We start from the raw sequence: 230,686 nt of genomic DNA, 5'->3' as shown, positions 1-230,686 counted from the left end.
AGGACTTTTGCTGGCGATCCCGTTTTTGCTTATTGTGAGGCAGCCTGACTTGGGCACAGCACTACTGGTGTTCGCGGCAGGCCTTAGCGTCATCTATTTTGCGGGACTTTCTTTTAAGCTGCTTGTGCCTGTTACCGTTTTGCTGGCTGTAGCTTTGGGCGTGGTGCTTTATTACGAAGACCAGCTTTGCGCGCCGGCTTTCGACTGGGTGGTGCTGCGCGACTATCAGAAGCATCGTGTATGTACTTTGCTTAATCCCGGAATTGATCCACTGGGCCGCGGCTTCCACACCATTCAATCAATGATTGCCGTTGGTTCAGGAGGCTTGTACGGCAAGGGCTATATGCTGGGAACCCAGACGCATCTGGACTTTATTCCAGAACGCACTACCGACTTTATTTTTGCTGTGTTTGCCGAAGAGTTCGGCCTATACGGCGGAATCATGCTCCTGGTGCTTTACGCCCTGATCATCCTGCGTAGCCTTGCCATTACGGTGATTGCGCCGACCCAGTTCACGCGTCTTGTAGCGGGTTCGATGTCGATGATGCTGTTCGTGTATGTATTCGTCAATATCGGGATGGTAACTGGCATTTTGCCTGTCGTTGGCGTTCCTTTGCCATTTATGAGCTATGGCGGTACGGCGCTGCTTACCCTGGGAGTCGCCTGCGGGCTGTTGATGGGCGTGTACCGTTATCGGCCGGATCGTGTCTAAAGCGTTAGACAGCTTGCCCGGCCCCAGGGCTGGCGGTCAAAACAGCCAATTACACTTCTGCCCATTCTAGCTGCTGCTGCTCGCCATAAAGACCCTCAACGATTTTTTTGACAGGAGAGGGCAGGCCTACCGAGCCAAGGTCAGTGATAGCAACCCACTCCTGATTAGCTTGGGGTTCCGCCAGAATAGGGGCGGACTGCTTTACATGCCAGGGATTGATATGCAGCTTGAAATGACTGAACACATGAAGCAGGGCGCTCATTTTTTGCTCAGGGGTCAACTGTATACCCATGGCGACACAGGCACGATACAGCTCGTCGCTGTTTTCGTATTGAGGAAAGGCCCAGAGTCCTCCCCAAATGCCGGAGTCCGGTCGCTGTTCCAATAGAATTGCACCATTTGATTCCAGAATCAGCATTTCACAATATCGCTGAGGCTGTACGGTTTTGGGTTTCGGCGTTGGCAGCTCGTGGGTTAGCTGATTGGCATAGGCAAAACAGGTGTTTTTTAGAGGGCATTTAAGACAGTCTGGTTTGCCCCGGGTGCAAAGCATGGAGCCCAGATCCATTTGCCCCTGTGTATAAGCCGCCATATTCAGGTCGGCAGGGCTGCTATCAACCACTTGGCTGGCTAAAGCCCATAGTTCTAGGTCAACTGCACGTTTTTGTGGATGACCATAGACACCAAAGTAACGAGTAAAAACCCGCCTCACATTACCGTCCATGATTGGCGAACGCTCGCCAAAGCAGAATGCGGCGATGGCGGCTGCTGTAGAAGGGCCGATTCCCGGCAATGTGGCCAATAACTGGCTGGAGTCAGGAAAACTCCCGTCAAAATTACTGCAGACGACCTGCGCACAGCGATGCAGATTTCGAGCGCGGGCGTAATAGCCCAAGCCCGCCCAGTACGGCATGACCTCGTCTTGCTCAGCCTCGGCTAAAGACTTTACAGTAGGAAAGCGGGCCAGAAATCGCTCGTAGTATCCCAATACTGTCGATACCTGCGTCTGTTGCAGCATGATTTCCGAAAGCCAGACTTTATAGGGATCAGTATGGTGCTGCCAGGGAAGGTGCTGGCGTCCGTGCTCCCGCTGCCAGTCAACAACAGTCTGGGCGAAAGAGGATATATCCGATTTTTGCGTACTCATGAGCTTTAAAAACGTGTGCTGCGTGTTACCGACCATCGCGCCGCAAGAGCGGCAACGAGAGCGATAAGAAAGGTAGCTAAAAGCAGGCTTACCGTGTCTGGCATATGTAAAAGAATCTGTAATTCGTAGGTGGCTGCCAAACGGTTCAGTGCGTCATTCAAGGGAAGCAAGGCCAATAGCGATAAAGCTACGGCAACGCCGCTGGCGATCAGGCCCGTTAAAGCTCCCTGATATAAAAAAGGACGGCGTACGAAGCTCTCCGTTGCACCGACCAGTCGTGCAACCGCAATTTCTTCACGCTGGCTAAGCGCCTGAAGACGTACAGTGTTAAAGACCGTTGCGACCACAATGACCACTACGCTGAAGCTAAGTAATAACAGTGCGATTTGGGCGAAATGCAGCAAGGCTTCTAGTCGTCTTACCCAGTCGCTGTCGAGCTGAACACGTTCTACACCGGGTTGCTGCTTTAGCTGTTCGGCTATGCGCAGGGCAATAGCAGCCTGTTCTGGCGAATCAGCGAGGCTAAGGATAAGGGTGTGCGGCAGGGGGTTGGACCCCAGGGTGCTCAGCGCATCGGCCCAGATGGGGTTGCCTTTAAGTTCGTCGTAGGCGCTTTCCCGGGTGATGACCCGGGCAGATGCCAGTTCGTCAGAGTATTGTTCACGCAGTGTTGTAGCGAGTTGTCCGGCGGCAGACTCGTCACTTTCTGTGGTCAGGTAAAGCGTAATCTCCGGATTGACAGGCAACTGTGTGGCCAGTGGCTGAGCCGAAGCAAGAATGGCCCAGCTAATGATAGGTACAGCCAAGGTCAATGCGATCACAAAGATATTTGAAAGCGATGAGAATGGCTGCCCGCTTAAGCGGCTTAAGGCCACGCTAAAGGCATAACGGTGTTGCCGTAACCAACGGTTCATTGACTAACCCCTGCTGAGTCGGAGAAGCGCCCGTCATTGATCAGCATCGTACGCCGGGCATATCTGGCCATTAGCTGATGATCATGAGAGGCAATTAAGGTGGTGACCCCCACGCGATTAAAATCCAGGAACACATCCATGATCCGGGCTGCGCTTGCTGCATCGAGGTTCGCGGTAGGTTCATCAGCGATCACGATAGCCGGACGATTCACAATGGCGCGGGCAATGGCGAGCCGCTGTTGCTCGCCGCCGGACATTTCTACCGGGTTGAAGTCTTCTTTGCCGGCCAACCCCACTTTCTCCATAGCTGCGCGTGCTCGTTTAACAGCCACGCTACGCTCCAGCCCCAGGACCTCCAGTGGCAGCAGCACATTATGGATCGCATTGCGATCGTAGAGCAGATGGGTGTCCTGAAGTATTACACCAACGGCGCGACGCAAATATGGATGGGCCCGAGCGCTTAGTTTATCTACGCGCTGGTCTTTAACAATGACCGAACCACGACTGGGGGCTTCGAGGCCTCCTATTAACTTCAATAAGGTGGATTTACCTGCGCCGGAAGGGCCTGAAACAAAAATGAATTCGCCTGAGTCAATATTGAAGTTGATGTCTGCAAGAATATTTTTGCCGCGGCCGTACGATTTAAACACATGCTTAAATTTGATCATAGTTGAAGAATCAAAAGCAGTTATGAGGCACTGTCGTGAGGAAGGCGTCAACAGAGACGCTAATGGCCCTTATTTTATCGCTAAAGGGAAAGCACTGATGTTTTAAAGGTAGGGCTGCATTTACGATCATACTGACATAACAAAAGTTGATTGTAAGCTGCATCCATTTACCAAAAGTAAACAGGGAGTGACAATTCATGAAAGTAATAAAAACGATTGCTTTAGGCACGGCAGCACTAACGATGAGCATCAGTTCTGCTTTTGCAGGCGAGACTTTTGAATCTGTTCGTGGGAAAGGCTTTGTGCAGTGTGGTGTCTCTACAGGTATTCCAGGCTTCTCGTTAGCAGACAGTAAGGGTGAGTGGACGGGTATCGACGTTGATTTGTGTAAAGGTATTGCTGCAGCGGTTTTCGGCGACGCCACGAAATTTAAAATGACGCCGCTAACCACCCAGCAGCGATTTACGGCGCTGCAGTCTGGAGAAATTGATGTCCTGACGCGAAACACAACAGCCACCCTGACACGAGACACCACAGTAGGTTTAATCAGCGCCGGGGTCAACTACTACGACAGTCAGGGAGTCATGGTCAAGAAAGACCTGGGGGTGAGCAGCGCTAAAGAGCTTGATGGGGCCGCTATTTGTGTGCAACCTGGTACCACGACAGAGTTGAACCTGGCTGACTGGTTCAGGGCGCAAAATATTCAGTTCAATCCTGTGGTAATTAATAACCCGGAAGAAGCCATGCGTTCGTTTACGGCTGAACGCTGCGACGGCTTTACCACTGACAAGTCCGGCCTGGCGTCTATGCGCGCCACTCAGGGCAATCCCGACGACTTTGTGATTCTGCCGGAAGACTTTTCCAAAGAGCCGCTAGGGCCGATGGTGCGTCAGGGTGACGAAGAGTGGTTCCTGATGGTGCGGTGGGTATTGAACGCCATGAATGAAGCCGAAGAGTATGGAATCGATTCTAAAAATGTTGATGAAATGCTTGAAAGCGACAATCCCAATATACAGCGTATTCTCGGTGTATCCGGAGAAATGGGCAAGGGCCTGAAAATCGACAACAAATGGGCTTACAACATCATCAAGCAGGTTGGAAACTACGGCGAGACTTTTGAGCGCAATCTGGGCGAGTCTACGCCACTTAAGCTGGAGCGAGGTCTAAACGCGACATGGAATAACGGTGGTTTAATGTACGGCTGGCCGATCCGTTAATTTTCTGTTGTTCAGTGGTTCATGCATCAAGGGGCGGTACACATTGCCGCCCCGGCCTCTATGAGGTGAACCTTTGCTTGCTTAGGTAAACATATGGCTCAAGATAAAGCGTCCCAACCGCCAAAGCGTCAGCTCTCCTGGAATGACCCTTTTACGCGGGGTGTGATTTATCAGCTTGTGATTGTTGGTCTGGTTGCGACCGCAGTGTGGTATCTCGTTAGTAACACACTGCATAATCTTTCTGTTCGCAATATATCTACAGGTTTCGCATTTTTAAACCGCGAGGCCGGCTTTGCCATTGGGGAGTCCGACATTGCCTACTCACCCTCCGATACGTATGGGCGCGCGATTCTGGCGGGGATCGTCAACACCTTAAAAGTATCGGTGATTGGTGTTATTGCAGCCACTTTCCTGGGCACGATCCTGGGTATTGCACGTCTCTCGTCAAACTGGCTGGTTTCGAAGGTGGCCTCTGCCTACGTAGAAGTCATGCGAAATGTGCCGCTTTTGCTTCAGCTGTTTTTTTGGTATGCGCTGATTACCGAAACCATGCCGCGGCCACGAGATGCATACCATCCCTTGCCGGGCGTGTTTATTTCGAATCGCGGCTTGAAAATCCCCCGTTTTGAAGGCGATGCTTTTACCTGGATTATCGGGGGCTAGCCTTGGCGATTGTATTGATCGTCATTCTTTCACACTGGGCCAGGCGCCGGCAGGAACGCACCGGGAAAATGCCGCCGATTATTCGCATTGCCGCTGCCCTGTTAATAGCCATGCCCGTGCTGATGCTTGTATTAAGTGGCAGCTCGCTGGCGCTTAATTTACCTGAGTTACGGGGTTTCAATTTTGTGGGGGCAGCACGTTGACGCCCGAGTTTGCTGCGCTGGTAGCGGGGCTGATAATTTACACTTCTGCCTTCATCGCCGAAGTCGTGCGCTCAGGTATTCAGGCGGTCAGCAAGGGCCAGTGGGAAGCATCTTCGGCCATTGGCCTGTCACGTGCGCATACTTTGCGGTTGGTCGTATTGCCTCAGGCGCTGCGGATTATTATTCCGCCCATGACGAGCCAATATCTCAACCTTACTAAAAACAGCTCGCTGGCTGTTGCCATCGGCTATCCCGATATTGTGTCAGTGGTTAATACGACGCTTAACCAGACAGGCCAGGCTATTGAAGGAATTCTGATCATCATGGCAGCCTACCTCACGGTAAGCCTGTCTATTTCCATCTTTATGAATTGGTACAACAAGCGTATTGCTTTGGTGGAGCGCTAGCATGAATGACAATCCACAACTTGCCATGGCTCCACCCCGTACCCATGTCGGAGTGCCTGGATGGCTGCGTCAAAATCTATTCGCCACTCCAGCTAATACTGTTTTAACGATTTTGGTTATATGGCTGTTATTAATGGCCATTCCCGCTCTCATTGAATGGGGCTTGATAAAGGCAAACTTCACGGCAGACAGCGCACAGGAATGTAGGGAAACCGGCGGAGCCTGCTGGGCATTTATTGTAGAAAAGCACCGCCTGATTCTGTTTGGCATTTATCCATACGACGAACAATGGCGGCCTCTGGTAGCATCGCTTATCTTAATTGCTCTTATCTACATGAGCTGTCTGAGACGGTTCTGGAAGCCTTCGCTGGCGCTGGTGTGGACAGTAGGCCTGGTCGCCTTCTGGATCTTGATGCGGGGCGGGGTATTCGGCCTGAGCCTTGTTGAAAACAGCCGCTGGGGCGGTTTGCCTTTAACGCTCATGCTGTCCACCTTTGGCCTGGCCTTTGCTTTCCCCTTTGGGGTGCTTCTGGCGCTGGGGCGTCGCTCTGAGCTGCCTGCGGTAAAGGCCATTTGCGTGGTGTACATCGAGCTTATACGAGGGGTTCCCCTTATTAGCCTGTTGTTTATGTCGTCGGTGATGCTGCCGTTATTTATGCCTGAAGGCTTCAGCATCGACAAGCTATTGAGGGCCCAGATCGCTATTATTATGTTCGCCGCCGCGTACATTGCTGAAACGGTACGGGGCGGCCTCCAGGCTATCCCCAAAGGGCAGTACGAAGGAGCCGAATCTATAGGCTTAAGCTATTGGCAGACGATGCGCAAGATCGTGCTGCCGCAGGCACTAAAGGTTGTCATACCTCCATTGGTGAGCATTTTTATTTCTTTGTTCAAAGACACATCTCTGGTGGTTATTATTGGCATCTTCGATCTGACCCAGGCAGCCAAGGCGGCATTGGCCGACGCTGCTTGGCGAGGCTTTAGTACAGAGGCCTACCTGTTTATTGCGGCTATCTATTTTGTGTTTTGCTACAGCATCTCAAGGTATAGCCAGTCATTAGAAAAAAGCTTGAATCGCGATTATCGAACCTAAGTCGCCAAGTATCCCGCACGCTAACTACTCGTGCCAAAGGAGTGGAATTATGTCAGAGGCAATTATTCGCCTGGAAGACGTCAATAAATGGTATGACCAATTTCATGTGCTGCACAATATCAATTTGAATGTAGCCAAGGGCGAACGTATTGTTATTTGTGGTCCATCGGGTTCGGGCAAATCTACCCTGATACGCTGCATTAATCGGCTGGAAGAGCACCAGTCCGGGCAGATCGTTGTGGATGGGGTAGAGATCACCAATAACTTAAAGCATATCGAAGCAATTCGACGTGAGGTAGGGATGGTGTTTCAGCACTTTAATCTGTTCCCCCACCTGACTGTGCTCGAAAACCTCACACTGGGGCCGATGTGGGTATTGAAGCATCCTAAAGCCCAGGCAGAAGCCACGGCGATGGAGTACCTTGAGCGCGTACGTATTCCGGAGCAGGCCGGAAAGTATCCAGGCCAGCTTTCTGGCGGACAGCAGCAACGGGTCGCCATTGCACGCTCACTTTGTATGAAGCCCAAGATCATGCTGTTTGACGAGCCGACCTCGGCACTTGATCCGGAAATGGTAAAAGAGGTGCTGGATGTCATGATGGGACTGGCTGAAACTGGCATGACCATGCTTTGTGTTACGCATGAAATGGGTTTTGCGCGTAAAGCAGCCAATAGGGTGATATTCATGGACAAGGGGGAAATTATCGAAGAAAACACGCCAGAAGAGTTTTTTGATAATCCTGTCAGCCCGCGTACGCGTGAGTTTTTAAGTCAAATTCTTCATTAATTAACAGGCTATAGCTACGTGCCGCGCCAGCTTATGCCAAAATATCAGCTATTTTGCTTGTCATCATGTGGTTTGAATAAAGGTATTAGTATGAAGTTATCGTTTTTAGGTCGTTTGTTGGGTAGCTGCGCCTTAGGTGTGGCTGCGATAGCGTCGGGCGCTGCTCTGGCAGCAGACAGTCAGTATCCCAATAAAACCATTCAGTTTATCGTGCCATACCCACCGGGCGGTCCGCTCGACACCATGGCTCGCTTGCTGGCCGAAAAAGCCAAAGACGACTTAGGTACGATCGTGGTCGAGAACAAACCTGGTGCAGGTGGCAATATTGGCGCTGGCCTGGCTGCCAAGGCAAAGCCTGATGGCTACACATTGGTAATGGGAGCCGTCGCCATCAATGCGATCAATCCGTGGTTATATTCTTCGCTGCCCTTTGATCCCATAGAAAGTTTCGAGCCGGTGACACTCGTGGCGTCGGTGCCAAATGTGTTGATCGTCAATGCCGACTTTGCCGAGAAAAATGAAATTGCTACGGTCAGCGATTTGGTTTCATATGCCAAGGCCAATCCCAATACACTTAACTTTGCTTCGGGCGGAAACGGCAGCGCAGGCCATCTGGCAGGTGAACTGCTGAATTCCAGGGTCGAGATCGAGACAGTTCATGTTCCCTACGGCGGCGCAGCACCCGCGAAAACCTCACTACTTGGCGGGGAGGTTCACTTTATGTTCGACAACCTGGCATCAGCGTTGCCCCTGATACAGTCGAATCGGGTGGTACCGCTTGCAGTAACAACTGCGGAGCGCTCCTCTTTTCTAAAAGACACACCCACAATGCAAGAGGCCGGGGTCGAGAATTTCGACCTGGGTACCTGGTTTGGGGTGTTTGCAACCGGTGGCACACCCGAATCAATCGTAGAAACATTGAATGCGGCTTACGTCAAGGCGCTGAATGATCCGGAGATTCGTAAATCGCTTGAACTCATGGGGTCTGACTCCAAGCCCACTAGTGTGGAAGAGTTCAAGGCTATGGTTGAGTCCGACCTTGCTAAATACAAGGAAATTGTCGAGGCATCAGGCGCACAATTGTTCTAGATAATGATGTTTGCATGGGCATGAAGGCTCTCTGTTTCGTGCCCATGCTGCAGTGTATTGTGTAAAGATTAGTCAAATAATAGCGATCAGAACCAATCTGTAACACTCGGAGCCTCGAACCCTTGCTAGCATAGCTTCACTCAACGATCGGTTGGGGTGTCGATAGGACAAGGAGAAGAATATGAATATGTCGCTAAAAATAAGTCGCATTGCTGCGTGCGTGGGTGTAGCAGCCATAATGGCAGGATGCGCTGACATGGGTACAGGCGGCCGTACAGCCACTGGTGCAGGCGCTGGCGCAGCATTAGGGGCAGGGCTTGGGGTACTGCTGGGAGATAGCAGTAAAGCTGCGGCAATTGGCGCAGGCGTCGGTGCTGTAGCAGGCGGTATTGCTGGCTACAACTGGTCTGGCATTAAAAATGATGTTCAGGAGTCTGGCGCCAGCAGCTTAGGCGTAGATGTCACTGAAATGCCGGATGGCACACTGCGCGTCAATATTCCAAGCCATGTCTCCTTTGATACTGGTAAGTATGCCCTGAAGTCCGAGTTGCTTCCTGTTCTTGACAGCGTTGCCCGCGCTTTAATTCAGCATCCAGAGCTTCGGGCCAAAGCGATTGGCCATACCGATAGCACGGGCACTTTGCAGCTGAACCAGACGTTGTCGGTCAATCGTGCTACTGCTGTTACCAATTATCTGCGTCAACAAGGTGTTGCCGATGCGATGTTGATGTCTGAAGGTCGTGGTCCCAATCAGCCTGTTGCCGATAACGGTACTGCTGAAGGTCGTGCCATGAACCGCCGCGTCGAATTATATCTTTACGCAGTACAGAATTGAATTTCACGCTCCGTGTGAATATTGGGTAGATAACCCAAGGTAGTCTTGACCTCGCCTAAGTGATTAGGCGAGGTTTTTTCGTTTGAGGGCAGGTCTTTTTGATTGCGATGCAGACCTTGTCCATTATGAGATGGTGATTCCAGCTGCAGGAGGGCAATATCCTGGCGGGATAAACTAATTGGAATCAGCGGATTGGCAATTGGCTGCTGCCAGTTTTGGAGAGTCGGCTGGCATACGGGTTAGCGATAATAAGGGAGCCAGAATCTGAGCCAGGAACAGCATGGCCAATGTCATGGCTAAACTGAAGAATAACTTAGATGCGCTTAGACTTGTAAACCAGCCTAAATCAAAACTTTTGTTGGCAGCCCATGCCAGAACCACCAGCAGCATGGCGACGCCGACTCCGTACAAAGACACATTAAGTATGCGTTTCAACATAATAGCCTCCTGGTAACAACTGCCAGACATCAGCAAAAAATTGTTGATGCCTAAGTGAGGTTGGAGTCGTTAAGAGTCGTAAGGTTCAAGCAGGTACAGGCAAACCCTGAGCTGGAGAGCCACTTTGCGAGCTTGCGGCCAGGAAGTCTATGACGAATTAGCCGCGCGGGTGGAGCTCCACTAACGACTGCACTAAGTCTTCGACTATTTTACGTTCGGCTTCGCTTAATTGATAGTAGGACAAAGGGCTTACGCTAGTAAAAGGCCAGTCGAATTCGAAAGGAACCGAGCATCCATCCAGTGGCAAAGGCTCTGCTATGGTCTTCACTGCGTTGCTTTTCTTCGTATTGCCCGATCGTCCGGCCAGCCATTGAGGAGACACCTTCAGAGCCTCGGCGAGGCGCAATATATCGCGGGCAGCATGTCTTTCTCCGCGCTCGTAGCTGGAGATAGCTGCTTGGGAGAGCTGAGTCATATCGGCTAGCTGCTGCTGCGATAGTCCCAGGGCCAGACGCGCTTGACGAAGGTTTTTGCCAAAAGTGTTCACAAACACTATTGAACGACGTATTGATATTACGTTGGTGCTAGCTGCTTACTCTATTTGTGATATAAGATGTAGCAACTTGTTATAGTTTGAGCCTGGTTCATTAAGGAATAAGTCATGTCTACAGATTACGCTGCCGTTATTTATTGGTATGTGGCCCAGTCGTTACTAGAACAAAGTCCGAAAGTCACACAATTTTCGTACGCATTGCGTGATCATGGTTACGAGTTGTCTCATGAAGGCGATCTCGATAAGCTCTGCCAGCAAGCGACAAGCATTGCGAACGCGCCCCAGCACAGTATGTTTATTTTGTCAGGAGAGCCGGCAGACATTATCGTAGCCACCGTACGTTTACGTACAACCAGTGGGCAATTCGGCATTTTACCGTTGATGTCGTCCCACGACGAAGCTGCAGTCACGCAAGCATTGCTGTGTGGCGCTGATAATCATGTGGATCCTGACGCCAGCAGCTCGCTGTTTCTCGCAAGCGTAGGCAGTGTTTTGCGTCGTATACGCGAGGGGGCAGGGTTAAAGCCCGAAGCTAATAAGTGGACGTTGCTTGATGAGGCCTGGTCAGTATTAAGTCCAGATGGCGCTCGGGTTAGCCTGACCACCATAGAGCGGGCTTTTTCCAGGCGCTGGCGGACGCTCCCGACTATAAGGTGTCACACCTCGATTTATTACTTTTCCTGAGCCTCGAAGGTGAGCGTGAGCAAAGCATTAAAATCAACAGGCTAGGGGTTATTGTGAGCCGTCTTCGGCGCAAGTTCGAGGCCGCAGGCCTGCACCTACCCTTAAAGTCGGTGCATAACTGGGGATACATGTTTGCAGCCCCGCTGCAGCGTCGCTAAGGCTTTTGATATCGCGCTACCGACAAATCGTCTGCACGTATTTCGGGTGTGTTTCCGCTGATAATGTCGGAAATTAGTTGTGCACTACCGCAAGACATTGTCCATCCCAAGGTACCATGACCTGTATTCAGGTACAGGTTTGAGCACGAGGTTTTACCAACAATAGGGGTGCTGTCAGGTGTTTTAGGCCGAAGGCCAGTCCAAAACGAAACATCAGGCTGCTTCACGTAGCTACCAGGAAACAGGTTATCCAGCACCATCAGCAGGGTGGCTTTACGCTTTGGATTCAGGGTCTTATCAAAACCCGCTACTTCGGCCATCCCCCCACTCGAATCCGTTGTTCAAAGCGGGTCAATGCAATTTTATAGCTTTCGTCCAGCAGCGTAGATTGCGGAGCTCGTGTCTCGTCGGCGATATTCACAGTAATTGAATAGCCTTTAAGGGGGTAAACCGGAATGGGTGCAATATTTTTAAGAAACTGGGTTGACCACGAGCCCAGGCAAACCAAATAGGCATCGGCCGTTAGCAGCTGATTATTGCTCTGTATGCCAGTAACCTCGTTAGCGGTCACGTGTATTTTTTGTATGGATTCACTGAATTTAAACTCTACCCCCAGAGCTTGCGCTTTTTCAGCCAGGCGTGTCGTAAAGAGCTGGCAGTCGCCCGTTTCATCGTCGGGCAGGTGCAGACCGCCTGCTAACTGATTTTCTACGTGGGCAAGAGCGGGCTCGACAGTATGTAGCTGGGCTGCAGTCAGTAGCGCATAGTTAACACCCATTTCTTCAAGCACCTGCATATCGGCCGAAGCGGCATCGACTTGCTCAGGCTTGCGAAACACTTGGAGAGTACCTTTTTGGCGGGCCTCGTACTGAATACCCGTTTCATCGCGTAGCTTCTGTAAACATAGGCGGCTGTAATCAGCGAGTCGAACCATTCGCTCTTTGTTGACCTTGTAGTTGTGGTCTGTGCAGTTAGCCCACATTTGCAACATCCAGCGTAGCTGAAAGAGGGTGCCATCAGGCCTGAAGCTAAATGGAGGGTGTTTGGACAACATCCATTTCATGGCTTTTAAAGGTATGCCTGGAGCAGCCCAAGGGGAGGCGTAGCCAAACGATACCTGCCCTGCATTGCCGTAGCTTGTTTCCAGAGCGGGTCCGCCGAGACGATCAACAACAGTGACGCTATGCCCTTGCTTAGCCAGATAATAGGCGCTGGTAACGCCTTCAACGCCGGCGCCGAGAATAAGAACTTTCATTGAATGCTCCGAAAAAAATCGGCTTCAGGCCGTGGAAGGAGGGGCACAAGGCTTAGTCTGTACGACTAAACACCATATTGTCACGGTGCATGAGCTCAGAGTCTGACATGCTACCCAACACCTCTTCAATTTTCTGGCTGGGCAGGCCCATAATGCGTTGAGTATCGGTGCTGGAATAGTTAATCAACCCACGCCCGTATTCAACCCCATGAGCGTCTACGCAGGCCACTACGTCGCCGCGGCCAAAGTGTCCTTCAACCCGGGTCACGCCGATGGCCAGCAAACTTTTATGACCTGCGGTCAGCGCCTTGACAGCACCATCGTCAAGCGTAACGCGTCCGCGTACCCGCAGATGACTGGCCAGCCAGCGCTGACGGGCCGACTGTACGGGAATTACTGCACGTAATTCGGTACCGATACGTTCGCCCTGTGCAAGGCGTACCAACACCTGAGGCTCACGGCCCGACGCAATTACCGTGTGCCCACCGCTATTGGCAGCCCGTTTGGCAGCAAGAATTTTCGTGATCATGCCCCCCGTGCCTACCGTGGAGCCAGCCCCCCGCCATGTCTTCAAGAGTAGGATCACCAGCCTGTGCCACTGAAATGAATTCGGCATCGGAGTTGGAGCGCGGGTCAGCGCTGTACAGACCTTTTTGATCAGTCAGAATAATCAAGGACTCTGCTTCAATCAGGTTAGTGACTAAAGCGCCCAGGGTGTCGTTATCGCCCAGACGGATTTCATCGGTGACCACGGTGTCGTTTTCATTGACGATGGGCACTACGCCCAAACCCAGCAGAGTGTAAATTGTGCTGCGGGCATTCAGGTAGCGGTGCCTGTTAGCCAGGTCTTCGTGAGTCAATAAAATTTGTGCAGTACGTATGCCATGGCGCGCAAAGGCGACCTCATAGGCCTGTATCAGGCCCATTTGTCCTACTGCAGCAGCAGCCTGCAGTTCGTGCATGGCATTGGGTCTGCGCGGCCATCCCAAGCGGGCAATACCTTCGGCAATAGCGCCACTGGAAACCAGCACTATCTGTTTGCCCTGTTTATGCAGATCGGCGATTTGCTGCGACCACTCGGCTACGGCCTGGGCGTCTATGCCCCGGCCTTCGTTGGTGACCAGTGAGGACCCCACCTTCACCACAATGCGCTGAGCGGTCGAGACTACAGATTGAGTTTCAGGAAATGCGGACATTTTAGTCTTCGTCGATGTTTTGACGTCCTTCATCAAAGCGAGGGTCATTTTCTATATAGGTTCCCGCTGCCTTTTCCTGCTCTTCAAGTTCGATGCGACGTTCTTCATCGAGCCAGCTTTGAATTTTTAGCGTGAGCTCTTTGGTGCCGGCTCCCGTCAGGGCGGAAATGGCAAAAACAGGGCCTGTCCAGTTTAGGCGCTTTATGATTGCGTCACGCAACGCCTCAGAGCCATCGACCATATCCAGTTTGTTAAGCACCAGCCAGCGCGGTTTTTCATTGAGATCGGGGCTGTATAAGCGTAACTCTTCGGTAATGGTGTGGATCTCTTCTATAGCGGCTTCGACGTGATCAATCTCGGGGTCGAGTGTACTGACATCGACGATGTGCAAAAGCAGACGTGTACGAGAGAGATGACGCAAAAACAAATGCCCCAAGCCCGCGCCTTCCGAGGCTCCCGAGATTAAGCCGGGTAAGTCGGCAACGACGAAACTGTGTGCCGGTGAGGTGCGAACCACACCCAGGTTTGGGTGCAATGTGGTAAAGGGATAATCGGCAATACGTGGCCTTGCATTGGACACCTTGCTGATAAAGGTGGATTTACCCGCGTTGGGCAAACCTAGCAGGCCAACATCAGCGAGCACTTTTAGTTCGAGTTTAAGCCGCCGCTGCTCGCCTGCCTTGCCTTCGGTAAACTGACGAGGGGCGCGGTTAATGCTGCTTTTAAAGTGCAGGTTGCCCAAGCCACCCGGGCCACCCTCAGCCAGGGTGATTTGCTGGTTGTGGTGATCGAGGTCGAATAGCAGTTCGCCGGTTTCAGCATCGCTAATGGTCGTGCCCACGGGCATGCGAAGCACAATGTCCTCGCCAAAAGCACCGTATTGGTCAGAGCCACGGCCGTTTTCGCCGTTGCGGGCGCGGTGCATGCGCGAGAAGCGGTAGTCGACCAGTGTGTTGACATTACTGTCAGCTATTGCAAATACACTGCCGCCACGTCCGCCATCACCGCCATCGGGGCCGCCCCTGGGAACGAACTTTTCGCGGCGAAAGCTTGCTGCGCCATTGCCGCCTTTACCACCGATTACGTCGATGGTTGCTTCGTCTACGAATTTCATATGATTGTCCGGTTGTAGATTTACGGTCGGTTAATTTTATTGCTTAGCGTAGTGACCGACATTGCATAGCGAGACTAGTTTAAAACAAAAAGCCCTGCCTAATTAAGGGCAGGGCTTCTCAAGACAAGTTGAACTGAGTTTTACTCAGCAGCGATCACCGAAACGGTGCGCTTGTTCAATGCGCCTTGGATACTGAACTTAACATGGCCATTGACCAGTGAGTACAGCGTATGATCCTTGCCCATACCAACGTTTGTGCCGGGGTGGAACTCTGTACCACGCTGGCGAACGATGATGGAACCTGCATTGATGGATTGACCACCATAGATTTTGACGCCAAGGCGTTTAGCCTGTGAGTCGCGTCCGTTTCGCGTAGAGCCGCCGCCTTTCTTCTGTGCCATGTTGAACTCCTGATATGGAATTACCCAAAGTTATAGAGGTTGTAGCTTGATAAACGCAAATTACGCGTTAACAGCCTCGATAAGAACTTCGGTGTAGTTTTGACGATGACCTTGGGTTTTGCGGTAGCCCTTGCGACGGCGCATTTTGAAGATCTTGATTTTTGGGTGGCGGCCTTGTGCAAGAACAGTAGCTGTAACCACGGCACCATCAACGAGAGGCGTACCCACTTTAAGGGATTCGCCTTCGCCCACGGATAAAACCTGGTCGAGCGAGATTTCTTGTCCAATGTCAGCCGGTATCTGTTCTATTTTTAATTTCTGGCCGGCGCTAACACGATACTGTTTGCCACCGGTTTTTATAACCGCGTACATAGGGAAATTCCTAAAAAACTATATGAAATATAGCCAACCGAAGTCAGCTAAGCCAGTCATTGTATGAAAAAGTACGTAAAGAGGCAATAAAAACAATGCATTGGAGCTAGGGATTATAACTCGCTCATACTGAGTGTAACCAAGGTGACGTGAAACGACGGTGCGTTTCCGGTGTCTGGACTGATCAAAGGCGGCGATCGCCAGCCACCTCAGCTATGGATTGTTACATTTGCTCCCAAACTTAAGCGTTGTATATGTGCGAAAGCAGCTAAATTAGTAAATACCAACTGTTCCTGAATTTTGGTGACTGATTCTTCTTTTTTGGAGCTAGATCATGAACAAAGATATTATTGAAGGACAATGGAAACAACTGAAAGGCAAGGTGCGCGAGAAGTGGGGCGACTTGACTGACGATGAGGTTGACATGGTCAAGGGCGATGCGCAGCGTCTGGCCGGTTTAGTACAAGAGCGCTATGGGCGCACTCGCGAGCAAGCCGAAAAAGAGGTCAACGATTTTTATGACCAGTACCGTGAGTAAGGGTTGTTGACATTACTCACGCATCAGTTGTAACGCGTAGTATTGTCTTGAATGCATGAAGCTAAAAACAGGGAGGTCAAACATGCTGCATTATGCTCTGGTTTTTTCATCGTCGCGATTATTGCCGCTGTACTTGGTTTTGGTGGCTTAGCCGCCGGTGCTGCGTCAATTGCAAAGATTCTATTTTTTGTCTTTCTCGTTCTGGCTGTACTTAGCCTGCTGCGAGGCCTCATAAAGTAGCGGCGCGAATGGTTGATACTGGCGTGATGCCTGGATGGTAAGCGCGTAGACACTACCGTCTTAAACCTGGATAGATTCGGTCTCAACAAAAACCCTCTGCTTTCCGGCAGAGGGTTTTTGCCATTAAGAATGACAAGCTGCTATCGGGTGTTCAGCCAAAGGATAGCCTTTCAGGCAAGCCAGCGCTTGCGTCTGCGATAGTGTTTTACCTCGTGATAGTTCACGCGTTCACTACCGCCCAGGTAGAAATCCTGCACATCCGGATTGGATTTCAGCGTAGCCGCTGCACCGCTCATGACTACGTGACCATTTTCAATTAAATAAGCGTGGTCAACCACCTCCAGGGCCGCCGCTGCGTTTTGTTCGACCAAGAGTACGCTCATGTTGGTTTCGCGGTTGATGTCCCGGATGATGGCAAAAATCTCTTGCACGAGTATGGGGGATAAGCCGAGGCTGGGTTCATCAAGCATCAGCAGCCTGGGCTCGGTCATCAATGCGCGGCCAATCGCCAGCATTTGCTGTTCTCCCCCGATAAATAACCGGCTTTGGTATTTCCGAATTTTGTGAGACGCGGAAAATAGGCATAGACCATTTCTCGCAGCTCGTTTAGCCGGGCAGTAGAGCCACCGCTTTTGAATGCGGCGACTAGGTTATCGTCCGGGCTGAGGTGCCCGAAGATTCGTCGTCCCTCCATGACATGAACCAGGCCCATGCCAACGCGCTTGGCCGCGCCGTAAGGCAAGACGTCTTCACCCATGAACTCAATGCTGCCGCGGGTCACATAGCCTCGCTCTGGCGCAAGCAAGCCGCTAATGGCTTTTAGCGTTGTGCTTTTCCCTGCGCCATTAGAACCGAGCAGCGCGATCATGCCGCCTTCATCGAGCTTGAGCGAAACGCCTCGTATCGCCAGAAAAACGCGATCGTAAACCACTTCGACGTTACTCAAGTTCAGCATGGTTATTGGCCTTCTTTAAATTTAGCGGCGTCTTTATTGATTTCCTCCCACACCACATCTTGATAGGCGTGGTGCCAATCGCTTAGAGGCTCCCATTTTTCGCCTGTCCAGTGCGAGACCCGGCCATAGCCTCCGCCCTGATGGTCTTCGGCGCTGAAGCTAAGGGCAGGAATAAGGCCTTGGGCATCATAGTTCTTAACAAGCTCAAACCCCTGGCGCAGTTTGTCGCCTGTGAGTGGAGGGCCAAACTCTTTCATTGCAAGGCGCGCAGCTTCAACAGAAATAGCCATGGTGGCAACCCCAACGTTGTAGTAGGTTCGTCCTACGTTTTCTTTAGGCCCTGCGCCTTTTCCAGCATCAATGACCTTGCTTTGAATCTCTTGAATAATAGGTGTGTCAGTGCCACTTGCCGCCGCTTCGTATTTACGTACGCCTTTTGCCGTTTCTGCGCCAACCGTGCTCATATCGGCTTCGGCCAGCCAAACGACAGAGTGCACCTGCTCGGGCTTAATGCCGTTTCTAATTGCTTCGCGAACCGAGACTGCCTGGCTGCCGCCTGCCCCCAGATAATGACCTGGTCTGGACGAAAACGCCGCACTTCGGACCAGGTCGAGCTTTGCTCGTTCCGGGACTGGCGTAAGGGAAAGTACGCAAGGTGAAATCCAGTTTCTTGGCTAAGGCTTCCAGAACAGGGATGGGCTCGCGTCCAAAAGGAGAGTCAATGTAGACATGTGCAACTTTTTTACCTTTCAGGCCGCCTTCCTCCTTGTCCATGTAGTCCACTAATATGGCGGCTTGTGACCAATAGGTGGCCATCAACGGAAAAACATAGGGGAAAGTCTTTCCGTCGCTGGCATCTCCTCGTCCATGTAGCGCAGTAATCATGACGATTTCGTCCTCAAGTACGCGGTTCACCATGGCCCTGGCTACCGGGGTGCTCAAGAAGTCCACCAGGATTGCCCCATCACGCTTGGCACGGTTGTACGCTTCAATGCCCCGTTGTGGCTGGTTCCCCGTATCGGAGACACTCAATTCGATGAGATGCCCGTCAATGCCTCCCTGTTCGTTGATCAGCGTAAGGTAGTCTTTTTGTCCTTCGTTATATTCATTGGTTAAAAAGGTGTAGACGGCCGTAAAGTCGAGCGGTGCAGCAAATTTGATGGGGGCTTTCTGGGCGTGGGCGCCGAGGCTAAGTAAGGCTGAGCCTAAAATCGCATAGCTAAGCAGTCGTTTAACAGGGTGTCTCATGTTTATTTCCTCCAAGGCAGAGCTGGATGATTATTTTGGGTGCCGCTTAAAGTTTGGTTTGACGGAAAGGCCAGACCAAAAGGTATTTACGCAGGTTGTCGTAAATTTTTGCTAGCCCTAAGGGCTCAAACAGTAAAAAACCGATAATTAATGCGCCGTAAATCATGAGAGGAATGTGGGCAACCAGGTTTGTTGACACATTGAGCCAGCCCAGCCCTGCTAAATACACCACGATATTGGTTAGTAAAATTGGGGTAAGCAAGACGAAACCAGCTCCCAGATAAGAGCCCAGAACGCTGCCTAGTCCGCCTACCAGGACCATGGCTACCAGCTGCACCGACACGTTGAAGTTGAACTGTTCCGGAGTTACCGCCTGGTAATAGCAGAATGCCAATATGGCTCCGGTTACGCCGCCTAGAAAGGAGCTGGCAAAGAAAGCCACAAGCTTAAAGCGAACCACGTCAATGCCGATAACGGCTGCCGCATAGTCTTTGTCACGTACAGCAACCAAGGCCCGGCCGATGCTGCTGCGCTTGATGTTCAGGATCAGCAGGGTGACGAAGACTGTCCATAGCAGCGCGAGGTAATAATGTGCCATATCCGACTGTAAGGAAAACCATAAGAAAGTGCTTCTTGGGGTTTGCAGCGTTGCTTGTGCGCCGCCGCTGATGGCAGGAATATTAACGATGGTCCAGTCGACAAGGTATTGCATAGCCAGGGTGGCCATGACTAGATACAGCCCCTTGACGCGCAATGCAGCGGCACCGAAAACGCTGCCGATCAGAGCAGAAGCAAGGCCAGCGCCCACCAACGCGAATTCCAGAGGCACGCCAGCCCGATTTAGGTGAATACTGGTGTAGGCGCCAATCGCCATCACTGAGGCAAAGCCGAAGTGCAGCTGGCCTGCGACACCCATTAAAAGGGTCAGCGACAATGCCGCGCCGCTGAGAATTATCCACGGCAGCAAGTAGCTGCTAAGAACGAAGTTGCTGAACAGGAAAGGAGCTGCCACGCCCAGTACAAGCAGAAACAGTACCTGCCGTCGGTCAGCAGGAATGGGAAATAGCGCCCGCGCTGTTTTATAGCGTGTGTGGTAGATGCCTGAAAGACGATAAAACATAGCCGTTATACCCTCTCGATATCTTCACGACCAAAGATTCCGTAAGGACGGAACATAATCGTAAAAAGAATGATTAAGGAGGTGACTACGTCACGCGTGCCCCCGCCAGCATATTCGTCGATGTAGCCAGGGATGACGCTGCCTAGAATTCCTACAATCAGGCCTCCGATCAGCACGCCCAGAATGCTATCCAGGCCACCTAGAATAACCACCGCGATGGCAGGGAATAGTAAGGCTGAAAGCGTCCAGTCCACCCCTTGTACCGAACCCCACACTACACCGGCGGCTATAGCCGACAGGCCGGCCAGCCCCCATGAAATGCCGATAGCCCGCTCTACCGAGATACCCACCGACCAGCTCGAGATATGATCGTCGGATACTGCACGCAGCTTTGTGCCCAGCCGGGTTTTGAAGAAGAGAGAAGAAGCGGCAATTAAGGCCAGGGCGATCACCCCGCCAGCCAAATACACTTTATTGATGAAAACGTCGCCTACGATGATCGGGCTAAGCGAAAGTCCGATATCAATCGTCTTTGGTGAAGCGCCCAGGAAACCAGGTCCGAAGCCGCGCAGAAAAATCTCCAGGCCCAAGGTCAGCATCACGATCATGATGATGGGCTGGCCCACCATTTTTCGTAAAAGAAAGCGTTCTGCCAGCATACCGAAGGCAAACATCAGCAGCAGTCCGCCTGCGATGGCTACGTAAACAGGCAAGCCGTAGCTGGTCAGAAGCCAGACCAGATAGGCTGCAGACATGACCATCGCGCCCTGGGCCAGGTTAGGCACTCCTGAAGACTTATAGATCAGCACAACCCCCAGAGCTACCAGGCTATACATCAGGCCCGTCAGGGCACCGTTTACTACCAGCTCGATAAAATACGCGAATTCCATTATTGGCTCCCTAGCGGTGCAATGTCGCGAATAGTCAGCTCACGCTTCAGAACCCCCGTGTCGCCGGTTTCATAGACGATGGGCGCCTCGAACTCAATCTCGTTTGCCCCGCTGTACAGGGCGTCGATAATGACCTTGTAATTCTTGTTGATAACGCTACGACGCAGTTTGCGGGTGCGGGTGACTTCGCCATCGTTTGCATCGAATTCCTTGTGCAGATTAATGAAGCGATGAATACGTAAAGCATCCGGCAATAATTGATTGCTGCGCTGGATAAGTGATTCGATCAGATCATAGACGGCGGGGTGTTGCGATAATTCTGCGTACGATGAATAAGACACATTGTTTTCGCCAGCCCAATGGCCAACCGCCTGGAAATCAATGCAGATGATGCTGCTTAAATAATCGCGTTCTTCGCCCAAAACGCAAGCGTCACGAATGTACTGGCTAAACTGCAGGCGGTTCTCTATATAGGTGGGAATAAAGCGCTCTTTCTGCGCAGTATGTACCACTTCTGAAACGCGGCCCAGCACCACTAATTGCCCGTCCTCTTCGAAAAAGCCGGCATCCCCGGTATGTAGCCACCCATTTTTCAAGGTTTTGGCGGTGTCTTCGGGCTGGTCGTAATAACCATCAAAGACGTTGTCACCACGCATAAGGATTTCGCCAGAGTCATCAATTTTTATTTCGACGCCCGGAAAAGGTCGTCCGACGGTGTGTAGTTGTACTTCGTCGGGTGATTGGGCGGCTGCGAGAGCACAGTTTTCGGTTTGACCGTAAAACTGCCGCAGATTTAATCCCAGAGCCCTGAAGAACAAGAAAACCTCTTCGCCTATGGCTTCTCCCGCGGTATAGGGACGTGTGACCCTGGATAAACCTAGGTGATCTTTAATGGGACCATAGATAAGCACATTGCCTGCCCTCAACCAAAGTTTTTGTAAGAAACCAGGTGATTTGCCCTCCAGCCGCTTACGCTCCACACCAATGGCGAAGCTCATGAAGTGGTTGTAGAGGCGGCGCTTGAAGGGCGTGGACTCGTCCATACCTACCTGTATGCGTGTCAGCATATTCGACCAGGCTCGTGGCGAGCAAAAATACAGGGTAGGGGCTATTTCGCGCAAATCGTGCTGTGAGGTCTCCTGGCGCTCGGGTACGTTCACAATGAAGCGCAAGGCCAGCGCAGCTCCAATAGAGAAAATGAAATCTCCTACCCACGCAATAGGCAGGTAGGCCATGTGTATCTCACCTTCACGAAAATACCCGGCCTGTGCTGCACTTCTGACTCCGTGCAGAATATGCCCATGCTTTAGCGGTATGCCTTTGGGAGCGCCGGTGGTGCCGGAGGAATGCAGCAGAGCCGCAATATCTTCAGCCTGGGAGCGGGTGCTTAGCGATTGGGCCAGGGACGCGTTGCGCTCTAGTCGCTCGCGTCCTGCTTTTAAGACGTCGTCGTAAGAAACCAGGTTGGTATCAGAGGCATACTGCAGCCCGCGTACATCGTCATAAATTATTTTTGTCATGCGCAGTACCGGGTTTATCGTAGCGACATGCGTAAGTTTATCTACCTGCTCCTGATCTTCAGCAATCGCAAAGCGAATTTTTTCCCGTTCGATCTGGCCGGCGAGTTCGTCAGGGGTGGTATCCGGATAAGCGGGTGAGGGGATGGCTCGTAATGCAATGGCCGCCAGCATCCCGAAATAAAGTGCAGGCCGGTTATCGCCCAGCACCAGAACGATATCGCCTTGCCTAAGGCCGTCTTCCTCAAGTTTTGCTGCAAAGGCGAGTACATGTTCCTGGTATTGGGACCAGGTGAACTCCCTCCATATCCCATGATCTCTTTCGCGCATGGCGATATCGCTGCCATGGTGAGTGGCGTTGTCATTCAGGATCGTCAGTAGATGATCGTCCGGATTCCAGCGGGGCGAATGGGCTTGGCGGGCATCATCAGGCTGGAGCATGGTCTACCCTCCCGATGTAGGCAGCCACCACGGCCGGGTCGCTGATGGTAAGCATAGGCTCGCCTTCTTTGATTTTCTCGCCGTTATTCAACACCACCAAGCGGTCACAAATCGCTGTGACTACGTCCATATGATGTTCGATCAGCAATATCGTCAGCCCCAATGACTGCTTGGCATCCAGAATAAAACGCACCATATACTCTTTTTCTTCCTGATTCATGCCAGCCATGGGCTCATCAAGTATCAGGAAGCGGGGTTCGGCGCATAGCGCGCGGGCCAGCTCTACTCGCTTTTGTATACCCAGGGGGATCACGTCTACCAGTTCATCACGAACGTCTTCTAACTGCAGCAGATCAATAATGCTTTCAACACTGCTGCGGTTCTGTATTTCTTCATTTTGAGCCCACCACCAATAAAACATGGCACCCAAAATACTGGGACGCATGAAGTTATGCCGGCCCAGCAAAATGTTTTCCAGTACCGTCATGCCTTTGAAGAGCGCGACATTCTGGAAAGTGCGTGCTATGTTCAGTTGAGCTACCTGGTGGGGGCGCAGGCGGTGAATGGCTTTTCCCTCATAAAGAATCTGTCCTTTCTGTGGAGGAAAAAACCGGTGATCGCATTTACGATGGTGGTTTTTCCGGATCCGTTTGGTCCCACCAGGCCCAGGACTTCTCCTTTCCTGATTTCAAGATTTACATTTTTAACGGCTTGCAGGCCGCCAAACCAGCGACTGATGTTGTTGCAGCTTAGAACCAGCTCAGGGCTCTCATTTTTTAGCGCACGACCCATACCGCATTCCTTTGCTAGTTGGCACTGACGCGCATGCACGCCTGGCCTCAGAATAGAAACAGTGTTGTCTTAATGCTTAGCGAAGTCGTCAGCTAGCTGTTGCCTGATCTGAGTGGTATCGCCCTCGGGAAAAACGTCATAAATACGCAGATGGCGCGGGATTTTGTAGTGAGCGATTTGATCCTGGCAGAAATGACGCAACTCTGCTTCTGTCAGTGAGTGGCCCGGGCGCAGCAGTACGCAGGCGCAAAGCTCTTCGCCCATACGGGAGTCTGGCACGCCGATAAGGTGCAGCTTGTCGATGGCAGGGTGGCGGTTTAGGTATGTCGCGACTTCGGCGAGGTAAATATTTTCACCACCTCGGATAATCATGTCTTTGGCATTTCCGACAATGCGGCAAAAGCCCTGCTCGTCGAATACCGCGAGGTCACCCGTGTGCAGCCAACCTTGCTCGTCGATTACAGCAGCAGTGAGCTCCGGCCGTTCCCAGTAACCTTGCATCAGATGGTAGCCCCGCACGCAAAGCTCACCCGACTCTCCCAATGGTGCAGTCAAGCCGTTGCCAGTTATCACCTTGGCCTCGACGTGAGGCATGACAGTTCCTACCGTGGAGACTCGGCGCTCGATTGGCGTGGCGGGATCGCTCATAAACGAGACGGGCGACGATTCGGTCATGCCATAGGCGATGACCACTTCGTGCATGTGCATGTTGTCAATGACTTGCTGCATGACATGGCTGGGGCAAGGGGCACCGGCCATAATCCCTGTGCGCAAGGAGTCAAGTTTGAACTCTGCAAAGCCGGGTTGCTCCAGCATGCCAATAAACATGGCTGGCACGCCGTAAACGCCAGTGCAGTGTTCTTTCTGTATCACTTCCAGGGTGGCGAGGGGGTCGAACGACGCAGCTGGGTATACCATTGTGCTGCCATGGCTGATGCATGCGAGGTTTCCCATTACCATACCAAAGCAATGGAATAGGGGCACGGGCAGGCAGATCTTGTCATTGCGGGTGAGCTTGATCGTTTCGCCAATGAAAAAGCCGTTGTTGAGAATATTATGATGGCTTAGGGTAACGGGCGCCGCTTCGGTTCCTGCGGCACTGCTGAACTGAATATTGCAGGGCTCGCTAGCCTGGATATCGTTAGCAAAAACCCCCAGGACCATCTGTTCGGCACTTGCTCCTTTATCGATGATCGAATTTATTTCGATAACGGCTTGAGGGTAGGCAGTTGCATCAGCGGAGTGCCGGGCTGTAGGACCAAGTACCATTACGTGCCGTAATGAAGGAATTTGTTCGCCTTGTAGTGTGCCGCTATCTTGTACCAGTATTTCTGGCAGAATCTGTGCAACCATATCGACGTAATGGCTGCTTTTAAAGCGATGCTGAAGAATCAGTGCTGTCGCTGAGACCGCGTTAAGCTGGTCTTTAAGCTCGCTGCTACGGCTCGCCGGATTGATGTTCACCAATATCAGGCCAGCTTTGGCACTAGCCAGCTGTACCACCAGCCATTCTGCGCGATTCGGCGCCCACAGGGCCAGTCGATCGCCTTTTTGCAGGCCGGTGCTTAATAATCCTATAGCCAGGTGGTCTACCCTGCTTTGCAGTTCAGCCCAGGTATAGCGCACATTTTCTTCATGACAAATGACGGCGATGTTATCGGGATGCCTTTCGACAATCGTATCGAAATAATTGCCGATGGTGTTTTCTAGTAATGCCGTTTCGGTGCTGCCTTGAACATAGCTTTGATGTTGCCTCATGAGCCGACTCCCGCTACTTCTACTACAGATTTCTACGATACTAAACGCGTGCTGGTAACTGGTTTAGCAGTGAAGTGTTTGCTTTTATACGCTAACCCCATTTTTGTTAAAGGCGCTGTAAGGCGCCTTTTTTAGCTATCCGTATAGATATTAGGGTAAGAGAATTAGCATTGCGAGTATTAGAGGGCTGTTACGGGGTAACTACTTAGAAATTAAGCGGCGACTATGAGCGGTAATCGGCGTTAATGGTTACATACTCGTGAGAAAAGTCGCAGGTGTAGACCGTGTCGCTATGGGTGCCGCGACCCAGCGCAATACGCACGACGATTTCTGCCTCTTGCATGACGCGCTGGCCATCGGCCTCTTGGTAGGCAGGATTGCGTCCGCCATCGACGGATACCAGTACATCACCTAGCCACATTCGTAACGTGGAGGTATCCAGATCGGCGATGCCCGCATAGCCTACGGCGCACAGAATGCGGCCCAGATTAGGGTCTGAAGCATAAAACGCGGTTTTGACCAGCGGCGATTGTGCGACGGCGTAAGCGACTTTTACTGCCTCGGCATTGGTTGCCGCTTCTTCTACCTGTACGGTAATGAATTTAGTCGCACCTTCGGCATCGCGAACAATTTTTTGGGCGAGATCGCGGGCAGCGCTGGCAAGCGCATCGTAAAGTACCGGGTAATGCGGACTGGCAACCGAGTCAATGTACACACCGTTTTGGCCGGTTGCCATAATGATGAAAGAGTCGTTGGTGGAGGTATCGCCATCGACCGTAATGCGGTTAAACGACAGATTTGCGATAGATCGCGTCATTTCCTTGAGCAGCTCTGGGGCGACGCCCGCATCGGTGGCCACATAGCCCAGCATGGTTGCCATGTTGGGTTTAATCATGCCTGCACCTTTACTGATGCCGGTAATGGTGGTGACTGTAGAGCCCAGCTTGAACTGGTGTGAGTGAATTTTGGGCTGTGTATCAGTAGTCATGATGCTGTGCGCCGCTGCAAACCAGTTGTTTGACCCCAGGTTTTCAACGGCGGCTGGCAGGCTGTTAACCAGCTTTTCTACAGGAAGCGGTTCAAGAATGACGCCAGTTGAAAATGGCAAAACTTGTGAGGGGCGCAAATCAAGTAGTTTGGCGAGTTCGTTACAGGAGAGACGCGCAGCAAGTATGCCTGGCTCGCCGGTGGCGGCATTTGCATTGCCGGTATTCACGACCAGAGCACGAGTTTCAGTGTCGGAGCTTAAGTTTGCCTCGCAGACCTGCACCGGAGCCGCTCGAAAACGGTTGGTGGTAAACACCCCGGCCACCGCCGTGTTTTTGGCCAGGTAGAACACCGTGAGGTCGGGGTGATTCGCCTTGCGAATACCAGCAGAGGTAATTCCAATTTCTACACCAGCCACCGGAAAAACCTCGGATTCGGCGGGGATTTGCAGATTAACAGCCATAGCACACCTGTGAATGCGGAAAGAATCAAAATAAGCATTAATAATACCTGCTTTGATGATGTCATTGGGCAATGACATGCATGCTCTGATTTTTCGTTTTCAATAAGGTGGTGAAGCGGGATGGGCTTTTTTAGAGTGCCGCTGTGGACTTAAACAGCCGAGCCATTAGCTTGAGTTCGCCCAGGCTGTCGAATAGCTGCTGACGTGATGAGTCAGATACCGGGGCAAACAGGGATTGTATCCAGGACTCGTGCGCGGTTGCCATTTTCTTGTAATGACGCCTGCCTTTTGGCGTTAGGCGGATGAGAGAGCTTCGGCGATCAGAAGCGACCTTGACACGTTCGACCAGGCCGTCTTTTTCAAGCTGGTCAGTAATGCCGGTGATATTGCCATTGGTGACCATCATGTGGCGAGACAGCTCGCTCATTTTCATTCCGCCCTTGGCACGCTGTAATTGGGCCAGCAGATCAAAGCGAGGCAGTGTGGTTTGAAACTCGGTGCGTAATCGGCTGCGGATTTCGTTTTGGATCAGGTTGCTGCAACTAAGTAGACGGAGCCAGAGATGTAGATCGTGGTGGTCGGCTGGACCCACACGGCTTTCGAGATCGGGTAGATCACGAAGCTCAGTGGCGAGGGGGATATCGTGCATGTTCATTGGACGCCCAAAATTTATGTACCGTGAAAATTTAAACCTTAACCGTATGGGCTCAGGCTCTGCATACATTAGCTTTATAAAGTAATTCTATTATAGATAGCGACATTTATACATTGCGAATTATCAAGTTAAATTGAATTCGCCTTATTGGTTTTATTTATTTGTTTGTTTTTATATTAGAAATAACAATATGAATTCTATTGTTATTGTATGCAGGCAATGTCTGTATGAAGGAAAGGGCCGTGCTTTCTCTTTGTGGCATTGGCACTGGGATAAGAATACTTAGGCTGTGTTTTTTAAAGTTGTTCTGGACCTTGTCTCGCCTTTTGTTGCTGGACGATATCCTCGGTCTTTTAAACGTATAAGACTTTAGTAGTAGGCAATATGCTTAAGTCAGATAATAAGTTTTTAATAAAAGGCTTTTTTATAGCGGGGACTTTCTTAACTTCAATATTGCTGATTAGGTTGATCAGGGCGAACTGAAGGGTAATTTAACAAGACCCCCACACTTGTTAAGCGTGGGTGGTCAGCAAGGGGAGACCTATAGTGTTTTGAACACGCGTTCAGCCGCGTCCAGGGTTTGGCTTATGGTTTTATCGTCGTGGGCGATAGAAACAAAGCTTGCCTCGTAGGCAGAGGGGGCAAAGTAGACGCCCTCGTTAAGCATGCCATGAAAGAAGCGATTGAATTTTTCGGTATCGCTGTTGCCAACTTCTGTAAACGATGTGGGTACGGTATCCCGGAAGTAAAAGCCGAACATGCCCCCGACGCTGTCGCTGCTGAATTGGTGTCCGGCTGCTTTTGCCCGCTCTTCTAGCCCTGCCGCCAGATTGGCGGTTTGCTTGCTGAGCTTTTCGTACAGTTCAGGCTCCTGAAGCAGTTTCAGGGTACACAAGCCAGCGGCTACGGCCACGGGATTACCTGATAAGGTTCCTGCCTGGTAGACGCTGCCTAAAGGCGCGATCTTGTCCATGATGTCAGCGCGCCCCCAAAAGCGCCTACCGGCATCCCACCGCCTATGACTTTGGCCAGGGTGGTCAGATCAGGCCGAATGCCACTGAGGCCTTGTACACCTTTTGGCCCGGCACGAAAGCCGGTCATCACTTCATCAAAAATCAGAACTGACCCGTGTTTTGTACATTCTTCACGCAAGGTTTCCAGGAAGCCAGCTACGGGTTTGATTAAGTTCATATTGCCGGCGATAGGCTCAACAATGACGCAGGCGATCTCGTCGGCATGTTCAGCAAAGGCGGCTTTAACACCAGCGATGTCGTTGAAATTCAAGACTAGCGTATGCTGAATAAACTCGGCAGGAACGCCCGCTGAAGTGGGGTTTCCGAAAGTCAGCAATCCGGAGCCGGCTTTAACCAGCAGGCTATCAGCATGGCCGTGATAGCAACCCTCGAATTTGATGATTTTGTTGCGGCCTGTGTACCCTCGCGCCAGTCGAATAGCGCTCATTGTGGCTTCGGTGCCAGAGCTGACAAGCCGGACTTTCTCGATAGAAGGCAGAAGAGAACAGATTAACTCGGCTAATTCGACTTCACCTGCAGTAGGGGCGCCAAATGACAAGCCGTTGACCGCACTGTCTTGCACTGCCTTAACGACATCAGGGTGGGCGTGCCCCAGAATGGCAGGACCCCAGGAGCCCACATAGTCGATGTATTGAGTGTCCTCGGCATCCCAGACCCAAGGGCCCTGGGCACGCTGAATGAACTTGGGCACGCCGCCGACCGAACCAAAGGCGCGTACGGGAGAATTTACACCACCGGGGATATGGCGGCAGGCACGATCAAATAATTCAGAGTTGCTAGTCATGAAAATAAAAATCCAGAAAAAGATAAGTCGATAGGCAAGTTGTCAGAAACTGCCGTAGTCGCGACGATGTTTTAGTGTGCCGCCGTAAACAAGCGGTTGAATTGCCGGGCTCGCTCGTAAATGTCAGGCGCTTCAAACAAGCTGCTGATCACGGCAATGCTGTCAGCGCCTGCCTGAATGACCTCTAGGGCATTTTCAGGCGTTATGCCTCCAATGGCCACCACAGCGGCACGCCTGTTGTCATGAGCGAAAGCCTGGCATAGCGCACGGCCTTGCTGCAAGTGCTCGGGCAGCGCGCGAACGGCATCGGGTTTCACGCTAGAGCTGAACATCGCGCCAAAAGCCACATAATCTACGTTCTTTTCCAGGGCGAGTCGCGCCAGCTCTGGCTGGTCGTAGCAAGAGGCACCCACATACCTGGGCGGACTTAAGACTGCACGGGCCTCGGCAAGGTCACCGTCATCACGCCCCAGGTGAGCGCCATCAGCAGCTACCGCGAGAGCCACCTTCCACCCGTCATTAATGAGCAGCGGCAAAGAAAGTTCGCGGCACAAGGCGAGCAGCTCGTTCAACTGCGCTGTTGCCAGCGCGGGCGCGGCTAACTTGCGCCGCCATTGCAACACCGTCATGCCGCCGCGATGAGCCTCGGATACTGCTTTTAACAGGCGGTCAGTATCATCCCATTCAGGAGTGATGCCATATAGGCCGGAAGGAAACCGTAAGGTAGTGGTCATGATTTACTTTGATTGAGTATACGTAGGCCCATTCCAGCCTGGAAGTTACGTTGGGCACTTTGTTCTGTGAAAACAATAGCTTGCTCTATTGCTTCAGGCAAGCTCAGTTGCCTGGCCATCAGGGCGGCGACCGCGCAGCTAAGAGTTGCCTTCGTGTCATGCAAGCGATGGGGAAGGGTAGAGGCGGGCCACTGCTGGCGTGAACCGTCTTGTCCTAGCAACACATATTGGGCGGGCTGGCCGTCGGCGGCCAGTTCTGCACTAAGGACCCAGTTGGCACCGAAATTCAGAATAGATTGATACACGTCAAGATCCTCGTCAAGGTAAGTCTCGGCTTTCCATCGTTCGAGCAAGGTGCGATCAACTACAACCAGGTCTGATTGCGGCAATACCAGCTGACATAGCGCATCGATGACGTCCTCAGGATCAATTTCAGCGCTGATGAGCTCGTCATCAGGCAGCGATTGCAACTGTAGTACAAGTGGTACTGTAATATAATCTGCCGCAACCTGTGCCAAGACGCTAGCTGATTCTGCGGTATAAAGGGGACCCGCCTTGATAGCGCTGACATGCATATCCTCAAGCAGGCAACGCGTTTGATCGTGCATATGTTCCGGCGAAACCAGATTGATGTGCTCGACAGCGGTGGTATCTTGGGTATGTATGGCAGTGGTAACGCCTAAAGCGTGGGTGCCTAAACGGGCACAGCTAACCGCATCGGCTAGCATGTGCGAGGCACCGGTCGGGTCAAGTGGGCCAAAAATAAGCACCATTGGTGGTGTAGAACTCAGCAAATCATCGGCCATTTTGTCAAAAAGAAGTGAAACTTCGATAAAAGGCGCCAGATTGGCGCAGGGTTTAGTAATATTGACCCCATTTTAATGGATTGCCTACTTCTAGGGGATCCTGTGTATTTTTAGTGTGAGTATTAGAGTTATGCGTACATGGATGTGTCTTATCTGTGGTTGGATATATGATGAAGAGACAGGCTTGCCTGAAGAGGGGATTGCTCCCGGTACCTTATGGGAAGATGTCCCTCCTAACTGGGTTTGCCCCGAATGTGGCGCTCGTAAAGAAGACTTCGAGCTGATCGAGGTTTAATTGCCGACGAAACTAATTTCGTCAGGACTCACGGAGAACATGACATGACTAATCAAGATAATCTGTCTGGAGCGCCGGTACGAGTCGATTTTTCAAGACAGCTTTTAGTAGCAATGCCAGGCATGGTGTCTGGCAGTCTTGCTGATACCGTTATCTATATTTGCGAGCACAACGAGAACGGTGCCCTGGGGGTGGTCATTAATCGGCCTACTGACCTTACTGTGGGTGGCTTGCTTGAACGTATCGAGCTCGAGTTATCGCTTGAGATTGGTGTGCGTCAAAAAGAGGCTGTTTTTTTGGCGGACCCGTGCAAACCGATCGGGGCTTTGTTTTGCATGCACCCGTTGGACAATACAATTCAAGCATCGGCCTTGGAGACGTAGCGCTGACGACTTCACGCGATGTCTTGCAAGAGGTCGCAGCAGGAGCAGGTCCAGAGCAACTGCTTATTACATTGGGCTATGCGGGTTGGGGGGCGGGTCAGCTCGAAGAAGAGATGGCGCAAAACGCGTGGCTGCATGTAGAGTCCAATAACGATATCTTGTTTAGCGTACCAGCCTCCGAGCGATATCAGGCGGCCTTGGCGCAATTGGGTATTGATCCTATCATGCTCACTGGTTCGGCAGGGCATGCCTGAGTTAACCCTTTTAGCCTTTGATTACGGCTTGAAAAAGATTGGCGTGGCTATAGGCAATACCCTGACCTGTCACGCCCGTCCCTTATGTATTCTCAAGCCCGTAACCAGACAGCAGCGTTTTGAGGCGATTTCACTTTTGATCCACGAGTGGCAGCCCGATAAAATTATTGTAGGCCTGCCGCTTACCACCGAAGGCGGCGAACAGTACGCTTCAATGCGGTGCAGGCGCTTTGCCAATCAATTGTATGGGCGCTACGGGCTCGATGTTGAGCTGGTGGATGAACGCGGCTCCAGTATTGAAGCGCAGGACATTCTGGCTAATAACGATGACGACGATGCTGTAGCGGCAGCCGTGATATTACAGCGTTGGCTGGATACGCAGGCGGACTTGCCAACACCTTAATAAAAAATAAAACATGGCGAGTAAGTCTTGAGCATATTACGTTTTTGCTGGCGTGCGATCTGGATGCTGTTGTGGCTGCTGGTTGGCCTTTTTTCGGTTGCTTGCCTGCTACCTCTCATGGGGCCGAAGGCGAGGCAATGGATGGTGAGGCATTGCTCTTCATTGCTAATGCTGCTGTGCGGTGTGCAAACCCGCGTGATCGGCGAGCCTGCGAGGGTAGGGGCGGTGCTTTGGGTAGCTAACCATATTTCCTGGCTGGATATATTTGTGCTGAATCGGGTTCGTGCGACCTGCTTTGTCGCAAAAAGCGATATTCGTCACTGGCCGGTCATTGGCTGGCTGGTGGCTGGTGCCGGGACCGTGTTCATTGAACGGTCTCAGCGTCACGCCATAAAAGGGGTAAGCCAGCAGATGGACCAGCGTTTCAGACGGGGCGAAGCCGTTGGGCTCTTCCCTGAAAGCACGACTTCAGAGGGGCTTAATGTACGACCCTTTCATGCAGGCCTGTTTGAAGCAGCCATTGCAGGCAATGTTGATATTCAGCCTGTAGCCCTGCGTTTTTATCAGCATGGCGAACGCACTGTGCGTTTTGCTTTTGTTGGCGATCAGAGCTTGATGGGAAACCTGTGGACTTTGCTGTCCAGTCGCGGCGTCAGTGTTGAGTGCGAGTTTCTGGATCGTATTCCTGCAGGGCAATGTGCAGCAATTGGCCGCAGTAATTGTGCAGATCTTGCCTATCAGGCTGTGCGTCAAGCGGTAGAGCAGCCTTAGCCCATGGTTTTTTTGCGCCTGGAGTCAGTGGCGCAGGTTCCTGACTATTGACTTGCACAATACGGCGGTCGGGCAGTCGCATGGCACTGAGCTGACCACCCCACACGCAGCCAGTATCAAGGCAGACCGCGTCCTCGCTGACAAACAATCCCAGCGTAGACCAGTGTCCGAATACGACCGGAAGGGTGGGTTGTCGTTGCGGCATGTCGTACCAGGCGGTGTGTCCTTCCAGGCCATCAGGAGCGCCCTTGTGGGCGAAGTTCATGCGGCCATCGCTGTAGCAGGCGCGCATGCGGGTGAGGGCGTTGATAACGGCTCTGTGGCGGTCTGCGCCCTTGAGATCATCGCTCCATCGATCCGGTAAATTGCCAAAGAGCTCGCCTACCTGATGTTTCCAGTTGGCCCCTTGCAGAATGCTTTCAACTTCCGACGAGAGTTCAAGGCAGCGCTGTGTTGTCCATTCGGGAGCGACCCCGGCGTGCACAATAAGATGCTCATGCAAGACAGTACTTAGGGGGCGATGCCGCAGCCATTCAATAAGCTCATCACGATCAGGAGCGTTCAGTATTTCCTGGGCTGTATCTGACTTCCCGAGCTTGCGCACACCAGCGGCCAGGCCCAATAAATGAATGTCATGATTACCCAACAGGCTGATGGCCTTATCGCCCAGGCTTTTTATGTGACGCAAGCAAGCTAATGACTCAGGGCCTCGGTTGATAAGGTCGCCGGCAAAGCAAAATTTGGCGCTTGGGTCTTGCGTCAGTTCGGGGTGTTCCAGCAATGCCTTTAGACTATCGAAGCAGCCTTGCACATCTCCAATTACCCACACTGGAGCGTGTTTCTGTGTGTATGTCATTCAGGTCGCCGAAATTCTGGTTTGCCTACGTTTGAATAAATGCTGATTCTCCATGAGCAGCAGTGCAATCAAGGCAGCTGCGAGAGCAATCAGGTTAGGGCCTAAAGCGGTGACCCACGGTGCCCATTTACTAAGGGTGCCAACGTTCAAGGCCATCTGATTGGCCATGAAAAAGCCTACACCTATTAAGATCCCTGCAAAAACCTTGGTTCCCACACCGCCTCGGCGGGTTTGCAGAAAGCTGATAGGCGCGGCGATGGTCATCATCACTAAAAGGGTGAAAGGATATGCCACCTTACGCCACAGGGCGACCAACTGGCGGTCGGCTTGAAGATGATTCGCCTTCAGGTATCCGATGTAATCCCACAGATCTGATGCAGACATGCGTTCGGGAGTCAGTATGCGCGCGATCAGACGTTCGGCGGTCAGAGAGGTGGTGATGACCAGCGTGGCAGGATTGCTAAGCACGGTAAGGGGCTGCTCGGGCGCTTGGGCGTTGTCGAGTGCTTCGATAGCTTTTTTATCGATGTTGATCACCGACACGTCGTTGAGTGTGAGTCCACCGGCCTGAAACGTACCTGAGGGTGCTTGAATCATTGACGCCAGTTCCTGGCCTTCCCTGAACTCCAGTACCGAAATATCACTTACGTTACCGCTTCCCTGAAGGCTGGCGATATTGATGATACGTGTGCCATTGGTGACAGTGTTCTCTTTGAACCAGTAGCCGCTGTTCAGCCTTCCGCCTCCTGATCGGCCCAGCAGCGACAGGCTGGCTTCACTGGACTTGATCTCGGCTGCTGGCGCCACATATTCGGACAGCAGAAAGGCCCCTGCCATCAGCGGGATGGTGATGAGCCACAGCATACCGAGTAACCCCAGGCCGCTTACGCCAGACACTCGTAAAATTACCAGTTCGTTGCGCTGGGCCAGCCCAGCCAAAGCCAGAACGGCACCAATTAAGAGTCCGATAGGCAGTAGCTCGTAAAGCCGGGTCGGTAATTGGAGGGCTTCCAAATAAAACAGATTGATCAGCGTGAAGCTATCATTTACTTTGTCCAGCTCTTCGATCAACGCAAAAAGGTAAACAGCCCCAGCAGTGCCAAGAGCACAACGGCGCTTGAACGATAGATTTCTGAAGCAAGATAGCGGCGAGCTGTGCGCATAAGATAAAGCAGTACGTAAGCAGAGTTCTTGAAAAATTAACGCATAACAGGGTTAGGCGATAAAAACGTTAGGGTATAGCGACCTGGCGCATCCGTTGCTGAATTGTAGAGGTACGGGAGCGTAAGTACGAGGTTGATCGGTTTTTATCATAAAAAGTAGGGTTTGGAAGCATCGCTGCCAGATTAGCCGCCTGCCGCGTACTTAGCTGCCCTGCACTGACCTTAAAGTAATGGCGTGCTGCGGCTTCTGCGCCAAAGGGGTTTCCCCCACTGAGCCACGTTCAGGTACAGTTCAAGAATACGCTCTTTGCTCATGACGGATTCAATCATGTAGGTAAGTGCCAGCTCCTGGCCTTTGCGGAAATAGCTTCGCGACTCTGAAAGAAACAGATTTTTTGCCAATTGCTGGGTAATGGTTGATCCGCCACGCCGGCGAGCCGAACCCTGACCTGCCTGCTTGCGGTTGTACGCCAGTGCCTGTCGTATAGCTTCCCACTCGACGCCTGTGTGCATCATAAAGTTCGCGTCTTCTGACGCGATGACAGCCCGTTTCAGATGATTGCTGATGTGCTCATAGTCTACCCACTTATGCCGGATGGCGGCTTTGGGGTCTTCTGCCCGAAGTTCTGCGATAGCGTGACGCATAAAAGCACTTGATCGCGGGTTCTGCACGCTATACCAGCACACCATTACAAATAACATCAGTTGGTATAACAGCAGAAGTATTAAGGGAAACAGGATTAATACAGCTACAACTTTACGCCTGTTTACGCGTCGAGAGGGTAGGGCCTGTACCATTAGCTGACCTTTAAGACGTTCCTTAGCTCATCGAGGACCGCATCGGTTTCCGGAAGTACACCATGCCATATTTGGAAACTGATGGCTGCCTGCCCCACCAGCATGCCCAGCCCGTCAGCCTGGCAGCCTGCCCCCAAAGCACGGCTCTGTGTCATAAAAGCAGTGGGTTCGGAGCCATAGACCATGTCATAAGCGAGCGAGCGTTCGCTAAACTGCAGCCCTTCCAATGAAGGAGCCTGGCTTGAAAGACTGGCAGAGGTGGCATTGATGACAATGTCCCATACACCATCCAGGTCATTGAGTGAGCCTGCGCTAAGTCGCGAGCGATATTCAGGCCGGAAAGCCAATAAGTCGGCCACCAGGAGCCTCGCCCGTTCAGGAGTGCGATTGAGTACACGTAGTTCTTTGCATTGCGCCTCCAGCACGGGAAGCAGGCAGCCGCGAGCGGCGCCACCTGCCCCGACCATGAGCACGCGGCTTTTCTCCGGGTTAAAGCCCAGCCGCAATAAATCACTGAGCAGCCCCATACCATCGCTATTGCATCCATGAATGACACCGTCATCGACCCACAGGGTATTGACGGCAGCAGCCAGTTGAGCGCGCGCCGAAAGATTCGACCGGGCCAGGTGGTAGGCATCCTCCTTGAATGGCACAGTGACATTTAGCCCCAGGCCTCCTTGTTCAAAGAATCGCTCAGCATAGGTAGTGAAGGCATCCACAGGTGCCAGAATCCGCTCATACACTAAGTTGATGCCGCACTGCCTGGCAAAGGCTTGGTGGATGGAAGGCGAACGACTATGCGAAATGGGGTTGCCTATAACGGCGTATCGTTTTTGCGAGGTACTCATGGTGATTCGGTAATTAACAATTGCTGATTAAAGTTCCAGGTGCGCGTGATCGCGAGCACATCACCTTGTTTGGCAAGTTCTGGTGGAAAAGGAGCAAAAGGCGCCGCAAGATTGACAACACGTTGGGCAGTTATTGTAAACAAGGGGTCTTCAGCGCCTTGATGAATAGCGATTTTTTCAAGAGATCCGTCATGGCGTATATATACCGTCAATTGCACGGTACCGGAGCGTCGGCCTCGTGCTTGCTCAGGATAGAGCTCGGTTCCCAGCGCTTCAATTTTGGCTCGCCAGCTCTCGATGTAGCTGGCTGCCGGGGATTGATGTGCCGAAGGACCTTCAAATATATAGCGAGGTTGCTGGTTATACCGTTGAATTGACGAGCGTAATGCATGCAGCGAGTGCTGGGTGGAGGGAGTCTGTGCTAATTGCCAGTCTTCTTGCTGATCCTGCGAGTGTTCATTGTGCTCTTCAACCGCCTGCTGATGGGGCCGGGTGTCCCACTCTGACTCCAGCTGGTGGAGCAATTGCTGTTGCTGCTGCTCAAGTTGTACCTGTCGTTTTTGCAACGCGATCAATACCAATTGATCTGGTGTGGGCATATCTGTAGCCGGAACCGGGGAGCTTCGTAGGCCCTGGGTATCTTCGCCTCCGCCATCCGCTTGCCATTGCGCCAGTAGCCGGGCCTGGAGAGGCGCTGACTCGGTGCTGAAATTAAGCAGGGCGACATCAACGGAGGCGTTCTGATCGGGCGTAGACGTTGCTGTGGGCCACCACCAGGCAACACCGGCATGAAGCGCCGCTGAAATGGCTACTGCCCACCACAAGTAGTCGCGTTGGCGGCGGAACCAGGATGAAGAGGGCAGAGTCAGCATGATCAGGAAACGGGTGTCTCGACTACCTCGTGGAGACGGCAGTCGATGTCCAGACTGAGTTCGTCCATGCCCAGTATGTCCAGAAGCACGACTTGTCCTCGCGGTAATTCACCCATTCCGCCCACGCGCGTAACCAGCGGCGCATTATTAAAGCGCACCAGATCTTCCTTGATGACGGTGGCTTCAACGCGGCTAATGTTCTGTTGTTGTAGCCAGCGTAGGCACCAGTATCGTTCTATGGTGTTTTGAAAATCGTTCCAGGCGGAATACTGGGCGTCGAAGGCACCGATAATGGCATACAGATCGGCGTCTTTAGGCTTAAAGGGCGCCACCAGGCGGGCAGACACACCATGCTCGGCCGCGGCGATGATTTGCCATTGGTTGACCAGATCGACATAGCGGCGCAACGGCGAGGTAGACCATGAATATTGCGGTACGCCAATACTTTCATGGGGCGCAGGGTGCGTGGACATACGAGTACGCATGGCTTGCTGCGAGCGGTAGATGCCTGGAACCCCGTGCTGTGCCAAAAGACCGCCCCAAGAGCTATTGGCCAAAATCATATACTCAGCCGTCAGCAGCCCCAGTGGAGCATTGCGTACACGTGGAATCAGATTCAGCACGCTATCGGGGTCATCTGCCGGGCCTTGTAGCTCAAAGGCGTATTCAACACGGTTGTTGTATTCGGGCTTGCCACGAACCTCTTCGCGTTTTTCGGCCAGCTTTCTGGAGAATTGCCACAGGGGACGCAACCACTCTGCATAAGGTAGATCGACGGAAGCGTCTTCGAGCGATTCTATGGTGACAAAAGGGTCAAGTTCGCATTGAACAATATTTTTAACTACGTTGATGCGTTCAAGCCTGGTCACGGTGCTGAAGATCTCACCTGTGCTTAGGCTACCTTCAACATATAACGATAAGGCCGGGCGCTCCTTGCCCTCAACCAATGAAAAGCGCTCAACGAACTCGTGGGGCAGCATGGGGATTTTTTGGCCGGGCATGTACACGGTGGACATGCGTTTGCGCGCCAGTTCGTCGAACTCATTATCGCGCTGGACGGCAAGGCCGGGTGTGGCTATGTGTATGCCAACGCGAACTCGATCTTCGTCGAGCATGGACACAGATAATGCATCGTCGATTTCGATGGTGCTGGCGTCGTCTACTGAATAGGCTGCGACATCGGCCAAGGGCAGATCGCTGCCATACTCTTCCAGGGAGACAGGGGGAAATCGATGCCCCGCGGAAAGTACTGGGACAGAAAACGGTGGCGATGCAGGGCCAGGGGACTTGACCAGGCGTTTAGCTTGAGCAAAAGTTTTTCAGGGCTGAGACCAGACTGGGTAACGGCGGAGTCAAAGGCCTTCCACTCCAGGGTGTTCTTATCTGGCGATATTAAAAGAGTGTCGGCAACCGCTGCAATTTCTGCAGGAAGCTCGCCATCCAGCATGGCTTGTGTCCATGTCTGTTGCTTGAGCTCTTGCAGGCGTTTTTTTCTATCGCAGCAAGTGCCGCCTGTAATATCTCAGGAGGGGCAGGGCGATACAAGCCCCGGCCGCGACGATGGAAATAAGCGGGCGCAGCATGCAGCGCAAAAATGACGCCGGTTTTTTCTACTGCATTAGGTGCATGGCCGAAGTAGTCGGCAGCAAATTCGGTTGCCTGGAATTCGTCTTGAGGAGCGCATTCCCATAAGAAGTCGATATCCAGCGTTTGAGCCAGCTCTTCTGCCTTTTCCAGAAGCTGGGCAGGTTCGGGCTGCTCAAACTCGAAAAATACGGTGTTCTTCTTGATTTTGCTGCGTTTGCCACTGGCTGACTCAACCTGCATGGTGCTGTCTGAGTCAGAGAATATTTTTTCGGCTTTAAATTTACCGCTGTCTTCGAAGAGGACGTACATAAAGTTCCCATAGGGTTCCGGCTAGGCGGTATACAGCCCTGCCGGTGGAGTGTTCTGCTTAGCGTGAGTTGTGCGCGCCCTTGGCACCTAGCACAAAGTCGATGATTTCTGGTTGAAAAGAGGCGAAATCAGAAATGCTGTGATCGCCACCCTCGATAATTCGTCCTTGGCTGCCTTCATACCAGGTAGCCATTTCTTCCCAGTCTAGGACTTCGTCGCCGGTGCAAGCCAACAGGTAGTAGCGTTGCGGATCGGCGGGTCTGGGTGTGGCCAGGGCAGCCAGTTCGTCAAGGTAATAGTTGAGAAAATAAAAAGGCGTGTCGCTGTGGTAATGCTCGTGTTCGCCAACATGTTGCATAAGGTCGCGAGCGGCATACACGACAGGGTTTAGTAAAACGCAGCGCGCCTGATAGTGTTCCGCCAAAAAATTGGCATAGTAGCCACCGAGCGACGAGCCGATCAGTATGAGCTCTGACTGAGCATTATGGCGCTGATGCCGGGTAATTAGCTGCTGGCATAAAGCAATGGACTCTGCAGGGCTGGCAGGCAATTGCGGACATACCCACTCGTGCTCAAGCCCCAGGCCCTGGAAAGCTGCCGCCAGCGATCGGGCCTTGTATGAAGCGGGAGAAGAGCGAAAGCCGTGCAAGTATAAAATCATAGAATAGCCATTTTATAACGTGGCAGTTGTTGCCAACGCATCCAATAACTTTAGGTGAACACCGCCAAAGCTGCCATTACTCATTACGATGATGTGGTCACCCTGTTGGGCCTGTGCGACGATCGCACTCACCATGGCATCCAGATCATGCCAAGCTGTTGCCCTGTCTCCCATAGGCGCGAGTACCTCAGCGGCATCCCAGCCTAAGGCATGCTTGCCTTCCTGCTCACCAAAGCAAAAACACAAATCAGCCTCACTCAGGGCCTCGGGCAGCCGTTTGGCCATGGCACCCAGCTTCATTGTATTAGAGCGCGGCTCAAGGACTGCCAGGATACGCTTGCTGCCTATGCGTTTGCGTACACCCTCTAATGTAAGGGCGATGGCGGTAGGGTGGTGGGCGAAATCGTCGTACACCTTAACACCCGCAGCCTCGCCGCGTAACTCCATGCGGCGCTTGATGCCCTTGAAGTTCGAAAGGGCGTCACACGCCACAGCCGCGGAGACGCCGAACACATCCGCTGCTGCGAGCGCCGCTAGTGCATTATGAGTATTGTGAGTACCGCTTAAGTTCCACGCTATGGTAGCAACGGTTTTCCTGGCGTGCATAACTTGGAGCGTCCCGGCTTCGGATTCAACCGCTTGCCAGTCACCGTCAGGGCCCACACTGACCGTTGGTGTCCAGCAGCCTTGCGCCAGTGCGCTATCAATGTTGGGGTCATCGCTGGGCTTGATAATGCGGCCAGTGTCGGGGATGGTGCGTACCAAATGGTGAAACTGGGTCTGGATGGCAGCCAAATCAGTAAAGATATCGGCATGATCAAATTCGAGGTTGTTCAGTATGGCGGTACGAGGCCGATAGTGTACAAACTTCGAGCGCTTGTCAAAAAACGCCGTATCGTACTCGTCGGCTTCAATAACAAATAGTTTTTGAGCAGGATCATAGCGGGCAGACAAGCCCAGGTCCGGGGCAATTCCACCGATCAGGAAGTTTGGTTTTAAGCCTGCGTATTCCAGAATCCAGGCCAGCATTGAGCTGGTGGTGGTTTTACCGTGAGTTCCCGCCACCGCAATCACATGCTGACCCTGCAAAATATGTTCACCCAACCATTGCGGTCCCGAAATATAGGGCAGGCCCTGGCGCAGGATTTCTTCCATCAGGGGATTTCCACGCGATACAACATTCCCTACCACAAATAAATCAGGCTGTAGTGAAACCTGCTCTGCGTCAAAGCCCTCTATAAGAGTGATGCCTTGTTCCTCAAGCTGAGTGCTCATGGGCGGATACACCCCCGCATCGCAACCTGTAACCGTTAAACCTGCCGAACGTGCAATTACGGCGAGACCGCCCATAAATGTGCCGCAGATGCCTAATATATGTATGTGCATGACAATCCTCCGGCAGCCATTTTAGTCAGATATTTAGCTAAGGCGTAAAAAGGGCTATTAATAGCGATGCTATGATGCACCAACTATGTTTTTTTCGGGTCGAAGTATGAGTCGCCGCAGTTTCTTGCGTCAGGGCCTCAGCACCGCATTCGTGCTGGGCGTTTCTGGCTTTACACCAATTTCCAGTGCGAGCTTTTTGCCAGCCGATCCTTTTTTTGGACTGTCTTTCAAAGACCTTGCCGGTGACGAGCAGCCTCTGTCATCTTACTTGGGTAAGCCAGTTGTGCTGAACTTTTGGGCTACATGGTGTGCTCCGTGTGTAGAAGAAATGCCCGATCTTGACGTATTAAGCCAGCAGTTTCCAGAGATTGGTTTTTTAGGACTAGCTGTAGATACGTCTCGCAATGTCGAGAAATTTTTGAAAAAAGTACCCGTGCAGTACCCGGTATTGATTGCGGGCCATGCGGGGGTGGAGCACATGCGAAATCTGGGAAATAAAAAAGGTGGTTTGCCTTTTACGGTGGTTTTTAATCGCAACGGGCGAATAGTGCATCGAATCCTGGGGCAGATTAGTGCTGACGATCTCCAGGCGAAATTGTCTTCGCTGTGAAGCCTTAGTCTCACGCCTGGTGCTTGTTATTAGCAGCTAATCAAGGCTTAAATATGGCTAATCGTACCGAATATGTGCGAAACTCAATGACCTTTCTAAAGTGGCTTTTATAGACAACAGCCGTTTTTTGGCGTAAAAAGGCGGTCTGTCTTCACGAAATACATAAACATGGCGCAAAACATACTGGTGCTGCATGGCCCTAACCTGAATTTGCTCGGTACGCGCGAGCCTGATGTCTATGGACATCAGACGCTGGCGGATATCAACGAGCATTTACAGGTCGTGGCATCGGCGTCGGGTGCACAGTGCCTGGCCTATCAAAGCAATCACGAAGGCGAGCTTGTCGATCGAATTCAAGCTTCAGCTCGCGACAATACCGACTACATCATTATTAACGCGGGTGCCTATACTCATACGAGTGTGGCGATCCGTGATGCATTGGCAGCGGTACGTATACCTTTCGTCGAAGTACACCTTTCAAATGTATATCAGCGGGAAACCTTTCGTCATCACTCTTATTTGTCGGCGATAGCAAAGGGCGTTATTGTGGGTCTGGGTGCTTATGGTTACGAAGCGGCGTTGCGCTTTGCACTTGCACAGTAGGCTTTGCAATACCTTTCCAATTTGACCAATTTCTTTATAGCACCGACTCGATATCTTGATTGGAGCGGTGCGGCAGGAAGCATGCATGGATCTCAGAAAACTTAAAACCCTTATCGACCTGGTAGCAGAGTCCGACATTTCCGAACTCGAAGTCACTGAAGGGGATGGTAAGGTTCGGATTGTTAAGTCCTCTCCAGAGCCGCAACAAATGGTTTATGCAGCAGCGCCTCAGCCGGTCGCGGCCGCTCCATCGGCAGCTCCGGTAGCCGATGCGGCGCCAGCGGCTCCCGTTGCTCCTGCAGGGCACGCTGTTAAAGCCCCTATGGTCGGTACTTTCTACCGTGCGCCTAACCCCGGCGCGGCGCCTTTTGTCGAAGTTGGCCAAGCGGTCAAAGAAGGCGATGCCCTGTGCATTATCGAAGCGATGAAACTGCTCAACGAAATTGAAGCAGACAAGTCGGGTATTGTTAAAGAAATTCTGATCGAAAACGGCGAGCCTGTCGAGTTTGGTCAACCTTTATTTGTGATCGGCTAATTTCATGTTTGAAAAGATCCTAATCGCTAACCGGGGTGAAATTGCCCTGCGTATCCAACGCGCTTGTCGCGAAATGGGCATCAAGACGGTTGTGGTTCACTCAGAAGCTGATCGCGAAGCCAAGTACGTACGCTTGGCTGATGAGTCTGTATGTATCGGACCGGCTCCCGCGCGTGACAGCTACCTGAGCATGCCTGCCATTATTTCAGCCGCAGAAGTCACTGATGCTGAAGCCATTCATCCGGGCTATGGTTTTTTAGCCGAGAACGCTGATTTTGCTGAACGTGTAGAGAAAAGTGGTTTTGTCTTCATTGGCCCTCGACCAGAAACCATCCGTCTTATGGGTGACAAGGTTACAGCCAAGAAAACCATGATCGAAGCCGGTATACCGGTCGTGCCTGGCTCTGCGGGCGCACTTCCTGATGACCCCGACGAGATCATCAAGATCGCACGCGATATCGGCTATCCGGTCATTGTAAAAGCATCTGGCGGAGGCGGCGGCCGCGGTATGCGCGTCGTCTTCACGGAAGGCGCATTGTTAACGGCTGTCGCGACCACGCGTGCAGAAGCTGAAGCAGCGTTTAACAATCCCGAGCTCTACATGGAAAAGTATCTCGAAAACCCGCGTCACATTGAAATTCAGGTAATGGCCGACGGTGGGCGCAATGCGGTATGGCTGGGGAGCGAGACTGCTCAATGCAGCGGCGTCACCAGAAGGTCATCGAAGAAGCACCCGCTCCCGGCATCGCGCGTAAACTGATTGAACGTATTGGCGATCGTTGTGTTGAAGCCTGCCGCAAGCTGGGTTATCGCGGGGCCGGCACATTCGAGTTCCTCTACGAAAACGGTGAATTCTTCTTTATCGAGATGAATACGCGTATTCAGGTTGAACACACGATCACTGAAATGATCACTGGCATTGACCTGATCCAAGAGCAGATTAAGGTTGCTGCAGGCGAGAAATTCACCCTGCGCCAGCGTGATATCCGCTTTAATGGCCACTCAATCGAGTGTCGCATTAATGCTGAGGATGCTTTCAAGTTTACGCCTAGCCCGGGTAAGATCATTAAATGGCATACGCCGGGTGGACCAGGTATTCGTATGGACTCGCATGTCTATGCAGGCTACACGGTGCCCTCAAACTACGACTCCATGATCGCCAAGCTGATTTCCTATGGCGAGACCCGGGACCAGGCCATTGCCCGTATGGCTATCGCCTTATCTGAAATGATTGTTGAAGGTATCAGTACAAACATTCCGCTTCATCGGGAACTCATGCAAGATGCACGTTTTCGCGAAGGTGGAACCAGTATTCATTACCTGGAAGAAAAATTAGCACAGCGTCCTTAATACGACATGGCGTTAAAATAGAAAACAGGGGTTCATCCCCTGTTTTCTTTTATGGAATTTAAACATGCGTGAACTGGTGCTTCATTGTGATGAGCAACAGGCTGAAAGCCTGTCGGATGCTCTGCTTGAGTTAGGTGTATTGTCCGTATCGGTTGAAGATGCTGATGAGCATACCGAAAACGAACAGCCCCTGTTTGGCGAACCAGGCCTTGAGCCTGATGTATTTGCCTGGAGGCGTAATCGGGTAGTCGCATTATTGCCAGACGACTCTATCCCCGAGGTGATGATACGTCAGTTGCGCGAATGGGATATCGCTGATATTTCAGATGGCCACTGGGAAATCCGCGACGTGCCCGACAACGACTGGGTACGTCTGACCCAGGCCCAGTTTGGGCCGATGAAGGTTGGCGAGCGTGTGCTGATCGTTCCTAGCTGGCATCGCGACGATCCCGAGCTTCCTTCTGTTGCGGATACTGAAAACACTGCCTCGGGCCTTGTCCGCATCGAGCTTGACCCCGGCCTTGCCTTTGGCACTGGAAGCCATCCCACCACGCATTTATGCTTGAAATGGCTATCCAGCCATTTACCCAACAACAGCCATGTACTGGATTACGGTTGTGGATCGGGAATTTTGGCGATTGCTGCTAAAAAACTGGGCGCACAATCTGTGCGTGCTGTCGATATTGACGAACAGGCGGTGCTGGCGACGCAATATAATGCAGGCATGAACCGTGCGGTTCTTAACGCTACCTTGCCGGATGAACTTGAAGACGGCACTTACGATGTAGTCGTAGCAAATATTTTGTCTGGCCCTTTAAAAGTAATGGCTTCCATGCTTTGTAATCGAGTCGCGCCAAATGGCTGGCTGGTACTGTCGGGCATTCTTGAATGGCAAACCCAAGAGATGATTGACGCCTATGCACCTTGGCTGACATTGAAAGCATGGGACGAGCGCGAAGGCTGGGTTTGCCTTGCGGGTCAACGCCCCGAATAAATCCACACGAGTGCAGCATTATGGAACTCACTACTCAATGTCCACGTTGTAAAAGCAGGTTTTCCGCCAGCGTGGCCGATCTGCAGCGCCGTAAGGGTTTCATCCGTTGCGTCAACTGTGCGCATATTTTTGATGGCTTCGAAGAAGTAGTTCCTGACGACGAGCAAATACCTACCGAGCAAATACCTACCGAGCCATTACCGCCCGTGCTGCCTTCGCCGGTATCAGGCAGCGCAGAGCCTGTATGGCGGCAGCCACTCCAGTCAGAATCAGCAGAGCTCTCGGAACCGTTTGTACCTGACTCTGTGTGGAGTACTCAGGCTGACCCGTCCTCTACGGGGCCTGCCCATGTTTTGCATGATGCTACCCTGCGTGATCTGAAGATCACAGACGCAGAGCCTGATACAGCAGCGCCTTATATCGGATCTGACGATGACTTAAGTGCCTCAACAGAAGCTGATGAGCCCAGATTTTATGCTGATGTGCCTGGCGTGGTGCGTGCAGCAGAGCCGTTAATAGCGATCCGGTCTCAGCCCGACACTGCTCCGCAGGTAATACGCTCAGACCGGCGTCATTTTATTGCCCCCAGCGATGATGTAGAGCCCGCCTTAAACCTGACGGCGCACGACAATACTCCCGTCGTCGAGCATCCGCCAATAGCAGCAGCACCACCCCCACCTGCTGAGCATGAGTTACGGAGCCACGGCTATTCTGCGGCACTGGAAGATCTCACCGCCGACGAGCCGAAACTGTCCGTTGCGCAAGACGAGCCTTTGTTAAGTGACGATGGCTTCTATGTCTCGAATCGGGCAGATGATGACGAATTCGCTCACGATGCGATTCCTGCGCACCCCGGCACTATTTATGTCGATCCAGTGCTGAAACCCGACTTGGGTGACAATAGAGCCGACGCTCCTGAGTATTCTTTTTCGCAGCGGGCAGGTCGGCTATTTTGGATTATGGTCTTGGCGTTGCTCGCCGGGGTACTCATCTTGCAACTGCTGTATGTGTTCAGAAACCAGGTTGCTAACCAACTGCCGGTTACACGGCCGGCGCTGGAGTCCCTGTGCAATCAGCTGGGCTGCGAGGTCGCTTACGAGCGTCGCATCAATTACATACACATTGTTTCGTCGTCTCTGCAGCTACAAGCTGGAAGCGGGTCAGCACAAGACCTTTATAACCTGCGTATTCGACTGCGTAATGACTATAAGCGAAAGCAAGAGTGGCCTACGCTTATCGTGACGTTCAGCGATATATCCACGGCGGTGATATCGCGACTGGAAATCCCTCCGCAGCGTTATCTACGGCCTGAGCAATTACAGAACGCCTTTGGCGCGTTTGACGAAATAGAGTTCACCTTGCCTATTGATTCTCGTGGCAAGCGCATCAACGGCTACAAAATTGATAAATATTTTTCCTAGGTAAGTACATGTCTGAGCGTATTCTGGTTTGCGGTTCGTTGGCGTTTGATACCATTGCTGTATTCGATGGACATTTTAAAGAACATATTTTGTCCGACAGCGTAAAGTCGCTCAGCGTTTCATTTCTGGTTCCCAGCATGCGTAAAGAGTACGGAGGATGCGCAGGCAATATCTCGTATAACTTGAGCCTGCTGGGGGCGCATGCTGTACCGGTCGGTGCGGTGGGTATTGATGCCAACGACTATCTGCATTATTTGCGCGAACTCAATATCGACACTTCAATGGTGATGATAAAGGCAGATACCTTTTCGGCGCAGTGTTTCATTACTACAGATCTGGACGGCAATCAGATTGCCTCCTTTCATCCGGGCGCGATGAGTTTTTCCAGCGAGAACGACTTAACGGGTCAGGATGCAGCATGGGGCATTGTGGCTCCCGATTCCCGTGAAGGCATGTTTGCGAATGCTGAACGCTTACACGCGCAGGGAACACCTTTTGTGTTCGATTTAGGCCAGGCCATGCCTCTGTTCACGGGTGACGATCTGAATAAAATGCTGAATTTGGCACAAATACTGACGGCCAACGATTATGAGGGGCAGGTGATTGCTCAACGTACCGGAAAATCCATGGACGAGATTGCTGCGACTATGCAAGCAGTTGTAATTACACGTGGAGCAGAAGGTGCAACTTTATACACTGAAGGTACTCAAACACATATTGATGCTATACAGGTTTCCCAGCTGGCAGATCCTACCGGCTGCGGCGATTCCCATCGTGCAGGCTTATTGTACGGCTTAACAAAAGGTTGGAATCTTTACGAATCTTGTTGCCTTGGAAACGTGATGGGTAGTATTAAAATAGCCTCACAAGGCCCGCAAAATCACAAACCTTCCAAACGCGAGGTTAGCGAGCTACTTAAGCAGCATTACGGAATAGAACGTACGTTTTAATCTTGTGTAGGCTTAGCGCGGAAATTTTGCTCCTCACGGAGTGTTATCGGAGTCACCTATGTCCAATCTAGGTTTTATGCAAACAGCGGCACGCCGCTTCGCCATTGTTGCACTGGCGGTATCGCCCTTGGTATTTATTGCGGGTTGCGCCAACAAATCCGCTTCCAGCAACGTATATAGTTACGGGCAAGCTCAGCGTGAGCAAATTGTACGCATGGGCACAGTCGTGTCGACCCGCGCGATCGTAATTCAAAATGAACAGTCGTCGGGTGTCGGTACTGTAGCCGGTGGCGCTCTGGGTGGTGTTGCGGGAAGCAGCATCGGTGGCGGAAGGGGTCAGATACTAGCCACGATTGGCGGAGCCCTATTGGGCGGGTTAGCCGGCACAGCGGTAGAAAACCAAACCGGGAAAACCCAGGGTCTGGAAGTAACCGTCCGCTTGGATAACGGAGAGACCCGCGTCATTGCACAAGCAGCCGATATCCAGTTTACTTCAGGCCAGCGTGTACGCTTATTAAGCGGTAACGGTCCTACCCGGGTCGTGCCTTTGTAAGTCTATAGGGTCTAGCCAAGTAGTTTGGTCTTGTGCTAAAACCAGAGTTCGTCATGTGGCCTCTGGCCTCACCCAAAAAAGCTCACTTCATCATTGAAGTGAGCTTTTTGCATATATAGAGCATTTAAAAGGCTCTAGTTTTTTCGGAAATGCAGAGAGAGTTTAATTGGTATTTCATTAGGGGCACGGACTAAGCAGTTTCCAACCCCTAGTTGGGAGCAGGGATTGGAAACAAGGCTGTCAAGCGGTAAGGTAATAGTAAATAGAGAACGTAGTCTTTTTGAGGATGGGCTCAATTAGTCTGAGTCTGCTGACGTATACGTACAAGGTTTAGAAGTTCCCCGACAATGCCACGCCTAAATGTCATAACGCATAAAATAAAGATTAGGCCAATCACTATGGTGACGGATTCTCCTAAAATTTGAAAGGCTTGTATACCTGTCACCTGACTTAGATAATGGCCAAAATCACCAACTTTGTTCTCAAGTATAACGACGATGAAGGCTCCCACTACAGGGCCAATCAAAGTACCCAGTCCCCCTATCAGAGTCATAAGTACAACCAAACCGGACATTTGCCAAGCTGCATCACCTAGCGTTGCAGAAACAAATACCAGTGATTTCATTGCCCCAGCAAGACCGGCAAGCCCCGCTGAAAGAATAAAGGTCACCAGTTTAAAGTGTTCAACCTTGTAGCCCAAAGAGATAGCGCGTGGCTCGTTTTCTCGTATAGCTCCCAACACTTGACCAAAAGGAGAGCACACAATACGCCATATTAGAGCGTAGGCCGCTAATGAAATGGTAAGAATTACGTAATATAAATTGATGTCTTTATTAAGATCGAAACCTAAAAGCGTGCCACGAGGAATTCCTTGGAGCCCATCTTCGCCACCAGTGAAGGGGGCCTGTAGAAAAAAGAAATATACCATCTGAGCCATAGCAAGTGTAATCATTGCGAAATAAATGCCGCTACGTCGGATAGCCAAACCTCCAATGATCAAACCCATGACCGCTGCAATCCCTGTACCGAACAACAGTCCAAAAAAGTTGACCAGCCCCATGTGGATAATGCGTGGCCAGTTGCATACGCAGCTCCCCTAGAAATGCGGCATGGCCAAATGACAGTAAACCGGTGTAGCCCAGTAAAAGATTGAACGCACACGCAAATAAGGCGTAGCACATTATCTTCATGACAAAAATTGGATAAGCACCTAACGCTGGTAAGAAAGCAAGGATGAGTATGGCCGCAAAAAAACCAAGTAATTGTCGGTTCATGATTCTTTTCCAAAAAGCCCGTTAGGACGTATTAATAAAACAATTACCATTATGATAAAGACCACTGTATTGGAGGCTTCGGGCCAGAATACTTTTGTAAGGCCCTCGATAACCCCCAGCCCCAAGCCTGTCACGATTGATCCTAAAATCGAACCCATGCCCCCAATAACGACAACAGCAAAAACAACAATAATCAAATTAGTGCCCATTAGCGGAGAAACTTGAAGTATTGGGGCTGCCAACACTCCTGCAAAGGCGGCCAGGCTTACCCCAAAACCGTATGTTAAGGTAACCATTAAGGGGACATTAATGCCAAAACTCTCTACTAGCTTAGGGTTTTCTGTGCCAGCGCGTAGTAGTGCACCAAGGCGGGTTCTTTCGATAATGAACCAAGTCCCAAAACACGCAAAGAGTGAAGCAATTACTACCCACAAGCGATAGATTGGCAAGTACATAAAACCTAAATTTAGGCCTCCTTGCAACAATTCAGGTGTGGGGTATGGCTTCCCCGATACGCCATAGGAACCTCTAAAGATCCCTTCAATAAGTAACGTAAAGCCGAAAGTTAATAGAAGACCGTATAAATGATCCAATCGGTACAATCGTCGTATTAAAGTACGTTCTAGAAAAATACCCAATAGCCCAACCGTAGCAGGCGCGAGTAGTAACATGGCCCAATAGTTAAGACCTAGATACTGAAACCCCATCCAGGCGACAAATGCGCCTAGCATATACAGCGCACCGTGCGCGAAATTAATTACATTGAGCAAACCAAATATAACGGCAAGCCCGAGCGACAGGACTGCGTAAAATGAACCGTTAACCAGCCCTAGTAGAAGTTGACCGAACAAAGCTTGAATAGGGATACCAAATAGAGCAGTCATGTCGTAAGTAAATCCGTATTAGTGGAAACACAAGCTATCGCCTTGAGTTGTGTCATAGAGACGAGTTCCTTTAATTTCAATGCGGGATTCTTTTCTTTAAACACCCAGCAGGCGCTTAAGTAGTTGTTGTTTGGACGCGAGTTGATGCGCTGCAAAACCCTCCACAATTTGGCCATGCTCCATTACATAAAAGCGGTCAGCTAACGGTGCGGCAAAATGGAAGTTTTGTTCAACCATCACAATCGTGTAGCCTTTGGATTTCAGCGTCGTTATCATCCTTGCAAGTGCCTGCACGATAACCGGTGCTAGGCCTTCAGAAATTTCATCTAAGAGCAATAAGTTGGCTCCTGTACGCAATATCCGCGCCACGGCAAGCATTTGTTGTTCACCACCAGATAACCTTGTGCCCGGAGAAAGCTTACGTTCTTTAAGGTTTGGAAACATGCCATAGATTTCATCTAGGGACATTCCGCCATCCTGGGCATGTTTTACTTTGGGTGTCAGTAAAAGATTCTCTTCGCATGTTAAAGCGGAAAAAATTCCTCTTTCTTCTGGGCAGTAGCCGATTCCTAAGTGAGCAATTCGATGTGTAGGCAAATAGATAGCCTCTGTCCCGTGGATTCGAATTGATCCTTTGCGAGTACCCGTAAGACCTAATATGGCTCTCAAGGTGGTAGTTCGCCCTGCACCGTTGCGGCCCAAAAGAGTTACTATCTCGCCTTGCGCTACGCTAAGATCCACACCGTGGAGAACATGGGATTCTCCATACCACGCATTCAATCCGCTAATTTCAAGAGCAGCAATACTCATAGCTTGGCCTCTTGAGTTTCAGTAGTAGTTCCCATATAAGCTTCTATTACTGCCGGGTTGCTGGATATTTCGGAATAGTTTCCTTCAGCTAATACCGCTCCGCGGGCTAGTACGGTAATTCTGTCTGCAATCGACGAGATAACGTTCATGTTGTGCTCTACCATGAGGATGGTGCGTCCTTCACTGACTTGCTCAATCAACTCCGTTACATGTTCAACATCCTCATGACCCATTCCTTGAGTGGGTTCGTCCAGTAACATTAATAGAGGATCCATAGCAAGTGTTGTGGCGATCTCTAGAGCGCGTTTACGTCCGTATGGCAAACTGGCAGTTGGATGATTTGCATATTGAGCTAAACCGACTCGCTCCAGTAAGGCGATAGCTTGGTCGTTTAGCCGGTATAAAACACGTTGGCTACGCCAGAAATGCATAGATTGACCTGTAGCGCGCTGCAGCCCGATGCGTACGTTTTCCAGTAAAGTCAGCTGTGGAAAGACGGCTGAGATTTGAAAGGAACGAATAACGCCGTGCTTGGCAATATCCGCAGGATTTTCATGTGTGATTTCTGTGTCACAGAAAAAATCTTACCGGAGGTCGGTTTTAAAAACTTGGTGAGCAAGTTAAAGCACGTCGTTTTACCCGCGCCATTTGGACCGATAAGAGCATGAATGCTTCCACGCTTAACTTGCAGATTTACATTGTTTACCGCTACGAAACCTTCAAATTCTTTAATTAAATTTTGAGTTTCAAGAATGTACTCGTTCATAAGACGGTGCCTCCAAAATTAATATGGATTTGGCTGTAGGGCAGGGGGATTAACTTTAGGATGGTTTAATCGAAACGATCGAGCGTCTTTCGATTAAACCGCTACGACGTTAGCGTTTTATTGTTTAATTAATGGGCAGACGCTCGAAGACAGCGGAAGATAGGCCTCATCGCCAGGAATTATTGTGTTGATCTTTAGTAGATCCCATTCGCTGGTGGACTCAGATGGCTTTTTGGCTTCGACCAGCATCATGTCATAAACCATGCGGCCATCGGCTCGAATTTTCCCATTCGGTGCGAAAAAATCATTAATAGGGGTTTCTTTCATCTGAGCTGCTACGACCTCTGCGTCATCTGTACCCACTGCTTGAACTGCGCTTAAATAGTGCATCGTGGCCGAGTATGCACCCGCTTGCACCATGGATGGCATTGCATTGTGTAATTCATAAAAACGATTTGACCACTCTCGTGTATCGTCATTTTTATCCCAGTAGTAGCCAGTAGTGAACTGTAGTCCTTGCGCAGCATTTAACCCCATACCTTTGATATCATTGATAAATACCAGTAGGGTGGCCAAGCTTTGACCAGATTGTGTAATGCCGAACTCGGAGGCTTGGCGCACAGAGACTTGTGTGTCTGTGCCTGCGTTAGCAAGGCCAATTACATCCGCCCCTGAAGCCTGAGCTTGGAGTAGATAAGACGAAAAATCTGAGCTAAATAAGGGAGCACGTACTTTGCCTAAAACTTTTCCGCCATTTTCTACTACAACCTCACTGGTGTCTTTTTCTAGTGAATGCCCAAATGCATAGTCGGCCGTAATGAAGAACCATGTTTTGCCACCTTCGCGTGTAACGGCTGCACCAGTACCGTGTGCCAGAGCGTGTGTGTCATAAATATAGTGAATGCCATAGGGTGAGCATTCAGCATTTGTGAGGGCAGATGAAGCGGACCCTGCGAAAATAGTCATTTTTTTCTTCTCTTTTCCGAGCTTTTGTAACCCGAGAGAAGAAGCGGAGTCAGTGGATTCGATAATAACGCTGACGTTATCTCGGTCATACCATTGGCGCGCCCGGGCCATGGTGATGTCCAGTTTGTTCTGATAGTCAGCAGATAAAACTTCGATGGGACGATCTAATACTTCGCCGCCGAAGTCGTCGACTGCCATTTTGATTGCAGTAACAACGCCAGGGCCGCCATGGGCGGAATAGACGCCGGTCATATCGACAATAGCGCCAATTTTGAACGGTTCAACGGCTTGGGCATGAACGGATGATAATGCAGATAAACTGCTCATTAAAACCAAGCTCAAGTGGGATAACTTAAAGAATTTCATTTTTGTACTCCTCGCTGTTTTTAAGAGATGCTTTTATTGCGACTGGCGCTCAACAATTCGCCTTACCAGCATTATTTGTGTCGGGATCATCCTGACCTCATGTCTGCGGTAGGCCTTACATCACTGAGCGTTGTTACCGTGTGTGTCATACGATTCCTGATCAAAGTGGTCTACTTTTGCTTTGTTGTTCAGTGCCCAAAGCGCGACGCATCAGGTTTTCTTCGGTCGGCAAACGAAGTGGCTAGTTCATTGTGTTCGTCTGTTTCTAGATAGCTCCTTAGCAATACGTCATGTGCCATGCGTGATAATCCACTTACGCCTCCATGACGAGCATTAAAGGCGCTCTTGATAGCAGCAAGAGCTACTGACCCTCGATCGGCGATTTCAAGCGCCATTGTTTGGGTAGCTGAACGTAAGTCTCCAGCGGGGACAACTTTATTGATTAGGCCCATTTCTAATGCTTCTTGTGGCGAAATTTTTGGATTCCTGTACCAGATTTCTTTAGCCCGTTTTTTGCCTACCAAATCTTCTAAATACCAAGTTCCATAACCTGCATCGAAACTGCCGACCATGGGGCCAACTTGCCGAAACATTGCAGTGTCTGCAGATATCGTGATGTCGCAAACCATTTGTAGTACGTTACCCCCGCCAACAGCATATCCATTCACTGATGCGATGACTGGCTTCTGTAAACGATCAATGCTTTCATACATATCCAGAACAGGTAGCACCCCGGCATAGAGCAAAGAGTCCTCCATTCCATCTTTGCGGCCGCCTAAACAAAAAAACGATCCCCTGCGCCTGTAATAACAATCACGCGGGTACGTGTTTCCCGGCGAATATTATTGATGCAGTCGCGAATTTCATCACACATAAGCGGTGTAAACATATTCCCATCCTCGGGTCGATTGAGGGTAATCGTCCCGATTGGTCCATCTTCTTCGTAGAGTATTTCTTTGAATGTCATGTGTTCTTCCTAGGTTGTTTTTAATAGGCCATCATTGTCATAAGTACCGATTTCAACACTCTTGGATCTTCGGCGTCCGTGCTAAGCCCACAGCTTGTATCTATTGCGATAAGTATGAGTACCGGAGTCCCAATGGTTTTATATATATGCATTGAATACTGTTGTGAGTGTTGATAGAACATCACGCAAATATCATGCCAATCTTCTTCGCTGATAAAACACTAACTATTTCTGAAGAAAACTCTCTCAAGAGGGGAGCAGCTAGCAGCGACGCCTACAGACACGCTCTTCTGTCCTCGATGTGTATATATCGCTGGTTGCGATTTTAGGTGATTGTTCAGTAGGTGATGACTTGGCTCGAATCTTGCGTGGATATAACGGTAAACATTTTATGTTGACCGTTTATTGAGGAGTCTTTATGAGCCGTCAGGCCTTTATTTGTGATGCTATACGAACCCCGTTTGGCCGTTATGGTGGTGCGCTATCGGATATGCGTGCCGATGACCTAGCCGCGGTGCCCCTGCGCGCATTAATGAGCCGTAATCCAGGTGTGGATTGGAATGCTGTTGATGATGTGTTAATGGGTTGCGCTAATCAGGCTGGAGAGGACAATCGTAATGTTGCTCGCATGGCGACGTTGCTTGCAGGCTTGCCGGAAAGCGTGTCAGCGATGACAATTAATAGACTGTGTGGTTCAGGTTTAGATGCGGTAGGTACGGCGGCACGTGCGATCAAGGCGGGTGAAGCACGCTTGATTCTGGCTGGAGGTGTTGAAAGCATGAGCCGTGCGCCGTTTGTAGTACCTAAGGCTGGGGCTGCTTTCTCTCGTGCTAACGCTATATATGATACGACCATCGGATGGCGCTTCGTTAATACCTTGATGGCGGCGCAGTATGGGACAGACTCCATGCCTGAGACTGCCGAGAATGTAGCCGATGAATACGGCATTAGTCGTCACGATCAAGATTGCATGGCCCTGGCTAGTCAGGAAAAGGCGCGTGCAGCCCAACTTGCAGGTCATTTAGCACGGGAAATTACACCGGTATACATACAACAAAAAAGGTGATCCACTCATTGTGGATGTTGATGAACACCCGCGTTTGACGAATATGGACACGCTTGCCAAATTACGGGGGTGGTGCGGCCGGATGGTTCGGTGACGGCTGGCAATGCGAGTGGAGTCAATGATGGTGCGTGTGCGCTGCTTTTGATTGATGAGACACAGGCCGCACGGTTTGGCTTGACGCCGCGTGTCCGAGTGGTTGGTATGGCTGCAGCCGGGGTTCAGCCAAGAGTGATGGGCATAGGTCCGGCACCCGCATCCATGAAAGTACTTGAACAGACTGGGTTGAGTCTTGAGCAAATGGATGTGATTGAACTCAATGAGGCTTTTGCCGCTCAGGGTCTGGCAGTATTGCGTTTACTGGGCTTAGCCGATGATGATGTCCGGGTCAATGCCTGGGGTGGGGCGATAGCCTTGGGTCATCCGTTGGGGGCTAGCGGTGCACGACTAGTCACAACGGCGATTAATCGTTTGCATGAAGTCGGCGGTCGTTATGCTCTGGTCACTATGTGTATTGGTGTGGGGCAAGGCATCGCGATTGTGTTGGAACGAGTATGAGAATAGCCCCTTGATGGGGGCTAAGTCTTATTGCTAAGTGTTAAGTTCACCCAGTTCTGGTGAACGAGCTATGGCATCGGGGTCTCGAAGCTCTGGGCAAATGATTGATGGCAAGGCGGGAACCGTCTTGTCACCGAGAGTCAGGGGTTTGCTAAAAACGCCTCGGGCAGACCAATGTGGATCCTGCATGGCTTCTTGCAAAGTTAGTACGAGGGAGCAGCACACATCGACCCCTTCAAACGCCGCCATCCAGTCGGCAGCATCCCTGCTGATAATGATTTGCGCGATGGCATCTCGGGTGGCCTGGGGGTTAAGGCTGTCGTCAACAAGTTCTGGAGGCAGTTTAAGTATTTTTGTGAAATTCGCCCAGAACTTATCTTCAAGTGGAGCAGCTGCAAGATGCCGATTATCGCGCGTGCGATAGATCTGGTAGCGTGGGGAGCCTCCTGTAACGGTCTCGCCGCCGGCTGCGGGCCATTGATCCAGAGCGTGGGCATTGCCTAGTGCCCAATACAGAAATGGAAAGAGGTTCTCGCCCATGGCGACTTCGATCCAGCACCCCTTTTTTGTACGATCACGCTGCCTAAGTGCCAGCAGCATATTGATCATGGCCGGATAGGCTCCAGCTGCGATGTCGGCGGCCAGGATGGGAGGCAGGATAGGGCCCCCTGTGCCGTCTACGCTTAGGCCCAGCACCCCGGTTTCAGCCATATAGTTCAAATCGTGGCCTGCAGCCGTTGACTTCGGGCCCGTGCTGCCCCAGCCATTGATCGAACAGTAAATGATATCGGGATTAATCTTTAGGATATCTTCATAGCCCAGACCTAGCCGAGCCATGACGCCTGGTCGAAATTGCTCGACGATAATATCGGCCTTTTCCAGTAAGGGGCGCAGTCGGTCCAGTGCGCCAGGCTCTTTGATATTGATTGAAAGGCTGGATTTTCCCCGATTGAGCATAGCGAAGTTGATCCCTTCGCCATTGACCGCTGGTTGATAAAGGCGCATGTCGTCGCCAGTAGGAGGTCGTTCTATCTTAATGACTTGTGCACCGGCATCGGCTAGAAATAAGGTAGCCATTGGCCCAGGTAGCAGAGTGCTGAAGTCTAGAACGAGAATGTCTTTTAAGGGTGGCATTGGTTCTTCCTGTGTGGAGGTTACGGTGTTCGTGCCCATGTCAGTTGATAGGAGCGGCGGCGACACTGTCTGCGAGGGATGGTTTTGCTGTTTGGCTTATATGCCAAGGCAGGCGCATCCGCCTGCGACGTTGTGCTGATGACGGAATGCTTAACTGATTGCGGTACTTCGCTACTGTACGACGGGCGATTTGTATGCCTTCCTCTTGCAAGGTGTCGACGATGGCTTCGTCCGACAGAATTGAATCATGTGTTTCGCTTGCAACCAGATTTTTGATTCGATGCCGGATGGCTGACGCTGCCACGTCTTGCGCTTGCAAGGAGTCAGAGAAAAAATGCTTGAATGGCACTTGGCCTTGAGGGCATAGCATGTATCTATTAGCGATGGTGCGACTGACTGTAGACTCGTGCAAACCTAGAACCCGCGCAATGTCTTTTTGGAGCAATGGCCGAAGATGGCTGTCTCCGTGATAGAGGAAATCTGCCTGATTTTTAATGATTTCCGTCGCAATTTTGAGTGTTGTTTGCATTCTTTGATCTAGATGGTGGACCAGAGTGTTAGCTTGGCGCAAGCAGGTCTGCAAAAAGTCTTTGTCTTCGCGTTTGTGCATTTGGGTTGAAAGTTCGGTGAAATATTCGCGATCCACCATCAGGCGTGGCAGCAGTGCATGATTGGCTTCTACACGAATGCGGCCTTCGACGCTTGCGGATACAATAATGTCAGGCAATGCTGGTTGTACGAAATCGACGCTGAATTGGTATCCGGGCTTGGGGTTCAGTCTTCGCAATGATTCCAGAAGATCCCCAAGCTTATCGACAGACACCTTGCAGCGTTTGGCGAGCCGATTGATTTCGCCCTGTTCGATCAAGTCCAGATTTGCAAGTAATATTTCTGTGGTTGGACAAAGGCGGTCTTGGCTCCGTAGCTGAAGCCACAGGCATTCGCGCAGAGTGCGTGCGCCAACCCCGACGGGTTCCAGTGTCTGCACGGTGTGCAGGGCTTCTTCGAGCATGTTCGAAGGAATATTCAGCAGTTCAGCCAAGTCTTCCAAAGGGGAGCGCAGATAGCCGTCGGGTTCTAGGGAGTCGATCAGATACAGCGCAAGGCTTTGTTGGTCGGGTGAACCCCTGAGTACGGCAACTTGCTGAATCAGGTGATTGCGCAGGCTGGTTTCAACTCTGATGGATTCAACCCATGGCGGCAGCTCGTCGTCTATAGAACGAAATCCTGTACTGGCATAGTTGCGAGGATAGAGCTCGACAGGGGCTGGCGCCTCATTCACGGAAGCAGATAAGCGCAGCAAGGGGTTGCTGTCCAGCTGTTCACGTAAGAATGCTTCAAGCTCTTCTTGTCCATACTCCAGGATTTCGACCGCCTGTATGGCTTGGTGACTAATAAGCAGAGATTGGCTGGTCTGCTGCTGAGTTCCAAGGTTAACCTTTATATCCATCGGAGCCTCCTCTGGCTACTTCTTATCCTATCCACAACGTTCTATAGGATCTGTCTAACGGCAGTATTTTAGTTTTACACGCAAGAATCATGCCAAATTATAAATATGTTTGATTCGTGTACAAAAAAAGCGTGTGTTTGCTATTTATTTATCATTTGTTTGACAAAGTGACCACAGCGAAGACATTATCCTTCGGAGCAGGTTTTTAATTAAAAATCATTAATTATGGCGATCCGTCGCTAGTTAACCTTTGACTGCCAGCAAGACGCTGAAGATGATCAAGCTGGGTTTTGGGTGGAGATATGACAGAAAATAAGGTGGATTTGGTTGGCAGTGGAGTCTTGGGTGTTGCTCTGCTGGATCCGTCGGGAAAGATACAGGCCCATATCGGTGCCGCCTCGCAATCACGAGTGCGTGCGTTGCTGATGGATCAAGGCTGGCTGCACGAGGCGCTGGAACGGCGTCTGCAGGTGGTTACGTTTACGGACGCGCACTATATAGCGATCGTGACAGCTTTAGAGGAAGGCACGCTTGTTGTTTTTTTTGGAGGCTATAGTGAAACTGTTCTGAAATTTCTGATGGGAGTCGATTTCGCCTTTGACATCATTGAACACCTACTGCTCGATCCTTTCGATGCCATGGTGATGATTGATGCCAAAGAACGTCTGGTTTTTGTTTCACCTATCCATGAGAAGTATTTTGGTCTTAAAGAGGGTGAGGGGTCGGACAGAAAGTAACGGATGTGATCGAGAACACACGTTTGAATTACGTTATTCGCACAGGTGTGGCCGAGATTGGTCAGATTCAGCGTATGCGGGGTGGAGAGCGCGTGGTTTCGCGACACCCTATCCGACACGACGGGAAGGTGGTGGGGGCCATTGGGCGGGTGATGTTCAAAGGCCCGCAGCAGGTAGAGGCGTTGTCGCGTCGTATTAATGCGCTAGAGCAAGAAATTGAAAGCTACAGAAGTGAAGCACGTAAAAACCGTCAGAATGAGTCCTACCTAGATGTCATTGTAGGGTGCAGTCCTGCCATTATGTATTTGCGTGATCAGATCAGAAAAATTGCACCACTCGATATCCCCGTGCTGATTCAGGGCGAAAGTGGAACCGGTAAAGAGCTGGTTGCCCAGGCCTTGCATATGCTTAGTGCTCGTAGTCAAGAGCGCTTGGTGACCGTGAATGCTGCGGCGTTGCCGGCCCAGTTGGTCGAGAGTGAGCTATTTGGTTACGAGGCGGGTTCATTTACGGGGGCCGATCAGAAAGGTCGTGCGGGTAAGTTTGAGCAAGCCGAAAAAGGTACATTGTTTCTGGATGAGATCGGTGATATGCCGCTTGAGGTCCAGGCGAAATTACTCCGCGTCTTGCAAGATCGGATTGTCGAGAGGGTTGGAGGAGGTAACCCTAAGCATATTGATTTTCGCCTTTGTTCTGCCACCAATCGCAATCTTGAAGAGTTCGTAGAGCAAGGAAAGTTCCGACTAGATCTTTTTTATCGGATTAGTACCGTCGTGATTCAGATGCCTGCTTTAGCTGATCGCCTAGAAGATATCCCCTTGTTGCTGAATCACTTTTTATCGCAGTTTGCAACGCAATACAGCCGCAAGATTCCGGAAGTCGATGTGGCGGTTCTGGACCATCTGATGGAACGTACTTGGCCCGGTAATGTGCGCGAATTGAGGCATGTAATCGAAAGGGCCTTTGTCTTTTGCGAGGACGATCGTCTTAGGGTGACCGACTTTAAATCTGCTGGCAATAAAGATGATATTGAAGGTGTTCAGGGGGGCGTCTTTAGCAGGTGGTGAAATCGGCGAGGGAGGGGGTTGCGTGATGCGCTTGACCGCTATGAGCGTGAAATCATGAACGAGGCTATGCTGCGATTTAATGGTAATAAGAAAAAAGTAGCAGAATACCTCGGCATATCCAGAACGTATCTTTACAAGAAAATCAACGGATAGAATGGGACCGGCATCAGCTTTGATGCCTTCTGGCACGAGTCTTGCGTGTATACCGACTATGAGAGTCATAGGAGGCGAGATGAAAGACGCTAGTGTCGTAAAAATTTCGGATCAGGCCGAAGCACCCTGGCTGAGGCTGCCGGTGCGGGATGTGGGTGATGGGTTCCAATTGCTGGCTGGATATACCATTTTGGATTTGACGACTTCAGTTGCCGGGCCCTATGGCACCATGCTGCTGTCGGATTTTGGTGCTGACGTGATCAAGGTAGAGCGACCTAATGGGGATGACGCTCGCCGCTGGGGCCCTCCCTTTTTGAATGGTCATTCTTTATGGTTTACGGCGGTTAATCGTAATAAAAAGAGTGTCGTTATAGATATGACAGGGGATGAGGGGCGTTCGCAGTTTCGCGAACTTTTATTGCAGGTTGATGTGCTGTTTTGTAATCAGCCTCTCGATATACAACGCAAGCTTGGTATCGATTATGAAACCTTAAAAACCATAAAAGAAGACCTGATCTTTGTGGCAATTACCGGTTTTGGACTGGATGGTGAACGTGCCGAACTGACCTGTTATGACCTGATTGCAGAAGGGTATTCTGGGGTTATGGATTTGACGGGGGCAGCGGACAGCGCCCCTCAGAAGATCGGTGCGCCTGCTGCTGATATGTTGGCAGGTCAAGATGCGGCTATGGCCACGGTGGTGGCCTTGTTGAATCACCAGCGTAGCGGTAAAGGAGCAAAGATTGATGTCAGTTTGGCTGAAAGTATGGCACGTTTTTTGACATGCAGAATATCTAGCTATCTGGGCTCTGGCGAGGTTCCTACACGCTCAGGGGGCACCGATAGCGTGATTGCCATTTATCAGAGCTTTAACACAGCCGATGAGCCACTGAATCTAGGCTTGGGCTCGGACGCAATCTGGAAACGGTTTTGGCATGCTGTGGGCGAGCCTGACTATGCCGAGCGTCCTGAGTTCCGGAGCAATGCAGATCGTCGGCTTCGACGGGGTGAAATTGTTGCGGACATACAGCGAATCCTGCTGGATCGTAAGCGTGGGCAATGGCTGGACGTCTTCGCAGAAGCGCGTATACCTGCCGGCCCTTTGAATCGCGTTGATGAGGCCGCACATGATCAGGCCTTCCAGCAGCGTGGTCTGTTCTTTACGCTTAAGGATGGAGAGCAGTTGTTGCCACAGGTGGGGCTGGGTATTCGTATCGATGGTGAATCATCGACTCCGCGCTCAGCGCCACCAACTCTGGGCCAACACACAGAGGATATATTGTCGGCTTTGCATAGATCAAAGGCAGGGGCTTCATCACGATGATTACTAGGCTGAATATTCACGTTTTTACCTTTTTATGGGGTTTATGATGCGCCCATTTTTGACTTTGCATGATCCAACCACTAGTAGGCAATTTTATGAGCAGGGGCTTTGGACGACGGATACTTTCTATACGCTGATGCGTAAGTATGCAGAACAGAGGCCGTCGGCCGGTGCTTTGCGTGATAGTCGGACTTTTCTTGACTGGAGCAGCTTAATGGCGCGGGTAGATGCACTCGCCGATGATCTGCTTTCGCGTGGAATAGGTGCGGGTGACCGAGTATCCATCTGGATGTCGAACCGAGTCGAAGTCATCATTGCATTTTTAGCTTGCTCGCGCATTGGTGCGGCTTGCAACCCTTCATTGCATCGAAGTTATACCTGCGCCGAGATAATTGACTTGCTGACCGAACTCAAGTCCAGCGCGTTGGTTACCGAGGAAGGTTGGGGGCAGACAGGACTCAGCAGGATTTTGATTCTATGCTGGCGCAACTGCCTTTTCTGAAGAAAGTATATAAGCCCAAAAACTTCCCTCTGCACATTACCGGAGTATATGAATGCATTCATGAAAATCCAGACTCCGTAGCCTATCTGGCATTCACGTCTGGTACTACGGGTAAGCCCAAATGCGTGATGCATTCTTCCAATACGCTGCTGGCTAATGGGCGTGATCTGGCGCGTGACTGGTCGCTCTCGGCTAACGATGTCATTCTTACGCTTAGCCCCTTGTCACATCACATCGCCTGGGTGGCTTTGGCGCAATGGCTGTCTTGCGGAGCAGCATTGGTTGTCGATGATCCAGAACCTGGCCAGACGCGTCTGGATTGGATCATCGAAACCGGTGCTACCTATGTGCTTGGGGTGCCGACACATGCGATGGATATTTTGGCTGAACAAAAAATCCGAAATCTAACGCAAATGGGTGCCGTTCGAGTGTTTTACATGGCGGGCGCTCCTATACCGGAAGTTGTCGCCAGAGCATTCGTTGATCAAGGAATTACTCCTCAAAATATTTATGGAATGACTGAGAATTCTTCCCATCAATACACTCATCCGGATGATCCAAAGGATGTTTGGGTCTCGACTTGCGGGCGAGGGGGGCGGCTTATGAGATCAAGATATGGGATCTAGAAGACCGAGAGCGTGAGCTGCCTACAGGTCAGACCGGTGAAATCGGAGGGCGTGGGGCAGCACTTATGCTTGGTTATTTCGGTAATCAGGAAGCAAGTGACAAGACGTTCAATCGTCATGGTTACATGATGTCGGGCGATCTTGGGTCCGTAGATGCACAAGGAAATCTGCGCATTGCGGGAAGAGTTAAAGATCTGATCATTCGCGGTGGCCACAATATTTATCCGTCCAGGATTGAGGCGCTGGCATTGACCCATCCAGGTATTGAGAGGGCAGCGGCCTTTCCGGTTGCAGACGATCGTCTTGGTGAAAAAGTCTGTCTAGCCATTACAGGGAAAGCTAAGCCGGAAGAATTGCTGTCGCATCTGGCAGCGGAAGGGCTTTCGAAGTTTGACATGCCAGAATGGTTTATTGCGCTCGACAGTCTACCTTTGACTGCTAGTGGAAAAATTCTTAAGAGTGCCCTTACCGAGCAGGCAAAGAGCGGAGAAATTCAACCGCAGGCTGTGCGATATGTTGCCAAGGAGGTTTGAGTCATGACGGTTAAGTTGGAAAAAATTGAAGAATTTGCTTGCTTGACACTAGATCGTCAAGATGCTCTGAACGCACTTTCGTTTTTCGTTTTAGATGAAATTGGTCAGGCTTTAGATGAAGTGGCGGCAATGCAGGGGGTACGGGCCTTGTTTATTACGGGTGCGGGTAACAAGGCTTTTTGTGCCGGAGCCGATATCAAAGAATTGCGTAATCGCAGTCTTGTGCAGCAACGTCGTGGGGCCGAGTTGGGGCAGGCAGTGTTTGCCAAGCTCGATCGTCTTCCTGTTGCTTCGCTTGCGCTGGTAAATGGCTACGCCTTTGGTGGCGGATTGGAGTTCGCTTTGGCAGCAACGTTCCGTTTGTGTACGACGAATGCGGTTTTTGGGCTGCCAGAGGTCAAGCTTGGTTTGATTCCCGGTTATGGCGGTACACAGCGTTTGCCGCGTCTTATCGGTGAAGCACGAGCTCTCGAGATGATCATGACTGGCCGATCGGTAAAGGCTGACGAAGCACAGCAGATAGGATTAGTGCATCGAGTGATTGAACATGAAAATCTATTAGAGGCGGGCAAGACTTTTGCACGTGGGTTCACTGGTTACAGTCTTCCGGTTTTGGAGTTTGCACGTCGCGCAGTCCAACGAGGTATGGATTTACCGATCGAGCAAGGCTTACAACTTGAGGCCGAACTGTCGACCTTAGCTTATCGAACAAAGGATGCCGAGGAAGGGATGCAGGCATTTGAAGAAAAACGCAAATCGGAGTTTCAGGATGAGTGAAGGATTTTTTATTGTGACGGGCGGGTCCAAAGGTATTGGTCAGGCGATTGCCCGTGAGTTGGTCAATCGAGGACGTGATGTGGTTTGTCTGTCGCGTTCTGGTGTAGGCCCTGTTGGACAGCACATGGCGTGTGATATGACTGACGAAGCGGCAGTGCGTGCGACGATTGCACGCATTGCGGAGCAGGGACCGATTGCAGGACTGGTCAATAATGCGGGCGTCCATATCAACGGGGCTGCTGAGAGCCTGTCTGTTGAGGACTTCAACCGAACTATGGCCTTGAATGCGACGGCGGTCATGGTGACTGCACGCGAGACATTCCCTTTTTGCGCGAGAATGGCGGGACTATCGTCAACATTGGATCATTTTTCGACAGAATCGGCGCACCCGATAATCTCGCCTATTGCGCCTCCAAGGCGGCGGTCGCCGCTATGACTCGCGTCATGGCAGTCGAGTGGGCGCGCTACGGCATTGGTGTTATCAATGTCGCACCTGGTTATATCGAAACAGACCTGAATCGAGACTATCTGGCTCGTGAGAAGGTTCAAGCTTGGCTGAAAGCAAGGATCCCTGTAGGGCAGGCGGGCAAGCCCGAGGATGTAGCGCGCCTGGTAACTGCCCTTCTGACCGAGGCCATTCCCTACCTGACAGGCCAAACCATTTATATCGATGGTGCACAAGGAATCAATCACTAATGAAATTACTGGAACAATTTGCCCGCACACGTCGCTGGGATACCGAAGAGCGTCAAGTTCTCGAGCAGGTGCAACGTGTTGCCGACGAGGTTATTGCGCCCAATGCTGAACATACCGATCGCACCAGTGATTTTCCTTGGGAAAACGTCCGGACGATTAATGAGCTGGGGTTGAACATGTTGTTCGTGCCCGAGCAGTTTGGTGGTTTGGGAATGTCATATGCACTGTATCTGGAGGTGGTTTCTATTATCTCTGAAGCTTGCGCATCGACGGGCATCATATACGCTACAAATTTCCATGGAATGAAGCCTCTAATTCAGTACGGCAATGACGAGCAACGCGCCCGTCTTTTGCCTCGGATTGCCGAGGGTGGTCTGGGTGCATTGGCGATTACTGAAACAACCGCGGGTTCGGATGCTACAGACATGAAGACCCGCTTTACGCCTGAGGGCGATGACATTATCGTGCAGGGCTCCAAAATTTTCATTTCCAATGGAGATGTGGCGGATCTTTATTTACTGTTTGGAAAATGGTCGACGATTGAAGATCCCCGACGTTCGATCTCCGTTTTGATTCTGGAAAAAGGGACTCCCGGATTCGAAGTGGTGTCCAAGGAACGCAAGATGGGGCACAACGGATCCTCGACTTGCGGATTGGCTTTTGATGGTTGCCGTGTACCTAGGGCGAACTTGTTGGGTGAGCCGGGTGATGGCTTAAAGATACTGCTGGCCTCCTTAAATAAATCGAGACCTTCTGTTGCGGCACATGCGCTGGGTATTGCCCGGGCAGCGTTCAAAGATATGGTGGCCTATGGTAACGAACGTGTGCAGGGGGTAAGCGTGTACTCGACTTCCAAGGCAATCAGTTTACGTTGGCGAATTTGGCCAGTGAGTTATTGATGGCTGAATGTTGGCAAGACTACGTCGCCCGCTTAGTTGACGATGGTATTGATGATATGGGCTTAGAGGCCTCCATCGCTAAATTGCGAGCTTCTGATCTGGCGATGGCCATGGCGACCGAATGTGTGCAATTCCATGGTGGTTATGGTTATTGCCAGGATTATCGGGCGGAGCGTCTGATGCGCGACGCCAAGATCACGCAGATCTGGGAGGGTACTAACCAGATCCATCGACAACTCATAGGACGGAGCTTTCTGAACAAATGACGACAATTAAAAAGGTAGCAGTTTGTGGTGCGGCTGGAACGATGGGGGCAGGCATCGCCATAGTGGCTGCACGTGCAGGTTTTGAAACGATCTGTTTTGATCGCTCTGTAGAAGGGTTGCTAGTCGCCCGAAAGGCAACGCAGACGTTTTTTGATAAGGCAGTGCAACGTGGACGTATGTCCGCTGATGAAGCGGCAGCGGCAGCGGCACGTATGCACGACGAAACACAGTTAGAGGCTTTAAAGGATTGTGATCTGGTCATCGAGGCTATTTTCGAGGACCTCACTGCCAAACAGCAGTTACTCGGAGCATTACACGAGCTGTGCAAATCAGAAACAATTTTCGCATCGAATACATCAACCTTATCTATTTCTCAGATCGCAGGTGGATGTGAACGTCCCGATCGTGTAGTGGGGATGCATTTCTGTTTGCCAGCCCAGGTGATGAAGTTGGTGGAAATGTCTCCAGGGCTGATGACCTCGGAGCAGACCTTTAATACGGCATGGGCCTGGACAGAGGCAGCAGGGCAATTGCCCGTACTGACGCAAGACAAGCCGGGTTTCATTCTTAATGCACTGCTGGTGCCGTTTAACAATGATGTGCTTCGTCTGATCGACGAGGGAGTAGCTAGTCCAGAGGATATTGATACGGCGATCTGCTCGGGGCTGGGCTACAAAATGGGCCCTTGTACGTTGCTGGATTTGATCGGCCTAGACACTCAATTGCGTCTGGGAGAGGCCTTTTATCCTATTACGCAAGATTCGCGCGCGGCGGTACCTCCCATCGTGCGTCGGATGGTTGCTGCAGGAATTTTGGGAAAAAAATCAGGTCGAGGGTTGCTGGGGAACACCCCAGTACGTGAGCCGGTGACGCATGGGCCTGAATTCCATATGGTCAAAACAGGCGAGAGCCGTTCGTTTCCCGAGGGGGATGCTTTTTAGGACGGGCGGCTGAGAGTGCTGCAGATGTTACGCTTTGCCTGGGGGGCGCTTATGTGCCGGATTCCTCAAAAGTCGCTGTGCTGATTGAGCTGGGTACGGAGTGCCTAGGTTTTCATACGGGTGAGAGTTCAGGTCGAGAAGGCTCTAATGCGCTGGGTTTTGCCCGTTATCGAAACGGGTCGGATGCGCCTTCCAGATTGATTGAAATTGTGCGTCAACCGAATACTGATATGCAGGCCTTAGAGGCTGCCCGTGCTGTTTTTGAAGCGGCGGGCTTCGATACGGTTGTGTGTGCGGATCGACCCGGTCGGATCATTGATCGATTGGTGCGGCCCAAGTACAACGATGCTTTGCGCTTTCTCGATGAAGGGTTGGCGTTGTCTGAGGACATGGACAAGACTTGTTGTCTGGGGCTTGGATATCCTGACGGGCCGATTGAGCGTGTGACTCGCGGTGACTTGTCCTGGCACTACGAGGTTTGTACAGCACTTTTCCGCATGACCGGACAGATAGCCTATAGTCCCGCCCGCAGGGCCGTGATTGCCCATGATCGTGCTCATCGTTTGTCTTAAAAGGGGAAGTACACATGCGTAGTTATCGAATACATGAGTTTGGGGAGCCTTCCACTTTGGTGATCGACGAGTTAGATGACCTGAGCCCTGAGGCTCAAGAGGTCGTGGTTGACGTCGAGGCGGTGGGTTTGAACTTTCCGGATGTGTTGGTGGTTCAAGGAAAATATCAGTTTCTGCAACCGTTGCCCTTTGCTCCGGGCAAAGATCTTGCAGGAGTGGTTCGCTCGGTCGGGTCCGCTGTTAAAGGGATTAAACCCGGGGATCGAGTAATGAGTCAGATCGAGTTCGGAGCCTTTGCCGAACAGGCGGTCACCGCGCCAGAACGCACTTTTGTCTTGCCTGAAGGTATGTCTTTTTCTGAAGCGGCTGCTATGGGACTGGTGTACCAGACCGCCTATTTCTCTCTGGTTGAACGTGCGCAGTTAAAGCCAGGTGAAACGGTATTGGTAGGGGGGCCGCAGGGGGAATCGGACTCGCTGCGGTTCAGGTAGCCAAAGGTCTGGGGGCAACCGTGATTGCTGGTGTACGTGGCGAGGAAGAGGGGGCTGTCGCACGCGAGTCGGGTGCCGATTTTGTTATTGATCTGTCTGGCGCGAATTTGCGGGACTCTATACGCGAACAAGTGCGTGCGCTGCCGCTGAAGCAGACAGGTGTTGATATCGTAATTGATCCCCTGGGAGGTGATTTTTTTGCTGGAGCTCTTCGCTCTTTGGCTTGGTGCGGACGCTTGGTGGTTGTGGGTTTTGCCGCAGGCGAAATTCCTTCCCTGAAGGTGAATTATCTCCTGGTGAAAAATATCTCTGTGCTGGGCATTCAGTGGAGTGATTATCGCGACTACACGCCAGACCGAGTCGTGCAGGCGCAGCAACATATCTTCGATTTGTGGCATAAGGGGGCTGTACGCCCTCATATTGCCCAACAGGTGGGTTTTGAAGAGCTACCGGCAGCACTGACCCTAGTCAGTGAAGGCAAAATTCGTGGCAAGGCGGTGGTCACGGTAGGGAAGGGTTCAGCATGAGTGAACAAATAACAGCAACTGCTTTAGCAACGGATGTTGTCGTAGCGGTGGTGGGTGCTGGAACCATGGGTGCTGGGATTGCTCAGGTGGCCGCAGCAGCAGGGCACAGAGTACTGCTGGTGGATGCCCAGCAGGGTGCGGCACAAAAGGCTCGCGAACAGATACAAAGAGGTCTTGAATCCCGTGTTGTCCAGGGGAAAATGTCATTCGATGACAGCGCTGCTTTACTTGGGTGTATCGAGGCAGTTCTTGACCTTGAGCATTTGGGCAGGGCTGGCTTGGTTATTGAGGCGATCTTCGAGAGCCTTGAGGTTAAGCAAGCCTTATTCAGTAAGCTCGAGGGTATTGTTGCACAGGATGCCATTCTGGCAACTAATACCTCATCGGTTTCGGTAACAGCCATTGCATCCGCCCTGAAGCATCCAGGACGCTTGCTTGGGATGCATTTTTTTAACCCGGCACCTGTAATGAAGTTGGTGGAAGTGGTGAGTGGTTTGCAGACTGAGGCCAAAGTGGCCGAGTCGATTTATGCAACGGCTATAGCTTGGAAAAAGAAACCGGTTCATGCTAGATCGACGCCAGGCTTTATCGTCAATCGTGTTGCGCGTCCATACTATGCCGAAGCCCTACGGGTTGTAGAGGAAGGGGCTGCAAGCCCTGAGCAGCTCGATACGCTATTAAGTCGGGGTGCTGGCTTTCGCATGGGGCCATTTCGTTTAATGGATTTGATTGGAAATGATGTCAATTACGCTGTAACACAGTCGACGTTCAACTCCTATTTTGGTGATTCCCGATATAGACCTGCGCTGTTGCAAGGCGAGCTCGTGGATGCAGGTAGGCTGGGGCGTAAAACTGGACACGGCTTCTATGATTATGCACAGACAGCCGTCGATGAAACTACTCTACAAGCCATTTCATTAAATGGTTCTGTTGAGGTTTCTGGAGACACCGCGCCTATTGCGGCCTTGTTGGCAAGATTAGAGGCGACTGGCGTTCAGCTTAATGTAGCTGTTTCGACCACTCCGGCTGTGATCCGATATGGTCGGGCGACGCTGATGATGACGAATGGCTTACCTGCCACGTTGCGAGCCGATAGCCTAGGGCAAGGGTTGGTCGTCTTTGATTTAGCCGACGATTATGGACAAGTCAGTGATCTAGCCATAGCGGTTCAAGATGGTGCAGAGGAGGCAGTATGCACAGATGCGGTTGCTTTGTTTACCAGCCTTGGAATCCGAGCACATGTGTTGGATGACGTGCCGGGCTTAATCGTTGCAAGAACCCTTGCCATGCTGGCCAACGAAGCAGCCGAGGCGTTATTGAGCCGAATAGGCACAGCTCAGGGAATAGATGATGCTATGCGTTTTGGCGTTAATTATCCCCATGGCCCCCTTGAATGGGCTGATCGCATTGGTACGGCGTATTTTGTTGAAGTGCTTGATGGCTTGCGTGCAAGTTATGGGGATGACCGTTACCGTGTTTCGGTCAAACTCCGTCGAGTGGCACGTTTAGGTAACCGTTTTCATGTTTAAAGGCCTGGTTTAGGCGCCAGTACATAACAAATGTGGAGTGTCGTCGTCCCACTGCACTGTAATTCTTTCTGGAGAGAGAGGTTGAATATGATTTTTGTGGAGAAATTCAGATGAAAGTGTTAGTACCTGTTAAGCGCGTGGTTGACTATAACGTCAAGGTACGCGTGAGATCGGATCAAACGGGAGTTGATGACGCTAACGTCAAAATGTCCATGAATCCTTTCGACGAGATTGCTGTTGAAGAGGCTGTCCGTATCAAAGAAAACGGAATTGCCTCTGAGGTCGTAACGGTCTCTTGCGGTGTGGCTCAGAGTCAGGAAACCTTACGTACGGCGATGGCTATAGGAGCTGACCGGGGCGTGCTGGTTCAAACGGATACTCAATTGCAACCACTAGCGGTGGCCAAGTTGCTGAAAGGTTTGGTAGACCAAGAGCAACCTAAACTGGTGATTCTAGGTAAGCAAGCCATTGACGATGATGCTAACCAGACCGGTCAGATGTTAGCTGCCCTCTTGAACTGGCCGCAGGCTACCTTTGCTAGCAAAATTGATGTTGAAGACGGAAAGGTGACGGTGACGCGCGAAGTCGATGGTGGTCTGGAAACGCTGTCGTTGGCTCTGCCTGCAATTATTACTACCGACTTGCGTTTGAACGAACCGCGCTATGTGACGTTGCCGAACATTATGAAAGCCAAGAAAAAGCCGCTGGAGGTGGTCACCCCTGAAAAATTAGGAGTGGATATCACCCCACGTTTAAAAACGCTTAAAGTCTCAGAACCGCCTGTGCGCTCGGCCGGCATTATCGTACCTGACGTGATGGCGTTGGTTGATAAGCTCAAAAATGAAGCAAAGGTAATTTAAATGACGATACTTGTAATTGCTGAACACGATAACACTCATCTTAATGTTGCTACGTTGAATGCCGTAGCAGCAGCGGGCCGCTTGGGTACGGATGTGCATGTAATGGTAGCGGGCCATAATGCCGAAGTCGTCGCTGAGCAAGCGACACAAGTGGTTGGTGTGTCTAAGGTGCTGTGGGCTGACGGTGTGGCATTGGCCGATGGTTTAGCTGAAAACGTCGCTGCCCAGGTACTGGAGGTGGCAGCTAGTTATAGCCATATTTTGTTTCCCGCTACGGCGTCTGGAAAAAATATAGCTCCTCGTGTTGCTGCCAAACTAGATGTTGCTCAGATCTCTGACATTATTGCGGTTGAGTCTGCTGATACTTTCTTACGTCCCATTTATGCGGGCAATGCTATTGCCACCGTGCAGTCTACCGATGCGATTAAAGTTATTACTGTGCGTACTACGGCATTTGATGATGTCGCCACTGAGGGTGGCAGCGCCACCTTAGAAACCGTGGTTGCCGTTGCTGACTCTGGTTTTTCCTCTTTAATCAGCCGCGAGATAGCTAAAAGCGATAGGCCTGAATTAGCTGGAGCTTCTGTAGTGGTATCAGGAGGGCGCGGTTTGGGTAGTACTGAAAATTTCAAAATGCTGGAGGCATTAGCAGATGAACTAGGAGCTGCTTTGGGTGCGTCGCGTGCAGCCGTGGATGCGGGTTATGCTCCTAACGATTGGCAGGTAGGTCAAACAGGAAAAATTGTGGCGCCTCAGCTGTATATAGCCGTTGGTATTTCGGGTGCTATTCAGCATTTGGCGGGCATGAAGGACTCGAAAGTTATTGTCGCTATCAACAACGATCCAGAAGCCCCCATCTTTGACGTAGCTGACTACGGTCTGGTTGCAGATTTATTTACGGTGCTTCCCGAGCTTCAGGGCGTTATCTCAGGCTGAGCACTGATCTAGGAACGTAACTCCGAGGTGTTGTGCAGGCTCGGAGTAGGAGATATTCATGCCCCGTTTAGCCACAAAATAATAAAACACGATGTAGGCACCATGATGTAATTATCATTGGTGCCAGGTCCGACGCTACCTTTCGTTGAAACCTGTTTGTTAAAACGTGACTAGTTTTAGTTTGAATTTTGAAATTTATTTAAACATAAAAAGGTTGGATGAGGTCTAAGCTTATTGTTTTCACTTGGGATTTTAGAAGTGAGCCTTTTATTTACTTGCATAATAAGCTTATATCCCAATAACTGCAAAGCTAAGACGCTGCAAAACGAAGGTGGCAATTTGAGCGAGAATCAACAATACCAATGTTGAAAAATCGAAAGCCCCGGTTTGCGGTAGGATTCGGCGAATTGGATTCAGCAACGGTGCGGTGAGTGTCTGCAAGAGTGGCATTACAGGTGCAGTTGGGTTTACCCACGATAGTATGGCCTGTATCAAGGTTAACCATAAAGCCATATTGGCGGCCCATTTGGCAACTGTAATTGCTGCCGCAAGCAAGGCACGCAATAGAAGATCGGCAGGCACATTAATAGAGATATACAGTAGAAAGCCCAGAATGACATGCAGGTATGCCACTATGAATGCAGCCGTTAGGCTGGGCCAGTCAATAAATTCTTTATTAGGTACGATGCGACGTAAAGGCTGCACTGCCCAGTCTGTTACTTTGATGATGGCTTGCGAGTAAGGGTTAAAAGGATGCAGGCGTATTGCGTAAAGCCAGGCGCGCAAAATGAAAGCAATACCCAGCAAACTAAGAATGATGTTCAGAACAAAATATAGGGTGTCATTCAGCATAAGAAACGATGTAGTAGAAGTCTGTTCAGAGCATTGTCGCATGCCCGCAAATAATAATGGGCCAAACTATTCAGCTTGGCCCATAGGTAATACTTATAACTGCAGGGTTAAGGTCAAGGACGCTTTCCTGTAGGAAAGGGCCATGAGCCTGCAGGGTTCGTGTCTGTTTTCGTAGAGGCCGCTTTTTTGGCGGTTTTTGCTGCTTTAGTTGCTTTTTTGCTGACAGTGGCCTTGGTGGCTTTATCAGTGCTTTTGCTTTCGGCCTTATCGGTCGTTGCCTTGGGGCTTGGGCTGGTGGACTTCTTCGCCGTGCCAGAGGCAGCAGAGTTTGTTTTCTTGGCAGCAGCCTTTTTAGCGACTGTTTTTTTAACAGCCGCTTTTGTGGCAGCTGTCTTGACTGAAGTGGCAGCAGTCGCTTTAGTAGCCGATTTTTTAGCGCTAGCCTTGCTCACGGCTTTTTTGGCTGTGGCTTTGGTTGCGGTGGCCGTGGTTTTCTTGACGGCACTTTTAGTGGCGGTTTTGGCTGATTTTTTAGCAGCCGGGGACGCTACTTTAGTTTTGGTTGTATCGGTAGCTGCAGACGTCTTTTTTGGGCTAGCCGCTTTTTTAGCGACGGTTTTTGCTGCGCCCTTTTTGGCTGTTGCCATGGTCAAGCTCCTTGAGAACAAGTCGAAGAGAATCCACTCATTTGACACGGTCCTCGCTTGAGCGTGGCCCATCGCAAATGACGCAGGCGTATGCCGCTGAATGCAGCATACGCCTAGAAGTCTAACGTAAGACTTTATACAGTCAAGTATTAATCCCAGCTAAGGGCGCCACCAGTCTGGTATTCAATGACACGTGTCTCAAAAAAGTTGCGTTCTTTCTTGAGGTCAATCATTTCAGCCATCCATGGGAAGGGGTTCTCTTCCTGTGGGAATAGCGGTTCCAGACCAATTTGCTGGCAGCGGCGATTGGCAATAAAACGCAGGTAAGACTTGAACATTGCAGCGTTTAAACCGAGCACTCCGCGTGGCATGGTGTCTTCCGCGTAGGCGTATTCAAGCTCTACTGCTTCGACGAATAGCCCGCGAATTTTCTCACGGAACTCTTCAGTCCACAAATGAGGGTTCTCGAGCTTAACCGTATTAATCAAGTCGATACCGAAGTTGCAATGCATGGATTCGTCGCGAAGAATGTACATGTACTGCTCGGCAGCACCCGTCATTTTATTTTGACGACCTAAAGCCAGAATTTGCGTAAAACCAACGTAGAAGAACAAACCTTCCATCAGGCAAGCAAAAACGATGAGCGACTCTAGCAGTTTCTGATCGTTTTCTACTGTGCCCGTTTTGAAATCAGGATGAGAAATTTGATCAATGAATGGAATCAGGAACTCGTCTTTGTTACGGATAGACGGCACTTCATGATAGGCATTGAAAATTTCGGCTTCGTCCAGATCCAGGCTTTCAACAATGTATTGGTATGCATGTGTATGAATGGCTTCTTCAAAGGCCTGGCGCAACAGGAACTGACGGCACTCGGGAGCAGTAATGTGGCGATAAGTGCCCAGCACGATGTTATTAGCTGCTAGCGAGTCGGCCGTGACAAAGAAACCCAGGTTACGCTTAACAATACGGCGTTCGTCTTCGGTAAGGCCGTTCGGGTCTTTCCAAAGCGCGATATCGCGCGACATGTTGACCTCTTGCGGCATCCAGTGGTTGGCGCAAGATGCCAGATACTTTTCCCATGCCCATTTGTATTTAAAGGGCACGAGCTGGTTAACGTCGGTTTCACCGTTAATGATTCGTTTGTCAGCCGCACGAACACGACTGCCTGTGCCGGTATTCAGGCCTTGAGCAGTGGCGGTAACAGGGCTGTCAGTACCGCCTTCGGTGACGGTCTTTTCTTTAACGGTTTCGGGGTTAGAGTCCCAGTTCAACATAGTAATATCCTGTCAGAAAGTTATTGGCAGGCTTCGCATTCATCGAAACCATCGTCGGTAGGGCGCATGGTGCAAACTTCACCGACAATTTCAGGCTCGGGTAAAGACGAGGGCGCGGGCGACATGCCTGCAACGGGGCTGGCGCCGCTTGTGCTGACACCGGCCGAAGTAACAGCATTGAGCTCACCAATACGGCCTGTAGACTTCTCAGTGCTGGTCGCGCTGCTGGAGCGCAGGTAATAAGTGGTTTTCAAACCGCGTACCCAGGCTAGCTTGTAGGTGTCATCAAGTTTCTTGCCCGATACGCCAGACATGAAAATATTCAATGACTGTGCCTGGTCAATCCATTTTTGACGGCGTGCGGCGCATTCAATAACCCAGCTGGGATCGATCTCGAACGCGGTGGCGTAAAGCTCTTGCAAGCTGGCAGGAATCCGGTCAATACGCTGCAGGCTACCGTCAAAGTATTTAAGATCGGCAACCATGACTTCGTCCCACAGCCCGTGCTCTTTCAGGTCGTTAACCAGGTTTTCGTTCACTACGGTGAATTCGCCCGAGAGGTTCGACTTTACGTACAGGTTACGGTAGGTAGGCTCAATGCATGGTGACACGCCAATAATATTGGCGATGGTGGCGGTAGGGGCAATGGCTACGCAATTTGAGTTACGCATGCCATTTTTCTGGATTTGAGCGCGCAGAGCATCCCAATCCATGGTTTGGTCTTCGTTGATATCAACATAACCACCACGTTCTTCACGTAGTTTCCGCAGGGAGTCGAGAGGCAACACACCCTGATCCCATAGAGAACCTTTAAATGTCTGGTAGCTACCGCGTTCTACAGCAAGTTCGCTAGACGCTTTATACGCGTAATAGCACACTGCTTCGGCAGAAATGTCTGAGAACTCTACAGCTTCCTGCGAAGCGAAGGGCACACGCATTTTGTGCAGGCAGTCCTGGAATCCCATCATGCCCAGGCCCACGGGGCGATGGCGTGCGTTCGAGTTGCGGGCTTTATCGACCGCATAGAAATTGATGTCGATCACGTTATCGAGCATGCGCATGGCAATGCGGATTGTGCGCTCAAGCTTCTCGTGATCCAGTACGTACTTGCCATTCGCATCTTGCTTAAGATGCGCGGCCAGGTTGACTGAGCCCAGGTTACATACAGCGATTTCATCATCGCTGGTGTTCAGCGTGATTTCTGTACATAGGTTCGAGCTGTGGACGACACCTACGTGTTGCTGGGGCGAGCGAATGTTGCAAGGATCTTTAAAAGTGATCCAGGGATGTCCTGTTTCAAAAAGCATGGACAACATTTTGCGCCACAGTGACAGGGCGGGGAGGCGTTTGTGAAGCGGAATTTCACCACGGTCGGCGCGACGCTCGTACTCGACATAGGCAGCCTCAAAGCTACGGCCGTACTTATCGTGCAGATCAGGAACGTCTGACGGCGAGAACAGAGTCCATTCACCACCTTCCATGACACGTTTCATGAATAGGTCAGGAATCCAGTTGGCCGTGTTCATATCGTGAGTGCGGCGGCGTTCGTCACCGGTGTTCTTGCGCAACTCAAGGAACTCTTCGATGTCAAGGTGCCATGTTTCCAGGTAGGCACACACGGCGCCTTTACGCTTTCCGCCCTGGTTTACAGCGACAGCAGTGTCATTGACCACTTTGAGGAAAGGAACCACGCCCTGGCTTTCGCCGTTGGTGCCTTTAATGTGGCTGCGCAAGGCCCGGACTGGTGTCCAGTCGTTACCTAGACCGCCGGCAAACTTGGAAAGCAGCGCATTGTCTTTGATGGCGTCGTAAATACCGCCCAAATCATCAGGCACCGTTGTAAGGTAGCAAGAGGACAGCTGTGAATGGATAGTTCCTGAGTTAAACAGCGTGGGCGTCGAGCTCATGAAGTTAAACGAGGAAATCATGTCGTAGAACTCGATGGCTCGCTCTTCGCGCTGGTTCTCGCGCAGTGCAAGACCCATGGCAACGCGCATGAAGAAGATCTGCGGAAGTTCAATGCGTCGGCCACGGATATGCAGGAAGTAGCGGTCGTAGAGTGTTTGCAATCCCAGGTAATCAAACTGCTGATCGCGCTCGGCTTTAATGGCTTGCGCTAAACGAGGGAGATCAAACTCGGCAAGTTCCTTGTTGAGGATTTCGGCCTCAATGCCTTTGCGAATCATCTCTGGAAAATAGCTGACGTAGCGTTCTACCATGGAAGACTGCGCTACTTCTTCTCCTAGCACTTCCTGGCGTACGGTGTGCAGCAGCAAACGAGCCGTTACCTGGCTGTAGCTAGGGTCGGTTTCTACACGAGTACGTGCTGCCAGAATCAGTGATTTGAATACTTCTTCTACCGGAACGCCGTCGTAGAGGTTGATGATGGTTTCGTTCAATAGGCCATCAACATCAATCTCTATAGGTAAATCAACGCCTGCCTCGACAATGGTATTGCGTAGCTGGACGATATCCAGGGGGCGTTTCACACCGTTTTCAGACACATTCAGTGTAGGTGTATTGGCTACTTCAGCGGTAGAGGCTTTTTTGGCTGCGCGTTCTTGGTTGCGCTTCTCGCGATAGAGGACATAGGCGCGGGCAACATCATGCTCGCCAGAACGCATCAGGAACAACTCGACCTGATCCTGGATTTCTTCGATGTGAAAGGTGCCGCCGCTTGGGCGATGGCGTACGAGTCCGTTAACGACCTGTTCGGTAAGTTGGTCTACGAGCTCGCGTATACGCGCTGATCCCGCACCTTGTCCTCCGCTTACAGCCAGGAAGGCTTTGGTCATGGCAACAGCAATCTTGCTGGGTTCGAAATTAACGACGGCGCCATTTCGGCGAATTACATTGAAGTCTACCCACTGGCCAGAGCTGTTTTCAGCTGTTGGCGAGGCGGAGCTAGTAGACGTGACCGTGTCTGACGAGGTTGCAGCAGCCGACGTGGTTTGCATGTGGATGTCCTTGAGCTTGAGTCAGCGCGGCGAATTGGCCAGCGCGACAGATCGATAATGGAATTTTGTTTATTGTAGCGTGCACAACAGCACGTTTTTCTAGGGTGTCGCTTGCTTGTTAACCACAAGATGTAGTGGTCATCGAGCGCCCTGGCACTAATTGTAGTGGTGTAAGTCGCGGCAATCAAGCTGATTTTGTCCTTGACTTTTTATAAATTGCAACGAGATCAGACGCAGGGGAAGCGCTGTGAGCGCAAGGCCTTTATTGATGAGGCTTTGGGTAAATATAGCCCTGAACGAAACTTGTTTCTGAATGAAATTCTTTGCTGTTTCCTTACCCTTGCTTCGTTAAAGGCGGCGGCTTATACCGTAATAACTTGACGTTTTTGGATAAGACCCTGCGTTTCAAAAAATTGGGGCAGCAACTCTTCCAGTGCCTGCTCGTAATTGGCAATGGCGGCCAGCTTCACATGTCCAAACCCCCGAATTTGCAGAGGTAATTCTGCAATGCGGCGTGCAGTGCTGTAGTTTTGTTTTGTGAGAGAGCGAGTCATTTGAAGCAGCAGCGATTCGAAGTCATCGCGCAGTCTCCTTTCCGTTCGTCGCTCAGGCATGTACGAGAACGGGTCTAATGGTGTGCCTCGCAATACCTTGGCCTTAGCCAGCATGACGAAGAGTTTTTCAGTCCGGGCTCCGAAGCTCTGTTTTCTGGGAATGCCGGTTCGCGGGTCCTTTTTGGAAAACAGTGGGGGAGCCAAGTGGAATTTCAGTTCGAAATCACCCTCAAACTGTTTATGCAGTGCTGTCCTGAAACTGCTGTCTGCGTAGAGCCTGGCTACCTCGTATTCGTCTTTGTATGCCATTAGCTTATAAAGAGATTTAGCAGCCTGTTCACTGAGTATGGGCTTGCGATCAGGGTATAGCTGTTTTTCTTTATGGTGTAGCTGTTCCACCAGTTTGGTATATCGCGTGGCATAGGAGGTATTTTGATAGTTCTGTAATCGCTTTGCATTCTGCGCTATCAATGATTCCAAACTCTCTGCCCGATGCAGCCGGATGGGTTTTTCATCTGCACAAAGCTTTTTAATGAGGTCATTGTGTACTGCTAGTACACGTCCAAACCTGAATGCTTCGGTGTTGGTGGCAACCGCAACGCCATTTAGCGTAATAGCCTGTTCGATGGCTTCGGCCTGAACCGGAATGCCACCCAATTGCCAGGCCATCCCTAACATCATCATGTTCGACATAATGCTGTCACCAAATAAGCGTAGCGCCAGCTTATGCGCATCTAGCGTATGTACGTTGTTTGCTCCCAGATGCTCGAGCAATTGTGCCTGGATAGGCGAGGGGCTTAACGATATGTCAGGGTTGCGAATGAACTCGGCGGTGGGGGCAATATATTCATTTAATACTGTTATGGTGTGGCCGTGCATAAGAGGGCGAATGACCGCTCTGGACGAGGCGGCGACCATATCGCATAAGATCGCTACACTGGCCCGATGCGTATCAATCCGTACAGCGCCCAAGGGGCGGGCGTCTGCACCTAGCCTCACATGGCTGATTACCGAGCCCCTTTTTGAGCAAGGCCTGTCATATCCATGATGGAAGCATGGCGGCCCTCAAGGTGGGCGGCCATGGCCAGTACAGCACCTACCGTAATGACTCCCGTACCGCCAATACCCGCCACCAGAACGTTACAAGGGTCAGAGGCCGTCTGAGCAGCAGGCTGCGGCGGACCTAGTTCGGCAAAGCGTTGCAGCATCTCTTCGCGTAATAAAGCCACACTCGCACTGGCACGCTTTCTGGGCAGGCCCCCAATTACCGAAACAAAGCTGGGGCAAAAACCATCCACGCATGAGTAATCTTTATTGCAGCTGGACTGCTCAATAGCTCGCTTACGTCCTAAGGAAGTTTCTTCAGGCACCAACGACAAACAGTTTGATTGCGTGCCGCAATCTCCGCATCCTTCGCAGACCTCGGTATTGATAAATAGGCGGTGGGCAGGATCGGAGTAACTTTTTTGTTTGCGGCGACGTCTTTTCTCAGCAGCGCAGCTTTGGTCGTGAATTAATACGGTGACGCCTTTTATGTCCCTAAGCTCACGTTGCAGCGCATCCAGCTCGCGCCGGTGATGTACTGTAATGCCATCGGGAAGCAAGACGCCGCGGTAACGTTCAGGCTCATCGGTGGTGATCACCACCCGCTCTACACCTTCGCCCATAACTTGCTGGCAAATTCTGGGCACTGAGATAGGGCCGTCAACAGGTTGTCCACCGGTCATGGCAACGGCATCGTTAAACAGGATTTTGTAGGTAATGTTGGCTTTGGCGGAGACAGCCTGGCGGATGGCCAGGTAACCAGAGTGAAAGTAGGTGCCTTCCCCCATATTCTGAAAAATATGCGGTGTTTTTGTATAAGGCGACAGACCGATCCAGTCGGTACCTTCACCGCCCATCTGGGTGAGTCCTTGAGTGTTGCGACTCATCGACGTTGCCATGTAGTGACAGCCTACCCCGCCCAGAGCCTGACTGCCTTCAGGCACCTTTGTTGAACTATTGTGCGGACAGCCGGAGCAAAAGTATGGGCGGCGGCTTAATCCTTCGGTATTAATCTCTGCCTCTTGTGCCGTACGGCTTGAAAATAGCGATGTTGCCTTATCCTTTTGCCACCAGCGCTGTAGGGCTTTTTTCATCAGGCTGGGACAGAGCTGCCCGGCAGAGGGAATCAGTTCGGTGCCATTCAAGGTTTTACCCGCTATGGAAGGTCGAATTTCATCATTGAACAGCAGCTCCTTGATTTGGGTTTCGATGAAAGCTCCTTTTTCCTCCACCACCAAGATGTGATCCAGGTCTTTAGCGAAGGCACGAATCGCATTTTCATCCAGCGGCCAGATTAATCCGATTTTTAAATGTTTTAAGGGCGGATGCGGAGATTCGCGACATAGCTCTTCAAGAGCGTCGCATACGTCAAGAGTGGCCTTTCCCGTGCTGACAATGCCAATTTTTGCCCCGGCATCATTGCGCAGGTATCGCTCGAGTGGAAACTGACGGGCAAATTCGCGAACAGCACGGATGCGGTTTTCTATTTGTAGCTCAATATCTGGACTTAAAAACTTACTGGCATCGTACTCCAGGCTACCCTTGTGGCGATCATGACGGGAAGCTTCGAAATGGGGCAGCGGTTCCACTTCAAAAGAGCGCCCGCTTTCAATGGTCTCAGTGACAGCTTTAAAAGCCACCCAAGCGCCCGAATAACGAGACAGCGCCCAGCCCCATAACCCAAAATACTCATACTCCTCTACAGAGGCGGGGTTAATGGTCGGAATGCGCCAGTTACGTAAGGCGTTTTCGCTTGCATGAGGAATAGAGGACGAAGCGGCAATATGGTCGTCGCCCACGATCATCAGAACACCTCCCTGCTTTGAGGCTCCCGCAGCATGCCCATGATGGATGGCGTCGCCCGCCCGATCCAGTCCTGGTCCTTTTCCATACCACATCGCAAAAACGCCATCGACGTTGCGGTCACTACGTATACCGGCCTGCTGTGTCCCCATTAGCATGGTGGCTGCAAGGTCTTCATTAATAGCGGGTTGAAAGGTAATGCCGGCGGCATCTAATTGGTCGCTGGCTTTCCAGAGCGCTGTGTCGACACCGCCAAGAGGGGAGCCGCGATAGCCTGAAACAAAGCCCGCGGTGTTAAGCCCTGCTTGCTTGTCCAGCCGTTGCTGGCTTAGCAATAAACGCACAAGAGCCTGGGTGCCGTTAAGAAACACACGGCCTTGTGTCGCATTCAGATTATCACTGAGGGTGTAATGTCGGTTCAGGGTTCGGGTCATCATAGTTTCTCCAGGCCAGAGCTTTTATGATAGGTTGTTGCTGAAGCCTAAGTATTTCGTTTGGATTGCGTAAATTCCCTATAAAAAGAAACAAACATTTCGTCTGGATGGAGATATGGACAAAATCGACTTAAGAATTCTGAAAGTTCTTCAGGCAGATGGAAGAGCATCCAGCCAGTCTGTATCCGATCAGGTAGGCCTGTCCGCAGCACCGGTTTGGCGCCGGGTGAAGCAACTTGAAGATCAGGGGGTGATTACTGGTTATCACGCGAGGGTTGATCGTAATGCCGTGGGCCTGCAAGGGTGCATGTTTGCGCAAATCAGCCTGGACAGGCATTCTGCGGAGATCGTTGAAAATTTCAAACAGGCAGTACAAAATGCCCCCGAGGTTCTGGAGTGTTACGCCGTCACGGGAGATGCCGACTTTTTACTGAAGATTGTGGTGGCGAGTCCTGAAGCCTACGATGCGTTTTTAAACCGTTTTCTTTTCAATTTGCCAGGGGTGCGTCAAACCAGAACAATTGTCGCCTTGCACGAAATTAAAAATGATTCGCGCCTCCCTTTGTAGCGGTTGTTCACGGTATAGAAGAGCAAGCTGGGTTAGAATTATTCCTGACGTTGTCTAATTGGGCTGACAACAGCGGTTTTGATATACCGACTTCTCTGAAGGGTTGATTTATGATTTTTCACCGTAATGTGAATAGCGCGCTTAAATGGGCATTGCTCACAGGCATATTCCTGACGGGTTGTGCGCAAAAACAATCCCCTATTAGTCAGGTCGAGCACGAACCCGCCGCACTCAAGGCGTGCGAGCCTGCCGCTCCCGATGACCAACTGGTGGGTAACTGGTTAAGCAAGCGACAGGAAAAAGGCGTCGCCGGCGAGCTTCGTACCTTGTTTACCCTTCAGGCAACAGGTCAAATGGCCTATACCGAGCAGCTGAAGCGACCTCGCCAGCCCTCACAAGGCCTGATGGAGACCGGGTGCTGGTGGCGTGAGGGCGATGTATTGGTACTTGAAACCCGCGAGTCAAACGGGTTGGAGGTCGACACTCTGGACCCGTTATTTACCAACCGTTTCACAGTTAAACGCCAGCAAGGCGAAAAGCTGACTTTGTCCAGCCCCTCAGGGGCGGATTACAATCTCACTCGCACCTCCCCTGGTTATCGCTTGCCCTTTTAAGCATTTGCTCATCTGTCTGCTGGCGAAAACACCCACCCGTACTGGTGGGTGTTTTTCATGCCATACAGACGATTTATAGCTCGTTTAACCGGCGTAGCACTTTTTCGCGGCCTAATATGGCCAGGACAGCGTCGATGGCAGGGGTCTGTTTGCGTCCGGTCGCTGCGACCCGTAATGGAATACCAAGCTTAGGCATCTTTATGCCATTGGCGGCAAGTGTGTCGCGTATGGCTTGAGCTAATGATTCAGTGGTCCACTCATCAAGCGCTTCAGCATGTTGAGCGAAACTTTGTAAAACGGCCCTGGCTTCATCGGTCAAGACCTCGGCCTGCAGTTCGGCAGGAGCCGGCACGAACGGGCTGCAAAACAATAATGCGCCTTCAGCCAAATCATTCAAGGTTTCAGAACGGTCTTTTAGCAAGCCCATGACGGCTTCAAGGTCTGTGGCCTCAGGGTCTGCGCCCGATTGAGCGACGCGAGGTGCGACAAGCTGCGCCAAGGTGGCGTTATCACTTTGTTTAATGTAGTGGGCATTGACCCAGTTCAGTTTTTTGGGATCCCACTGCGAAGCTGATTTGCTCAGGTTTCGAGTGTCAAACCACTCCACGAACTGTTCGCGGGTGAATAGTTCGCTGTCGCCGTGGCTCCAGCCTAAGCGGGCCAGATAGTTCACCATGGCTTCGGGCAGGTAGCCTTGGGCATCGTAATCCATGATACTCACGGCGCCGTGGCGTTTGGAGAGTTTCTCGCCGTCTGGGCCCAGAATCATAGGCACATGTCCATACTCGGGAATAGTGGCACCTAAAGCTTGCAGTATCGTGATCTGGCGAGGTGTGTTATTGACATGATCATCCCCACGAATAACATGAGTGATTTGCATATCCCAATCGTCTACCACCACGCAAAAGTTGTAGGTGGGCGTGCCATCGGCGCGGGCAATAATCAGATCGTCGAGTTCGCCGTTATCAAAACTAATACGGCCTTTAACAAGGTCATCCCAGCTGGTAGCGCCCTCTTGGGGGCATTTGAACCTGACAACGGGTGAGCGTCCTTCAGGAGGGGCGCCTAGGGTTTTGCCCGGCGCGGGGCGCCATGTGCCGTCGTACCTGGGCTTCATCCCAAGCATACGAGCCCGTTCGCGCATGGCATCGACTTCTTCAGCTGAGCTGTAGCAGTAATAGGCAGTGCCTTCTTCAAGCATTTTGGCGATAATTTCGCGATAGCGCTCGATGCGCTGCATCTGGTAGAAAGGGCCTTCGTCGGCTTGCATGCCCAGCCAGTTCATGCCATCGATAATGGCCTGGACGGCTTCGGGCGTAGAGCGTTCGATATCGGTATCCTCGACCCGCAACACAAAAGTGCCGTTATGATGGCGGGCAAAAGCCCATGAGAATAAAGCCGTGCGCGCGCCACCTAAATGCAGATAGCCAGTAGGAGAGGGAGCAAAACGGGTACGTACAGGAGTGGTTATAGTCATAATTTGTAGAAATCAACCCTATGCATTCAGGGGTTGCCTTGCAGTGGAGTAGTCAGCGATAACGGTATTTTAGGATAGTAAACAGAGTCTGGTTTTTTCTGTTGTTGTTTTTCTTTTTGGGGGAAGTAAATGCCCACATTACGCCATCGCTTATCCGCTTTTTTCGAGCCAAGATCATTAGTGGTGATCGCCGATCGCGAAATGCCCCAGGTCGCTCATGGGTCTTCTCCACTCGTTACCCGTTCGGCTCTTTTCAGGATAAGGCGCCATGATCCGGTGCGCTTTGCTCCGGCTTTGGCTTTTCTTGAAGAGGGGCAGCGGCTGGATCTGGCCATCGTATGTGTGGAACAGGCAACGCTGCCGGCAGTGCTAAAGCAATTAAGTCAGTGGCGTCCTCGAGGAGTGTTGCTCCTGGCATCCGGTGAGGGGGCTGAGCATGAAGCGCAGGCCGGCATGCTGGCGAGGTCTTGGGCTACAGAACATCAGTGTTATGTAATCGGCCCCAGCGCCTTTGGTATACAACGGCCGGGCCTGGGGCTAAATGCCAGTTTAACTTCATCGTTAAGCGCTAAAGGTAAGGTGGCCCTGCTTTCCCAGTCTCGAACCCTAAGCGGTGCGGTACTCGACTGGGCTGACGACATTGGAATGGGTTTCTCTACTATTGTGTCCCTGGGGGTTGAGGCTGACATTGAGCTGGCCGATGCACTGGGCTTCTTTGCGGTTGATGGCAATACGGACAGTATCGCCATCATTGCAGCCGATACCTTGTCTGCACGTAAATTAAGCAGTGCTTTGCATGCGGCTTCTGCAGTGAAGCCAGTCGTGATATTGACGCTGGACTCTATAGAAGGCGATAAGTCGCCTGCCAGAAGTGCGGTTTTCGATGCCCTGATGCGGCGAGTCGGTGCTGTGCGCATACGCTACTTCGTGCAATTGTTTTCTGCTCTGAAAGTGCTGGTGTATGCCCGCCGTCCCAAAGGGCCTCGCGTGGCACTTATCAGCAACGGAGATGGCGCAGCGGCGCTTGCAGCCGAGGTGGTGCGCCGCGGCAATGCGGCACGTCTGGCGAGCTGGAACATACGCACTACAGGAGCCCTGGAGCAATGCACGCTGCCTGGTGATCGGCTGAAAAATCCCCTTGTTACCTATGCCTCGCTGAACGGCGAACGTTTACGGCAGATGTTGATAGCGGTTGAAGCCGACGACGGCGTAGACGGCATATTGGTGCTGCTGGCACCTGATCCATTGTCCGATTTGGTATCTGCCGCACATGTACTGGCCGAAATGACACAGAAAATTCGCAAGCCAGTGATTAGCTGCCTGATGGGCGAGAGTACGATGCGGCCATTGCGACACCATCTTGACAGCGCGGGTGTTCCCGCGTTTCGTACGCCTGACACGGCAGCAAATGCCTTTGACCTGCTTGCCTCTTACCATTACAACCAAGAGGTCGCACGGCAGGTATTGCCTCCTGAGCCATTAAACAGTGCGCCTCAGCTAGAGGCTGCAAGGCAACTGGTCCAGCAAGTCATCCGGTCGGGCAGACAGTGTTTGAACGTAGAGGAAGTACAACACTTGCTGTCTTGTTTTTATATTCCAATTTCGATTTTACGTGCTGAAGAGTATGAGCGCGAACAGCAATCAGCTGAGTTGAGTCCCTTGTCGATCCGTATTCGCCAGCATAGCGATGTGGGGCCGTACCTGAGCCTTAGCCCTGGTGGGATAGAGGCGGGTGCTGCAGCGAATTACCGTAACGTCGAGCTTCCACCCCTGAACCGGGTGTTGGCGCGCCAGCTACTGGAGCGTTGCCCTGGCTGGGACGCAGTCTATGGGAAGCAGGCCACGCCCATGGTTATCGAAGCACTAAAAGATAGCATCGAGCGTCTCTCAGAGATGGTCTGCGAGATCCCGGAGCTCAGGTCGGTGATTATCGATCCCCTGATTGCCGATGGCTCTATGTTATTCAGCCATTCTGTACAGGTGGGGCTGGCCGACACGTCATCGGCGAAGCTGCCTCAGTCTACAGGCTATGCGCATTTGGCCATTCATCCCTATCCGCGTTATTTAGTGCAGGACATGGAGGATATCAACGGTGTTGCGTGGCAAATGCGGCCCATTCGACCCGAAGACGCAGGCGCTTTACAAGACTTTGTCAGGGCATTGTCCTCCGAATCTCGATACATGCGTTTTGTATCTATGATGCGAGAGCTAACTCCGCAAATGTTGTCAAGATATACGCGAATTGACTACGATCGGGAGCTGGCACTTGTGGCCGTGGTAAAGACACCGAACCCGGCTGATCGGGGACGCCTACACGATGAGGTGGTTGGTTTCGCTCATTATCTGCGTAATGTCGATGGCCTGGGAGCCGAATACGCATTGGTGATTGCAGATGCCTGGCAGCGTCAGGGCCTGGGGACCAGGCTGATGGCGGGTCTAGTTGCCGCCGCCAGGCGTCAGGGCCTGCACTATATTGATGGCTATGTGCTGGCCGATAATCGGGCCATGCTTAAGCTGCTGCAAAGGCTGTTGTTTACCGTGGAGCCTGACCAGGAAGACCCTGGTCTGCGTCGTGTCTGGCTACGGTTGCGTCAGGAGACTCCTGATCATTAGCAAAATGGACAAATGCCACTTCTCTGCAAGTGGCCATCGTTAATCAGGCAGCCAAGCGGCTATGGGCTACTTCACCAGTATCTTTTTCAGAAACGCTGAAAGATCTGCAATTTCGTCTGCGCATACCGCATGGGGCATAGGGTAGGTATGCCATTCAATGTTATAGCCTAGTTCGCTAAGTACTTGTTTTGAGTCTTCGGCACGAGCCAGAGGTACCACAGGGTCGTGGGTTCCATGGGCCATGAATATAGGCGTGTCCTGGTTGGCTTTGTGCCGCTCTTTTTCGCTTTTATCAGCCAGAGGCAAATAGCCCGATAGACAAACCATGCCGGCAAGGGACTCCTCAAGGCGTAGCCCGGTCTGCAGCGTCATCGCGCAACCTTGTGAGAAGCCCGCCAGCACAATACGTTCAGTAGGAATGTCACGTGCATTTTCACGGGCAATCAAGTCTTGAACTGCCAGCTGTGAAGCCCGCAGGCCACTTTCGTCTTCGTGTCTGACCAGATCGGCGACGTAAATGTCATACCATGAGCGCATAGCCATGCCCCCGTTGATGGTCACCGCCTGCACAGGGGCATGAGGAAAGACAAAACGAACGGCAGTGGTGCGTGGCAAGCCAAGCTCTGGGACAATAGGAGCAAAGTCATTACCATCTGCCCCGAGTCCGTGTAGCCAAATAACTGAAAACTCGGGATTTGGCGCGGTTTCTATTTCAATGCACTCAAGTAGCGGGTTCATGAATACTCCGGTTAAGCAACAATGGTTTTAATAGCTTGAAAAAGACTTCGGAAATGTTTGCGTGATGGCTCGCGGCCTTCAGGAAGAGCCTCGTTTTGTTTTGCTTCGCGGCGAGCTGAGCGCACCAAAGTACGAAACTCTTGCACGTTGGCCTGACCGTAGGTGTCGAAAAACTCGGTTAAGGCTTCGTCGTCACGTATCAGTAAATCACGCAAGGCCTCAACACGGTGCATAGCCCGGGCCTGTTCTTTAGAGCCGTTTTCCCATAAGTCGAGTTGCTTGCGAATGGCGTCTGCATCTTCGTTACGCAGCAGCTTGCCCACGTAATGGATTTGGCGGCGCTTGCCTTCACGGGCATTGATATGCTGAGCATCTTTGATGGCAGAGTGTAGTTTGTCTTCAAATTTCAGTTGGCGTAGCTTGTCATCTGATAAGTCGATGAGCTGCTTCCCTAAGTCGACCAAAGCGAGCATGTCGCGCTTCACTTGAGACTTGCTAGGGCCAAAATAGCCGTTTTCATCGGGTTCTAAATTAAGATCGGACATAAAAAGAATAAAAAGATTGTCGCCAATTAGCTATCATAACCGCCTAACCTTAAAGAGTATCAATGAGCGAATCATCCATTTCTAATTTGCCGATCTCGGAAAACCAGTTTCGTTTCTGCGAATTGGTCGACGACGCATTACGGCATGCAAAAAACTCGGGGCCTCAGATGCGACAGTTGAAGTATCTGAAAGCCGTGGACTATCGGTATCGGTGCGAAACCTGGATTTAGAAACCGTCGAGCAAACCCGTGACCGCGGTTTGGCAATTACAGTGTTCGATGGCTTAAGGCGGGGCTCGGCCTCGACCTCTGATTTTGCCGCTAAGGCGCTAGAGGAAACGGTGGCTGCGGCATGGCACATCGCTAAACATACAGCAGAGGATTCCGCCGCGGGCTTGGCAGAGCCCGATCAGTTTGCGTTGGACTACCCAGATTTACAGCTTTATCACCCGTGGCAGTTAAGTGCGGAGCATGCTCAGCGCCTTGCACTGCGCGCGGAGCATGCAGCACTAGAATACAGTGCATTAATTGCGAACAGTGAAGGAGCTTCGGTTGATAGTTCAGAAGGGCACTTTGTGTTGGGAAATAGCCGCGGTTTTCTCGGTGGTTACCCCTACAGTCGCCATTCCATATCGGTATCGCCGATTGCGGGTGCTGGTGAAGCCATGCAGCGTGATTACTGGTACTCCGCTTCCCGCAATGCTTCACGCCTGGCCGCCCCAGAGACCATAGGAGCTTATGCTGCAAAAAGAACGCTGGCCAGGCTGTCGGCTCGCCGTATTAAAACCGGTAACTATCCCGTTTTATTTGAAGCACCGCTGGCTGTAGGGCTGCTAGGATCCTTGGTGCAAGCCACCAGCGGCGGATCGCTATATCGTAAAAGTTCGTTTTTGCTGGACAGCCTGGGTAAAAAGGTCCTGGCTGACCATCTGAGCGTACTGGAAGATCCTTACGTCATTGCCGCAATGGGCAGTGCCCCCTTTGACAGCGAAGGGGTGCGTACTCAGCCCCGCACAGTGGTGGATAACGGTACCTTGCAAGGTTACTTCCTGTCCACATACACGGCGCGCAAGCTGGGAATGAGCACCACGGGCAACGCAGGCGGATCGCATAACCTAAAACTGATATCCAGGCAGACTCGTCCTGAGGATGACTTCGAGGCGATGTTGCGCAAGCTGGGTACCGGGCTGCTGGTAACAGAGCTTATAGGTCAAGGGGTCAACTATGTCACGGGCGATTACTCCCGAGGCGCTTTTGGTTACTGGGTCGAGAATGGTGAGATTCAGCATGCTGTGGAAGAAATCACTATTGCCGGCAACCTGTCGCAGATGTTCAGGGACATCGTTGCCATCGGGGCAGACTCACTTAATAGGGGCTCTAAGTCTACGGGTTCGATACTCATCGAGAAAATGGCTATCGCAGGCGGCTAATGTTTTCCCGTAGGCGCAAACTAAGCGCCTGAACATAGGTTTATCCTGATTACAGCTTGTAGTAACTCGGTGTATTATCCAGCATCGGTCGCCGTTGCAGGCGCAGGCTATTAAGAACCCCAAGGAGATTCAGTATTATGGAGCGTCGCTCATTCTTGAAAAAGGCGGGTATCGGGGCCGTGGCAGGCACAGCCGCCTTTGCGGCTCCCGCCATTGCGGAAAGTAACCCGAAAATCAACTGGAAAATGACATCAACCTACGGGCCGTCCTTACCAGCGCTATTTGGTACGGCCCAGCTATTCGTGAAAATGGTTGAAGAAGCCACCGGCGGAAATTTCTCAATTCGTCTTTATCCAGCTGGTGAGATTGTTCCGGGCTTTGAGGTTATGGACGCCGTGGGTAACGGTACGGTCGAGGCTGGCCAGACAGCTTCCTATTACTTTTACGGTAAAGATCCCTCCTTCAGCTTTGATACTGCAGTGCCATTTGGTTTGAATGCCCGCCAGCTTGATGCCTGGATGTTCGAAGGCGATGGCCTGACGCTCATGCGCGAACTCTTTGCTACGCGTAATATTGTTAACTTTCCTTTTGGTAATACAGGCACACAAATGGGTGGCTGGTACCGTAAGGAAATTAACTCCATTGAAGACCTGAAGGGCCTGAAAATGCGCACTGCGGGTTTCGCAGGCGAAGTTCTTGCACGTCTGGGCGTAGTACCTCAGCAAGTTCCCCCAGGTGATATCTACCCATCTCTCGAAAAAGGCACCTTGGACGCGGTCGAATTCGTGGGTCCGGTCGATGACGAAAAGCTGGGTTTTCATAAGGTCGCCAAGTACTATTACTACCCCGGATGGTGGGAAGGATCAGCTCAGGTTTCGCTCTACATTAACGACGAAGCGTTCGCCAGCTTGCCTCCGCAGTATCAGGCGGTGGTGGCAACGTGTGCCCGCGCAGCCAGCAATAAAATGCTCACCATGTACGATTCACAAAGCCCGGCAGCCTTACGTCGGCTGATGGCAGCAGGAGCCGTGCTAAAAGCCTTCCCCCGCGACGTTATGGATGCCTCTTTCGAAGCGTCCAACCAGCTCTACAAAGAGTTTTGCGACAAAGATCCGATGTTCAAGAAAATTCATGATAACTACATGGGTTTTCGTGACGAAGTTGTACCTTGGTTCCGTGTGGCTGAAGGCTCCTTCGACAACTACATAGGCTTGGCCCTGGCTAACCGCCGCCGATCCTAAGCTGTTGCGATAAAACCCCTGCGTATCATTGCGTTGGGGTTTTTTGTCGCCAGTAGATTATTAACGTGTTAGAATTATCCGGTTTTAGCCACCACATATATTTTCTCTCAACATATGTTTTTAGCAACGTCTGTTGTTAGCACGGGCGATTAATAACGTCTTGGCTAGGGTGGCTGGATGCATAACCATGCACCATCGTGGTGCAGGTGTTTTTATTACTAGGAACCATCATGAAGACCTTTGTGGCCAAGCCGCATGAAGTCCGGCGTGAGTGGTTTGTGATCGATGCCAAGGACAAAGTCCTGGGTCGTGTGGCCAGCGAAGTCGCACGTCGCCTGCGTGGCAAGCACAAACCTGAATTCACTCCGCACGTTGATACCGGCGATTACATTATCATTATCAACGCTGCTGACATTCGCGTCACGGGCAATAAAACCCAAGACAAAAAATACTACCGCCATACTGGCTATGTTGGTGGTATTCGCGAAATCAACTTTGAGCGCATGCAAGAGCGCTTCCCTGGCCGTGCTATCGAGAAAGCCGTAAAAGGCATGCTGCCTAAGGGTCCTCTGGGTTATGCCATGGCCAAGAAACTCAAGGTTTATGCTGGCGCCGAGCATCCTCACTCTGCACAACAGCCCAAACCGCTGGATATCTAAGGACAGCTCATGATCGGTAATTGGAATTACGGTACCGGACGACGCAAATCGTCGGTCGCCCGTGTATTTATTAAAAAAGGTACAGGCGCCATCGTTGTTAATGGCAAGCCTGTTGATGAGTACTTTGCTCGTGAAACTGGCCGCATGATTGTGCGTCAGCCGCTGACACTAACTGAGCACCTCGAGTCCTTTGACATTAAAGTCAACGTTCACGGTGGTGGCGAAAGTGGTCAGGCTGGTGCTGTTCGTCACGGCATCACACGTGCTTTGATCGACTTTGACGAAACACTGAAATCAGCGTTGAAACAAGCTGGTCTGGTGACTCGCGATGCTCGTGAAGTTGAACGTAAGAAAGTGGGCTTCCACAAAGCTCGCCGTCGTAAACAGTTCAGCAAGCGCTAATACTGTTGGGGTGGCGCTGGTCGCCATTCAACGACGCAAAACCCCGGCCCCGCCGGGGTTTTGTCGTATGGGCGTAGTGCTACGTTAAACTTATCCCTCTCTACGCCTCGGCTTTTTTATTTGTTGCATAATATGTGCATACGGTTTGCACAAATGGGGACTCAACATGGCTACAACGGTTTCAGAACCAATCAAAATTGGTATTGTGGGTGCTACAGGTTATACGGGGGTTGAGCTATTGCGACTGTTATCGCAGCATCCCAACGCACAGGTGGTTGCGGTGACTTCCCGTCAGGAAAGCGGCATGCCGGTAGCCGATATGTTTCCGAATTTACGGGGGCACATCGATGTTGTGTTTCAGGCTCCTGACGAAGCCAGCCTAGAGAGCTGCGATGTAGTGTTTTTCGCAACTCCACATGGCGTTGCCATGAACGCAGCCGAAAACTTATTGCAGCACGGCGTTAAAATAATCGATCTGGCTGCTGACTTTCGTATGCAAGATACCGATGTTTTTCAAAAGTGGTACAAAATGCCACACGTCTGCCCCGATATCTTGCGCAACTCAGTGTATGGGCTGGTCGAGTTAAATCGTGAAAAAATTCGCAAAGCAAAAGTAGTGGGTAATCCGGGCTGCTATCCAGTTACCGTCATTACCGGGTTGCTGCCGCTTCTTGAAGGCGGTAAAAAGCTTATTGATACCAGCCATATTATTGCTGACTGCAAATCCGGGGTGTCAGGTGCAGGCCGTACGGCATCGCAATCAATTTTGTTTTCCGAGTCCAGCGATAACTTCCGTGCTTATGGGGTCGGGGGGCATCGTCATCTTCCTGAAATCAGCGAACATCTGACCACTATTCATGGCGCACCGGTTGGCCTGACGTTCGTACCGCATCTGGTCCCCATGATTCGCGGAATGTTTTCCACAATTTACGCGCGCATTGCACCTGATGCCCTCGACACAGATTTCCAGGCGCTTTTCGAAGAGCGTTATGCCGACGAATATTTCATCGATGTTTTGCCTGCAGGTGTGCTGCCTGAAACGCGCTCGGTACGCGCTACCAACACCGTACGTATTGCTGTGCAAAGGCCAGGTGACGGAGACCAGTTGGTCATTCTGGTTGTTCAGGATAATCTGGTTAAAGGGGCTGCGGGTCAAGCGGTACAAAATATGAACCTTATGTTCGGCCTGCCCGAGAACACCGGCTTGCAGCATATCGCTATCGTTCCCTAAGCTCATATTTAAGCAAGCAACGGGAACTCAGCGACCCGGGCACGGTCAGATAAGCAATGAAGCATTCTCCCGACTCCTCCGCATCAGCTGTGCGCGCATCGCCAATGCGCGGCATGGCTGCTTTGGCGGCTCTTATCGTGGGGCTGGCCGTGGGGGCAGGGTGTACGTGGCTGTTTACGGCAACTTCAACGACTGCGCCTGCTTATCCCTACGAAGAAATTCAGCAGCTCAACGAGCGCTTGTTAACCGAGCAGGCTGAAAGTGATACCTTGCGTGGTCAGCTTGTTATAGAACAAAGTACCATCAAGGGTCTGGAAGTCAGCCTTCAGCAAGGGCAAGCTGAAATTGGCCGACTGCAAGAGCAATTGGCTTTTTTCGAGAAACTGTTGCCCCCAGGCCCACAAGGCTCCATAAGTATTAGGGCCTTCGATGCAGAAGTCGTTGGGCATCTGTTACGCTATAGACTACTATTGCAACGTAATGCTGCGGGCAACAACCTTTTTGAAGGTGCGCTTTCATTTACTGCGCAGGGCATGCAAGACGGTAAGGCTACAACCTTAACGCTGCAGGCAGCAACTCGAATCCCAGACGAAGCCGATACTGTCAGTCCTGCGCTAAATGGCGATATCTCCGTAGAAGGTGAAAGCAGTTTCCAGCTGAGTTTCGAACAATTCAATCGTAGTGCGGGGTGGTTAGCCATTCCCGAAAACTTTATTCCACAGTCGCTTAGCGTTCATATTCAAGAGGGTAATACCTTGCGTGTTTCGCGGAAAATCGACATTACACCTCCGTAAGCGACAAGTGGTTGTTAAAGGCTTAAAATAGTTGCAGTGTTTCACTGCTGGAGTATCTTATGAGCACCCTGACCCAATCTGTTGATCTTCAAGCCCCTCCTGCACCATTGTTATTCAGCGATGCAGCAGTCGAGAAGGTTCGCGATTTATTATTAGAAGAAGGTAATCCCGATTTGAAACTGCGGGTATTTGTCCAAGGTGGCGGATGCTCGGGTTTTCAGTACGGCTTTACCTTTGACGATGTCGTCAACGACGATGACACGACCATCGATAAAAGCGGGGTTCATCTTCTGGTTGACCCCATGAGCTTTCAATATTTGGTAGGCGCAGAAATCGACTATAAAGACGACCTCGACGGTGCACAGTTTGTCATTCGCAACCCGAATGCCAGCACCACATGTGGCTGCGGATCCTCTTTTACGGTTTAAGCAAGGCTATAGCTGCATAGCAAGGCTGCTGATGTAGGCTCTTGCTGTTTTTAGGCAGGGTAGCAGGCACCAAGAATCGACGCATGGCGAGCCCCGGTAATTTCTGGGGTACTCGCCTTTATGCGTTTTACATGAGCGTAAGCTAGCCACGCAAAAGCCAGGGCTTCTACCTCTTGTGGGGCGACACCTACCGTTTGGGTGCTGCGTACGGGTATGCCCAGCTCTTTTTCCAGGCCTTGCATCAGGGCTGCATTCAGGGCTCCGCCGCCGCATACCAGCATGTCGGCCGTCTCCGGAGCGTAATCCGCCATTGCACGGGCAATACTGTGTACCGTCAGAGCGAGCAAGGTGGCCTGTACATCCTGCGGGCTGGCGCCTTTAGCATGGGAATCAAGTTTTTGATGTAGCCATGAAGCATTGAATAAGTCTCGGCCGGTGGATTTTGGCGGTGGCAGTGCAAACCAGCGTTCTGACAGAAGTGCTTCGAGGAGCTTAGGTAATACCTCGCCGCCGGAAGCCCATTCTCCGTTGCTATCGTAATTTTTGCCCAAATGCCTCTGAGCCCAATAATCCATGAGCATATTCGCGGGGCCTGTATCAAAACCCTGTAAAGGGCCGACGGGGTCGAGCACGCTGATATTGGCAATGCCGCCCAGGTTTAAGATGACCCGCGCATGCCTTGAGCTGAAAAGGCCTTTGTGGACAAAGGGAACCAAAGGGGCTCCCTGTCCGCCGGCAGCAAGGTCACGACTACGAAAGTCAGCGATAACATCGATGCCGGTACGTTCGGCCAATAGGGCAGGAGCGTTTAATTGAACGGTGTAGCCTAGCCTGGGGTTATGTCGCACCGTTTGTCCGTGCGCACCGATGGCACGGACTTCACTGGCCGGTAGCTGGCACTGCCGAAGCAAGAAGTTGCAGGCATCAGCATAAAGCTCAGCTAGTTCGTTGGCGGCAAGGTAGGCGGATTCAAGCTCGTTGTTTGCCGGCGAATTAAGAGCCAGGAAGCGTGTGCGCAATGAGCCTGGCATAGGAATGGCCAGCGCGCCCAGTACCACCGGGCGTTCAGGTTGCGCAAAGCTTGCCAGTACGGCGTCGGCCCCGTCAGTGCTGGTGCCGGACATCAGGCCTATGTATAAGTCTTTATCCATGTCGCCAAGGGAAAATGCCGCGCTGTTGCACGGCATTTAGTGATTTATTACTGACTGGATGCCAACAGGGCACGGTCTTGATAGCCTTCCAGCAAGGCCAGCTGTGCTTTGTACTGAGCCGCTTCGGCATTGAAGGCCTGCTGCTGTGAAGGATCAAGTACGCGTGCGACCGGAAGATCTACAGATAACGGATCTATAGGCTTGCCTGCCACACGGAACTCGTAATGCAGGTGGGGGCCGGTGGCCCAGCCGGTAGAGCCCACATAACCGATAAGCTGACCTTGCTCTACGCGATCACCTTTGCGCAAACCTTTGGCGATACGGCTTTGATGGGCATACAAGGTAGAGTAGCTGCCGTGATGCTTCAAGATAACGGTGTTACCGTATCCGCGCTGGGAGCCTGCAAACTCGACTACGCCATCAGCTGTTGCATGAATGGGCGTACCGGTAGGGGCTGCGTAATCAACCCCATTGTGATTGCGCCAGTTGCCGTGTATGGGATGGCGCCGAGATCCAAAGGTTGAGCTGATTCGGGTAAATTTCAAAGCCGTGCGCAGAAAGGCGCCTTGCAGGCTTTTGCCCTCGAAATCGTAATAGCTTCCACCGCTTTTATTGCCTGAGTTCTTGAACCAGAGAGCCTCGTGGGTTTTGCCCTGGTTTTCGAATTCGAGAGCTAACAAGCGGCCTGAGCCGATTTGCTGACCATCTTGATTGTAGGTCTCGTAGATTACCCGTAGACGGTCGCCTTTGCGCAGGTCTTTCATGAAGTCGACTTTGCTGCTCAGGACTTCAGGAATCTGCAGGGCGATACCGTCAGGAATGCCGGCAGCGTCAGTTGCACCAAATAATGAAGAGCTGATTTCAGCTTCTACCATTTGTACGTGTGCAGTGGCCGCAACATAATCTTCTGTGGCGGTGAATGAGCCTGCGCCGTCAGGACGAATCTCGAGCCAGCGAGACACGGGTTTGCCATCGAGAGAATCCGAGGGGTGTGGTGATAGCGTAACCATTGCAATTGGTTGTTATTATCAAGCGCGGCTTGTATGGCTCGTCCGGGATACAGCTTGTAGATCGATCTGGCGTCTTTATGATGGGTCAGAAACTGTTGCAGGCCTGCTTCATCAATATTAAGACGCTGCAATAACGCTGCCAGAGTGTCTCCGCGGCGAATTCGGGTTTCGCTGATAAAGGGCTCTGAAAACGAATTACTGAGATCGTCAAACGAATGGGGGAGGTCGAGCGTGGTGCGGGCCTGGAAAATAACGGGTTCATTGCTGACAGCAGGAAGCTTGACTGCGACGGCAGCAGCGCCTGCAAACAAACCGAGAGCAACAAAAAGTAAACCTTTTTGCGCGAGGCGTGCTGCTCTGTTGGTGGTTAGCTGGGGGGCGGATGGGGAGCCGATGATCCCTTTATTAAGCATGTAACCAAAACCTAGATGTGCGTTCCGTTCGGCAAATGCTTTGCCCTACGGGGCTTATTCCGAAGCAACGCGGAGCTATAAAATGAAAGCAGAACGGGACAGCTCTCGTGCTAGAGACGTTTATCGTTCTGTTAAGATATTGCGGGATTGAAGCAAACTTGTTCTACCTGCGTGCAAGTTAGTCAATCGCACGTTATCCTATCGCATTCAGCGCGATTTATCGAGCATTTTCGAGAAATAGTTTTTTAGGCCAATCATGTCTACCCCCAAGCCCCGACCACTCCAGAAGTTCAAGCTGCACTCGATGTTGCCAAGCGTGGCTGCGACGAGCTTATCGTCGAGTCCGAATTCACCAGAAAGCTGGCACGTAGCCAAGCCACCGGCGAGCCACTGCGCATTAAGCTGGGGCTGGATCCAACGGCACCTGATATACACCTGGGCCATACGGTGGTTTTGAACAAGATGCGCCAGCTTCAAGATTTAGGGCACACGGTCATCTTTTTAATTGGCGACTTTACCTCGACTATTGGTGACCCCAGCGGCCGCAACAATACCCGTCCGCCTCTGACGCCCGAACAGGTTAAGATCAACTCTCAGACCTACTACGAGCAAGCCAGCCTGGTGCTGGATCAATCCAGAACCGAAGTGCGCTATAACTCTGAGTGGTGTGACCAGCTGGGCTCGCGAGGAATGATTCAGCTTGCATCCCGCTATACCGTAGCCCGCATGATGGAGCGAGACGATTTTACCAAGCGTTTTACCTCGCATACGCCTATTTCAGTACACGAGTTCTTATACCCCTTATTGCAGGGCTACGATTCAGTTCAGCTAAAGGCCGATCTTGAACTCGGGGGCACAGACCAGAAATTTAACTTGCTGGTTGGCCGCGAATTGCAAAAAGAATACGGACAAGAGCAGCAATGTATCTTGACTATGCCCTTGCTGGTGGGTTTAGATGGGGTAGAGAAAATGTCCAAGTCCAAGGGCAACTACATAGGTATTACTGAAAGCCCTGACTCCATGTTCGGTAAGCTCATGTCGATTTCAGACACCCTGATGTGGAGCTACTACGAATTATTGTCATTTAAAACGATGGCACAAATTCAAGAGCATCGTGCAAGCGTCGAGCAGGGCGCAAATCCGCGTGATATCAAGGTCGCGCTAGCCCAGGAAATTATCACGCGCTTTCACTCTGCGGCAGCAGCAGAACAAGCTTTGCATAACTTCGAGGCGCGCTTTCGCCACGGCGAAATTCCCGTCGATATTCCCGAGGTGGTAATAGCAGAAAGCCCAATTGCCATTGTTAAATTGTTACGTGAAGCAGGACTCGTATCGTCGGGCAGTGAAGCGCATCGTAATATTGAGCAGGGCGGTGTCCGTCTTGACGGTACTCGTATCGAAGACAAAGCATTGCAGGTGCAATCAGGAACTTACGTTTTGCAAGTGGGCAAACGCCGCTTTGCCCGAGTCATCATCCACTGATTTCGGAGCTGATCATGAACCTTCGCAGCGACTCTTTTAACGACTTGAGTTCAATCCCCGAGCGGCTCGCTTTTGGTCGAATCGACAAGGCTAATCGCGTGGCGCTGGCAGCAAACTTGAATCCACATTTGAAGTGGTCAGATGTGCCAGAAGGCGTGCGATCGTATGTGGTCTTATGCGTTGATCCTGACGTGCCAACAGTAGGCGACGATGTCAATCAACCGGGACTAGAGGTTTCGGCTGCTTTGGCGCGTTGTGATTTTTATCATTGGGTTCTGGTCGATGTCCCTGCTGACACGACTGAAATACCCGAGGGGGCGTACTCCCATGGCATTACGCCTCGGGGAAAGGCAGGGCCGCTGTCTCTTGACGGTACCCGGCAGGGTTTAAACGATTTCACCACCTTCTTTGCCCAGGATCGTGACATGAATGGCGACTATTTTGGCTATGATGGTCCTTGCCCGCCCTGGAACGATGCCTTGCTGCATCGCTATTATTTCACGGTATATGCTCTGGATATCGACGAGCTGCCCTTGCAGGGGAAGTTCACCGGTGAACAGGTCAAAGAGGCTATGGCGGCGCATATTCTGGCCCAGGCGAGCATCCACGGAAGCTATACTTTGAATCCTCAGCTCGCTCAGCAAAAGTAGTGTCTGCCATAGTATGAGCAACGTTCATATTATTTTAGCTCTCGCCTCAATCTAGTGTTTGTTTTAGGTATTTAAACCCAGTTAATAGCGTAGCTTCTGCCTTTTTGCCACGTTTGCTGTGCTTAAGCGTTAAAATGCTTAACTTCTCTTTGCTTCTTTATTTAGTTAGGATCTCTCATGTTTGACCGCTCACGTACGCTGAATATCGTTGACCCCGATCTGTGGGATGCTATTCAGAAAGAAGACACTCGCCAAGAGCAGCATATCGAGCTCATTGCTTCAGAAAACTACGCTAGTCCTGCAGTGATGCAGGCACAGGGCACGCAGCTTACCAACAAGTATGCCGAAGGTTACCCTGGCCGCCGTTATTATGGCGGTTGCGAGCACGTGGATGTGGTCGAGCAACTGGCCATCGATCGTCTCAAGCAGCTATTTGGCGCGGAAGCCGCTAACGTCCAGCCGAATTCCGGATCACAAGCCAATCAGGGCGTGTATATGGCAGTGCTTAAGCCCGGCGATACCGTGTTGGGTATGAGCCTGGCCGAAGGTGGTCACTTGACGCATGGCTCGCCTGTCAACGCTTCAGGCAAGTTATATAACTTTATTTCTTACGGCCTGGACGAGAACGAAGTCCTTGACTACGATCAGCTTGAAGCTTTGGCCAAAGAGCACAAACCGAAGCTGATCGTCGGTGGCGCCTCGGCCTACTCCTTGCATATTGACTTCGAGCGCATCGCACGTATCGCACACGAAAACGGTGCCTTGTTCATGGTCGATATTGCTCACTACGCTGGCTTGGTTGCCGGTGGTGCCTACCCAAATCCGGTACCACATGCCGACTTCGTTACCTCGACCACACACAAGTCGTTACGTGGTCCTCGTGGCGGCGTCATCATGATGAAAGCCGAACACGAAAAGGCCGTTAATTCGGCTATCTTCCCTGGTATTCAGGGTGGCCCTTTAATGCATGTAATCGCTGCCAAAGCGGTTGCATTTAAAGAAGCTCTTGAGCCCAGCTTTACCCAGTATGCTGAACAAGTTGTAAAAAACGCTGACGCCATGGCGCGAGTCCTGGTTGAGCGTGGCCTGCGTATTGTGTCCGGCAAAACCGAAAGCCACCTTATGCTTGTCGATCTGCGCTCTAAAGGCATTAACGGTAAAGAGGCCGAGCGCGCACTGGGTGAGGCTCATATCACGGTCAATAAAAATGCGATACCTAACGATCCCGAATCGCCTTTTGTTACCAGCGGTATTCGCCTGGGCTCGCCAGCCATGACGACGCGTGGTTTTAAAGAGGCCGAGGCTGAACTCACTGCCAATCTGATTGCCGATGTATTGGACAACCCGTCTGATGCCGCTAATATCGAAGAAGTACGCCGTCGTGTTAACGAGTTAACCGCACGCTTTCCTGTTTACGGTTAAATAGCCGCACTGTGGGGCCCTTAGGGGCCCGGTAAATGAATGAAATGTCCGTTCTGTGGTAATGATGACACTCAAGTCATCGACTCTAGAGTCTCCGAAGAAGGCGATGCCATTCGGCGTCGCAGGCGTTGTTTAGCCTGTGATCGACGCTTTACTACTTATGAACGGGCCGATCTCCTCATGCCTGCTGTCGTCAAGCGCGACGGCAGTCGCATGGAGTTCGATGTCAGTCGCTTAAGGGCCAGCCTGGATCTGGCCTTGCGTAAGCGCTCGGTGCCCAGTGCAGAGGTAGATGCTGCGGTAACCCACATTACCGAACGGTTGCTTGTGAGCGGTGATCGAGAAATCTCCACCGAACACATAGGCGAACTGGTCATGGATGAACTTAAAAAGCTTGATCAGGTGGCTTACGTACGCTTTGCTTCTGTTTATAAAAGCTTCAACGACATACGTGAGTTCGTCCAGGCGATCGACGAGATGCAAGATTCGTCAGATCTCCCCAAGAAATAAATGTCGGACATGATGATGCTTTCAGCGCAGCAAGATCACCACTGGATGCAGGCCGCCTTGCGCATGGCGCATGGGGTGATGTATTTAACATCCCCGAACCCGCGGGTCGGATGCGTGATTGTAGAGAACGGCCAAGTGGTGGGGCAGGGCGCTACCCAGCGGGCCGGCGGGCCTCATGCCGAAATTGTGGCGCTTGAGCAAGCTCATCTTAACGGTGCTGATCTCAGCAAGTGCGATGTATATGTCACGCTTGAGCCCTGCAGTCATTATGGAAAGACCCCGCCATGCGTCAGTGCCTTATTGAAGGCAATGCCAAAACGCATTGTGGTGGCGCTTCTGGACCCAAACCCGCAAGTCTCTGGCCAAGGCGTACGAGCTCTGCGTGCGGCTGGCATAAAGGTTGACGTGGGGGTGTGTGCCGAAGAAGCCTTTGAGCAGAACCCCGGTTTTATATCGCGCATGTTGCGTCAGCAACCGTTTATGTGGCTCAAGCTTGCAGCCTCGGCAGACGGGCGCAGTGCCTTGAACAACGGCCAGTCACAATGGATTACCGGCCCTGTAGCGCGCTCTGATGGTCACCAATGGCGGGCACGCTCGTGTCTGGTGCTTACCGGCATAGGTACGGTCATTGATGACAACCCGCTGTTAAACGTGCGGGGTCTGGAAACCCAGCGTCAGCCGCTGCGTGCTGTTGTCGACTCCACCTTTAAAATCAGCCCAGACGCGGCCATTTTTAACGGGGACCCGGTCTGGATCTTCACCACCGTTGCCAATCCAGAAAAAACGGCTGTTCTGGCGGATCTGAATGCCAGGGTAATCGTTCTGGGGGCCACCGACGAGGGGCAGGTTCATCTGCACGAATTAACGCAGTACCTGGGTTCTCATGAGATTAACGAAGTTCATGTCGAAGCGGGTGCCACATTAAGTGGTGCATTGCTTGCGCATCGAAATGTAGATCAGTTATTAATGTATCTGGCGCCCACCCTGATCGGGCCAGGGCTGCCCATGGCAGAGCTGCCCGAGCTGCAAAGCCTGATCGAAGCGCAGCGCTTTGAGTTTATTGATGCAGCGCGGGTCGGCGCCGATGTGCGTTTGCTCTTGCGCGAGCCCCAACGCTGGGCCAGGCTGCAGCAGGTTGTAAGCACGTCGTTGCAGCCGCTCTAAATGATCGCCACATTCGTATTTTTAGGTTAATAAATTATGTTTACAGGTATTGTTAGTGCCGTAGGGCGCATCCGGAAAATTCAGCCACTTGAGGCAGAAAACCCGGATGCCGGGCTGCGTCTGATAATCCATCCTGGCAGCTTGCCGCTGGATAGAGCCAAGTTGGGCGACTCCATCGCCATACAAGGGGCCTGCATGACGGTCGTCGAGTTGCAGGATGACGCCTTTAGTGTGGATATCTCTCGCGAAAGCCTGAATCGAACAGCTGGGCTAGATGAGCCGGCTGACGTTAACTTAGAGCATGCCTTGCGTTTGGGCGATAGCCTGGACGGGCACATGGTGCTTGGTCATGTCGATGGCGTGGCCACGGTAAGCCGTTTTGAGCCTGTAGGCGAATCGTGGTTGTTAGCCATTCAAATTGATCGAAGCTTTGCCAAGTATTTTGCCTACAAAGGCTCTGTGACTGTCAACGGTGTCAGCCTGACGGTGAACGAAGTGGTCGATCATGCCGATAGCTGCGAGTTCAGTATCAACCTGATCCCACATACCGTTGAAGTCACTACCTTGAAGCACCTTAAGGCGGGAACCCGTGTCAATATCGAGGTAGACGCCATCGCCCGTTACGTAGAGCGTATGTTAAGCGTGGGCCAGGCAGCTGGTTAAACGAATAAAAGCAAAGAGCTATCAGGCTTATTTGCCTTTTGTTTCGATTTACTGTTATGATTGCGGACTTGGCAATTTAATTTGCCAGAAATAGGACAGGTGGCCGAGCGGTTGAAGGCGCACGCCTGGAAAGCGTGTATACGTTTATAGCGTATCGAGGGTTCGAATCCCTCTCTGTCCGCCATTAGCTGTTGATTAAGTATAGAAAAATAATAAAAAATGCTTATACATCAATGCTTATGGTAATCAGCTTGAATCATTTCCAACCACAACTTATCATCACATATCAATCTCTCGTGGTGGATAAATGGTGGAAAAGAAAAAGTCGCACCTTACAGCAATAGCTATTGACGCCTTAAACAAGCCCGGCTCTTACGCTGACGGCAAAGCTACAGGCCTATACCTCCGCGTAGCGCCAGCAGGAACAAAGTCTTGGACCATACGTGTAATGCTCAACGGAAAACGTGTGGAACGTGGACTGGGAGGCTATCCTGCCTTGTCTATCAGTCGGGCACGTCAACACGCCGAAGAAGAGCGCATCAAACTTAAGGCAGGCATAGACCCTAAAGCAGAACGTGAGGCCGCACGGCTTGCCCACGATATTGCACAAGCACGCGCAAAGACCTTTCGTGAGTGCGGCGAAGCATATATCGATGCCAACGAGATCAACTGGCGGAACGCTAAGCATATTCAGCAATGGCGGAACACACTGGCGCAATATGCATACCCCGTGATTGGCGACTTACAAGTAGATCAAGTGGACTACTCCCATGTGCTTGCAATCCTTGATCCTATTTGGCAGGTTAAGAACGAAACCGCCCGGCGTATGCGCGGAAGGCTTGAGTCCATATTGGACTGGGCAGAAGCACGAGGATATCGCGCCGAAACCGCTAACCCTGCCGCACTAAATGCCAAACTTCGGGCAGCTCTTCCAACGATAAAGAAGCGTCCTGGCGTAGCGGGCCGACGGGGCAATCAACGTGCCTTACCATGGGTTGAAGCTCCTAACTTCATCAAGAAACTACGTGCCATGCCTGGTATCGCAGCGCAAGCCTTAGAATTCACCATCATAACTGCCGCACGATCCGGCGAAGTTCGTGGTGCGACCTGGGGAGAAATTGATCTTGATGCTGCCCTATGGACCGTGCCAAGTACACGCATGAAAGGCGGAAAAGAACACCGAGTACCTTTGCCCAAACAGGCTATAGCACTATTACAAAGCCTAAAACCAGAAAACTTGGTTATGACGAACCTGCTATTTCCTAGCTCTAGGAAAAAAACAATGCTGTCAGATATGGCGCTTACAGCGGTACTTCGGCGAATGAGTGTTGACGCCGTTCCACATGGCTTTCGTTCGACATTCAGAGACTGGGCAGCAGAAGCCACAACGTACCCACGTGACGTTGCTGAAATGGCGTTGGCCCACGCTATAGCCGATCAAACTGAAGCAGCATATCGACGAGGTGATATGTTTAACAGACGCCGTAAAATGATGGATGACTGGGGAACATATCTCAATTCAAATGTGGTACGCTAATAAGCAATACCAGTCTGTAGACATCATGCAATTGCTTGAAACTCAAAAAGAGTCAGTTCTATGTCCCCAATAGGGAGTCTAAACAGAAGGTATTAATCAAAAATAAAAGCGGTGGGGAGCGATACCCCACGTTGAGGGAACTCAATACGCCTCATCATGTGACAATCAACCTTCTCCAATCCTGGAGTGTCAATGATGAAAGCGAGCGGCGAGCGGTCAGTGGCGCACTGAACACTAAGGGCAACTAAAAGCGTTGTCTCAATAATAAAGTTTCAGTCTGAGATAGCGCTCTAACCTATAGAGCTCAGTATGTCGCATAAAAACCAATTACTTCTTGACAATGACGCAACGTTAAGAAAGCCTCAAGCATGTCTATTTCTTAGCATATCCTCCGCAACACTTGATCGCTGGGTTCGCACAGGTATTCTAAAGCGCCGAAAAATTGGCCGTATAAGCCTATACAGGCTAGGCGATTTACGTGCGCTCGTGCGTAATGCGGAAGGTGAGCTATGAACCGCGCCCTTACTACCCGACAAGCGGCGCATCTAGCAGCACTCTGTGCGATCGTTGACACTGCACTGGGCAACACCGTTCAACGTGTAGGCATCTATTCTGATGGGTGTAGAAATGGCTGGCAGCCCTACGTAGACAGCATCCCCAACTCATACTGTTGCGAAATCAGCGACTGCTTCCGCGCAGAGCTGCTTTCAACCAGCGACGTTCTCTGTCTTGAGTGCGAACCTTCTGAAAAGCATTTTGGTTCACGTCAAATAGTTCAGACATTCGTACTCAAAACATTAGATCTGTTGAAGAAAAATGCCAAAACCCATATTGCCACATTAGCGGAATGCATATTTATAAATCATTCTGCTGAAGGTCAGCAGGTGCGCGAGTTGGTTGTCAATATCGAACCGATAGATTTATCAGCGCTTCGTACAGAAGGGCCTATGAGTCAGTCGTTTTGTGGAGATGTACCAACCACACTTGCTAAAGCCAGCCTAGCGACTGCACGGTGGACCATCCTTGCATCTTCGCTTGGACTATACCCAACAGAAGCACGCATGTACCAAAACAGCGGTAAGACGGGTTATGCAGGCTTCGTTGCTGTTACACCAAACAGCAACCATTGTGAATTAGTAGAGTGCTTGCGCCATAGCCTCAACCGCCCATCCTGTGATGAATCCACTGAACTGGAAGAATATTTCGGCTTTCAGAACGACATACGCATTGCAAGACAAGCTCGCTGCAAAACGCAAAAACTTTTGAATGACACTACAGTCCAGTTCGCAATGCAACAAGTGGCACGCGTACTTGCCAGGAATAAAAGCATTACCGGTGACCATCTCCAAGAGCTAATTTCTGATTTACCTTCGATTGATTTGGATAGCTTTCTCTCCGAAATTATGGCTAAAAACACTAAGTTGAGGGCGGATCGTGGGTAAAAGCATAAGAGACACACATGCCTTTGAATTCCTGGAATCACTAGGTGGTGCAGATGACGGCTGGTACTTTAGGACACTACCAGAATGTCCTGGGGCGCACACCCATATTAAAAACTTTACAGGTGGCTTAGATAAAAACTTGACGCTATTGCGTGCAGCCAATGCAGCCGGTGCCGGAATTTTCGTGGTCGTGAACCCAGGTGGCGACAAGGACTTGCAAATCACCGACATCGCAGGTGTATGGCTTGACCTAGATGCTAAGGACTTCAAGGACGAAGATGACTATCGCCAGGCATTACGCATGGCGTCCGAAGGACGCTACTTACCAAGTGAACAAAAGCCTGCTGACTGGCCGGAGCCAAGCCTGCTGGTTAAATCTGGTGGGGGTGCGCATGTCTACTGGGTGCTAGCGGAAAAATCCTGTCCTGTCACTAATTTCAAAACTGCACAACAAGCACTTGCTCGTAAGTTCGGGGGTGATCCGGCCGTCTGCAATCCAGCACGCCTTATGCGTGTGCCGGGATTCATGCACTGGAAAACAGGGGAACCTAAATCTGTCGTGCTGCAGAACTGCAAGCTAGACTTGGTATACGACCTTGACGACCTGCTATCTCGTCTTGATGTGTCTATTGACGCTACCCCCGCGCCAGCCTCAACAATAGGCGCACCCATTGCAAATGGTAGACCAGACACACCGATAAACGTAGCGGCCCTACGTACAGCGCTGCTACGCATCTCTGCCGACTGTTCGCGTATTGAATGGCTCAAAATCTTATGTTCTATAAAGGCCCACGGCTTTTCTGAAAGCGAACAGATTGCGCGTAAGTGGAGTACCAGCGCCCCCGACAGGTACAACGAAGAGGATTTCACAAAGAATTGGAATAGCCTGAGCATTGAAGGAGGTGTAACGCCAAGCACCGTGTACTGGCTCGCTGGGCCTGAACCAGAGGCATGTCCTGACCCACGCACTGATGATGGTATGGCATGCAGGTTTACAGAATGGTTAGGCGGTAGGGCCATGTATGCGCGAGGGGAGTGGCATTGCTGGACTGGCGCATATTGGAAGCCGGATACCGCTACAGTCCAGCATTTGTTGAAATCATACGCAAAAGAGTACGCCCGGCAGTCGCTAGAGGACTTTATGCGTAACCCCGAAGACGGTAAATCTAAAGCAAATAAACAAGCATCGCACCGCCTACTCGATGTTCCCAAACAAGCGAATGTGTTGACGTCCTTGTGTGTGATGCTCAGAACTCCCGACGAAAGCCTGGATGCTAACCCGATGCTACTTTGTGTACCGAATGGGCAGGTCGATTTAAGGACAGGTAAGTTGCTAGCCCCTGACCCTAAGCAATGGCATACTCGCTGCGCAGGGATACCCTTTAATCCAAGTGCGCAGTGCCCACAATGGCTTCATTTCCTTGACCAGACATTTCAAAATGATAAAACCGTCATAGCTTACGTACAGCGCTGGTTTGGATACATGATGTCAGGCAGCGTGCAAGAAGAAAAGCTGCTGTTTGGATTTGGTACTGGACGCAACGGTAAATCAGTATTGGCTAACATACTCGCCCATATTCTTGGAACATACTGTGGGCAGGCCGACTCATCTTTATTGACCAGCGGACGCCGTGACGGCGCGGCAGCCTCACCGGAGATAGCAAGGTTAGCGGGTTTACGTCTTGCGCTGCTTAACGAGACACAAGCAGGCGGAAAGTGGGATGACCATCGTATCAAATCCCTAGTTTCTACCGAAAAAGTTGTAGCTCGTAAACTATATGGAGAACCATTCGCCTTCAGGCCGACGGCTAAGTTGTTCGTGCGCGGAAACAACCGGCCCCAAATTGCAGATACAAGTGAAGGAATGTGGCGACGTCTGGATTTGCTGGATTTCCCGAACCGCTTATCTGTGCAACAGGCAGATATGGGTCTAGAAGCCCGGCTCAAGGCCGAGGGGAGTGGTATCTTGGCTTGGTCCATACGTGGGTGCTTAGACTGGCAGGAACAAGGCCTTGCAACCCCTAGCAGTGTTGACGCTGCAGTAGAGTCGTACAGGGGAGTTGAAGACGTTATACGCGAATGGATCGAGGATAGGCTCGACTATGGAGGATTCACGTCAAGGCGCGGTCTGATCGAGGACTATGCACAAAACAGCGGGACGGCACGCCCTCCTTCCGACAGAACCTTTTATCAGCGTCTACGCGATCATGGCTTTGTTGAAACAAAAAATTCCGGCGTGCGAGGTTTCAAAGTTTCACTCAAGCCCGACGACGTGACATTTTAACTTATCTGCCTTTCCATCCCTAGGGCAGGAAAGGCAGAATAAGGCCATTTTCGTATTCTTTTTATATTTTGATTTTTATATAGAAAGTTCTTAATAGTGTACTTCCTGCCCTAAAGGCTGGAAACCCTTATAAACAAAGGGTTCTCCACACTATAAGGTAGTGCCCTTGAACTGCCCGACCTGCCCTAAACCTCCCTCCACATAGACCATTTATAAAATGCCCCAAACATTGCTCAAATCACAAAGCTCGCCGCATACAACCGAGACAAACAACTATGTCGAGGATGTATGCCTACAGAGGGCCGCCCACACCCAGGGTGGGTCTATGCTCAAGAAAGAGCCTGCTATCTACTATGGCTGGGCCGTTGCTAGGCTAGAGCTGTGGTGGACCCCTGAGCGGGTAGAGCGATCTAAGAATATGCGCAAGTGGCAGCGACTCTGGTCTATGTTGCCCCCGCTTCGACAACACGAACTCGAAGTATTTGTTTATAAACTACGCGGGCTTGGAGTTACTGAAGAACGAATAGGTGATGTGCTACATGCAGCCGTTAAGTCGGAGGCGCAATATACTTCGGACAATGAACTAGTGAATATCTTACGCAGGCGACAAAGACGGAAAAAATAAATGTGTATGTTTTTTCCTACCCCTAGCCCCCCATGGGGGTAGAGGGGTAAACATTATTAAGCTACTTTGTATTAACTTAACCCCGATCTGGCACGTACTGTCAGATGTGTCGGCGTTCAACGTCAACCGCCGCTTTCGGCCAGAAGCCGTCACACGCTATACAAACCTAACCAGCTAACTAGGTGAGTAAGACACGAACCGGCGCTCTTCCAGCAATTGCCCAGTGGGCCGGCCTCCAGAACTTTCGGATTCGAACTCCAGAAGCCCAACCTATTGAGCACTTATGAGTGAGACATGAACGATAACAACAATCCAGACATAGTCCTGGAAGAAACAAAAGATGGTTTCGAGTGGATTGATCTAGAAGGGAAGCGCCGAAAATTTAGCCCCGCCATTCGGACAATGCGCCTCAAACTGATTGATCTGCAGTTATCTTCGGCCGCTAGTTACTTTGATGAGAAAGAAGATCCGTTTGAACGAACGCTGGTAACTACTCTGCGCGGCAACGCTAGTATTGACGACACGGCCATTGAAATAGTCGGTGATCCAGATTCACGCAGCAATGCTATCTCTGTTTCTTTTGTCGTAACAAACGAGGAACGAAGGGAGTGGGCAATGAGAGACTCCCAAGAAGGAATAATTCGTCAGACGGTCCTTGGATACAACAAATACGACTGGGAAATAGGCCTCGATAGCGAGTGGTTCTTACAAATATCACTCAGCGTTGAACAAATGAACGATCTCGTCTCGTCTGTGCGCGATTGCTCCGTTTCAACGGTAACGGTCGGCGTCGAGTCACCTAAACTGTATGTAGAAGAATGGTACGCACCTCCTGCCGCCCGAATCAACTGGTTTATCAGGCCCGAGCAAGGGCTAGTCCATGGGCAGGTCGTTTCGCTCGACATCAGACGCACTCCGATCAAACTAGCGCCGGCAGAAGAAATAACGACGTATTGCGATGACGAAGGCGGCAAGCCTACTCACAGCCTGTCTCTCACCTCGCCTGATATATCTGTTTCGATCGACAGGCTCTCAGAAAAAGTGGGCAAACTCACGAAATACGTCGGCTGGCTCGCTATCTTCGTACTGGGTATAGCTGTCTCGCTTCTCAGATAGATTGTCGTAATTAGCGCACTTAAAACCACCAAACACGACTCTGACATTAATATGAGCAGTTTTGCGTACATCTATCTGAGGTCGAGGTGCAGTCGCCGGTAAATGTCATCGGCGGCTGTGCTGCGGCCGAAAACTGCACAGTGGCGAAATGCTCGGTTCAAAGGCCTGGGCATAGTAGTTAAACCTGTGACTGCGCCTCGCCAATAGCTATGCAATAGCACGGCACAACGTCCATTCAAGTATATTGGACAACAAATTTCGACACGTGGCATCGGAGGCACCGTGGCAGCTCCAAGTCCTTCCAGTGGGGTGACGCTCTCCAATGGCTCAAAGCGGTAATCAACAGCAAATGGGGAGGATGGGTCATTCTTACTTACAGGCCCGTGGTCGGACTTGCCGGCATCGAATAGGCAGTGTCCGCTTAGGGTCTTGGATTCAACTGGTCGATAGAGCTACCAGTCACCCTCAGATAAGGTCCCAGCCTCTACACGTAACGAATTTCGCCGGTTGGTAAGCCTTTTATTCTCATTTACGCCGCTAAGGATTGTTGGGCAATAGCTATCCGATTGGCTATACCTAATATGCATACGACCATCCTAAATATCTGAGCACAGTATATGAGAGGCTGCTAGCCATTGACCTATCCAAACTTAACAAGAGAGCACACACTTTTTTAGGGTTGCGCCAAAGCTAGGTGCCTCATGCGTTGGGATCTTCTAGTCACATTCTTACAGCGTCAAACTAGCAGTACTCGGTGGCTTCATCAGCCACCATGGGCAGCGATGGGTCGAGTTCGATCATCTGTCGTTGGCTACAATCGGCCGAGGCTAAGCGTGTAATCGATAAGCTGATGAGTGTCGAGGCATTTTCGATTTCGGTCAGGACTGGAGCAACTTTTCCGTAGCTCCTTATGAACCATCCGAATCCGCGCCTTCCAGAAATTACAATACCATTTTCTGCTATGACCCCAAATCCACCCCGTCCTCGAATCGTATGAGTTTTGATGGGACGAATAAGGCATGCGGTCTTTCCGACGGAAGGATGGAGTCAAAGTCCATGCTGATAGCTTGGTTTTCCTATGTCAATAACGTGTCGGCACAGGCACCCGACGCCAATTATTGCCTGGACCAGTTGAGAGCCCGCCACCTGGGCCGGTTGAGAGCCCACCACCTGGACCGGTTGAAAGTCCACCACCAGGACCGGTTGAGAGCCCACCACCTGGGCCTGTTGAAAGTCCACCACCAGGTCCGGTTGATAGCCCGCCACCTGGGCCTGTTGAAAGTCCACCACCAGGTCCGGTTGATAGCCCGCCACCAGGACCGGTTGAAAGCCCACCACCAGGACCGGTTGATAGCCCGCCACCTGGGCCTGTTGAGCAGGGGCCGCCTGGTCCTGTGTAGCCCACACAGCCTGCAAACGCGCTCGATGAAAAAAGCAGACAAGCTATTAGAACTGCCCTGATTCCGTGGTTCATGGTTGATCCTAAAATAGACACCTCCGCCAAGACATTACTAATTCTAATTCAGGAAGGTGCCGATTAATCTATTGTGGCGTGAAGCGTCACTTCACGTTTGGTAACATTGACAAGCATAACACTCTCGAACACGAGAAAATTGAATGCCGAGCGTTCTGATGCTTCAATTATTTCAAGTGCGGTTTATTTCTGCGTTTTTACACAGCTTCGACCAGAAGTGGAAACAAGGTGGATTCGCTCAAAGCAGCCGCTCGTACCAAAGATTGACAGAGTGTCAAACGGTTAACCGATATTAAGCCTGCATTTTGCAATAGAGGGTTGGACATTACGATGGTCACTTGTTCGAAAGAAGAGGCAGCTATACGACAACTGGATGAAGCAATCACTATGCTTTTTGCGAATCGTGACCCGCTTGCCATTCGCACACTTGCTGGTGCGGCTAGTAGAGTCCTGGCGGATCTTGTCGAGAAAATTCATCCAAAGTGCTCTTGGCGAGAAATGATAGTAAAGGACTCAGGGCTCACGAAAAAGGGTGCATATGCTGTACTCGATCGTGTACAGAACTACTTGAAGCATGCGGACGAGGACCCAGGTGCTTACCTTTCCTTTGACGAAGAAGAGAACGAACATATAATTTTCATCGCGACTCTTGAGTGCGGTGAGCTAGAGCAACGACTTTCATTAAGCATGGAAGTCTTCCAGCTTTGGTATGTGGCTTCCTATCCTGAACGGTTCGGTATCGACACAAAATTGGTCAAAACATCTCGCTCTCTTTTCCCTAGCTTGAACACTTTTGATCGTAGGAGTCGACTTTTAAAGGCAGTAGAAAAAGTAGATCAACTACGCCCCTAGTATTGTCGATTAATGTTTTTAGCACCTACAAGTTGGTATGACTATGCATACGTTTTTTTACACGCCGTTATCGCACTTTCTTTGCTGTCTTTCACTATTGATGCAAACGCATTCGATGTTGACGGTTACCATTCAGGAATGACTCGCGAACAGTTGATTGCTGAAGCAGCGAAAGCGGGCTTTGATGCAAAAGAAGCGGCCAATGGAGACTGGTGGGTTGTTGGCAGGCTTGCAGACCCTCAAATTCACGGAACATTTTCGTTCTGCGAAGGAACCTTGGATTCATATATTCGGATGATTGACTTTGACCTCGAATACATACCCCTACTCAATTCTCTCATTGGACTACATGGTCAACCGCACAAAGTACAGACCAATCAACGCGCATGGAGCGGCTCTGGCGGAGGAACCGTCCAAGGTGTTGAGATGATTTGGCATGCTGGTAACGATCGAATTACATTGTCGTTTTACCCGGAAGGTAGGGATGGAGAAGGACAGTTAAGACACCTACGCAATGCTTCAATTTACTATTATGCTAAAACCCGCTGCACGAAAGAATTCTAGCCAGAGCCTTGCCGAATCGATCACTCCATCGCCCTGTACCACTCTGCCTCATGCTCCTCGAAAGTCCGCTTTTCGATTTTTCGACTGGCCGCTTTGGGTCGAGGCTGTGTGAAAACACATTTTGAGTTGCCCAGCCCGACGATTGGAGTAGGATTGGGTCATAATATTCCCGCAATCCAGTTTATATATTGTCGTAGGCCAGGCTGATGCTTCTGACGGCTAATATGAGCGGCGCATAACGCTCTAAAAAAGGCGAATAAGGGGCCTCATGCCCCCACCAGTCGTATCGCCTTGATAGTCTCGGCAACCCCAAGAATATTTACTACCCGTCGCAGGTTGTAGGCCAGCACATGTAGGCTCATTTCTGTACCCACATGGGGGAGCGACTTCATTAGAAAGTGCGTTGACCCCATCCAGAATTTTAGCGTTCCGAAGACATGCTCCACGGTACAGCGCCGCTCTTTCATCTTGCCTGGCGTGCTATCCAAGCGACGTTGCATGGCATCCAAAACGTCTTCATGTTCCCAGCGCCTGACTCGACGTTCCTTACCGGTGGTGCATTGCATTTTCTGGGGGCAGGTTTTGCAGGCTGATGTCCAGTAAACATCGATTTTCATGCCTTCTTCGCGTGTTGAGTGCCGATAAGTGAGTCGTTGCCCAGCCGGACATTGGTATTCATTGTCTTGGGCAAGGTAGATGAAATCCAGTTTACTGTATCGCCCCTCAGCTTTGCTGTTGGACGTCATGGGTTTGGGAACATACGTCTCAATACCCGCCTGCTCGCAAGCCAGTATTTCTGGGCCTTTGAAGTATCCACGATCTGCAACTACCCCCAAGGTATTTTCCTGCATCGCCTCTTGTGCTTTAAACGCAATATTCGAGAGCTGTGTTCGGTCATGGCCGACATTGGTGACCTCATGCGCAGCAATTAGATGATGTTTGGTATCGACCGCTGCTTGCACGTTATAGCCGACCATGCCAGTACCCCTGCCGCTGGTCGCCATTGATCGCGCGTCGGGGTCGGTCAGGGATAATTGTTTATCTGGTTGCTGGTTCAAGCGTTCTTCAATCATCCGTAATTGCTGCATCTGTTGCCTAAGCTTGGTTAGTTTCTCTTGCAGCCGTTGCGTAGTAGCCTCGACCTCAATTGGCTGAGTTCGGTCAGCCGTTTCCAACGCACCCAGATAGCGTTCGATGCTCTCATCGATTTGTTTTATTCGGTGATCGAGTTTGTGGGGGTGAAGTTTTTATCCCGGTTATTAACGGCCTTGAATTTACTACCGTCAATGGCAACGATGGCTTGTGAGAACAGTTTGAGTTGGCGGCACATCACAATAAATTGTCGACACGCATTCCGAATGCCAACACCGTTATCACGACGAAAATCGGCAATGGTCTTAAAGTCAGGAGCCAGCCGCCCAATGAGCCACATCAGTTCAATATTACGCTGTGCTTCCCGCTCCAGACGTCGACTGGATTGGACGCGATTAAGGTAGCCATAAAGATAGAGCTTCAGAAGAACGGACGGGTGATATGAAGGGCGCCCGGTCAATGCGGGTTGCATACCCTTGAAGCCGAGCGCATGCAAATCCAGTTCGTCGACAAAGACCTCAATGACGCGAACCGGGTTGTCCTCGGTGACATAATCATCAAGGCATTCAGGGAGCAAGGCGATCTGACTTCGCTCCTCGCCTTCGATAAATCGCTTCATCGGCCACCTCGCTTAAACGGGATGGCTTATTTTAATTGGGATCAGGCGACCAGTGAAGCGTTTTCACACAGCCTCGGCCAATAGCGGACATTGCATTGAAGTCATATGAGCCGAAGAGCGACAACGCTGCGGACGTTAAAGTGCATTCACTGGACACCTGCACTTGCGCCACTTAGCGTATGAGAAGTATTGGTTTGGCAACCATCCGAATCAGTGACGTCGTTGTGCTACCTACAATAAGATTGCGTAGTGGTGAGTGTCCATATGCCCCCATCATCAACATCGTGTCGTCGGTGGAGTCCATGAGCTCGGCGATGACCGGCTCTGGGGAACCATGAAGAATACTCGTGGTTAACGAATGTCCAGACTCGCTAATATGCTGGTGCGCGTTCGCAAGCATGATGCGATGCTGTTCATTATCCTCGCCCACAAAAACCACATGAAGCTCCAGATTTTCAAATAATGGTGATGAAGCCATGAGTTCGAGCGCTCTTTTGGCTGACGTGCCGCCGTCGTAGGCCAGGATCACTTTTTTGATATCGCCGATATCGCTTGGCGCAATAAGAATTGGCTTCTTGCTTGCACGTATCACCCTTTCTATTTTTGAACCCAAATGTGCAATAGCAAACTCCGCCGACGCACCCCGGTTGCCCATGACAAGCAGATCGCACTCTTCTTCACGTTCAAGGATTGTCTCAACAACACCGCCGTGGCGATGCGCTAGCGTCAGATCATGGATGCCTGTAGCACGTAACCGCTCTGCAGCAGTATCCAAAAGCACACGACCAGCCTCGATAGCCAGTTTCCCTTGGGCTTCTTCTATGCGGGTCAGGTCTTCCAAAAGGTCGCTTTTAACGCCCAGCCCGATAGCTCCAGTTCGATCGTGTCGCTCTTGTACGGCGCTTTTCCGTTGGACGACATGCAGCACTTCGACTGACGAGGGAAGACGGTGTGCAGCCCACGCTGTCAGGTCACATACGCTATTTGCGTACGGCGATGTGTCGATGCAAGCAAGTATTTTTGTCATTTTCTTTCTCTCCAAAAATCAGTGTTTCGACGCGTTTGTAGGGGCTTGATCGTGTGTCGCAAAGCGTCCAACCATAGCGGCGCTTTCTTTGTTAAGTCCCACTATTTCTACGGCAGCACCTTCGCGTCTTAACTTGATGACTGCATCATCCAAAACGCCAACAGCAGAAATATCCCAAAAATGAGCGTCCGAAACGTCGATCACGACCTTATCGACAACTTCTTTGAAGTCGATCGCCTCAACAAAGCGTTCAGCCGATGCAAAAAACACTTGACCGGAATAAAAGTAAGTTCGCGTCTTACCATCTGTTGATAGTTCGGACTGCACCGTAAAGAGCCGCTTAACCTTACCTGCAAAGAATAGTCCACTCAGGATTACTCCTGCCAAAACACCTTTTGCCAGGTCATGAGTCCACACCACGACAATGACCGTCACCAGCATGACCACCGATGACTGCCAGGGGTGAGAACGCAGGTTCTTAATGGAACCCCAGCTGAAGGTTCCGATGGAAACCATGATCATTACAGCCACTAGTGCTGGCATCGGAATACGAGCCACAAGCGGCCCCAGCACAACGATCAGAAAGAGCAGGAAAACGCCCGACACAAAGGTAGAAAGGCGTGTGAGCCCGCCGGACTTGACGTTAATGACCGACTGACCAATCATGGCGCAACCACCCATACCCCCAAGAAAGCCAGTCACAAAGTTGGCGATGCCCTGGCCTTTACATTCCCTGCGCTTATCGCTGGGCGAGTCGGTCAGATCATCGACAATCTGTGCCGTCATCATGGATTCGAGTAACCCAACTGCGGCCATGGTCAGTGAAAAGGGGAAAATAATCCGCAGCGTCTCGAAGGTAAACGGCACGTTCGGAATGAAAAACGACGGGATCGTAGACGGTAATTCGCCCATGTCACCCACTGTACGTACGTCGAGATTGCCGTAAATCGCAAGGATAGTGAGTACAACGATGGCGATAAGCGGTGAAGGTATTGCTGTGGTAAGCCGGGGCAACAGGTAGATAATTGCAAGCCCCCCAACCACCATGGCATAGGTGATCCACGTCACATTCGTGAGTTGAGGCAGTTGTGCCATGAAGATTAAGATGGCAAGTGCGTTTACGAAGCCGGTGACGACGGACCGAGATACGTACTGCATAAGAAGATCAAGTCTCAAGAAGCCGGCTAGGACTTGCAGCAGTCCCATGAGAATCGTTGCAGCAAAAAGGTAGTCAACGCCATAATCTCGCACCAGCGGTACGATCAAAACAGCAATAGCCGCAGTCGCCGCAGAAATCATGCCGGGGCGTCCACCGACAAATGAAATGATGACTGCAATTGAAAACGAGGCGTAGAGTCCCACACGGGGATCTATTCCTGCGATGATGGAAAAGCCGATGGCTTCGGGGATGAGTGCAAGTGCAACAAGGATACCCGCAAGGATATCCGCGCGCGGATTGGAAAACCAATCGCGACGAAGGGTAGATACAAACATTGATGGTTCTGTTAATTAAGATGCAGCAAAACGAAGCATCGCACCGCGAACTGAATGCGTAAAAGGGGTCCCGGAGCGAGTTCTTATTTGCTTGGAATTGTCCGAGGGATAGGCGCCCGGCCGAGCCACCCAGCAAGCTGGGTCCACCTTATTTATTATCGTCGTTAACGATAACCAGTATCTATTGCAGATACCGTAATCTTGGATTGTAGCAGAGTTTTTTGCCGATTAACATTACGCTGGTGGGTTTGTACTGCTCTCTAATTCTCGGAATTGGGGGTTGTACGCGGAAATAGCACTTGTGCGAATGGCGACATAGTCCAGAAGATCAGCGTGATATTGAGTAAAGCGTACGGCTGCTCAGGGACGAGGCTGTGTGAAAACGTTTGCCGATTGGCCTGGCTTTCTTACTCGACCTCTCAGATCGCGTCAGAATCCATTTTCTCGATGCCGACAAGGGTTCACCCCTGAAAATGCTCGCTCGAAGAGTTTTCACACAGCCTCGGTCGACTTCAGCCGATCATGACAGGCGACTCACGGCCAAGGGCGGACGGTCATCAATGGAATAGCGTGGTCGCCCGAACGTCTCATCGATCTCACAACAGACTCCTGTATGTCAGAAAATTCTGTGAGGCTTTTGACTCTTGCCTGGAGCGGTAAACTTATTTAGCGGTCGAGCTGACGCCGTGATCAGCATGGCAGGCGTCATCTTTATGCGTCAAAAACTATGCGGTGATGATGCGGCACGCGCAAAGCTCGACGGCGATTGACCGAGTGCTTTGCGAAACATGCTGGAAAATGCGTTTGGACTGTCATAGCCCAAATCCAAAGCAACTTGCGTGACGGGTGCGCCGGACGATAGCTTGGGCAGGGCTGCCAGCAGGCACGCCTGCTGGCGCCAGGCGCCAAAGGACATTCCGGTTTGTTGGCGGAACAGCCGTGTGAAGGTGCGCAGGCTCTTGTTCAATTCGCTGGCCCATGCTTGCGGAGTCGCGCGGATATGGGGCTCTCGCAGGAATTTTCTGCACATTTTTGCCAGCTGGCAATCACGGGGCATAGGCGCAAAAAGCGGCAAGATGGGCGCGATGTGCAGCTCGTGCAGAATAAGTTGCGCCAAGGCCCCGTCGCGCCCCGATTCGTCATACTGCGCCGGAATGTCGGCGGACGCGACTAGCAAGTGGTGCAGCAGAGGTGAGACGCTCAGTACCTCGCAATCGCCGGTTACACGCGGCACCGCATTGGGCTCGATATATATACTTCGAGTGCTGACGCCATGCATACGTACACGGTGGCGTTTTCCGGCCGGAATCCACACGCAGTTGTACGGAGGCACCACCCACGCGCCGTCGTCGGTATCGACTTCCATCAAACCCGTCATGCCATACAGCAGCTGTGCGCGGCGATGCGTATGGGTATCAAGCAGGGTTCCGGCGGGATAGTCGGTTCCGATGGCAACCATGACGCGCGTGATGTGATCAACGGTGTCCAAAGCGATGTTCAGCATAAATAAGACCGATGGCCGAAATTAGATCATTATTGACCGGTCTTCGAAAGTAAGCCAGTCAGGCGCAAGCTATCGTACGGTCTTTATGACAAGATGGAGTGTCGCATCGTGTATCTGCTTTTGTTGTGTTTTGGTGGCTTGGCCGGCATCACGACCGTGTTGTTCGGCTTCGGTGGCGGCTTCGTCATCGTTCCTTTGCTCTATACCGTGTTGACCGGAGCCCATGGCGCGGACACCGGGGTCGGTCATGCCGCCATGCAGATCGCCGTTGCCACATCAACCTGCGTCATGATCTTCGGTGCGGCAATGGCTACGCTGCGCCATCACCGGGCTGGAACGCTGCAGTGGAACGACGTTCGACCGTTAGCGGGCTACATTGCACTGGGTGCCATTTTCGGTGCGGTGGCTGCGGTTTCGCTAAGCAGTGACTGGGTGCGATGGGCTTTCGTTATCTATCTGGCAATCACGATTCTGGATGCGATATTGCGGCCAGGTTTCATGCACACGGTCGCATCAGAGATGCGCCCCATGCGTCGGTCGGCGACCGCCACAGTGGGTGTGCTTATCGGCAGTATTGCCGCCCTCCTGGGAGTGGGGGTAGCGTGATGACGGTGCCCCTAATGCGTCGACGAGGAGCAAGCATGACTGCCGCGACGGCCATGGCCAACCCGCTGTCGCTGCCCATGGCGGCTGCAGGGACCGCGACGTATGTGCTGCTAGCATGGAACGACGCGCCACTGGGTGCTTGGTACGCCGGTTATGTCGATCTGCGTGCCTTCCTGGTACTCGTGGCCGGTTCATGGATTGGTATTCGCATGGCCTCACCTTTGATTGGCCGCATTCCCGACGCTCTTCATGCGAAGGTTTATCTTTTTCTGTTGACGGCGGTATTGGTGGTCATGGTGGTTGCTTAGGCAGAAGGAAGTCCGTCTTCACCTCTTCTTCCGCTCCGCAATGTGCACTATCACGTAGGCGATGAAGGCGCACGCCACGTCGCGCGAGTCTACATTCGCGTCAGCACAGACGAGCGTGACTTAGGGCGACAAGAAACGACGAACTTCCGCTTTGGGTCGATTACTGCCTGAACGAACTGACAGTGACCGTCAGATAAAATCTGAGCTAGTACACATTAACGAGCCATTTCGCAACCAAAAATATGGACTCTCTTAGCCAAATTTGAATATCAACCTATTCATGCTGCATGTCTATCCTATCTAATGCTTCCTCCGTTCTGTGCTGTAAGCACTCCCGCTCCCATTCCCTGGGTGTTCCCCCATGTTTTTTAGCCATTATGTAGGACTCTCGAACACATGCTGTGCGGACTTGCTCAGCCTCTAGCTTTTGTTCTAGGCGTGCAATGTAAAAACCAATCGCCAGAAGCAGAAAAAATATAACGACTAAAAATAAATCTTTAGTTTCTTTCTTTGTCATGGCTATCTAGTCGTACATCGTATTCCGCCAAAACCATCTTGTTGGCACTCTGTTGTCGTCGAAGAAGGCCATGCTCCCCTGTCAAGCTGCTGTTGTAGCAAGTCATTCTGCCGACGTTGTTGTACTAGCTGCTCCTCTCTGTAACGGCGATTTTCCATTTCTCTAAGTTCCTGAGCGGCGTTATACTGCCCATTGGGCGACCCATATAACTGCTGTTGGCGCAGCTGATCTTGATAGTTTTCATCTTGCGCTTGCTGACGGCCTCGTTGAATCGCCATAAAATCTATCCCCTGCGCAAAGGAATAGGCGGGTAGAGAAATTAAAATTGATATGGCAAACAAAATACGTTTCATATTTTTCTCGATTAAAGTATTTAATAAAAGAAAAGCCATCACCACTGAGTTGAGTGACAATTAAACCCACCGAATCCATTTGGAGTGCAATCTGTCGTAGTCTGCTTTGGAGTACTGTTGCGTAGCATTTCTTCATTACGCCTCATTGCTTCCTCATTCCGACGAGTGGCGTCCTCAAGCATTCGCTCACGTGACCGTTGTGCATCCCGCATATCAGCTTCATGCCGACGCTGATTACTCCGAATGGTTGTCTCTGCGCGTCCATTTATGATTGCGTAACGTCGTGTATTAAATTCGCCCCAAGTAATGCGCTTGCGACGAAGATTCTCTAACTGCTCGACCACAGCGTTTGTACTTCGAATAGACGCTGCTCCGATTGATGGACTCGTTACAAAAACAATATTTGCTGTCCTTGATCCACACTCATCCAGCAAATCGCGGAACTTTGCAATTAATGGCAGTTCGGCTGCAGTTGCATAGCTTTCGTTGAAGCGCAATTTTCCTCCTTCAGCAGTCGGCCTCAGCTCGACTTTATTGCGGATAGGAGCAAACTCCGGCGCGTCCCATTGAGCTTGGCATTCAGCACGGACCTCAGCCATACGTTCGAAAGTGTTATCCCTCCCCCAAACAAAGAAGAGCAGCCTGTTAACGTCATCGTCAAAATCATCAACAGAATCTTACTTCTCATCTTATTTCCCCTTTATATAAAAATTATTATTCTCAAGTACTCAATAAGAACCACAAAATGTCACGATCAGACCACATGTCACGATTAGTGTGTGTTCCTTTTAGTTTACACTCGGTAAAAGCTTGGGATGCAACCTATCCTAAGAAAACGCTTTGGCACCAAAGTACGCTGCCTCAGAAAGGCCTCAGGGCTCTCACAGGAAGCGTTCGCCGACAAGTGTGGTTTTGCCCGTACTTACATGAGTCGAATTGAGACGGGGGTTCTAATGCCTCTCTTGATGCTATTGAGACTTTAGCAACCGCGTTAGGCGTATCAGTCGGCGAGCTGTTCAAAGACTTATAGCCTAGACTTTGTTGTATTTGGTATTGTTCTGTCGAAAGTTAATCATTCTTAACCATGGACGCTTATGAAACCCGGAGTTTTCCCTCCTACCGTAGACGCCGAGACCATTAGCCCCCTACTTCATGACATCGAGGCATGTGCACAGAAACATGCTGAACGTATGCGTCCGTTGCTCAGCGACATCGCCGATGCAGGAGTACGTTATGGTCAAGCTCTTGCAAGCTACGACCCCGACGGTAGTCGTCAATACTCTGCGGGTGAAATGGAGAGGCTTCAAGCGTCATTGCAAGCAGCACATGCTGCATTGGGTGACTTATGCAGTTTGGCTCGCCGTTGCCGCAACGATCATGATCCACAACAACACGGCGGCAGCGGTATGTTGGGCTACATTAAATAAATCACATAGCTTAAATTTATTGGTTGATAAATGGTGGAAAATTACCAACAGAGCCTCGAAAGCGGCATATAAACTCAACATGCAGCGGACACCCTGTCCGCCAAAACAAAGTCTACTTCAATAGACAAGCATAGAGAAACCCGCAAAGCGTAAAAGCTTTGCGGGTTTTTTTGTGTCTACGCAATATATGTCGAACTATGGGTATATTTCCCCGAGCCTTCATTAAACATGATGAACTGCCTGAAGGTTTCCAGATCAGACTTTGACTTGAGAGCGGATAGCCGGCCTGATCATCACACTATTGGTGCAGCGCCTCACGTTGATGGTAAGGCGTCATTACTGGATTTCGAGAGGAATCTCTGGAGAGTTCTAGGATGGACCGAATATTGTTTTGCTAATATATCGAGAGAAATGTCATTAGCTATAGCGATCTTTATTGCTGCGCGTTGTGTGCAATTCAGAGAGGGTTTACGTCCAACGTGCTTTCCGGCTGCACGGGCGGCAGCCATTCCTGCTTTTGTACGTTCACTGATAAGAGAGCGTTCGAATTCGGCCAATGCAGCCATCATATGAAAAAGTAGTCGTCCCCCTGAGCTTGTTGTATCAATATTCTCCATTAAAGAAACAAAATGGATGTCCTTTTTTCCAAATAGGTCGATCAAATCCACAAGATATCGCAAAGAACGACCTAGGCGATCTAAACGCCATACCACCAGCGTGTCACCTGGTTTTAGTCGTCTGATGAGCTTGTCCAAGCCAGGACGAGAGTGGAGGGCACCGGAGACACCTTGATCAGTATAGATTTTTAGACAGTTGGCTTGATTTAAAGCGGCAACTTGAAGGTCTAGGTTCTGGTCTTCGGTAGATACGCGAGCATATCCATACCGGATATGGTTTTTTGACATCTTTATGTTCTTCCTGTGAAACAAATTACTGGCCATTAAAGCAACAACGTGTCCGTCTCTTTGCCCTGCTGTTGCCCTAGCTGATGACACAACTAAGGGGTGGCGTTTCACTTCAATACAAGAAATCTGCGATGCAACTAGGTCGTAGGCAAAAAACGTGAATATGTAACGTTGGGTGAGTTGTGACGAATACCAACCTTAAGTGAGTCATTGCGTTTCATGTGTTGCTAAATTTGACGAAAGGCACCCCTTGTGTACTTATAAGTTTTCTCACAAAAATTGACATAATTCCTCACTCTTCCGCTAGGATTTTCTATACCGTTCAATATTGACACAAGGGGTGCCTTTTGTCAGTTTCCCCAATGAGTCTAGCGCGATAAGCCTCTTGTCGCCGGCTCATGGTGCTGTCGCTCCAGCACGACACTGAGTCCGAGCGGTGAAGATGAAACCTCCGGCCACTCATCATTCGACTCGCGTCCCTACCCGTGCGGCGGTGTTGCGTCACCTTGCGCTCGTTCACGTCACAAATCTGTCTGAGTTGATCTCAACTTACGCTGGGGATGTACAAAGCGCAGTTAATAGTTACGTCAAGCATCGATTAGCCTTTATTAGCAACCCATTTCCCCACCTGGTTTTCTTGGACGGCCCTTATTTTCTGATAGATCTATCTGCATGCCTTGATGGTGGTTCACCTAACGAAGACGCACTGTGTGAGCACATCAACGCTCTTCTAATGGAACGGCCGATTAAGAGTGGGGACGACAGCGTATTTCTTAACATCGAAACCACGCTGATCGAATGCTCAGACAAACAGCGACAATTGATACAAAGCGGAGACATCTCCAAGCTTACAAATTCTGTACTTGCAACACTGAGGCTCGGGGGACAAGGCAAGAAAGAAAAAACTTTCAGAACGGACATGGCGCTAACTTCATCTCTGTACTCTCAGTTAGCGACAGGTGAGCTCGTTCTGGCTTTTCAGCCGATTCTGTCTGTCGATGATAGGAGCGTAGTGCTTTACTGGGAATCCTTGCTAAGACGGCGTGCCAACAGGACAACCTTAGAGCTTACGACGTGTGCAAACCAAATCACCGCAGCGGAACGGTTGGGTTTGGTAAGTCGGCTTGATCGCAGTCTTCTCTGGACACACGTAGAGCTGTTAAAGAAGCACCCTGAGATAAACCTAGGTTGTAACATCTCAGCGCAGTCGCTGAAATTCGATTGTTGGTGGCGGGTGTTATTTGAGGAGTTGTGTAAACAGCCCGAAGTAGCGAAACGCCTGACAATTGAAATTACAGAAACCAGCTTTATCACGGAAAACGATGAAGCAGTATTGCTATTACAGACGCTTAAGTTACTGGGCTGCAACATCGCAATCGATGGCATGGGGGGCGGCCATAGCACTCTAAACTTTGTGTTACGCATACGGCCCGACTTTATAAAGCTTAATAAGGCATACCTCGCCTTGAACGACACACAGATGTCGCTCCGCTCAGAACGTATCGTTAAGCAGCTTACGCTGCTTTGCGGTCATCTCAGTCCATGCGTCATTGCAGAGGGAATAGAGTCAGAGGACGAGGTAAGAGAAACTGTAGATAACGGGACCCATGGTATTCAAGGTTACTTCCTGGCGTTTCCCTGTATGACTCCTTCCTGGCTGGATGGGTCAGCCATTGTCCATGATGCATTTGCGTCAACTCACGTTAGCCACCATTCATCTCCTTTATTTCCAGGCATAGTCCGCCCTTCCGATACGGCTAAAGGACGGGATAGCCGTAAAGAAAACCCGGGGCCCTATGTATAAGCTCGATATCACCTTGATGGTGCTGAGCCAGCCAGCCAGTCCGGCCTCAATTAAGCTAATGAGACTGTTCTATTATTTCAGCGGGATTGGTCTGAACTGCAGGATATCAACATCTCCTTCCGAGCTTTTTAGCAGTAGGCCCTTTCGGCGAAAGCATGTAGTCATAGTTGACGGCACAGACCCCTCTGTATATGACGTGTATACCATTGCTTCAAGCCTACGAACGGATCATCTCTCATTTGTGGTCCTTCTCCTGAACGATGATGAATACTCGACTGAATCTTCTGGTTCTTTTCTGGATGTAGATCTTTGTCTGTCCATCCGCATTCACCAGTTGCTCATCGCCGAAAAAATAGTGGCGGCGATGTGCGGCGAATACCAACAGTACGAATTGCCTAGTGCTGATATACAGCACGGCCAACCGGCTTTGCTACCTGAACTCCCGTCAAACCCAATTTTAGACATTTCTCAAGAGCGCAAAGTCACGAGCCAAGTATCGCCAGCTCTGAAACAACAAAAACACGAAGCTTGGAGCCTTAAGAATCAAGGTTGGGAACTTGTTGCGCCTACGGGCCGAGTGATAGTGCTGGCACGAGCAGAGCGAAAGTTGATGCACGGTTTTATCACGTCCCCGTGGGGGCTGGTCACATTTCAAGATTTCGACGGATGGCAATCTGAACTTCATAAGCCATATTCTGAAAGCTTGGCCGGTGTTGTCGCCAATCTACGTCGAAAATTTCGAACATCGGGTACATCAGTACCCATTTATTCACGGCGAGGTGTTGGCTATTTCTTCAAAGGGATATGGGCCACAGCACAGCCAAATTTATCAACCGGCATTAACACTAGGCGCCAGCCATCAGATTTTTCAGCATCTAGTGATAGAGCAATGACGAAAACCTACAGTTTTGACATACAGACGAGGAGTGGGGAGTGAGTAAAATGATGAGAAACGGAACGAGACTGCGGCGAACAACGCTAACTGTCGCTTTATTGGGTGTATTCGGATACATTCCGACGAGTGGCGCTACTGATCTGAGCGTGGGTAACGAATATGACTTGGGTCAATCCAAAATGACTCGTAGCACTATCACGGTAGTCGATGGGGAAGCCTTACAGGAGACGGAGCATTAGTCAGTGGCACAGCCTATGATGTTTTGCTTGTTAAGTCGGGTGGCAGTGCAACTTTAAGAAATACCGAGTTATCCAATAACTTGGACCACCCAGAAGGAATGAATGGTCGTACGGCTAGGGCCACGGGAGTCAATGCTAATCTGTTATTAATTGATTCGACCATTGATCTAAGTGCGCATTCGACGGATTCTGGCCAAGATTACAATCATTCGTTTACGGCCGGTATAGGTGCAGACAGCGGTGGGCATGTAGATATTCAAGGCGGCAGTATCACCGCATCAGGTAGCAAACGTAGCGTTGGAATGCAGGCGAACGACGGTGGCTCAATCAGGGCTAGTGATGTTCAAATTACCACACACAATCACTTTGGCCATGCGGTCCAAGTGTATCGAAACCCTTCGGAAGAAGAAGTTACCACTCATATCGAGTTAGATCGTGTGTCAATCGAGACCCTAGGGGAAAACTACTCTTTAGGCGTACAAGTCGCGAATAAAGGCGCAAGCCTTAGCATGACAGATACCGACATCATCACCGCAGGAACTGCTAGCTCTGGCGTTGAGGTATTTAACGGCGCTAGAGCTGAACTTTTTAAAGGGACGATAACAACCAAAGGGGACGCTGCGGCTGGCGTGCGAGTATATGGTGGTAATCTTGGTTCAGGAGCCGCCATTGTAAACGGAACTCAAATACGAACCCGTGGCTCTTATGCTTCAGGAGTTCTGGCTGGCGATGCTGCTGAGCCCACGAGTGGTGTCGTCAACGTCAGTAATGTTGATATCGCAACGTTAGGCGAACGAGCTTCTGGTTTTGAGGTCGCTCATGGAAGCAGCCTTAGCAGCACCGCTTCCAGCGTGCATACTGAAGGGGAGCGCGCGCACGGTGTTTATGTGCATAAGGGTGGATCGGCCACTTTAAATGGTAGCTCCCTTAGCGCTGATGGGCTGCATTCGTACGGCTTGTATGCCTCTGGATCCGATTCCACAATTTCGGCCTCCGATACAAATGTAATCACTCATGGCATACGCGGCTATGGCGTGTTCGCTGATGAGGGCGGGGTGATTAGTTTAGAGGGCGGGGCCATAACGACCGCTAACTCAACAGGGAAAGGGACTCAGAATGGCGATGGATCACGTGCTTATGCCTTATATGCTAGTGGGGATGAGTCAAGAATCACTACGCAAGGCGGGTCAGAAATCGAGACTCTAGGCCAGCGAGCATATGGCGCTTATGCTGATCATGGCGGCCATATAGAACTTAATGACGCGACAATAACAACGCATGGATTCATGGCCTATGGGTTGTATGCGAACTATGAAGGTTCCACTATCGATGCAAACAACGTGTCCATCACTACAACGGGAGAGGTCGGCGATGGGGTTTGGGCTTGGAACGGTGTAGTCAACTTGAATGGTGGTTCCATTACAGTTGGCGGAGAGCCGAACAGCAATTATCCGCATGAAGTTGCTAATGGTCTGGTTGCCGTTGGCGGAACGGAGTCGGAAGCACAGGGAACAATCAATGCTAATGGTGCCCGGATCATTACTATGGGAGCCAACAGCGCGGGCGTTGTAGCTGGTGCTCGGAACGGCTCAGAGCCCGTTAGCGGTTCTATTAATCTGACGGGTTCGTGGGTTGAAGTACAGGGTGAAAAAAGTGTTGCGGCCCGAGTGAATTATGGCGGCACGCTTAACGCTACTGATTCGACGATGCATTCGATTCAGAGTCATGGCATTGTCATGACCGACGATGCCACCGTGCACCTGGTCGGCACAGATGTCGAGTCAGCAAAAGCATCATTGGTTTCTAACTTCAATGCGTCCGGACAAACTCAAAATATCATTATTGGCTCTGGTTCTACCCTTACTACAAATGATGGCACTCTGTTGCAAGTAAATCGCTCCAGCGCCGGGATGGATGGCCTTGTCAATTTAACCCTTCAGGCAGGCTCTAACTCGCGCGGCGATATTATTGATTTGGATGGTCTTAGCCCCGATACCCCCACACGCACCGGAAAAACGAACTTTACCGTTGATAGTGGTGCCAGCTGGGTGGGGCTTGTCCGTGGTATCAACGACGTCAACATGGAGGATGAGGCCTCATTTGTCGATGAGGGCGGAGCTCCCATTGCAGGTAATGTAACGGCAGGTGAGAACTCCACCATTGTGTTTAACAACGGAGCGACGATAGGTGGTGGGGTGTCAACAGGCACTGGTACTCGGGGAGTCTTCAACGGCGTGACGAGGGTTGGTGGTGATATCGTGGGGACAGGCTCTGCACTGAGCTTTAACGGTTTAGCCGACATCGGAGGCAGTGTAAGTGCTCGCTCTAGAACATCGATTGCCTTTAGTGTCATCGAACCAACGGTTATTGGCGGTGACGTGCAGCTGGACCAAGGCTCCAGTCTAAGCGGGGGTTCGCAAACGGCTCCCATCACGATCGGCGGCAACGCCAAAGTCAACAGCGGTTCAACGCTCGGAGGCAACCTGTTTGTCGCGGGTGCGTTGAGTGGTGACGGTGGCGTGTTGAGTCCGGGCAATTCCATTGGCGTCCATAGCTATGCCACTAACGCTGGCTTTAGCGGTGCGTATACGGCTGAGATCAACAGTGCTGGGTTATCCGATCTCATCATTGTTCGCGACGGCGACTTTGATCTATCAGGAATTGATTTAACCATTGCCCAAGAAAATGGTAATGGTGGCTATTTACTTAATCATGCGTATACGATTTTGAGAACTGAAACCGGCGATTTGGTTAGTGAATTCGCCTCTGAAAATTTAGATCCGACCAGCTTCGCCAATGCAAGAATCAAGCTTGACCCTGCTCAGTATGGTCAGAAGGTCGTAAAAGTGAGCCTTTCGGTAGACGAAACCAATATAGAAAAGAGTTCGTGGAGTTCTAACCAGCACGCCGTCTATCAAGGCGTCATATCTGCTGGCGCAGAGAACCCCTAGCTTTCGCCGTTTTGGCATCGTCTGACATGGACGGTGCTTTGAATCAGATATCCGGCGAATTGCATGGTAGTACACAGTCGGCATTACTTAACTCCAGCGATTTAACGATGCGGACTATATCCAATAGAGCCCGTGATGGACTCGCTACAGCCAAGCCGGTTGTTCGCAACTCAGGGCAACTCGGTCTGTCCGATACGGATATTTCCCCATCAATTTCGGATTACCCTTTATGGGCAGAAGTCGTCGGTAGCTGGAGTACGCTGGGTAATCACCGCAATGCGGCCAAAGTTAAAACCCAGTTCGGCGGCTTATTCATTGGAGGCGATACCGGAATTGGTAACGGCTGGCGAGCTGGCGGCGCATTAGGCTTTACCGATGGACGCGTTAAAGTGGACGCTCGTTCTTCCAAGTCTGACGTTACAAGCTATACCGCGGCAGTATACGGTGGTAATAGCTGGTCTACCGAGCGAGGGCACGTCAGCCTCTTAGGTGCTGCGGCTTATACCTATCACGACATCGATACCCGACGGAACGTAAGCGTGGGCGATAATCAGACCTTAAAGGCTGACTACAAGGCCAATACGACACATCTTTTTGCTGAACTAGGTCATTCCTTCCCCTTTGGACAAGTCAGCACAGTGGAGCCTTACCTTGGCGTTGCATGGTTAAGCCAGCGAGCCAAAGGGTTTGCCGAAACAGGTGGAACAGCTGCCTTGCGTGGAAAAAGTGAGCACGATGATGTCATGACCACTACACTTGGCCTGCGTGGCACAACGACGCTCAATCTGGGTGACAAGCAAGCGACATTCAAAGGCGGCCTAGGATGGCGGCATGCAGCTGGTGATATAGATCCCCAACGTCACATGGCTTTCACGCAGGGTAATGGTGCGATGTTTACGGTAGCGGGCGCACCCATCGCTAAAAACGCAGCTGTCATCGACTTCAGTGCAGAGATCAACATCGGAAAAATGTCAGCACTAGGATTGTCCTACGCTGGGCAATTTGGTGACCATAATACCGACAATAGTGCTTCTATGTATTGGAGAGTACGTTTTTAGTAAGCCCTTGGTTTGAAGGAGGTATGCTGGTTGACGGAGGATGGCTAGCAAGCCATCCTCAATTTTTCGTAAAACGATTCTAGTATTACAGTGAGTCGGTACCCGTATAGCGTAAAGCTTTGCGGGGTTTTTATGCACGGGGTATTTTCGGTTTGCGAACGTGAGTGTGGAAAGGGCCTTAACCTATCAGCCGCTCGATTGCATCAAACTCAAACCAAATGTGATTAAGGCAAGCCAGACTGGCACGTAATTTCGGCAGCGTATTGTTTGAGTTGGGGCAGGGCGTGGAGCAGATCCGGCATACTGGGTTGTTTCACAGCGGCGCCCATTACGGTGGTGTCCATCGCGGGTACAGCTATGAGCAGTCAGGCTGTTTGAACACACGTCTTAGCATGGTTAACGTCGCCCTCCCGGTATTTACTCAAACAAATCCATCAGCAGATACGTGCCTTCTTGGCGTTGGTGTTTATCGATCAGTGGAACCAATCTTTTAAAATGCTCAGTCTGGCAGTGCGCATCCAATGCCTGCCGATCCGGCCACTGTTCAATAAAGATGAAATGGCCCGGGTTTTTCTGGTTGATGAATAATTCGTACGAAATGCATTGAGGCTCTTTTCGGGTTTTTTCGACGAGCTCCCGGTATAGCGGGGCGACGTCGTCAATTTTGTTGGCATGGATAAAATCTTGTGCGATGACTTTGAGCATGAGTGATCTTTTTCTAGCAATTAAGAGCTGATAATTTAAATTTTAGTTACATTTAGTTACTAAATGACTGTGCCCATTTGTGTCGTGAAACCGTCTAGTAAGTATGGACACGACAATCTCTTGCTTGATTAAGTATATCCTCCTCTCGACTGCCTTTGGCTGTTTTACTCCAGCTGTCCTGTTTTAATTCCATCCCTTATCTGTTCCCCCAGGTGGGCTGCATTGTCGCAAGCTGAATACATGTTTTACATCTTTGGTGGTTACTTATATTAATCAATTTTTACTAGTTGAATCATTATCATGAAACGCATTTTTTCTGCAACTGTAATTTCCTTGTGTGCCACTGTAGGGGTGGTCAATGCCGCAGCTGATACGGACGTCTCGCGTGCCCAGGTCCTACAGGAACTTCAAGAGGCTAAAGAGGCCGGTACCTGGTCGAACAACGGGCTGGTGCACCTGATGGTAGCAAAAGCCGGCAATTCGAAGAGCCGTGCTGAAGTACGCCAGGAGCTGGCTGATGCACAGGCTGCCGGGCTCGTGTCCCATGGCGAACTCGATTACCCTCTCGAGTATCCTACTCAGTCCAGCAAAAGCCGGGCACAGGTGCTAAACGAGTTGGAAGCCCACCGAGCCTTGGACGAGAAATTCATCCCTTGGTAAGTCGTTTCGGCTGAAAACGCCATCCCTTTGTTTGCAATGACGCCACGCCAGCGCCGCGCTATGGGGTATCAGTAGTTAAAGTGCAAACCCAAGGTGCATGTACATTGTGAGCGGGTGTTATTGAATGCTTAGGGTTCGCCGACCTCATCGCAGCCACTGGCGTATAAAGACACCCTAATGTAGCGCGGCAAGCCAGGCCACTCACGTTGCTTTGAATCAGCTGCCTATTACACAATCTGGGCGAGGCTGCCATGAACGAAATCACCCACCCGCCGGTACGCGAAGCGCTATCGCACCTGGAAACCATGTACTCCGACGAAGAGCTACGCTTGGCCACCGAGCGCCGCGAACTGGTACTGGTCGATGCCGAAGACGCGCTTGACCAGGCGCGGTATGAAGGTGAACAAAAAGGTGAAAAAAAGGCCACCACAAGGGCAAGTTAGAAGGCAAACAAGAATACGGAACCGAGTTACTGCAGCGCTTGCTAACCCATAAATTTTGCCCCTTATCCCAAGACCTCCAGCAACGAATTCAATTGGGGACACCTGAACACCACAATAGTGGCGTGTTAAGAACCCAGCGACCTCAAAAGAAGCCCAACGCATCAGCAGTCAGGACACAATCAGCCAACGAGACTTCTGCGAATAGGCAGACCCGATGGGATTTCCTACATGGGCCATTTCGGGGATGGCAGCGTCTCAAGGTATACATTGGCGCGATTCGATGCGTCCCTCGCTGGCCCTGACATTGTGTGGGTGGAGATAAACTGAAAGCCTAGCCTTTAAAACCGTGTTGTTCAAAGCCACCACACCTTTGTTTCAATTCGTTATCCGTGTAATATCCTAAATCAAGCGCCTCGCTCGGGCTTGCTAACAACTCACGCCCGCCCATAGCCAGAGGGGATATGGGTAAACAAGGCAACATTTTATTATTCGATATATATATAGATATATATATAACAATATGATGACGTTAAACACAATGACAAAAAGAATCCAGAATATTCCCGCTTCCAGACTTCACTCCGCCAAAAGTCTCTTCACCTTAAACCTCGTTGCCGCGGCGATGCTAAGCGCTACCGCAGCACATTCCAGCTCAGTATTTGAACTGGGCGGCGTGGTTGTACGCGGAAACCTGGATACTGCCACCCTAATGGGGGAAACAGCGATTTCCCAGGAGGAAATGCGTCGCTTTAATCTTAAAGACGTAGGGGCAGCTGTTAACCGCCAGCCGGGCGTAACGGTCTCCAGCGGAGGGCAGCGAAACGAACAAACAATCTTCATACGGGGCTTTGACTCACGTCAGGTACCGATCTTTTTAGATGGCATTCCGCAGTACGTACCCTATGACGGTTATGTGGATTTCGACCGCTTTACTACCTTTGATCTGTCAGAGATTCGCGTGGCCAAAGGCGCGGCTTCATTGCTGTATGGTCCCAATACGCTGGGTGGAGCTGTCAACCTGGTCAGCCGCAGACCCACAGAAGAATTCGAGGGTGATGTGCGTATGGGTTATGCCACCGGTAACGAACGCATGGGCGCGCTCAACTTTGGAACCAACCAGGGAAGCTGGTACCTACAAGGAGGGGTTTCCTGGCTAGAGGCAGATAAATATCCCCTGGGCCGCGGATTTAAAGATTCCAAACCCAGACCTACCGACACCGGCAGTTATCGCGAGAATGCACACCGTCTTGATAAACGGGCTTCCTTTAAGCTGGGCTTCACCCCGAACCTGACCGATGAGTATGTGGTGGGCTATGCAAACCAGAAAGGCGAGAAAGGTAATCCCGTTTACACTGGTGATAAAGGCGACAGGGTGCGCTACTGGGACTGGCCTTACTGGGATAAAGAAAGCTTCTACTTTATTAGTAATACGGCGCTAGGTGCTGACCACGATATTAAGTTCCGTCTCTATCATGACGAGTACAAAAATGGTCTGGATATGTACACCGACGAATCCTATACCATTCATGATCCTACCAGTGCCTATACCGATAAAACGCGTGGTGCCTCAGTTGAGTTTGTCAGTCGTGCTTTTAAAAACCACGAACTGCATTTAGCCATGCACTATAAGCATGACCAGCACGAAGATGGAGACGAGCGCTATGCCGATCGCACCGTATCGGTTGCCGCTGAAGATCTTATCCGCTTGGCTGATACATGGCGGATGCGCGTAGGGCTAAGCCACGAACGCCGTAAAAGTCTTGATGCATCGATATGGCCTAAGGGCAAGGGTAGCGCCACTAACGGCTTGGTCGAAGTTATGCACGACATCACTGACAACACTGAAATCTACGCCAGTGCTGCCTATAAGACACGCTTTCCTACAATTAAGGATCGCTACTCCGCGCGTATGGGCAGGTTCTTGCCAAGCCCGGACCTGAAAAGTGAAAATGCCCGTCATTTCGAGCTGGGTGCCCGTAGCGAACCGTGGACAGGTGCACAGCTTGATACGGCAGTGTTCTATAGTCAGGTGCATGACATGATCGACACCGTCACTTTTGCTTCCAGCGAGTGTCCTCAACACCAATTTAACGGCTTCTGTGACCAGGCTCAAAACGTCGGAAAAGTGTATCGCCAGGGCCTTGAGTTCAGCTTGCAGCAGCGTATCAACAGCAGTTGGTCTACCGGTGTTTCGTATACTTATCTGCATAGCAAAAATAAATACCAGCCCGAGCGCCGGGTTCGTGATATCCCCTCGCATAAAGCCTTTGCTTACGTCAACTGGACGGTTAACCATCAGTTTGACGTAATCGGTACGGTCGAAGCTGAAAGTGGCCGTTACTACTCTTTCGTACAGAACAATGCTGAACGGTACGAGCGAACGGCCGGTTTTGCTACCTTCGGGTTGAAAGGGGTCTGGTCACCACGTAGCGATATGTCCTTCGAGGCAGGTGTTCGTAACCTGGGCGACAAGAACTACGAGCATAAAGAAGGCTTTCCCATGCCTGGGCGCGTATGGTTTGCTGAAGCCATCTATCGTTTTTAAAGGCAGAGCATGAATCGCCGGGCTTTATTAAAAGCATTAGGTAGCACCTTTTTGCTAGCGGGAGGGGGGCATTCCCTTCCGGACTGTTTGCTCAAGAGGGGTCTGCACCTTTATTGCCGCTGCTTCATGTGTTTGGCGAACTCCCAGCTCCCGCTGCGGTCAGGCGGGTGTTCGCGGCGGGAGCGCCTGCGGCGATGGCGCTAAATAGCCTGACACCGCAAGAGTTGGTGGGCTGGCCATCAGCCTTGCCCCGGCAGGCGCAGCAGTGGTTAAGCCCATATAGCCGCAGTCTGCCCGTGGTCGGTCGTCTGGCCGGTCGGGGGAGCACTATCTCAAGTGAACAGCTGTTGTTGCTGGCACCCGATGTCATTGTGGATATGGGTGATGTGAATGAGCATTACCTCTCAATGGCCAGGCAGTTTTCTGCGCAAGTGGGCATTCCTTATGTGCTTGTGTCCGGACGCCTGCATGATTCTCCGGAACAGTTGAAAACACTGGGTGCGCTGCTAGGCCGTCGTGAACACGGGCAGTACCTTGCTGACATGGCTCAAGAGATTCTGGACGATATCAAGGCCAGGCGTAAGCAGCATGAAGGAACCTTGCCCTCGGTTTACTTTGCCAGGTCTGCAAACGGTCTGGAAACGGGGGTGGGCGCGTCTATACACAGCGAGGTAATTAATCTGGTCGGGGCCCGAAGCGTTGCCAGTGATTTGCCTGGCGAGCGCCTGGGGCAGGTCTCGATGGAGCAGCTGCTGTTATGGAACCCTGATGTCATCTTTACCCAGGAGGTGGCTTTTTATAGGCAGGTCTATGAACACTCTCAATGGAGGATGTTGCCTGCAGTGCAAAAGAAGCGGGTCTTCCTAGTGCCTAATGTTCCTTTTGGCTGGCTGGATACACCCCCGGCGTTAACCGTCTATTGGGGGCAATGTGGCTGGCGGCCTGGATGTATAACGAAGATCAGTCATTATTGATTTCTAAGTTACAGCGTTTTTTTGTCTTGTATTATGGCCACGAACCCAGCGCCAACGCACTGCGTGATCTGCTTGATACGCCTGATCGCTTTGCTGCGTAAACAGCGATGAACATTCGCGAGGGCGCTTTTTTTCAGGATCTTATCGCTGGTTTACAGCCGGAGTCTGGCTGCTGCTTATGCTCGCTGCGCTGGCGGGTCTGCTGGCGGGCAAGTACCCCTGACGGTTTCACAGGTTTTGCATAGTCTTTATACCGGTGGGCAGCAGGGCACGCCAGTAGACCTGGTGGTCTGGAACCTGCGGCTGCCGCGGGTGATCGCTGCCGTCGTAGTAGGCGCAACTTTGGCAGCAGCGGGTACAGCGTATCAAGGTATGTTCCGTAATCCCCTGGTATCACCTGATATTCTGGGGGTGTCAGCGGGGGCCGGGATGGGTGCGGTATTGGGTATTTTTCTGGCGCTGCCGATGGTGGGTATACAGATATTGGCGTTCGCAGGAGGGATGGTAGCCGTATCGCTGGTTTACGCAGTCTCTACCCGCGCCAGGACCCACGATCCGGTTTTGGTGCTGGTGTTGGCTGGTGTGGCTGTAGGAACCCTGCTGGGAGCCGGTATCTCTTTAATCAAGGTGTTCGCCGATCCCTATAGCCAGTTGCCCTCGATTACGTTCTGGTTGCTGGGTGGCCTCAACGCCGTTAGCGTTAACGAACTCTATTGGGCGCTGCCCTTTATATTCGCTGGTCTGATACCGCTGTTTTTGTTGCGATGGCGAATCAACCTGCTCACGCTCAGCGACAGCGAAGCCCAATCCCTGGGGGTCAACACGGCATACTTGCGCTTGGCCTTAATCGTGTGCGCGACCTTAATGACGGCGGCCTGTGTGTCATTTACCGGAATTATCGGATGGGTCGGACTGTTGATTCCTCATGTGGCCCGGCTACTGGTTGGGCCAGGCTTTGCACGTTTGCTTCCCACCTCATTATTGATGGGAGCCATCTTTTTATTACTCACCGATAATGTGGCACGAAACGCGAGTCATATGGAGTTGCCACTAAGCGTCCTGACGGCGCTGGTGGGAGCGCCGTTCTTTTTGTATCTGCTGTTGCGTGGAAATCGGCATGGCAGATGAAATTATTCTTGTCGAGGATGCCGGTATTGGTTATGGCGCTGCTCTGGTTGCACAGCATATCAATTTCAGGCTTCATGTAGGTGAAGTGCTTTGTCTGCTGGGGCCAAATGGTACGGGCAAGTCCACCTTGTTTAAAAGCTTGCTCGGCTTGATTCCTCTAATAGAGGGCAGAGTCTGCATTCAGCAACGCCCTTTGCCCCAATGGACCAGGCGTGAGTTGGCGCAAACCATTGCCTATGTGCCGCAGGCTGCTCAGGGCATGTTTGCTTTTGAGGCCATCGAAGTCGTGCTCATGGGACGTAACGCCCATATCAGTCGGTTCTCGGCACCATCGCGTGCTGATTACGAGGTTGCCAGCCAATGTCTGGACCAATTGGGTGTGGCTCACTTGGCAGGCCGGATCTATACCCAGCTTAGCGGGGGCGAGCAACAGCTGGTATTACTTGCGCGTGCGCTGGCGCAACAGCCGAAAGCGCTCATTTTAGACGAGCCAACTGCCAGCCTGGATTTTGGCAATCAAATTCGTGTGCTCGAAAAAGTCATCGCCTTAAAAGACCAAGGACTGGGCATTTTCTTCTGTACGCATCAGCCGGAGCACGCCAGGCGTATTTCGGATCGGGTGTTGCTACTTAAAGATGGGCAGCTTGCTTTGTCTGGGGCCACAGCAGAAGTATTGACCTCTGCTGTCCTGGCTGAGTTATATGAGCTGCCCCTGCAGACTGTTCAGCACTATCTTCGTAACGTTATTGATTAGTCCACGTGGCGTAGTGCTACGGGTTCAGATCCATCCTGTAGGGTTCGGCATTCAGCTTGGCATCACGGGCCCATCTGGCCAACGGCAGGGGCGGGGACTGGTTCCAAATCCGGTGCATCACCGGTCTAAGGGTAGTGAAATCACGAGCAGAAGGCCACATATAGGGGCTCACCCATTGCCAGGCATTGGCATTGTTAAGCTCGCCCACTACAAATCGGAATGAGTAATGGCCTGGGCCCACACCCATCCGCAAGTCACTGACGATCAGCAGATCATCCATCACATCAAAGCGCACCCAGTCGCCGCTGAACCAGCGCAGGCGATCCAGCTCGACTGAGCGATCCAGCGCTTCAGCCAGATGTAGATTATTGGCGGCACACCAGCTTTCAGGTGGTGTTTTGTCGAACAGGCCCACCACAACTTCACAATCCTGGTCCTGGGCGGTGCGCACCACAGAGCGCCACAGCAGGGTGCTAAAAGGCTGAGGGGTGGTGAAGCTACCCGTGATCGTATAGCCTTGGTCTGTGATGTGCTGGCGTGCAGCCTTGTCGGCATAGTGTTGCCCAAGCAGACTTGTTCCGATGTAAGCAGTGCTGATCAGCAGCGCCCACCCTGTTGCTTTGGTGGTAATAGGCCGTATCCCTGCAATGACGCCAATCAGCGTGGCAATGAACAAGGGAATGGTATAGGCGGGGTCAATAATAAAGAGGCTGGCCCACGCTTGTGGAACAGGCGTCAAAGGCCAAAGCAGCTGAGTCCCGTAACTGGTGAAGGCATCCAGCAATGGGTGGGTAATTAGCGTGAGCCACAGGGCCAGAAACAGATATCCCGCGCTGTACCGCGGGTCAGCCCGCAGTAGCCGCCAAAACAAGGTGAGCCCCACCGCTACAGCTGTAAGTACAAATAGTGAATGTGAAAAACCGCGATGGTGAGTCATTGCCAGAATGGGATCGCTATAACGTATGACCACATCCAGATCGGGCAGGGTAGCAAGCGCAGCACCTGCCAATATGGCTTTGCGTCCGTGAAAACGACTCAAGGTAAAGCCCGCGATGCTGGCGCCCAATACAGCCTGTGTGAGGGAGTCCATTTACTGGCCTTCCGCAATGAGAGTGTGCAACAACAAGAGAGACAGCATGAGGGTGGGTAACATAAGAAAAAATGATGGCATTTATTGCGCTAAAACAAACTGGACGCAAATTGGGGTGTTAACGTAGAAGCCTAAGGCGTTATTATCTTAACTTGCTCTTTGATCCTCGTTAACCATTAAGGTTCTCGATTGTAATCGGCTCCTCATAATTGTTTTATTAATCGCTTTTTTGCGTTTTATTTTTTCTGTGTGTTCTCGTTGATATGGCCCAATACCTCGTTGCCGCGCTCTACCACTTTGTCGAACTAGACGACTATATCGCCTTGCGTGATCCTCTTGAGGCCTATTGTGCCGAACGTGATGTTATCGGCACCCTGCTGCTGGCACGAGAAGGCATCAATGGCACAATCGCAGGGCCAGAGGCGGGGGTGCGCGAGGTCTTGGCTTATCTGCGATCCGATCCGCGACTCGCATCGCTGGTGCACAAAGAAGCCTGGGCATCAGTCATGCCTTTTTACCGGCTTAAGGTGAAGCTGAAAAAAGAAATCGTCACCATGGGCGTGCCAGAGCTAAAAACCGCCGAGATGGTAGGCGACTACGTGCGTCCCGAAGACTGGAACGCCTTAATTGAAGATCCTGATGTGGTGGTGGTCGATACCCGCAACGATTACGAAGTTGGGGTAGGTACATTTAAAAACGCCATTAACCCTGAAACCGAGAGCTTTACCGAATTTCCTGACTGGGTTGCCGAACAAAGCAAAGAAGGCGGTGTACTGGCGGGCAAGCCCAGGGTAGCCATGTTTTGCACCGGTGGAATTCGCTGCGAAAAATCAACTGCCTACATGCGATCACAAGGCTTTGACAAGGTCTACCACCTACAGGGCGGCATCTTGAAATACCTCGAGGAAATCCCTGAAGAAAACAGCCTATGGCAGGGTGATTGCTTCGTCTTTGACGAGCGGGTCGCCGTCGGGCATGGCCTGAAGCAGGGCGACTATGTCTTTTGCCGTGCTTGCCGCATGCCCCTGACCGCCGATGAACGACAGATGCCACAATACGAAGAAGGTGTCAGTTGTGCGCATTGCATAGGCTCTTTTAGCGAAGAAAAACTCAGCCGCCTGCGCGAACGTCAAAAACAGACCCGTCTGGCTCAAGAAAAAAACCTGCGTCATATCGGGGCACCCATGGACGAACTCAAAGCGCAAAAGCGTGCCTGGCAAGAAGAACAAGCCGAATTGTCCAGACTTGCCCAAGAACGGGCCAGGGCTAAAAGTCAGCCCTCCTGAGCGTCACAGCTCATGGGATCACTCTGTTTGAATTTCCCTCTACAGAGCGTTACGTTATAACGGCAGCGACCGCTCGCCTACCTCCTTGCAGCCACCACGGTGGTGGGCGTCTAAAGTGCAGGGTGCATCGTCAACCTGAAGGCAGCAGGGTCCAAAAACGGAACGAAGCAGGAACCGTTTGCCACTCATCAGCTTGCGCAAAGCTTGGTTGTCTGTGGTACACATAAGAATCATTGAACAACGCAAGGACGACGGTTGTGAGTCTCCCAATTTTGTATTCATTTCGACGATGCCCATATGCGATGCGGGCCCGACTGGCTATTGCCTCCAGCGAGCAGCAATGTGTATTGCGCGAAGTGGTATTACGCAACAAACCCCAGGAACTGCTCGTTGCATCGCCCAAAGGAACAGTCCCAGTTCTGGTAGCGGGCACAAAAATAATAGACGAAAGCCTCGATATCATGCAGTGGGTGCTCACGCAGTCAGATCCTGAGTCACTATTAAGACCATCAGTGGGTGACTTGCTCCAGATGCTGGAATTGGTCTCAGAAAACGACGGACAATTTAAACAGGCCCTGGACCGTTATAAATACCCACAACGGTATGCAGAGCATGTCGCTGCAGGCGGTGCTGACGAGTACGCTAGCTACCATCGGGAACAGGCCGCCCAGTGGTTGCAGAGCCTAGAGCAACGACTGTCTCGCTATCCCTATTTGTTTGGTGCGCAACAGTCTCTGGCCGATTTGGCTATTGCGCCCTTTGTTCGGCAATTCGCTCACACCGATCTCGATTGGTTCAACGAGCAGCCCTGGCCCAGTTTAATCATTTGGCTAAAACGGTTTACAGATTCACCCCGCTTTCTCAGGGTGATGGAAAAATATCCGCCATGGACAGCCCAACAGGAAAAAATCATTTTCCCTCCGCCACGACCATAAAAAAGCCTGCGTCGGTGCAGAACCGACCTCAGGCCTTAGTTTTCAACTGTCTGGCTCACGAGCTAAGCTTACCGCCGTGAAGCCTTTTCTGCATACTTAACGAGTAGCTTACTCTTGCATTCCTGGTGCTACAGATGAAAAGCCCCCATCTACATGGGTGATTTCGCCTGTTACGCCGGCAGCCAGATCTGAAAGCATGAAGGCTGCTACGTTGCCCACATCTTCAATGGTGACATTGCGACGCAGTGGCGAGTAGGTCTCTACAAATTTAAGTATGGACGAAAAATCTTTGATGCCGCTGGCAGCCAGGGTTTTGATAGGCCCGGCTGAAATCGCGTTGGCGCGGATGCCACGTGGCCCCAGGGATGCTGCCAGATAGCGTACGCTGGCTTCCAGCGATGCCTTGGCTAAACCCATGGTGTTGTAATGAGGGATGGCTTTTTCGGCGCCCAGGTAGGTCAAGGTCAGTACCGAACTGCTGCGGCCTTCAAGCATCGGCAATGCAGCTTTAACCAGGGCAGGGAAGCTGTAGGCTGAAATATCATGGGCGATACGGAAGCCTTCGCGTGACAAGCCATCAAGGAAATCACCGGCGATGGCTTCGCGTGGAGCAAAACCAATTGAATGCACCAAGCCATCGAGACTGTCCCAATGACGGCGTAATTCGTGGATGGCTTCGTCTATCTGTGCGTCTTCAGCGACGTCCAAGGGCAAAACAATGTTGCTTCCCAGTTCGTTCGCGAAACCTTCTACGCGTTCTTTGAAGCGTTCGCCCACATACGAAAGCGCAATTTCTGCGCCTTGCTTACGGCAGGCTTGTGCGATGCCGTAGGCGATGGAGCGATTGGAAATCACTCCGGTCACGAGGATGCGTTTGCCTTCTAGGAAACCCATGCTGATTATTCCTTTATTACTGTAGAGGGATGGTGATTACCCGCGAACGAGTGTACCTGGTACTCGTAATTGACGACCCGGCTTTAAATTGCTGTTCTTGAGGTTATTAAGTTTTTGAAGTTCAGCAACCGTTGTATTGTACTTGCGTGCAAGAGCAAATAGCGTGTCGCCTTTTTTTATCTTGTAGGTGAGTACATTTGGCCCACGGCGCATGACGGCAATGTCTGAGCCAGGGCGGACGGCATTCTTTGATGCACTGACTGCAGCACTGGTGTCAAGCGATGCCATCTGAATACCCCCGCTCTGAGGCGGGGAGAGCGGCATTGACGTCAATTGGAACCAGCAGGTTTTGAGCCAGGGATTTGGTTTGCTTTGCGCTGAGCCCATTCAGGCTGCGCAGCTCGGCAATGCTAATGCCATGGCGCTGCGCAATGGTGGAAAAGCTTTCGCCCCGTTTAGGCTGATACACACGCCAGTTGCTTAGCTTGCCAGTGTACGCGGCCAGGTTGGCATTGAAGATATCTACCTTGTCGCTAGGTAACAGTAGTTGAGCACTATGCGCCGGAATGATCGCCTGGTTATGTGAGGGGTTCAGCAGCTTGAAGTCGTCGATCGACATCTCCGCCAGTTGGGCAGCCACTTCAAGATCAATGTCGTCACTGCGCTGTACAGTTGTAAAGTAAGGCTCGTTATGAACTTCGGGCAAGGTGATACCGTAGCGCTCAGGATCGGTGATGATATTCTTGATGGCCTGAAGCTTGGGAACGTAGTTACGCGTTTCGTTAGGCATAGTCAGCGACAGGTAGTCGCCGGGCAGGTTCTTGGTGGCATTACGCGCGATGGCACGGCGTACCGAACCTTCACCCCAATTATACGATGCCAGGGCCAGATACCAGTCACCCTGGAATTCATATAAATAGTTAAGGTAATTCAGAGCAGCATCAGTTGAGGCGATAGGGTCACGACGCTGATCCAGCCACCAGTCTTGCTGCAGGTTGTAATGCCGTCCGGTGCTGGGAATAAATTGCCACAAGCCAGCGGCGTGGGCTTTGGAATAAGCCACCGGGTTATAGGCACTTTCTACAAAAGGCAGCAGGGCAAGTTCGGTGGGCAGGCCGCGTTTTTCGAGTTCGTTAACAATGTGATAGAGATAATTGCCCGCCCGTTGACTCATCATTAGCACTGACTGCGGATGCGAGGCGTAATAGTCGGTCCAGTAGTCGACCAAATCAGTCTGTAAGTTGGGAATAGCGTACCCGCGGCGGATACGGTCCCACATGTCACGTGCCGGATTGGTTAAATCAATGGTTCGCGAGGTATCCGCAGCAACTAACGGCCCCGGGTCTTTTTTAACAGTTTGGGTTTGGCTGGCACAGCCTGCTAAAACGACTGCTAAGCAGAGTACGAGAAGTCGGAAGGCATTCATGGGCGGGCATTAAAAATTGTTTTTCCATTCGCGCAAACAGGCAAACACATCGGTGGGCGAACTCATGGTCCGGCCTGCATAAGCCTGGGCTGCATCAGCAACGGCAGCATGGTGCGTACGTATAAACGGGTTAGTGTCGAACTCGGTATCCAGGGTAGTAGGCACCGTGGGCAGGCCTTGTTCGCGTTGAGCCTGAGCTTGCTTCCAACGAGCCTGAATGGCAGGGTTGGATGGCTCGACCTCTATTGCCCATCGCAGATTGGACAGCGTGTATTCGTGTGCACAGCAAACCAGTGTAGCGGGGGCAAAGACGCTAGTTTACCCAGAGATGACACCATTTGGGCAGGGGTACCTTCGAATAATCGGCCACAGCCTGCAGAAAACAGCGTGTCTCCACAGAATAAAATGGGTTCCAGGGGATCGTCATCAGAGAAATACGCGATGTGTCCTGCTGTATGGCCAGGAATGTCTAGCACCTGAAACTGCAGCGAGAGGGAATCAATGTGGACGAGATCATCCTGCTTCAATGCGACGTTGCGTGCGGGGATGTGCTCGCTGGCAGGGCCGTAGACAGTGGCTTGGGGGTAGAGTTCTATAAGCTCTTGTACACCCCCCACGTGATCACCATGATGGTGCGTAATCAAAATTGCGTCTAAGCTTAGCTTTTGTTGCTGAAGGTAGCGTATGACCGGCTCAGCTTGCCCGGGATCAACCACCACTGCCTGACTGTTTTTTTCCAGCAGCCAGATGTAGTTGTCGTTAAAGGCCGGGATGGCATAAAGACGTAAGTTCGAGTGTTTGGCAGAGCTAAGAACGTTCTTCATGGATTAGGAGATAAGGTGTCAGTAGACCAGGCCATGATTGCATCCGTTGCGCAGTGGTTGCACACCACCCCCGGCCGCTATGTGCGCGCCTGGGAGCACAAGCAGGTAAATAATATGGTGGTCAATACATTTGGCTATCATGCCATACAAATCGGGATGCCGCATTGGGATTTGCTCAGGGCAAACCGCATCTCGCATAAGCTGTGTACCTTCAATGGACCAGCCAGCGATATTACCCGCAAAGGGCTGGTTCTGTGCGAAGCCGAATCATTGCCTTTCGATTCGGAGAGTATTGACTTACTTGTGTTACCGCATGTGCTCGAGTGTTCTGCAGATCCGCATCAGGTATTGCGTGAGGTCGAGCGGGTTTTAGTGCCTGAGGGGCAGGTAGTGCTTACCGGTTTTAATCCATACAGCTTATGGGGCTTACGTGATCGCATACCTGGACTGGAACAGTTGATGCCCGTCTCGCCCTCCCATCATGTCTCATTGTCTAGGGTTAATGACTGGCTGTCGTTGCTATCTTTTGACATACAGCAAAGCAGCCAAGGTTGTTTCGTACCGTATTGCCAGAGTCGGAAGTGGTTGCACCGCTGGGCGTTCATGGATGTCATGGCCCAACGCGGCTGGCCATTAAGTGGCGCAACATACGCGATTTCTGCCATTAAACGCGTAAACTCCATGACCTTGGTGGGTCTGAATTGGTCTAAACAAAAACAACGCGTTGCGCAGGGCGCCGTAATGGGCGCCAGCCGCGACTCAGGGGTATATCAGTCGAATGAGTAGTCAGGTAGAAATTTGGTCAGACGGAGCATGTAAAGGCAATCCTGGCGTGGGTGGCTGGGGGCCATGCTAAAGCATGGTAAGCACACTAAAGAGATATTTGGCGGGGAAATCAATACCACCAATAATCGAATGGAACTTTTAGCCGTAATCGAAGCCTTAAAGGTGTTAAAAAGGCCATGTTTGGTTACGGTTCATACAGATTCGCAATATGTGCAGAAGGGTATGAGCGAATGGCTTGATAACTGGAAGCTAAGAAATTGGCGTACTGCGAATAAAAAGCCTGTCAAGAATGCCGATCTTTGGCAACAGCTTGACGCGCTTGCCCAGCAACACACTCTTAAGTGGAAATGGGTCAGAGGTCATGCGGGTGATCCAGGAAATGAGCGGGCCGATGAACTTGCTAACTTAGGGGTAGACAGTGTGCTGCTACGTGGGGATTAAATGAACAAGCGCAATTGGATATGGCTTCTGATCGTTGTTTTTGTTGTGGGATTATTGCTGGTATTCGGTGGCGCCAAATTACTGGTTCGTGAGTTTTCGGCTTCCCGGGACTCCACTGTGTTGTCTCGCAGCAGTTCCGATTTAACGCCAGAGCTACAGCAGGTTTTGCCACAGCCCGTGCCTGCCGACCTTAACGCGGAATCGTCTGACGGCCGGGTTAATGTCGAAACAATGGCTGCTGAAAAACGCCATTTGGCCCGGCAGGTTAACGCTGTAGGCTCACTGCGGGCACGCGACTCAGTGCTGCTGCGTGCGGAAGCTAATGGCCGCATTACTCAAATCGAGTTCAACGAAGGCCTGCCTGTAAAAAAGGGCAAGTCCTGGTTCGTTTAGACGACAGCATCGTCAGCGCCCAGCTTCAAGAAGCCAAGGCCAGGCTTAATCTGGCCAATAGTCAGTATAGGCGGTCTCAGGAATTGAACCAGCAAGGTTTCATCAGCTCTCAGGCCCGTGACGAAACCGCCAGCCAGTTGCAGGTGGCGCAGGCTACCGTCGCTTTGGCGCAGGCGCAATTAGACAAGACAGTCATTCGCGCTCCTTTTGATGGCTTGGTTGGGCTTAAAAGTATTTCGGTGGGCGATTACGTCAGTCCGGGTTCAGAGCTGGTTTCCATTGAAGCTGTTGATCCTCTTGATGTCGATTTTCGCGTTCCAGAGCATTACCTGGCTAATATCACGGTGGGTCTGCCCATTGATGTTCGTCTAGATTCCTTTCCCACACGCACATACCGTGGTGAGGTAGGGGCCATCAGCCCTGTCGTTGACGCCACCGGCCGGTCTTTGCTGCTACGTGCGCATGTACCGAATCCAAACATGGTCTTGCGTCCGGGCCTGTTTGCCCGAGTCACATTGGAGCTGGGCACCGACGAGGTGGTCATGGTTCCTGAATCCGCCATTACTCCTTCCGGAAACGCTCAGTATGTGTATAAAGTCGTCAACGGCATCGTGCAAAAAGTTGAGGTTTCTGTCGGCCTGAGACGTGAGGGCTGGACCGAGGTGCTGGGCGTTGAGGCCGATGAGCAGATTGTCGTGCTGGGCACCCAAAAAGTAGATGAAGGTACCGCGGTTAATGTTGTTAACCATTAGGGCTCTGGCTTACTCACAAGAAGACATTTATGCTGCTTTCTGATATTTGTATACGCCGGCCTGTATTTGCCACTGTATTGTCATTGCTCATTGTGTTGGTGGGTCTGATATCGTACGAACGATTGTCGGTTCGTGAATATCCCGCCATTGACGAGCCTGTTGTTTCTGTGGTCACGAACTACACGGGGGCGTCGCCCGAGGTCATCGAGTCACAGGTGACCAAGCCGCTCGAAGATCAGCTTTCGGGTATCGAAGGCGTCAATGTGATGACTTCCCGCAGCCGCTCTGAACGCAGCCAGATCAACATCAAGTTCAATTTAAACCGCGCGCCGGATGCCGCTGCAGCAGATGTTCGCGACAAGGTGTCCCGGGCTCGCCGATTTTTACCGGATGAGGTTGAAGAGCCTATCATCAGCAAGGTCGAGGCTGACTCCACTCCTATTGTGTATGTGGGCGTTGATATGGGTGACTATGACCCGATTCAGGCCTCTGATTACATCAATCGCTATGTTAAAACGCGTCTTTCTGTTTTGCCCGGCGCAGCTGAAGTGCGTGTGTTCGGAGAACGGCTACCGTCTATGCGCATCTATGTAGACCGCGCACGTATGGCTGGCTACTCGTTGACAGTACAAGATATAGAAGACGCCCTCAGGCAGCAGAACGTGTTGATTCCTGCGGGGCGTATCGAGTCCCAAGCGCGCGAGTTCTCGGTGGTGTCATCCACCGATCTGCAAACGGTGGAAGAGTTCAAAGCCATTATTGTGTCAAGGGTAAATGGTTTTCCAGTGCGCTTGAGCGATATGGCCGATGTCAGGATAGGTCCCGCCGAAGAGCGTGTGCTGGCCCGGTTTAACGGCAACGACAGCTTATCCATCGGGGTAACCAAACAGTCCACCGCGAACCCCCTCGACCTTTCGAAGGCAGTGCGCAGCGAGGTGGAAGAGATCAATCGTAACCTGCCCGGCAATATGCAGCTGCAGATCTCATACGACAGTTCGGTTTTTATCCAGGAGTCAATTAGTTCGGTTTATCTCACGATTGCAGAAGCTATCGTGCTTGTGATGCTGGTTATTGTTTTCTTTTTGCGCAATCTTCGGGCCAGTCTGATCCCCATCGTTACGATCCCGGTTTCCTTGATTGGCGCCTTTGGCATTATGTATGCCTTTGGTTTCTCAATCAATACGCTCACATTACTTGCGATGGTGCTGGCTATTGGCCTGGTGGTGGATGACGCGATTGTTGTGCTTGAAAACGTTTATCGCCACATTGAAGAGGGTAAAAGCAGCCTTGAGGCTTCGTTTCTTGGTATTAAAGAAATCGGCGGAGCAGTCGTCGCCATGACGCTCACCCTGGTTGCTGTATTTGCGCCGCTGGCTTTTGCCACAGGCCGTACCGGACGCCTGTTTATCGAGTTCGCCCTGACACTGGCCGGTGCGGTAGGCGTATCGGGCTTCGTTGCCCTGACGCTGACCCCCATGATGTGCTCGAAGCTATTGCGGGTTCAGCAAAAAGAGCCTGGCAGGGTGTCTCAATGGATTGAAAACCTCCTGCAAGCTGTTACCCGGCGATATCGTCGCGGCCTGCTCCGGGCTTTGCGTCACCGATTCATTGTTTTAGCGCTTGGTGCGGTGGTGGCAGGCATGAGCGCTGTGCTGTTTAGCGTCATCAAAAGCGAGCTTGCCCCCATTGAAGACAGGGGAGTGATATTCGGCGTTGTCAGCGCACCAGAAGGAGCTACGCTTGATTACACCTTGAACAGCGTCGAACGGGTTGAAAATATGTATGCGCAGATACCCGAGATGCAAGGCATACAGTCCATTATCGGTTTTCCTACGGTCATTGACTCCTTTGCCATTTTGCGTTTAACCCCATGGGGTGAGCGTACCCGTTCGCAACAGGAAATTGCCAGCGAATTACAGCCTAAATTCAGCGCCTTGCCCGGTGTCAGGGCGTTTCCTACCAACCCGCCATCGCTGGGGCAGCGAGCCACCTCGAAGCCTATCGAGTTCGTGATTATGAGCCAGGCTCCTTATTCCGAACTAGCGGCAATTGTTCAGAAGTTTACCGACGCCCTGGCCGACTATCCAGGCTTGCAGAATATCGATACAGATCTGCGTCTGAATACCCCGGAACTTCGGGTTGAGATCGATCGTGACAAGCTTTCTGACAGTGGCGTTAATGTGGATACAGTCGGCCGTACGCTGGAAAGCCTGATCGGGGGCCGACAAGTCACACGTTACGAAACAGACGGTGAACAATACGATGTCATTGTTCAGGTCGAGAAACAAGATCGTTCCAGGCCTGACGATATTCTGAATATATACGTGCGCGCCGAGTCAGGGGCGATGGTGCCGTTATCAAGCTTTCTGAGCGTTCGTGAAAGCGTGTCTCCACAGTCTTTAAATCACTTTAATCGGCTTAGAGCGGTTATTGTCCAGGCCGCAGTGGCTCCGGGGTATGCGCTGGGCGAAGTCTTGGCGCATATGGACAGCGTAGCGCAGCAAACGCTGCCTGCGTCGGTGCAGACAGACCTCGATGGCCAATCGCGCGAGTTCCGCGACTCTTCCGGCAGCATGTACTTCATTTTTGCGATGGCTCTGGTATTTATTTACCTGGTACTGGCAGCTCAGTTCGAGAGCTGGCGCAATCCCCTGATCATTATGCTGTCGGTGCCTCTTTCCATGACCGGTGCACTGCTTGCCCTGTGGCTAAGCGGGGGCACCTTGTCTATCTACAGTCAGATTGGCTTGATTACCCTGGTGGGACTTATTACCAAGCACGGTATTCTCATCGTGGAGTTCGCAACGCAGTTGCGCTCGCAAGGGGTAGGGCTATACAGCGCCGTTGTCAGGGCGTCTGAAATGCGCCTGCGCCCCATACTGATGACCACCGGCGCCATGGTTCTGGGGGTACTGCCTTTAGCCTACGCCACTGGGGCCGGGGCCGAGAGCCGGCATCAAATTGGCTGGGTGCTGGTCGGGGGCCTTACGTTCGGCACGGTATTGACCTTGTTTGTGGTGCCGGTGGCCTACACCATTATCGCCGCCCGGGCGCGCCTGCGTGTTTAGCGTAAAATGAGCGCTTTCGCTCACTACTTGCTTCAAGGTTTAGCTTATTATGCGTCAAATTATCTTTGATACTGAAACCACAGGTCTGGATCCGGCGGATGGTCATCGTCTAGTCGAGCTGGCCGGTGTTGAGATGATCAATCGCACCCTGACCGGACGTCATTTACACCTGTATGTGAACCCGGGCCGTGATAGCGACCCTGAAGCCTTGGCTATCCATGGTTTGACTACGCAATTCCTGGCTGACCATCCCACCTTCGATCAGATTGCTTCTCAGGTGATCGACTTCATTAAAGGGGCTGAGGTCATTATTCATAATGCGTCGTTTGACCTGCGTTTTATGGATGCCGAGCTGGCTAAATGTGGTTTGGATCGTTTTAGCAGCTACTGCGGAAAAGTTACCGACTCATTGCTGTTCGCCCGCGAGCTTCATCCGGGCAAGCGTAATAATCTAGACGCACTCTGTGATCGCTACGGTATCTCGAATGCTCACCGTACCTTGCACGGCGCCTTACTCGATTCCGAACTGCTTGCTGATGTCTGGCTGGCCATGACACGGGGGCAAGAGAGCCTTGTCATGACAAGTGCGGAAGATGAAATCAGCGTAGAAGATGCGGCCGCTCAGCTTAAGCGCTATGATGCCGAACAATTGCCAGTCATTTTGGCGACCCCGGCGGAGCTTGGCGAACACCAAGCTTATCTGGACGCTTTAGAGCAAAGCAATAAGCAGCCCCCGTTATGGAGTACGCTTGCGAACCAATAATTAGCAAAAGTTCGCACTAAAATCGTCATGTGCTCTCTGGCTTCATTAATCTCTGGTGTTCTACTATAAGCGGGGTTCGACCTTGACTACAGAGTTAACTTCCCGAGCCTCCACCGCGATGAAATCAGAGCAAAGAGGTGCCTCTTACAGGCGTCTTTATAGCTATGTAGCCGCTGTGATTTTTGCGTTTCTGCTATTGCTGATTTACGCCCTGATTCAGCTCGTGAATATTCAGGAAGAGGTTCGCGATGACATTGGGGGAGGCATGTTATGGGCAACAACGCAGGCGCAGCACGAAGGTCTGCGGTTAAAGGCAGAGGTTTTGCTCGTTCAAACAGGCGACGATAGGGTGTCGGGCGACGACGTTTTTAATCGCTATGAGATCTTCTTAAGCCGCCTGACTTTGTTGCTGACCGGACCCCAAAAGCGTTATTTGACTGATCTGGGTGAACTGGACGAGCTGTTACGCGTGGTAAGCCGGTTTGAAACGGCGCTGCCCTGGGATGACGGCAGAATGCTTGACGTGGTGGAGTTAAAACGTTTGCACGCCGCGCTTATTCCGATTGTTGGCCAATTGCAGGTGTTAAGCAATCGCGTCCTGCTCGCTGAGCGAGAGCACGAAGGAACTCGTCGTGATGATCATGCCCGTGCCTTGTTTAAGGTTATTGCTGCGGTACTCGGAATACTGATATCTAGCGCTTATTTCTCATGGTACTTATTGCGCGATGTCCATCGGGCGCAGCGCCCAGACTGACTATCTGGGAGCTTGCTTAGTGTAGGCCAGGGCGATAATTCCGACGATAACCCCCGCGCCGCCGACTATCTGAATGGTGCTTAATGCCTGGCCCAGTATGGCCCAGCCCAGGCTTAACGACGCTATAGGTTCGATATTCATGGCTGGTGCGTTCTGGGATAGATCCAGACGGGGCGCAAGAATAAACAACAAGGTAAACGCTCCGGCATAGAGCAGGCTTAGAACCACTAGCGATAGCCATCCGGCGGTGGCATCGGGCCAGTTCATTCCCCGAGAATAAGCCCCACTTTACCTGCAATAATCGCACATACAAATACTGTCACCATCGTGTATAGACTGCGGACTGTGCCATTGACAGTGGGCAGTTTGTGCTCGATTATCCACAGCCCAAACGCGAATGAAATCGAAGCAAGCAGTGCAAAAGCAATACCGATGAGCCATTGATGCAGATCTCCGCTGGGCTCGGCCAGGCGGGCTGGGAGGTCTAAGGCAAGCAACAGGCCCATCACAACGCCACCCATGATGATGCTGACTCGCAGGCTCGGGCGGCGACCACCCAGTGCCCAGGTAATAAGGGCTAACCACACGGGAAAGGTATTGACGACGAGCAAGCCGATGCCCACGGGTACGCGGGAAACGGAGGAATAAATACTGACACTCTGACATGCAATCAGTAGACCCAGCAGCAGTTGCCAGCCTACGCTGCTTTTAGCGATAAGAATGGCTTGGCGCCGCCAGATTAACACTACCGTAAGTACCATTACGGTAACGGCTGACCGTACGAGTACGGCAGTCAGTAAGCCAGTATTGTTGTCGAATGAAATACGTGCAGCAATATGTGCACTGGCAAAGCAGGTTCCCACAGCCAACAGTATAAGAATTGCAATATGTCGAGGAAACAGTGTTGGGCGCAGAAAATTTGGCATTCAGTTGCTAAGCAATAGGAAAAAATGATTGAACTCAAGTCTACATTAAGCAAAACGTAATGTAGAGCTTGACTCAATTGAGATGGCGGGAGTTTTGCAAGGCGTGCTAAAGGGCTACAGATAGAATAGTAAGAGACGCGCGAGTCAGACTAAACGTATGTGGTAGCGACGCTTTAATCGTTCGCCGGCGGCGTACATGGCGGTGCCGACTGGAACGGAGACCGTATTGACATAGAGAGCACCCAGTTTTTCACAGGTTCGTCTTGAAGGCAGGTTCTCAGGGTTACAGGTTATCCACAGATCCTTCATTCCATTCAGTCTGGCAAGTGGCAGCAGAAGCTTGGAAGCACGTTGCGCGTATGAGTGACCACGAAAATTGGGGAATACTTCGTATCCGATGTGACCCAAGTGATGAGTCAGGGCGGGGTCATCGCCAATGCGCAGGTGGATGACACCTACGACCTCATCCTCACGCTGCATGCTGAACTGGTAAAAGGGTGCCCAGCCTTTTACAGGGTTTTGATGGCAAATAACATCCAGACGCAACCGTAGCTCGTGGTCAACAAGCTGAATGGAGTCCGGGCTGGCTAATACAAAGGTTGAAGTAGAGTCGTTAGTCATCATTCAATGTATTGAGCAGCGCCGGACGACTTCTTGGGCGCTGCAGGTAAAAGCTGAAATCAGGCGGTCTTCAGTTCGCCAATTTTCGTAAGACTTTCGGCAGTGTTTAAGCAGGCACGGGCCGCTTCCGCACCTTTTTGTACAAAGTGATCACTGAAAAAAGCGTAGTGGGGACCTGCTTCGTGGAAATGGTGGGGCGTAAGCACTACCGAAAACACAGGGGTTTCAGTATCAAGCTGTACCCGCATCAAGGCATCGACGACGGTTGACGCTACAAAATCGTGCCGATAAATACCGCCATCTACGACCAGGGCACAGGCGATAATGCTGGCGTACTTTCCGGTTTGTGCCAGCTTTTTACTGTGCAGTGGGATTTCATAAGCGCCGGCCACTGGAAATACATCAATTTGTGTAGCGGCCAGCCCTAGTTTCTGCGCTTCGCTGACAAAGCCATTGTAGGCCTGCAGAACAATGTCTTCGTGCCATTGTGCATGCACAAAAGCATAGCGTAGGGTTGCGGCGTGAGGGTAAAGCTGAGTTTGAGTCTGATTCATGGATAGTCCAACGGTAAAGTCCAGAACCAGGGCGTACGACATTCGCCTAAAGCTGATGCTAAAGGCATGTGCGTTTTCTTTCATCCGGACTATAACCGTCGGCTTTGGAATCACACCAAATCTGCTGACCTCTGCCATAGGCGGAGCGCTCGCGGGCTAATGCATAAAGCCATTACCGCCGGTGGGGATTTTCGCCCCGCCCTGAAAACGTAAAAATGTGCTGCCATGCTCATGGCGTGCGAATTAAGTATATACCAAGCGGCTTGAGTATGACGGCAAATACCAGGTTTACTAATCCGCTATATACCTGATAATATAACGATGCTTATAGCAATTTTTTTGCTGTGCTCCGGTGCTCCCAGCGGCCTATGTGCAAAACCCCTGGCGGAGCATTTGCCGCAACCATCTTTTCATGGTTGCGGCATTTTTTTGCTTGTTAAAGCCATTCACTAGGCGAGACTCGGTGGCTTCGAGTATGCTTGAAAAAGCTCAGCCCTGACGTTAATGTCTGAGCTTTAATCAAGTTTTTTACCGGAGCGGCGATATGTGTGGCAGATTTTTTATCGTGTGCACAGTATTGTTAGGCTTGTTAAGTGCATGTGGCGAGCCACCATCGTCCAAGACCCCACCCCGCCCGGTCGCTGTCGTTGAAGTGAGTGGCAGTGGACAAAGTTCCGCGCGGTGGTTAGCCGCTGAAGTAGCACCCCGAGACTCAACGCTGCTGTCATTCAGAATTGACGGCAAAATTGCCAGGCGGTTTGTTGCCTTGGGCGATGAAGTCAGCAAGGGTGATCTTCTGGCCGAACTCGACCCCCAGTCGATGCGTCTGGCTGATGAAAGCGCCCAAGCGCAGCTTAAGGCGGCCCGAACCAGTTTAGGCAGTGCCGAAGCGCAGCTCAAGCGGGATCGTGTACAAGCCAGATCACAACTTATCGCCCAAGCCCAGCTGGAGCAAAGTGAAAGTCTTTATGCGCAGGCGCTGGCCGCCTATACCCAGGCACAAAAACAGGCCGAGCAGGCCACAGACACCGTACATTATGGACAGCTGCGAGCTGATCAGGATGGGGTGGTTGCAGCAGAGCATGCGCAAACCGGACAAAACGTGGCAGCAGGGCAAGCGGTTTATTCCCTGGCCTGGTCCGAGGGCGTGGACGTCGTCGCACACGTGCCGCAGGCATGGGTTAACGAGTTAGCGGTGGGCGATAGCTTCAGCTTTGTCGTTCCTTCCGTAACGTCCGAGCCAATTTCTGCTACGTTACGCGAGGTTGCCCCGCAGGCAGATGCGCCTGGCCGCACCTTCCTTGCCAAGTTCAGTTTGCACAATACTCCTGACTCGCTGCGTTTGGGCATGAGCGGGCAGTTAGGGTGGCAATTTTCTACGCAGGAGTCAGGGCAGATATGGATACCTGCCACCGCTTTGTATCACCAACAAGCTAAAACAGCGGTTTGGCGATACAACGATCAACGCCAGGGCTTTGATCTGGTACCTGTTACGGTAGCGGAGTACACAGCATCGCAGGTGTCGGTCAGCACGGGGCTGCAGGCAGGGGATATCGTCGCCAGTAAAGGGGTGCATACGCTTTCAGAGCACGACGAATACTCTGTGACTCTGCCTTCTGCGGAAGATGCTTCATGAGTCAATCCGATCGCCTGACCGAGCGGTTTAATGTATCGGCATGGGCTATACGCCATCAGGCTCTGGTGTTTTTCTTTGTTGTTCTAGCCACTGTAGCGGGTCTGTATTCCTATACTAAACTTGCACAGTCGGAGGATCCACCCTTTACCTTTAGGGTGATGGTCATTCAAACAATGTGGCCAGGCGCCACCGCCTTGCAGGTTGAGGAGCACGTCACCAAACGCATCGAGCGTACACTTCAGGAAATGCCAAACCGTTATTACACACGCAGCTACTCAAAGCCTGGCGAGTCGCTGGTGTTTTATGCCATGAGCGAAGCGGCCCCGGCGGGTGCGGTGGCAGACGAGTGGTATCAGGTTCGTAAGAAGATAGGCGATATTGCCGTGCGTTTGCCTAAAGATGTCATAGGGCCTTTTTTTAACGATGAGTTTGGCGATGTTTACACCAACATTTATGCCTTGCGTGGTGATGGTTTTGATTGGGCAGAACTAAAAGACGAGGCCGATACCTTGCGTACGGTGCTGCTGGGAGTCGACGGGATAGAGAAAGTTGATTACTTTGGCGAGCAAACCGAACGTATCACGGTAGAAATTTCGAACTCCATGATGGCAAGCCTTGCGATCAGCCCGGCAGATATCGCCAAAGCGATTACTGAGCAGAATGCGGTACAGTCGGCTGGCGTTATCAACACCGCAACCGATCGGATCTTTGTACGTACTACGGGACAATATGCCTCGGTGGAAGCCATTGCCAATACATACCTTGACGTCGATGGCAAGCCAATCATGCTGGGTAGCATCGCGCATATTGAGCGTGGTTACAGCGATCCGCCAGACCCTTTCCTTAGGGCAAACGGGACGCCTGTCCTGGGGATTGGCATCACCGCGAGCCAGGGGCATGACGTTGTGGCCCTTGGAAAAAAACTGGATAGCGTCATCGTGGGGTTGCAGCAGGGGCTGAAGATGGGGCTCGCCCTTGACGAAGTCGCCAGCATGCCCGAAGCCGTTTCCAGCTCAGTGGATGAGTTCTTACGTGCAGTGGCCGAGGCGGTCGTCATTGTATTGCTCGTGTGCCTGGTATCGCTGGGGCTGCGCACGGGGATGATTGTTGTGATTTCGATTCCGGTGGTTCTGGCATTAACGGCCTTGCTCATGCACTGGCTGGGTATAGGGCTGCATAAAGTCTCGCTGGGGACACTGGTGCTGGCTTTGGGCTTATTGGTGGATGATGCCATTCTTGCCATTGAAATGATGGCAGTCAAACTGGACCAGGGCTGGGATCGGGCGCGTGCGGCCGCGTTTGCTTTTACAAGTACGGCGTTTCCCATGTTGACAGGCACTTTCGTCACTATTGCCGGTTTCTTGCCTATTGCTCTGGCAAAATCCAGTACGGGCGAATATACGCGCTCAATATTTGAAGTTTCAACCATCTCGTTGCTGGTCTCGTGGATAGTCGCGATCTTGCTTATCCCTCTATTGGGTTACTACCTCTTGCGTAGAAAGCCCCGGCCCGGGACTGACTTGTTTTCTCATAAATCAACCGAAATAAATATTTACGACACGCGTTTCTACCGTCGCCTGCGGGGATACTTACTGTGGTGCGTCGATCATAAGGTGGGGGTTTTGGCAATTACTCTGATGTTGTTTGCGTTGTCGCTCTTTGCCTTTCGCTTTATACCCCAACAGTTTTTCCCGGAATCAGACCGCCCTGAGCTAATCGTGGATTTACGCCTCCCGGAAAGTGCTTCCATTCATGCAACTGCAGCCGAAGTAGAGCGACTGGATGCGATGATCAAGAACCGCCCCGAAATTCGTCATTGGCTAAGTTTTGTTGGTACCGGTGCTCCACGGTTTTATTTGCCGCTTGATGAGCAGTTGCCCCAACCCAATCTGGCCCAGCTTGTCATCACAACGGCGTCATTGGCAGACCGTGAACAATTGGCCGATTGGCTGGAGCCGTTGTTGGAGACCGAGTTCTCTGCTGTACGTACTCGTTTATCGCGTCTGGAGATGGGGCCTCCAGTGGGGTACCCCTTACAGTTGCGCGTCAGTGGTGACGATATTTCGCAGGTACGAGAATGGGCATTAAAGGTGTCTGAGCTTGTCCGGGGCCATTCGGCGGCGAGAAATGTGCAGTTTGACTGGGATGAGCCCGGAGCCCGGTCGTTGCGGTTTGAGCTCGACCACGAGGCAGTCAGTGCTTCAGGCTTGACGGCTAAGGACGTAGCCGGATTTCTTGCCATGAATATAGAGGGTGTAGATGTCAGCGAGTTTCAGGAAGGCGATAAGCGTATTGCCGTTAAGCTGCGCGCACCCGAAGCTGATCGTAATGAGCCCTCGCGTCTGCTTGCTTTGTCCATCCCAACGGCCCAGGGAGCTGTGCCGTTGGCGAGCCTGGGCACCTTTGTTCCCGTGCTTGAGTATGGTGTGATCTGGGAGCGGAATCGTCTGCCTACCATTACCGTCAGATCCGATGTCGAGGCTGGAGTCGAAGGAATTACGCTAACCAATGAGTTGCGTCCTAAGCTGGATGCACTGCGTGCAGAACTGCCCGTAGGCTACGTTATAGAAGTGGGCGGAGCGGTAGAAGAAAGTGCAAAGGCACAGCGCTCTATTGTCGCCCAGCTATTGATCATGGTGATTGCTGTCTTTTCGTTTTTGATGATCCAGTTGCAAAGTATCACGCGTGTCCTGCTGGTCATTGTCACTGCACCGCTGGGCCTTATCGGGGTTGCGATAACCTTGTTGCTGTTCGGACAGCCTTTTGGGTTTGTGGCGATGCTGGGCGTGATCGCCATGTTTGGAATTATCATGCGCAATTCGGTTATTTTGCTTGATCAGATTGAACAGGATATACAGGCCGGCCATCAGCGTGGAGACGCCATTCTTGACGCTACGGTGCGACGTTTCAGACCGATTAGCCTGACTGCGGCGGCCTCGGTTTTAGGCCTGATCCCTTTGCTGCGCAGCAATTTTTTCGGACCTATGGCGTCTGCGTTAATGGGAGGTATAACAATCGCTACCTTGTTGACCATTTTCGTGCTGCCTGCCATGTATGCGATTGTATTTAAGGTCAGCACGTCCGAGCGCGAGGAAGTGTCGTCATGAGTCGCCATGCTTTTTTCATTCAGGGTGTTCCGGTCTTGGCGGCTTGGTTGCTCAGTGCCTGCACCCTCGGCCCGGCAGGCGAGCCTCAAACCATAAATCTCCCCGATCACTACGGTTTAGAGACGCTAGATCTTGAACGTCAGATCGAAGGTATTGATGCACAACGCTTTAGCCTGGGCGATATGGTGCTGTCTTCATGGTGGGCAAGCTTCAATTCTCCAGTGCTGAATGGCTGGGTTGAAGAAGCCTTGGCGAATAATGCGGATTTGTCATCAGCAAGCGCGAACTTGCAGGCAGCGCAGCGGCAAGTCAGTGCCCAGGCACGTCAGGCCCGCTTGCCCAGCGTCGATCTGGGCGGACAGGCGGCAAGGCAGCGCGACTTGGGACTGCCATTGCCCAATATGCCTAACACATCGCTCTACAACACCTTTGTGGGCCAGGCGCAGATACGCTACGACTTTGACCTCTTTGGCTCCCGGCGCAGCCAAGCGCAAGCCAGTGCCCAACGGCTTCAGGCTCAACATCAGCAATTTCAGGCTGCGCGTCAGTCTGTGGTTGCCAATCTCATTAACGCCACTGTGCGTATCGCTGCCATCAATCAGCAAATTGAGATCGTCATGAGCCTGCTAAAAGATGAACAGGCTCAGTTGGCCGATGTGCAGCAACAATTGTCATTGGGGGCGTCGTCTCGCCTGGCACTTAGCGACACACAGCAGCGATTGCATGTGCTTCGCGCCAAACTGGCTCCACTGCACGCAGAACTACACAGCACTCGACATGCCCAGGCGATATTAATGGGTCGAAACCCCAGTGAAGCGCCCGAAGCTATTCCCTTCGAAATGCTGGCTCTTCCTCAAGAATTGCCGCTCTTGGTGCCGTCGGCATTGCTCCGGCACCGGCCGGACATCCGGGCAGCTGAGGCTGATCTGCGCGCAGCAGCAGCCGAGATAAGCGTCGCCACCGGCAATATGTTTCCATCCATCAGTATCAGTGCATCAATGGGGCAGGCTGGCTATGACTGGTCTACTGCCTTGTCCGGAGCAGGTGCAATCTGGAGCCTGGTGGGCGGTGTTACGCAGCCCATCTTTCATGCCGGAGCGCTGCGCGCAGAGCGTTTGGCGGCCATCGACCGCTACGAGGCGGCCCAGTTTGCTTATAAACAGACTGTTTTAGGGGCCTTTGCTGAAGTAGCGGATGTACTGGTGCAGACCCAGGCAGACGCCCAGGCCCTGGGCGAGCACGAAGCCGCTCTCAGCGCAGCAGATGATTATCACAGCATGGTTAAAGAGCGGGTGCGCTTAGGTGCACTCCCGCGCCGGGAGCAGTGGATGTCGGCCCAGCAATGGCGTCAACGACAGCTGGATGCGGTTGCCGCACGGGCGCAACGCTTTTCGGATAGCGTTCGATTTTACAAAGCGATGGGTATCCCAATACAGCCTTGAGGGCGTACAATAACTCTCCGAATTTTTTGTAGACGAATTTGTCCGTCTGTCTCGACTTGGGAAGTATTTATTTTGGCCACTAGACGCAGTACACGTTGGAATGGCGAGCTGGGTTCACTCGCTCCCGAATTCTTAAAAGACGTTGTTGAGCGTATGGAATCATACGGTGATCGTGTTCAGTTTCAGTTTCCTGGACACGCAAAACGACCGAATTATCAAGTGCTGAATGCCCGCGGTTTTAAAATGGCATTCGACAGCAAAAACTTGCTGATGCCCTTGAATGAAAACGGCAACGTCAGTGATGACTTGTCGAAAGAATTTAGTCTGGATGCGGTAAAGCAGGCAATTAGTGCACCACCTCCGGTAAAACGGGCGCCTCGAAGCAGTACCGGTGGTGCAACCCGCAGCCGCGCTGCAGCCCGTCCTGCCGTTGATCCGATTGAGGTAGAAAAATATAACTACTTCAAGGGGCACCGGGAGTTTCTGCCTAATGGCATTCAAGAATACTCTGCCCAGATTAGCGAACTGATGCAGTCAGGCATGAGCGCTGAAGAAGCCTTCAACCAGATCGTCGAAACCCATTTCGATTGATTTATCAGCTACGCTCCCTTAGCCGTCAGTTTCAGGGCATACAGGGGATCTTCGTCATGCGTTATGCTTGGGCTTAAGACAATCCCAAGGATCTCCCATGCTAGAGACAGCAATCGTGGCGGCGCGTGACCGGACTCGCTTAATTGATGTGGCATCTATCTTCATACGGTATGGGGTAGATGGCCTTGTAGATCAATTAAATTTACGCAAGTTGCTGCCCCAGAGTCAGCAGCGTATTGATGCACAGCATGAAGAGCTATCTCAGCCAGAGCGCCTGCGTAAAGCGATTGAAGCGTTGGGTCCTACTTACATCAAGTTAGGGCAAATATTGGCTACACGGCACGACTTGCTGGGGCCAGAGTGGACTGGTGAGCTTGCAAAGCTGCATAGTTCGGTAGAACCACTGCCGTGGAGCCTGGTGTTCGAGCAAATCCACGAGGATCTGAATGGGGATCCCTATCAGGTCTTTGCCAGCTTCGATGAACAGCCCATTGCAGCGGCATCTATCGCGCAAGTGTATAAGGCCACTTTGCATAGCGGGGAGCAGGTTGTGCTCAAAGTGCGCCGGCCGAAGTTGCGTCCGGTAATTGAAGCCGATTTGCGGCTGCTTAGTCACATTGCTCGTCTGTTGCAACAGTCAAGTGATGAATGGAAGCGCTACAGGCCACTGGAAATCGTAAGTTATCTGGGGGCTGCAATGCGCGACGAGCTCGATTTCGCGCGCGAAGGGCACTATTGTGATGAAGTCGCACGAAACTTTGAATCAGACCCAACGGTGGTTATCCCCAAGATTTACTGGGAATGGACCAGCGAACGATTGCTGGTGCAAGAGTTTATCGAGGGCTATCCGCCTATTGATGCAAAGCAATTGCGTGGGGCCGGGCTGGATCCTCATGCCTTAGCCCGACGCGGGGCTAAGGCCATACTGCAGATGGTTCTTGAGGACGGCGTATTTCATGCTGACCCTCATCCGGGAAATATGATTGCGATGGCTGAAAACCGCGTTGGTTTTATCGATTTCGGAATGGTGGGGCGTCTATCCGAACGGCGAAAGCACGAACTGTTGATTCTATTCCGCGCTTTGGTAGAAGGCCGGGCCGATGGCGTTGCCAGCATGCTTTTGAGCTGGTCTGATCAGTATGACAGCGATCCGGTGGCGCTGAATGCAGCAACAGAGCGCTTTCTGGCCAGGCACGGGATCAAGCCTTTGAAGATCAGTCACGCCTTAAGTGATTTCATGTCCTTGGCACGTGAACTGCATATCGCGTTGCCCACCGACCTAAGCTTGTTGTTTAAGGCATTCATCACTGCGGATGGCGTATTGCTGCGTATGGATCCTACGCTTGATATCGTCGCGGTGGCGCAACCGCTGGTGCAATCGCAAATGACGCGCCAGTATTCGCCGCGGGCGCTACGCCGTCGGGCAACCTACCTGGCGGCAGAGTTTTATGATCTGGCCGCCGATATGCCGGGTTATGTGCGCTTGTTGATGCATCGCTTGCGTCATGGCCGTGTCGGGGTCGATTTAGAAGTAAGGCACATGCGTGATCTGGGTCAATCACTTGAGCGGGCGGCAACACGTTTATGCATTGCTGTTGTAACCGCTGCATTTGCGCTGGGCCTGGCTCCTCATTTAATCAATCTTGGCCCTTCGGTTTTTGGGGTGCCGCTATTTACGCTGCTGGGTATAGCCGCGACGCTGTGTGGCAGCGGGCTGCTTTTGTTCTGGCTTTGGTGGCGCAGATAAATCGTTGTTTTCCGAGTATTCTTAGCTTCTAAACACAGCACGTAACTAAGAGTCTCGGGAAATCCCCGCTTGTTTTTTATTCGCTATCTGGCATTGTTACGCATGTGGCTTTAGGGATGTGGCCTGGCCCGATGACTGCAGAAAGGTGCTCTACACACCAAAAATGCAGGCCAACACAACTAAAAGAACAGATTCCTGTTTATCGTTTCGGAGGGAAGTTATATGCGTTTTATTAAAGTGCTTGCGGGCACAGCGCTAACGGTTGCCACTCTAGTCGGTGGCACTGCCATCGCACAAAAGGCCCAGTTTGTGAATATTCTCACCGGGGGGCAAAGCGGCGTTTACTATCCCTTGGGTGTGGCCTTGTCACAAATTTACGCGCGCGATATCCCCAATGTGAAAGCCACTGCCCAGGTAACAAAGGCCTCGGCAGAAAACATGAACCTGTTGCAAGCAGGAAGGGGCGAGCTGGCACTGGCTCTGGCTGACTCTGTCTCTGATGCATGGAATGGTAATGAAGAAGCGGGCTTCACCAAGAAACTGGATAAGCTTCGCGGTCTTTCAGCTACTTATAATAATTACATTCAAATCGTCGCTAACGCAGAGTCAGGTGTAAAAACACTGGAAGATTTACGCGGTAAACGCATTTCGGTGGGGGCAGCACGCTCGGGAACTGAACTTAATGCCCGTGCCATTTTAAAAGCAGCAGGCATGAGCTATGCCGATTTCAGCAAAGTCGAATATTTGCCTTTCGGCGAATCCGTAGAGCTTATGAAAAACCGCCAGCTTGACGCGACGCTTCAGTCAGCCGGATTAGGGGTGTCGTCGATTCGCGATCTGGCTACTTCCGTCCGTATTGTTGTGGTTGCCATTCCAGCAGAGGTTGTGGAAAAAGTGGGTGACGAGGCCTATCAGCCCGCTGTGATTCCTGCCGGTACTTACGCGGGACAGGACGTCGACATGCCTACCGCTGCGATTCCTAACTTCCTGGTAACCCACTCGGACGTATCAGATGACTTGGCCTATGCCATGACCAAAGCGCTTTATGACAATCTTGAGGCTTTATTCTCTGCGCATAACGCCGTTAAAACCATGAAGCTGGAAAATGCTGTTAACGGTATGCCTGTGCCTGTACACCCCGGTGCAGAGCGTTATTATCGTGAGCAGGGTGTTATCCAATAAAGGGTGTTGTCTTGATTATTTAGGCAGATTCAGGCAGTGCTTCTTAATTAACAAGAAACACTGCCATTTTTGTAAGCAAAGCGAAACGAAACTTTATGAGTACTGAGATAGCTCCACCTATCGAAGCAGCACCACCTGTTGAAACCTTACCTAGAGCCATATTTTGGGTGGCGGTGGCATTTTCTGTCTTTCAGGTTTATACCGCGGCATTCAGTCCGATTTCCAGCCAGGTCGTCAGGGCGATACACGTTGGTTTCGTGCTGCTGATGGTCTTTACCCTGCATCCAAACTTTTTTGGACGACCCATCCCCGGTTTAGCCTGGCTCTTGGGTGGAGCAGGTTTTCTCTTCAGTTTTTACCATTGGGTTTTCGAGTCTGACTTAACCGCCAGAGCCGGTGAAATGACCCAGGGCGATATGGTGGTCGGTATTGTGATCATCGTTTTAGTGTTTGAAGCGACGCGTCGCATGATGGGAATTGCCTTGCCCATTATCTGTGGCTTGTTTCTGCTCTATGGGCTTTTTGGCGAGTATTTGCCAGGGGCGCTAACGCATCGAGGCTACGGTTTTGACCAGATCGTCAGCACTCTGGGCTTTGGTACTGAGGGCATATATGGCACGCCTACTTATGTTTCCTCTACCTATATCTTTCTGTTTATCTTGTTTGGTTCGTTTTTAGAGCGAGCAGGCATGATTACGCTGTTCAGCGACCTGGCAATGGGAACGGTAGGTCATACTCGAGGGGGCCCGCCAAGGTGTCGGTGGTAAGTTCGGGATTGATGGGCACCATCAATGGCTCTGGTGTTGCCAACGTTGTGACTACCGGCCAATTCACCATTCCTTTGATGAAACGCTTTGGCTACTCATCGTCTTTTTCAGGCGGGGTAGAGGCTACAGCCAGTATGGGTGGACAGATCATGCCGCCTGTGATGGGTGCGGTGGCATTCATTATGGCCGAGACAATTAACGTTCCTTATATCGAGATTGTCAAAGCTGCTGTCATCCCTGCCATTCTGTACTTTTTTACTGCATTCTGGACCGTTCACTTAGTCGCCGGACGCGAAGGATTGGTGGGCCTGCCCAAGAGCCAGTGCCCGGATCCGTGGGCCGCGATCAAGATACGCTGGTATCTGCTAATTCCGTTAATTGGCTTGGTTGCTTTATTGTTTTCAGGCTATACACCGCTGTTTTCAGGCACCGTAGGCCTGGGGCTGACTGTGATTCTGATCTTTGGCGCGGCAAGCATTCAAGGCGCTGGGCATAAGGCGCTGAGGTACTTGTTTTGGGTGCTCCTGGGTATAGCCTGCACGGGCTTTATAAAATTCGGCGTCATTACATTTTTTGCAATTATTGCCGTGCTGGCCGCCTTTTTGCTGATGCGTGGCCGTGATGGTGATTTGCTCCGAGAATCTATTGCCTCGCTGGCCGAAGGAGCCAGGCATGCTTTGCCCGTGGCCATTGCCTGCGCCTTGGTGGGCGTTATTATCGGCATTATCAACTTGACGGGTGTGGCTGCGGAATTCGGAGGGCAAGTTATTGCTATCGGGCAAGATAATCTGCTGCTGGCGTTATTCCTGACCATGATTACGTGCCTGGTGCTGGGGATGGGGATTCCCACCATTCCCAACTACATCATTACGAGTTCACTGGCGGCCCCCATCCTGCTGCAACTGGGTGTGCCACTTATTGTGTCACACATGTTTGTTTTCTATTTCGGCATCATGGCTGATCTCACGCCTCCCGTGGCGCTGGCTGCCTTCGCGGCGGCGCCTATAGCTAAAACCACAGGCCTGAAAATCAGTATCCAGGCCATGCGTATTGCGATTGCCGGTTTTATCGTTCCGTACATGGCCGTTTATAGTCCAGCCTTGATGATGCAAGACTTCAGCAGCCCATGGGAAGTGGTCTATATCACCATTAAATGTATTATTGCCATCATTCTGTGGGGAGTAGGCGCCACTGGCTTCCTGTTCAGTCGAGTCAATATTCTTGAACGGCTTTATGTAGTTATTGCCGCGGTGTTTTTGGTGTGGGCAAGTCCTGTATCGGATCAAATAGGTGGAGCCCTTGCGGTGCTGTTTTTAGTGTGGCATTACCTGCGCACCAAGCGGCAAGAAACCAGGCTTCAGCAGTCATGATGGCAAGCGCCGCAGCGGTGGGCATCTGTTTACAGCTTGCGGCTGTGCCCGATGCTGAGGTTGTGCATATTGATACTCAGAAATTTACCTTAGCCTGGATGCACTCGATTGAGCATCAACGGTGGGAAGAGCTTTACTCGGTACGGCTGGACAACAAAGGTCAGCCCTATTTACAAATAGACCAGGCTCGCGTCAAAGGGTCGGGGGCAGGTATGGAGCCAGCGTCTGAAGCTGAGTATAAAGAGGGCTGGTACCAGTATGTTCCAGCACAAAAGGCGCCTGATGTCCTAGCCCTCACGCGTTCTGAATACACGCCCGATTATGAGTTCTGTACAGAAGGTCAATGCGCTTCCTTAGGGCAGTATCTGTTATCGGACGGCGGTGTCACAAACTTGTGGGCCTGCCGTTCTTAAACCTGAAAACAGGCGTGTGTCTGGCGCGTTGTTTGGATGAAAATCGGGTTTTTAAGCAAGGCCACGCCCGCGGGCGATTAACAAACGCTCGAGGCCGAAGCTATAGTTTTGCACTTGAGTCTGGGCAACTATGACAGGCCAAGAGACAGGCGCGCGCAGCGTGCAGCGGCTAAGTCCCAGGCCGCACAGCCCACGGTTTTATAGACCATGGCAGCGTCCAGCGGGGGCGGAAAGCGCAAGGCATGCGCAATGCTGTGGACTTCGTCCCATGATGCATGAGCCTGGAGAAAATCCCCCGCTTCATGCGGGCCAGATTCCGGGTCATCAATGTAAAGGCGGCTGCCGTGAATGACACCGGGAGCTATTTCAGCCATATCCTGCCTATAGGCACCCATCCCGATGACGAGACGTCCGGGACCGGGGGCTTCGTGATACACCGGAGTGCTGCTGCTGGTCGCGCATATCACGACATCAGCCCCTGCGGGAACCGTTGTGCTGACCTGGATATCACAGTCGCCGACACTTTCTGCTGCCTGCTTTCCTTTTGCACTGTTTCTGGCTACCAGGGTAATGTGGGCATCCGGATACAAGGCATGCACGGCTCGAGCATGACCGATGGCTTGTACACCGGCACCGATGATCGCAACATGTTTGCAGCTATCATTCCACAGCGCTCGTATACCCAGCATTGACACCGCAGCTGTGCGGCGTTCGGTCACCGTTGGGCCATCTAGTACAAACAGGGCAGCACCCGTTTGCCCGTCGTAGGCACAGACCAATCCCTGGATAACCGCTAGGTTTTGTTTGTGATTATCAGGCATGATGTTTACGAGCTTGTGTATGCCAATGTCTTTTGCTGTGGCTGGCATAGACAGCATGGTTGCGCCATTAGGGTACGAAAGCGCCTGGCGCGTTGGAGCCAGGATAGCCTGTGAAGCGTAGTCGGAAGCCGCTATCGTCAGGGACTCCACCAATGCCGGAAAGGCTAACGCTGCTGCCGTTTGTTCAGCGTCGAGTAAAAGGGGAAGGTTGTGCATACAGGTCTCCATTCATTATTCACATAGCTCAGGTTTGGTACTGATCCACATGACTTCCGCGTCAATGTCTGCATGGTTAATCACTCGATGCAGCATCCGGCTATCAATGTAGAAACAATCGCCGGTATGCAGCACGGCGGGCTGATAAAACTCGGTATGCAGTTCAACACTTCCTTTAAGCACATAGACGAACTCTTCGCCGTCGTGCCGGCTCCAGCCCTCGTCGTCTTCGATGGCATGCGCCTTGATACGGGTGATAAAGGGCATCATTCGTTTGTTGGCCAGTTGCGAACACAATACCCGGTGTTCGTACATCGGTGTTTCGTGCAGCTCGCCAGTGCCTGCCCGTTCAATGGTGCGTCGTCCAGCCCCCATGTGCTCACGGGCAGGTACAAATAGCTCTGCGACATCGACGCCGAATCCTTTTGCAATGCGCAGCAGCACATCATAAGTGGGCGAACTGAGTCCGTTTTCGATTTTTGATAGGCTTGATGTCGCAACGACGCAGGCTCTGCCAGCTTGTTCTAAGGTCCACCCGCGTTGTTGACGCAGCCAACGCACGCGTTCTGCCAGGGCCGATTCGCTGTTCTGTACATCGGGGTGACTCACGATATGGTTTCCTTGTTGCAATCTGAAAAGAAGACTCAAAGTGTATAACGAAGATCAGAGCTTTTTCTTCCCTCCCAGATAGGCATCCCGAACGGTGCTATCAGCCAGAAGCTCCTTGCCGGTTCCTGTCAGGGCAATACGGCCATTTGTCATTACGTAGCCTCGATGCGACAGGCTCAGCGCATGATAGGCATTTTGCTCGACTAAAAAATCGTTTTCCCCAGCGATGTAATATCTTTCAGAATTTCAAATACTTGTTTGACGATCAGGGGAGCCAAACCTAAACTGGGTTCGTCCAGCAGGATTGTGTCGGGTCTAGCCATTAAGGCGCGAGCCATGGCAAGCATTTGCTGTTCGCCACCGGACAAGGTGCCGGCACGTTGGTTTCGGCGCTCTTTCAAGCGAGGGAACAGGGCAAATATTTCGGCTTTATCTTCCTCGGCATGCTGCATCCCGATGGGCAGTGTGCCAATAAGTATATTTTCTTCTACCGTCATCCCCGGAAAGATGCGTCTGCCTTCAGGGACTTGGGCAATGCCAAGGCGTGCCACGTGATGCGGGGCAATGGCAGCGACATCAACGCCGTTATATAGAATTTCGCCCTGGGTAATCTTCGGCGAACTAAAGATGCTCATTAACAGGGTACTTTTTCCAGCGCCGTTGGCGCCTATCAGACACACAATTTCACCCGCATTCACATGCAAGCTGACATCGTGCAGAACCTGAATCGATCCGTAGGCATTACACACATTTTTAAGTTCAAGTAACGGTGTGCTCATAATGCATCCTCGTCTATGGTTCCCAGATAGGCAGTAATGACTTCCGGATGTTCGCGTATTCCGTCTGGTTTTCCCTCGGCAATGACGACTCCGTGATCAAGCACGACGATGTGATCGGAAATATCCATCACTAGGCTCATGTCGTGTTCAATCAATAAGATGGTGACTGAAAACTCAGTTCGCAACAGATGAATAAGCTCTGCGAGCCGTTCGGTTTCTATGGAGTTAAGGCCAGCGGCGGGCTCATCCAGGCAAATCAAAATGGGATCGGTGCACATGGCCCTGGCAATTTCCAGCGTTCGTTGCCGGCCATAAGGCAGTTCTCCTGCCAGCCGGTTTGCCTGATCTGTCAGGTCCAGACGTTCCAGCCAGTGCATCGCCGTTTCTACACCCTGCTGTTCGTGCGTCTCAAACGATGCTGTGGCCCACATTCCGCGCCACAGGTTGTTATCGAGGCGACGATGCTGGGCTACCAGCAGGTTTTCCAGCACGGTCATGTCTTTAAAAAGCCGTATGTTTTGAAAGGTGCGAGCGATGCCTGCGCGGGTTACCTGATGTGAGCCGCCCGTAAAGGGGCGGGTGAGCAGTTCGGCGATATGCGAACACTGGCCATTTGCCCGGTGCAGCGCAATAGATCCGGAACTGGCCTGGTAAAACCCCGTAATGCAGTTGAATACCGTGGTTTTTCCCGCTCCGTTTGGCCCTATCAATGAGGTGACAGAGTGACGCTGCACATCGAAGCTGATGTTGTTGTTGGCGATAATCCCACCAAAACGTTGCGTTAAACCGCGAACCTCAAGAATGGCTTGTTGGGCTTCAGTCATGACCGACTCCGGCAAAAGCAGGTCGTTTAGCACGAATCAGACCGTGGGGACGCCAAATCATCATCACAATCATGAGCAGCCCGAACATCAATACACGGTAGTCGGCCAGATCACGCAAGAATTCGGGCAGCAGGGTAAGCACCAGCGCTGCGATAATGACACCCAGCATCGAGCCCATGCCGCCAAGCACGACGATGGACAATATTAGAACCGATTCGAAAAAGTTAAACGACGTAGGGTTGATAAAGCCTTGATAAGCGGCAAAGAACACCCCTGCGACACCGCCCGCAACAGCCCCAATCATGAATGCAGCCAGCTTGATGGTTACGTGATTGATGCCTAGTGACCGGCACGCGATATCATCTTCACGCAGGGCCTCCCAGGAGCGTCCGATGGGCATGTACCGAAGGCGGTTAAAAAATCGAAGCGCAATGGCCACCACAACAAACAGCACAATATAGATAAATAGCGATTTGTAATCACCGCTATAATCCAGGCCGAAAAATTCATGAAAGGGAGGGTTGCCTTCGCTGCCTCGCCGTGAGAACTCCAAGCCGAAAAACGTCGGCGCAGGCGCTGACGCCCCGTTGGGGCCACCGGTGAATTCTGACCAGTTGGTGAGAACCAGGCGTATGATTTCGCCAAAGCCCAATGTGACAATGGCTAGATAGTCGCCATGCATGCGCAGTACGGGAAAGCCCAGAATGGCTCCCGCTATAGCGGCGACAATCGGCGCGAAAAGCAAGGCAGTCCAAAACCCGATACCTAGGTATTCTGATCCCAGAGCCAGAAAATAAGCGCCAACGGCATAGAAGGCGACGAAGCCCAGGTCCAGCAGACCAGCCATCCCCACCACAATGTTCAGCCCCAGCCCTAACAGTACATAGATCAGGGCCAGGGTCAGATTGCTAATCCATACCTTGGGAAGCAGACTGAAATGGTTAAGGGCGATGGGCAATAAAAAGCCGCAGATAAACAGCAAGGGAACCAGCAGCTTCCAGATGTTTTTTTGGCCACGTCTTTTGGGCAGGCTGATTCCATAGGCGAAGACCACGAACAGAATCATCAGTACCAGGGCAGAGGCTGCGCCAGTGGGGATCCACCCTTTCCACGACATCAGCATAAGCAATGCACTTAGCATCAGACTGCTCGCAAAGATAGCAAGGGTACGGGTTCGTGTTGGAGCGTGGCTCGACTCCACCGCGGCCCCCAAGGAGTCTTTTCGAGTGAAACGCGCCAGTACATTTGACCCGGATGACGTTTGACTGAAGATCGCCACACCAAATCGGGTGATGGTTACGATCACCGCCAGGATCATCCCGTTAACCACAAAAGGGGTGCGGTCGGGCACAAAACTGAAGTCATACTGTTTTAATACTATATTGGTGATAGGACCCAGCACGACCAAGGCAATGACGCCGGCGATCAATGCATCTTTTAAACAATGTCCCCAAGAAATGCCCTTCCTTGGCGCTGGCCTGTACAGAGTGTTTGTACTCATATCACACCTTTTCCACAGCAGGCCGGCCCAATAGGCCACTGGGCTTAAAGATCAGCACCGCTACCAGTACTCCAAAGGCAAACACGTCTTTGTAGTCGCTACTAATGAAGCCGGCGAATAACGACTCCAGCACACCCAGTAATAAACCACCCAGCATAGCGCCGGGCAGTGAACCGATGCCGCCAAGCACCGCCGCACTAAAAGCCTTGATGCCGATGATAAAGCCAACGTAAAAGTCAAAAGAGCCATAGTTCATGGTCACCAGCACACCAGCGATGGCGGCAAGTACCGAGCCCATGACGAACACCATCGACACAATACGTGCTGTATTGACACCAAGAATGGTTGCCATTTTCCGGTCTTGCTGTACGGCCCGGCATTGCCTGCCCAGGCTGGTTCCATGTATCAGCCAGGTCAGTCCCGCCATAGCGGCGATGCTGAAACCCATGATGATGAGGTTCATGACGCGTATCTGTATGAAATGGTTCTCATCACCCAGGCGTATGCTGCTGGCAATAAGGGTAGGCACACCTTGTACATTCGGCCCCTGCGCCAGCTGCACATAATTTTGCAGCACCAGTGACACACCGATGGCGGTGATAAGCGGGGCCAGGCGAGTCGTACCGGTAAGGGGGCGGTATACAGCGCGCTCAATCGTCCAGCCGTATAAACCCGTGATTACCATGGTGACGATCAGGGTGGTCAACAAGGCGAAGGGAACAGATTGAATACCGAAAAAAGTGGCGATTGCCAGGGTGATGGCACTAATGTAGGCACTGACCATGTAGATGTCCCCATGGGCAAAGTTGATCATGCCAATAATGCCGTAGACCATGGTGTAGCCAACGGCGATCAATCCGTAAATAGAACCCAGGGTGAGACCATTGACGATTTGCTGACCGAAAATATAAAAGTCCATGAACGCGCCTCCTGACTGCGAATAGCTGATTGTTAGCGACCGCCCGAAACGGCGCGGTCGCAGTCATGACAAGAGACCTAGTTCAGCTCGGCATAACCACCGTCTTCATCCCATTGGTACATGACGTAATCAGGCTCTTTGAGGTCGCCCTTGCTATCCCACTCCTTGGGGCCCAAAACGGTATCGACCCTATTGTTTTGCAGCCACTCTGCAAGTTCGGTGCCGCTGTGGCTTTTGGCTCCGGCTATGGCGGCAGACACTGCCTCTACACCAGCGTAGGCGTAGAGGGTAAAGCCGTCAGCTTTCTTGCCTTCAGACTCTAGTTTGGCGATTACAGGCTTGCTGCTTTCCATGTTTCGCGGATCGCGGGGAAAGCCCATGTAGACGCCATTGGCATACTGCGCTCCACCAGCGGCAGTGACGAAAGCCGGGTCCACAATACCGTCATCAGAGATGTACGGAATGGTCATGCCTTGCTCGCGGATTTGCCTCACCAGCGTGCCCGCTTCGGCATAGAGACCGCCAAAAAACACGGCATCGACATTGGCTGCACGTATGCGTGTGACCAAGGCGTTGTAATCGCGCTCTCCACGGGTCACGCCATCGAAAAGTACTGTTTCTGTTCCCAGATCTTTGATCACTCCACGGGTGGCTTCGGCCAGGCCGCGTCCGTATGTATCCTTGTCATGAATCACAGCAATGCGTTTGGCCTTCAGCGTGTTGGAAATGAAGTCCCCAATGACCGTGGCTTGCTGGTCATCGCGGCCGCAAATGCGAGTGACCGTTGGCAGGCCCCGTTCTGTCACGTCGGGGTGGGTGGACCCCGTAGCCATGGATAGAATGTCGGCTTCGTCGTATATCTCTGAAGCAGGCAGGGTGCTCGAAGAGCAGAAGTGGCCAATAACCGCCACTACCTTATCCTGATCCACCAATCGGTTGGCGACGGCGACGGCTTGTTTGGGCTCGCAGGCGTCGTCTGCCTTGACCAGTTGAATCTGCTTTCCATCAATGCCTCCGGCCGTATTAATGGCTTCTGCTGCGGCCGTAGCGCCTGTCCATAATTGATCACCGAATGCGGCGTTAGCGCCTGTAAAGGGTCCGGCAATCCCAATTTTGACGGTGTCATTTGCATACAGGCTAAAAGGCATTGCCATGCTCAGTCCAAGGGCAAGTAGCCGTAAACCAAAACGCTTTTCCATAATTGTCTCCTGACGGTGGGGTAGTGCTTGGTAAAGGTAGTAGTGCTGAGCGCTAAATTAATTGTTGAGTTACGTGCAGCACAGTCGACGGCCTCAGACTACGTTTTGCTCGATTAAAGGCCGCTGTTCAATAATGCGATTCCAGCCCAGACGCGATAAGTCCAGGGTTTTGAAGGCGTGATACACAATCAATTCGCTAAGCGCCCGGCCTACCGCGGGCGCTTGTTGCATACCGTGGCCGCTAAAACCATTGGCAAAGAGCAGGTTCTTGATAGCGGGGTGTTCACCAATAATGACGTTCTGGTCAATCAGGTTCATGTCGTAATGACCAGCCCAGCTTCGTTGCAGCCGCAGAGCTTCGAAACCCGGCACCCGTTCAGCTAATAAGGGCCACAAGAGATTTTCAAAAAGCTCATGCTGTACGTCGTAGTCATAGCATTCGGGGTCGTCGTCGACTTCGGGTGATATGCCAGTAATAAAGCCCTCGCCCTCGGGCCTGAAATACGCACCTGATGGGTCGATGACCATGGGGCAGTTCTTGAGAGCGGCTGGCGACTTGAAATAAAACACGCTGCGCTTACGAGACTCAACGGGTAGCTCGATTCCCACCGAGGCGCTTAGCGTTTTAGCACCGGTGCCTGCAGCGTTAATGACGGTAGAAGCATGCACCTGCTCTCCATTGCATAAGCTGACCCCCTTGATGGTGTCGCCCTCATGCAATAGTCCTGCGACACTGGCCGAACAGTAAGTAGCACCTAAAGCTATGGCTTTGCGTCGCATGCCCTGCATCATGCCGTAAGCATCTAGCCACCCCTCACCACTCACTCCTAAGGCTCCTCCTGCTAAACCCGAGGTATTCATCCATGGATAGCGTTGCTTCAATTGTTTTACGCTTAGCAGTTCAATATCTGCGCCTTCCTGTTGCTGGACGCGTACGTTGGATTGCAATACCGAGCCGCCCCCAGGTGTAGCAAGAAATAGATACCCCCTTCAACGAAGGCGGGATCAGGAGTGTCACCGTTGACTGCCATTCTTCTTGCGAAAGCACGCAAGAACTCTGTGCCAAATAAGGACATCCGTATATTTTCGGGGGTGGAAAACTGGTGTCTGATTGAGGCTGCAGATAAGGTGGTGGCACAGTATTGGTAGCTAGGATCTTTTTCCACTACCAGTACGCGGCCGTGAAAATCGGGATTAGACATTAAAAAGTAAGCCGTTGCGCTACCAACGGCCGCGCCTCCTACGATAACTACGTCGTATCGGTTTTCATGCATACAGCCACACTCCAGGAACGATTTCTGTGTTTGTTTGGTGTGAGTCAAAAAGCCGTGTGAGTTAGCTACATTATTTTCATATTTCGAAATTAAAGCGCTTGGTGTTTTCCCTTGGGGGATAAGTTTTCTATTTGGAAAATGATATTCTGATTGGAAAACAATGAGCGAACGGCTGCTTTCAGCCTGTTTTTTCACTATTACTCGGGAATGAAAATGCAAAGCACAGAACTGCTTGAATCTCTTGGCCTTAATATGGCGAGGTTGCGTGACGGAACGCTGGAAGTGCATTCGCCTATCGATGGAAAACGTATAGCGACTGTTGTCGAGCAAGGGCCTGGCGACATGGCTGAAGCGATTCAGGCCGCTAAACAGGCCCATCTGGGTTGGCGCTCCGTTCCTGCGCCGCGCCGTGGTGAGCTGGTGCGTATTTTTGGTGAGGTGTTGCGCGAGGAGAAAGAAAAACTGGGTCGTCTTGTGTCTGTAGAAGCGGGCAAGATTTTGGCCGAAGGTGCGGGAGAGGTTCAGGAAATGATCGATATTTGTGACTTTGCCGTCGGTCTGTCGCGTCAGCTTTATGGCTTGACCATCGCTTCAGAGCGCCCCGGGCATCGCATGATGGAAACATGGCATCCGCTGGGGGTGGTTGGGGTGATTTCCGCTTTCAACTTTCCGGTAGCTGTATGGTCCTGGAATACCACATTGGCATTAGTGTGCGGCAATGCCGTGGTTTGGAAGCCTTCAGAAAAATCACCGTTGACGGCGCTGGCGTGTCAGGCTTTGTTTGAGCGGGCCCTTCAACGCTTCGGAGATGCTCCCCTGCTTTGTCACAAGTCATGGTTGGAGGGCATGAGCTAGGGGAAGCAATGGTAGATCATCCCGATGTTGCGCTCGTTTCAGCCACTGGTTCTACCCGTATGGGACGCATAGTGGGGCCACGTGTCGCTGCACGATTTGGTCGCAGCCTGCTTGAGCTGGGCGGTAACAATGCGATCCTTGTCAGTGACTCGGCTGATCTTGATCTGGCTGTACGCGGTATTCTCTTTGGGGCCATTGGCACAGCAGGGCAGCGTTGCACCTCAACCAGGCGTGTTATTGCTCATGAGAGCATTGCGGATGAGCTTGTTTCGCGTTTGCTCAAAGCCTACGACAGCGCTCCAGTCGGTAATCCTCTGGACAGCACCACGCTGGTCGGCCCGTTAATTGACCAGGCTTCTTTTGAGGCGATGCAAGTGGCGCTAAAAGCTGCCGTCGATCAAGGGGGTAAAGTGTATGGAGGCGAACGCTTGTTAACCGAGGACTTTCCGGATGCTTACTATGTAAAACCTGCCTTGGTGCAAATGCCTGCACAAACCGAAATCGTGCGTCATGAAACCTTTGCTCCTATTCTGTATGTGATGCCTTACGCAGAGTTTGACGATGCGATCCAGATGCAGAATGATGTGCCTCAAGGCTTGTCGTCCGCGATTTTCAGCAACGATGTTCGCGAAGCAGAACGTTTTCTGGGAACAGAGGGATCCGATTGCGGCATTGCCAATGTGAACATCGGGACCTCAGGGGCTGAAATAGGCGGAGCTTTTGGGGGCGAGAAAGAAACAGGCGGCGGCAGGGAGTCCGGGTCGGATGCATGGAAGCTCTATATGCGCAGAGCGACCAATACCATAAACTACTCGCGTGCTTTGCCTTTGGCCCAAGGTATACAATTCGGAGACTAACGGCGCCTGACTGACGGTGGCAGGTGCTGCCATGGCAACACCTGTTTGCATTTGTTTTGCCCCTTTGCTTGCGAAGCAAGGCACAATTATCTAAATAGCTAACTTTGATGCCTGTGGAGCAAAAAATGAGTATCTTTAATTCCCTCAAGACTGTGGCTTCAACTGCCTTTAGCCCGGTGCAGCAAGAGCGTGCAAGCCTTGTTCCGGCGCTGGTGTCTGCGGTAAAAGGCTACCCCGGCGGCGTGGCTGGCCTGGTGGCTGCCTTTAATCAGGGCGGTTTGGCGACGGTAGTGTCATCGTGGATGAGCCGCGAAGAGAGCCTCCCCGTTAATGCGGATCAGCTTCAGTCAGTCCTGGGTACACCGATGATCAGCGACATGGCCGAGCATAGCGGACTTAGCTCAAAACAAGTGTTGTCTCATTTGCCGACTCTGCTGCCAATTCTGATGCGCGCCGTAGGAGCCACTGGCGATATGAAATCACTCGACACCCAGGCTCTGCTGGAATCTGTGCTAAAGCTGGGCGAATAAGAATTCGCTTCCTAACTAAAGCTTTTTGACCATAGATGGAAGTCAGACTTCCAGAGGGCAGTTCAGCAGGACTGGGCTTTTAGCTTAATAAGGGTTAAGCGCCCAGTCCGATGGGGATAGGCTTTTATTTGCTGGCAGACAGCGCTTGTTCCAGGTCGGCCAAGATGTCGTCAATGTGTTCGATACCAATCGATAAACGAACCATATCCAGTTTGACGCCAGCCGCTTCCAGTTCTTCTTCGTTTAGCTGGCGGTGAGTGGTGGTGGCAGGGTGACATGCCAGCGACTTAGCATCGCCGATGTTGACGAGCCGTGTAATTAGCTGCAACGCATCAATAAACCTGGCGCCATTTTCGCGGCCACCTTTAAGGCCGAAACTCAGAATTGCAGCGGGTTTTCCACCCATGTACTTCTTGGCCAGTTCGTGTTCCGGATGATCCTCCAGGCCTGCATACTGCACCCAATTGACCAGCTCGTGCGTTTTTAAGTACTGCGCGACTTTGAGCGCATTCTCGGTGTGGCGCTCCATGCGTAACGCCAAGGTTTCTATGCCTTGCAGGATTTGGAACGCATTGAAGGGCGACAACGCAGCGCCAGTATTACGTAAGGGCACCACGCGACAACGTCCAATAAACGCAGCGGGACCAAAGGCCTCGGTGTACACCACACCATGATAAGAGGGGTCGGGCTCATTGAGTATCGGAAAGCGTTCTTTATGCTCGGCCCAGGGGAATTTCCCTGAGTCAACGACGGCACCCCCAATTGTGGTGCCGTGTCCGCCCAGGTATTTGGTGAGCGAATGCACCACGATGTCAGCGCCGTGTTCAAACGGGCGGCACAAAGCAGGCGAGGCAACGGTGTTGTCAACAATAAGCGGTACGCCATGACGGTGCGCTGCATCTGCCAACGCTTGCAAGTCGATCAGGTTCCCGCCGGGATTTCCAATGGTTTCACAAAAGACGGCGCGTGTGTTTTCGTCGATTAGCGCTTCAAGTTTTGCTATGTCATCATGAGGGGCAAACTTGACATTAATGCCCTGGCGCGGAAATGTGTGGGCAAACAGATTGTACGTACCGCCATACAGCTTACTAACCGAAACAATGTTGTCGCCAGCTTGGGCTATCGTTTGTATAGCATAGGTAATGGCTGCCATGCCGGACGCGACTGCCAGAGCGGCAACACCGCCTTCTAAGGCGGCAACGCGCTCTTCCAGCACCGCATTGGTGGGATTCATGATGCGTGTGTAGATATTCCCAGGGACTTTCAAGTCGAATAGGTCAGCACCATGCTGCGTGCTGTCAAAGGCGTACGCTGTAGTTTGATAGATTGGTACGGCTACGGCTTTAGTTGTGGGATCTGGGGAGTATCCAGCGTGAATCGCTAAGGTTTCAAGTTTCATAGTGATGTAAGTCTCTGTCTGGTTTGTCTGTGTAATGGCAATATTGTTAAGTGAATCGTAATGGGCCGGTACCGCCCACGGTAGACAATAATGCCATTTTAATATTTCTTTTAGTTATTAGGGGTGGCGAAAAAGCATAGCTTAATGCCTGCCTATCGCAAGGAGTGCACATTTTTAGCATGCATTGCGCATAGTACAACGAGTTGATGTAGCATTCAGCATTGCGAGCGTAGCGGGTGTCGGTGCGCTCCCTCTTTGGTTTCTTGAGGGCCCAATGAAAGTATGGTTTAAGCGCGGGCTATTTAGCCTGGTAGGGTTGTTTATTGTGGCATTGGTTGGTGCCGCAATTTTCTTGCTGACTTTTGATCCAAACGCTTATAAAAATAAGTTGGAAGAAATTGTGTACGAGCGCTATCAGCGCAAGTTGACGATAAACGGCGATATTGAACTTTCGTTGTTTCCCCGTATCGGCTTGGCAGTTGATTCCGTCGCTTTGTCAGATCGGTTTTCCGACGACCCTTTTGCGTCTATAGAAAGCGCCAGATTTGCAGTCGCTATATGGCCGCTGATGTCTAACCGGTTTGTGGTTGATCACGTCGCGCTGCGGGGTTTCAAGGCATGGATTGTGCGCGAGGGCGATGGCAGTTTCAACTTTACTGATTTGCTGCAGCGCTCGGCTGAGCAAGGGGCGCCAGTTATTGCGAACCGGGCCAGTCAGTTCAGTCCCATCAAGTCGGCACAGGCAGCTGACGCCGCGCTTATACAGGCTGACGAGGCCAAGCCTTCGGCTGGAGCCTCACTGAAAGCGGTAGTGATGCCTGACGCACGGGATACCGACTTCCAGATTGATATTGCCGGCCTGGATTTCAAGGAAGGCGAGATTCATTTTTACGATAAAACGAACGATACCATCGCCAGAGTGGTAAATCTGGAAGTGAATACGGGTCGCATGACCTTTGGCCAACCTTTTGATGTGGCTTTTAAAGGCAGTTTGCAAGGCGATTACCCCATTGCCGATGCGCAGCTCGAAGGGCAAGCGCTGGTAAAGCTTGATCCGTATAACGACAGTTATTCAGCTCAGCGCCTGAGCGCACAATTAGTCGGTGACTTAGCCGATTACACGGCAACAGCCATGCAGTTGCGAGGTAATATCGAATATGAGCCTGCCGCCAGCTTAGTACGTGCCAGATCGCTTGAACTTACTACGCAGGGTGAGCTTAAAGGTGCAAACCCAATAAGCGATGTACAGTTCTCTGTGACTACTCCCAGCTTAAATTACGGACGAAGCAGCGATACCCTTGATTTTCAGAAGCTCGTGATACGGGGTTCCGGCAACATGAGCGACACTGCCCTGGATGTCGCGCTGGACGTTCCCCGTCTGGTGCTGACTCCTGACCTGGCCGAGGCCGAACCTATAGTCGGCAGCGCCAAGTTAAGCGACCAGAATGTAATGGGCATAAGCCTTAATATCACAGGGGTTAATGGCTCTATCTCAGATCTGCGTGCAGAAAACTTCAGTCTGGAAGGTGTGGTTAAACGTCCCAGTCAGGCCTGGCAATTAAAAGTCAGCAGCCCGCTGCACTGGAACCGTGATAGTCATCAGCTGCAATGGGATAATATTGCCGGCAAGCTTAGCCTCGAAGATGAAGGTCTGTCCCAAAGCCGTGCAGACGCAGATGTCGAGGGCGACACGACCTGGCATTTGCGTCAACGCGAGTGGGATGGCGATCTGAAGCTCAAGAGCGGGGAAGGGGAGGTGGTGGTATCGGGGATATACGACTATTTGAAGCGTCCCACTCTGACACTGGATTTACTGGCTAAACACGTGGATGCTTCGGCCTGGATCCCCTCGGTAGAAGTACGGGCTTTACGCCGTCAAGCGGCGGCTGCCGAGTCCGAAGACTCTAACGAGTCTCCCGAGTTTGTGGGACCAGTCGCAGGTCCTGTGTTTGATTTTTCTCCCCTGGCGATGCTTGATATCAACGGCAAGGCGAAATTTGAAAATGTGCGCATGGGAGGCTTCCGTCTTGACGACATGAACGCAGGCCTGGTGCTTGACGCTGGCGATTTGCGGGTAAAGCTTCAGAGTCCCGCGTTTTATCAAGGGCAAATGAACGGCGAGTTACGTCTGAGTCAGAACAACACACTGCGTGCTGCCGTCAATGGCTATGGCATTGAAATAGGTGAGTTACTGCAAGATAGCTTCGGTCAGATGCGCGCGAGCGGTAAAAGTGATATAGCACTCAGGCTGACCACTGGCGGTCATACTCCAGCCGCGTGGTTAAGCGGACTGAATGGCAGTTTTAACCTGGATGCGACCAATGGCAGTGTGTACGGTTTAAATGTCGAACAGGGTCTGCGTAATATTTTAAATGTGGCTAAAAATGCCTTCGGTCCTCAGCTACCTCCGTTAGGACTCGAGTTCGATCCACAGCAACTGACTGATTTTGCGGCCCTAAGCCTGCAGTCAGCTATCACCAACGGCCAGCTTGAGTTCAGTACGCTTGTTGCTACGACGCCTCGTCTTCGCATCAGCACGGCCAAGCCAGCTTACATTGATCTCGTTAACCGGCAGTTAGATCTTACGCTTCAGTTGCGCTTGCAGAAGGCCCGGGAAGTAACACGGGACCTTACGATTGCTGAGTTGGTGGGGGTGACAGTGCCCATACAGGTGACGGGGCCGCTAGCGCATCCTCATCACCGCGTTGAGTGGGAGAGCGTGAATACGCCTTCTGTAAAACAAGCGCTGGAAAACGGATTGCTGGATAAGCTTGCAAATCAAAGCTCCGGCACGGATGAACTTTTGGGCCCCGAGGATCCCGCCGCGGAGGCTGCGCAGAACATCAGCATTAGTGATCGCTCTTTAGGCGAAACCATCAGGGACTTACTGGGTATCGTAGCCCCTGAACGCTGAGCAGCTGATGGTGAAGCATTAGGCTTTGACAGCGGTAAGCTTATGATATTTAGCCGTTAGTGCGGCGTTATCTTCTTGATGATCAGGATGTATTTCAATACATTCAACCGGACAGAAAACGACGCATTGCGGCTCATCGAAATGACCAACACATTCGGTACATAGCGAAGGGTTTATCTCGTAGATTTCCTCGCCCATGTAAATGGCTGTGTTTGGGCACTGTGGCTCGCATACGTCGCAGTTAATGCATTCTTCAGTAATGTGTAGAGCCATGATAATTACCGTTGTAATAAGAGCTTAGTCATTCACAGAGTGTAATACCCAATGAGCGGACTTGGTCGATTAACCCTCTGAGCTCTGTTCTTGTTGTTCGCGCAGGGCTTTGGCCTTGCTTAGTAACCAGCGCTCAACTGAGGGGAAGACGAATTTACTTACGTCGCCACCCAGGATTGCTATTTCGCGCACAATAGTGCCGGATATAAACTGGTACTGGTCTGATGGAGTCATGAACAAGGTTTCAACCTCAGGCAGCAAATGTCGATTCATGCCTGCCATTTGAAACTCATACTCAAAATCAGATACTGCCCGTAAGCCGCGTACAATGACGCGAGCGTTTTGTTCTCGCGCAAAGTCCTTGAGCAGTCCGCCAAAGCTTTGTACTTCCACATTGGGATAATGGCCGAGCACTTCATTTGCAATCTCGACACGCTCTGCGACCGAAAAGAAAGGTTTTTTTGCTTGGCTGTGTGCAACGCCCACGACGACGCGATCGAATAAATTCGCAGCACGTCTCACTAAGTCTTCATGGCCACGTGTTAATGGGTCAAAGGTACCAGGGTATACGGCAGTAATCATTTGGGTTCCGCGCTATTAGGCAAAAGTAGCAGACGAGGATCAGGTGTAAAACTGACTTAATTAGTAAAGTCACGCATTATTGTCTGTTTCTTGCGTTGCAGCAAATCTAAATAAGTGGAAATATACGTGTCCCGCACGTTGTTCACGTTCTAGTTCAAAGTGGGGTGGTGTTTCTACCTTAACTTCAGACTCTACATAGATTAAGGCGTCGGGTGCAAGTACCATGGGTAAAATTGGCCACACTTTATCAAGCCAGTTTTTACCAAAAGGCGGATCAATAAAGATCAGGTCGTAAGGAGCTTCGGTGCGTTGCAACACGTGAAGGGCGTCTCCGTCATGGATGCGGACAGTATCTGCTCCCAGTTTGTTTCGAACTGAGCGTAACGCGGCTACCGCTTGTTTATTGTTTTCCACCATTTGCACATGGGCGACACCGTGTGAAGCTGCCTCGAAGCCAAGTGCGCCTGAGCCTGCGAATAGATCCAGTACGCGCTTGTCAGAAAAGTTGCCCTCCCAAAAGTGGCGTAACCAGTTAAATAAAGTTTCTCGAACCCGGTCAGGAGTTGGCCTAAGTCCCTCAGCATCGGTGACAATAAGGGGTGTACGGCGGTAATCACCGCCTACAATACGGATAGTGTGTTTTTTCATGCGCGCTTATGTTGGGCGATGGCGTGAACCAACCAAATTATGGCTTAACCTAAATTGTATGTTCAGTTTTTTTAAAAGAAAGAAAGCGTCTAAAGACGACGTTGCGGAAGAAAACCGCGTAGCGGTAGATCCGCAGCCCCTTCAGGTCGAGACCGACACTGCAGCGACGCAGCCCTCTCCGGCAAGCAGCATAGAGTCTGCCACAATTTCGTCTGCCGAGCCGAACAAAAGTGTTGCTGCCGCACAGACGCCTGTCGCACCCGCATCCGCGACGGCCCTGCCGGTCGCAGGTCAGGTTTCGCCTGATGTCAATCGACAAGCTCTTGCAAAGCTCGAGAATCTCGACAGCACCGATGATATCTTCACAGAGATCAGCAGGACCGAGTCATTATCGCCTGCCGCAGATACCCTGGAGGCGTTAACGGCGCTGCCCGAGCCACCAGCCACCACAACCACGCCAGAGCCGGCAGCACCCATTGCCGGCGTACCATCCGGCATGATTGCGTCTTCAGAGCCCGCCCCGGAATCTCAGCCTAAAGGCTCCTGGTTGAGCCGTTTACGTAAAGGTTTGTCGCGCACGGGTCAAAGCATTGGTGGCATTTTCGTTGGCGTTACCGTCGATGAAGATTTATTCGAAGAGCTTGAGACCGCACTGATTATGTCAGACGCAGGGGTTGAGGCCACCGATAAATTATTGACGGCCTTGCGTGCGCGTGTGCGCAAAGAGAAGCTGAACGATGGTGCGCAAGTCAGGGCAGCCCTGAAAGAAGTGTTGGCCGAGCATTTGCGTCCACTTGAAAAAAACTTTGACCTTAAACGGACTGCTCCTTTGGTGGTCATGATCGCAGGGGTCAATGGGGCCGGTAAAACCACTTCTATCGGGAAACTGGCCAATGCTTTCCAGGCCCAGGGGGCTTCTGTTTTGCTGGCTGCAGGTGACACGTTCCGGGCGGCGGCACGCGAGCAGCTGGTTGAATGGGGGGCACGAAACAATGTGGCCGTCATTGCTCAAGAGGGCGGAGACCCTGCTGCGGTAGCATTCGATGCAGTTAATGCTGGAAAAGCACGGGGCATGGGCGTTGTAATGGTTGATACGGCCGGACGCCTGCCTACACAGCTGCATTTAATGGAAGAGCTCAAGAAGATCAAGCGGGTTACCGCCAAAGCTGACGGTGACGCTCCACATGAAGTGTTGTTAGTGGTTGATGGTAATACAGGTCAAAACGCCCTGTCGCAAATCAAGGCCTTTGATGCGGCTATCGGCCTTACTGGCCTGGTGGTAACCAAGCTGGACGGTACAGCAAAAGGGGCACGCTCGCCGCCGTAGCGGCGGGTAGTCAAGGGGTCAGGCCTGTACCCGTCTATTGGATTGGGGTGGGCGAGGGCATACATGATCTGCAGCCCTTCGTCGCTGCCGAGTTTGCCTCTGCCCTGGTGGGCGATTAGCCTTCTGTTGCTACTTGCTTTTCAACGCAGCTATTGCTGTGGGGGCAGGATAGCTAGGATAGTGGGTGTTGACGAGTTCTTTCAATATTTTTGCTGCCTGCCTGGCTTTGTAGTCGCGCGTCGCCTGAAGCCAGCCTAGGGCATATCCGCGTTGCTCCGGCTCAGTAATCGAGTCGCGACACCACGTGATCGCTACATCCATGTCGGTGACTTTACCTAATGCACGCTGGGCTTCACGCAGCAAGTTATATAAAGGACGATGGCTTCGGGTACCTAAAAACTCCAGGCAGTAGCGCAAGGTTTTAATCCAGTTTCTTAAACGGTGCTGGCGTCGATGACTAAGGTCTCCAAAAGAGGCGCTGGCAACACGTATACTTGCCAGTTGCTGTTCTAAGAGACCATGAAGTATCGGATACAGCTCTGGTTCGCGTGGTGCGCCCTCAACAATACTTTGTCCCGTTACGATCAGTCTTAGGCTGTGAAGCAGGCATAGCTGAAAATCACCACTGGCAGCCAGCCTCCTGGGCTCAAAGTTTGCTCGTTGTGGCAAGACTAACGAATCGGTGTTCGTTAGCCCACCTTTTTTCAGTTTGGGGAAAACCTCCAGCAATAAAAGATCGTCGTCGCGTGCCTCTCCAAATTCGGAAAAATAGTAGCGTAGCTTTTTGCAAGATTTTTCTCGCTATGGGTCATCCAGGGCCTAAAGAGGCGGCGACACGAACGCAAACGTCTCATTCCCACACGCATTAAGGCCAGGTAAGAGGCTTGTTGCCCTGCAGAGGCGCGGATATTATCAATACCGCTTAAAAACGCAGCATTGCGTATTACTTGAGTTAAGTAGGCACTCGCACTATTTGCGTAACAGTCCTGCATCGTTACAGAGTGAACCAAGGACATCGTATTCAGACGGTAGGGTCTACGAGCAAGCGCCTCAGCAGGAGTCATGTCGGCATCTAAGGACTCGCGTGCGCAGAACTTCGCCAGCGCATCTCCACGCTCTGACTTGCTCCTCAGTTCAAGAATCAACTGAAAATCTGTCAGCCACGCCTCGCCAATCTCGAAAAGGGCGTCTACTGGCCCCGAAATCAGTTCAAACTCAATTTCGCTAATCGATAACTCGCTGTTTCCAGCTTTGATGACACCCTCGTCCAGGGCGATTTCGACAAGCGATTCACCCACTTTGACGCGTGCTGTCTGTCTTGCCACGCAGGTTTGATAACGAGGCTGCAGCTCACGCGCTACACTTTTAATTAAAGGGTAAGCGGGGCCATTTTTGAATTTTTCAAGTTCTAGCGCTTGGTGGCTTAAGTTATGGTTCAGCTCGATCTTGGATAGCTCGTCTGGCCCAGCCATTTTCAATGTCTGCACCCAGACGTCGTTCTCAAGCCGCACTCGTAGTGCTGCCTTAGCATGCGCCAGGGCACGATCCGGAGTGTCATAGTAGGTAGCCCGCAAGGTATGAGACTGCGGGTTCAGCGTCGCCATACGCTGCTTCAGCGCAGCCATCGAATTTCCGGGAATATAAAGCTTGAGTTCGCGTTCTAGCACTTTGAGTAGTTATCTATCTTTTAGGTGGAGGGGGTGTGACTGCTAAGAATAGCCTATCGTCAGCAGTGCAGCCCTAGCTTTTGAAACCCAGCTGTGTGGAGACGTTTCTGGCGCACTGGCTTAAGGCCCGGGCAATGGGACCGTTTGTTGAAGCATCAAATAACGAGCTGGGGCCCAGACTGGTAATCGCCAGCACCAGACTGGCGGTATGATCAAATACAGGTACCGAGAGCGCATCTATGCCTGGCAAGGGGTTTCCAAGTGCCTTGGCCATACCTTGCTCACGAACCTGTTCCAGCTTTTGTGTCCACACCGTTGGTTTTGGGTCGGGTTGACTCATACTGGTCACCACAGCCTTGTCCCCGTATTCGCGCTGTATGTAATGTTCAGCAACTTTCGGAGCAAGCCATGCAGCGAAAACATGCCCCGTTGCGGTATGCATCATTGACATCACGGTGCCAGGGCGCATATTGACGTGCACAGGGTAACTGGCTTCGGTAATATGAACCATCGTAGGTCCGTGTGATCCCAGGACTGCAACGGCCAGGGTATGTCCGATTTGGGTTGCCAGTTCGTTAACCAGCGGCAGAGCAATGCGTATCGGGGATAAGCGGTGTAAGCTGACAATACCCATTTGCAGGGCGAAAGGCCCCAATTCGTATTGTGTGGTGCTGCTGTCCTGGCGTACCAGCCCTACGTTAATGAAGCTCACCAGGTAGGGGTGGGCTTTTGCGGGGCTCATCCCGGCAGCGTGGGCCAGGTCGCGCAACGTCATGGGCGTGCCGGTCTCAACCAGGGCAGCAAGCAAAGTGTGCCCTGTTTCTATCGATTGGATGCGTCGACGGCCATCGTCGATTGGGCTGCTTTTCTTGGTCATAATGGTTGCCGTGAAGGCATCAGAGATAGAGTATTCGATGTTGAACAGCTTAACAGCCTCTGTTATTCAAGCGCATTGTACGAATAGGGCCCGCAGGCGCTAAAATGGGTTATCTAATATAAAGCAGGATTGTCATGAGTGATATAGAATCGGCCGATTTCCCCGAAGCAGAATCTTACGATATATCGTCAGTTCCCGATATTGTGGCCGAACTGCGTGCTGGCCGCATGGTGATTCTGGTTGATGAAGAAGATCGTGAAAACGAAGGCGACCTGATCATGGCCGCTGAATTCGTCAGCCCCGAGGCGATTAACTTTATGGTTACCCATGGCCGGGGTTTAGTGTGTCTGACACTGACCGAAGAGCGCTGTCGCCAACTCGACCTGCCTTTGATGGCGACCCGTAATGGTGCAAAGTTTGGTACCAATTTCACCGTTTCCATTGAGGCGGCGGAAGGGGTGGAAACGGGTATTTCTGCGGCTGATCGTGCACGTACGGTACGGGCAGCCGTGGCCCGCGATGCGCGTCCGTCTGATCTGGTTCAGCCAGGTCACATCTTCCCGTTAAAAGCGGCAAATGGTGGTGTGCTAGTTCGTGCCGGCCACACCGAGGCGGGGTGTGATCTTACGAAAATTGCTGGTTTAACCCCAGCAGCAGTTATCTGCGAAATTTTGAAACCAGACGGTTCCATGGCTCGTTTGCCGGATCTTATCGAATTCGCGAAACAGCACCAGTTAAAAATTGGTACTATTGCCGACCTGATTCAGTATCGCAGTCAAAACGAGTCCATGGTCGAGCGCTTGTTCACGCGTGAAATGTCCACTCCATGGGGGGATTTCCAGGCTGTGGGCTACCGCGACTTATCGTCCGGAGAGCCACATTTGGCGTTGGTGCACGGCTCAATCGACCCCGAAGTCGAGACCTTGGTGCGCGTACACGAACCGACTACTGTGCTTGATTTGCTTTGCGATGAGGTCAGCGATCACAGCTGGACAGTATCGTCAGCCCTTAAGACCATTCAGCAAGCGCCATCAGGGGTCATGGTACTCATGAATTGCCAAGGCTCTTCTGAAAAACTGTTTGAACAGTTCGATGCGCGAAGCAATCAGCCTCAGCCGGCTAGCCCTGAAGCAACTCGCCAAAACCGCTACGATTTACGCACATACGGGATCGGTGCCCAGATATTGCGTGATTTAAATGTAGGTAAAGCAAAACTTCTTGCTCGCCCACGAAAAATGCCCAGCATGACGGGCTTTGCCCTTAGCATTACGGGTTACCATAGCGAACCTAACCACCAAGCCTGACCGGAGCCGCCTATTATGAATCCCTACATTGTATTTCCAGACCTTAACGGCGAAGGCCTGCACGTCGGTATTGTACGTGCCCGCTTTAACGAAGAAATTGGCAACGCCCAGCAAGAGGCGTGTGTCGCCGAACTCGTCGCCCTGGGCGTAGACGTACGTGATATCACTGTGCTTTCTGTGCCCGGTGCACTTGAAGTCGGTTTGACTCTGGCTCAAATGGCTGAAACCAGCGAGTTTGACGCCTTGATCGCTCTGGGCGCCGTAATCCGTGGCGAAACCTATCATTTTGAAATTGTTAGCAATGAAAGTGCCGCTGCGATTACGCGGGTGTCACTCGATACAGGCATGCCTGTTGCTAACGGTATATTAACCGCCGAAACCGATGAGCAGGCACAAGAGCGTGCGGCTGAAAAAGGCCGTGATTGCGCACGTGCGGCTGTCGAAATGGCAAATCTTATTGCTTTGCTCGAACCCGACTTTGATGAAGATGACGAAGACGAGAACGACGACGAAGCAGAAGACGACGACTTCGATGAGGAAGAAAATCTTGACGACGACAACTAATCCGTCCGGCGCTGCGCCGTCGCGTGCCAATAGCCGAAGCGCGCGGCGACGCTCACGTGAGTTTGCCCTGCAAGGCATCTATGCGTGGCTTATCCGTGGCGCTGATGGCCTTCAAGAGGCGGGTTCGATTGATGCTCACATTCGCAGCGAAGAGCAGTTTTCCGAGGCCGACGCTTCATGGTATCGCACACTGTTATATGGCGTGATGCGTGAATCCGCTGATTTACAAGAGCGTTTCATGCCCTACGTAGATCGCCCACTCGAAGAGCTTTCACCTATTGAGCACGGAATTCTTCTTTTAGGCAGCTACGAATTAATTCATCACGTTGAAGTGCCCTATCGTGTGGCGATCAATGAAGCCGTAGAGCTGGCTAAAGACTTTGGTGGTACAGACGGATTTAAATTTGTGAATGGCGTGCTGGACCGCCTTGCGGCTACAGTGCGTACCGCTGAAGTTCAAAAGTACCAGAACCGTAAATAGGAAGCATATTGCCTAACGAATTTGATCTTATTGCACAGTATTTCTCACGCCCTGCACCTAAAGGCTATTTAGGGGTAGGTGACGACTGTGCGTTGTTTTCAGTTCGTCCAGGCTATCAGCTTGCAACCAGCACCGACTTGCTACTCGAAGGGCGCCATTTTTTTGGTGATGTCAGCCCCCGACGCCTCGGACATAAAGCTTTAGCTGTTAATTTGTCTGACTTGTCGGCTATCGGGGCCATGCCTAAGGGTTGCCTGCTGGGAATCGCCTTGCCTAGCGCTGATCACGAATGGCTGCGCTTGTTTAGCGAAGGTTTTCTTGAGCTGGCAGATTATTACGAATGTCCGCTTATTGGTGGGGACACGACGCGTTCCGTGCAAGGAATAAGCATTAGCGTAACGGTTATGGGCGAGGTTCCGGCCGGCAGGGGGTTGTTACGTTCTCGTGCCCAGGTAGGTGATGATATATGGTTAAGTGGCCAAATGGGCGCGCCCGATTTGGCGCTGCGCTATCTTACCCAAGAGTTGCCACTAGATGCAGACCGTTTGGCTTTGAGCATTAATGATCTCGAGCTTCCCCAGCCGCCGGTCAGGCTGGGCGCCGATCTGGTGGGTGTGGCAAATGCTGCGGTGGACGTTTCTGACGGCCTGGCGCAAGACCTTGGACATATTTTAAGGGCAAGCCGTTGTGGCGCTGATATCCACTACCCTTTGGTGCCGGTACATCCGGCTTTGAAAGACTTGCCAATTTCCATACAAGAGCAGGCGGTTCTGTCAGGTGGCGACGTTTTTCAATTATGTTTTACTGCTTCTGCAGCGCAGAGACAGTTGATTACTGAGATTGCACAACAGCATCAAACTCAGGTCACGAAAATCGGGCAAATTACAAAAGAGCGTGGCCTGCGCGTTTTTAATGCCCATGATGAGTTAATTCAATTAACCCGCCAAGGTTTCGATCATTTCGACTAGCGAGCAGAAGGATGACAGTTAATGGTTGAGCAGGCTGCTAGCGTTAAAGTTCGTCCGTCTTTACGATGGGTTTACGAGGCGCCATCGCGTTTCATCGCTTTTGGCTTCGGTACAGGGGTTTTGTATCCGGGCCCTGGCACATGGGGTACGTTACTAGGCTGGCTGCTGTGGGTGGTCCTGTGGCAGCATTTGCCAGATCTGGGTGTAGTGCTGCTTCTGGTATTCAGCTTCGCCCTGGGATGTTGGGCTTGCCAACGCACAGGCGATGACTTGGGTGTCCCTGACCACGGTGGTATGAATTGGGATGAGGTTGTCGCCTTCTGGCTTGTGCTATGGTTAAGTCCAGCCGGATTCTGGGCCCAGTTATGCGCATTTGCACTGTTCCGTTTCTTTGATATTGTTAAACCCCCGCCGGTGCGCTATGCAGATCAACGGTTCTCCGGCGGCTTTGGTGTGATGTTTGACGACATTGTTGCAGCTCTTTATGCCTTGTTGGTAATGGCTGTGCTGGTACGACTAGGGGCCTTCATATGATTCAAAGTACGAACTTGCAGCTAGCTGAGAAACTAGGGGTTTTGCTTAAAAGCAAGGCCATGCTTTTAGCCACCGCCGAATCCTGCACGGGCGGTCTGATTGCGGCCAGTTGCACTGCTATCGATGGCTCCAGCCAATGGTTCGAGCGCGGTTTTGTGACATACAGCAATGCGGCTAAACAAGAAAATCTAAACGTCAGCTTTGATACACTCGATCGTTTTGGTGCAGTCAGCGAAGAAACAGCCATGGAGATGGCATCAGGCGCCCTGGCCTCGGCTGTAGCAGCCAATATTGGCATATCAACAACCGGTATTGCCGGGCCTACAGGTTCTACGCCTGGCAAACCCGTGGGTATGGTTTGCTTCGGTCTGGCGAAACGTACACAGGATGGTATTGTGACTCGGGCCTATACTCATATTTTCGATGGTGACCGATCGCAAATACGTGAGCAGGCAGTTGCTTTTATTATTAATGCAACTGCCGAACTGTTAGAGCAGGAGTAGGCCTACCGGCCTCGGGCCTCGTTGATGGCATCACGGGTTTGTTTCGCTACTGCCGCCGCCATATCGCGCCAGTCTTCATCTGCGCTGGCATATAAAATGGCCCTGGATGAGTTGATCATCATGCCATTAGCTGTGCTGCTCATGCCCGCAGCCACCGTTGCAGCAATATCTCCCCCTGAGCTCCTATTCCTGGTACGAGTAATGGCATGTCACCTACCCGCTCCCGTACGGCAGCGACCTCGTCAGTAAAGGTAGCGCCCACTACTAGCGAGCATTGGCCATTACGATTCCACTTATTGGCCACAAGGTCAGCAACATGCAGATACAAGGGCGTGCCGTCTTCCATCTTCAGGAACTGTAAATCAGAACCTCCTGCATTAGACGTTCTGCACAATACAATCACGCCGCGGTCTTGCCAGTCTAAATATGGCTCGACGGAATCAAAACCCATGTATGGGTTGACGGTGACCGCATCAGCTTTGTAGCGATCGAATGCTTCGGCAGCATAATGACTGGCAGTAGAGCCGATGTCGCCGCGTTTGGAATCCAGCACGATGGGCAGCCACGGATACTGTTCACGCACGTAGTCGCAGAGTGCCTGTAGCTGTTCTTCTGCCGCCTGAGAGGCAAAATAAGCAATTTGTGGTTTGATCCCGCAAGCATAGGCAGCGGTGGCGTCAACAATCTCGCGACAAAACTCGAAGATAGCGTGAGGACGGTGTTGTAACTCGGCAGGAAAACGAGTGATATCGGGGTCCAGGCCTACCATTAGCATGGAGCCCGTTCGAGACCACGCGGCCTCAAGCTTAGTAGAAAATGTCATAAGTAATTGTTAGGTAGAAAACGAGGGCGCGAATCTAGTATAAGCAACAGCAAGCCAAATCATGGCTGCCAAGAAAAAGCTCAACACAACCGCAGCGCTGGCAATGTCTTTAGCTCTGCCAATTAATGGATGATAGTCGCTGGTTACGGCGTCAGCCACCGTCTCGATGGCAGAGTTTAGTAGCTCTGTGGTCAGTATAAACACGATAGAGCCTATCAGCATGACCAGCTCTAGCAGAGTTTGCGCTATGAAAAAAGCCAGGGGCACCAGTACGATCGCAAGCAGCAGCTCTTGCCTGAACGCCGCTTCGTGCTGATAGGCTGCTTTAAAGCCTTTGGCAGAGTAGCCGGCTGCTTGCAGAATGCGTCTGAAGCCGCCTTGGCTTTTAAACGGGTTATGGGACATGTTGGCAATTTAGCAATTAAGGGCTGTAGCAGATTATAGAGGGATGGCACAAAAAAGGTCCTTGCTGCAACCTTACAGCAAGGACCTTCTATATGCGCGGGGTTTAACTCGTCAGTTAAACCTTAGCTGCGAATGGAAGCTTAGAAGCCGCCCATTCCGCCCATACCACCCATACCGCCCATACCGCCCATGTCAGGCATACCGGCATCGCCTTTGTCTTCGGCAATTTCTGCAACAGCAACTTCGGTTGTCAGCAGCAGGCTGGCGATCGAAGCAGCATTTTGCAATGCAGTACGTGTCACTTTAGTAGGGTCTAACACACCTTGGGCTACCAGGTCACCGTACTCGCCTGTAGAAGCGTTGTAACCGTAGTTACCTTCGCCAGAAGCTACCTGGTTAACAACCACGCTAGGCTCATCGCCAGCGTTGGCAACAATAGTGCGCAGTGGGGATTCAATGGCACGCAATACCAGTTTGATACCGGCGTCTTGGTCGATATTGTCGCCTTTCAACTGGGAAACAGCAGCACGTGCACGAATCAGTGCTACGCCACCACCAGGAACAATGCCTTCTTCTACTGCGGCGCGTGTAGCATGCAGAGCATCTTCTACACGAGCTTTTTTCTCTTTCATTTCGACTTCAGTCGCAGCACCTACACGGATAACAGCAACACCGCCAGCCAATTTGGCAACGCGTTCTTGCAGTTTTTCACGGTCGTAGTCGGATGAGGCTTCTTCGATTTGTGCACGGATCTGTTTTACACGCGCTTCAATCGATGGGCTGTCGCCAGCACCGTCAATGATAGTGGTGTTTTCTTTGGCAACTTCGATGCGCTTAGCCTGGCCCAGGTGCTCTAGGGTGGCGGTTTCTAGCGACATACCGGTTTCTTCGGAAATAACAGTACCGCCAGTCAGGATAGCGATATCTTCCAGCATGGCTTTGCGACGGTCGCCGAAGCCAGGAGCCTTGACAGCAGTGGCCTTAAGAATGCCACGGATGTTGTTGACTACCAATGTAGCAAGTGCTTCGCCTTCTACGTCTTCAGCAATGATCAGCAAAGGACGGCTGGACTTGGCAACTTGCTCAAGAATTGGAAGCAAATCACGGATGTTGCTGATTTTTTTATCAAAAATCAAAACATAGGGATCGTCTAGCGCAGCAACTTGCTTCTCTGGACTGGTGATGAAGTAGGGTGAGAGGTAGCCACGGTCGAACTGCATACCTTCAACAACGTCCAGCTCGTTTTCGAGCGACTTGCCGTCTTCAACAGTAATGACGCCTTCTTTACCAACTTTATCCATGGCGTTAGCAATAATCTCGCCGATGGAGATGTCGCTGTTAGCCGAGATGGAACCGACTTGCGCAATTTCTTTGCTGGTAGTGCAGGGACGTGACAGTTTGCGTAGTTCGTCGACAGTAACGGCAACAGCCTTGTCGATACCACGTTTGAGGTCCATTGGGTTAATACCCGCTGCAACGTACTTCAAACCTTCTTCGACGATGGCCTGTGCCAATACGGTAGCAGTAGTGGTACCGTCACCAGCGTTGTCGGAAGTTTTGGAAGCCACTTCTTTAACGAGCTGGGCGCCAATGTTTTCGAATTTGTCTTTAAGTTCGATTTCTTTGGCAACCGACACGCCATCTTTAGTGACGGTAGGGGCGCCAAAAGAGCGATCCAGAACCACGTTACGGCCTTTAGGACCCATTGTGGTTTTTACGGCGTTAGCCAGAGTGTTTACACCACGGACAATACGTGTGCGGGCATCATCGCCAAATAATACTTGCTTAGCAGCCATTTTTAATTCCTTGATTCAGTGCGTAAATGGAGGATTACTCGATAATTGCGAGAATTTCTTCTTCGCGGATAACGAGCAGTTCGTCACCGTCAACTTTGACGCTCTGACCGGCATATTTGCCAAACAGAATTTTGTCGCCAACTTTCAGGTCAAGAGGCAAAACTTTGCCGTCTTCTGTACGCTTACCTGGGCCTACCGCCAGAACTTCACCTTGATCGGGCTTTTCGGCCGCGCTTTCAGGGATAACAATACCCGAGGCTGTAGTGCGCTCGTTGTCCAAACGCTTGACGATCACACGATCGTTCAGAGGACGCAGTGCCATAGTTGAACTCCTGTTCAAGTAAATACAAGTTGGATAAAATTTTTGCCAGTGAGCGTTGTTAGCACTCGATGGCTCTGAGTGCTAATTATACGGGCGAATGTTGTTAATTCAAGAGAGTACACGGCAAACGTTACACAACTGCTTTTCTTAACCTGAACAAACCCTTGCTACCAGCAATGGCTGCACTAGGGTGCTAGCCATTATTCATATATGGGGATGCTTGTTGTCGTTTCAAGAGCAGGTTAGAGAGAGTTTAGTCGATAGCCGACTTGCCCTGGCCGGATACCATAACGACGTCTGAAAGCGGTAGCGAAATTAGAAGGGCTGGAATAACCTGCCAGCCAGGCAGCCTCGGCCACGCTAACTCTTTTCTCTTCAAGCGCTAGCCGAGCTCGCTCCAAGCGAGATTCTCGTAAATATGCCACGACCGTCACACCCCACACGGAACTGAAATGGCGTTGCAGCGTATTAACGCTGACGCAAGCGTACTGGGCGATTTCTTCCAGGCTCAGGCTGTCTGCTTTGCCGCTGTCAAGAAAATTGCGTAATTGTTCCATGCGTATTCGGTCTCGTTTACGTAAACGAGTAGCCGCTTGCTTTGGCGCCCCTCCTTCTAGAGTAGCAAGAGCCTCAACGGCCAGTGCAAGGGCTCGGGCACCCAAATACATCCTCCATAGAGAGGGTGGCAAGGCTGGCGGCGTCAACATCTGTTCAACTAGCGTCACGGCTTGCGGAGAAATACTCCAGGGCGATACGGATAAATGTTTTTGAGCGAACTCTAAGCAGCCAGCTGATTCCAAACCCAGATGAGTTCGGAGCCAGCTTGGAGTCATGGTCATGCTAACAGTACGTTCCACATTGCCATGATTTGATTGCCGCAGAAAAGCGACAGGCTCGACTACGGATATCAGCGCTCCACGTAAACCTCCGCTAGCTTGTGGGCCCAGAAGTAATCGGTGTTGGCCAATGCTGACGTCAACTTTGCCTCCAATGACTAATGCAATTCTTAAACCAGGCTTCACGACTCCGTGGATGTCGGCTGCTTCTTGGTCTCGTGCATCAACACGATGCAGGATAAGGCCCGGGGCAAGCTCCATTGTGTCGAGCAGGCCATCAAACACGGCGCGGTTCGTATCGGTGGGATAGTATCGTGGCACTGCGTTTTGGGTCAGTCCATCCGTTCGGTATGCAAGCGGTAAATCCGCGGTTTGGCGAGGGATTGAGCGAAAAGATGGCATGAGTGCGGCGCTAACACATTAAGTTGAATGAGGATTTAGCAAAGGTTTTTGATGATAACTAAGTGCCTGGTCGTGGAAAGAGCTGACATAATTCCCAACAGTTGAATGATATTAGAAACCATTCTCAATTAAGAATCAAACGCCCCAGGAAAAATCACATGTTTGTCCCCCCTTTCCCCTTACAGTACGCTAGTGCTGCCGTTGCGTTGGCCTTATCGGGCGCCGCACTGGCCCAGGGGGTTACCCCAGTTCAGGAAATGCAGAGCATTCAAGTGCTTGGCACAGCTGAAGAAGAAATCAAAGAGTCGTTGGGTGTTTCGGTTATCACCGCCGAAGACATCCAACGTCGTCCCGCTACGAATGATCTCGCCGACATAATCCGCCGTGAGCCTGGGGTTAACTTGACGGGTAATAGCGCGAGCGGGTCGCGGGGTAATAATCGGCAGATCGATATCCGTGGTATGGGTCCGGAAAACACGCTGATCCTTATCGATGGTAAGCCTTCAACTTCAAGAAACTCAGTTCGTTACGGCTGGAATGGCGATCGCGACACACGCGGCGACACGAACTGGGTGCCTGCTGAGCAGGTCGAACGCATCGAGGTTATACGCGGTCCTGCGGCAGCACGCTATGGCTCGGGTGCTATGGGCGGGGTGGTGAACATCATTACCAAACGCCCGACTGACGAGACCAGTGGTTCTATCACCTATTATCGCGGCCAGCCTGAAGACAGCAAAGAAGGCAGCACTGATCGTGTTAATTTATCACTGTCCAGTCCTATCACTGATACGCTCAGTATGCGAGTGTATGGTAACTACAACAAGACAAGGGCCGATGCGCGTGACATTAATGCGGGTAAGGCGGCAGAGGGTGCCGACGGCATACCTCTGACCTCAGGGCGGGAAGGTGTTGTTAACAAAGATGTAAATGCTCTGTTGTCATGGCGGCCTAATCGCAGCAATACGCTGGATTTGGATCTCGGTTTCAGCCGTCAGGGCAACGAGTTCGCGGGTGACACTATGAACAACACCCCGGACGAGTATGTAAACGATCTGTACGGGGATGAAACCAATACCATGTACCGTGAGAACTTCGCTCTCACACACAGCGGCGACTACGATTGGGGCATATCTAAGGCATCGATAGCTTATGATTACACGAGAAATATGCGTGAACCAGAAGGCTTGGCAGGAGGCCCCGAAGGCCGGCCAGTCGCCGGAGAGAAGCAGCCATCCAGGCTGAAAAATCTTCGTGCTGCCGGCGAAATTAGCGTACCTTTCAAGTGGGGCGTCGAGCAATACGCCACAATGGGAGTCGAATGGTTACATGAAAGTCTGGAAGATCCGTCCGGTCTGCGGCAGACGTATAGCAGCGGCAGTATTGGTAATACAGGGCAAAACGACCGTGACCCTAAAACTGATCAGGACAGCTATGCCTTTTTTATCGAAAATAACATTGAAGCCAGTGATCGCATTACATTAACGCCCGGTGTGCGTCTGGATCATAGCAGCGAATTTGGCAGTAACTGGAGTCCAAGCCTGAATGGCTCGTACGATGCGACCGACTCTCTAAGACTTCGCGCAGGTATTGCACGGGCTTATAAAGCACCTAACCTGTATCAATCCAACCCTAATTACTTGTTGTACAGTATGGGTAATGGTTGCTTGCAGTCTGAAACCAATTCCCAAGGCTGCTATCTGGTCGGAAATGAAGATCTTTCGCCCGAAACTAGTGTAAATAAAGAAATCGGTTTCGAGTACGATCCCGGTACTTGGCGTGCCAGTGCAGCTTACTTTCGTAACGACTACAAGAATAAAATTGTAGCCGACACCAATGTTTTATACCGTTTGCCAAACGGGGCACGAGTATTGCAGTGGTCCAATAGCGGCAAGGCGGTGGTTGAAGGGCTTGAAGGTAATTTGTTTTTGCCTTTGGCGTCCAGCCTGGACTGGAACACCAACTTTACCTACATGATTGAGTCCAAAAACAAGAGCACTGGTGAGCCGCTGAGCATCATCCCCGAGTACACGATCAACAGTACACTTGATTGGTACTACTCGCCCAAGTGGTCGTTTCAGGCTAATGTCACATATTATGGCAAGCAAACAGGACCATCGTTTAATATCCGTACTGGCGAGGAAATAACTGGCGACGGACTGCAGACGATCAGCCCTTATGCACTTGCTGGCTTGAGTGCTGGCTACGAGTACAACAAAAATTTGCGTTTCCGCGTGGGCGTATCTAATCTGTTTGACAAGAGATTGTACCGAGAGGGTAATGCGACCTCTGCTGGTGCAGCCACTTATAACGAGCCTGGACGAGCCTATTACGCAACTATGACGGCTTCTTTCTAAAGAGCAATTGTGTTTTTCAACTTGAACTCTGCATTACCACTTCGTCACGATGCAATCTGATATCGATGGATACACGGGTGAAGTCGGTTATGCGGAGTATTTTCACCGTGGTACGGCACCAGCCTGGCTGCACTTTGTAGCCAGCGGTTTGGGCCGTAGTGCCCCTGATCCTTCTCGCCCCTATCGTTGGTGCGAGCTGGGTTGTGGTCCAGGGCTGGGTGCAGCTCTGCTGGCCGCTGCGAATCCACATGCTTCCTTCCATGCCGTAGACTTTAATCCTGAGCATATCTCGGTTGGTCGTTCCTGGGCCTGCAGTGCAGGACTGAGTAATCTCAGTTTCCAGCAAAGCAGTTTTTCTGATCTTGCGCAAATGGCGGCAGGGCAGTCTGAGCCTTATGACTATATCGTCCTTACCGGCGTTTATGCCTGGGTCTCACCAGCTAATCAACAGGCAATCCGAACATTTATTCAACGATTCTTGGCTCCTGGCGGGCTAGTCTATTTGAGTTATCCTTGCTTTCCGGGAATGGCCGAGATGGTGCCTGTGCGAAATTTGCTCTACGAATATGCGCAGGCAGCACAGGGAAGTGCGTCTCAGCGTGCTGCAACAGCGCTGGCTCAGGTACGAGCGTTGGGGCATGCAGGTGCCGCTCATCTAGCCAAGTACCCCGATTTGCTCAAAGCGTTAGATCAGCTTGATGGGCGTGACCCTGCCTACTTACTTCATGACCTGCTGTCCGAGCATTGGCAGGTTCAGCATGTGGGGCAGGTAGTCCGCGGATGGGAAAGCAGCAGTTGCTGCTGGTTAGGTAGCGCCCAACCAGCGGACAACATAGACGCCATAGCCCTTCCTGCACAAACCGAAGTATTACTTGCGGATCTGTCCGTCCCGGCTTTGCGTGAAAGCGCCAAGGCTTTCGCCAGTAATCAGACGCTACGTCACGATATTTATCAGCAGGTGGCTCGGGCAGCAAGGCTTACGAGCTCCGCCCATAGGCAGGCATTATTGCGACAGCGACTGCATGCCCTTCCGATGCCACATGATCAGGCAACTGATGACCGTGCCGTAGCCGCCATAGCACAGCCTTATTTTCATCCTGTGCGTCAGGCCTTGGCTCGTGGTGCTATAGGCTATGAGCAGTGCGCTGCGTCGTCTGCGTATGCGGCGGACCCCGGCAAACTGAATGCGGCCTTTCAGTTGCTCGTTGGTTCTGGAGTGGCCCATCCTTTATTGGAGCTCGCTCCCGATCCACGTCCTGCACAGTCGCTGAACCTGGCCTTGTGCCAAGCAGCGTTAAAGGGACGGCCTATACAATGGTTAGCGGCTCCCGCCTTGGGGAGTGCGCTGAATACAAGCTTGGCGCAGATGGCTGCCTGGATGGCCCTCCATGAAAAGGGCAGTGTATCTGCGACGGCTCCCATCGCCGACCGAGCATGGAAGGCTTGGCGTCGCTTTTCAGCGACGCTGCCTGTCCACCCTACGGCACTTTTCACCGATGCCTTGGCAAATTTCGAAAGTGAAGTATTACCGATTTGGCTCAGACTTGGCGTCGTATCCGACCAACGGCCTTAGTCCATGTTTGCTTAAGCCGCCGTTTCAACCAATACGATTTCAGAGTCTGATGAAGCCGAAATACGCAACGTGGATTCATCACGTATTGCTGCGCCATCTCGCGCTTCAAGTTTCACACCATTCACCTCAATGTCGCCTGTCGCTGCTACCAGATAGGCCACGCGCCCTACATCCAAGTGGTATTCGGTGGTTTGACCGGCCTCTAGCGTCGCACCAGAGACACGGGCATTGGCACGGATGGGCAGAGCGTCTGTATCGCCTTCCATTCCGCTGGCCAAAGCTACGAAACTGCCACCGCGCTCTCCTTTGGGAAAGGGTTTGCTTCCCCAGGAGGGGCTGCTGCCCGTTTCATCCGGCATGATCCAGATCTGAAACAAAGTGGTATCGATGGGTTCGCTATTGTATTCCGCGTGTTGTATGCCGGTACCGGCGCTCATTACCTGCACATCTCCAGCTTCAGTGCGGCCTTTATTGCCCAGGCTGTCTTCATGCGTGATGGCGCCATGACGAACATAGGTAATGATCTCCATATCGGAATGAGGGTGGGGCGGAAAGCCAGTTCCTGCTGCAATGGTGTCATCGTTCCATACCCGCAAGGCTCCCCAGCCCATGCGGTTGGGATCGTAGTAGCGAGCAAATGAGAAGTGATGCTTCGCGTCTAACCATCCGTGGTTAGCACCGCCCAGAGTTGTAAAAGGTCGACGGTCAATCATTTCGTTCTCCATAGTTAGTAATCTGATGGGTTAATACTAATATGCGCTGATGACTAAGAGAATAGAATAAATAGAAACCCATTCATTCCAAAAACAGCATGATTAAGTTACCAGATTTACAAGCATGGGCAATTTTTGCCAAAGTAGCCGAAGTAGGTTCCTTTGCCAGAGCCGCTAGTGAACTCGGCATTACGCAGCCTACCGTGTCGAAGGCTATTTCACGACTCGAGAAGCAGCTTAACGTCGCACTGTTTCACCGAACCTCAAGAAAAATGTCGCTCACTGGCAGCGGGCTGAGTGCCTTGGATGGCGCGAGCCGTATTTTACGTGAAGGTGAAGAGCTAGAGGCGAGATTGAGGGATAACGTCGCTTCACTACGTGGAACGGTCCGTATCAGTGCGCCGATGTCGTTTGGTATCTCTCACCTGGCTCCTTTGATACCTGCCTTCATGCAAGCCCACCCAGAGGTGATTTTAGAGGTGAGCTTTAGCGACGAGCTGACGGATATTGTTGCCGACGGCTTCGACATGGCGTTGCGAATTTCCAGTCTTCCTGACTCGAGCCTGCTTGCCAGGCGGCTGTGCATCGTGAAACGCTACATGGTAGGGTCACCACGCTACTTTGAACTTCACGGTACTCCCATGCATCCACGAGATCTTGCACAGCATCGATCGTTGCAATATATGTATGAAAGCAGTGGCAATACGTGGCGCTTCCAGCATGCCAGGCACGGTCAGTTTGCACAGACCGTGCCTGCTTTTCTAAGGGTCAATAACGCTGAGGCCCTGATACCGGCATTGTGCAGTGGGCTGGGCCTGGCGGTGCAGCCCGAGTTTTTGGTGTGGGAAGAATTAAAGGCCGGGGTGTTGACTGTAGCCATGCCCGACTGGGAGGTTCCGCCCATAGCCCTGCATCTGGTTACGCCCCCCAGCCGTGCGCGACCGGCACGTGTGCAAGTGTTTATGGATTATCTTGCCGAACACTTTGCCAAGGCTCCCTGGGCACATCCCTGACCGCCCAGACTAGGCAAGCGGCGCGCATTATTGAAAGCCCGTGCTTGCACAGCCCGCACTCCCGCACCGCCTTAGCGCACGATTCCGGCTGCAGCGGTCTGGTGTGTGGCGGAATCGATGAGAATAAAAGCGCCAGTGGTTGGTTGAGTCTCGTAAGGTTCCAGTATCAAGGCATCCCGTGTACTGAGACTTACCGAGGCAATGTCATTCATTTCAAGACGCTCGGCACCAGACCGGGGTTCCAGGGCTTCAATATCCCGTACCTGGTGAATGGTTTTAACTTTAGCTTGCGTAACTCGTGATCCTTGCTTGAGCCAATACGATCTGGCCGGATTAAGCGGATTTTCGTCCAGCCAGCACAGATCAGCTTGAATATCTCGCGTGGGAACGATAGCGTTCGTCGCCAAGGCGATTAAGTCTCCACGCGAGACGTCAATGTCGCGATCTAATAAAACGGTGACTGCGTCGCCTGCTTGTACGCTTTGAACGTCGCTTCCAGAGCGTTGTAAAGCTGAGATTTTCGCACTGACTTTAGAGGGCCAAACCGTGATTTCGTCACCTAGGTGCAGGCTGCCACTATCCAGATGGCCAGCATAGCCTCGAAATGCATTGGCCGCCTGGCCGTCATGGCGTATGACCCATTGGACAAACAGTCTGGCTTCGTTGTTTGATGACGTATCGGCCAACGACAGGCTTTCCAGCAGTCCGAGCAGGGGCAAGCCCTCATACCAAGGAGAAAAGGGAGAGAGCTTGCTGATGTTGTCGCCCTGTAATGCTGATATGGGTACTACCTGAAAAGAGCTGATGCCTACTTGGTTTGCCAGTTCGGAATAGGCATTCTGAATGCGATTAAATACAGCCTCGTCCCAACCGACCAGATCCATTTTGTTGATGGCAACGACGATATGCTTTACTCCCAGTAATTTGGCGAGCGTAGTGTGGCGTCGAGTCTGCGTTAGCAACCGGCCATCCCTGGCCTTGCTTGCATCGATGAGAATAATGACAGCTTGTGCTGTCGACGCCCCGGTGATCATGTTGCGAGTGTATTGCTCATGACCCGGCGCATCGGCGACGATAAACTTGCGTGAAGGCGTGGCGAAGTATCGATAGGCCACGTCGATAGTGATACCTTGTTCGCGTTCTGCCTCCAGCCCATCGGTTAAGAGCGCGAGATCCGGCTCGTGCCCATTGGTACGTTTATATTTTGAGCGGTTAATGGCGTCTATTTGATCGGCGAACACTGCTTGGCTATCCAGGAGCAGGCGCCCTATAAGTGTCGACTTTCCATCATCCACTGAACCGGCTGTGATAAAGCGCAATACGCCAGTGTCAGTGGTACTTACCCAGGATTCGTTTATGGCGTTCATTAAAAATACCCTTGTTTTTTTCGGTGTTCCATTGAGGCTTCAGAGGCTTGATCATCCATTCGCGTAGCTCCGCGCTCGGTGAGAGTGGCAAGAGCGGTCTCTTCAATGATGTCGTCAGGGCTGGCCGCTGTGGACTCTACAGGGCAGGTGCAGGAAATGTCGCCAACGGTTCTGAAACGCACGTTTACCACTTCGGTTGTTTCGCCTTCGTTGGGAGGCGTGAGGTGGGTATCCGGAACCAGCAAGCCGTTACGGCGCACTACGCTACGGGGATGGGTGTAGTAGATAGACGGGAGCTCAATATTTTCGCGCTTGATGTATTGCCACACATCAAGCTCGGTCCAGTTGGAAATTGGAAAAGCCCTGAGGTTTTCGCCTTTATGCACGCGGGTATTGAAAAGACGCCATAACTCTGGACGCTGCGCTTTAGGATCCCACTGGCCGAACTCATCGCGAAAAGATACAAAACGTTCTTTGGCGCGGGCTTTTTCTTCATCGCGTCGGGCTCCTCCGATACAAGCGTCGAACTGAAACTCTTCAATCGCTTCCAGCAGGGTTATTGCCTGCGCACCATTTCGGGTGTCATTTTCGTGACGTAAAACGACGGTTCCCCGGGCGATGGAATCCTCGACTGAGCGCACAATCAGTTTTTCGCCCAGTTCGGCAGCACGATTATCCCTGAAGCTGATTACCTCAGGATAATTGTGTCCGGTGTCGATGTGCATCAATGGAAACGGAAAAGCAGCTGGTCTAAAGGCTTTTTCGGCAAGCTTCAACAGCACAGCCGAGTCTTTACCTCCGGAGAATAATAATACCGGGCGCTCGCATTCGGCGGCGATTTCCCTTAATACGTAAATGGCCTCGGCTTCTAGCCAGTCTAAATGGGTACGAGGGGAAAGTGATCCCATGATGTCTCCTAAGTGTTCTCGGTTGTGGCAGTGGTTGGGCTTTGATGCAGGCCGCATTCGATACTGTCGCGTTGCTCCCACCACCAGCGTCCCGCGCGCACGTCTTCGCCCGCACGTATGGCACGCGTACAGGGGTCACAGCCTATGGAGGGATAGTTCTGGTCGTGGAGCGAATTGTAGGGAATGGCAAAAGTGCGAATTACCGTCCAGACCTGTTCTAGCGTCCAATCGCATAAGGGATTGAATTTTTGCAGTTGGAAGGCACTGTCAAACTCGTTTTTTTGTAGTTCGGAGCGAGTTTGGGATTGCTCTCGGCGCTGGCCTGTTATCCATGCGGATTTGCCTTGCAGGTAGGCCCGCAGGGGTTCGACTTTACGCAGACCGCAGCATGCTTTGCGCAGTTCCAGGCTTTCATAGAACGCGTAGGCGCCATGCTCTGCAACGTGCTGATCTACTTTTACCTGATTCGGCTTGAGACTGGTTACCTGGATGCCGTAATGACTATTGATGACATCAAGCAGGGCCAGAGTCTCCTTGTGCAGCCGCCCGGTATCAAGGGTAAAACTGGAAATATTCAGGCCGTGGGTGGCGATGGCGTGTTGAAGCACCATATCTTCAGCCGCTAATGAGTTCGCAAAGGTGGCATCCGGATGCTGCTGCTTTATCAATTGCAAATCGCTGAGTAATTGTTTCCAGAGTACAGCGGTTACAGCATCAAGTGCATTGTTTTCAGAAGGGGTAAACATGAAGAGCCTCAAAAGAAATCCCGTCCGGCGTGAGGTCGGACACCGCTGCCAGTTCAAGCGGTAGTGAGCTGGGGACTCTTCATTGTGCAGATGACACGAAGCAGACGGAACGAACTATTAGTTGATTCCTTATGGCCGTAGTGCATATGGAGCAGGGAGGGCCGTGGGCCAGAGAGGTTGCACTGCTTTAATCTGTCATTAATGGCTGTTACGATATGCGGAGTAGCTTGGATTTGGGCTACGCATTGAATGATGATAGTTAAAATCAATCGGCTTCATTGTTTTAATCAATTTTACAAATCAATAGGTAATTTCTATAATGAAATCACTGTCAATTGCTAACCACTACTGGAGATACATAGCATGTCATTAATCAACACACAGATCCTACCTTTTAATGCAACCGCATACGTTAATGGTGACTTCAAAGAGTACAACAACGAAAGCATTGCTGGTAAATGGTCTGTATTTGTATTTTACCCAGCTGATTTTACCTTTGTTTGCCCAACCGAACTAGAAGATCTGGCCGAACATTACGCCGAATTCCAACAGTTAGGTGTTGAGGTGTTCTCGGTTTCCACCGACACACATTTCTCACACAAAGCATGGCACGATTCTTCCGATGCTATCGGTAAAGTTACCTACCCAATGTTGGCTGACCCAACTCATCAGTTAGCACGCAACTTCCAGGTTCTGATCGAAGAAGAAGGTCTGGCGCTACGTGGCACATTTGTCGTGAACCCAGAAGGTCAGATCAAAGCCATGGAAGTTCATGATAACGGTATTGGCCGTGATGCCAAAGAGTTGTTGCGTAAAGTAAAAGCCGCTCAGTACATCGCCAAGAATCCTGGTGAAGTTTGCCCAGCCAAATGGGAAGAAGGCGCTAAAACGCTGACACCTTCCCTGGACTTGATTGGCAAAATTTAAGTCTGGTATCTCCGAGGTTATAGCCTTGTATAGGTAACGGCCTTTAGCCTGGCCTTCGGGCCAGGCACCTATGGTGTTATCGGCCCAGGTGATCAAAAATTTATGTCTCAGAGGAACCGTCAAATGTTAGATGCAAACTTAGTTAACCAACTCAAAGCGTACTTAGAAAAAATCGCGCAACCCATCGAGATTGTTGCGTCTCTGGATGACGGAGAAAAGTCTCTTGAGCTGCGTCAACTACTTAATCAGATTGTCGAGCAATCCGATAAAATCAGCTATCGCGAAGAAACAGATAATACCGAGCGCAAACCTTCATTCAGAATTAACCGCGTAGGTTCTGATATTAGCGTGGCATTTGCTGGTATCCCCTTGGGTCATGAGTTCGCCTCGCTGGTGCTCGCACTCTTGCAGGTTGGCGGTCATGCAGTCAAGTTCGATGAAAGTACTATTAAACAAATACAAAGTCTCGAAGGCGATATGCTTTTCGAGGTTTACTACTCACTAAGCTGCCAGAACTGCCCGGACGTGGTGCAGGCGCTTAATGCCATGGCAGTGATTAATCCGCGTATTCGTCCTGTTGCCATTGATGGCGCGATCAATCAAGACGAAGTCGCCAAGCGCGAAGTCATGTCGGTGCCCGCCGTCTACCTCAATGGCGAGGTATTTCATCATGGCCGGGCTAGCGTTGAAGAATTATTGGCCAAGCTTGATGCAGGCGATAGCGAAGCACAGGCAGATGCTATCAATCAGCGCGAAGTTTTCGATGTGTTGGTTGTGGGCGGAGGCCCGGCTGGTGCTGCGGCTGCTGTCTATGCAGCACGTAAAGGCATACGTACGGGTGTAGTCGCCGAGCGTTTCGGCGGGCAGGTGCTGGACACCATGTCTATTGAGAACTACATCTCTGTCGTTGAAACCGACGGCCCCAAGTTTGCTGCAGCGCTCGAAGAACACGTCAAGGCTTATGATGTAGACGTCATGAACTTGCAGCGTGCCGAAGCCTTGATACCCGGTAAAGAAATTCAGCTTAAGTTAAGTAATGGCGGTGTGCTCAAAGCTAAGTCAGTTGTACTGGCAACCGGTGCACGCTGGCGTGAGCTTGGCGTTGAAGGCGAGCAAAAGTACCGCAACCGCGGCGTGGCATATTGTCCTCACTGCGACGGTCCTTTGTATAAAGGTAAAGACGTAGCCGTTGTTGGGGGTGGTAACTCTGGCGTAGAGGCAGCTATTGACCTGGCCGGATTGGTAAACCAGGTTACCTTGCTGGAATTCGGTGATCAGCTTCGTGCCGATGAAGTCTTGCAGCGTAAATTGCATAGTCTGCCTAACGTGACAGTGATTACTCAGGCTCAAACTACGCAAGTGCTGGGTGATGGCAGCAAGGTTACAGCTTTGCAGTACACAGACCGAAGCTCGGGCGAAAGCCACGATATTGCTCTGGATGGTGTCTTTGTGCAAATTGGCCTGGTGCCAAACACCGAATGGCTCAAGGGTTCAATAGACCTTAGCAAGTATGGCGAGATCGAAGTTAATGATCGTGCGCAAACTTCAGTTCCAGGCGTTTTTGCAGCCGGCGATGCGACTACGGTTCCGTTCAAGCAAATTATTATTGCCGCCGGACAAGGTGCAACTGCAGCGTTAAGTGCTTTTGACCACCTAATACGCAGCTCGGTTGAAGAAGAGGAAGAGGTTACCGCTTAACGCTGTTAAGTCAGTACGGTAGTTAATCGAAGCCCCTGCAGCATTGTTGCAGGGGCTTCGCTGTTCTTGTGTCAATAGATCAAACCGCTTGTACTAGCTGTCCAGCAGTGCAGGCGGAATCCATTGCCCGCCCAGCACGGTTTCACAGCAGCTTAACCACGCCTTGGCAGCCAGTGATAAGTACGCGCTGTTCCAGACATGGGTGACTTCCCACTTGAGATCCGGCTCTACAATTTGAGCCACTTGTGCCGGGGTTTGAGCTAGCCTTGATAAAAAAGGTTCTGGCAGCAATGCCACGCCCAGGCCTGAGGTAGCCATGGATACAATCCAGTCCCACTGACTGCTTTGGGCGACCACCCTGGGCGAAATACTCATCTGGGCAAAGGCCTGGCGCAGTAATCGGGTTAAACCAAATTCGTCGCTGAGAAAAATCAGTGGCAGTGGAGCCAGTTCATCAAGGCTGATTTTGTCTTGCTTGGATTTGAATGTGTTTTCTGCCGCCAGTGCCCATACCGAATGAGACACTACTGTTCTGGTGTTGATGTCCAGACCGGGGGCGACGGGCGAAATACTAAAGCCCATTTCCAGTTTTCCTGAGGCCACCTGCTGTTCAATGGCAGGACCAGGAAGCTCTTGTATATGAAGCTGAATATTAGGATGCTGTCTGGAAAAGAGATTCAGAACATCCGTAAACAGCAGGTTGATCATGGGCGGAATACCCAGCCGCAGAACGCCCTGTTGCAGTGATTGAGTAGCATGAACTTCTGCCTGCAAGCGTTCTATGTCATGCAACACCTCAAGGCCTCGTTCCATCACCACTTTTCCACTGTCACTTAGTAGAAATTGCCTGGACTCCCGGATGATCAACGCCTCGCCAAACTCGTCTTCAAGTTGGCGGACCATTTTGCTGACGGTAGATTGAGTGACTCCTAGTTGCTCGGCGGCTTTAGTGAAGCTTCTTTGCTTCACCGTTTCAATAAAGTAGTGTAGTGCGCGGATATTCATTTAGCCTCCCAGCCTATTCCTAATGCGACTTATATCTAATCATTTTAGTCATAAAAGCGATGCTATGCTCGAAGCAAATGACTAAAATCAGGAGTGCGACATGTTTCACGATCGTATACGGTTGGCTTCGCTTGCCAGCAAAATCATGACTGCCGATCAGGCAGGTGAGTTTTTTCAAGATGGTATGACAGTAGGCATGAGCGGTTTCACTCGGGCGGGTGATAGCAAGGCAATGCCCGTGGCGCTTGCTGCGCGTGCTGCGAAATCACCCTTTGCCATTAATCTGCTGACCGGTGCCTCGCTTGGAAACGATAGCGATGGTCTCATGGCGTCGGCAGGTGTATTGGCACGCAGGTCGCCTTTTCAGGTCGACCCGCTTATGCGCAAGAAAATTAATGCAGGCGAGCTCATGTTTTGTGACTATCACTTGTCACAGCCTGCAGAAATGCTGCGTGCGAAAAAAGGTCTGCCTATCGATATCGCTGTTATTGAAGCTGTCGCCATTACTGAATGCGGAGCCATTGTGCCAAGCACCTCGGTAGGTAACTCAGCCTCTTTTGTTGCACAGGCAAAAATGGTTGTCGTCGAGCTTAACCTAAGCATGCCCCTTGAGCTTGAGGGGATGCACGATATTTATCTGCCAGGGGATCGTCCTGGCCGTCAGCCCATTGCGATTACCGATGTGTCTCAACGTATCGGCAGCACGTCAATTGCAGTAGATCCTGATCGCATCGTGGGCATTGTCATCACGGATGCCCCTGATAGTCCTTCTACAGCATTGCCTCCCGATGAGGAAACCAATGCCATCGCAGCGCATGTGGTTCGCTTTCTGGCAGGCGAGGTCACTGCCGGCCGCCTGACTAACGAGCTGCTGCCCTTGCAGGTCGGGATCGGCACCATTGCCAATGCCGTTACCTATGGTATTGCTCAGTCCGAATTTAAAAACCTGACTATGTATTCTGAAGTCTTGCAGGATAGCGCTGTAAGCCTGCTTGACTCCGGGCACTTGAAATTTGCTTCGGCCTCATCAGTCACCTTGTCCGCGCCGACGATGCAAAAGTTTTTGGAGAATCTGGATCGCTACAGGCAGCAGGTGGTCTTGCGCCCGCAAGAAATTAGCAATCATCCTGAAATTGTCCGCCGGCTGGGCGTCATCGCCATTAATGCTGCTCTCGAATTTGATATCTATGGCAACGTTAACTCCACGCATGTGGGCGGCACCCATATGATGAACGGGATTGGCGGATCAGGTGACTTTGCCCGAAACGCCCATCTATCGATCTTTGTGACCAAGTCCCTGGCTAAAGGTGGCGATATCAGCCGGGTAGTACCCATGGTGTCTCATGTGGATCATTGCGAACATGATGTAGATGTGCTGGTCACCGAGTGCGGTTTTGCTGATTTACGTGGTTTGGCACCTCGCGAACGGGCGACTGCGATAATTGCCAATTGCGTGCACGCTGATTATCAACCTGCAATGGCCTCTTACTTTGAACGAGCCTGCCAGCGGGGCGGGCATACTCCCCATCTGCTGGAAGAGGCGTTTTCCTGGCATTTGGATTTTCGGCAAAACGGGTCGATGAAAGATCGCGCTGAAGCGATGGTATAGACTTACAAAATAGTTATCTTGTGGTGTTCTACCGGCGTTGTTACGCCGGTTTTTTATCCTTAGACCATTATGCTTTGACGCGTATCGGGGTAATATAAATAAGCAGTATATTATTTTTTCTCTCTGAGGTCGTAGCGTGTTCGAGAACATCGGGGTCATTAATTTAGGCACCTACCTGGTCGGGGCGTTATTGATTATTTTGCTGCCGGGGCCAAATTCCTTGTTCGTGCTGGCCACCGCGGCTTCTCAGGGGGTTAAAGAGGGCTATAAGGCTGCGTGCGGGGTTTTCGTTGGCGATACCGTGCTATTGATACTTACGGCAGCTGGTGCGGCCTCGGTGCTTCAGGCATTGCCGATGCTGTTCTATACCGTCAGGGTTATGGGTGCTTTTTATCTTGCCTATTTAGGGCTGCGTATCTTGTGGTCGTTATACAGACCCGATCCGTCGCCCCATGTGCATCAGATCAGTACCACTAAAAAACACGGGGAAAGCCGTTTCGTTAAAGCCCTTACACTCAGCCTTCTGAATCCTAAAGCGATCTTGTTTTTGATCTCTTTTTTTGTACAGTTTGTAGATCCTGCAAAAGGACATCCTTGGTTAGCTTTTTCTGTACTGGGTATCTTTTTGCAAATCTTTAGTGTGGTGTATTTATCCACACTGATTGTTGGTGGTGCACGTTTAGCAGCAGGTTTTAGACGGCGTCGCCATCTATCGAGTCTGGCTAATGCCGCAGTAGGCGTGTTGTTTCTCGGTTTTGCGGCCAAAATGGCATTCGATCGCTAGACGACCAGGCTTAGGTATCAGGCAGACAAAATTTTTGTATATTAAGGACAATCTTTTATGAGCACTCCCATTCGAATCGGCATTGCCGGCTATGGCAATCTAGGGCGCGGCGTCGAGTTGGCGCTAGGCCAAAATCCCGACATGACACTTGTCGGCGTATTTACGCGACGCGAACCCGATAATGTGAAGCTCGTAAATTCAGATGTGCCTGTCTATAAGTTAAGTGATGTTGCGCAATATCGCGACAAAATTGACGTCTTGATTTTATGCGGTGGGTCCAAAGACGACCTGCCTCAGCAAGGTCCTGAGCTTGCACGCTGGTTTAATACGGTTGATAGCTTCGATACGCACGCAAAAATACCAGATTATTTTGCCGCTGTGGATAAAGTCGCTCGTGCAGCAGCGACTACCTCGATTATTGCGGTGGGCTGGGACCCGGGCTTATTTTCCATTAATCGCCTGGCAGGCGAGATCGTGCTCCCTGAAGGGGATACCTATACTTTTTGGGGTAAGGGCCTAAGTCAGGGGCATTCAGATGCCGTACGTCGTGTAGAGGGCGTACGCGCGGGCGTTCAGTACACATTGCCTGTGCAGGCGGCCATAGATCGTGTGCGCAACGGCGAAGCTCCACAGCTCAGCACCCGCGAGAAACATCAGCGCGAATGCTATGTGGTGCTTGAAACCGGCGCTGACGAAGCTGTGGTACGTGACACTATTGTGAATATGCCTGACTACTTTGCCGACTATGACACCACTGTGAACTTTATCAGCGAAGCTGAATTAAAAGCAGAGCACGCTGCAATGCCGCATGGTGGCTTTGTTATTCGAAGTGGCCGCTCTGGTGCAGGTACGCAACAAGTCGTTGAATATTCACTTAGCCTGGGCAGCAATCCCGAGTTCACATCAAGTGTATTAGTGGCATATGCTCGTGCTGCTCATCGCTTGAATACCAAAGGTAAACACGGTGCTAAAACCGTCTTTGATGTGGCTCCTGGTTTATTGTCACCCAAGTCTGCAGCTCAGCTGCGTCAAGAGCTTTTATAAGCATAGGCGGGTAGTCTATATAGGCAATAGCGTAGTCATAAGGCGTTGTTCTGGTAACAACGCCTTTTTTATCGTACGTAGGTTCGTTCGTGAAGTCGTTGGCTGTGTTTCATCCAGCGCAGGGTCAGCAAGATAGCTACAACAGTCAGGCCACACACCAGTCCAATCCAAATTCCTACCCCGCCCATGTCAAAACCAAAGGCAAGCAGCGCTCCGGCGGGCATGCCAATTACCCAATAACCGATAAGAGCCAATAGCATAGGCGTACGGGTATCGTATAAGCCTCTGAGCATACCGGCAGCGACTGCCTGTGCTCCGTCTGTAAGTTGGAAGAGCGCGGCAAAGAAAATGAACTGGGTGGCGGTGATCACTACAGCCCTGTTCTCCGGGGCTTGCGCATCAATAAAGAAACCAATCAGTGATTCAGGCATTCCCCACATGATAATGGCTGCTATACCCATACAGCCTACGCCCAGATAATAAGAGACCCAGCCTGCACGAGTTGCCGTTATGGGGTCTGAGCGGCCAGCGGCCAGACCCACACGAATAGTGGCTACCTGGCCAAAACCCAGGGGAAACATGTAGGAAATCGTACATATCTGTATAACGATGGCATGAGCGGCGAGCGAGGTGTCCCCGATAAGCCCCATCATCATGACGGCGGCATAGAAAACCAGCGTTTCGAGAGTAAATGTGATGGCAATCGGGACCCCCAGGCGCAATATGCCTGTGAGCTTGCTGAGCCTAAGCTTCCACCAGTCTTTAAAAACAGCGTAGCGATTGAAAGCAGGGTTTAAGCGAATCACGAGTACCATGCCCAGAAACATGGCAAAACTGGCGACAAAGCTTGAAATACCGGCTCCGCGTATGCCCAATGCCGGTACGCCAAGATTACCAAACACCAGTATCCATCCCAGAAGGGCATTTAGCAGAATAGCGGCTATTGCGACTATCAGAGTCCAGAATGGCCGCTCCAGTACGGACAATAGTGATCTTAATACGATATAGCCTAAATACGGGAGTAAAGACCATTGCAAGGCATGCATGTACTCCATGGCTTGAGCAACAATGACCGGGTTTTGACCAGCCGCGAGCAAAATGCTATCAGCGTGCCAGAGTAGAATCCAGAAGGGGATGCACGCCAGAAAAGCGGTGAAAAATCCGTGTCGAACAATGTCCTGGACTGCGGCAAGATTATCACGTTGCTTTCCTAGCGAAGTTGCAAGCATGGGTATGATGGCCGACACCAAGCCCAAGCTAAAAATCATACACGCCTGATATAGGCTTCCTGACAACGAGCCCGCTGCCAGTTCGCCTTTACCTAATCTGCCCATATAAACCACGTTAGTGGTCAACAGGGTGACTTGCGCAAGATTAGTGAGAATTAAAGGTGATCCCAAGCGTAAAGAAGCTTTGGTTTCGTTTAGCCATAGTCTGGCAGTAGTTTGGGGTGTCATAGCAAGACAGGAGCTAGAAGCTGCAAAATAATTTGTTTGTTTTTTTAAGTTGTCCCATAGTACACTTTCTCCCATGTTTAGGCGCTTCCACGGCTTTTCTTCTACAAATTTACGTCACTTGGCAGTCTGTTTATTGCTGCTATGTGTGTTGCTGCGATCCGCCGTTCCGGTGGGCTTTATGCCGACGCCAGAAAGGCAGGGTGGCGTACTATCATCGCTGACCTTTTGTGTTACAGGCTTATCCGCAAATGCAATGCAGTTTTTTGGCCTGCATTCGCCCCCACTCTCAGGATGAGCACGTCTCTCTTGATTGTGTCTTTGGCTCTTCATTAAACACGCCTTTTATAGGCAGCGCCGACTCTGTGCCATTATCGTGGTACGTCCTGCTGCTATGGACGGTCTTTTTCTGTTCCAGCAGCCTTTTCCAAGGCCGTCATTGTTTCGGCCCGCCGTTGAGGGCTAGGGCTCCGCCAGTCGTTGCTTAAGAACTTTTTTGCTTTGAATCGTGATTGAAAACGTCGCATACGATTCCTGCTTTGATTGTTGTTAGCTACGTTGGACCCTAATTATGTCGTTATCACTCCAAGGACAGAACATGAAAAAAACATCATTTAATATTGTGCTCACGGCGGCGCTTGCCTTTAGCTCTGTGGCAATGGCTCATGGGGATCATGGCCACCAGCATGAACATCACGGTCATGCGAAGGGGGATTATGCTGATGAGTTTGCTAGCGCTAAACCATCGTCAACTATCGAGGTGTCTGATTGCTGGATCCGCAACATCCCGACTCCAGCGCCATCGGCGGGTTATTTTGTTGTAAAAAATAATGGAAAAGAGGCTGTTAAGCTGCTGGCAGCCGCCTCATCTCAATACGATGACCTGATGTTGCATCAAACCATCGACGAAGACGGTATGGCAAAAATGAAGATGGCCGATGAAATTCTTATCGAGGCAGGTGACTCACTTGAGTTCAAGCCGGGTGGTTTTCACGCCATGCTCGAAAAGCCTACGTCAGCCGTCCAGACAGGAGACGAGTTAAGTCTGGAGTTTTTATTTAGCAATCATGAAAAAGTGGTGGCACATTGCGAGGCCATGGCCCCGGGAACTCGTGCTCACCAGCACTAAATAAAGTAGCGTCGTAAAGGCTCATTGATGCGGGAACAGCAGCCTGATAGCTGCTTGCTTTCGCGTGTAATGAGCCTTTTTATACGGCTTCGAGTTATGCACAGCTGAAAGCTGGCCGTACCTATATCGCGTATTTAGCTGTTTTATTATCCACAGCCGTCAAAAACCGTAAAACACTTTGATTAAAAGCCTTAGGGTTAGCCAGATTCATACCATGCGCTGCATGGGCGATGGTTACTTCATAAGCATGGGGCGCCTGTTTTTTCAGGGCTGCTATACGTTGTTTATAACGTATGGGGCTATGTTGTCCGTTAATCAGCAATACAGGGCAGTTATCCAGTTTCAGTGCATCCAGGCTGAGCAGGAAGCCACTCTCCTGAGCTTGCTTGAACAGGGTGGGGGCGTTATCGCGAACCATGATTTTGAACCAGCTCACCATCTGTTGCCAAGTTGCCGGGCCGTTGACGGTATCTACAAATAAGGCCAGTGCCGCGTCGGTCTGACCACGCTCCAGCAGTGGTAATACCTTGTCAAAAATAGAAGAGTTTTCATCATCGGGTAGCTTAAAGCCTGGATCAGCCAAACTAAGTGAACGTAGCTGCTCGGGCCTGTTGATCGCTATTTGCAAAGCAGCCTGTGCGCCTCTGGAGTGTCCTAATAAGTGATAGCGCTCGGACGGTGCTATATCGGCCAGCAGGTTTTGTATGGTTTCGGCCTGGAGATGAGTACTGAAACGATCCAGATTCAAAGCCGGCCAATATCCAGGAAGGCTGGGAGCAATAACGCGATAGTTCTGCGAAAGAATCTTAAGTTGCAAGCGCCAATAGCGGTAGTCACAAAGCGAGCCGTGCAACAAGACGAGCGGGCTACCGCTACCTAACTCTTCATAAAAAACGGGGACGCCGTGAACTGAGTGCTCTTTTAGCATTTTTAAGGGTTTATGATTGGATCATTGTACGTACACAAAAGCGCCCCATACTTTCATAAGTGGGGCGCTTTTGCTGATGCTGAAGGCTATTGCAGTAATTCTAGACGGCTACGAGCAGTATCGGCAGCAGCCGATTGTGGGTAGTCTTTAACGATACGTTGTAATGTGTTTTGTGCGCCAGTCAGATCGTTGCTTTCGACTTGACTGGAAGCTACGACCATCAAGGCGTCTGGTGCGCGCGCTGCCTCGGGATTACTTTGAACCAAGGCTTGCAGCTTTTGTATGGCAGCAGCGAAGTTACGTGAAGCATATAGGCTGCTTCCTTCATAGAAACGTACTTCATCGAGCTGGGCACTGCTGGGATAGGCGTCAATAAAGGCGGCGAAGCCACCGGCAGCTTGGGGATATTGGCCACTACGGTATAGATCCATAGCGCCTTCATAGGCCGCTTGTTCCTGGGGGTCGGTAAATAAGGTCTGGCTGTTTTCTTCTGGAGGCTGATTTTGAGAGGCCTGCCAGTTTAGCTGTTCTACCTTACCGCGAAGCTGTGCTACCTCGTGGCGTAGCATTTCAACTTCATCAGCTAAGCGAAGTCGAGCCTGCTGGTTCTGTTCGCTAGTCTGGCGGATTTGTTGACGTAACTCGATAATGGCGCGACGAGCTTCGTCGTCGGCAAAGGCTTGGGCAGGTAGCGCAAAAAGCAAACCGAGGCTGCTAAGTGTGGCTACTGCAAGCTGGCGCAAGGGCAGATTATATAGGCTCATCGATGCTTCCGTGTAAATAAAAAACGCCGAGGCGGAATAGGCCGCCACGGCGTTAGTGTAAACCAGCTATCGTGAATTAACGTTGATAAACGATATCTGCACGACGGTTTTCAGCGTAATCGCCTTCGGTGTTACCCAAAGCTTTAGGACGCTCTTTACCAAAGCTGACTGCTTCGACCTGATTTGCATTAACACCGAGCAAGCCCATCATGCGTGCAACCGCTTCGGAGCGACGCTGACCCAAAGCCAGATTGTACTCAGCGCCACCCCGTTCGTCGGCATTACCTTCGACGCGGATGTTTTGCTGAGAATTACGGCTTAGGTAGCCCGAATGCATTTCTACAAGGCTGCGGTATTGTTCGGGCACGACATAGCTGTCGAAATCGAAGTAGACCGAACGCTGTTGTGCCAGTGGGCTTTGTGGGTTGAATGGATCCATAACTTGACCAGTTGAAGGATCGGTACCAACGCCACCACCACCAGAGCCTGTGCCTGAACCACTTTCATCAAGAGGTACAGAACTACATGCGGCTAAAGCTATCGCCATAGCAGCTAGGGTGAAACCTTTAAAAATGCGCGCGCTCATTAGAGTTCCTTTAAAAAGAGTCACACAGAATTCAGTTAGTAAATGGACCCCAGGTCGGTTCACGTACTTTGCCGTTCAGTGAGGACAGCGTCTGGCGGACACGTCCGTCTACCGAGGTCACCGCTAAAACGCTGCGCCCACCTTGTACAGAACTGTAAAGTACCTGCATGCCGTTGGGTGCGAAGCTGGGTGACTGGTCGTCGGGTCCCGTGGTCAGAAGCTGTTCAGCTCCGGTTGCCATATCCTGGGTGGCAACACGGTAAGCGCCATTTCTGCGTGTAACGTATACAAGGTTATTACCATCGGGAGAGACCTCAGGTGAGATATTGTAACCTCCATTGAAGGTAATACGTCGTGCGTCGTTGCCGCCAACAGAAACTTGGTAGATTTGCGGGTTGCCGCCACGGTCACTAGTGAACACCATGGACTCGCCATCTGGGGTGTAGGCAGGCTCGGTATCAATGAGCGGCGAACGCATAACTCGGCGTAATCCGGAACCATCTTGGTTGATGGTGTAGATTTGAGAGATGCCATCCCTTGAAAGCACCACGGCTAGCTGGTTACCGTTAGGTGCCCATGCCGGGGCACTGTTGTTGCCCTTAAAGTTTGCAATGGGTTCTCGCTTGCCCGTAGCCAGAGTCTGGACGTACACAACAGGTTTATCTGCTTCGAAACTAACGTAAGCAAGACGGGTACCATCTGGAGACCAAGAGGGAGAAATAATGGACTGTTTTGAGCGCAGCATGACTTGAGGATTTTGTCCGTCAGCGTCTGCAATTTGTAACTCATACGTGTTGCCCGTTTGCAACACGTACGCAATGCGGGTCGAAAACACGCCTCGAACACCGGTGATTTTTTCGTAAATACGGTCAGCAATTTGATGGGAAATACGGCGTAGTTCTTTTTCTGAGCCGGCGAATGCAATACCGTCAATTTCTGAGCGGTTGACGGAGTCGACAAGTCGATATTGAATTGAGTATTGACCGCCGTTTTGATTAACAGAGCCATAGGCAAGGTAATCAGCGCCCCGATTTCGCCAGTCGTCGTGAACAATAGAGCTCTCGGCGTTTAAATTAGCGCCTGCAGCATTGATCAGCTGAAATTGACCTGAGCGACTAAGGTCAGCGCGAATGACTTCGGCGAGTGACTGTGAGTCTGGGTTGTTAGCGAAGTCGGCGATGGCGATGGGGTACTGAGTAGCGCCCACACCGGAAATATCTACGCGCAATTGGGCGTTAGATGGGCTGGTAAACAGACCAGCCGCAACGGCAAATAGCCCTGCGGTTACCACGCGCCAACTACGGCGGGCGGTAACGTTGGCTGGATTGGCTGCAGTCATGTTTGCACTCTCCTGATTATTCGTACATGCGGTAGGCGCCATCAATATACGATGGATACTTGCCGCTAGGCGGTTTGGGGAAGGGGGAACATTTAGCTATCCCCTTTTGTACAGCATCATCAAACAAGGCGATGCCGGACGATCTTAAGATGCGTACGTTACGAACAGTGCCGTCGTTATTAAGGTCGACGCGGTATTGTAACGTTGGATTGTTTGTTCCTTCTCGTGCAGGAGTGTTATAGACCACTTTAGGCCTCACGCAAGCACGAACCTTCGAGCCGTAGCCATCGTCACCGCCTCCACCGCCCATTTGGTTGCGGTCCGACGTGCCACCCGAGGCACCGGCAGCTTCTTTTCCAGAGCCCAGCATAGCGGCTCTAAAAGCGTCTTCTTTCGCTTTTCGATCGGCTTCGGCTTTGGCTTTACGCGCGGCCTCTGCTTTGGCTTTCTGCTCGGCTTCAGCCTTGGCTTTACGCGCGGCCTCTGCTTTGGCTTTCTGCTCGGCTTCAGCCTTGGCCTTACGCTCGGCCTCTGCTTTGGCTTTCTGCTCGGCTTCAGCCTTGGCCTTACGCTCGGCCTCTGCTTTGGCTTGCTGCTCGGCTTCAGCCTTGGCCTTACGCTCGGCCTCAGCTTTGGCCTTGCTCTCGGCCTCTGCTTTGGCTTTTTGTTCGGCTTCTTCCTTAGCCCGCTGTTCGGCGGCTAAATTTGCTTTTTCTCGGCTTCGGCTTTAGCTTCGGCTTCACGTTTTTCTTGTTCTACACGAGCGGCTTCTTCTTCGGCTTTTTGTTCCGCTTCTTTTTGTGCCTTCAGCTTGGCCTCCTGCTCTTCCTCAGCCTGTTTCTTCTTTTTAGCTTCTTCTAAAGCGATATCTGGATCGACTTCAGGAGTGACCGGCGGTGGAGTAGGCTCAGGTTCGTTGGCAGGAGGTGTTTCTGCAACAGGCTCAGGTTCTGGCTCTGGAACCACTTCGCCTTCGGGGGCAGGTTCGGGTTCGACTTCGTCTTCTACCGCAGGTTCTTCGGTTGGAATTTCCATGTTTTCGGCGATCGCCACATCACCTTCTGCCCATAGTTCAATCTGGATGGGATTGGGAGATTTGGGCGTCGAAAACAGACTGAGCAGCACCGCCAGCGCCAAAACGGCATGCAGGCCTACTGCGTAGAGCAGGCCACGTCTCTCGTCCTGTTGTTCAGGCGAGCGATTCAGTTGGTTCTTTGTATTACGGTTACGTAGCTTCATTCAATTCAACACAGGCGTAGTGAGCCCACAAAGTAACGACGTTAAGCATAACGAGTATCAGGCTGGAACACCGTATTTTCGATTACTCGTCCGTGTTTACTAAAAAACCCAGACGGGTAAAACCACTGGAGCGGAGTTGATCCATGAGCTCCATGACGGACTCGTAGGAGACTTTTCCGTCCGCCGCGATCACAACGGGGTTTTCGTTTAGTGCCAAGAGCCTCACCTCATCAATAAGACTGTCTTTATTGATGTTATGAAACTCGGCTGCACCGTCGCGCAAACGTATGGATAGCTGTCCGTCTTGGTCGACCTGTACTTCAATGGGCGCGGCCGGAACCTCAGAGGCTTGACCGACTGTTGGCATGTCAATAATGCCGGGTGTGATCATGGGAGCCGTAACCATAAAAATAACCAGTAGTACCAACATCACGTCAATATAGGGTACGACGTTGATCTCGTTTTTTAGTCGGCGGCGTCCACGGCTTGTACTTGCTCGAATAGAGGGCATTATTGAACCTGGCGTTGCAAGATATTCAAGAACTCGTCGATAAAGCCATCGAAGCGAATCGACAAACGATCTATTTCGGTTGTATATCGGTTGTAAGCCACTACGGCAGGAATGGCTGCAAAAAGACCAATAGCGGTGGCGATCAGCGCTTCAGCAATACCTGGAGCAACTGAAGCCAGCGTTGCTGACTGCGCTCCGGACAAGCCGATAAAAGCGTGCATAATGCCCCAGACGGTTCCGAGCAGCCCAATGTATGGGCTAACTGAGCCGGCCGATGCTAAAAAGCTTAAATTAGATTCAAGCGCGTCCAGCTCACGTTGGTAAGTAGCCCGCATGGCACGACGAGGCCCGTCAAGCAGGGCGTCACCGCGCTGGGTACCACGCCGGGCCTTTAGGAATTCAGTCATGCCGGATTCAAAAATACGGGCCAAGGCACCATGTTCGTCCCGGCGGGTATGAATGGCTTGCTGCAACACACTGAGATCGCCACCTGTCCAGAAGTCATCTTCAAAACGACGAGTTTGTTCGTGGGTGCGTTTTAACGTAGCTCGTTTACTAAAGATGTATGCCCAGGAAAGAACGGAAATCCCGAGAAGCAATAGCATCACCAGTTGGACGGGTACGCTTGCATCAAATAGAAGTGTCAATAGCGACAGGTCGCCTGTGGGTTGCATGATCAGTCTTGCGCCTTTTCCAAAGATAAACGTAGTTCGTGATTAAATTTTGCAGGGCGTAGCGTGGAAGCATCTACGCAAACTACTTGGATGCTGCTCGTACATAACAGTTCCTCAGCAAGGGTGGCAGTCTGGTGGAAAGTTACCGAAGCTGCGCCGATATGAGTAATGGTGCTACGTATACAAAGCAAGTCATCCAGGCCCGCTGGCTTACGATATTGTATTTCAACATCTTTGACCACAAAGACTTGCCCTGTCGTTGTCGCCATTTCTGATTGACTGATGCCCAGGGAGCGTAGCCATTCTGTGCGAGCACGCTCAAAAAATTTCAGATAGTTCGCGTAAAACACGATGCCGCCTGCATCGGTGTCCTCGTAATATACGCGAATATACAGTTCGGAGGCAGTGCTTGTGTTTTCAACTGGCATGACTTTGTAATTGTGGGTAAATAAAGAAGCTGAAATTGCGATGAGGAGCTAATCAATAGCTGGCAGCGAACGACCCACTGCCAGCTACACTGTTAAAGCGTTTCGAGTAAGCTTAACGTTGTATTCAGGGCTTCTGCAGGAGCTACCTTTACCGTCTGACCATTATGTCGAGCCTGTATTTCGATGATGTTTTCTTTCAGGCCACGGTCACCAATCGTAATACGGACCGGCACCCCGATGAGCTCCCAGTCAGCAAACATGACGCCCGGACGTGTATCGCGGTCATCAAGTATGACCTCTACTCCCTGATCCTTTAGCTGAGTATAAAGGGCTTCGGCATGCTCTCGAACGGCTTCGCTTTTGTGCAGGCTCAGGCCGCAGATGACGACCTCGAAAGGGGCGATGGCTCGTGGCCAGATAATGCCTTTGTCATCATGGTTTTGTTCTATTGCGGCTGCCGCAATACGGCTGATACCAATCCCATAGCACCCCATTTGCATCAGGCGAGGCTTACCGTCTGTATCTAAATAGGTAGCCTGAAGTTTTTGGAGTATGTGTCGCCCAGGAAGAATATGTGCCCTACCTCAATACCACGCTGTATAGAGAGCGTGCCGCCTTCAGGATCAGGGTCGCCTTGTACTACATTGCGTAAGTCGGCGATCAGGGGCTCTGGCAGGTCGCGGCCCCAGTTGATACCAGTGTAGTGATAGCCTTCGTCGTTGGCCCCGCAAATGAAGTCACTCATGTTGGCCACCGTGGTGTCGGCGATGACGCTTACCGGCTTTAGTGTATTGATAGGCCCCAGATAGCCTGGCTTGCAGCCGAAGGTATCGAGAATCTCTTCTTCTGTTGCCAGACGGTGCTCGTGCTCGAAGCCAGGCAGTTTTGCCACCTTGATTTCATTGACGTCATGATCGCCGCGCACCAGCAGCAGCCAGATCTTGGTTTCACCGCCAGCCTCGGGGGCATCGGTAGCCAAAACGACTGATTTGACGGTGTCGCTGAGCGGGCGCTTCAGCTGCTCGGCAACCAGTTCACACTTAGGGGCGTTTGGAGTTTCAGTTTTTGCAAGAGCTTCGGCTGGTGCTGCGCGCTTGCTGATTAAGCACGGTGCAGCAGCTAGCTCAATGTTGGCGGCATAGTCGGAGTCGGCGTTATAGACGATTTCGTCTTCGCCTGTGTCTGCAATAACCTGGAATTCGTGGCTGCGAGAGCCGCCGATCGAACCCGTATCCGCAGCGACTGCACGAAAATTCAGGCCCAGACGCTCGAATATACGCATGTAGGCGCTAAACATGGCATCGTAACTGCCTTGTGCCGATTCTGCGTCACGGTCAAACGAGTACGCATCTTTCATGGTGAATTCGCGGCCGCGCATTAAACCAAAGCGTGGACGGCGTTCGTCGCGAAATTTGGTTTGAATGTGATAGAAGTTGACGGGTAATTGACGCCAGCTATGAATTTCGTTGCGGGCAATGTCAGTGATGACTTCTTCAGAAGTGGGTTGCAGGACGAAGTCGCGATTATGGCGATCTTTAAGGCGTAGTAACTCTTCGCCGTATAAATCCCAGCGGCCAGACTCTTGCCAAAGCTCAGCGGGCTGAACCACGGGCATCAGCAATTCCAGGGCGCCTGCGCGGTCCATTTCTTCTCGGACGATCTTTTCTATTTTGCGTAAAACCTTTAATCCAAGCGGCATATAGGAGTAGATTCCTCCCGCTGCTTTACGGATCATGCCGGCTCGGGTCATGAGCTGGTGGCTACTGACATCGGCTTCGGCAGGCGCTTCTTTTAGCGTATTAATGTGAAACTGGCTAGCATGCATGGTAGTGAACTCGTGTGATACGTATAATTGCAGTAATTGTATTGAATTTGTATAGAGGTGGCCTATGTTAGATCGTGAAGGCTACCGTCCTAACGTTGGAATAATTCTTGCTAACCGCAAGAACGAAGTGTTTTGGGGGAAGCGTATCCGAGAACACGCCTGGCAATTTCCACAAGGCGGTATCCGATACGGCGAAAGCCCGGTGCAGGCCATGTACCGTGAACTTTACGAAGAGGTCGGATTACTCCCTGAACATGTACGTATTTTAGGACGGACCCGTGATTGGTTGCGTTATAACGTACCCAATCACTTTGTACGCCGCGATTCACGTGGTCACTATAAAGGACAAAAACAAATTTGGTTTTTGTTACGTATGGTGGGCCGTGATAGCGATGTTAGTTTACGTAGCTCGTCTACGCCTGAATTTGATGCCTGGCGTTGGAGCCAATACTGGGTTCCGTTAGACGCCGTTATCGATTTTAAGCGAGATGTTTACTTTCAAGCTTTAAACGAGCTTTCGAGCTTGTTGTTTAGCCATCGTCAAGAGGCTAGGTATTTACGTCAGAGGGTGCATCAGGGGTCTAAATCAGGCTACGCCCCTAAAGCGCTGATAACCCCTACTGAGTAGTTCTGCAGAAAAGGCAACGCATTTATAGTGCGTCGCCTTTTTTGTATTAATCAGCATTGCCTGAGCTCTTGCCCAGCAGCGCAATCAAGCTTGAGTTATCCAGACGGCCACCGCCATTTGCTTGAATTTGTGCATAGAGCTGATCGATTAATGCGGTAATCGGTAAACGTGCCCCGTTGCTGCGTGCTTCATTGAGTACCAGCCCCAAGTCTTTACGCATCCAGTCAACTGCAAATCCAAAATCGAACTCGCGGTTCAGCATCGTATGGCTTCGATTGTGCATCTGCCAACTGGCGCCTGCACCTCCGCCCACCACTTTAATGACCTTCTCCATGTTCAAGCCTGAAAGCTCGCCGAAGGCCAACCCTTCAGCCAGCCCCTGAAGTACGCCAACTACGCAAATCTGGTTGACCATTTTGCATAATTGGCCAGCGCCCACATCGCCGAGCAACTCAATGATGGTGCCGTAGATTTCTAGATAGGGCAGGGCCTTTTCAAATTGCTCTTGGGTGCCACCACACATGATGCTGAGCTTTCCTGCCACTGCGCCGCCCTGGCCGCCTGAGATAGGTGCATCCATGAATCCGACGCCCTTGCTGGCACAGAGCGTAGCGAGTTCACGCGCGACTTGGGCAGAGGCAGTAGTATGGTCAATGAACAGGGCTCCTGGCTTTGCCATTTTTAAAGCGCCTTCGGGCCCGGCGACGACTTCACGCAGGTCGTGGTCGTTGCCCACACAGAAAATCACGTAGTCGGCATCTTTGGCGGCAAGGGCCGGTGTGCTCGCTGTTTGATTGGCAAACTCGCGTTGCCAGTCTTCAGCCTTCGTGGCAGTGCGGTTATAGACGGTAAGCTCATTGCCTGCGCGCGCCAGATGACCGGCCATAGGAAAGCCCATGACGCCCAGACCTATAAAGGCGATTTTCGCAGGGGGCATGGGGGCATACATTTTTTTGGATCGACGGCATTCGTTACTCCCAGTAAATCTCAAGCGCGCGAAGCGATATAAATGGCTGTGTATGGTTTCTAAAAACTATGATGATGCCTGTGCATTGAATGCCTTGTCTAGTTTAGAATAAGCATGAGGGCCTATGCCATTACATTTTGGTTACACAAGTGTTAGGCTCATTCATTATTAAAAGTCGCATCCAGCGGTTATGATGCACATGTATTTTTAATCGACTCTCGAGAGTTTCATTGCAAACGACATCGCCTATGCTGCAGGATCTCAACAACCTCGCCGATCGTATCAGTAAGCTGGCTGCCTATACGGGTCAGCTCAAAGCCGAGCGCGCTTCTTTGCTTGCGCGTTTGAAGACACTCGAGCACGAGCGCGACTCCTTGCGTGAAACGCTCGAAAAACAGCAAGATGAGTACGCTTCTGTTGCCGAGGTCTCTGTGCGCCACCAAGCAGATATAGAAGCTGCCAAAAAACAGGCTGAGCAGGTCCAGGAAGCCTTGTTTGTAGAGCTCGTGCAGCACCAGGATGAGACGGCTAAGCTTAAAACCCAATTACAGCTTAGTCAGCAACAGACGCAAGCGTTGCGCAATGTGGCCGAAGATGCTCGTGTGCAAGTGGCTTCGATTTTGCTGCGATTACCCGGTAATCCACCTCAGGAATAACACATGGAACGCGTAGATATATCATTATTAGGCCGGGACTACTCTCTGGCTTGTGCGCCATCTGAAAAAGAAAACCTTTTGGCTGCTGTCTCACATGTGGACCGCCGAATGCAGCGAATCCAAGAGAGCGGGCGGGTTTCAGGAAACGAACGCATCGCCGTAATGACTGCAATTCAGGTGGCAATCGAACTTTTATCGGTGCGTGCGCCAGACGGTCCGCTCGGAAACGTTGCATTAGGCGATTTCAAGCGTAGAATAGAAGACATGCACCAGTTAATAGATCAAGTTGTGGGGCCCGACCCTACTACTCGATAAAAAATCGGTTAGTGCAAAAAATGATGTTCTAGCACTAACCTTACAAGTTAAGCCCCTGCCGTGTTCGTGACGTGGCCATACATTCCTTGAACCAATGCTTTTGGCATCAGGCTGCTGGATTTATAAGCAGGTGAGATCGCTACAAGCTAGCGAACCCGAAACTTATCTGATGGCAGCCACTCTTGGACCTTCGGTTTCCAGGATGCCGGCCTTGACGGCACAGGTGGGGCACACTTTCAAAGCCCGCCAATTTGGCGGGCTTTATTTTTAACTGGAGTCCATCTATGTTGAAGAAACGCATCTATTCCACAGCCTTGTTAGCCGCAGTGTTCGGTATTGGCGCCATGGTTGCTACGTCGGCTCAGGCCCACACCGATGACGAATCCTCATACTTGGCCAAGCGTCCACCAGTGGTTAGTTTGCAGTCCGAGGCCGTCACCGAAGTTCAGCAAGATACGGTCACTATTTATTTGGCCACTGAATTTAACGAAGCGACGCAAGTCAAGGTCGATGAGCAGTTGCGCAAAGTTGTAGACTCTGTACTTGCGGAGGCTAAAAAGCAAACTGAGATCAAGGTTAGTAGCAGTGGATATCAGGTGTATCCTACCAGCGACCGTAAGGGAGCCATATCTGGCTGGCGAGGCCGTGCCGAGCTAAAGCTAGAGTCCACCGATATCCAGGCGGCGGGCAAATTGGCGGCCCAGCTAAGTGATCGCATGCCTGTTTCCCGCCTCAGCTTTTCCGTTTCCCCGCAGGCTCGGGCTGAGTATGAGAAAAACCTGCTTAAAGAAGCTATCGATAACTTTCAGGCACGAGCGCAGATTATTTCAGAAAACATGGGTTTTGTGACATATCGCTATAAAGACGTTAACGTAGGTGGCTCAGGGGCAAATTACCGACCCGTAATGAAACAGGCAATGATGGCCAGCGATTCCGTTGGTGCGGCAGCCAGTGCAGAAAGCCTGTCTCTCGAAAGCGGTACGGAAAATATTAGTGTTTCGGTGAGCGGGTCGATTTACTTACAAAATAGTAAATAAATACGCCGATGGCGATCATTGGGATAGACAGGATCTGTCCCATTGATAAACCACCAGTCAGCAGACCAAGAAAGTCATCGGGTTCGCGGGTAAATTCCGCTAGAAACCTAAACACACCATAAGCTATTAAAAACAGACCACTGGTTTGTCCCACTGGGCGGGGGCGAGAGCTAAACCACCAAAGTATGGCAAAGAGGGCAAGCCCTTCGAGGCCCATTTGATATAGCTGTGACGGATGCCTGACTATGCCGCCGTCTTGGGCCTGCGGGAAAATCATACCCCAGGGCATGGTCGTGGCTCTTCCCCATAGTTCGCCGTTTATGAAGTTTCCCAGGCGGCCAGCTGCCAGGCCCAAGGGTATAAGGGGTGCTAAAAAGTCGCTGACTACAAAGAAACGGGTGTTGATCTTTCGGGCATAGAGAGTGATGGCGAGCAGTACCCCTAGCAGTCCGCCATGAAAGGCCATACCGCCTTCCCATACATAGAGAATTTCTATCGGATGGGCCAGGTAGTAATCCAGTTTATAAAAAACCACATATCCCAGACGGCCTCCCAGCACGACCCCAGCAACGCAATAAAAAATCAAGTCTTCAAGGCCTTGTTTGCTAACAGGGGCATGGCCTTGCCGTATACGCCGATTGCCCAGCACCCACACCAGGCCAAAACCAATTAAATACATTAGGCCGTACCAGTGGATGGTGATAGGCCCAAGCTGCAGAGCGATAGGATTAAACTGTGGATGTATTAGCATGATCGTAGTAGTAGGTGCATTAGATCGCTGATAGTAACGCGATCTGTAGTGAGTGGTTTAGTCACACTCTAAATGAAGTCTTAGTCAGGAGATGGGAATGTCTAAAATTGCGGTGTTGGGAGGAGGGTGTTTCTGGTGTGTTGAGCCAGTATTTAACCAGCTTAAGGGTGTGACGCAAGTTCTGCCAGGCTATGCCGGAGGAAAAACAGAAAACCCCAGCTACGAAGAGGTGTGTGGGAAAGCTACAGGCCATATCGAGGTTGTGCAGGTTCGCTTTGATCCAAGTCAAATTTCGTTTGATGATTTGTTGATGGTGTTTTTTACGGTACATGACCCAACGACTGTTGACAGGCAGGGCAATGATATAGGGCCACAATATGCCTCAGCGGTTTTTTGCCAGGATGAAGAGCAGCGTGAGGCAGTACAGAATATTATTCCTGAAGTCGAGCGTGCTCTAGGCGTGCCAGTGGTAACCCAAATCCGAGGGGCAGATCGATTCTGGCCTGCCGAGCCAGAGCATCAAAACTATTACGAACTTAATCCGACTCAGGGCTACTGCCAGTTTGTAATCCGGCCTAAGGTCGCGGCATTTCGTGACCGCTTTAAGGCATTAATTAAAAAGTGAAAGCTGAGCAGGGTGCCCTCGTCTAGCGCCTCAGCCTATATAGATAGCTACGAGCTAAGGAATAAAAGCGGATATCTTTATACAGATGTCCGCTTTTTGCCTTTGGGCTCGGTTTGTCACTCCATTGTTTTCAGCACACCCCTGCGCATTTGGTCCAGTTCAATGGACTCAAACAGCGCTTTGAAATTGCCTTCCCCAAATCCATCATTGCCTTTGCGCTGAATAATCTCAAAGAAAATCGGACCGATCTGATTGGTAGTAAAAATTTGCAGCAGTAAGCCTCCGTCTGCAGCGCCATCTAATAAGATTTGATTCTGACGAAGGCGGCCAACATCTTCACCATGGTTGGGAAGCCTTTGGACTAACAGTTCGTAGTAGGTGTCAGGCGTATTTAGAAATTGCATGCCTGACTGCCTTAAATGTTCTACCGTCGCATAGATGTCATTCGTAGAGAAGGCGATATGCTGAATGCCTTCGCCTTTATATATGTCGAGGTACTCCTGAATTTGACCCTTTTCTTCGGTGCCTTCTTCGTTGATGGGAATGCGAATGTTGCCGCAGGGTGAGGTCATGGCTTTTGACTTTACGCCTGTTACCTTTCCTTCAATGTCAAAATAGCGAAGTTCTTTGAAATTGAAAATTCGTTCGTAAAAATCTGCCCATTCCTGCATCCGGCCTTTGTGTACATTGTGTGTTAGATGATCCACTAACTCTAAACCTGCGCCAATGTGTCGCAGGTCGTCATCTGCCTGCCCTGGATTTAGCGATACGAAATCCACGTCGTAAATACTGATGTCTCCAATTCCGTGGTGCCCGTCTTTGCCGCGCCAGCGGTCAACCAGGTAAATCAACGAATCGCCAATTCCCTTGATTGCCGGAATGTTAAGTTCCATCGGACCACTTCCAGACTCTACTTTCCATGCCCCTAGACTGATGGCTCGCTTCATGGCTGCGGCTGCATCGTCGACACGCAATGCAATCGCGCAAATTGATGGGCCATGTAAGGATGCAAAGCGCTGGGCGAAGGAATCTTCTTCTGCGTTGATCAAAAAGTTAATGTCCCCTTGTCTATATAAGGTGACATCTCGGGTTCGATGTTTTGCGATGGCCTTGAAGCCCAGCTTAATAAATACCTTGGCCAATGCTTTGGGGTCGGGGCCGGTGTATTCAATGAATTCAAACCCGCAGGTGCCCATTGGATTCGCCCAGGGTGTAAAAGAAGTGCTCATGTCTACCTCCAGCAGGTGCAAGCCTGATGTGATTATTTATAGTTTCATTCTACGTAGAAGCCCCTAGCAGACGATTGCTAATACAGAAGGTAAATTGAAGCTTTCAGCTATTTACTGCCCAAAAATAGGTGGGCAGGAGTGATTTATGCCCAAAGTTCCCCTGGATCGTACCGACCATCATATATTGCACCATCTCCAAAAGAGGGTCGCCTGAGTAATCAGGACTTAGCGGATAAGGTGTCGCTGTCTCCCAGCCCGTGCTTACGGCGGGTGCGTCACTTGGAAGAGCTGGGTGTGATTAAGCGCTATGTGGCCATACTTGATCCCATAAAAGTGGGCGTGGGCCTGTTAGCGTATGTGTCGATCCGGCTAAATAAGAGTAATCGGGGTTCGGGTACGTCATATTCTGATTTTGCCCGTGATGTGCAGGCATGGCCTGAAGTGGTGGAGTGTTTCGCCATGTCAGGAGAGATGGATTACTTATTGCGAGTACAAGTAGCAAGCTTAGAGCAGTTCTCCCGTTTTGCGATGGACAAACTGATGCAACACCCTAGTGTCGTGGATATGCGCACCAGTTTTGCGATGCAGACCATTAAGGAGACGACGGAAATAAGTTTTTAAGCTGCAGCTAAATATAGGATAGGAGAGTTAAATATAGAATAGGGCAGCTAAATCAATGACTTAGCTTTTCTATTTTTGCGGAATTAAATTAAACCGTAAATAAAAGCCGTAAAAGGCTTGCCAAGGCCGAATTAGGGGTGCTATAGTTCGTCTTCTTCGCAGCAACCAATTCGGGTTTACCCTTATTAACCGCCACGAAGCGCTCAACGCATTAGCTGTACCGATTCCCGCTTAGCCCAAAGGGCAGCTTCAAATCATCACAGCGTTTTTGCAATGAGTGGCAACGGCACTTCGGTGCCAGCTGTTAACTTTTAGTTGACAGCCAGCAAAAAGCAGTGCTATAGTTTACTGCTTCGCTACTGCAGCGGCTTTTGTGAAAACGAAAGCAGGCCATAGCCAGAAGCGAAAGAGAAGCAGGAAGCTAAGTAGTAAGCTTGTAGCAAACAAGTGGGAAGACGGCAGCGCAGTTATTGCCGGGCAGGTAGCAGTACAGCAGGGACGTAAACCTCAATGTTTAACGGTCGTGTTTAAGGTGCCAGGAAGTACGGTGCTGACACGGCGTTTAAGTATTTAGGTTTACGAGAGATCGAGGCAGGTGGGTTAGGCGGTATGTTGAAAGTGTTTTAGTTTTACTTCTTCCAACAAATTGCTTGACAAACAAATTTAGATGCTTCATAATCTCGTTTCTCTGGTTGCGGTGCACCACTTCGGTGGGCCGGCAGGCAGTGCAGAATAACGCAGTACAGGCAGTATGGATGTTGATTGTGACCAATTGATGTCGACCCGTTCTTTAAAAATTTAACAGCCGATAAGTGTGGGCGCTTGGAATGAGTGAGCCAATCTTCTCACGAAGATTCGCCACAAAGTTAAAATCAAGTGCTCACATAAAGAAGTTTTTAGTATTGCCTTGTGCATACACTGAAGATTTCTTTGAGTACACTCCGCTGAGTCCTATTTATAGGGCGAAGCAAACGAAAACAGAGATTAAACTGAAGAGTTTGATCCTGGCTCAGATTGAACGCTAGCGGGATGCTTTACACATGCAAGTCGAACGGCAGCACGAGAGAGCTTGCTCTCTTGGTGGCGAGTGGCGGACGGGTGAGTAATATATCGGAACGTGCCCAGTAGCGGGGGATAACTACTCGAAAGAGTGGCTAATACCGCATACGCCCTACGGGGGAAAGGGGGGATTCTTTTAGAACCTCTCACTATTGGAGCGGCCGATATCGGATTAGCTAGTTGGTGGGGTAAAGGCCTACCAAGGCGACGATCCGTAGCTGGTTTGAGAGGACGACCAGCCACACTGGGACTGAGACACGGCCCAGACTCCTACGGGAGGCAGCAGTGGGGAATTTTGGACAATGGGGGGAACCCTGATCCAGCCATCCCGCGTGTATGATGAAGGCCTTCGGGTTGTAAAGTACTTTTGACAGGGAAGAAACGGCACTGCCTAATAAGCGGTGCTAATGACGGTACCTGTAGAATAAGCACCGGCTAACTACGTGCCAGCAGCCGCGGTAATACGTAGGGTGCAAGCGTTAATCGGAATTACTGGGCGTAAAGGGTACGCAGGCGGCTAGGAAAGAAGGATGTGAAATCCCAGGGCTCAACCTTGGAACTGCATTCTTAACTGCCTAGCTAGAGTATGTCAGAGGGGGTAGAATTCCACGTGTAGCAGTGAAATGCGTAGATATGTGGAGGAATACCGATGGCGAAGGCAGCCCCCTGGGATAATACTGACGCTCAGGTACGAAAGCGTGGGGAGCAAACAGGATTAGATACCCTGGTAGTCCACGCCCTAAACGATGTCAACTAGCTGTTGGGGCCAATAGGCTTTAGTAGCGCAGCTAACGCGTGAAGTTGACCGCCTGGGGAGTACGGTCGCAAGATTAAAACTCAAAGGAATTGACGGGGACCCGCACAAGCGGTGGATGATGTGGATTAATTCGATGCAACGCGAAAAACCTTACCTACGCTTGACATGTCTGGAATCCTTAAGAGATTGAGGAGTGCCCGCAAGGGAACCGGAACACAGGTGCTGCATGGCTGTCGTCAGCTCGTGTCGTGAGATGTTGGGTTAAGTCCCGCAACGAGCGCAACCCTTGTCATTAGTTGCTACGAAAGAGCACTCTAATGAGACTGCCGGTGACAAACCGGAGGAAGGTGGGGATGACGTCAAGTCCTCATGGCCCTTATGCGTAGGGCTTCACACGTCATACAATGGTCAGGACAGAGGGTCGCCAACCCGCGAGGGGGAGCTAATCCCAGAAACCTGATCGTAGTCCGGATCGCAGTCTGCAACTCGACTGCGTGAAGTCGGAATCGCTAGTAATCGCGGATCAGAATGCCGCGGTGAATACGTTCCCGGGTCTTGTACACACCGCCCGTCACACCATGGAAGTGGGTTTCACCAGAAGTAGGTAGCCTAACCGCAAGGAGGGCGCTTACCACGGTGGGATTCATGACTGGGGTGAAGTCGTAACAAGGTAGCCGTATCGGAAGGTGCGGCTGGATCACCTCCTTTCAGAGCGCGTGCTCACGAAGCGAAAGCGTCCACACTTATTGGCTGTTAACAAGTTCCATGACCAAGGTCGATCAACACCTGGCAACACAACAATTGGGTCAGTAGCTCAGTCGGTTAGAGCACCGTCTTGATAAGGCGGGGGTCGTTGGTTCGATTCCAACTTGACCCACCACGATTTACCTCGGGGGATTAGCTCAGCTGGGAGAGCACCTGCTTTGCAAGCAGGGGGTCGTCGGTTCGATCCCGTCATCCTCCACCATTATTTTAGCGGTGTTGATTGGGTTGGCGTTTACTTGCCAACAGCGTTGTTGGCAAGTTTGGTTCATGGAAGGAATTGAGACATTGCACGCCTCGGCGTTGGCCGAAAAAAGCGGTGTATGGCTCAGTTCAACGACCAGTATCGTTTTTTTAGACGGTACTGCTCGTTGGGCTGATTAGCTCGATGGTTTTAACTTGTTCTTTAACAATCTGGAAAAAGCACAACGAAGTGTATTCATGATGCATCGCGATAATATATCGGGATGTGTGAATATGCGGGTTGTGATTGCAAAATCAACAATTTTGTTCAAATAGTTCTCAATATAGATAGCGCATTGATTAATCAATGTGGATATTGTGAGTGATGAACGGCACAACGCGAAAACTCATAATCCTATAATTAGCCTAAAGCGTTATAGGATCAAGCGAATAAGTGCATGCGGCGGATGCCTTGGCGATCACAGGCGATGAAGGACGTGGTAGTCTGCGAAAAGCTACGGGGAGCTGACAAACAAGCTTTGATCCGTAGATGTCCGAATGGGGGAACCCACGACAGCGATGTCGTATCCTACACTGAATACATAGGTGTAGCGAAGCTAACCAGGTGAACTGAACCATCTCAGTAGCCTGAGGAAAAGAAATCAACCGAGATTCCGGAAGTAGTGGCGAACGAAACCGGACCAGCCTTAACGTGATAGTCGATTTGATAGTTGAATGATCTGGAAAGGTCAACCGTAGTGGGTGATAGTCCCGTAAGCGAAATCAAATCGGTGGTACTAGGCGTTAGACAAGTAGGGCGGGACACGTGAAATCCTGTCTGAATATGGGGGGACCATCCTCCAAGGCTAAATACTCGTGATCG

The 230,686-nt window shown here is 51.4% G+C and carries 193 protein-coding genes, 3 tRNA genes, 2 rRNA genes, 1 other RNA gene, 34 pseudogenes, 1 riboswitch and 1 other annotated feature (1 of these 235 cut by a window edge); of the genes and pseudogenes, 127 read left to right on the top strand and 106 right to left on the bottom strand.

Annotated elements, in window-relative coordinates; translation table 11 throughout:
• Nucleotides 1-712, top strand: partial view of a rod shape-determining protein RodA gene (gene rodA / locus L1889_RS01160; protein WP_238663509.1) — the 3' portion only. It extends 428 nt beyond the left edge of the window; only the last 712 of its 1,140 coding nucleotides appear in the window; its start codon lies off the left edge, out of view; the stop codon is at nt 710-712.
• A gap of 49 nt (nt 713-761) precedes the next feature.
• Here rodA and mutY read toward each other — a convergent pair whose 3' ends face one another.
• The 3 genes from mutY to L1889_RS01145 are packed head-to-tail and all read right to left on the bottom strand — an operon-like array spanning nt 762 to nt 3,441.
• The gene (gene mutY, locus L1889_RS01155; RefSeq protein ID WP_238663508.1) at nt 762-1,859 is read right to left on the bottom strand and encodes an A/G-specific adenine glycosylase; all 1,098 of its coding nucleotides are present in this window, start codon (nt 1,857-1,859) and stop codon (nt 762-764) included.
• A 5-nt stretch (nt 1,860-1,864) separates the two neighbouring features.
• On the bottom strand, nt 1,865-2,773 hold the full coding sequence (locus L1889_RS01150) for a cell division protein FtsX (protein WP_238663507.1): 909 nt from the start codon (nt 2,771-2,773) through the stop codon (nt 1,865-1,867).
• Nucleotides 2,770-3,441, bottom strand: coding sequence for a cell division ATP-binding protein FtsE (locus L1889_RS01145; RefSeq protein WP_238663506.1), 672 nt, complete (start codon nt 3,439-3,441; stop codon nt 2,770-2,772). The genes L1889_RS01150 and L1889_RS01145 overlap by 4 nt, the downstream gene beginning before the upstream one ends.
• Nucleotides 3,442-3,638: 197 nt before the next feature.
• On the opposite strand from L1889_RS01145, the gene L1889_RS01140 reads away from it, so the two are divergent.
• The 6 genes and pseudogenes from L1889_RS01140 (at nt 3,639) to L1889_RS01115 (ending at nt 9,735) form a co-directional block, all read left to right on the top strand.
• On the top strand, nt 3,639-4,658 hold the full coding sequence (locus L1889_RS01140; protein WP_238663505.1) for an amino acid ABC transporter substrate-binding protein: 1,020 nt from the start codon (nt 3,639-3,641) through the stop codon (nt 4,656-4,658).
• A 93-nt stretch (nt 4,659-4,751) separates the two neighbouring features.
• Nucleotides 4,752-5,931, top strand: a pseudogene (locus L1889_RS01135) (amino acid ABC transporter permease).
• 1 nt (nt 5,932) lies between these two features.
• Nucleotides 5,933-7,024, top strand: a complete 1,092-nt coding sequence (locus tag L1889_RS01130; protein ID WP_238663504.1) for an amino acid ABC transporter permease — start codon at nt 5,933-5,935, stop codon at nt 7,022-7,024.
• A gap of 49 nt (nt 7,025-7,073) precedes the next feature.
• Nucleotides 7,074-7,811, top strand: a complete 738-nt coding sequence (locus L1889_RS01125) for an amino acid ABC transporter ATP-binding protein (RefSeq protein ID WP_238663503.1) — start codon at nt 7,074-7,076, stop codon at nt 7,809-7,811.
• Between the two features lie 90 nt (nt 7,812-7,901).
• Nucleotides 7,902-8,900 carry a Bug family tripartite tricarboxylate transporter substrate binding protein gene (locus tag L1889_RS01120; RefSeq protein WP_238663502.1) on the top strand — a complete coding sequence of 333 codons (999 nt, stop codon included), beginning with the start codon at nt 7,902-7,904 and terminating at the stop codon, nt 8,898-8,900.
• Between the two features lie 187 nt (nt 8,901-9,087).
• Nucleotides 9,088-9,735, top strand: a complete 648-nt coding sequence (locus L1889_RS01115; protein WP_372871012.1) for a YiaD family glycine zipper/OmpA-like lipoprotein — start codon at nt 9,088-9,090, stop codon at nt 9,733-9,735.
• 174 nt (nt 9,736-9,909) lie between these two features.
• Here L1889_RS01115 and L1889_RS01110 read toward each other — a convergent pair whose 3' ends face one another.
• Nucleotides 9,910-10,173 carry a hypothetical protein gene (locus tag L1889_RS01110; RefSeq protein WP_238663501.1) on the bottom strand — a complete coding sequence of 88 codons (264 nt, stop codon included), beginning with the start codon at nt 10,171-10,173 and terminating at the stop codon, nt 9,910-9,912.
• A gap of 157 nt (nt 10,174-10,330) precedes the next feature.
• Entirely contained in the window at nt 10,331-10,720 is a 390-nt protein-coding gene (locus L1889_RS01105) for a helix-turn-helix domain-containing protein (RefSeq protein ID WP_238663500.1), read from the bottom strand.
• A gap of 114 nt (nt 10,721-10,834) precedes the next feature.
• Between L1889_RS01105 and L1889_RS01100 the strand changes: the two genes are divergently transcribed.
• Nucleotides 10,835-11,410, top strand: coding sequence for a hypothetical protein (locus L1889_RS01100; RefSeq protein ID WP_238663499.1), 576 nt, complete (start codon nt 10,835-10,837; stop codon nt 11,408-11,410).
• A 154-nt stretch (nt 11,411-11,564) separates the two neighbouring features.
• On the opposite strand, the pseudogene L1889_RS01095 reads toward L1889_RS01100, so the two are convergent.
• From L1889_RS01095 to rplU, 5 genes and pseudogenes are all read right to left on the bottom strand, one after another.
• A pseudogene (locus L1889_RS01095) lies at nt 11,565-12,823 on the bottom strand (D-amino acid dehydrogenase).
• A gap of 52 nt (nt 12,824-12,875) precedes the next feature.
• Nucleotides 12,876-14,019, bottom strand: a pseudogene (gene proB, locus L1889_RS01090) (glutamate 5-kinase).
• Nucleotide 14,020: 1 nt separating this feature from the next.
• Nucleotides 14,021-15,133, bottom strand: a complete 1,113-nt coding sequence (gene obgE, locus L1889_RS01085; protein ID WP_238663498.1) for a GTPase ObgE — start codon at nt 15,131-15,133, stop codon at nt 14,021-14,023.
• 140 nt (nt 15,134-15,273) lie between these two features.
• Nucleotides 15,274-15,534, bottom strand: coding sequence for a 50S ribosomal protein L27 (rpmA, locus tag L1889_RS01080; protein WP_238663497.1), 261 nt, complete (start codon nt 15,532-15,534; stop codon nt 15,274-15,276).
• A 60-nt stretch (nt 15,535-15,594) separates the two neighbouring features.
• On the bottom strand, nt 15,595-15,906 hold the full coding sequence (rplU, locus tag L1889_RS01075; RefSeq protein WP_238663496.1) for a 50S ribosomal protein L21: 312 nt from the start codon (nt 15,904-15,906) through the stop codon (nt 15,595-15,597).
• 334 nt (nt 15,907-16,240) lie between these two features.
• Here rplU and L1889_RS01070 point away from each other — a divergent pair, with 334 nt between their 5' ends.
• Together L1889_RS01070 and L1889_RS01065 are read left to right on the top strand one after the other, a co-directional pair.
• Nucleotides 16,241-16,444: a CsbD family protein gene (locus L1889_RS01070; RefSeq protein ID WP_238663495.1), complete on the top strand. Its 204-nt coding sequence runs from the start codon at nt 16,241-16,243 to the stop codon at nt 16,442-16,444.
• An 82-nt stretch (nt 16,445-16,526) separates the two neighbouring features.
• Nucleotides 16,527-16,684 (top strand): annotated as a pseudogene (locus L1889_RS01065) (DUF1328 domain-containing protein).
• Nucleotides 16,685-16,854: 170 nt separating this feature from the next.
• On the opposite strand, the pseudogene L1889_RS01060 reads toward L1889_RS01065, so the two are convergent.
• The 13 genes and pseudogenes from L1889_RS01060 to thiD all read right to left on the bottom strand — a co-directional run bounded on the left by L1889_RS01060 (nt 16,855) and on the right by thiD (nt 30,856).
• A pseudogene (locus L1889_RS01060) lies at nt 16,855-17,639 on the bottom strand (ABC transporter ATP-binding protein).
• A gap of 2 nt (nt 17,640-17,641) precedes the next feature.
• Nucleotides 17,642-18,136 (bottom strand): type 1 periplasmic-binding domain-containing protein, encoded by a 495-nt coding sequence (locus L1889_RS18280; protein ID WP_372870967.1) that lies wholly within the window; start codon nt 18,134-18,136, stop codon nt 17,642-17,644.
• A 22-nt stretch (nt 18,137-18,158) separates the two neighbouring features.
• The gene (locus L1889_RS18275) at nt 18,159-18,887 is read right to left on the bottom strand and encodes an ABC transporter substrate-binding protein (RefSeq protein WP_257793793.1); all 729 of its coding nucleotides are present in this window, start codon (nt 18,885-18,887) and stop codon (nt 18,159-18,161) included.
• 46 nt (nt 18,888-18,933) lie between these two features.
• A complete protein-coding gene (locus L1889_RS01045; RefSeq protein WP_238663493.1) occupies nt 18,934-20,007 on the bottom strand; it encodes a branched-chain amino acid ABC transporter permease in 1,074 nt (357 codons plus the stop codon).
• Between the two features lie 5 nt (nt 20,008-20,012).
• Nucleotides 20,013-20,897 carry a branched-chain amino acid ABC transporter permease gene (locus tag L1889_RS01040; RefSeq protein ID WP_238663492.1) on the bottom strand — a complete coding sequence of 295 codons (885 nt, stop codon included), beginning with the start codon at nt 20,895-20,897 and terminating at the stop codon, nt 20,013-20,015.
• A complete protein-coding gene (locus tag L1889_RS01035; protein WP_238663491.1) occupies nt 20,897-22,855 on the bottom strand; it encodes an AMP-dependent synthetase/ligase in 1,959 nt (652 codons plus the stop codon). Before L1889_RS01035 ends, L1889_RS01040 begins: the two co-directional genes overlap by 1 nt.
• Nucleotides 22,842-23,647 (bottom strand): annotated as a pseudogene (locus tag L1889_RS01030) (ABC transporter ATP-binding protein). Before L1889_RS01030 ends, L1889_RS01035 begins: the two are co-directional and overlap by 14 nt.
• A gap of 69 nt (nt 23,648-23,716) precedes the next feature.
• Entirely contained in the window at nt 23,717-25,405 is a 1,689-nt protein-coding gene (locus L1889_RS01025; RefSeq protein WP_238663490.1) for an AMP-binding protein, read from the bottom strand.
• 223 nt (nt 25,406-25,628) lie between these two features.
• Nucleotides 25,629-26,855, bottom strand: a complete 1,227-nt coding sequence (argJ, locus tag L1889_RS01020) for a bifunctional glutamate N-acetyltransferase/amino-acid acetyltransferase ArgJ (protein WP_238663622.1) — start codon at nt 26,853-26,855, stop codon at nt 25,629-25,631.
• 130 nt (nt 26,856-26,985) lie between these two features.
• Complete coding sequence (locus L1889_RS01015) at nt 26,986-27,510, bottom strand: MarR family winged helix-turn-helix transcriptional regulator (protein WP_238663489.1); 525 nt, start codon at nt 27,508-27,510, stop codon at nt 26,986-26,988.
• A 541-nt stretch (nt 27,511-28,051) separates the two neighbouring features.
• Nucleotides 28,052-29,328, bottom strand: a pseudogene (hemL, locus tag L1889_RS01010) (glutamate-1-semialdehyde 2,1-aminomutase).
• Nucleotides 29,329-29,399: 71 nt separating this feature from the next.
• Complete coding sequence (thiE, locus tag L1889_RS01005) at nt 29,400-30,062, bottom strand: thiamine phosphate synthase (RefSeq protein WP_238663488.1); 663 nt, start codon at nt 30,060-30,062, stop codon at nt 29,400-29,402.
• The gene (gene thiD, locus L1889_RS01000) at nt 30,059-30,856 is read right to left on the bottom strand and encodes a bifunctional hydroxymethylpyrimidine kinase/phosphomethylpyrimidine kinase (RefSeq protein WP_238663487.1); all 798 of its coding nucleotides are present in this window, start codon (nt 30,854-30,856) and stop codon (nt 30,059-30,061) included. The genes thiE and thiD overlap by 4 nt, the downstream gene beginning before the upstream one ends.
• 142 nt (nt 30,857-30,998) lie before the next feature.
• Here thiD and L1889_RS00995 point away from each other — a divergent pair, with 142 nt between their 5' ends.
• From L1889_RS00995 to L1889_RS00980, 4 genes and pseudogenes are all read left to right on the top strand, one after another.
• Complete coding sequence (locus L1889_RS00995) at nt 30,999-31,163, top strand: rubredoxin (protein WP_128355303.1); 165 nt, start codon at nt 30,999-31,001, stop codon at nt 31,161-31,163.
• A 44-nt stretch (nt 31,164-31,207) separates the two neighbouring features.
• A pseudogene (locus L1889_RS19410) lies at nt 31,208-31,800 on the top strand (YqgE/AlgH family protein).
• A complete protein-coding gene (ruvX, locus tag L1889_RS00985; RefSeq protein ID WP_238663486.1) occupies nt 31,793-32,203 on the top strand; it encodes a Holliday junction resolvase RuvX in 411 nt (136 codons plus the stop codon). The pseudogene L1889_RS19410 and the gene ruvX overlap by 8 nt, the downstream one beginning before the upstream one ends.
• A 27-nt stretch (nt 32,204-32,230) precedes the next feature.
• Nucleotides 32,231-32,974 carry a lysophospholipid acyltransferase family protein gene (locus tag L1889_RS00980; RefSeq protein ID WP_238663485.1) on the top strand — a complete coding sequence of 248 codons (744 nt, stop codon included), beginning with the start codon at nt 32,231-32,233 and terminating at the stop codon, nt 32,972-32,974.
• Here L1889_RS00980 and L1889_RS00975 read toward each other — a convergent pair.
• The 8 genes and pseudogenes from L1889_RS00975 to mpl form a co-directional block, all read right to left on the bottom strand.
• Nucleotides 32,856-33,830 (bottom strand): symmetrical bis(5'-nucleosyl)-tetraphosphatase, encoded by a 975-nt coding sequence (locus L1889_RS00975; protein WP_308217574.1) that lies wholly within the window; start codon nt 33,828-33,830, stop codon nt 32,856-32,858. The two genes, L1889_RS00980 and L1889_RS00975, sit on opposite strands and share 119 nt — an antisense overlap.
• A pseudogene (lptG, locus tag L1889_RS00970) lies at nt 33,831-34,993 on the bottom strand (LPS export ABC transporter permease LptG). It abuts the gene before it with no gap.
• Between the two features lie 68 nt (nt 34,994-35,061).
• Nucleotides 35,062-35,791 (bottom strand): annotated as a pseudogene (mtgA, locus tag L1889_RS00965) (monofunctional biosynthetic peptidoglycan transglycosylase).
• On the bottom strand, nt 35,791-36,645 hold the full coding sequence (gene aroE / locus L1889_RS00960) for a shikimate dehydrogenase (RefSeq protein WP_238663621.1): 855 nt from the start codon (nt 36,643-36,645) through the stop codon (nt 35,791-35,793). The pseudogene mtgA and the gene aroE overlap by 1 nt, the downstream one beginning before the upstream one ends.
• Complete coding sequence (locus L1889_RS00955; RefSeq protein ID WP_238663484.1) at nt 36,636-37,511, bottom strand: TonB family protein; 876 nt, start codon at nt 37,509-37,511, stop codon at nt 36,636-36,638. The genes aroE and L1889_RS00955 overlap by 10 nt, the downstream gene beginning before the upstream one ends.
• Nucleotides 37,512-37,513: 2 nt before the next feature.
• Nucleotides 37,514-39,407, bottom strand: a pseudogene (locus L1889_RS00950) (ribonuclease catalytic domain-containing protein).
• Between the two features lie 58 nt (nt 39,408-39,465).
• Nucleotides 39,466-40,068 (bottom strand): YqiA/YcfP family alpha/beta fold hydrolase, encoded by a 603-nt coding sequence (locus tag L1889_RS00945; RefSeq protein WP_238663483.1) that lies wholly within the window; start codon nt 40,066-40,068, stop codon nt 39,466-39,468.
• A 12-nt stretch (nt 40,069-40,080) separates the two neighbouring features.
• Nucleotides 40,081-41,454, bottom strand: coding sequence for a UDP-N-acetylmuramate:L-alanyl-gamma-D-glutamyl-meso-diaminopimelate ligase (gene mpl / locus L1889_RS00940; RefSeq protein WP_238663482.1), 1,374 nt, complete (start codon nt 41,452-41,454; stop codon nt 40,081-40,083).
• A gap of 106 nt (nt 41,455-41,560) precedes the next feature.
• On the opposite strand from mpl, the gene L1889_RS00935 reads away from it, so the two are divergent.
• The 8 genes and pseudogenes from L1889_RS00935 (at nt 41,561) to L1889_RS00895 (ending at nt 48,470) form a co-directional block, all read left to right on the top strand.
• Nucleotides 41,561-42,064, top strand: coding sequence for a TlpA family protein disulfide reductase (locus tag L1889_RS00935; protein WP_238663481.1), 504 nt, complete (start codon nt 41,561-41,563; stop codon nt 42,062-42,064).
• 168 nt (nt 42,065-42,232) lie between these two features.
• A complete protein-coding gene (gene aroQ / locus L1889_RS00930; RefSeq protein WP_238663480.1) occupies nt 42,233-42,667 on the top strand; it encodes a type II 3-dehydroquinate dehydratase in 435 nt (144 codons plus the stop codon).
• 85 nt (nt 42,668-42,752) lie between these two features.
• Complete coding sequence (gene accB / locus L1889_RS00925) at nt 42,753-43,202, top strand: acetyl-CoA carboxylase biotin carboxyl carrier protein (protein WP_238663479.1); 450 nt, start codon at nt 42,753-42,755, stop codon at nt 43,200-43,202.
• 4 nt (nt 43,203-43,206) lie between these two features.
• A pseudogene (gene accC / locus L1889_RS18660) lies at nt 43,207-44,552 on the top strand (acetyl-CoA carboxylase biotin carboxylase subunit).
• A 64-nt stretch (nt 44,553-44,616) separates the two neighbouring features.
• Complete coding sequence (prmA, locus tag L1889_RS00910) at nt 44,617-45,546, top strand: 50S ribosomal protein L11 methyltransferase (protein WP_238663476.1); 930 nt, start codon at nt 44,617-44,619, stop codon at nt 45,544-45,546.
• A 20-nt stretch (nt 45,547-45,566) separates the two neighbouring features.
• Nucleotides 45,567-46,967, top strand: coding sequence for a zinc-ribbon and DUF3426 domain-containing protein (locus L1889_RS00905; RefSeq protein ID WP_238663475.1), 1,401 nt, complete (start codon nt 45,567-45,569; stop codon nt 46,965-46,967).
• A gap of 8 nt (nt 46,968-46,975) precedes the next feature.
• Nucleotides 46,976-47,917: a carbohydrate kinase family protein gene (locus tag L1889_RS00900; protein WP_238663474.1), complete on the top strand. Its 942-nt coding sequence runs from the start codon at nt 46,976-46,978 to the stop codon at nt 47,915-47,917.
• 76 nt (nt 47,918-47,993) lie between these two features.
• Nucleotides 47,994-48,470 (top strand): outer membrane lipoprotein, encoded by a 477-nt coding sequence (locus L1889_RS00895; RefSeq protein WP_238663620.1) that lies wholly within the window; start codon nt 47,994-47,996, stop codon nt 48,468-48,470.
• A 292-nt stretch (nt 48,471-48,762) separates the two neighbouring features.
• On the opposite strand, the pseudogene L1889_RS00890 reads toward L1889_RS00895, so the two are convergent.
• The 6 genes and pseudogenes from L1889_RS00890 to L1889_RS00865 all read right to left on the bottom strand — a co-directional run bounded on the left by L1889_RS00890 (nt 48,763) and on the right by L1889_RS00865 (nt 54,410).
• A pseudogene (locus tag L1889_RS00890) lies at nt 48,763-49,744 on the bottom strand (branched-chain amino acid ABC transporter permease).
• A complete protein-coding gene (locus L1889_RS00885) occupies nt 49,741-50,628 on the bottom strand; it encodes a branched-chain amino acid ABC transporter permease (protein ID WP_238663473.1) in 888 nt (295 codons plus the stop codon). Before L1889_RS00885 ends, L1889_RS00890 begins: the two are co-directional and overlap by 4 nt.
• Nucleotides 50,629-50,724: 96 nt before the next feature.
• The gene (locus tag L1889_RS00880; protein ID WP_238663472.1) at nt 50,725-51,438 is read right to left on the bottom strand and encodes an ABC transporter ATP-binding protein; all 714 of its coding nucleotides are present in this window, start codon (nt 51,436-51,438) and stop codon (nt 50,725-50,727) included.
• Nucleotides 51,435-52,204, bottom strand: a pseudogene (locus L1889_RS00875) (ABC transporter ATP-binding protein). The gene L1889_RS00880 and the pseudogene L1889_RS00875 overlap by 4 nt, the downstream one beginning before the upstream one ends.
• A gap of 117 nt (nt 52,205-52,321) precedes the next feature.
• The gene (locus tag L1889_RS00870) at nt 52,322-53,536 is read right to left on the bottom strand and encodes an ABC transporter substrate-binding protein (RefSeq protein WP_238663471.1); all 1,215 of its coding nucleotides are present in this window, start codon (nt 53,534-53,536) and stop codon (nt 52,322-52,324) included.
• A gap of 188 nt (nt 53,537-53,724) precedes the next feature.
• Nucleotides 53,725-54,410 (bottom strand): annotated as a pseudogene (locus tag L1889_RS00865) (enoyl-CoA hydratase-related protein).
• Nucleotides 54,411-54,921: 511 nt separating this feature from the next.
• Between L1889_RS00865 and L1889_RS00860 the strand changes: the two are divergent.
• Nucleotides 54,922-55,710: pseudogene (locus L1889_RS00860) on the top strand (thiolase family protein); the annotation flags it as partial.
• Nucleotides 55,711-56,124, top strand: coding sequence for a thiolase family protein (locus L1889_RS00855; RefSeq protein ID WP_308217578.1), 414 nt, complete (start codon nt 55,711-55,713; stop codon nt 56,122-56,124). It abuts the pseudogene before it with no gap.
• 33 nt (nt 56,125-56,157) lie between these two features.
• Here L1889_RS00855 and L1889_RS00850 read toward each other — a convergent pair whose 3' ends face one another.
• Nucleotides 56,158-57,258: a CaiB/BaiF CoA transferase family protein gene (locus L1889_RS00850; RefSeq protein WP_238663470.1), complete on the bottom strand. Its 1,101-nt coding sequence runs from the start codon at nt 57,256-57,258 to the stop codon at nt 56,158-56,160.
• A 40-nt stretch (nt 57,259-57,298) separates the two neighbouring features.
• Entirely contained in the window at nt 57,299-58,708 is a 1,410-nt protein-coding gene (gene rpoN / locus L1889_RS00845; protein WP_238663469.1) for an RNA polymerase factor sigma-54, read from the bottom strand.
• Between the two features lie 302 nt (nt 58,709-59,010).
• Here rpoN and L1889_RS00840 point away from each other — a divergent pair, with 302 nt between their 5' ends.
• The 17 genes and pseudogenes from L1889_RS00840 (at nt 59,011) to L1889_RS00760 (ending at nt 72,144) form a co-directional block, all read left to right on the top strand.
• Entirely contained in the window at nt 59,011-59,445 is a 435-nt protein-coding gene (locus L1889_RS00840; protein WP_238663468.1) for a hypothetical protein, read from the top strand.
• A 5-nt stretch (nt 59,446-59,450) separates the two neighbouring features.
• A complete protein-coding gene (locus tag L1889_RS00835) occupies nt 59,451-60,512 on the top strand; it encodes a sigma-54 interaction domain-containing protein (protein ID WP_238663467.1) in 1,062 nt (353 codons plus the stop codon).
• An 18-nt stretch (nt 60,513-60,530) separates the two neighbouring features.
• Nucleotides 60,531-60,665, top strand: coding sequence for a helix-turn-helix domain-containing protein (locus L1889_RS18985; RefSeq protein ID WP_372870953.1), 135 nt, complete (start codon nt 60,531-60,533; stop codon nt 60,663-60,665).
• Nucleotides 60,666-60,744: 79 nt separating this feature from the next.
• Entirely contained in the window at nt 60,745-61,989 is a 1,245-nt protein-coding gene (locus L1889_RS00830) for a CaiB/BaiF CoA transferase family protein (protein ID WP_238663466.1), read from the top strand.
• Nucleotides 61,990-62,023: 34 nt separating this feature from the next.
• Nucleotides 62,024-62,491 (top strand): AMP-binding protein, encoded by a 468-nt coding sequence (locus tag L1889_RS00825; protein WP_308217573.1) that lies wholly within the window; start codon nt 62,024-62,026, stop codon nt 62,489-62,491.
• Nucleotides 62,467-63,117, top strand: a complete 651-nt coding sequence (locus L1889_RS00820; RefSeq protein WP_257793791.1) for an AMP-binding protein — start codon at nt 62,467-62,469, stop codon at nt 63,115-63,117. Before L1889_RS00825 ends, L1889_RS00820 begins: the two co-directional genes overlap by 25 nt.
• Before the next feature lie 65 nt (nt 63,118-63,182).
• Nucleotides 63,183-63,650 carry a class I adenylate-forming enzyme family protein gene (locus L1889_RS00815; RefSeq protein ID WP_372870951.1) on the top strand — a complete coding sequence of 156 codons (468 nt, stop codon included), beginning with the start codon at nt 63,183-63,185 and terminating at the stop codon, nt 63,648-63,650.
• 3 nt (nt 63,651-63,653) lie between these two features.
• The gene (locus tag L1889_RS00810; protein ID WP_238663465.1) at nt 63,654-64,427 is read left to right on the top strand and encodes an enoyl-CoA hydratase/isomerase family protein; all 774 of its coding nucleotides are present in this window, start codon (nt 63,654-63,656) and stop codon (nt 64,425-64,427) included.
• Nucleotides 64,366-65,123, top strand: a pseudogene (locus L1889_RS00805) (SDR family NAD(P)-dependent oxidoreductase). Before L1889_RS00810 ends, L1889_RS00805 begins: the two are co-directional and overlap by 62 nt.
• Nucleotides 65,123-66,288, top strand: a pseudogene (locus tag L1889_RS00800) (acyl-CoA dehydrogenase family protein). The pseudogenes L1889_RS00805 and L1889_RS00800 overlap by 1 nt, the downstream one beginning before the upstream one ends.
• Complete coding sequence (locus L1889_RS00790; RefSeq protein WP_238663462.1) at nt 66,285-67,229, top strand: 3-hydroxyacyl-CoA dehydrogenase family protein; 945 nt, start codon at nt 66,285-66,287, stop codon at nt 67,227-67,229. The pseudogene L1889_RS00800 and the gene L1889_RS00790 overlap by 4 nt, the downstream one beginning before the upstream one ends.
• Nucleotides 67,230-67,282: 53 nt before the next feature.
• Entirely contained in the window at nt 67,283-67,801 is a 519-nt protein-coding gene (locus tag L1889_RS00785; RefSeq protein ID WP_238663461.1) for a 3-hydroxyacyl-CoA dehydrogenase family protein, read from the top strand.
• 14 nt (nt 67,802-67,815) lie between these two features.
• A complete protein-coding gene (locus L1889_RS00780) occupies nt 67,816-68,292 on the top strand; it encodes an alcohol dehydrogenase catalytic domain-containing protein (protein ID WP_238663460.1) in 477 nt (158 codons plus the stop codon).
• Between the two features lie 20 nt (nt 68,293-68,312).
• Nucleotides 68,313-68,819: a zinc-binding dehydrogenase gene (locus L1889_RS00775; RefSeq protein WP_238663459.1), complete on the top strand. Its 507-nt coding sequence runs from the start codon at nt 68,313-68,315 to the stop codon at nt 68,817-68,819.
• A complete protein-coding gene (locus L1889_RS00770; RefSeq protein WP_238663458.1) occupies nt 68,816-70,348 on the top strand; it encodes a 3-hydroxyacyl-CoA dehydrogenase in 1,533 nt (510 codons plus the stop codon). Before L1889_RS00775 ends, L1889_RS00770 begins: the two co-directional genes overlap by 4 nt.
• A 110-nt stretch (nt 70,349-70,458) precedes the next feature.
• Entirely contained in the window at nt 70,459-71,208 is a 750-nt protein-coding gene (locus tag L1889_RS00765; protein ID WP_238663457.1) for an electron transfer flavoprotein subunit beta/FixA family protein, read from the top strand.
• The gene (locus L1889_RS00760; RefSeq protein WP_238663456.1) at nt 71,209-72,144 is read left to right on the top strand and encodes an electron transfer flavoprotein subunit alpha/FixB family protein; all 936 of its coding nucleotides are present in this window, start codon (nt 71,209-71,211) and stop codon (nt 72,142-72,144) included.
• 288 nt (nt 72,145-72,432) lie between these two features.
• Here the strand turns inward: L1889_RS00760 and L1889_RS00755 are convergent, their stop codons facing one another.
• Complete coding sequence (locus L1889_RS00755) at nt 72,433-72,996, bottom strand: YggT family protein (protein ID WP_238663455.1); 564 nt, start codon at nt 72,994-72,996, stop codon at nt 72,433-72,435.
• Nucleotides 72,997-73,155: 159 nt separating this feature from the next.
• Between L1889_RS00755 and L1889_RS18655 the strand changes: the two genes are divergently transcribed.
• On the top strand, nt 73,156-73,704 hold the full coding sequence (locus tag L1889_RS18655) for a hypothetical protein (RefSeq protein WP_308217571.1): 549 nt from the start codon (nt 73,156-73,158) through the stop codon (nt 73,702-73,704).
• A gap of 88 nt (nt 73,705-73,792) precedes the next feature.
• Here L1889_RS18655 and L1889_RS00745 read toward each other — a convergent pair whose 3' ends face one another.
• The 3 genes and pseudogenes from L1889_RS00745 to L1889_RS00730 form a co-directional block, all read right to left on the bottom strand.
• On the bottom strand, nt 73,793-74,920 hold the full coding sequence (locus L1889_RS00745) for a ribonucleotide-diphosphate reductase subunit beta (protein ID WP_238663453.1): 1,128 nt from the start codon (nt 74,918-74,920) through the stop codon (nt 73,793-73,795).
• A 20-nt stretch (nt 74,921-74,940) separates the two neighbouring features.
• Complete coding sequence (locus L1889_RS00740) at nt 74,941-77,877, bottom strand: ribonucleoside-diphosphate reductase subunit alpha (RefSeq protein ID WP_238663452.1); 2,937 nt, start codon at nt 77,875-77,877, stop codon at nt 74,941-74,943.
• A gap of 362 nt (nt 77,878-78,239) precedes the next feature.
• Nucleotides 78,240-81,712, bottom strand: a pseudogene (locus L1889_RS00730) (indolepyruvate ferredoxin oxidoreductase family protein).
• A gap of 115 nt (nt 81,713-81,827) precedes the next feature.
• On the opposite strand from L1889_RS00730, the gene L1889_RS00725 reads away from it, so the two are divergent.
• Nucleotides 81,828-82,280, top strand: a complete 453-nt coding sequence (locus L1889_RS00725; RefSeq protein WP_238663449.1) for an Lrp/AsnC family transcriptional regulator — start codon at nt 81,828-81,830, stop codon at nt 82,278-82,280.
• Nucleotides 82,281-82,390: 110 nt separating this feature from the next.
• Nucleotides 82,391-82,894 carry a hypothetical protein gene (locus L1889_RS00720; RefSeq protein WP_238663448.1) on the top strand — a complete coding sequence of 168 codons (504 nt, stop codon included), beginning with the start codon at nt 82,391-82,393 and terminating at the stop codon, nt 82,892-82,894.
• 73 nt (nt 82,895-82,967) lie between these two features.
• Here the strand turns inward: L1889_RS00720 and gltX are convergent, their stop codons facing one another.
• Nucleotides 82,968-84,371, bottom strand: a complete 1,404-nt coding sequence (gene gltX / locus L1889_RS00715; RefSeq protein WP_238663447.1) for a glutamate--tRNA ligase — start codon at nt 84,369-84,371, stop codon at nt 82,968-82,970.
• 129 nt (nt 84,372-84,500) lie between these two features.
• Between gltX and L1889_RS00710 the strand changes: the two genes are divergently transcribed.
• A complete protein-coding gene (locus L1889_RS00710) occupies nt 84,501-86,984 on the top strand; it encodes a bifunctional acetate--CoA ligase family protein/GNAT family N-acetyltransferase (protein WP_238663446.1) in 2,484 nt (827 codons plus the stop codon).
• A 66-nt stretch (nt 86,985-87,050) separates the two neighbouring features.
• Here L1889_RS00710 and L1889_RS00705 read toward each other — a convergent pair whose 3' ends face one another.
• Both L1889_RS00705 and yjgA read right to left on the bottom strand, forming a co-directional pair.
• A complete protein-coding gene (locus tag L1889_RS00705; RefSeq protein ID WP_238663445.1) occupies nt 87,051-87,722 on the bottom strand; it encodes an alpha/beta hydrolase in 672 nt (223 codons plus the stop codon).
• Nucleotides 87,723-87,733: 11 nt separating this feature from the next.
• Nucleotides 87,734-88,267 (bottom strand): ribosome biogenesis factor YjgA, encoded by a 534-nt coding sequence (gene yjgA, locus L1889_RS00700; protein WP_238663444.1) that lies wholly within the window; start codon nt 88,265-88,267, stop codon nt 87,734-87,736.
• 62 nt (nt 88,268-88,329) lie between these two features.
• On the opposite strand from yjgA, the pseudogene pmbA reads away from it, so the two are divergent.
• From pmbA to erpA, 7 genes and pseudogenes are all read left to right on the top strand, one after another.
• Nucleotides 88,330-89,696: pseudogene (gene pmbA / locus L1889_RS00695) on the top strand (metalloprotease PmbA).
• A gap of 137 nt (nt 89,697-89,833) precedes the next feature.
• Nucleotides 89,834-90,937, top strand: a complete 1,104-nt coding sequence (locus L1889_RS00690; protein WP_238663443.1) for a TRAP transporter substrate-binding protein — start codon at nt 89,834-89,836, stop codon at nt 90,935-90,937.
• Nucleotides 90,938-91,167: 230 nt separating this feature from the next.
• On the top strand, nt 91,168-91,596 hold the full coding sequence (gene rplM, locus L1889_RS00685; RefSeq protein WP_238663442.1) for a 50S ribosomal protein L13: 429 nt from the start codon (nt 91,168-91,170) through the stop codon (nt 91,594-91,596).
• 9 nt (nt 91,597-91,605) lie between these two features.
• Entirely contained in the window at nt 91,606-91,998 is a 393-nt protein-coding gene (gene rpsI, locus L1889_RS00680; protein WP_238663441.1) for a 30S ribosomal protein S9, read from the top strand.
• A 166-nt stretch (nt 91,999-92,164) separates the two neighbouring features.
• Nucleotides 92,165-93,229, top strand: coding sequence for an N-acetyl-gamma-glutamyl-phosphate reductase (gene argC, locus L1889_RS00675; RefSeq protein ID WP_238663440.1), 1,065 nt, complete (start codon nt 92,165-92,167; stop codon nt 93,227-93,229).
• A 56-nt stretch (nt 93,230-93,285) separates the two neighbouring features.
• Nucleotides 93,286-94,023, top strand: a complete 738-nt coding sequence (locus L1889_RS00670) for a DUF6776 family protein (protein ID WP_238663439.1) — start codon at nt 93,286-93,288, stop codon at nt 94,021-94,023.
• Nucleotides 94,024-94,082: 59 nt separating this feature from the next.
• On the top strand, nt 94,083-94,451 hold the full coding sequence (gene erpA / locus L1889_RS00665) for an iron-sulfur cluster insertion protein ErpA (protein ID WP_238663438.1): 369 nt from the start codon (nt 94,083-94,085) through the stop codon (nt 94,449-94,451).
• 50 nt (nt 94,452-94,501) lie between these two features.
• Here erpA and L1889_RS00660 read toward each other — a convergent pair whose 3' ends face one another.
• From L1889_RS00660 to L1889_RS18980, 3 genes are read right to left on the bottom strand one after another with little or no spacing between them, the layout of a single operon-like run.
• Complete coding sequence (locus tag L1889_RS00660; protein WP_238663437.1) at nt 94,502-95,602, bottom strand: anhydro-N-acetylmuramic acid kinase; 1,101 nt, start codon at nt 95,600-95,602, stop codon at nt 94,502-94,504.
• Nucleotides 95,603-95,649: 47 nt separating this feature from the next.
• Entirely contained in the window at nt 95,650-96,564 is a 915-nt protein-coding gene (locus L1889_RS18650; RefSeq protein ID WP_238663436.1) for a M23 family metallopeptidase, read from the bottom strand.
• Nucleotides 96,471-97,025 carry a hypothetical protein gene (locus L1889_RS18980; protein ID WP_238663435.1) on the bottom strand — a complete coding sequence of 185 codons (555 nt, stop codon included), beginning with the start codon at nt 97,023-97,025 and terminating at the stop codon, nt 96,471-96,473. The genes L1889_RS18650 and L1889_RS18980 overlap by 94 nt, the downstream gene beginning before the upstream one ends.
• A gap of 261 nt (nt 97,026-97,286) precedes the next feature.
• Here L1889_RS18980 and tyrS point away from each other — a divergent pair.
• The 12 genes and pseudogenes from tyrS to L1889_RS00595 form a co-directional block, all read left to right on the top strand.
• Nucleotides 97,287-98,507, top strand: a pseudogene (tyrS, locus tag L1889_RS00645) (tyrosine--tRNA ligase); the annotation flags it as partial.
• A gap of 14 nt (nt 98,508-98,521) precedes the next feature.
• Nucleotides 98,522-99,157 (top strand): YbhB/YbcL family Raf kinase inhibitor-like protein, encoded by a 636-nt coding sequence (locus tag L1889_RS00640; protein WP_238663434.1) that lies wholly within the window; start codon nt 98,522-98,524, stop codon nt 99,155-99,157.
• A gap of 177 nt (nt 99,158-99,334) precedes the next feature.
• On the top strand, nt 99,335-100,579 hold the full coding sequence (gene glyA / locus L1889_RS00635; protein ID WP_238663433.1) for a serine hydroxymethyltransferase: 1,245 nt from the start codon (nt 99,335-99,337) through the stop codon (nt 100,577-100,579).
• Nucleotides 100,580-100,618: 39 nt separating this feature from the next.
• Nucleotides 100,619-101,089, top strand: coding sequence for a transcriptional regulator NrdR (gene nrdR, locus L1889_RS00630; protein WP_238663432.1), 471 nt, complete (start codon nt 100,619-100,621; stop codon nt 101,087-101,089).
• Complete coding sequence (ribD, locus tag L1889_RS00625; RefSeq protein ID WP_238663431.1) at nt 101,090-102,253, top strand: bifunctional diaminohydroxyphosphoribosylaminopyrimidine deaminase/5-amino-6-(5-phosphoribosylamino)uracil reductase RibD; 1,164 nt, start codon at nt 101,090-101,092, stop codon at nt 102,251-102,253.
• Between the two features lie 36 nt (nt 102,254-102,289).
• Nucleotides 102,290-102,916, top strand: a complete 627-nt coding sequence (locus tag L1889_RS00620) for a riboflavin synthase (RefSeq protein WP_238663430.1) — start codon at nt 102,290-102,292, stop codon at nt 102,914-102,916.
• A 93-nt stretch (nt 102,917-103,009) separates the two neighbouring features.
• A tRNA-Ser gene (locus tag L1889_RS00615) sits at nt 103,010-103,100 on the top strand.
• Nucleotides 103,101-103,223: 123 nt separating this feature from the next.
• The gene (locus L1889_RS00610; RefSeq protein WP_238663429.1) at nt 103,224-104,453 is read left to right on the top strand and encodes a tyrosine-type recombinase/integrase; all 1,230 of its coding nucleotides are present in this window, start codon (nt 103,224-103,226) and stop codon (nt 104,451-104,453) included.
• A 309-nt stretch (nt 104,454-104,762) separates the two neighbouring features.
• Entirely contained in the window at nt 104,763-104,966 is a 204-nt protein-coding gene (locus L1889_RS18975) for a helix-turn-helix domain-containing protein (RefSeq protein ID WP_372870937.1), read from the top strand.
• On the top strand, nt 104,963-105,895 hold the full coding sequence (locus L1889_RS00605; protein ID WP_238663428.1) for a hypothetical protein: 933 nt from the start codon (nt 104,963-104,965) through the stop codon (nt 105,893-105,895). Before L1889_RS18975 ends, L1889_RS00605 begins: the two co-directional genes overlap by 4 nt.
• Nucleotides 105,888-108,179, top strand: coding sequence for a phage/plasmid primase, P4 family (locus tag L1889_RS00600; protein WP_238663427.1), 2,292 nt, complete (start codon nt 105,888-105,890; stop codon nt 108,177-108,179). Before L1889_RS00605 ends, L1889_RS00600 begins: the two co-directional genes overlap by 8 nt.
• A gap of 919 nt (nt 108,180-109,098) precedes the next feature.
• Nucleotides 109,099-109,920 (top strand): hypothetical protein, encoded by an 822-nt coding sequence (locus L1889_RS00595; RefSeq protein ID WP_238663426.1) that lies wholly within the window; start codon nt 109,099-109,101, stop codon nt 109,918-109,920.
• A gap of 1,047 nt (nt 109,921-110,967) precedes the next feature.
• On the opposite strand, the gene L1889_RS00590 is transcribed toward L1889_RS00595, so the two are convergent.
• Complete coding sequence (locus L1889_RS00590; protein WP_238663425.1) at nt 110,968-111,336, bottom strand: hypothetical protein; 369 nt, start codon at nt 111,334-111,336, stop codon at nt 110,968-110,970.
• Nucleotides 111,337-111,724: 388 nt separating this feature from the next.
• Between L1889_RS00590 and L1889_RS00585 the strand changes: the two genes are divergently transcribed.
• Together L1889_RS00585 and L1889_RS00580 are read left to right on the top strand one after the other, a co-directional pair.
• Nucleotides 111,725-112,246 carry a hypothetical protein gene (locus L1889_RS00585; protein WP_238663424.1) on the top strand — a complete coding sequence of 174 codons (522 nt, stop codon included), beginning with the start codon at nt 111,725-111,727 and terminating at the stop codon, nt 112,244-112,246.
• Between the two features lie 12 nt (nt 112,247-112,258).
• On the top strand, nt 112,259-112,810 hold the full coding sequence (locus L1889_RS00580) for a hypothetical protein (RefSeq protein WP_238663423.1): 552 nt from the start codon (nt 112,259-112,261) through the stop codon (nt 112,808-112,810).
• 266 nt (nt 112,811-113,076) lie between these two features.
• Here L1889_RS00580 and L1889_RS00575 read toward each other — a convergent pair.
• From L1889_RS00575 to L1889_RS00560, 4 genes and pseudogenes are all read right to left on the bottom strand, one after another.
• Nucleotides 113,077-114,521 (bottom strand): annotated as a pseudogene (locus L1889_RS00575) (IS1182 family transposase).
• A gap of 172 nt (nt 114,522-114,693) precedes the next feature.
• Nucleotides 114,694-115,548, bottom strand: a complete 855-nt coding sequence (locus tag L1889_RS00570) for a universal stress protein (protein WP_238663422.1) — start codon at nt 115,546-115,548, stop codon at nt 114,694-114,696.
• A gap of 18 nt (nt 115,549-115,566) precedes the next feature.
• The gene (locus L1889_RS00565) at nt 115,567-117,042 is read right to left on the bottom strand and encodes a SulP family inorganic anion transporter (RefSeq protein WP_238663421.1); all 1,476 of its coding nucleotides are present in this window, start codon (nt 117,040-117,042) and stop codon (nt 115,567-115,569) included.
• Between the two features lie 95 nt (nt 117,043-117,137).
• Nucleotides 117,138-117,190: a sequence feature (sul1 is cis-regulatory element that is thought to sense ions involved in sulfur or methionine metabolism; They are found in Alphaproteobacteria), on the bottom strand.
• A gap of 570 nt (nt 117,191-117,760) precedes the next feature.
• Nucleotides 117,761-118,546 (bottom strand): AraC family transcriptional regulator, encoded by a 786-nt coding sequence (locus L1889_RS00560; RefSeq protein WP_238663420.1) that lies wholly within the window; start codon nt 118,544-118,546, stop codon nt 117,761-117,763.
• A 105-nt stretch (nt 118,547-118,651) separates the two neighbouring features.
• Here L1889_RS00560 and L1889_RS00555 point away from each other — a divergent pair.
• Nucleotides 118,652-119,460, top strand: a pseudogene (locus L1889_RS00555) (sulfite exporter TauE/SafE family protein).
• A 519-nt stretch (nt 119,461-119,979) separates the two neighbouring features.
• Here L1889_RS00555 and L1889_RS00550 read toward each other — a convergent pair.
• Both L1889_RS00550 and L1889_RS00545 read right to left on the bottom strand, forming a co-directional pair.
• Entirely contained in the window at nt 119,980-120,390 is a 411-nt protein-coding gene (locus tag L1889_RS00550; RefSeq protein ID WP_238663419.1) for a hypothetical protein, read from the bottom strand.
• Nucleotides 120,369-120,929: a hypothetical protein gene (locus tag L1889_RS00545; protein WP_238663418.1), complete on the bottom strand. Its 561-nt coding sequence runs from the start codon at nt 120,927-120,929 to the stop codon at nt 120,369-120,371. Before L1889_RS00545 ends, L1889_RS00550 begins: the two co-directional genes overlap by 22 nt.
• A 216-nt stretch (nt 120,930-121,145) precedes the next feature.
• Here L1889_RS00545 and L1889_RS18970 point away from each other — a divergent pair, with 216 nt between their 5' ends.
• On the top strand, nt 121,146-121,313 hold the full coding sequence (locus L1889_RS18970) for a helix-turn-helix domain-containing protein (RefSeq protein WP_372870932.1): 168 nt from the start codon (nt 121,146-121,148) through the stop codon (nt 121,311-121,313).
• A gap of 111 nt (nt 121,314-121,424) precedes the next feature.
• Nucleotides 121,425-121,757, top strand: coding sequence for a hypothetical protein (locus L1889_RS00540; protein WP_238663417.1), 333 nt, complete (start codon nt 121,425-121,427; stop codon nt 121,755-121,757).
• A 314-nt stretch (nt 121,758-122,071) separates the two neighbouring features.
• Here L1889_RS00540 and L1889_RS00535 read toward each other — a convergent pair whose 3' ends face one another.
• Entirely contained in the window at nt 122,072-122,647 is a 576-nt protein-coding gene (locus tag L1889_RS00535) for a recombinase family protein (RefSeq protein ID WP_238663616.1), read from the bottom strand.
• Between the two features lie 457 nt (nt 122,648-123,104).
• On the opposite strand from L1889_RS00535, the gene L1889_RS00530 reads away from it, so the two are divergent.
• From L1889_RS00530 to L1889_RS00515, 4 genes are all read left to right on the top strand, one after another.
• Nucleotides 123,105-124,466, top strand: coding sequence for an EAL domain-containing protein (locus L1889_RS00530; RefSeq protein WP_238663615.1), 1,362 nt, complete (start codon nt 123,105-123,107; stop codon nt 124,464-124,466).
• The gene (locus L1889_RS00525) at nt 124,459-125,403 is read left to right on the top strand and encodes a helix-turn-helix domain-containing protein (RefSeq protein WP_238663416.1); all 945 of its coding nucleotides are present in this window, start codon (nt 124,459-124,461) and stop codon (nt 125,401-125,403) included. The genes L1889_RS00530 and L1889_RS00525 overlap by 8 nt, the downstream gene beginning before the upstream one ends.
• 295 nt (nt 125,404-125,698) lie before the next feature.
• Nucleotides 125,699-128,551, top strand: coding sequence for a beta strand repeat-containing protein (locus L1889_RS00520; protein ID WP_238663415.1), 2,853 nt, complete (start codon nt 125,699-125,701; stop codon nt 128,549-128,551).
• A 38-nt stretch (nt 128,552-128,589) separates the two neighbouring features.
• The gene (locus L1889_RS00515) at nt 128,590-129,609 is read left to right on the top strand and encodes an autotransporter outer membrane beta-barrel domain-containing protein (protein ID WP_238663414.1); all 1,020 of its coding nucleotides are present in this window, start codon (nt 128,590-128,592) and stop codon (nt 129,607-129,609) included.
• Nucleotides 129,610-130,026: 417 nt separating this feature from the next.
• Here L1889_RS00515 and L1889_RS00510 read toward each other — a convergent pair whose 3' ends face one another.
• Nucleotides 130,027-130,314 carry a putative quinol monooxygenase gene (locus L1889_RS00510; protein WP_238663413.1) on the bottom strand — a complete coding sequence of 96 codons (288 nt, stop codon included), beginning with the start codon at nt 130,312-130,314 and terminating at the stop codon, nt 130,027-130,029.
• Nucleotides 130,315-130,614: 300 nt separating this feature from the next.
• Here L1889_RS00510 and L1889_RS00505 point away from each other — a divergent pair, with 300 nt between their 5' ends.
• The 7 genes from L1889_RS00505 to L1889_RS00480 all read left to right on the top strand — a co-directional run bounded on the left by L1889_RS00505 (nt 130,615) and on the right by L1889_RS00480 (nt 136,818).
• Complete coding sequence (locus L1889_RS00505) at nt 130,615-130,974, top strand: DUF4148 domain-containing protein (protein WP_238663412.1); 360 nt, start codon at nt 130,615-130,617, stop codon at nt 130,972-130,974.
• A gap of 251 nt (nt 130,975-131,225) precedes the next feature.
• Nucleotides 131,226-131,417, top strand: coding sequence for a hypothetical protein (locus L1889_RS00500; RefSeq protein WP_238663411.1), 192 nt, complete (start codon nt 131,226-131,228; stop codon nt 131,415-131,417).
• A gap of 538 nt (nt 131,418-131,955) precedes the next feature.
• Nucleotides 131,956-133,962, top strand: coding sequence for a TonB-dependent receptor plug domain-containing protein (locus L1889_RS00495; RefSeq protein WP_238663410.1), 2,007 nt, complete (start codon nt 131,956-131,958; stop codon nt 133,960-133,962).
• Nucleotides 133,963-134,075: 113 nt separating this feature from the next.
• A complete protein-coding gene (locus L1889_RS00490) occupies nt 134,076-134,936 on the top strand; it encodes an ABC transporter substrate-binding protein (protein ID WP_238663409.1) in 861 nt (286 codons plus the stop codon).
• The gene (locus tag L1889_RS18270; RefSeq protein WP_257793789.1) at nt 134,909-135,037 is read left to right on the top strand and encodes a hypothetical protein; all 129 of its coding nucleotides are present in this window, start codon (nt 134,909-134,911) and stop codon (nt 135,035-135,037) included. The genes L1889_RS00490 and L1889_RS18270 overlap by 28 nt, the downstream gene beginning before the upstream one ends.
• Nucleotides 135,038-135,173: 136 nt before the next feature.
• On the top strand, nt 135,174-136,064 hold the full coding sequence (locus L1889_RS00485; protein ID WP_238663408.1) for a FecCD family ABC transporter permease: 891 nt from the start codon (nt 135,174-135,176) through the stop codon (nt 136,062-136,064).
• Entirely contained in the window at nt 136,054-136,818 is a 765-nt protein-coding gene (locus tag L1889_RS00480) for an ABC transporter ATP-binding protein (RefSeq protein ID WP_238663407.1), read from the top strand. The genes L1889_RS00485 and L1889_RS00480 overlap by 11 nt, the downstream gene beginning before the upstream one ends.
• A gap of 16 nt (nt 136,819-136,834) precedes the next feature.
• On the opposite strand, the gene L1889_RS00475 is transcribed toward L1889_RS00480, so the two are convergent.
• The gene (locus L1889_RS00475) at nt 136,835-137,908 is read right to left on the bottom strand and encodes a metal-dependent hydrolase (protein WP_238663406.1); all 1,074 of its coding nucleotides are present in this window, start codon (nt 137,906-137,908) and stop codon (nt 136,835-136,837) included.
• A 263-nt stretch (nt 137,909-138,171) separates the two neighbouring features.
• Here L1889_RS00475 and trhO point away from each other — a divergent pair, with 263 nt between their 5' ends.
• Entirely contained in the window at nt 138,172-139,194 is a 1,023-nt protein-coding gene (gene trhO / locus L1889_RS00470; RefSeq protein WP_238663405.1) for an oxygen-dependent tRNA uridine(34) hydroxylase TrhO, read from the top strand.
• 257 nt (nt 139,195-139,451) lie between these two features.
• The gene (locus tag L1889_RS00465; RefSeq protein ID WP_308217570.1) at nt 139,452-140,129 is read left to right on the top strand and encodes a glutathione S-transferase; all 678 of its coding nucleotides are present in this window, start codon (nt 139,452-139,454) and stop codon (nt 140,127-140,129) included.
• A 108-nt stretch (nt 140,130-140,237) separates the two neighbouring features.
• Here L1889_RS00465 and fabI read toward each other — a convergent pair whose 3' ends face one another.
• The 4 genes and pseudogenes from fabI to gloB form a co-directional block, all read right to left on the bottom strand.
• Complete coding sequence (gene fabI / locus L1889_RS00460; protein ID WP_238663404.1) at nt 140,238-141,023, bottom strand: enoyl-ACP reductase FabI; 786 nt, start codon at nt 141,021-141,023, stop codon at nt 140,238-140,240.
• 36 nt (nt 141,024-141,059) lie between these two features.
• On the bottom strand, nt 141,060-141,311 hold the full coding sequence (locus L1889_RS18965) for a LysM peptidoglycan-binding domain-containing protein (protein ID WP_372870925.1): 252 nt from the start codon (nt 141,309-141,311) through the stop codon (nt 141,060-141,062).
• A complete protein-coding gene (locus tag L1889_RS00455) occupies nt 141,298-142,302 on the bottom strand; it encodes a transglycosylase SLT domain-containing protein (RefSeq protein ID WP_372870923.1) in 1,005 nt (334 codons plus the stop codon). Before L1889_RS00455 ends, L1889_RS18965 begins: the two co-directional genes overlap by 14 nt.
• Before the next feature lie 156 nt (nt 142,303-142,458).
• Nucleotides 142,459-143,273: pseudogene (gene gloB / locus L1889_RS00450) on the bottom strand (hydroxyacylglutathione hydrolase).
• 15 nt (nt 143,274-143,288) lie between these two features.
• Here gloB and L1889_RS00445 point away from each other — a divergent pair.
• The 7 genes and pseudogenes from L1889_RS00445 (at nt 143,289) to L1889_RS00415 (ending at nt 150,230) form a co-directional block, all read left to right on the top strand.
• Nucleotides 143,289-144,059: a class I SAM-dependent methyltransferase gene (locus tag L1889_RS00445; RefSeq protein WP_238663403.1), complete on the top strand. Its 771-nt coding sequence runs from the start codon at nt 143,289-143,291 to the stop codon at nt 144,057-144,059.
• Nucleotides 144,052-144,500 (top strand): annotated as a pseudogene (gene rnhA / locus L1889_RS00440) (ribonuclease HI). The gene L1889_RS00445 and the pseudogene rnhA overlap by 8 nt, the downstream one beginning before the upstream one ends.
• Nucleotides 144,501-144,893 carry a hypothetical protein gene (locus L1889_RS00435; RefSeq protein WP_238663402.1) on the top strand — a complete coding sequence of 131 codons (393 nt, stop codon included), beginning with the start codon at nt 144,501-144,503 and terminating at the stop codon, nt 144,891-144,893.
• Nucleotides 144,881-145,645 (top strand): efflux RND transporter periplasmic adaptor subunit, encoded by a 765-nt coding sequence (locus L1889_RS00430; RefSeq protein WP_257793806.1) that lies wholly within the window; start codon nt 144,881-144,883, stop codon nt 145,643-145,645. The genes L1889_RS00435 and L1889_RS00430 overlap by 13 nt, the downstream gene beginning before the upstream one ends.
• 29 nt (nt 145,646-145,674) lie before the next feature.
• Entirely contained in the window at nt 145,675-148,713 is a 3,039-nt protein-coding gene (locus L1889_RS00425; RefSeq protein ID WP_238663401.1) for an efflux RND transporter permease subunit, read from the top strand.
• 49 nt (nt 148,714-148,762) lie between these two features.
• Nucleotides 148,763-149,476, top strand: coding sequence for a DNA polymerase III subunit epsilon (gene dnaQ / locus L1889_RS00420; RefSeq protein ID WP_238663400.1), 714 nt, complete (start codon nt 148,763-148,765; stop codon nt 149,474-149,476).
• Between the two features lie 82 nt (nt 149,477-149,558).
• Complete coding sequence (locus L1889_RS00415) at nt 149,559-150,230, top strand: hypothetical protein (RefSeq protein WP_238663399.1); 672 nt, start codon at nt 149,559-149,561, stop codon at nt 150,228-150,230.
• Here the strand turns inward: L1889_RS00415 and L1889_RS00410 are convergent, their stop codons facing one another.
• From L1889_RS00410 to L1889_RS00395, 4 genes are all read right to left on the bottom strand, one after another.
• The gene (locus L1889_RS00410; protein ID WP_238663398.1) at nt 150,231-150,497 is read right to left on the bottom strand and encodes an EamA family transporter; all 267 of its coding nucleotides are present in this window, start codon (nt 150,495-150,497) and stop codon (nt 150,231-150,233) included.
• Nucleotides 150,494-151,156 carry an EamA family transporter gene (locus L1889_RS00405; protein WP_238663397.1) on the bottom strand — a complete coding sequence of 221 codons (663 nt, stop codon included), beginning with the start codon at nt 151,154-151,156 and terminating at the stop codon, nt 150,494-150,496. The genes L1889_RS00410 and L1889_RS00405 overlap by 4 nt, the downstream gene beginning before the upstream one ends.
• A 144-nt stretch (nt 151,157-151,300) precedes the next feature.
• Nucleotides 151,301-151,780, bottom strand: a complete 480-nt coding sequence (locus L1889_RS00400) for a GNAT family N-acetyltransferase (RefSeq protein WP_238663396.1) — start codon at nt 151,778-151,780, stop codon at nt 151,301-151,303.
• A gap of 56 nt (nt 151,781-151,836) precedes the next feature.
• The gene (locus L1889_RS00395) at nt 151,837-152,415 is read right to left on the bottom strand and encodes a 6,7-dimethyl-8-ribityllumazine synthase (RefSeq protein ID WP_257793787.1); all 579 of its coding nucleotides are present in this window, start codon (nt 152,413-152,415) and stop codon (nt 151,837-151,839) included.
• Nucleotides 152,400-152,544, bottom strand: a riboswitch (FMN riboswitch). It overlaps the preceding gene by 16 nt.
• 331 nt (nt 152,545-152,875) lie before the next feature.
• Between L1889_RS00395 and L1889_RS00390 the strand changes: the two genes are divergently transcribed.
• The 8 genes and pseudogenes from L1889_RS00390 (at nt 152,876) to L1889_RS00350 (ending at nt 164,586) form a co-directional block, all read left to right on the top strand.
• Nucleotides 152,876-153,967, top strand: a complete 1,092-nt coding sequence (locus L1889_RS00390) for an efflux RND transporter periplasmic adaptor subunit (protein ID WP_238663395.1) — start codon at nt 152,876-152,878, stop codon at nt 153,965-153,967.
• A complete protein-coding gene (locus L1889_RS00385) occupies nt 153,964-157,074 on the top strand; it encodes an efflux RND transporter permease subunit (protein ID WP_238663394.1) in 3,111 nt (1,036 codons plus the stop codon). Before L1889_RS00390 ends, L1889_RS00385 begins: the two co-directional genes overlap by 4 nt.
• Nucleotides 157,071-158,516 (top strand): efflux transporter outer membrane subunit, encoded by a 1,446-nt coding sequence (locus tag L1889_RS00380; RefSeq protein WP_238663393.1) that lies wholly within the window; start codon nt 157,071-157,073, stop codon nt 158,514-158,516. The genes L1889_RS00385 and L1889_RS00380 overlap by 4 nt, the downstream gene beginning before the upstream one ends.
• Nucleotides 158,517-158,588: 72 nt before the next feature.
• Nucleotides 158,589-159,107, top strand: coding sequence for a hypothetical protein (locus L1889_RS00375; protein ID WP_238663392.1), 519 nt, complete (start codon nt 158,589-158,591; stop codon nt 159,105-159,107).
• 97 nt (nt 159,108-159,204) lie between these two features.
• Entirely contained in the window at nt 159,205-160,854 is a 1,650-nt protein-coding gene (locus tag L1889_RS00370) for an ABC1 kinase family protein (protein ID WP_238663391.1), read from the top strand.
• 222 nt (nt 160,855-161,076) lie between these two features.
• On the top strand, nt 161,077-162,036 hold the full coding sequence (locus tag L1889_RS00365) for a TAXI family TRAP transporter solute-binding subunit (protein ID WP_238663390.1): 960 nt from the start codon (nt 161,077-161,079) through the stop codon (nt 162,034-162,036).
• 95 nt (nt 162,037-162,131) lie between these two features.
• Nucleotides 162,132-164,173, top strand: a pseudogene (locus tag L1889_RS00355) (TRAP transporter permease).
• Nucleotides 164,170-164,586: a DUF1850 domain-containing protein gene (locus L1889_RS00350; RefSeq protein ID WP_238663387.1), complete on the top strand. Its 417-nt coding sequence runs from the start codon at nt 164,170-164,172 to the stop codon at nt 164,584-164,586. Before L1889_RS00355 ends, L1889_RS00350 begins: the two are co-directional and overlap by 4 nt.
• A gap of 128 nt (nt 164,587-164,714) precedes the next feature.
• On the opposite strand, the gene L1889_RS00345 is transcribed toward L1889_RS00350, so the two are convergent.
• The 8 genes and pseudogenes from L1889_RS00345 to L1889_RS00310 form a co-directional block, all read right to left on the bottom strand.
• On the bottom strand, nt 164,715-165,623 hold the full coding sequence (locus L1889_RS00345) for a delta(1)-pyrroline-2-carboxylate reductase family protein (RefSeq protein ID WP_238663386.1): 909 nt from the start codon (nt 165,621-165,623) through the stop codon (nt 164,715-164,717).
• Nucleotides 165,624-165,638: 15 nt separating this feature from the next.
• Nucleotides 165,639-166,232 carry a helix-turn-helix domain-containing protein gene (locus L1889_RS00340; protein ID WP_238663385.1) on the bottom strand — a complete coding sequence of 198 codons (594 nt, stop codon included), beginning with the start codon at nt 166,230-166,232 and terminating at the stop codon, nt 165,639-165,641.
• 54 nt (nt 166,233-166,286) lie between these two features.
• A pseudogene (locus tag L1889_RS00335) lies at nt 166,287-167,011 on the bottom strand (ABC transporter ATP-binding protein).
• Nucleotides 167,008-167,835: an ABC transporter ATP-binding protein gene (locus L1889_RS00330; RefSeq protein WP_238663384.1), complete on the bottom strand. Its 828-nt coding sequence runs from the start codon at nt 167,833-167,835 to the stop codon at nt 167,008-167,010. The pseudogene L1889_RS00335 and the gene L1889_RS00330 overlap by 4 nt, the downstream one beginning before the upstream one ends.
• Nucleotides 167,828-169,336, bottom strand: a complete 1,509-nt coding sequence (gene livM / locus L1889_RS00325; RefSeq protein ID WP_238663383.1) for a high-affinity branched-chain amino acid ABC transporter permease LivM — start codon at nt 169,334-169,336, stop codon at nt 167,828-167,830. The genes L1889_RS00330 and livM overlap by 8 nt, the downstream gene beginning before the upstream one ends.
• Before the next feature lies 1 nt (nt 169,337).
• Nucleotides 169,338-170,255: a branched-chain amino acid ABC transporter permease gene (locus L1889_RS00320; protein ID WP_238663382.1), complete on the bottom strand. Its 918-nt coding sequence runs from the start codon at nt 170,253-170,255 to the stop codon at nt 169,338-169,340.
• A 77-nt stretch (nt 170,256-170,332) separates the two neighbouring features.
• Nucleotides 170,333-171,454 (bottom strand): branched-chain amino acid ABC transporter substrate-binding protein, encoded by a 1,122-nt coding sequence (locus L1889_RS00315; RefSeq protein ID WP_238663381.1) that lies wholly within the window; start codon nt 171,452-171,454, stop codon nt 170,333-170,335.
• Between the two features lie 93 nt (nt 171,455-171,547).
• Nucleotides 171,548-172,728 (bottom strand): annotated as a pseudogene (locus L1889_RS00310) (NAD(P)/FAD-dependent oxidoreductase).
• Nucleotides 172,729-172,941: 213 nt separating this feature from the next.
• Here L1889_RS00310 and amaB point away from each other — a divergent pair.
• Both amaB and L1889_RS00300 read left to right on the top strand, forming a co-directional pair.
• Nucleotides 172,942-174,440: pseudogene (gene amaB / locus L1889_RS00305) on the top strand (L-piperidine-6-carboxylate dehydrogenase).
• Nucleotides 174,441-174,565: 125 nt separating this feature from the next.
• Entirely contained in the window at nt 174,566-174,970 is a 405-nt protein-coding gene (locus L1889_RS00300) for a YidB family protein (protein ID WP_238663380.1), read from the top strand.
• Nucleotides 174,971-175,094: 124 nt separating this feature from the next.
• Here the strand turns inward: L1889_RS00300 and L1889_RS00295 are convergent, their stop codons facing one another.
• Nucleotides 175,095-176,369, bottom strand: a complete 1,275-nt coding sequence (locus L1889_RS00295; protein ID WP_238663379.1) for a bifunctional O-acetylhomoserine aminocarboxypropyltransferase/cysteine synthase — start codon at nt 176,367-176,369, stop codon at nt 175,095-175,097.
• A gap of 274 nt (nt 176,370-176,643) precedes the next feature.
• Between L1889_RS00295 and L1889_RS00290 the strand changes: the two genes are divergently transcribed.
• Nucleotides 176,644-179,283 (top strand): AsmA family protein, encoded by a 2,640-nt coding sequence (locus tag L1889_RS00290; protein ID WP_238663378.1) that lies wholly within the window; start codon nt 176,644-176,646, stop codon nt 179,281-179,283.
• A gap of 18 nt (nt 179,284-179,301) precedes the next feature.
• Here the strand turns inward: L1889_RS00290 and L1889_RS00285 are convergent, their stop codons facing one another.
• The 3 genes from L1889_RS00285 to rsmD all read right to left on the bottom strand — a co-directional run bounded on the left by L1889_RS00285 (nt 179,302) and on the right by rsmD (nt 180,786).
• Complete coding sequence (locus L1889_RS00285; protein ID WP_238663377.1) at nt 179,302-179,556, bottom strand: YfhL family 4Fe-4S dicluster ferredoxin; 255 nt, start codon at nt 179,554-179,556, stop codon at nt 179,302-179,304.
• A 69-nt stretch (nt 179,557-179,625) separates the two neighbouring features.
• A complete protein-coding gene (gene coaD, locus L1889_RS00280) occupies nt 179,626-180,138 on the bottom strand; it encodes a pantetheine-phosphate adenylyltransferase (RefSeq protein WP_238663376.1) in 513 nt (170 codons plus the stop codon).
• A 69-nt stretch (nt 180,139-180,207) separates the two neighbouring features.
• Nucleotides 180,208-180,786: a 16S rRNA (guanine(966)-N(2))-methyltransferase RsmD gene (rsmD, locus tag L1889_RS00275; RefSeq protein WP_238663375.1), complete on the bottom strand. Its 579-nt coding sequence runs from the start codon at nt 180,784-180,786 to the stop codon at nt 180,208-180,210.
• A gap of 370 nt (nt 180,787-181,156) precedes the next feature.
• Here rsmD and ftsY point away from each other — a divergent pair.
• Nucleotides 181,157-182,232: pseudogene (gene ftsY / locus L1889_RS00270) on the top strand (signal recognition particle-docking protein FtsY).
• Nucleotides 182,233-182,242: 10 nt separating this feature from the next.
• Here the strand turns inward: ftsY and L1889_RS00265 are convergent.
• The 3 genes from L1889_RS00265 to L1889_RS00255 form a co-directional block, all read right to left on the bottom strand.
• Nucleotides 182,243-182,842, bottom strand: a complete 600-nt coding sequence (locus L1889_RS00265; protein ID WP_238663374.1) for a CHAD domain-containing protein — start codon at nt 182,840-182,842, stop codon at nt 182,243-182,245.
• Complete coding sequence (locus tag L1889_RS00260; protein ID WP_308217569.1) at nt 182,818-183,780, bottom strand: CYTH domain-containing protein; 963 nt, start codon at nt 183,778-183,780, stop codon at nt 182,818-182,820. Before L1889_RS00260 ends, L1889_RS00265 begins: the two co-directional genes overlap by 25 nt.
• A 73-nt stretch (nt 183,781-183,853) precedes the next feature.
• Entirely contained in the window at nt 183,854-184,657 is an 804-nt protein-coding gene (locus L1889_RS00255) for an IclR family transcriptional regulator (protein WP_238663372.1), read from the bottom strand.
• A gap of 134 nt (nt 184,658-184,791) precedes the next feature.
• Between L1889_RS00255 and ribBA the strand changes: the two genes are divergently transcribed.
• Genes ribBA through L1889_RS00225 form a run of 6 tightly spaced genes read left to right on the top strand, consistent with a single transcriptional unit; the run spans nt 184,792 to nt 189,011 of the window.
• Nucleotides 184,792-185,961 carry a bifunctional 3,4-dihydroxy-2-butanone-4-phosphate synthase/GTP cyclohydrolase II gene (gene ribBA, locus L1889_RS00250; RefSeq protein ID WP_238663370.1) on the top strand — a complete coding sequence of 390 codons (1,170 nt, stop codon included), beginning with the start codon at nt 184,792-184,794 and terminating at the stop codon, nt 185,959-185,961.
• Between the two features lie 15 nt (nt 185,962-185,976).
• A complete protein-coding gene (ribH, locus tag L1889_RS00245) occupies nt 185,977-186,525 on the top strand; it encodes a 6,7-dimethyl-8-ribityllumazine synthase (protein WP_238663368.1) in 549 nt (182 codons plus the stop codon).
• A complete protein-coding gene (gene nusB / locus L1889_RS00240) occupies nt 186,509-187,006 on the top strand; it encodes a transcription antitermination factor NusB (protein ID WP_238663365.1) in 498 nt (165 codons plus the stop codon). The genes ribH and nusB overlap by 17 nt, the downstream gene beginning before the upstream one ends.
• 8 nt (nt 187,007-187,014) lie before the next feature.
• Nucleotides 187,015-187,974 carry a thiamine-phosphate kinase gene (gene thiL, locus L1889_RS00235; RefSeq protein WP_238663364.1) on the top strand — a complete coding sequence of 320 codons (960 nt, stop codon included), beginning with the start codon at nt 187,015-187,017 and terminating at the stop codon, nt 187,972-187,974.
• Nucleotides 187,975-187,995: 21 nt separating this feature from the next.
• Nucleotides 187,996-188,508: a phosphatidylglycerophosphatase A family protein gene (locus L1889_RS00230; RefSeq protein ID WP_238663358.1), complete on the top strand. Its 513-nt coding sequence runs from the start codon at nt 187,996-187,998 to the stop codon at nt 188,506-188,508.
• Nucleotides 188,505-189,011 carry a CinA family protein gene (locus L1889_RS00225; RefSeq protein ID WP_238663356.1) on the top strand — a complete coding sequence of 169 codons (507 nt, stop codon included), beginning with the start codon at nt 188,505-188,507 and terminating at the stop codon, nt 189,009-189,011. The genes L1889_RS00230 and L1889_RS00225 overlap by 4 nt, the downstream gene beginning before the upstream one ends.
• A gap of 2 nt (nt 189,012-189,013) precedes the next feature.
• On the opposite strand, the pseudogene pyrF reads toward L1889_RS00225, so the two are convergent.
• The 5 genes and pseudogenes from pyrF to L1889_RS18645 form a co-directional block, all read right to left on the bottom strand.
• Nucleotides 189,014-189,834: pseudogene (gene pyrF / locus L1889_RS00220) on the bottom strand (orotidine-5'-phosphate decarboxylase).
• 9 nt (nt 189,835-189,843) lie between these two features.
• Nucleotides 189,844-190,239: a diacylglycerol kinase gene (locus tag L1889_RS00215; protein WP_257793786.1), complete on the bottom strand. Its 396-nt coding sequence runs from the start codon at nt 190,237-190,239 to the stop codon at nt 189,844-189,846.
• A 140-nt stretch (nt 190,240-190,379) separates the two neighbouring features.
• A complete protein-coding gene (gene groL / locus L1889_RS00210; protein ID WP_238663355.1) occupies nt 190,380-192,035 on the bottom strand; it encodes a chaperonin GroEL in 1,656 nt (551 codons plus the stop codon).
• Nucleotides 192,036-192,069: 34 nt separating this feature from the next.
• A complete protein-coding gene (locus L1889_RS00205) occupies nt 192,070-192,357 on the bottom strand; it encodes a co-chaperone GroES (protein ID WP_238663353.1) in 288 nt (95 codons plus the stop codon).
• Nucleotides 192,358-192,599: 242 nt separating this feature from the next.
• Nucleotides 192,600-193,514, bottom strand: a complete 915-nt coding sequence (locus L1889_RS18645) for a helix-turn-helix transcriptional regulator (RefSeq protein ID WP_238663351.1) — start codon at nt 193,512-193,514, stop codon at nt 192,600-192,602.
• A gap of 239 nt (nt 193,515-193,753) precedes the next feature.
• On the opposite strand from L1889_RS18645, the gene L1889_RS00195 reads away from it, so the two are divergent.
• Nucleotides 193,754-195,949 carry a FepA family TonB-dependent siderophore receptor gene (locus L1889_RS00195; RefSeq protein WP_238663347.1) on the top strand — a complete coding sequence of 732 codons (2,196 nt, stop codon included), beginning with the start codon at nt 193,754-193,756 and terminating at the stop codon, nt 195,947-195,949.
• A 49-nt stretch (nt 195,950-195,998) separates the two neighbouring features.
• Nucleotides 195,999-197,522: a methyltransferase domain-containing protein gene (locus L1889_RS00190; protein WP_238663345.1), complete on the top strand. Its 1,524-nt coding sequence runs from the start codon at nt 195,999-196,001 to the stop codon at nt 197,520-197,522.
• A gap of 11 nt (nt 197,523-197,533) precedes the next feature.
• Here the strand turns inward: L1889_RS00190 and L1889_RS00185 are convergent, their stop codons facing one another.
• Complete coding sequence (locus tag L1889_RS00185) at nt 197,534-198,235, bottom strand: pirin family protein (protein ID WP_238663343.1); 702 nt, start codon at nt 198,233-198,235, stop codon at nt 197,534-197,536.
• A 98-nt stretch (nt 198,236-198,333) separates the two neighbouring features.
• On the opposite strand from L1889_RS00185, the gene L1889_RS00180 reads away from it, so the two are divergent.
• Nucleotides 198,334-199,248, top strand: a complete 915-nt coding sequence (locus L1889_RS00180) for a LysR family transcriptional regulator (RefSeq protein ID WP_238663341.1) — start codon at nt 198,334-198,336, stop codon at nt 199,246-199,248.
• A gap of 71 nt (nt 199,249-199,319) precedes the next feature.
• On the opposite strand, the gene L1889_RS00175 is transcribed toward L1889_RS00180, so the two are convergent.
• Genes L1889_RS00175 through L1889_RS00165 form a run of 3 tightly spaced genes read right to left on the bottom strand, consistent with a single transcriptional unit; the run spans nt 199,320 to nt 202,269 of the window.
• On the bottom strand, nt 199,320-200,615 hold the full coding sequence (locus L1889_RS00175; RefSeq protein ID WP_238663338.1) for a sulfate adenylyltransferase subunit 1: 1,296 nt from the start codon (nt 200,613-200,615) through the stop codon (nt 199,320-199,322).
• Nucleotides 200,615-201,523: a sulfate adenylyltransferase subunit CysD gene (gene cysD / locus L1889_RS00170; protein WP_238663336.1), complete on the bottom strand. Its 909-nt coding sequence runs from the start codon at nt 201,521-201,523 to the stop codon at nt 200,615-200,617. Before cysD ends, L1889_RS00175 begins: the two co-directional genes overlap by 1 nt.
• Nucleotides 201,524-201,531: 8 nt before the next feature.
• On the bottom strand, nt 201,532-202,269 hold the full coding sequence (locus tag L1889_RS00165) for a phosphoadenylyl-sulfate reductase (RefSeq protein ID WP_238663335.1): 738 nt from the start codon (nt 202,267-202,269) through the stop codon (nt 201,532-201,534).
• A gap of 363 nt (nt 202,270-202,632) precedes the next feature.
• Between L1889_RS00165 and ahpC the strand changes: the two genes are divergently transcribed.
• Together ahpC and ahpF are read left to right on the top strand one after the other, a co-directional pair.
• Nucleotides 202,633-203,196 carry an alkyl hydroperoxide reductase subunit C gene (ahpC, locus tag L1889_RS00160; protein WP_238663333.1) on the top strand — a complete coding sequence of 188 codons (564 nt, stop codon included), beginning with the start codon at nt 202,633-202,635 and terminating at the stop codon, nt 203,194-203,196.
• Nucleotides 203,197-203,319: 123 nt separating this feature from the next.
• Nucleotides 203,320-204,894: an alkyl hydroperoxide reductase subunit F gene (gene ahpF, locus L1889_RS00155; RefSeq protein WP_238663331.1), complete on the top strand. Its 1,575-nt coding sequence runs from the start codon at nt 203,320-203,322 to the stop codon at nt 204,892-204,894.
• A gap of 93 nt (nt 204,895-204,987) precedes the next feature.
• Here ahpF and L1889_RS00150 read toward each other — a convergent pair whose 3' ends face one another.
• Complete coding sequence (locus L1889_RS00150) at nt 204,988-205,899, bottom strand: LysR family transcriptional regulator (protein WP_238663329.1); 912 nt, start codon at nt 205,897-205,899, stop codon at nt 204,988-204,990.
• 100 nt (nt 205,900-205,999) lie between these two features.
• On the opposite strand from L1889_RS00150, the gene scpC reads away from it, so the two are divergent.
• The 3 genes from scpC (at nt 206,000) to L1889_RS00135 (ending at nt 209,336) form a co-directional block, all read left to right on the top strand.
• Nucleotides 206,000-207,508, top strand: coding sequence for a succinyl-CoA:acetate CoA-transferase ScpC (gene scpC / locus L1889_RS00145; RefSeq protein WP_238663327.1), 1,509 nt, complete (start codon nt 206,000-206,002; stop codon nt 207,506-207,508).
• Nucleotides 207,509-207,644: 136 nt separating this feature from the next.
• Nucleotides 207,645-208,292: a leucine efflux protein LeuE gene (gene leuE, locus L1889_RS00140; RefSeq protein ID WP_238663325.1), complete on the top strand. Its 648-nt coding sequence runs from the start codon at nt 207,645-207,647 to the stop codon at nt 208,290-208,292.
• A 57-nt stretch (nt 208,293-208,349) separates the two neighbouring features.
• Complete coding sequence (locus L1889_RS00135; protein WP_238663324.1) at nt 208,350-209,336, top strand: diaminopimelate dehydrogenase; 987 nt, start codon at nt 208,350-208,352, stop codon at nt 209,334-209,336.
• Between the two features lie 68 nt (nt 209,337-209,404).
• Here the strand turns inward: L1889_RS00135 and L1889_RS00130 are convergent, their stop codons facing one another.
• Nucleotides 209,405-210,793, bottom strand: a complete 1,389-nt coding sequence (locus tag L1889_RS00130; RefSeq protein WP_238663322.1) for an MATE family efflux transporter — start codon at nt 210,791-210,793, stop codon at nt 209,405-209,407.
• A 595-nt stretch (nt 210,794-211,388) separates the two neighbouring features.
• Here L1889_RS00130 and L1889_RS00125 point away from each other — a divergent pair.
• Nucleotides 211,389-211,919, top strand: coding sequence for a copper chaperone PCu(A)C (locus L1889_RS00125; RefSeq protein ID WP_238663320.1), 531 nt, complete (start codon nt 211,389-211,391; stop codon nt 211,917-211,919).
• 121 nt (nt 211,920-212,040) lie between these two features.
• Here L1889_RS00125 and L1889_RS00120 read toward each other — a convergent pair whose 3' ends face one another.
• From L1889_RS00120 to L1889_RS00075, 10 genes and pseudogenes are all read right to left on the bottom strand, one after another.
• Nucleotides 212,041-212,847, bottom strand: a complete 807-nt coding sequence (locus L1889_RS00120) for an alpha/beta fold hydrolase (protein ID WP_238663318.1) — start codon at nt 212,845-212,847, stop codon at nt 212,041-212,043.
• Nucleotides 212,848-212,933: 86 nt separating this feature from the next.
• Nucleotides 212,934-213,611 (bottom strand): tol-pal system protein YbgF, encoded by a 678-nt coding sequence (gene ybgF, locus L1889_RS00115; RefSeq protein ID WP_238663316.1) that lies wholly within the window; start codon nt 213,609-213,611, stop codon nt 212,934-212,936.
• A 76-nt stretch (nt 213,612-213,687) separates the two neighbouring features.
• Nucleotides 213,688-214,197, bottom strand: a complete 510-nt coding sequence (locus L1889_RS00110) for an OmpA family protein (protein ID WP_238663314.1) — start codon at nt 214,195-214,197, stop codon at nt 213,688-213,690.
• Nucleotides 214,198-214,228: 31 nt separating this feature from the next.
• On the bottom strand, nt 214,229-215,536 hold the full coding sequence (gene tolB, locus L1889_RS00105) for a Tol-Pal system beta propeller repeat protein TolB (protein WP_238663312.1): 1,308 nt from the start codon (nt 215,534-215,536) through the stop codon (nt 214,229-214,231).
• Between the two features lie 16 nt (nt 215,537-215,552).
• Nucleotides 215,553-216,194 (bottom strand): annotated as a pseudogene (gene tolA / locus L1889_RS00100) (cell envelope integrity protein TolA); the annotation flags it as partial.
• Nucleotides 216,195-216,235: 41 nt separating this feature from the next.
• Nucleotides 216,236-216,775, bottom strand: coding sequence for a hypothetical protein (locus tag L1889_RS00095; RefSeq protein ID WP_238663311.1), 540 nt, complete (start codon nt 216,773-216,775; stop codon nt 216,236-216,238).
• An 82-nt stretch (nt 216,776-216,857) separates the two neighbouring features.
• Entirely contained in the window at nt 216,858-217,286 is a 429-nt protein-coding gene (locus L1889_RS00090; RefSeq protein ID WP_238663309.1) for an ExbD/TolR family protein, read from the bottom strand.
• Nucleotides 217,286-217,960, bottom strand: coding sequence for a protein TolQ (tolQ, locus tag L1889_RS00085; RefSeq protein ID WP_238663307.1), 675 nt, complete (start codon nt 217,958-217,960; stop codon nt 217,286-217,288). The genes L1889_RS00090 and tolQ overlap by 1 nt, the downstream gene beginning before the upstream one ends.
• Nucleotides 217,961-217,962: 2 nt before the next feature.
• Nucleotides 217,963-218,388 carry a tol-pal system-associated acyl-CoA thioesterase gene (gene ybgC / locus L1889_RS00080; protein ID WP_238663305.1) on the bottom strand — a complete coding sequence of 142 codons (426 nt, stop codon included), beginning with the start codon at nt 218,386-218,388 and terminating at the stop codon, nt 217,963-217,965.
• Nucleotides 218,389-218,480: 92 nt separating this feature from the next.
• Nucleotides 218,481-220,213, bottom strand: a pseudogene (locus L1889_RS00075) (proline--tRNA ligase).
• Nucleotides 220,214-220,277: 64 nt separating this feature from the next.
• Here L1889_RS00075 and L1889_RS00070 point away from each other — a divergent pair.
• Nucleotides 220,278-220,841, top strand: coding sequence for an RNA pyrophosphohydrolase (locus tag L1889_RS00070; RefSeq protein WP_238663303.1), 564 nt, complete (start codon nt 220,278-220,280; stop codon nt 220,839-220,841).
• A 46-nt stretch (nt 220,842-220,887) separates the two neighbouring features.
• On the opposite strand, the gene L1889_RS00065 is transcribed toward L1889_RS00070, so the two are convergent.
• Nucleotides 220,888-221,778, bottom strand: coding sequence for an NAD(P)-dependent oxidoreductase (locus L1889_RS00065; RefSeq protein WP_238663301.1), 891 nt, complete (start codon nt 221,776-221,778; stop codon nt 220,888-220,890).
• A gap of 260 nt (nt 221,779-222,038) precedes the next feature.
• Here L1889_RS00065 and L1889_RS00060 point away from each other — a divergent pair, with 260 nt between their 5' ends.
• The 4 genes from L1889_RS00060 to L1889_RS00045 all read left to right on the top strand — a co-directional run bounded on the left by L1889_RS00060 (nt 222,039) and on the right by L1889_RS00045 (nt 223,816).
• Complete coding sequence (locus L1889_RS00060) at nt 222,039-222,464, top strand: hypothetical protein (protein ID WP_238663299.1); 426 nt, start codon at nt 222,039-222,041, stop codon at nt 222,462-222,464.
• Nucleotides 222,465-222,467: 3 nt separating this feature from the next.
• Nucleotides 222,468-222,779 (top strand): cell division protein ZapA, encoded by a 312-nt coding sequence (locus tag L1889_RS00055; RefSeq protein ID WP_238663298.1) that lies wholly within the window; start codon nt 222,468-222,470, stop codon nt 222,777-222,779.
• Nucleotides 222,780-222,828: 49 nt separating this feature from the next.
• A non-coding RNA gene (gene ssrS, locus L1889_RS00050) (6S RNA) lies at nt 222,829-223,013 on the top strand.
• Nucleotides 223,014-223,063: 50 nt separating this feature from the next.
• On the top strand, nt 223,064-223,816 hold the full coding sequence (locus L1889_RS00045) for an SIMPL domain-containing protein (RefSeq protein WP_238663296.1): 753 nt from the start codon (nt 223,064-223,066) through the stop codon (nt 223,814-223,816).
• Here L1889_RS00045 and lgt read toward each other — a convergent pair.
• Nucleotides 223,770-224,567, bottom strand: a complete 798-nt coding sequence (lgt, locus tag L1889_RS00040) for a prolipoprotein diacylglyceryl transferase (protein ID WP_238663294.1) — start codon at nt 224,565-224,567, stop codon at nt 223,770-223,772. The two genes, L1889_RS00045 and lgt, sit on opposite strands and share 47 nt — an antisense overlap.
• Before the next feature lie 97 nt (nt 224,568-224,664).
• Between lgt and msrA the strand changes: the two genes are divergently transcribed.
• Nucleotides 224,665-225,192 (top strand): peptide-methionine (S)-S-oxide reductase MsrA, encoded by a 528-nt coding sequence (msrA, locus tag L1889_RS00035; RefSeq protein ID WP_238663292.1) that lies wholly within the window; start codon nt 224,665-224,667, stop codon nt 225,190-225,192.
• 116 nt (nt 225,193-225,308) lie between these two features.
• Here the strand turns inward: msrA and hppD are convergent, their stop codons facing one another.
• Complete coding sequence (gene hppD, locus L1889_RS00030; RefSeq protein WP_238663290.1) at nt 225,309-226,421, bottom strand: 4-hydroxyphenylpyruvate dioxygenase; 1,113 nt, start codon at nt 226,419-226,421, stop codon at nt 225,309-225,311.
• A 145-nt stretch (nt 226,422-226,566) separates the two neighbouring features.
• On the opposite strand from hppD, the pseudogene L1889_RS00025 reads away from it, so the two are divergent.
• The 5 genes and pseudogenes from L1889_RS00025 to L1889_RS00005 all read left to right on the top strand — a co-directional run.
• Nucleotides 226,567-227,042: pseudogene (locus tag L1889_RS00025) on the top strand (Lrp/AsnC family transcriptional regulator).
• Between the two features lie 986 nt (nt 227,043-228,028).
• Nucleotides 228,029-229,566, top strand: a 16S ribosomal RNA gene (locus tag L1889_RS00020).
• Nucleotides 229,567-229,661: 95 nt separating this feature from the next.
• Nucleotides 229,662-229,738 (top strand) — tRNA-Ile (locus L1889_RS00015).
• A gap of 11 nt (nt 229,739-229,749) precedes the next feature.
• A tRNA-Ala gene (locus L1889_RS00010) sits at nt 229,750-229,825 on the top strand.
• Between the two features lie 418 nt (nt 229,826-230,243).
• Nucleotides 230,244-230,686, top strand: a 23S ribosomal RNA gene (locus tag L1889_RS00005); the annotation flags it as partial.

This window comes from Paenalcaligenes niemegkensis, assembly GCF_022230885.1.
In the GTDB taxonomy this organism is placed as follows: domain Bacteria; phylum Pseudomonadota; class Gammaproteobacteria; order Burkholderiales; family Burkholderiaceae_B; genus Paenalcaligenes; species Paenalcaligenes niemegkensis.
This window is presented reverse-complemented; position numbering and strand designations above follow the sequence as displayed.

Excerpts from the sequence above, each read along its gene's own strand:
- L1889_RS00205 (WP_238663353.1), bottom strand. The coding sequence starts at position 192,357 with ATGGCACTGCGTCCTCTGAACGATCGTGTGATCGTCAAGCGTTTGGAC.
- cysD (WP_238663336.1), bottom strand. The coding sequence starts at position 201,523 with ATGGGATCACTTTCCCCTCGTACCCATTTAGACTGGCTAGAAGCCGAG.
- L1889_RS00755 (WP_238663455.1), bottom strand. The coding sequence starts at position 72,996 with ATGCTGAATGACACCCTATATTTTGTTCTGAACATCATTCTTAGTTTG.
- L1889_RS01035 (WP_238663491.1), bottom strand. The coding sequence starts at position 22,855 with ATGCTCCAGCCTGATGATGCCCGCCAAGCCCATTCGCCCCGCTGGAAT.
- L1889_RS00880 (WP_238663472.1), bottom strand. The coding sequence starts at position 51,438 with ATGAGTATTGCTGCTCTTGAAATTAGCGGATTGAATGCGTGGTATGGA.
- L1889_RS01110 (WP_238663501.1), bottom strand. The coding sequence starts at position 10,173 with ATGTTGAAACGCATACTTAATGTGTCTTTGTACGGAGTCGGCGTCGCC.
- rpsI (WP_238663441.1), top strand. The coding sequence starts at position 91,606 with ATGATCGGTAATTGGAATTACGGTACCGGACGACGCAAATCGTCGGTC.
- erpA (WP_238663438.1), top strand. The coding sequence starts at position 94,083 with ATGAGCACCCTGACCCAATCTGTTGATCTTCAAGCCCCTCCTGCACCA.
- L1889_RS01070 (WP_238663495.1), top strand. The coding sequence starts at position 16,241 with ATGAACAAAGATATTATTGAAGGACAATGGAAACAACTGAAAGGCAAG.
- L1889_RS00975 (WP_308217574.1), bottom strand. The coding sequence starts at position 33,830 with ATGACATACACACAGAAACACGCTCCAGTGTGGGTAATTGGAGATGTG.
- rplM (WP_238663442.1), top strand. The coding sequence starts at position 91,168 with ATGAAGACCTTTGTGGCCAAGCCGCATGAAGTCCGGCGTGAGTGGTTT.
- gltX (WP_238663447.1), bottom strand. The coding sequence starts at position 84,371 with ATGACTATAACCACTCCTGTACGTACCCGTTTTGCTCCCTCTCCTACT.
- L1889_RS00135 (WP_238663324.1), top strand. The coding sequence starts at position 208,350 with ATGAGCACTCCCATTCGAATCGGCATTGCCGGCTATGGCAATCTAGGG.
- L1889_RS01025 (WP_238663490.1), bottom strand. The coding sequence starts at position 25,405 with ATGAGGCAACATCAAAGCTATGTTCAAGGCAGCACCGAAACGGCATTA.
- obgE (WP_238663498.1), bottom strand. The coding sequence starts at position 15,133 with ATGAAATTCGTAGACGAAGCAACCATCGACGTAATCGGTGGTAAAGGC.
- tolQ (WP_238663307.1), bottom strand. The coding sequence starts at position 217,960 with ATGCAACCCACAGGCGACCTGTCGCTATTGACACTTCTATTTGATGCA.
- L1889_RS00810 (WP_238663465.1), top strand. The coding sequence starts at position 63,654 with ATGACGGTTAAGTTGGAAAAAATTGAAGAATTTGCTTGCTTGACACTA.
- L1889_RS00385 (WP_238663394.1), top strand. The coding sequence starts at position 153,964 with ATGAGTCAATCCGATCGCCTGACCGAGCGGTTTAATGTATCGGCATGG.
- aroQ (WP_238663480.1), top strand. The coding sequence starts at position 42,233 with ATGGCGCAAAACATACTGGTGCTGCATGGCCCTAACCTGAATTTGCTC.
- L1889_RS00510 (WP_238663413.1), bottom strand. The coding sequence starts at position 130,314 with ATGCTCAAAGTCATCGCACAAGATTTTATCCATGCCAACAAAATTGAC.
- L1889_RS00350 (WP_238663387.1), top strand. The coding sequence starts at position 164,170 with ATGATGGCAAGCGCCGCAGCGGTGGGCATCTGTTTACAGCTTGCGGCT.
- L1889_RS00455 (WP_372870923.1), bottom strand. The coding sequence starts at position 142,302 with ATGTGGGACCGTATCCGCCGCGGGTACGCTATTCCCAACTTACAGACT.
- L1889_RS00560 (WP_238663420.1), bottom strand. The coding sequence starts at position 118,546 with ATGCTGAACATCGCTTTGGACACCGTTGATCACATCACGCGCGTCATG.
- L1889_RS00255 (WP_238663372.1), bottom strand. The coding sequence starts at position 184,657 with ATGACCAAGAAAAGCAGCCCAATCGACGATGGCCGTCGACGCATCCAA.
- L1889_RS00225 (WP_238663356.1), top strand. The coding sequence starts at position 188,505 with ATGATTCAAAGTACGAACTTGCAGCTAGCTGAGAAACTAGGGGTTTTG.
- L1889_RS00815 (WP_372870951.1), top strand. The coding sequence starts at position 63,183 with ATGCTTGGTTATTTCGGTAATCAGGAAGCAAGTGACAAGACGTTCAAT.
- L1889_RS00995 (WP_128355303.1), top strand. The coding sequence starts at position 30,999 with ATGCGTACATGGATGTGTCTTATCTGTGGTTGGATATATGATGAAGAG.
- L1889_RS00740 (WP_238663452.1), bottom strand. The coding sequence starts at position 77,877 with ATGCAAACCACGTCGGCTGCTGCAACCTCGTCAGACACGGTCACGTCT.
- L1889_RS00605 (WP_238663428.1), top strand. The coding sequence starts at position 104,963 with ATGAACCGCGCCCTTACTACCCGACAAGCGGCGCATCTAGCAGCACTC.
- L1889_RS00670 (WP_238663439.1), top strand. The coding sequence starts at position 93,286 with ATGAAGCATTCTCCCGACTCCTCCGCATCAGCTGTGCGCGCATCGCCA.
- L1889_RS00905 (WP_238663475.1), top strand. The coding sequence starts at position 45,567 with ATGGAACTCACTACTCAATGTCCACGTTGTAAAAGCAGGTTTTCCGCC.
- L1889_RS00055 (WP_238663298.1), top strand. The coding sequence starts at position 222,468 with ATGGAACGCGTAGATATATCATTATTAGGCCGGGACTACTCTCTGGCT.
- glyA (WP_238663433.1), top strand. The coding sequence starts at position 99,335 with ATGTTTGACCGCTCACGTACGCTGAATATCGTTGACCCCGATCTGTGG.
- L1889_RS00710 (WP_238663446.1), top strand. The coding sequence starts at position 84,501 with ATGCCCACATTACGCCATCGCTTATCCGCTTTTTTCGAGCCAAGATCA.
- ahpC (WP_238663333.1), top strand. The coding sequence starts at position 202,633 with ATGTCATTAATCAACACACAGATCCTACCTTTTAATGCAACCGCATAC.
- L1889_RS00300 (WP_238663380.1), top strand. The coding sequence starts at position 174,566 with ATGAGTATCTTTAATTCCCTCAAGACTGTGGCTTCAACTGCCTTTAGC.
- L1889_RS00620 (WP_238663430.1), top strand. The coding sequence starts at position 102,290 with ATGTTTACAGGTATTGTTAGTGCCGTAGGGCGCATCCGGAAAATTCAG.
- livM (WP_238663383.1), bottom strand. The coding sequence starts at position 169,336 with ATGAGTACAAACACTCTGTACAGGCCAGCGCCAAGGAAGGGCATTTCT.
- ribD (WP_238663431.1), top strand. The coding sequence starts at position 101,090 with ATGTCGGACATGATGATGCTTTCAGCGCAGCAAGATCACCACTGGATG.
- L1889_RS00380 (WP_238663393.1), top strand. The coding sequence starts at position 157,071 with ATGAGTCGCCATGCTTTTTTCATTCAGGGTGTTCCGGTCTTGGCGGCT.
- L1889_RS00770 (WP_238663458.1), top strand. The coding sequence starts at position 68,816 with ATGAGTGAACAAATAACAGCAACTGCTTTAGCAACGGATGTTGTCGTA.
- fabI (WP_238663404.1), bottom strand. The coding sequence starts at position 141,023 with ATGGGTTTCCTAGAAGGCAAACGCATCCTCGTGACCGGAGTGATTTCC.
- L1889_RS00410 (WP_238663398.1), bottom strand. The coding sequence starts at position 150,497 with ATGAACTGGCCCGATGCCACCGCCGGATGGCTATCGCTAGTGGTTCTA.
- L1889_RS01045 (WP_238663493.1), bottom strand. The coding sequence starts at position 20,007 with ATGTTTTATCGTCTTTCAGGCATCTACCACACACGCTATAAAACAGCG.
- ruvX (WP_238663486.1), top strand. The coding sequence starts at position 31,793 with ATGCCTGAGTTAACCCTTTTAGCCTTTGATTACGGCTTGAAAAAGATT.
- L1889_RS18970 (WP_372870932.1), top strand. The coding sequence starts at position 121,146 with ATGCAACCTATCCTAAGAAAACGCTTTGGCACCAAAGTACGCTGCCTC.
- L1889_RS18975 (WP_372870937.1), top strand. The coding sequence starts at position 104,763 with ATGTCGCATAAAAACCAATTACTTCTTGACAATGACGCAACGTTAAGA.
- L1889_RS00850 (WP_238663470.1), bottom strand. The coding sequence starts at position 57,258 with ATGCCACCCTTAAAAGACATTCTCGTTCTAGACTTCAGCACTCTGCTA.
- L1889_RS00780 (WP_238663460.1), top strand. The coding sequence starts at position 67,816 with ATGCGTAGTTATCGAATACATGAGTTTGGGGAGCCTTCCACTTTGGTG.
- L1889_RS00610 (WP_238663429.1), top strand. The coding sequence starts at position 103,224 with ATGGTGGAAAAGAAAAAGTCGCACCTTACAGCAATAGCTATTGACGCC.
- L1889_RS00295 (WP_238663379.1), bottom strand. The coding sequence starts at position 176,369 with ATGAAACTTGAAACCTTAGCGATTCACGCTGGATACTCCCCAGATCCC.
- L1889_RS00885 (WP_238663473.1), bottom strand. The coding sequence starts at position 50,628 with ATGACTGCTCTATTTGGTATCCCTATTCAAGCTTTGTTCGGTCAACTT.
- L1889_RS01150 (WP_238663507.1), bottom strand. The coding sequence starts at position 2,773 with ATGAACCGTTGGTTACGGCAACACCGTTATGCCTTTAGCGTGGCCTTA.
- L1889_RS00690 (WP_238663443.1), top strand. The coding sequence starts at position 89,834 with ATGGAGCGTCGCTCATTCTTGAAAAAGGCGGGTATCGGGGCCGTGGCA.
- L1889_RS00475 (WP_238663406.1), bottom strand. The coding sequence starts at position 137,908 with ATGGACTCCCTCACACAGGCTGTATTGGGCGCCAGCATCGCGGGCTTT.
- groL (WP_238663355.1), bottom strand. The coding sequence starts at position 192,035 with ATGGCTGCTAAGCAAGTATTATTTGGCGATGATGCCCGCACACGTATT.
- L1889_RS01145 (WP_238663506.1), bottom strand. The coding sequence starts at position 3,441 with ATGATCAAATTTAAGCATGTGTTTAAATCGTACGGCCGCGGCAAAAAT.
- L1889_RS01130 (WP_238663504.1), top strand. The coding sequence starts at position 5,933 with ATGAATGACAATCCACAACTTGCCATGGCTCCACCCCGTACCCATGTC.
- L1889_RS00110 (WP_238663314.1), bottom strand. The coding sequence starts at position 214,197 with ATGAGCGCGCGCATTTTTAAAGGTTTCACCCTAGCTGCTATGGCGATA.
- coaD (WP_238663376.1), bottom strand. The coding sequence starts at position 180,138 with ATGATTACTGCCGTATACCCTGGTACCTTTGACCCATTAACACGTGGC.
- L1889_RS00935 (WP_238663481.1), top strand. The coding sequence starts at position 41,561 with ATGAGTCGCCGCAGTTTCTTGCGTCAGGGCCTCAGCACCGCATTCGTG.
- L1889_RS00790 (WP_238663462.1), top strand. The coding sequence starts at position 66,285 with ATGACGACAATTAAAAAGGTAGCAGTTTGTGGTGCGGCTGGAACGATG.
- L1889_RS00130 (WP_238663322.1), bottom strand. The coding sequence starts at position 210,793 with ATGACACCCCAAACTACTGCCAGACTATGGCTAAACGAAACCAAAGCT.
- trhO (WP_238663405.1), top strand. The coding sequence starts at position 138,172 with ATGGCCCAATACCTCGTTGCCGCGCTCTACCACTTTGTCGAACTAGAC.
- L1889_RS00435 (WP_238663402.1), top strand. The coding sequence starts at position 144,501 with ATGAACAAGCGCAATTGGATATGGCTTCTGATCGTTGTTTTTGTTGTG.
- L1889_RS00495 (WP_238663410.1), top strand. The coding sequence starts at position 131,956 with ATGACAAAAAGAATCCAGAATATTCCCGCTTCCAGACTTCACTCCGCC.
- L1889_RS00230 (WP_238663358.1), top strand. The coding sequence starts at position 187,996 with ATGGTTGAGCAGGCTGCTAGCGTTAAAGTTCGTCCGTCTTTACGATGG.
- L1889_RS00175 (WP_238663338.1), bottom strand. The coding sequence starts at position 200,615 with ATGAACGCCATAAACGAATCCTGGGTAAGTACCACTGACACTGGCGTA.
- L1889_RS00745 (WP_238663453.1), bottom strand. The coding sequence starts at position 74,920 with ATGTTGAACTGGGACTCTAACCCCGAAACCGTTAAAGAAAAGACCGTC.
- L1889_RS00725 (WP_238663449.1), top strand. The coding sequence starts at position 81,828 with ATGGACAAAATCGACTTAAGAATTCTGAAAGTTCTTCAGGCAGATGGA.
- L1889_RS00545 (WP_238663418.1), bottom strand. The coding sequence starts at position 120,929 with ATGGCTGAGGTCCGTGCTGAATGCCAAGCTCAATGGGACGCGCCGGAG.
- L1889_RS00480 (WP_238663407.1), top strand. The coding sequence starts at position 136,054 with ATGGCAGATGAAATTATTCTTGTCGAGGATGCCGGTATTGGTTATGGC.
- L1889_RS18270 (WP_257793789.1), top strand. The coding sequence starts at position 134,909 with ATGTATAACGAAGATCAGTCATTATTGATTTCTAAGTTACAGCGTTTT.
- ybgF (WP_238663316.1), bottom strand. The coding sequence starts at position 213,611 with ATGAGCCTATATAATCTGCCCTTGCGCCAGCTTGCAGTAGCCACACTT.
- rpoN (WP_238663469.1), bottom strand. The coding sequence starts at position 58,708 with ATGGATATAAAGGTTAACCTTGGAACTCAGCAGCAGACCAGCCAATCT.
- L1889_RS00565 (WP_238663421.1), bottom strand. The coding sequence starts at position 117,042 with ATGTTTGTATCTACCCTTCGTCGCGATTGGTTTTCCAATCCGCGCGCG.
- L1889_RS00525 (WP_238663416.1), top strand. The coding sequence starts at position 124,459 with ATGTATAAGCTCGATATCACCTTGATGGTGCTGAGCCAGCCAGCCAGT.
- L1889_RS00315 (WP_238663381.1), bottom strand. The coding sequence starts at position 171,454 with ATGGAAAAGCGTTTTGGTTTACGGCTACTTGCCCTTGGACTGAGCATG.
- L1889_RS00840 (WP_238663468.1), top strand. The coding sequence starts at position 59,011 with ATGACAGAAAATAAGGTGGATTTGGTTGGCAGTGGAGTCTTGGGTGTT.
- L1889_RS00165 (WP_238663335.1), bottom strand. The coding sequence starts at position 202,269 with ATGTTTACCCCTTCTGAAAACAATGCACTTGATGCTGTAACCGCTGTA.
- L1889_RS00150 (WP_238663329.1), bottom strand. The coding sequence starts at position 205,899 with ATGAATATCCGCGCACTACACTACTTTATTGAAACGGTGAAGCAAAGA.
- mpl (WP_238663482.1), bottom strand. The coding sequence starts at position 41,454 with ATGCACATACATATATTAGGCATCTGCGGCACATTTATGGGCGGTCTC.
- L1889_RS01015 (WP_238663489.1), bottom strand. The coding sequence starts at position 27,510 with ATGAACATGCACGATATCCCCCTCGCCACTGAGCTTCGTGATCTACCC.
- L1889_RS00330 (WP_238663384.1), bottom strand. The coding sequence starts at position 167,835 with ATGACTGAAGCCCAACAAGCCATTCTTGAGGTTCGCGGTTTAACGCAA.
- scpC (WP_238663327.1), top strand. The coding sequence starts at position 206,000 with ATGTTTCACGATCGTATACGGTTGGCTTCGCTTGCCAGCAAAATCATG.
- hppD (WP_238663290.1), bottom strand. The coding sequence starts at position 226,421 with ATGAGCACTTCTTTTACACCCTGGGCGAATCCAATGGGCACCTGCGGG.
- nrdR (WP_238663432.1), top strand. The coding sequence starts at position 100,619 with ATGAAATGTCCGTTCTGTGGTAATGATGACACTCAAGTCATCGACTCT.
- L1889_RS00900 (WP_238663474.1), top strand. The coding sequence starts at position 46,976 with ATGTCTGAGCGTATTCTGGTTTGCGGTTCGTTGGCGTTTGATACCATT.
- L1889_RS00765 (WP_238663457.1), top strand. The coding sequence starts at position 70,459 with ATGAAAGTGTTAGTACCTGTTAAGCGCGTGGTTGACTATAACGTCAAG.
- L1889_RS00185 (WP_238663343.1), bottom strand. The coding sequence starts at position 198,235 with ATGATTGACCGTCGACCTTTTACAACTCTGGGCGGTGCTAACCACGGA.
- L1889_RS01040 (WP_238663492.1), bottom strand. The coding sequence starts at position 20,897 with ATGGAATTCGCGTATTTTATCGAGCTGGTAGTAAACGGTGCCCTGACG.
- L1889_RS00065 (WP_238663301.1), bottom strand. The coding sequence starts at position 221,778 with ATGCCCCCTGCGAAAATCGCCTTTATAGGTCTGGGCGTCATGGGCTTT.
- argJ (WP_238663622.1), bottom strand. The coding sequence starts at position 26,855 with ATGGCTGTTAATCTGCAAATCCCCGCCGAATCCGAGGTTTTTCCGGTG.
- L1889_RS00045 (WP_238663296.1), top strand. The coding sequence starts at position 223,064 with ATGTTGAAGAAACGCATCTATTCCACAGCCTTGTTAGCCGCAGTGTTC.
- L1889_RS00820 (WP_257793791.1), top strand. The coding sequence starts at position 62,467 with ATGCTGGCGCAACTGCCTTTTCTGAAGAAAGTATATAAGCCCAAAAAC.
- L1889_RS00125 (WP_238663320.1), top strand. The coding sequence starts at position 211,389 with ATGAAAAAAACATCATTTAATATTGTGCTCACGGCGGCGCTTGCCTTT.
- ybgC (WP_238663305.1), bottom strand. The coding sequence starts at position 218,388 with ATGCCAGTTGAAAACACAAGCACTGCCTCCGAACTGTATATTCGCGTA.
- L1889_RS00190 (WP_238663345.1), top strand. The coding sequence starts at position 195,999 with ATGCAATCTGATATCGATGGATACACGGGTGAAGTCGGTTATGCGGAG.
- L1889_RS18980 (WP_238663435.1), bottom strand. The coding sequence starts at position 97,025 with ATGCTTAATAAAGGGATCATCGGCTCCCCATCCGCCCCCCAGCTAACC.
- L1889_RS00365 (WP_238663390.1), top strand. The coding sequence starts at position 161,077 with ATGCGTTTTATTAAAGTGCTTGCGGGCACAGCGCTAACGGTTGCCACT.
- rplU (WP_238663496.1), bottom strand. The coding sequence starts at position 15,906 with ATGTACGCGGTTATAAAAACCGGTGGCAAACAGTATCGTGTTAGCGCC.
- L1889_RS00540 (WP_238663417.1), top strand. The coding sequence starts at position 121,425 with ATGAAACCCGGAGTTTTCCCTCCTACCGTAGACGCCGAGACCATTAGC.
- L1889_RS00345 (WP_238663386.1), bottom strand. The coding sequence starts at position 165,623 with ATGCACAACCTTCCCCTTTTACTCGACGCTGAACAAACGGCAGCAGCG.
- L1889_RS00290 (WP_238663378.1), top strand. The coding sequence starts at position 176,644 with ATGAAAGTATGGTTTAAGCGCGGGCTATTTAGCCTGGTAGGGTTGTTT.
- L1889_RS00530 (WP_238663615.1), top strand. The coding sequence starts at position 123,105 with ATGAAACCTCCGGCCACTCATCATTCGACTCGCGTCCCTACCCGTGCG.
- L1889_RS00180 (WP_238663341.1), top strand. The coding sequence starts at position 198,334 with ATGATTAAGTTACCAGATTTACAAGCATGGGCAATTTTTGCCAAAGTA.
- L1889_RS00760 (WP_238663456.1), top strand. The coding sequence starts at position 71,209 with ATGACGATACTTGTAATTGCTGAACACGATAACACTCATCTTAATGTT.
- L1889_RS00705 (WP_238663445.1), bottom strand. The coding sequence starts at position 87,722 with ATGAACCCGCTACTTGAGTGCATTGAAATAGAAACCGCGCCAAATCCC.
- L1889_RS00955 (WP_238663484.1), bottom strand. The coding sequence starts at position 37,511 with ATGCTGACTCTGCCCTCTTCATCCTGGTTCCGCCGCCAACGCGACTAC.
- L1889_RS01140 (WP_238663505.1), top strand. The coding sequence starts at position 3,639 with ATGAAAGTAATAAAAACGATTGCTTTAGGCACGGCAGCACTAACGATG.
- L1889_RS00400 (WP_238663396.1), bottom strand. The coding sequence starts at position 151,780 with ATGATGACTAACGACTCTACTTCAACCTTTGTATTAGCCAGCCCGGAC.
- L1889_RS00870 (WP_238663471.1), bottom strand. The coding sequence starts at position 53,536 with ATGAAATTCTTTAAGTTATCCCACTTGAGCTTGGTTTTAATGAGCAGT.
- yjgA (WP_238663444.1), bottom strand. The coding sequence starts at position 88,267 with ATGTCCGATCTTAATTTAGAACCCGATGAAAACGGCTATTTTGGCCCT.
- accB (WP_238663479.1), top strand. The coding sequence starts at position 42,753 with ATGGATCTCAGAAAACTTAAAACCCTTATCGACCTGGTAGCAGAGTCC.
- L1889_RS00425 (WP_238663401.1), top strand. The coding sequence starts at position 145,675 with ATGCTGCTTTCTGATATTTGTATACGCCGGCCTGTATTTGCCACTGTA.
- L1889_RS00830 (WP_238663466.1), top strand. The coding sequence starts at position 60,745 with ATGAAAGACGCTAGTGTCGTAAAAATTTCGGATCAGGCCGAAGCACCC.
- L1889_RS00945 (WP_238663483.1), bottom strand. The coding sequence starts at position 40,068 with ATGATTTTATACTTGCACGGCTTTCGCTCTTCTCCCGCTTCATACAAG.
- L1889_RS00390 (WP_238663395.1), top strand. The coding sequence starts at position 152,876 with ATGTGTGGCAGATTTTTTATCGTGTGCACAGTATTGTTAGGCTTGTTA.
- argC (WP_238663440.1), top strand. The coding sequence starts at position 92,165 with ATGGCTACAACGGTTTCAGAACCAATCAAAATTGGTATTGTGGGTGCT.
- L1889_RS00070 (WP_238663303.1), top strand. The coding sequence starts at position 220,278 with ATGTTAGATCGTGAAGGCTACCGTCCTAACGTTGGAATAATTCTTGCT.
- L1889_RS18965 (WP_372870925.1), bottom strand. The coding sequence starts at position 141,311 with ATGGCATCGCTTGACACCAGTGCTGCAGTCAGTGCATCAAAGAATGCC.
- L1889_RS00660 (WP_238663437.1), bottom strand. The coding sequence starts at position 95,602 with ATGGATAAAGACTTATACATAGGCCTGATGTCCGGCACCAGCACTGAC.
- L1889_RS00370 (WP_238663391.1), top strand. The coding sequence starts at position 159,205 with ATGCTAGAGACAGCAATCGTGGCGGCGCGTGACCGGACTCGCTTAATT.
- L1889_RS00570 (WP_238663422.1), bottom strand. The coding sequence starts at position 115,548 with ATGACAAAAATACTTGCTTGCATCGACACATCGCCGTACGCAAATAGC.
- L1889_RS00825 (WP_308217573.1), top strand. The coding sequence starts at position 62,024 with ATGGGGTTTATGATGCGCCCATTTTTGACTTTGCATGATCCAACCACT.
- L1889_RS01115 (WP_372871012.1), top strand. The coding sequence starts at position 9,088 with ATGTCGCTAAAAATAAGTCGCATTGCTGCGTGCGTGGGTGTAGCAGCC.
- L1889_RS18275 (WP_257793793.1), bottom strand. The coding sequence starts at position 18,887 with ATGAGACACCCTGTTAAACGACTGCTTAGCTATGCGATTTTAGGCTCA.
- L1889_RS00580 (WP_238663423.1), top strand. The coding sequence starts at position 112,259 with ATGTTTTTAGCACCTACAAGTTGGTATGACTATGCATACGTTTTTTTA.
- thiE (WP_238663488.1), bottom strand. The coding sequence starts at position 30,062 with ATGACCACTACCTTACGGTTTCCTTCCGGCCTATATGGCATCACTCCT.
- prmA (WP_238663476.1), top strand. The coding sequence starts at position 44,617 with ATGCGTGAACTGGTGCTTCATTGTGATGAGCAACAGGCTGAAAGCCTG.
- L1889_RS00095 (WP_238663311.1), bottom strand. The coding sequence starts at position 216,775 with ATGAAGCTACGTAACCGTAATACAAAGAACCAACTGAATCGCTCGCCT.
- L1889_RS00585 (WP_238663424.1), top strand. The coding sequence starts at position 111,725 with ATGGTCACTTGTTCGAAAGAAGAGGCAGCTATACGACAACTGGATGAA.
- L1889_RS00595 (WP_238663426.1), top strand. The coding sequence starts at position 109,099 with ATGAACGATAACAACAATCCAGACATAGTCCTGGAAGAAACAAAAGAT.
- L1889_RS00405 (WP_238663397.1), bottom strand. The coding sequence starts at position 151,156 with ATGCCAAATTTTCTGCGCCCAACACTGTTTCCTCGACATATTGCAATT.
- L1889_RS00215 (WP_257793786.1), bottom strand. The coding sequence starts at position 190,239 with ATGTCCCATAACCCGTTTAAAAGCCAAGGCGGCTTCAGACGCATTCTG.
- L1889_RS00090 (WP_238663309.1), bottom strand. The coding sequence starts at position 217,286 with ATGCCCTCTATTCGAGCAAGTACAAGCCGTGGACGCCGCCGACTAAAA.
- L1889_RS00720 (WP_238663448.1), top strand. The coding sequence starts at position 82,391 with ATGATTTTTCACCGTAATGTGAATAGCGCGCTTAAATGGGCATTGCTC.
- rpmA (WP_238663497.1), bottom strand. The coding sequence starts at position 15,534 with ATGGCACAGAAGAAAGGCGGCGGCTCTACGCGAAACGGACGCGACTCA.
- L1889_RS00120 (WP_238663318.1), bottom strand. The coding sequence starts at position 212,847 with ATGCTAAAAGAGCACTCAGTTCACGGCGTCCCCGTTTTTTATGAAGAG.
- tolB (WP_238663312.1), bottom strand. The coding sequence starts at position 215,536 with ATGACTGCAGCCAATCCAGCCAACGTTACCGCCCGCCGTAGTTGGCGC.
- lgt (WP_238663294.1), bottom strand. The coding sequence starts at position 224,567 with ATGCTAATACATCCACAGTTTAATCCTATCGCTCTGCAGCTTGGGCCT.
- L1889_RS00640 (WP_238663434.1), top strand. The coding sequence starts at position 98,522 with ATGAACCTTCGCAGCGACTCTTTTAACGACTTGAGTTCAATCCCCGAG.
- dnaQ (WP_238663400.1), top strand. The coding sequence starts at position 148,763 with ATGCGTCAAATTATCTTTGATACTGAAACCACAGGTCTGGATCCGGCG.
- rsmD (WP_238663375.1), bottom strand. The coding sequence starts at position 180,786 with ATGAAAAAACACACTATCCGTATTGTAGGCGGTGATTACCGCCGTACA.
- ribH (WP_238663368.1), top strand. The coding sequence starts at position 185,977 with ATGAATCCCTACATTGTATTTCCAGACCTTAACGGCGAAGGCCTGCAC.
- L1889_RS00505 (WP_238663412.1), top strand. The coding sequence starts at position 130,615 with ATGAAACGCATTTTTTCTGCAACTGTAATTTCCTTGTGTGCCACTGTA.
- L1889_RS00320 (WP_238663382.1), bottom strand. The coding sequence starts at position 170,255 with ATGGACTTTTATATTTTCGGTCAGCAAATCGTCAATGGTCTCACCCTG.
- L1889_RS00285 (WP_238663377.1), bottom strand. The coding sequence starts at position 179,556 with ATGGCTCTACACATTACTGAAGAATGCATTAACTGCGACGTATGCGAG.
- mutY (WP_238663508.1), bottom strand. The coding sequence starts at position 1,859 with ATGAGTACGCAAAAATCGGATATATCCTCTTTCGCCCAGACTGTTGTT.
- L1889_RS00195 (WP_238663347.1), top strand. The coding sequence starts at position 193,754 with ATGTTTGTCCCCCCTTTCCCCTTACAGTACGCTAGTGCTGCCGTTGCG.
- L1889_RS01100 (WP_238663499.1), top strand. The coding sequence starts at position 10,835 with ATGTCTACAGATTACGCTGCCGTTATTTATTGGTATGTGGCCCAGTCG.
- L1889_RS01125 (WP_238663503.1), top strand. The coding sequence starts at position 7,074 with ATGTCAGAGGCAATTATTCGCCTGGAAGACGTCAATAAATGGTATGAC.
- L1889_RS00895 (WP_238663620.1), top strand. The coding sequence starts at position 47,994 with ATGCAAACAGCGGCACGCCGCTTCGCCATTGTTGCACTGGCGGTATCG.
- msrA (WP_238663292.1), top strand. The coding sequence starts at position 224,665 with ATGTCTAAAATTGCGGTGTTGGGAGGAGGGTGTTTCTGGTGTGTTGAG.
- L1889_RS00520 (WP_238663415.1), top strand. The coding sequence starts at position 125,699 with ATGAATGGTCGTACGGCTAGGGCCACGGGAGTCAATGCTAATCTGTTA.
- L1889_RS00500 (WP_238663411.1), top strand. The coding sequence starts at position 131,226 with ATGAACGAAATCACCCACCCGCCGGTACGCGAAGCGCTATCGCACCTG.
- ahpF (WP_238663331.1), top strand. The coding sequence starts at position 203,320 with ATGTTAGATGCAAACTTAGTTAACCAACTCAAAGCGTACTTAGAAAAA.
- L1889_RS01120 (WP_238663502.1), top strand. The coding sequence starts at position 7,902 with ATGAAGTTATCGTTTTTAGGTCGTTTGTTGGGTAGCTGCGCCTTAGGT.
- L1889_RS00395 (WP_257793787.1), bottom strand. The coding sequence starts at position 152,415 with ATGAAAGAAAACGCACATGCCTTTAGCATCAGCTTTAGGCGAATGTCG.
- ribBA (WP_238663370.1), top strand. The coding sequence starts at position 184,792 with ATGAGTGATATAGAATCGGCCGATTTCCCCGAAGCAGAATCTTACGAT.